Annotated in this window: 221 protein-coding genes and 10 pseudogenes (1 of these 231 running past the window's edge); 59 read left to right on the top strand and 172 right to left on the bottom strand. The window is 35.3% G+C overall.

What is annotated here, in order from left to right:
• Positions 1-528: 528 nt before the first annotated feature.
• The gene (gene aceA / locus JFU18_RS25895) at positions 529-1,809 is read right to left on the bottom strand and encodes an isocitrate lyase (RefSeq protein WP_201034168.1); all 1,281 of its coding nucleotides are present in this window, start codon (positions 1,807-1,809) and stop codon (positions 529-531) included.
• 581 nt (positions 1,810-2,390) lie between these two features.
• On the opposite strand from aceA, the gene JFU18_RS25890 reads away from it, so the two are divergent.
• The gene (locus JFU18_RS25890; protein WP_002190252.1) at positions 2,391-2,615 is read left to right on the top strand and encodes a hypothetical protein; all 225 of its coding nucleotides are present in this window, start codon (positions 2,391-2,393) and stop codon (positions 2,613-2,615) included.
• A 98-nt stretch (positions 2,616-2,713) separates the two neighbouring features.
• Here JFU18_RS25890 and JFU18_RS29960 read toward each other — a convergent pair whose 3' ends face one another.
• The 3 genes from JFU18_RS29960 to JFU18_RS25875 all read right to left on the bottom strand — a co-directional run bounded on the left by JFU18_RS29960 (position 2,714) and on the right by JFU18_RS25875 (position 4,113).
• Positions 2,714-2,971 (bottom strand): DUF3963 domain-containing protein, encoded by a 258-nt coding sequence (locus JFU18_RS29960; RefSeq protein WP_201031512.1) that lies wholly within the window; start codon positions 2,969-2,971, stop codon positions 2,714-2,716.
• A 166-nt stretch (positions 2,972-3,137) separates the two neighbouring features.
• Positions 3,138-3,647, bottom strand: a complete 510-nt coding sequence (locus JFU18_RS25880) for a phage tail protein (protein WP_088039875.1) — start codon at positions 3,645-3,647, stop codon at positions 3,138-3,140.
• Positions 3,634-4,113: a GyrI-like domain-containing protein gene (locus JFU18_RS25875; RefSeq protein WP_201034169.1), complete on the bottom strand. Its 480-nt coding sequence runs from the start codon at positions 4,111-4,113 to the stop codon at positions 3,634-3,636. The genes JFU18_RS25880 and JFU18_RS25875 overlap by 14 nt, the downstream gene beginning before the upstream one ends.
• 110 nt (positions 4,114-4,223) lie before the next feature.
• Here JFU18_RS25875 and JFU18_RS25870 point away from each other — a divergent pair, with 110 nt between their 5' ends.
• Positions 4,224-5,186 (top strand): helix-turn-helix transcriptional regulator, encoded by a 963-nt coding sequence (locus tag JFU18_RS25870; protein WP_201031513.1) that lies wholly within the window; start codon positions 4,224-4,226, stop codon positions 5,184-5,186.
• A gap of 294 nt (positions 5,187-5,480) precedes the next feature.
• On the opposite strand, the gene JFU18_RS25865 is transcribed toward JFU18_RS25870, so the two are convergent.
• The 8 genes from JFU18_RS25865 to JFU18_RS25830 all read right to left on the bottom strand — a co-directional run bounded on the left by JFU18_RS25865 (position 5,481) and on the right by JFU18_RS25830 (position 14,126).
• A complete protein-coding gene (locus JFU18_RS25865) occupies positions 5,481-6,800 on the bottom strand; it encodes an aromatic amino acid transport family protein (RefSeq protein ID WP_201031514.1) in 1,320 nt (439 codons plus the stop codon).
• 1,148 nt (positions 6,801-7,948) lie between these two features.
• Positions 7,949-8,698, bottom strand: coding sequence for an ABC transporter permease (locus JFU18_RS25860; protein ID WP_002190260.1), 750 nt, complete (start codon positions 8,696-8,698; stop codon positions 7,949-7,951).
• Complete coding sequence (locus JFU18_RS25855) at positions 8,699-9,460, bottom strand: ABC transporter ATP-binding protein (protein WP_201031515.1); 762 nt, start codon at positions 9,458-9,460, stop codon at positions 8,699-8,701.
• Positions 9,461-9,628: 168 nt separating this feature from the next.
• Positions 9,629-9,970 (bottom strand): DUF1048 domain-containing protein, encoded by a 342-nt coding sequence (locus JFU18_RS25850; RefSeq protein ID WP_201034170.1) that lies wholly within the window; start codon positions 9,968-9,970, stop codon positions 9,629-9,631.
• Positions 9,971-10,045: 75 nt separating this feature from the next.
• Entirely contained in the window at positions 10,046-10,366 is a 321-nt protein-coding gene (locus JFU18_RS25845) for a PadR family transcriptional regulator (RefSeq protein WP_002128372.1), read from the bottom strand.
• Positions 10,367-10,949: 583 nt separating this feature from the next.
• The gene (gene hcp, locus JFU18_RS25840; RefSeq protein ID WP_201034171.1) at positions 10,950-12,236 is read right to left on the bottom strand and encodes a hydroxylamine reductase; all 1,287 of its coding nucleotides are present in this window, start codon (positions 12,234-12,236) and stop codon (positions 10,950-10,952) included.
• Positions 12,237-12,927: 691 nt separating this feature from the next.
• The gene (gene bla2 / locus JFU18_RS25835; protein WP_201031516.1) at positions 12,928-13,701 is read right to left on the bottom strand and encodes a BcII family subclass B1 metallo-beta-lactamase; all 774 of its coding nucleotides are present in this window, start codon (positions 13,699-13,701) and stop codon (positions 12,928-12,930) included.
• Between the two features lie 143 nt (positions 13,702-13,844).
• Entirely contained in the window at positions 13,845-14,126 is a 282-nt protein-coding gene (locus JFU18_RS25830) for a MazG nucleotide pyrophosphohydrolase domain-containing protein (RefSeq protein WP_201031517.1), read from the bottom strand.
• 122 nt (positions 14,127-14,248) lie between these two features.
• Between JFU18_RS25830 and JFU18_RS25825 the strand changes: the two genes are divergently transcribed.
• Complete coding sequence (locus JFU18_RS25825; protein WP_016100932.1) at positions 14,249-14,539, top strand: DUF3784 domain-containing protein; 291 nt, start codon at positions 14,249-14,251, stop codon at positions 14,537-14,539.
• Between the two features lie 29 nt (positions 14,540-14,568).
• Here JFU18_RS25825 and JFU18_RS25820 read toward each other — a convergent pair whose 3' ends face one another.
• Positions 14,569-14,850, bottom strand: coding sequence for a hypothetical protein (locus JFU18_RS25820; protein ID WP_000397708.1), 282 nt, complete (start codon positions 14,848-14,850; stop codon positions 14,569-14,571).
• A 182-nt stretch (positions 14,851-15,032) separates the two neighbouring features.
• Here JFU18_RS25820 and JFU18_RS25815 point away from each other — a divergent pair, with 182 nt between their 5' ends.
• Entirely contained in the window at positions 15,033-15,227 is a 195-nt protein-coding gene (locus JFU18_RS25815; RefSeq protein ID WP_201034172.1) for a hypothetical protein, read from the top strand.
• Positions 15,228-15,337: 110 nt separating this feature from the next.
• Positions 15,338-16,375: a serine hydrolase domain-containing protein gene (locus JFU18_RS25810; protein WP_149190780.1), complete on the top strand. Its 1,038-nt coding sequence runs from the start codon at positions 15,338-15,340 to the stop codon at positions 16,373-16,375.
• 48 nt (positions 16,376-16,423) lie between these two features.
• Here JFU18_RS25810 and JFU18_RS25805 read toward each other — a convergent pair whose 3' ends face one another.
• The 6 genes and pseudogenes from JFU18_RS25805 to yeiL form a co-directional block, all read right to left on the bottom strand.
• On the bottom strand, positions 16,424-16,672 hold the full coding sequence (locus JFU18_RS25805; protein WP_002087603.1) for a hypothetical protein: 249 nt from the start codon (positions 16,670-16,672) through the stop codon (positions 16,424-16,426).
• Between the two features lie 296 nt (positions 16,673-16,968).
• On the bottom strand, positions 16,969-18,003 hold the full coding sequence (locus JFU18_RS25800; RefSeq protein ID WP_201031518.1) for a flavin-containing monooxygenase: 1,035 nt from the start codon (positions 18,001-18,003) through the stop codon (positions 16,969-16,971).
• Positions 18,004-18,252: 249 nt separating this feature from the next.
• Positions 18,253-19,551, bottom strand: coding sequence for a group II intron reverse transcriptase/maturase (gene ltrA, locus JFU18_RS25795; protein WP_201034360.1), 1,299 nt, complete (start codon positions 19,549-19,551; stop codon positions 18,253-18,255).
• Between the two features lie 541 nt (positions 19,552-20,092).
• Positions 20,093-20,270 (bottom strand): annotated as a pseudogene (locus tag JFU18_RS30405) (metallophosphoesterase family protein); the annotation flags it as partial.
• A 42-nt stretch (positions 20,271-20,312) separates the two neighbouring features.
• On the bottom strand, positions 20,313-20,666 hold the full coding sequence (locus JFU18_RS25790; protein ID WP_149190782.1) for a glyoxalase superfamily protein: 354 nt from the start codon (positions 20,664-20,666) through the stop codon (positions 20,313-20,315).
• Between the two features lie 13 nt (positions 20,667-20,679).
• Positions 20,680-21,372 carry a transcriptional regulator YeiL gene (gene yeiL, locus JFU18_RS25785; RefSeq protein WP_113709583.1) on the bottom strand — a complete coding sequence of 231 codons (693 nt, stop codon included), beginning with the start codon at positions 21,370-21,372 and terminating at the stop codon, positions 20,680-20,682.
• Between the two features lie 134 nt (positions 21,373-21,506).
• Between yeiL and JFU18_RS25780 the strand changes: the two genes are divergently transcribed.
• From JFU18_RS25780 to JFU18_RS25770, 3 genes are all read left to right on the top strand, one after another.
• Complete coding sequence (locus JFU18_RS25780; RefSeq protein WP_002128381.1) at positions 21,507-21,929, top strand: DMT family transporter; 423 nt, start codon at positions 21,507-21,509, stop codon at positions 21,927-21,929.
• 13 nt (positions 21,930-21,942) lie between these two features.
• Positions 21,943-22,407, top strand: a complete 465-nt coding sequence (locus tag JFU18_RS25775; RefSeq protein WP_201050368.1) for a DMT family transporter — start codon at positions 21,943-21,945, stop codon at positions 22,405-22,407.
• Between the two features lie 104 nt (positions 22,408-22,511).
• Complete coding sequence (locus tag JFU18_RS25770) at positions 22,512-22,991, top strand: YhfM domain-containing protein (RefSeq protein ID WP_201034174.1); 480 nt, start codon at positions 22,512-22,514, stop codon at positions 22,989-22,991.
• 41 nt (positions 22,992-23,032) lie between these two features.
• Here the strand turns inward: JFU18_RS25770 and aiiA are convergent, their stop codons facing one another.
• From aiiA to JFU18_RS25750, 4 genes are all read right to left on the bottom strand, one after another.
• Positions 23,033-23,785, bottom strand: a complete 753-nt coding sequence (gene aiiA / locus JFU18_RS25765) for a quorum-quenching N-acyl homoserine lactonase AiiA (RefSeq protein WP_098775711.1) — start codon at positions 23,783-23,785, stop codon at positions 23,033-23,035.
• Positions 23,786-24,178: 393 nt separating this feature from the next.
• Positions 24,179-25,042 (bottom strand): DUF4097 family beta strand repeat-containing protein, encoded by an 864-nt coding sequence (locus JFU18_RS25760; protein WP_085312034.1) that lies wholly within the window; start codon positions 25,040-25,042, stop codon positions 24,179-24,181.
• On the bottom strand, positions 25,032-25,595 hold the full coding sequence (locus tag JFU18_RS25755; RefSeq protein WP_085312035.1) for an HAAS signaling domain-containing protein: 564 nt from the start codon (positions 25,593-25,595) through the stop codon (positions 25,032-25,034). The genes JFU18_RS25760 and JFU18_RS25755 overlap by 11 nt, the downstream gene beginning before the upstream one ends.
• On the bottom strand, positions 25,582-25,911 hold the full coding sequence (locus JFU18_RS25750; protein ID WP_002199791.1) for a PadR family transcriptional regulator: 330 nt from the start codon (positions 25,909-25,911) through the stop codon (positions 25,582-25,584). The genes JFU18_RS25755 and JFU18_RS25750 overlap by 14 nt, the downstream gene beginning before the upstream one ends.
• Before the next feature lie 305 nt (positions 25,912-26,216).
• Between JFU18_RS25750 and JFU18_RS25745 the strand changes: the two genes are divergently transcribed.
• On the top strand, positions 26,217-27,236 hold the full coding sequence (locus JFU18_RS25745) for a zinc-binding alcohol dehydrogenase family protein (protein WP_201034175.1): 1,020 nt from the start codon (positions 26,217-26,219) through the stop codon (positions 27,234-27,236).
• 49 nt (positions 27,237-27,285) lie between these two features.
• On the opposite strand, the gene JFU18_RS25740 is transcribed toward JFU18_RS25745, so the two are convergent.
• The 3 genes from JFU18_RS25740 to JFU18_RS25730 form a co-directional block, all read right to left on the bottom strand.
• The gene (locus JFU18_RS25740) at positions 27,286-28,677 is read right to left on the bottom strand and encodes an amino acid permease (RefSeq protein WP_137077072.1); all 1,392 of its coding nucleotides are present in this window, start codon (positions 28,675-28,677) and stop codon (positions 27,286-27,288) included.
• 518 nt (positions 28,678-29,195) lie between these two features.
• Positions 29,196-30,128, bottom strand: a complete 933-nt coding sequence (locus JFU18_RS25735; protein ID WP_201031522.1) for a GNAT family N-acetyltransferase — start codon at positions 30,126-30,128, stop codon at positions 29,196-29,198.
• Positions 30,129-30,243: 115 nt separating this feature from the next.
• Positions 30,244-31,443, bottom strand: a complete 1,200-nt coding sequence (locus JFU18_RS25730; protein WP_201034176.1) for a multidrug effflux MFS transporter — start codon at positions 31,441-31,443, stop codon at positions 30,244-30,246.
• Positions 31,444-31,807: 364 nt separating this feature from the next.
• Here JFU18_RS25730 and JFU18_RS25725 point away from each other — a divergent pair, with 364 nt between their 5' ends.
• Positions 31,808-32,374: a DUF5823 family protein gene (locus tag JFU18_RS25725; RefSeq protein ID WP_201031524.1), complete on the top strand. Its 567-nt coding sequence runs from the start codon at positions 31,808-31,810 to the stop codon at positions 32,372-32,374.
• Between the two features lie 66 nt (positions 32,375-32,440).
• On the opposite strand, the gene JFU18_RS25720 is transcribed toward JFU18_RS25725, so the two are convergent.
• Positions 32,441-32,665 carry a hemolysin XhlA family protein gene (locus JFU18_RS25720; protein ID WP_002066432.1) on the bottom strand — a complete coding sequence of 75 codons (225 nt, stop codon included), beginning with the start codon at positions 32,663-32,665 and terminating at the stop codon, positions 32,441-32,443.
• A gap of 411 nt (positions 32,666-33,076) precedes the next feature.
• Positions 33,077-33,355, bottom strand: coding sequence for a hypothetical protein (locus JFU18_RS25715; RefSeq protein ID WP_063218586.1), 279 nt, complete (start codon positions 33,353-33,355; stop codon positions 33,077-33,079).
• A gap of 288 nt (positions 33,356-33,643) precedes the next feature.
• On the opposite strand from JFU18_RS25715, the gene JFU18_RS25710 reads away from it, so the two are divergent.
• On the top strand, positions 33,644-34,387 hold the full coding sequence (locus JFU18_RS25710) for an SDR family NAD(P)-dependent oxidoreductase (protein ID WP_002087632.1): 744 nt from the start codon (positions 33,644-33,646) through the stop codon (positions 34,385-34,387).
• A 113-nt stretch (positions 34,388-34,500) separates the two neighbouring features.
• On the opposite strand, the gene bshB2 is transcribed toward JFU18_RS25710, so the two are convergent.
• Together bshB2 and JFU18_RS25700 are read right to left on the bottom strand one after the other, a co-directional pair.
• The gene (gene bshB2, locus JFU18_RS25705) at positions 34,501-35,163 is read right to left on the bottom strand and encodes a bacillithiol biosynthesis deacetylase BshB2 (protein ID WP_000439465.1); all 663 of its coding nucleotides are present in this window, start codon (positions 35,161-35,163) and stop codon (positions 34,501-34,503) included.
• Between the two features lie 15 nt (positions 35,164-35,178).
• Entirely contained in the window at positions 35,179-35,529 is a 351-nt protein-coding gene (locus JFU18_RS25700; RefSeq protein ID WP_000407039.1) for a YojF family protein, read from the bottom strand.
• A gap of 416 nt (positions 35,530-35,945) precedes the next feature.
• Between JFU18_RS25700 and JFU18_RS25695 the strand changes: the two genes are divergently transcribed.
• Positions 35,946-37,271: an ArsB/NhaD family transporter gene (locus JFU18_RS25695; RefSeq protein ID WP_201034177.1), complete on the top strand. Its 1,326-nt coding sequence runs from the start codon at positions 35,946-35,948 to the stop codon at positions 37,269-37,271.
• A gap of 71 nt (positions 37,272-37,342) precedes the next feature.
• Here the strand turns inward: JFU18_RS25695 and JFU18_RS25690 are convergent, their stop codons facing one another.
• The 6 genes from JFU18_RS25690 to JFU18_RS25665 form a co-directional block, all read right to left on the bottom strand.
• Entirely contained in the window at positions 37,343-37,570 is a 228-nt protein-coding gene (locus tag JFU18_RS25690; protein WP_002033458.1) for a coiled-coil domain-containing protein, read from the bottom strand.
• A 234-nt stretch (positions 37,571-37,804) separates the two neighbouring features.
• Positions 37,805-38,164, bottom strand: a complete 360-nt coding sequence (locus tag JFU18_RS25685) for a nuclear transport factor 2 family protein (RefSeq protein WP_002128400.1) — start codon at positions 38,162-38,164, stop codon at positions 37,805-37,807.
• Positions 38,165-38,243: 79 nt separating this feature from the next.
• Entirely contained in the window at positions 38,244-38,795 is a 552-nt protein-coding gene (locus JFU18_RS25680; RefSeq protein ID WP_201034178.1) for a GNAT family N-acetyltransferase, read from the bottom strand.
• Between the two features lie 378 nt (positions 38,796-39,173).
• Entirely contained in the window at positions 39,174-40,082 is a 909-nt protein-coding gene (locus JFU18_RS25675) for an iron-hydroxamate ABC transporter substrate-binding protein (protein WP_002014213.1), read from the bottom strand.
• 21 nt (positions 40,083-40,103) lie between these two features.
• On the bottom strand, positions 40,104-41,120 hold the full coding sequence (locus JFU18_RS25670) for a FecCD family ABC transporter permease (protein ID WP_201034179.1): 1,017 nt from the start codon (positions 41,118-41,120) through the stop codon (positions 40,104-40,106).
• A complete protein-coding gene (locus JFU18_RS25665) occupies positions 41,121-42,155 on the bottom strand; it encodes a FecCD family ABC transporter permease (protein WP_063218589.1) in 1,035 nt (344 codons plus the stop codon).
• Positions 42,156-42,430: 275 nt separating this feature from the next.
• Here JFU18_RS25665 and JFU18_RS25660 point away from each other — a divergent pair, with 275 nt between their 5' ends.
• A complete protein-coding gene (locus JFU18_RS25660) occupies positions 42,431-43,195 on the top strand; it encodes a DUF817 domain-containing protein (RefSeq protein WP_063225733.1) in 765 nt (254 codons plus the stop codon).
• A 122-nt stretch (positions 43,196-43,317) separates the two neighbouring features.
• On the opposite strand, the pseudogene JFU18_RS25655 reads toward JFU18_RS25660, so the two are convergent.
• A pseudogene (locus JFU18_RS25655) lies at positions 43,318-44,354 on the bottom strand (DUF4003 domain-containing protein).
• 279 nt (positions 44,355-44,633) lie between these two features.
• Positions 44,634-45,089, bottom strand: a complete 456-nt coding sequence (locus tag JFU18_RS25650; protein ID WP_002033453.1) for a DinB family protein — start codon at positions 45,087-45,089, stop codon at positions 44,634-44,636.
• Positions 45,090-45,292: 203 nt separating this feature from the next.
• On the opposite strand from JFU18_RS25650, the gene JFU18_RS25645 reads away from it, so the two are divergent.
• Positions 45,293-45,781, top strand: coding sequence for a DinB family protein (locus tag JFU18_RS25645; RefSeq protein ID WP_201031529.1), 489 nt, complete (start codon positions 45,293-45,295; stop codon positions 45,779-45,781).
• Between the two features lie 129 nt (positions 45,782-45,910).
• Here JFU18_RS25645 and JFU18_RS25640 read toward each other — a convergent pair whose 3' ends face one another.
• Positions 45,911-46,798: a LysR family transcriptional regulator gene (locus tag JFU18_RS25640; RefSeq protein WP_201031530.1), complete on the bottom strand. Its 888-nt coding sequence runs from the start codon at positions 46,796-46,798 to the stop codon at positions 45,911-45,913.
• A gap of 122 nt (positions 46,799-46,920) precedes the next feature.
• Here JFU18_RS25640 and JFU18_RS25635 point away from each other — a divergent pair, with 122 nt between their 5' ends.
• A complete protein-coding gene (locus JFU18_RS25635; RefSeq protein ID WP_201034180.1) occupies positions 46,921-47,886 on the top strand; it encodes a quinone oxidoreductase family protein in 966 nt (321 codons plus the stop codon).
• Between the two features lie 76 nt (positions 47,887-47,962).
• Here JFU18_RS25635 and JFU18_RS25630 read toward each other — a convergent pair whose 3' ends face one another.
• The 5 genes from JFU18_RS25630 to JFU18_RS25610 all read right to left on the bottom strand — a co-directional run bounded on the left by JFU18_RS25630 (position 47,963) and on the right by JFU18_RS25610 (position 52,989).
• Complete coding sequence (locus JFU18_RS25630; protein ID WP_201031532.1) at positions 47,963-48,415, bottom strand: hypothetical protein; 453 nt, start codon at positions 48,413-48,415, stop codon at positions 47,963-47,965.
• A gap of 47 nt (positions 48,416-48,462) precedes the next feature.
• The gene (locus JFU18_RS25625; RefSeq protein ID WP_201031533.1) at positions 48,463-49,173 is read right to left on the bottom strand and encodes a histidine phosphatase family protein; all 711 of its coding nucleotides are present in this window, start codon (positions 49,171-49,173) and stop codon (positions 48,463-48,465) included.
• A 160-nt stretch (positions 49,174-49,333) separates the two neighbouring features.
• Complete coding sequence (locus tag JFU18_RS25620; RefSeq protein WP_201031534.1) at positions 49,334-49,858, bottom strand: GNAT family N-acetyltransferase; 525 nt, start codon at positions 49,856-49,858, stop codon at positions 49,334-49,336.
• A gap of 6 nt (positions 49,859-49,864) precedes the next feature.
• Complete coding sequence (locus tag JFU18_RS25615) at positions 49,865-51,766, bottom strand: endonuclease MutS2 (protein ID WP_201034181.1); 1,902 nt, start codon at positions 51,764-51,766, stop codon at positions 49,865-49,867.
• A gap of 506 nt (positions 51,767-52,272) precedes the next feature.
• Positions 52,273-52,989 (bottom strand): hypothetical protein, encoded by a 717-nt coding sequence (locus JFU18_RS25610; protein ID WP_201034182.1) that lies wholly within the window; start codon positions 52,987-52,989, stop codon positions 52,273-52,275.
• A 449-nt stretch (positions 52,990-53,438) separates the two neighbouring features.
• Here JFU18_RS25610 and JFU18_RS25605 point away from each other — a divergent pair, with 449 nt between their 5' ends.
• Positions 53,439-54,143 (top strand): exosporium leader peptide-containing protein, encoded by a 705-nt coding sequence (locus JFU18_RS25605; RefSeq protein ID WP_201034183.1) that lies wholly within the window; start codon positions 53,439-53,441, stop codon positions 54,141-54,143.
• 92 nt (positions 54,144-54,235) lie between these two features.
• Here the strand turns inward: JFU18_RS25605 and amyS are convergent, their stop codons facing one another.
• Complete coding sequence (amyS, locus tag JFU18_RS25600) at positions 54,236-55,777, bottom strand: alpha-amylase (RefSeq protein ID WP_201034184.1); 1,542 nt, start codon at positions 55,775-55,777, stop codon at positions 54,236-54,238.
• A 216-nt stretch (positions 55,778-55,993) separates the two neighbouring features.
• Between amyS and JFU18_RS25595 the strand changes: the two genes are divergently transcribed.
• Both JFU18_RS25595 and pepF read left to right on the top strand, forming a co-directional pair.
• Positions 55,994-56,785: an arylamine N-acetyltransferase family protein gene (locus JFU18_RS25595; protein ID WP_002033438.1), complete on the top strand. Its 792-nt coding sequence runs from the start codon at positions 55,994-55,996 to the stop codon at positions 56,783-56,785.
• Positions 56,786-56,903: 118 nt separating this feature from the next.
• Complete coding sequence (pepF, locus tag JFU18_RS25590) at positions 56,904-58,691, top strand: oligoendopeptidase F (protein WP_201034185.1); 1,788 nt, start codon at positions 56,904-56,906, stop codon at positions 58,689-58,691.
• Positions 58,692-58,742: 51 nt separating this feature from the next.
• Here the strand turns inward: pepF and JFU18_RS25585 are convergent, their stop codons facing one another.
• The 8 genes and pseudogenes from JFU18_RS25585 to JFU18_RS25550 all read right to left on the bottom strand — a co-directional run bounded on the left by JFU18_RS25585 (position 58,743) and on the right by JFU18_RS25550 (position 68,050).
• Positions 58,743-59,789, bottom strand: coding sequence for an agmatine deiminase family protein (locus JFU18_RS25585; RefSeq protein WP_201034186.1), 1,047 nt, complete (start codon positions 59,787-59,789; stop codon positions 58,743-58,745).
• Between the two features lie 96 nt (positions 59,790-59,885).
• Complete coding sequence (locus JFU18_RS25580; RefSeq protein WP_201034187.1) at positions 59,886-61,628, bottom strand: amidohydrolase; 1,743 nt, start codon at positions 61,626-61,628, stop codon at positions 59,886-59,888.
• Between the two features lie 81 nt (positions 61,629-61,709).
• Positions 61,710-62,531 (bottom strand): MerR family transcriptional regulator, encoded by an 822-nt coding sequence (locus JFU18_RS25575; RefSeq protein ID WP_201031542.1) that lies wholly within the window; start codon positions 62,529-62,531, stop codon positions 61,710-61,712.
• Positions 62,532-62,575: 44 nt separating this feature from the next.
• Positions 62,576-63,553 (bottom strand): agmatine deiminase family protein, encoded by a 978-nt coding sequence (locus JFU18_RS25570; RefSeq protein ID WP_201031543.1) that lies wholly within the window; start codon positions 63,551-63,553, stop codon positions 62,576-62,578.
• 229 nt (positions 63,554-63,782) lie between these two features.
• Positions 63,783-64,705, bottom strand: a pseudogene (locus tag JFU18_RS25565) (bestrophin family protein).
• A gap of 178 nt (positions 64,706-64,883) precedes the next feature.
• Positions 64,884-65,303 carry a phosphate-starvation-inducible protein PsiE gene (psiE, locus tag JFU18_RS25560; RefSeq protein WP_201034612.1) on the bottom strand — a complete coding sequence of 140 codons (420 nt, stop codon included), beginning with the start codon at positions 65,301-65,303 and terminating at the stop codon, positions 64,884-64,886.
• A 176-nt stretch (positions 65,304-65,479) separates the two neighbouring features.
• Entirely contained in the window at positions 65,480-66,637 is a 1,158-nt protein-coding gene (locus JFU18_RS25555) for an agmatine deiminase family protein (protein ID WP_201034188.1), read from the bottom strand.
• Positions 66,638-66,922: 285 nt separating this feature from the next.
• Positions 66,923-68,050, bottom strand: coding sequence for a serine hydrolase domain-containing protein (locus JFU18_RS25550; protein WP_201034189.1), 1,128 nt, complete (start codon positions 68,048-68,050; stop codon positions 66,923-66,925).
• A gap of 261 nt (positions 68,051-68,311) precedes the next feature.
• Here JFU18_RS25550 and JFU18_RS25545 point away from each other — a divergent pair, with 261 nt between their 5' ends.
• Positions 68,312-68,539: a hypothetical protein gene (locus tag JFU18_RS25545; protein ID WP_000750526.1), complete on the top strand. Its 228-nt coding sequence runs from the start codon at positions 68,312-68,314 to the stop codon at positions 68,537-68,539.
• A gap of 94 nt (positions 68,540-68,633) precedes the next feature.
• Here JFU18_RS25545 and JFU18_RS25540 read toward each other — a convergent pair whose 3' ends face one another.
• Positions 68,634-69,860: an MFS transporter gene (locus JFU18_RS25540; RefSeq protein ID WP_242486461.1), complete on the bottom strand. Its 1,227-nt coding sequence runs from the start codon at positions 69,858-69,860 to the stop codon at positions 68,634-68,636.
• A gap of 112 nt (positions 69,861-69,972) precedes the next feature.
• Between JFU18_RS25540 and JFU18_RS25535 the strand changes: the two genes are divergently transcribed.
• The 3 genes from JFU18_RS25535 to JFU18_RS25525 all read left to right on the top strand — a co-directional run bounded on the left by JFU18_RS25535 (position 69,973) and on the right by JFU18_RS25525 (position 72,100).
• Positions 69,973-70,824, top strand: a complete 852-nt coding sequence (locus tag JFU18_RS25535) for a LysR family transcriptional regulator (protein ID WP_201034191.1) — start codon at positions 69,973-69,975, stop codon at positions 70,822-70,824.
• A complete protein-coding gene (locus JFU18_RS25530; protein WP_085312067.1) occupies positions 70,817-71,329 on the top strand; it encodes a DUF3916 domain-containing protein in 513 nt (170 codons plus the stop codon). The genes JFU18_RS25535 and JFU18_RS25530 overlap by 8 nt, the downstream gene beginning before the upstream one ends.
• Before the next feature lie 93 nt (positions 71,330-71,422).
• Entirely contained in the window at positions 71,423-72,100 is a 678-nt protein-coding gene (locus tag JFU18_RS25525) for a YdcF family protein (RefSeq protein ID WP_002167869.1), read from the top strand.
• 144 nt (positions 72,101-72,244) lie between these two features.
• Here JFU18_RS25525 and JFU18_RS25520 read toward each other — a convergent pair whose 3' ends face one another.
• Together JFU18_RS25520 and JFU18_RS25515 are read right to left on the bottom strand one after the other, a co-directional pair.
• Positions 72,245-72,619, bottom strand: a complete 375-nt coding sequence (locus tag JFU18_RS25520; RefSeq protein WP_233147358.1) for a hypothetical protein — start codon at positions 72,617-72,619, stop codon at positions 72,245-72,247.
• A gap of 112 nt (positions 72,620-72,731) precedes the next feature.
• Positions 72,732-74,348, bottom strand: coding sequence for an FAD-dependent oxidoreductase (locus JFU18_RS25515; protein WP_201031550.1), 1,617 nt, complete (start codon positions 74,346-74,348; stop codon positions 72,732-72,734).
• 533 nt (positions 74,349-74,881) lie between these two features.
• Between JFU18_RS25515 and JFU18_RS25510 the strand changes: the two are divergent.
• From JFU18_RS25510 to JFU18_RS25485, 6 genes and pseudogenes are all read left to right on the top strand, one after another.
• Positions 74,882-75,227, top strand: a pseudogene (locus JFU18_RS25510) (ArsR/SmtB family transcription factor).
• An 18-nt stretch (positions 75,228-75,245) separates the two neighbouring features.
• Positions 75,246-76,244, top strand: a complete 999-nt coding sequence (locus JFU18_RS25505) for an NADP-dependent oxidoreductase (RefSeq protein WP_201034192.1) — start codon at positions 75,246-75,248, stop codon at positions 76,242-76,244.
• A 177-nt stretch (positions 76,245-76,421) separates the two neighbouring features.
• Positions 76,422-77,888, top strand: coding sequence for a protein adenylyltransferase SelO (locus tag JFU18_RS25500; protein WP_201034193.1), 1,467 nt, complete (start codon positions 76,422-76,424; stop codon positions 77,886-77,888).
• A 244-nt stretch (positions 77,889-78,132) separates the two neighbouring features.
• On the top strand, positions 78,133-78,609 hold the full coding sequence (locus tag JFU18_RS25495) for a hypothetical protein (protein WP_201034194.1): 477 nt from the start codon (positions 78,133-78,135) through the stop codon (positions 78,607-78,609).
• Positions 78,610-78,896: 287 nt separating this feature from the next.
• Complete coding sequence (locus JFU18_RS25490; protein ID WP_201031554.1) at positions 78,897-79,994, top strand: tetratricopeptide repeat protein; 1,098 nt, start codon at positions 78,897-78,899, stop codon at positions 79,992-79,994.
• A gap of 2 nt (positions 79,995-79,996) precedes the next feature.
• Positions 79,997-80,185 (top strand): hypothetical protein, encoded by a 189-nt coding sequence (locus tag JFU18_RS25485; protein WP_002033627.1) that lies wholly within the window; start codon positions 79,997-79,999, stop codon positions 80,183-80,185.
• A 46-nt stretch (positions 80,186-80,231) separates the two neighbouring features.
• On the opposite strand, the gene JFU18_RS30400 is transcribed toward JFU18_RS25485, so the two are convergent.
• The 5 genes from JFU18_RS30400 to JFU18_RS25465 all read right to left on the bottom strand — a co-directional run bounded on the left by JFU18_RS30400 (position 80,232) and on the right by JFU18_RS25465 (position 83,922).
• Positions 80,232-80,441, bottom strand: coding sequence for a hypothetical protein (locus tag JFU18_RS30400; RefSeq protein ID WP_307838361.1), 210 nt, complete (start codon positions 80,439-80,441; stop codon positions 80,232-80,234).
• A gap of 350 nt (positions 80,442-80,791) precedes the next feature.
• Positions 80,792-81,397 (bottom strand): FMN-binding negative transcriptional regulator, encoded by a 606-nt coding sequence (locus JFU18_RS25480; RefSeq protein WP_201034195.1) that lies wholly within the window; start codon positions 81,395-81,397, stop codon positions 80,792-80,794.
• Positions 81,398-81,642: 245 nt separating this feature from the next.
• Entirely contained in the window at positions 81,643-81,990 is a 348-nt protein-coding gene (locus JFU18_RS25475; RefSeq protein ID WP_201034196.1) for a DUF4260 domain-containing protein, read from the bottom strand.
• Positions 81,991-81,996: 6 nt separating this feature from the next.
• Positions 81,997-83,388: an FAD-binding oxidoreductase gene (locus tag JFU18_RS25470; protein ID WP_201034197.1), complete on the bottom strand. Its 1,392-nt coding sequence runs from the start codon at positions 83,386-83,388 to the stop codon at positions 81,997-81,999.
• Positions 83,389-83,523: 135 nt separating this feature from the next.
• Positions 83,524-83,922 carry a DUF2871 family protein gene (locus JFU18_RS25465; RefSeq protein ID WP_002033617.1) on the bottom strand — a complete coding sequence of 133 codons (399 nt, stop codon included), beginning with the start codon at positions 83,920-83,922 and terminating at the stop codon, positions 83,524-83,526.
• 254 nt (positions 83,923-84,176) lie between these two features.
• On the opposite strand from JFU18_RS25465, the gene JFU18_RS25460 reads away from it, so the two are divergent.
• Positions 84,177-84,680, top strand: coding sequence for a GNAT family N-acetyltransferase (locus JFU18_RS25460; protein ID WP_002137638.1), 504 nt, complete (start codon positions 84,177-84,179; stop codon positions 84,678-84,680).
• A gap of 35 nt (positions 84,681-84,715) precedes the next feature.
• Here the strand turns inward: JFU18_RS25460 and colA are convergent, their stop codons facing one another.
• Complete coding sequence (gene colA / locus JFU18_RS25455) at positions 84,716-87,631, bottom strand: collagenase ColA (RefSeq protein ID WP_201034198.1); 2,916 nt, start codon at positions 87,629-87,631, stop codon at positions 84,716-84,718.
• Positions 87,632-87,835: 204 nt separating this feature from the next.
• Positions 87,836-88,513: an MgtC/SapB family protein gene (locus JFU18_RS25450; RefSeq protein WP_002066498.1), complete on the bottom strand. Its 678-nt coding sequence runs from the start codon at positions 88,511-88,513 to the stop codon at positions 87,836-87,838.
• Between the two features lie 313 nt (positions 88,514-88,826).
• Here JFU18_RS25450 and JFU18_RS25445 point away from each other — a divergent pair, with 313 nt between their 5' ends.
• Positions 88,827-89,345 carry a GNAT family N-acetyltransferase gene (locus JFU18_RS25445; RefSeq protein WP_201034199.1) on the top strand — a complete coding sequence of 173 codons (519 nt, stop codon included), beginning with the start codon at positions 88,827-88,829 and terminating at the stop codon, positions 89,343-89,345.
• A gap of 200 nt (positions 89,346-89,545) precedes the next feature.
• Here the strand turns inward: JFU18_RS25445 and JFU18_RS25440 are convergent, their stop codons facing one another.
• Together JFU18_RS25440 and JFU18_RS25435 are read right to left on the bottom strand one after the other, a co-directional pair.
• Positions 89,546-90,454 carry a VOC family protein gene (locus JFU18_RS25440; RefSeq protein WP_201034200.1) on the bottom strand — a complete coding sequence of 303 codons (909 nt, stop codon included), beginning with the start codon at positions 90,452-90,454 and terminating at the stop codon, positions 89,546-89,548.
• Between the two features lie 222 nt (positions 90,455-90,676).
• Positions 90,677-91,588, bottom strand: coding sequence for a VanW family protein (locus JFU18_RS25435; protein WP_201034201.1), 912 nt, complete (start codon positions 91,586-91,588; stop codon positions 90,677-90,679).
• A gap of 464 nt (positions 91,589-92,052) precedes the next feature.
• Between JFU18_RS25435 and JFU18_RS25430 the strand changes: the two genes are divergently transcribed.
• Both JFU18_RS25430 and JFU18_RS25425 read left to right on the top strand, forming a co-directional pair.
• Entirely contained in the window at positions 92,053-92,379 is a 327-nt protein-coding gene (locus JFU18_RS25430) for a hypothetical protein (RefSeq protein ID WP_002087720.1), read from the top strand.
• Positions 92,380-92,494: 115 nt separating this feature from the next.
• Positions 92,495-93,586, top strand: a complete 1,092-nt coding sequence (locus tag JFU18_RS25425; RefSeq protein ID WP_002014380.1) for a DUF3900 domain-containing protein — start codon at positions 92,495-92,497, stop codon at positions 93,584-93,586.
• Positions 93,587-93,899: 313 nt separating this feature from the next.
• Here the strand turns inward: JFU18_RS25425 and JFU18_RS25420 are convergent, their stop codons facing one another.
• From JFU18_RS25420 to JFU18_RS25385, 8 genes are all read right to left on the bottom strand, one after another.
• Positions 93,900-94,247, bottom strand: a complete 348-nt coding sequence (locus tag JFU18_RS25420) for a hypothetical protein (protein WP_002087722.1) — start codon at positions 94,245-94,247, stop codon at positions 93,900-93,902.
• Positions 94,248-94,587: 340 nt separating this feature from the next.
• Positions 94,588-95,433 (bottom strand): exonuclease, encoded by an 846-nt coding sequence (locus JFU18_RS25415; protein WP_002128455.1) that lies wholly within the window; start codon positions 95,431-95,433, stop codon positions 94,588-94,590.
• Between the two features lie 189 nt (positions 95,434-95,622).
• Complete coding sequence (cspB, locus tag JFU18_RS25410; protein ID WP_001179147.1) at positions 95,623-95,823, bottom strand: cold shock-like protein CspB; 201 nt, start codon at positions 95,821-95,823, stop codon at positions 95,623-95,625.
• 218 nt (positions 95,824-96,041) lie between these two features.
• The gene (locus JFU18_RS25405) at positions 96,042-96,941 is read right to left on the bottom strand and encodes a WD40/YVTN/BNR-like repeat-containing protein (RefSeq protein WP_002087724.1); all 900 of its coding nucleotides are present in this window, start codon (positions 96,939-96,941) and stop codon (positions 96,042-96,044) included.
• Between the two features lie 16 nt (positions 96,942-96,957).
• Positions 96,958-97,401 carry a flavodoxin gene (locus JFU18_RS25400; protein WP_001062757.1) on the bottom strand — a complete coding sequence of 148 codons (444 nt, stop codon included), beginning with the start codon at positions 97,399-97,401 and terminating at the stop codon, positions 96,958-96,960.
• Between the two features lie 141 nt (positions 97,402-97,542).
• Entirely contained in the window at positions 97,543-98,163 is a 621-nt protein-coding gene (locus JFU18_RS25395) for an acetate uptake transporter (protein ID WP_000070943.1), read from the bottom strand.
• Positions 98,164-98,249: 86 nt separating this feature from the next.
• Entirely contained in the window at positions 98,250-98,645 is a 396-nt protein-coding gene (locus JFU18_RS25390) for an NUDIX hydrolase (RefSeq protein ID WP_201031565.1), read from the bottom strand.
• Positions 98,642-98,983: an ASCH domain-containing protein gene (locus tag JFU18_RS25385; RefSeq protein WP_201031566.1), complete on the bottom strand. Its 342-nt coding sequence runs from the start codon at positions 98,981-98,983 to the stop codon at positions 98,642-98,644. The genes JFU18_RS25390 and JFU18_RS25385 overlap by 4 nt, the downstream gene beginning before the upstream one ends.
• 139 nt (positions 98,984-99,122) lie before the next feature.
• Here JFU18_RS25385 and JFU18_RS25380 point away from each other — a divergent pair, with 139 nt between their 5' ends.
• Positions 99,123-99,680, top strand: coding sequence for a CatB-related O-acetyltransferase (locus JFU18_RS25380; RefSeq protein ID WP_002128459.1), 558 nt, complete (start codon positions 99,123-99,125; stop codon positions 99,678-99,680).
• 68 nt (positions 99,681-99,748) lie between these two features.
• On the opposite strand, the gene JFU18_RS25375 is transcribed toward JFU18_RS25380, so the two are convergent.
• Together JFU18_RS25375 and JFU18_RS25370 are read right to left on the bottom strand one after the other, a co-directional pair.
• Positions 99,749-101,103 (bottom strand): IS3 family transposase gene (locus tag JFU18_RS25375; protein WP_201034202.1). Its coding sequence is split into 2 segments (ribosomal slippage): positions 99,749-100,650 and positions 100,650-101,103, totalling 1,356 coding nucleotides; the frame shifts between segments, so codons are not numbered across the junction.
• A gap of 74 nt (positions 101,104-101,177) precedes the next feature.
• A complete protein-coding gene (locus JFU18_RS25370; RefSeq protein ID WP_201034203.1) occupies positions 101,178-108,650 on the bottom strand; it encodes a DUF7507 domain-containing protein in 7,473 nt (2,490 codons plus the stop codon).
• A 116-nt stretch (positions 108,651-108,766) separates the two neighbouring features.
• Between JFU18_RS25370 and JFU18_RS25365 the strand changes: the two genes are divergently transcribed.
• The gene (locus JFU18_RS25365; protein ID WP_201031568.1) at positions 108,767-109,516 is read left to right on the top strand and encodes a (S)-benzoin forming benzil reductase; all 750 of its coding nucleotides are present in this window, start codon (positions 108,767-108,769) and stop codon (positions 109,514-109,516) included.
• Between the two features lie 35 nt (positions 109,517-109,551).
• Here the strand turns inward: JFU18_RS25365 and JFU18_RS25360 are convergent, their stop codons facing one another.
• From JFU18_RS25360 to JFU18_RS25335, 6 genes are all read right to left on the bottom strand, one after another.
• Positions 109,552-110,385, bottom strand: coding sequence for a GNAT family N-acetyltransferase (locus tag JFU18_RS25360; RefSeq protein WP_002014365.1), 834 nt, complete (start codon positions 110,383-110,385; stop codon positions 109,552-109,554).
• Between the two features lie 66 nt (positions 110,386-110,451).
• Positions 110,452-111,960, bottom strand: a complete 1,509-nt coding sequence (argH, locus tag JFU18_RS25355; RefSeq protein ID WP_201034204.1) for an argininosuccinate lyase — start codon at positions 111,958-111,960, stop codon at positions 110,452-110,454.
• Between the two features lie 101 nt (positions 111,961-112,061).
• The gene (locus tag JFU18_RS25350; RefSeq protein ID WP_201034205.1) at positions 112,062-113,171 is read right to left on the bottom strand and encodes a serine hydrolase; all 1,110 of its coding nucleotides are present in this window, start codon (positions 113,169-113,171) and stop codon (positions 112,062-112,064) included.
• 117 nt (positions 113,172-113,288) lie between these two features.
• A complete protein-coding gene (locus JFU18_RS25345; RefSeq protein WP_201031571.1) occupies positions 113,289-114,221 on the bottom strand; it encodes a nucleoside hydrolase in 933 nt (310 codons plus the stop codon).
• A gap of 134 nt (positions 114,222-114,355) precedes the next feature.
• On the bottom strand, positions 114,356-115,789 hold the full coding sequence (gene panF / locus JFU18_RS25340; RefSeq protein WP_002087740.1) for a sodium/pantothenate symporter: 1,434 nt from the start codon (positions 115,787-115,789) through the stop codon (positions 114,356-114,358).
• Between the two features lie 3 nt (positions 115,790-115,792).
• Positions 115,793-116,071 carry a YhdT family protein gene (locus JFU18_RS25335; RefSeq protein WP_002014357.1) on the bottom strand — a complete coding sequence of 93 codons (279 nt, stop codon included), beginning with the start codon at positions 116,069-116,071 and terminating at the stop codon, positions 115,793-115,795.
• Between the two features lie 272 nt (positions 116,072-116,343).
• Here JFU18_RS25335 and dhaS point away from each other — a divergent pair, with 272 nt between their 5' ends.
• Entirely contained in the window at positions 116,344-117,828 is a 1,485-nt protein-coding gene (gene dhaS / locus JFU18_RS25330; RefSeq protein ID WP_002014355.1) for an aldehyde dehydrogenase DhaS, read from the top strand.
• 50 nt (positions 117,829-117,878) lie between these two features.
• On the opposite strand, the gene fabG is transcribed toward dhaS, so the two are convergent.
• Complete coding sequence (gene fabG / locus JFU18_RS25325; RefSeq protein WP_002137674.1) at positions 117,879-118,619, bottom strand: 3-oxoacyl-ACP reductase FabG; 741 nt, start codon at positions 118,617-118,619, stop codon at positions 117,879-117,881.
• 133 nt (positions 118,620-118,752) lie between these two features.
• Here fabG and JFU18_RS25320 point away from each other — a divergent pair, with 133 nt between their 5' ends.
• Complete coding sequence (locus JFU18_RS25320) at positions 118,753-118,902, top strand: YfhD family protein (protein ID WP_002066466.1); 150 nt, start codon at positions 118,753-118,755, stop codon at positions 118,900-118,902.
• Between the two features lie 74 nt (positions 118,903-118,976).
• Here the strand turns inward: JFU18_RS25320 and JFU18_RS25315 are convergent, their stop codons facing one another.
• The 8 genes from JFU18_RS25315 to JFU18_RS25280 all read right to left on the bottom strand — a co-directional run bounded on the left by JFU18_RS25315 (position 118,977) and on the right by JFU18_RS25280 (position 129,152).
• Complete coding sequence (locus tag JFU18_RS25315) at positions 118,977-120,830, bottom strand: terpene cyclase/mutase family protein (RefSeq protein ID WP_201031572.1); 1,854 nt, start codon at positions 120,828-120,830, stop codon at positions 118,977-118,979.
• Between the two features lie 102 nt (positions 120,831-120,932).
• Positions 120,933-121,358 carry a divergent PAP2 family protein gene (locus JFU18_RS25310; protein WP_000447809.1) on the bottom strand — a complete coding sequence of 142 codons (426 nt, stop codon included), beginning with the start codon at positions 121,356-121,358 and terminating at the stop codon, positions 120,933-120,935.
• Between the two features lie 80 nt (positions 121,359-121,438).
• Positions 121,439-122,380, bottom strand: coding sequence for an EamA family transporter RarD (gene rarD / locus JFU18_RS25305; protein ID WP_085312093.1), 942 nt, complete (start codon positions 122,378-122,380; stop codon positions 121,439-121,441).
• Between the two features lie 105 nt (positions 122,381-122,485).
• Positions 122,486-122,734, bottom strand: a complete 249-nt coding sequence (locus tag JFU18_RS25300; RefSeq protein WP_000871335.1) for a DUF1294 domain-containing protein — start codon at positions 122,732-122,734, stop codon at positions 122,486-122,488.
• A gap of 73 nt (positions 122,735-122,807) precedes the next feature.
• Entirely contained in the window at positions 122,808-122,942 is a 135-nt protein-coding gene (locus JFU18_RS25295) for a hypothetical protein (protein ID WP_002014348.1), read from the bottom strand.
• A gap of 57 nt (positions 122,943-122,999) precedes the next feature.
• Positions 123,000-126,362 (bottom strand): tubulin-like doman-containing protein, encoded by a 3,363-nt coding sequence (locus JFU18_RS25290; protein WP_002087746.1) that lies wholly within the window; start codon positions 126,360-126,362, stop codon positions 123,000-123,002.
• Between the two features lie 83 nt (positions 126,363-126,445).
• Positions 126,446-128,542, bottom strand: a complete 2,097-nt coding sequence (locus tag JFU18_RS25285; protein WP_201031573.1) for a vWA domain-containing protein — start codon at positions 128,540-128,542, stop codon at positions 126,446-126,448.
• A gap of 274 nt (positions 128,543-128,816) precedes the next feature.
• Positions 128,817-129,152, bottom strand: coding sequence for a hypothetical protein (locus JFU18_RS25280; RefSeq protein ID WP_201031574.1), 336 nt, complete (start codon positions 129,150-129,152; stop codon positions 128,817-128,819).
• A 137-nt stretch (positions 129,153-129,289) separates the two neighbouring features.
• Here JFU18_RS25280 and JFU18_RS25275 point away from each other — a divergent pair, with 137 nt between their 5' ends.
• Entirely contained in the window at positions 129,290-129,679 is a 390-nt protein-coding gene (locus tag JFU18_RS25275; RefSeq protein WP_201031575.1) for a hypothetical protein, read from the top strand.
• A gap of 38 nt (positions 129,680-129,717) precedes the next feature.
• Here JFU18_RS25275 and JFU18_RS25270 read toward each other — a convergent pair whose 3' ends face one another.
• The 9 genes from JFU18_RS25270 to JFU18_RS25230 all read right to left on the bottom strand — a co-directional run bounded on the left by JFU18_RS25270 (position 129,718) and on the right by JFU18_RS25230 (position 141,175).
• Positions 129,718-130,437 carry a class I SAM-dependent methyltransferase gene (locus JFU18_RS25270; RefSeq protein ID WP_201034207.1) on the bottom strand — a complete coding sequence of 240 codons (720 nt, stop codon included), beginning with the start codon at positions 130,435-130,437 and terminating at the stop codon, positions 129,718-129,720.
• 83 nt (positions 130,438-130,520) lie between these two features.
• The gene (locus JFU18_RS25265) at positions 130,521-132,215 is read right to left on the bottom strand and encodes a peptide ABC transporter substrate-binding protein (protein WP_002167846.1); all 1,695 of its coding nucleotides are present in this window, start codon (positions 132,213-132,215) and stop codon (positions 130,521-130,523) included.
• A gap of 417 nt (positions 132,216-132,632) precedes the next feature.
• Positions 132,633-134,348 carry a peptide ABC transporter substrate-binding protein gene (locus tag JFU18_RS25260; RefSeq protein WP_197236428.1) on the bottom strand — a complete coding sequence of 572 codons (1,716 nt, stop codon included), beginning with the start codon at positions 134,346-134,348 and terminating at the stop codon, positions 132,633-132,635.
• Positions 134,349-134,628: 280 nt separating this feature from the next.
• A complete protein-coding gene (locus tag JFU18_RS25255; RefSeq protein ID WP_078203405.1) occupies positions 134,629-136,326 on the bottom strand; it encodes a peptide ABC transporter substrate-binding protein in 1,698 nt (565 codons plus the stop codon).
• 347 nt (positions 136,327-136,673) lie between these two features.
• A complete protein-coding gene (locus tag JFU18_RS25250; protein WP_002142691.1) occupies positions 136,674-137,711 on the bottom strand; it encodes an LCP family protein in 1,038 nt (345 codons plus the stop codon).
• A gap of 17 nt (positions 137,712-137,728) precedes the next feature.
• Entirely contained in the window at positions 137,729-138,727 is a 999-nt protein-coding gene (locus tag JFU18_RS25245) for an anti-sigma factor (protein WP_088290908.1), read from the bottom strand.
• Between the two features lie 12 nt (positions 138,728-138,739).
• A complete protein-coding gene (locus JFU18_RS25240) occupies positions 138,740-139,273 on the bottom strand; it encodes an RNA polymerase sigma factor (protein ID WP_000864747.1) in 534 nt (177 codons plus the stop codon).
• Between the two features lie 209 nt (positions 139,274-139,482).
• Positions 139,483-140,289, bottom strand: coding sequence for an ABC transporter permease subunit (locus JFU18_RS25235; protein ID WP_137058808.1), 807 nt, complete (start codon positions 140,287-140,289; stop codon positions 139,483-139,485).
• On the bottom strand, positions 140,282-141,175 hold the full coding sequence (locus JFU18_RS25230; protein ID WP_201031579.1) for an ABC transporter ATP-binding protein: 894 nt from the start codon (positions 141,173-141,175) through the stop codon (positions 140,282-140,284). Before JFU18_RS25230 ends, JFU18_RS25235 begins: the two co-directional genes overlap by 8 nt.
• 137 nt (positions 141,176-141,312) lie before the next feature.
• Between JFU18_RS25230 and JFU18_RS25225 the strand changes: the two genes are divergently transcribed.
• Positions 141,313-141,933: a TetR/AcrR family transcriptional regulator gene (locus JFU18_RS25225; RefSeq protein ID WP_201031580.1), complete on the top strand. Its 621-nt coding sequence runs from the start codon at positions 141,313-141,315 to the stop codon at positions 141,931-141,933.
• Positions 141,934-142,021: 88 nt separating this feature from the next.
• Here the strand turns inward: JFU18_RS25225 and JFU18_RS25220 are convergent, their stop codons facing one another.
• Entirely contained in the window at positions 142,022-142,996 is a 975-nt protein-coding gene (locus JFU18_RS25220; protein WP_201031581.1) for a helix-turn-helix transcriptional regulator, read from the bottom strand.
• A gap of 59 nt (positions 142,997-143,055) precedes the next feature.
• Between JFU18_RS25220 and JFU18_RS25215 the strand changes: the two genes are divergently transcribed.
• On the top strand, positions 143,056-143,499 hold the full coding sequence (locus tag JFU18_RS25215) for a VOC family protein (RefSeq protein ID WP_002014318.1): 444 nt from the start codon (positions 143,056-143,058) through the stop codon (positions 143,497-143,499).
• A gap of 57 nt (positions 143,500-143,556) precedes the next feature.
• On the opposite strand, the gene JFU18_RS25210 is transcribed toward JFU18_RS25215, so the two are convergent.
• The 8 genes from JFU18_RS25210 to JFU18_RS25175 all read right to left on the bottom strand — a co-directional run bounded on the left by JFU18_RS25210 (position 143,557) and on the right by JFU18_RS25175 (position 154,717).
• Entirely contained in the window at positions 143,557-144,588 is a 1,032-nt protein-coding gene (locus JFU18_RS25210; RefSeq protein ID WP_002014316.1) for an oxidoreductase, read from the bottom strand.
• 422 nt (positions 144,589-145,010) lie between these two features.
• Entirely contained in the window at positions 145,011-147,434 is a 2,424-nt protein-coding gene (gene parC / locus JFU18_RS25205; RefSeq protein WP_002014315.1) for a DNA topoisomerase IV subunit A, read from the bottom strand.
• 1 nt (position 147,435) lies between these two features.
• Entirely contained in the window at positions 147,436-149,400 is a 1,965-nt protein-coding gene (parE, locus tag JFU18_RS25200; protein WP_002087772.1) for a DNA topoisomerase IV subunit B, read from the bottom strand.
• 377 nt (positions 149,401-149,777) lie between these two features.
• Positions 149,778-150,191 carry a CoA-binding protein gene (locus tag JFU18_RS25195; protein ID WP_002014313.1) on the bottom strand — a complete coding sequence of 138 codons (414 nt, stop codon included), beginning with the start codon at positions 150,189-150,191 and terminating at the stop codon, positions 149,778-149,780.
• A 79-nt stretch (positions 150,192-150,270) separates the two neighbouring features.
• Positions 150,271-151,512, bottom strand: coding sequence for a S1C family serine protease (locus tag JFU18_RS25190; protein WP_012261395.1), 1,242 nt, complete (start codon positions 151,510-151,512; stop codon positions 150,271-150,273).
• Positions 151,513-151,715: 203 nt separating this feature from the next.
• Positions 151,716-152,393: a response regulator transcription factor gene (locus JFU18_RS25185; RefSeq protein ID WP_002014310.1), complete on the bottom strand. Its 678-nt coding sequence runs from the start codon at positions 152,391-152,393 to the stop codon at positions 151,716-151,718.
• Positions 152,394-152,411: 18 nt separating this feature from the next.
• Positions 152,412-152,864, bottom strand: a complete 453-nt coding sequence (gene nrdG, locus JFU18_RS25180) for an anaerobic ribonucleoside-triphosphate reductase activating protein (protein WP_002137702.1) — start codon at positions 152,862-152,864, stop codon at positions 152,412-152,414.
• Entirely contained in the window at positions 152,861-154,717 is a 1,857-nt protein-coding gene (locus tag JFU18_RS25175; RefSeq protein ID WP_201031582.1) for an anaerobic ribonucleoside triphosphate reductase, read from the bottom strand. Before JFU18_RS25175 ends, nrdG begins: the two co-directional genes overlap by 4 nt.
• A 225-nt stretch (positions 154,718-154,942) precedes the next feature.
• Between JFU18_RS25175 and plsY the strand changes: the two genes are divergently transcribed.
• Both plsY and JFU18_RS25165 read left to right on the top strand, forming a co-directional pair.
• A complete protein-coding gene (plsY, locus tag JFU18_RS25170) occupies positions 154,943-155,539 on the top strand; it encodes a glycerol-3-phosphate 1-O-acyltransferase PlsY (protein ID WP_002014306.1) in 597 nt (198 codons plus the stop codon).
• Between the two features lie 109 nt (positions 155,540-155,648).
• Positions 155,649-155,939, top strand: coding sequence for a HesB/YadR/YfhF family protein (locus tag JFU18_RS25165; protein ID WP_002033558.1), 291 nt, complete (start codon positions 155,649-155,651; stop codon positions 155,937-155,939).
• 77 nt (positions 155,940-156,016) lie between these two features.
• Here JFU18_RS25165 and JFU18_RS25160 read toward each other — a convergent pair whose 3' ends face one another.
• Complete coding sequence (locus tag JFU18_RS25160) at positions 156,017-156,436, bottom strand: acyl-CoA thioesterase (RefSeq protein WP_002128497.1); 420 nt, start codon at positions 156,434-156,436, stop codon at positions 156,017-156,019.
• A 109-nt stretch (positions 156,437-156,545) separates the two neighbouring features.
• On the opposite strand from JFU18_RS25160, the gene JFU18_RS25155 reads away from it, so the two are divergent.
• Positions 156,546-157,838 carry a glycoside hydrolase family 18 protein gene (locus tag JFU18_RS25155; RefSeq protein ID WP_201031583.1) on the top strand — a complete coding sequence of 431 codons (1,293 nt, stop codon included), beginning with the start codon at positions 156,546-156,548 and terminating at the stop codon, positions 157,836-157,838.
• Between the two features lie 76 nt (positions 157,839-157,914).
• On the opposite strand, the gene sspN is transcribed toward JFU18_RS25155, so the two are convergent.
• The 9 genes and pseudogenes from sspN to acnA form a co-directional block, all read right to left on the bottom strand.
• Entirely contained in the window at positions 157,915-158,049 is a 135-nt protein-coding gene (gene sspN / locus JFU18_RS25150) for an acid-soluble spore protein SspN (protein WP_000527988.1), read from the bottom strand.
• A 43-nt stretch (positions 158,050-158,092) separates the two neighbouring features.
• A complete protein-coding gene (locus tag JFU18_RS25145) occupies positions 158,093-158,236 on the bottom strand; it encodes an FbpB family small basic protein (protein ID WP_002014298.1) in 144 nt (47 codons plus the stop codon).
• Positions 158,237-158,367: 131 nt separating this feature from the next.
• Entirely contained in the window at positions 158,368-159,315 is a 948-nt protein-coding gene (locus tag JFU18_RS25140) for a 3'-5' exonuclease (protein WP_201031584.1), read from the bottom strand.
• 115 nt (positions 159,316-159,430) lie between these two features.
• On the bottom strand, positions 159,431-160,006 hold the full coding sequence (locus tag JFU18_RS25135; protein ID WP_002190375.1) for a TlpA family protein disulfide reductase: 576 nt from the start codon (positions 160,004-160,006) through the stop codon (positions 159,431-159,433).
• A gap of 164 nt (positions 160,007-160,170) precedes the next feature.
• Positions 160,171-160,839 (bottom strand): transposase, encoded by a 669-nt coding sequence (locus tag JFU18_RS25130; protein ID WP_201031585.1) that lies wholly within the window; start codon positions 160,837-160,839, stop codon positions 160,171-160,173.
• 179 nt (positions 160,840-161,018) lie between these two features.
• A pseudogene (locus tag JFU18_RS25125) lies at positions 161,019-161,261 on the bottom strand (ABC transporter ATP-binding protein); the annotation flags it as partial.
• 123 nt (positions 161,262-161,384) lie between these two features.
• Positions 161,385-161,630 carry a CPBP family intramembrane glutamic endopeptidase gene (locus tag JFU18_RS29950; RefSeq protein ID WP_242486462.1) on the bottom strand — a complete coding sequence of 82 codons (246 nt, stop codon included), beginning with the start codon at positions 161,628-161,630 and terminating at the stop codon, positions 161,385-161,387.
• A 134-nt stretch (positions 161,631-161,764) separates the two neighbouring features.
• Positions 161,765-162,025, bottom strand: coding sequence for a hypothetical protein (locus tag JFU18_RS29945; RefSeq protein WP_242483495.1), 261 nt, complete (start codon positions 162,023-162,025; stop codon positions 161,765-161,767).
• A gap of 263 nt (positions 162,026-162,288) precedes the next feature.
• Positions 162,289-165,012 (bottom strand): aconitate hydratase AcnA, encoded by a 2,724-nt coding sequence (acnA, locus tag JFU18_RS25115; RefSeq protein WP_201034208.1) that lies wholly within the window; start codon positions 165,010-165,012, stop codon positions 162,289-162,291.
• A gap of 289 nt (positions 165,013-165,301) precedes the next feature.
• On the opposite strand from acnA, the gene sspO reads away from it, so the two are divergent.
• A complete protein-coding gene (gene sspO, locus JFU18_RS25110; RefSeq protein WP_002033549.1) occupies positions 165,302-165,451 on the top strand; it encodes a small acid-soluble spore protein O in 150 nt (49 codons plus the stop codon).
• 37 nt (positions 165,452-165,488) lie between these two features.
• On the opposite strand, the gene pdaB is transcribed toward sspO, so the two are convergent.
• Both pdaB and JFU18_RS25100 read right to left on the bottom strand, forming a co-directional pair.
• The gene (gene pdaB / locus JFU18_RS25105) at positions 165,489-166,214 is read right to left on the bottom strand and encodes a polysaccharide deacetylase family sporulation protein PdaB (protein ID WP_080683322.1); all 726 of its coding nucleotides are present in this window, start codon (positions 166,212-166,214) and stop codon (positions 165,489-165,491) included.
• A 46-nt stretch (positions 166,215-166,260) separates the two neighbouring features.
• Entirely contained in the window at positions 166,261-166,524 is a 264-nt protein-coding gene (locus tag JFU18_RS25100; RefSeq protein ID WP_002014282.1) for a hypothetical protein, read from the bottom strand.
• Between the two features lie 121 nt (positions 166,525-166,645).
• On the opposite strand from JFU18_RS25100, the gene JFU18_RS25095 reads away from it, so the two are divergent.
• Together JFU18_RS25095 and JFU18_RS25090 are read left to right on the top strand one after the other, a co-directional pair.
• On the top strand, positions 166,646-166,789 hold the full coding sequence (locus tag JFU18_RS25095) for a small acid-soluble spore protein P (protein WP_002014281.1): 144 nt from the start codon (positions 166,646-166,648) through the stop codon (positions 166,787-166,789).
• Positions 166,790-166,914: 125 nt separating this feature from the next.
• Complete coding sequence (locus tag JFU18_RS25090) at positions 166,915-167,301, top strand: Hsp20/alpha crystallin family protein (protein ID WP_002033545.1); 387 nt, start codon at positions 166,915-166,917, stop codon at positions 167,299-167,301.
• Positions 167,302-167,346: 45 nt separating this feature from the next.
• On the opposite strand, the gene JFU18_RS25085 is transcribed toward JFU18_RS25090, so the two are convergent.
• Both JFU18_RS25085 and JFU18_RS25080 read right to left on the bottom strand, forming a co-directional pair.
• Entirely contained in the window at positions 167,347-168,585 is a 1,239-nt protein-coding gene (locus JFU18_RS25085; protein ID WP_061676016.1) for an MDR family MFS transporter, read from the bottom strand.
• Positions 168,586-168,669: 84 nt separating this feature from the next.
• Positions 168,670-169,062: a hypothetical protein gene (locus JFU18_RS25080; protein ID WP_002137716.1), complete on the bottom strand. Its 393-nt coding sequence runs from the start codon at positions 169,060-169,062 to the stop codon at positions 168,670-168,672.
• A gap of 133 nt (positions 169,063-169,195) precedes the next feature.
• On the opposite strand from JFU18_RS25080, the gene JFU18_RS25075 reads away from it, so the two are divergent.
• Positions 169,196-170,398, top strand: coding sequence for an alanyl-tRNA editing protein (locus JFU18_RS25075; RefSeq protein ID WP_201031586.1), 1,203 nt, complete (start codon positions 169,196-169,198; stop codon positions 170,396-170,398).
• A 225-nt stretch (positions 170,399-170,623) separates the two neighbouring features.
• On the opposite strand, the pseudogene JFU18_RS25070 reads toward JFU18_RS25075, so the two are convergent.
• Positions 170,624-170,978: pseudogene (locus JFU18_RS25070) on the bottom strand (NUDIX hydrolase).
• Between the two features lie 104 nt (positions 170,979-171,082).
• Here JFU18_RS25070 and JFU18_RS25065 point away from each other — a divergent pair.
• Positions 171,083-171,664, top strand: a complete 582-nt coding sequence (locus JFU18_RS25065; protein WP_002033539.1) for a DUF6434 domain-containing protein — start codon at positions 171,083-171,085, stop codon at positions 171,662-171,664.
• A 7-nt stretch (positions 171,665-171,671) separates the two neighbouring features.
• Here JFU18_RS25065 and JFU18_RS25060 read toward each other — a convergent pair whose 3' ends face one another.
• From JFU18_RS25060 to JFU18_RS25035, 6 genes are all read right to left on the bottom strand, one after another.
• Entirely contained in the window at positions 171,672-172,769 is a 1,098-nt protein-coding gene (locus tag JFU18_RS25060; protein ID WP_201034209.1) for an acetyl-CoA C-acyltransferase, read from the bottom strand.
• Complete coding sequence (locus tag JFU18_RS25055) at positions 172,762-174,225, bottom strand: acyl-CoA synthetase (protein ID WP_201034210.1); 1,464 nt, start codon at positions 174,223-174,225, stop codon at positions 172,762-172,764. Before JFU18_RS25055 ends, JFU18_RS25060 begins: the two co-directional genes overlap by 8 nt.
• Before the next feature lie 65 nt (positions 174,226-174,290).
• Positions 174,291-174,866, bottom strand: coding sequence for a biotin transporter BioY (locus tag JFU18_RS25050; RefSeq protein ID WP_201031589.1), 576 nt, complete (start codon positions 174,864-174,866; stop codon positions 174,291-174,293).
• Positions 174,867-174,989: 123 nt separating this feature from the next.
• Positions 174,990-176,603, bottom strand: a complete 1,614-nt coding sequence (locus tag JFU18_RS25045; RefSeq protein WP_002167835.1) for a long-chain fatty acid--CoA ligase — start codon at positions 176,601-176,603, stop codon at positions 174,990-174,992.
• 168 nt (positions 176,604-176,771) lie between these two features.
• Positions 176,772-177,560, bottom strand: a complete 789-nt coding sequence (locus JFU18_RS25040) for a helix-turn-helix domain-containing protein (RefSeq protein ID WP_201050366.1) — start codon at positions 177,558-177,560, stop codon at positions 176,772-176,774.
• 459 nt (positions 177,561-178,019) lie between these two features.
• Positions 178,020-178,223, bottom strand: a complete 204-nt coding sequence (locus JFU18_RS25035) for a hypothetical protein (protein ID WP_012261408.1) — start codon at positions 178,221-178,223, stop codon at positions 178,020-178,022.
• A 152-nt stretch (positions 178,224-178,375) separates the two neighbouring features.
• On the opposite strand from JFU18_RS25035, the gene JFU18_RS25030 reads away from it, so the two are divergent.
• On the top strand, positions 178,376-179,188 hold the full coding sequence (locus JFU18_RS25030) for a GNAT family N-acetyltransferase (protein ID WP_201050364.1): 813 nt from the start codon (positions 178,376-178,378) through the stop codon (positions 179,186-179,188).
• Positions 179,189-179,359: 171 nt separating this feature from the next.
• A complete protein-coding gene (locus JFU18_RS25025; protein WP_002033531.1) occupies positions 179,360-179,563 on the top strand; it encodes a CsbD family protein in 204 nt (67 codons plus the stop codon).
• A gap of 287 nt (positions 179,564-179,850) precedes the next feature.
• Here the strand turns inward: JFU18_RS25025 and JFU18_RS25020 are convergent, their stop codons facing one another.
• From JFU18_RS25020 to JFU18_RS25005, 4 genes are all read right to left on the bottom strand, one after another.
• The gene (locus JFU18_RS25020) at positions 179,851-181,320 is read right to left on the bottom strand and encodes a DUF4822 domain-containing protein (protein ID WP_201032262.1); all 1,470 of its coding nucleotides are present in this window, start codon (positions 181,318-181,320) and stop codon (positions 179,851-179,853) included.
• A gap of 442 nt (positions 181,321-181,762) precedes the next feature.
• Positions 181,763-182,014 (bottom strand): DUF2164 domain-containing protein, encoded by a 252-nt coding sequence (locus JFU18_RS25015; RefSeq protein ID WP_002087817.1) that lies wholly within the window; start codon positions 182,012-182,014, stop codon positions 181,763-181,765.
• Between the two features lie 17 nt (positions 182,015-182,031).
• Positions 182,032-182,484, bottom strand: a complete 453-nt coding sequence (locus JFU18_RS25010) for a peptidoglycan recognition protein family protein (protein WP_012261413.1) — start codon at positions 182,482-182,484, stop codon at positions 182,032-182,034.
• 15 nt (positions 182,485-182,499) lie between these two features.
• Positions 182,500-183,303: a protein phosphatase 2C domain-containing protein gene (locus JFU18_RS25005; protein WP_201031594.1), complete on the bottom strand. Its 804-nt coding sequence runs from the start codon at positions 183,301-183,303 to the stop codon at positions 182,500-182,502.
• A gap of 141 nt (positions 183,304-183,444) precedes the next feature.
• Here JFU18_RS25005 and JFU18_RS25000 point away from each other — a divergent pair, with 141 nt between their 5' ends.
• The gene (locus tag JFU18_RS25000) at positions 183,445-184,254 is read left to right on the top strand and encodes a YitT family protein (protein ID WP_000251329.1); all 810 of its coding nucleotides are present in this window, start codon (positions 183,445-183,447) and stop codon (positions 184,252-184,254) included.
• Between the two features lie 20 nt (positions 184,255-184,274).
• Here JFU18_RS25000 and JFU18_RS24995 read toward each other — a convergent pair whose 3' ends face one another.
• Positions 184,275-184,646: a VOC family protein gene (locus JFU18_RS24995; RefSeq protein ID WP_002087825.1), complete on the bottom strand. Its 372-nt coding sequence runs from the start codon at positions 184,644-184,646 to the stop codon at positions 184,275-184,277.
• 236 nt (positions 184,647-184,882) lie between these two features.
• Here JFU18_RS24995 and JFU18_RS24990 point away from each other — a divergent pair, with 236 nt between their 5' ends.
• Complete coding sequence (locus JFU18_RS24990) at positions 184,883-186,415, top strand: BA3702 family sensor histidine kinase (protein ID WP_201050362.1); 1,533 nt, start codon at positions 184,883-184,885, stop codon at positions 186,413-186,415.
• A 136-nt stretch (positions 186,416-186,551) separates the two neighbouring features.
• On the opposite strand, the gene JFU18_RS24985 is transcribed toward JFU18_RS24990, so the two are convergent.
• The 11 genes from JFU18_RS24985 to hutP form a co-directional block, all read right to left on the bottom strand.
• Positions 186,552-187,346, bottom strand: a complete 795-nt coding sequence (locus JFU18_RS24985) for a phosphotransferase (protein ID WP_002142732.1) — start codon at positions 187,344-187,346, stop codon at positions 186,552-186,554.
• A 137-nt stretch (positions 187,347-187,483) separates the two neighbouring features.
• Positions 187,484-188,098, bottom strand: a complete 615-nt coding sequence (locus JFU18_RS24980) for an alpha/beta hydrolase (RefSeq protein ID WP_002087830.1) — start codon at positions 188,096-188,098, stop codon at positions 187,484-187,486.
• Between the two features lie 27 nt (positions 188,099-188,125).
• The gene (locus JFU18_RS24975; protein ID WP_201034211.1) at positions 188,126-189,064 is read right to left on the bottom strand and encodes a ring-cleaving dioxygenase; all 939 of its coding nucleotides are present in this window, start codon (positions 189,062-189,064) and stop codon (positions 188,126-188,128) included.
• A 485-nt stretch (positions 189,065-189,549) separates the two neighbouring features.
• Positions 189,550-191,124 carry an FMN-binding glutamate synthase family protein gene (locus JFU18_RS24970; protein ID WP_002167824.1) on the bottom strand — a complete coding sequence of 525 codons (1,575 nt, stop codon included), beginning with the start codon at positions 191,122-191,124 and terminating at the stop codon, positions 189,550-189,552.
• 71 nt (positions 191,125-191,195) lie between these two features.
• A complete protein-coding gene (locus JFU18_RS24965) occupies positions 191,196-192,323 on the bottom strand; it encodes an alkene reductase (protein ID WP_002066589.1) in 1,128 nt (375 codons plus the stop codon).
• A gap of 601 nt (positions 192,324-192,924) precedes the next feature.
• Entirely contained in the window at positions 192,925-193,386 is a 462-nt protein-coding gene (locus tag JFU18_RS24960) for a CarD family transcriptional regulator (RefSeq protein ID WP_170935206.1), read from the bottom strand.
• 291 nt (positions 193,387-193,677) lie between these two features.
• The gene (gene hutG / locus JFU18_RS24955) at positions 193,678-194,649 is read right to left on the bottom strand and encodes a formimidoylglutamase (RefSeq protein ID WP_201034212.1); all 972 of its coding nucleotides are present in this window, start codon (positions 194,647-194,649) and stop codon (positions 193,678-193,680) included.
• Positions 194,628-195,899, bottom strand: coding sequence for an imidazolonepropionase (gene hutI, locus JFU18_RS24950; protein ID WP_201034213.1), 1,272 nt, complete (start codon positions 195,897-195,899; stop codon positions 194,628-194,630). The genes hutG and hutI overlap by 22 nt, the downstream gene beginning before the upstream one ends.
• Positions 195,900-195,911: 12 nt before the next feature.
• Positions 195,912-197,570 carry a urocanate hydratase gene (gene hutU / locus JFU18_RS24945; RefSeq protein ID WP_002087851.1) on the bottom strand — a complete coding sequence of 553 codons (1,659 nt, stop codon included), beginning with the start codon at positions 197,568-197,570 and terminating at the stop codon, positions 195,912-195,914.
• A gap of 23 nt (positions 197,571-197,593) precedes the next feature.
• On the bottom strand, positions 197,594-199,111 hold the full coding sequence (gene hutH / locus JFU18_RS24940; protein ID WP_002033511.1) for a histidine ammonia-lyase: 1,518 nt from the start codon (positions 199,109-199,111) through the stop codon (positions 197,594-197,596).
• A 102-nt stretch (positions 199,112-199,213) separates the two neighbouring features.
• On the bottom strand, positions 199,214-199,654 hold the full coding sequence (hutP, locus tag JFU18_RS24935; protein ID WP_000926519.1) for a histidine utilization transcription antiterminator HutP: 441 nt from the start codon (positions 199,652-199,654) through the stop codon (positions 199,214-199,216).
• Between the two features lie 181 nt (positions 199,655-199,835).
• Here hutP and JFU18_RS24930 point away from each other — a divergent pair, with 181 nt between their 5' ends.
• The gene (locus JFU18_RS24930; protein ID WP_201031599.1) at positions 199,836-200,804 is read left to right on the top strand and encodes a class I SAM-dependent methyltransferase; all 969 of its coding nucleotides are present in this window, start codon (positions 199,836-199,838) and stop codon (positions 200,802-200,804) included.
• A gap of 13 nt (positions 200,805-200,817) precedes the next feature.
• Here JFU18_RS24930 and JFU18_RS24925 read toward each other — a convergent pair whose 3' ends face one another.
• Together JFU18_RS24925 and JFU18_RS24920 are read right to left on the bottom strand one after the other, a co-directional pair.
• The gene (locus tag JFU18_RS24925; RefSeq protein WP_016092105.1) at positions 200,818-201,390 is read right to left on the bottom strand and encodes a DJ-1/PfpI family protein; all 573 of its coding nucleotides are present in this window, start codon (positions 201,388-201,390) and stop codon (positions 200,818-200,820) included.
• Positions 201,387-201,965 carry an AAA family ATPase gene (locus JFU18_RS24920; RefSeq protein WP_085312135.1) on the bottom strand — a complete coding sequence of 193 codons (579 nt, stop codon included), beginning with the start codon at positions 201,963-201,965 and terminating at the stop codon, positions 201,387-201,389. The genes JFU18_RS24925 and JFU18_RS24920 overlap by 4 nt, the downstream gene beginning before the upstream one ends.
• A gap of 254 nt (positions 201,966-202,219) precedes the next feature.
• Between JFU18_RS24920 and JFU18_RS24915 the strand changes: the two genes are divergently transcribed.
• Together JFU18_RS24915 and JFU18_RS24910 are read left to right on the top strand one after the other, a co-directional pair.
• Positions 202,220-202,516, top strand: coding sequence for a hypothetical protein (locus JFU18_RS24915; protein WP_002033506.1), 297 nt, complete (start codon positions 202,220-202,222; stop codon positions 202,514-202,516).
• A 109-nt stretch (positions 202,517-202,625) separates the two neighbouring features.
• The gene (locus JFU18_RS24910) at positions 202,626-203,057 is read left to right on the top strand and encodes a DUF2621 domain-containing protein (protein ID WP_201034214.1); all 432 of its coding nucleotides are present in this window, start codon (positions 202,626-202,628) and stop codon (positions 203,055-203,057) included.
• Between the two features lie 144 nt (positions 203,058-203,201).
• Here JFU18_RS24910 and JFU18_RS24905 read toward each other — a convergent pair whose 3' ends face one another.
• From JFU18_RS24905 to JFU18_RS30560, 5 genes and pseudogenes are all read right to left on the bottom strand, one after another.
• Positions 203,202-203,708, bottom strand: a complete 507-nt coding sequence (locus JFU18_RS24905) for a CcdC family protein (protein ID WP_002160885.1) — start codon at positions 203,706-203,708, stop codon at positions 203,202-203,204.
• 90 nt (positions 203,709-203,798) lie between these two features.
• Positions 203,799-204,506, bottom strand: a complete 708-nt coding sequence (gene ccdA, locus JFU18_RS24900; protein ID WP_201031601.1) for a cytochrome c-type biogenesis protein CcdA — start codon at positions 204,504-204,506, stop codon at positions 203,799-203,801.
• Positions 204,507-204,662: 156 nt separating this feature from the next.
• Positions 204,663-205,820 (bottom strand): RNA-guided endonuclease InsQ/TnpB family protein, encoded by a 1,158-nt coding sequence (locus tag JFU18_RS24895; RefSeq protein WP_201034215.1) that lies wholly within the window; start codon positions 205,818-205,820, stop codon positions 204,663-204,665.
• 13 nt (positions 205,821-205,833) lie between these two features.
• A pseudogene (locus JFU18_RS30670) lies at positions 205,834-206,052 on the bottom strand (IS607 family transposase); the annotation flags it as partial.
• Between the two features lie 83 nt (positions 206,053-206,135).
• A pseudogene (locus tag JFU18_RS30560) lies at positions 206,136-206,279 on the bottom strand (peptidase T).
• A 325-nt stretch (positions 206,280-206,604) separates the two neighbouring features.
• On the opposite strand from JFU18_RS30560, the gene JFU18_RS24890 reads away from it, so the two are divergent.
• Positions 206,605-207,513 (top strand): EamA family transporter, encoded by a 909-nt coding sequence (locus JFU18_RS24890; protein WP_201031602.1) that lies wholly within the window; start codon positions 206,605-206,607, stop codon positions 207,511-207,513.
• A 245-nt stretch (positions 207,514-207,758) separates the two neighbouring features.
• Entirely contained in the window at positions 207,759-208,919 is a 1,161-nt protein-coding gene (locus JFU18_RS24885; RefSeq protein WP_201031603.1) for a M20 peptidase aminoacylase family protein, read from the top strand.
• Positions 208,920-208,940: 21 nt separating this feature from the next.
• On the opposite strand, the pseudogene JFU18_RS24880 reads toward JFU18_RS24885, so the two are convergent.
• The 4 genes and pseudogenes from JFU18_RS24880 to alsR all read right to left on the bottom strand — a co-directional run bounded on the left by JFU18_RS24880 (position 208,941) and on the right by alsR (position 212,626).
• Positions 208,941-209,890, bottom strand: a pseudogene (locus JFU18_RS24880) (ABC transporter permease).
• A complete protein-coding gene (locus JFU18_RS24875) occupies positions 209,883-210,794 on the bottom strand; it encodes an ABC transporter ATP-binding protein (RefSeq protein ID WP_201031604.1) in 912 nt (303 codons plus the stop codon). Before JFU18_RS24875 ends, JFU18_RS24880 begins: the two are co-directional and overlap by 8 nt.
• A 94-nt stretch (positions 210,795-210,888) precedes the next feature.
• Complete coding sequence (locus JFU18_RS24870; RefSeq protein ID WP_201031605.1) at positions 210,889-211,464, bottom strand: FtsX-like permease family protein; 576 nt, start codon at positions 211,462-211,464, stop codon at positions 210,889-210,891.
• A 253-nt stretch (positions 211,465-211,717) separates the two neighbouring features.
• Positions 211,718-212,626 carry an acetoin biosynthesis transcriptional regulator AlsR gene (alsR, locus tag JFU18_RS24865; protein WP_002128558.1) on the bottom strand — a complete coding sequence of 303 codons (909 nt, stop codon included), beginning with the start codon at positions 212,624-212,626 and terminating at the stop codon, positions 211,718-211,720.
• A gap of 151 nt (positions 212,627-212,777) precedes the next feature.
• On the opposite strand from alsR, the gene JFU18_RS24860 reads away from it, so the two are divergent.
• Entirely contained in the window at positions 212,778-213,143 is a 366-nt protein-coding gene (locus JFU18_RS24860) for a CidA/LrgA family holin-like protein (protein ID WP_000872360.1), read from the top strand.
• Positions 213,140-213,817, top strand: coding sequence for an LrgB family protein (locus JFU18_RS24855; RefSeq protein ID WP_201031606.1), 678 nt, complete (start codon positions 213,140-213,142; stop codon positions 213,815-213,817). Before JFU18_RS24860 ends, JFU18_RS24855 begins: the two co-directional genes overlap by 4 nt.
• Positions 213,818-213,829: 12 nt before the next feature.
• Here the strand turns inward: JFU18_RS24855 and JFU18_RS24850 are convergent, their stop codons facing one another.
• A complete protein-coding gene (locus JFU18_RS24850; protein WP_201034216.1) occupies positions 213,830-214,243 on the bottom strand; it encodes an NUDIX hydrolase in 414 nt (137 codons plus the stop codon).
• A gap of 142 nt (positions 214,244-214,385) precedes the next feature.
• Between JFU18_RS24850 and JFU18_RS24845 the strand changes: the two genes are divergently transcribed.
• A complete protein-coding gene (locus tag JFU18_RS24845) occupies positions 214,386-214,586 on the top strand; it encodes a DUF3903 domain-containing protein (RefSeq protein ID WP_002137765.1) in 201 nt (66 codons plus the stop codon).
• A gap of 320 nt (positions 214,587-214,906) precedes the next feature.
• Here the strand turns inward: JFU18_RS24845 and JFU18_RS24840 are convergent.
• From JFU18_RS24840 to JFU18_RS24770, 15 genes and pseudogenes are all read right to left on the bottom strand, one after another.
• A pseudogene (locus JFU18_RS24840) lies at positions 214,907-215,663 on the bottom strand (sulfite exporter TauE/SafE family protein).
• A gap of 108 nt (positions 215,664-215,771) precedes the next feature.
• Positions 215,772-215,918, bottom strand: a complete 147-nt coding sequence (locus JFU18_RS24835; protein ID WP_002014405.1) for a BC1881 family protein — start codon at positions 215,916-215,918, stop codon at positions 215,772-215,774.
• A 166-nt stretch (positions 215,919-216,084) separates the two neighbouring features.
• Positions 216,085-217,812: an S-layer homology domain-containing protein gene (locus tag JFU18_RS24830; protein WP_201031607.1), complete on the bottom strand. Its 1,728-nt coding sequence runs from the start codon at positions 217,810-217,812 to the stop codon at positions 216,085-216,087.
• Between the two features lie 220 nt (positions 217,813-218,032).
• Entirely contained in the window at positions 218,033-218,602 is a 570-nt protein-coding gene (locus tag JFU18_RS24825) for a hypothetical protein (RefSeq protein WP_201034217.1), read from the bottom strand.
• 124 nt (positions 218,603-218,726) lie between these two features.
• Entirely contained in the window at positions 218,727-219,761 is a 1,035-nt protein-coding gene (locus JFU18_RS24820) for a nuclease-related domain-containing protein (RefSeq protein ID WP_201031608.1), read from the bottom strand.
• Between the two features lie 139 nt (positions 219,762-219,900).
• The gene (locus JFU18_RS24815) at positions 219,901-220,947 is read right to left on the bottom strand and encodes a GH25 family lysozyme (RefSeq protein WP_201031609.1); all 1,047 of its coding nucleotides are present in this window, start codon (positions 220,945-220,947) and stop codon (positions 219,901-219,903) included.
• A 139-nt stretch (positions 220,948-221,086) separates the two neighbouring features.
• Positions 221,087-222,850, bottom strand: coding sequence for an ABC transporter ATP-binding protein (locus JFU18_RS24810; protein ID WP_044443688.1), 1,764 nt, complete (start codon positions 222,848-222,850; stop codon positions 221,087-221,089).
• The gene (locus JFU18_RS24805; protein ID WP_201031610.1) at positions 222,850-224,601 is read right to left on the bottom strand and encodes an ABC transporter transmembrane domain-containing protein; all 1,752 of its coding nucleotides are present in this window, start codon (positions 224,599-224,601) and stop codon (positions 222,850-222,852) included. Before JFU18_RS24805 ends, JFU18_RS24810 begins: the two co-directional genes overlap by 1 nt.
• 124 nt (positions 224,602-224,725) lie before the next feature.
• Positions 224,726-224,947: a YneF family protein gene (locus JFU18_RS24800; RefSeq protein ID WP_001132292.1), complete on the bottom strand. Its 222-nt coding sequence runs from the start codon at positions 224,945-224,947 to the stop codon at positions 224,726-224,728.
• A gap of 78 nt (positions 224,948-225,025) precedes the next feature.
• Positions 225,026-225,466, bottom strand: coding sequence for a sporulation inhibitor of replication protein SirA (gene sirA / locus JFU18_RS24795; RefSeq protein ID WP_002014415.1), 441 nt, complete (start codon positions 225,464-225,466; stop codon positions 225,026-225,028).
• A 156-nt stretch (positions 225,467-225,622) separates the two neighbouring features.
• Positions 225,623-227,623: a transketolase gene (gene tkt, locus JFU18_RS24790; protein ID WP_033707075.1), complete on the bottom strand. Its 2,001-nt coding sequence runs from the start codon at positions 227,621-227,623 to the stop codon at positions 225,623-225,625.
• 301 nt (positions 227,624-227,924) lie between these two features.
• Entirely contained in the window at positions 227,925-228,728 is an 804-nt protein-coding gene (gene phnE, locus JFU18_RS24785) for a phosphonate ABC transporter, permease protein PhnE (protein ID WP_201031611.1), read from the bottom strand.
• Positions 228,728-229,522, bottom strand: a complete 795-nt coding sequence (phnE, locus tag JFU18_RS24780; RefSeq protein ID WP_002087885.1) for a phosphonate ABC transporter, permease protein PhnE — start codon at positions 229,520-229,522, stop codon at positions 228,728-228,730. Before phnE (JFU18_RS24780) ends, phnE (JFU18_RS24785) begins: the two co-directional genes overlap by 1 nt.
• Positions 229,519-230,292 (bottom strand): phosphonate ABC transporter ATP-binding protein, encoded by a 774-nt coding sequence (gene phnC / locus JFU18_RS24775; RefSeq protein ID WP_002033479.1) that lies wholly within the window; start codon positions 230,290-230,292, stop codon positions 229,519-229,521. Before phnC ends, phnE (JFU18_RS24780) begins: the two co-directional genes overlap by 4 nt.
• A 95-nt stretch (positions 230,293-230,387) precedes the next feature.
• Positions 230,388-230,686, bottom strand: partial view of a phosphate/phosphite/phosphonate ABC transporter substrate-binding protein gene (locus JFU18_RS24770; protein ID WP_201034219.1) — the 3' end only. The gene runs 640 nt beyond the window's last position; only the last 299 of its 939 coding nucleotides appear in the window; its start codon lies beyond the right edge, outside the window; the stop codon is at positions 230,388-230,390.

Genomic DNA, 230,686 nt, shown 5'->3' with positions numbered 1-230,686 from the left:
ATCAGTTGTATATCCTAATGGGTGCTTAGGCAAGATTGAAACTTAATATGAGTTTGATAATTGAGTTACCCTTCGTTTTTGGGTGTAAGGTTTTTGGCTGGGGTGAAGTGAGGAGCTAACCTTTTCTAATTTGAAACATTTACAACTAAATTTGCAATAAATTTCTCAATATAGATATACTTGTTATTTATAGTTTAAATATTCAAAATTCAAACTATAAAGCGTGATAAAAATATGATGATTATCCCTTATGTTTACTCCTTGTACTAAAGATAAGATTGAATTCTCCGACCTTATCTTTTTTGTTTGTAGAAATTTAATGTAAAAAAACAGAATCCTTATAATAAGGATTCTGTAACAAGAAATGACAGATATATAGCAATAAAAAGAGTTACTTATATTATAATTTAAAAATGCAACAAAAACATTGAGAAAATTCAAAATAAATAGAATATTATATATGTGTTTCTCATGCAATTTTTGTTCAAAATGCCAATGTTATTTAAGACTTTCTCCACAATAACTGAATTAATTATCTTTAAACTGCAATTCTTCCGTAGAACCTTTCAGCGCTGTCGTAGATGAAGTTCCACCCGTAATCACTTGTGCTACTTCGTCAAAGTAACCTGTTCCGACTTCTCGTTGATGACGCATAGCAGAATAACCATGCTCTTCTGCTGCAAATTCGGCCTGTTGTAATTCAGAATACGCTGCCATACCACGTTCTTTATAGCCGCGTGCTAATTCGAACATACTGTGGTTTAACGAATGGAATCCTGCAAGTGTTACAAATTGGAGTTTGTAACCATATGATGCCATTTCTTTTTGAAAGTTTTCAATTGTTTTTTGATTTAATTTTTGTTTCCAATTAAACGACGGTGAACAGTTATATGCGAGTAACTTTCCTGGGTATCTCTCATGAATTGCTTCTGCAAAACGCTTCGCATCTTCTAAATTTGGTTCAGACGTTTCACACCAAATAAGATCTGCGTACGGTGCATATGCTAGGCCACGTGCAATTGCTTGATTGAGCCCCGCTTTTGTACGATAAAAACCTTCCGTTGTTCTTTCTCCTGTAATAAATTCTTGATCAATTGGATCAATGTCGCTCGTAATTAAATCTGCTGCATCTGCATCTGTTCTTGCCACGATTACTGTCGGCACGCCCATAACATCCGCAGCTAAACGAGCAGAAATTAAATTACGTACCGCCGTTTGTGTCGGTAATAATACTTTTCCACCTAAATGTCCGCATTTCTTTTCTGAAGACAACTGATCTTCAAAATGTACACCTGCTGCACCTGCTTCAATCATTCCTTTCATTAATTCAAATACGTTTAATTGCCCACCAAAACCAGCTTCTGCATCTGCAACAATTGGTACGAAATAATCTATATCACTGCCACCTTCCATATGCTGAATTTGATCAGCACGTTGCAACGTTTGATTGATTCTTTTTACAACAGAGGGCACACTATTCACTGGATATAAACTTTGGTCTGGATACATATGTCCAGATAAATTGGCATCAGCAGCTACTTGCCAACCACTTACACAAATTGCTTTTAAGCCTGCTTTCACTTGCTGCATTGCTTGATTTCCTGTTAATGCACCAAGCGCATTGATGTAGTCTTCTATATGAAGCGATTGCCAAAGTTTCTCTGCACCGTGGCGTGCTAGTGTATGTTCAATATCGATAGATCCTCGAAGACGAATAACATCTTCGGCACAATACGGGCGTTTTACCCCTTTCCAACGTTTATCTAACTCCCAATTTTCTTGTAATTGTTGAATTCTTTCGTTTTTCATTTCTTCCATCTCCTCGTATGTTATTTTTCAGTTATTCTTTCGAGTAACTATTGCACTAAATATTTTCTTGGCCGCCTGAGTATATTCCTGGATAATGAAGATAAGAATCAACGCTTTCTTTTATTTGTTCTTGGAAGAAAGATGCTAATATTTATTTTCCTGTTGAACAAATCCTATTTCTCTAGCTAATTTATCCAAGATATGTGATGACATATGTCGGGGGAATTCCTCAGTAAACAATTGTAGTTCATTTTTTCATTTTGGGGGAACAATGAGTTTCTTAACTTGATGGCAATGTGGCGGGACCACATGGCTATCAACCTAAAATTTTATAGTATCCCTAAAACGAGAAAATTGGCATCTCCAGATAAAAATATACATTTTTTGTTTTTGGGGTACTAGTTTCATTAGCTTGATGGGCATATTGGTGAAACCTCGAAATGGACATTTTGGTAGGCAATTCTTCTTCTCTTAAAATAACCTTAAATATATTATAGATTTAAGAATATTAGAAAAATAAATGGGATAATTTCCTAAAACATCCTGAATAAAGTTGATTTTAGAAAAGGAGTAGAGAGGAAATGTTTCAGAAGCTCAAATTTTATTTACTCAGTCTTGTAATTAGTTCAATGTTAGGTGGGATTATCATAGGTGCTAATTTCTTGGTCCATAACATCTACTATTTAGTTGTAGGTAAAGAATTTCATTTTAATATGTGGTCTTCTATTATTATATTTAGTATCGTATTTATTTCGGGTTTCTCGTATATGTTGAAAAAAGGTCCAGATATACTTGTTAATGATTAAACCAATAGTAATTATAGTAGGCGCTACCATGATCCGGTTGGCGTCCTGTTTGTTGTTAAGGAAAGATAACAAAACAAAATTTCCTTAATCACAAAGCTTTAAAAGTAACCTATCCATAGTGATATTAAAGTTACTACTAACAGGGCAAGAAGAAATATGATATTTCGAATCCACTTTTGTATATCATCAAAATACCGCTTTATAAATGCAACGTTGATATAAAACATGAGAAATACAACAAAGAAGGTAAAGTTACCAAATTTATCATTCAATTTTTCATTAGTAAATGTGCTTACATGAAGGAATAGTGAAGCAAAAGTTACTAAGAATAACTCAATTAGCCTATTTTTGCTCACGCCACCACCACTCTACAGTAATTTCCTTTCGTTTTATTTTATCTGAACGTAGTGTGTAGCAGACTATGAATATTATACTTATGTAAAAAAAGGCTAACAATTCAAGATTGTTAGCCTTAATCGCGCCTTTTAAAAGAATAACTCAATACAACAAATGACTGATTCTTCAACTTGCAATATATTCTCCTTTAATTACAAAAAACGAACCTCGAATTGTTCCAGCAAGTTTAGACTTCTGTCTAGCAAACTTAAACTTCTCTACTAACTCCGTTGGTATCTCCATTCCCTCAGAAAGCTTAAATCCAACGGCCCGCTTCTTTGGGTTATCCAACGTATACATGACGTTGACTGCAAGACCATCCTCATAGAAGACATAGGCAAATTTAATATTTTCCACTTGAAAACACGATGTTTCTAAAGGTTTTGCCGCGAACTCAATATCACGTTCTTCTTTCAAGATGCTGTTCACATAATCAAGAGTCTCCCCGCTTTCACTAGCTGGTACAACCGTAAATTCATGCTTGTATTTATTCATAAAGTAACGTGCTTCATGGGCACGTAAACCAGCAAGTGCTTCCGCTACAGGTGAAGACTCCATGCCAGCTGTAGTTACGTTTTTAAAATCAACTATATTGGACAATTCCATCTCTCCTTTTAACACTTTACTTCCTAACAACTGGAATCCATATTTCACCAAATACTAAGCCGTTTCGCTGCCCCATCTCAACTGTTGTATTTGGCCCACCAACATAGGCAAAATCTTTTACTTCTGCTAATGCTTGACCAAATGCAATACCAGTAAGCTTATTACTTAGCTCCTCAGCTGTATTGCCTTCCCCTTTAACTACTAGGTATTCTCCCCTCGGAAACTGGATAACCCTAGATTCTTCTTGTATCGTTGCCTCTGTCATGACACCAGCGTAATACATCATCTTGTTATTCACCGCTTCACTCACAGAAAAAATGTAATCATTTGTAGCTAAAGCTTTTAAAGTGTCCAACCTTCCATCTTGTTCGACGGCCAGCCAAAAGTCTACCTTTTCCTTGTTTATGCCCGCAAAGTCTGTATAGTGGCTCTTAAGTTCAGTTCCAATACCTAACACGATAAAGCTATCTTTTTCTTCTATTGTATAATTTTTCATATTTAAAACCTTCCTCACTTTTAAATTAATCAAACGATTTATCTTTTCACTTGATGAGTTTATAATATCTTTAAATCATGTCAAAAAATGATACTGTTTAGGAGACCACCATGAAAAAAGTTGAACGGATTAATACGATCATGCGCTATATTAACAACCGCTCCCACTTTACAATTTCTGAAATCATACGAGAATTTAACATCTCACGATCGACAGCTATTAGAGACATTAGAGAAATTGAAGCCATGGGGATGCCGCTCGTCGCTGAAGTTGGCAGGGATGGAGGATATTTTGTCATGCATAACTCTATCTTGCCCGTTGTTCGCTTTACTGATAATGAGGTCAAAGCTCTTTTTATTGCCTTTATGGCCACAAGAAATCAACAACTTCCCTATCTAAAGAGTCGTCAGTCTTTAGCCGAAAAACTACTAGGACTCATCTCAGAAATCCAGCAGGATGACCTTGTTCTTTTAAATCAAATCTTGCTTTTTGAAGGGACTAACCCTCATAATCCTGACCTACTTGAGCTTTCTGACCTCCCCCATCCTATGTTAGAAAAACTCATCCAAACCCTTCTTTTAGATAGCCATTTATTGATTACAATAAATGAAGAGGAGGAAACCAAGTTTTATCCAATTTATCTACTGCACCTTTATCAAGAAAAAAGCCATTGGATAATTGAAGGCTTTGACATAAAAGAAGAAAAAAAGAAGATGTTTCTCGTTGATCATCTCATTAATGTCGAAACCTATACGCCGAAAAACAGATTAAGTAAGAAAAAAATTTCAGAAAAACTAAGTAAGAGGGACGAAGCAATCAACCTTGTACTTGAACTTGGTCCAAAAGCGATTACCCAGTTCAAAAAATATCATCCTATAAAAATTTCTATTTCCTATACAAATCCTTACCAATCCACAGCCATTCTAAAAACTTTTATCAATGTTAACAATCTCGATGAATTGATAGAAATAACAAATTGGCTACTTTTCCTAGGTAAAGATATCAAAATCAGGGAAGTTCCTGAAGAAGTGTTAGAAGGTTTAAAAGAGAGATTATGTTTATACTGCCCATAAGCAGTGGCCAGTTAAACCCAAAATAATATTGAGTTTGACTAGATGCCAGTTACCTCTATTTAAATACCTAGTAAAAACATTTTATTCGCTACCGCTACTTGAAACGCTCTTCTAAGAATAACGCCAACACAAAAAAAAGACATGAACTAATCTTTGTTCATGTCTTTTTATATTAGAGTTTAACCCTCATAAAACAGCTTGTTTAAAATTCGAATATGGACGTATCTTATCCATAATCTCTTTCATTCTTTTTTCATATCCCACTATTTTAGCACTTGAACTAACAATAGCGAATTAGAATAATGACTTAATACTTGCTAGGACAGTAAGTATACCTACAACAATGACAAACACATTGCTCATTTTCCCTCTGTATTTAGCCAGTACTGGTACTTTACGAATCGCATACATTGGTAATAGACATAAGATCGCAGCAACTAATGGACCGCTAAGAGCATCAATGATTCCAAGAATACTTGGATTTGCATAAGCAACATACCAGCATGTTAATACGACAAAAGTAAGAATCATTGTCTGAACTGTTTTTTCTCCTATATCTTTCCCGCGTTTTTTACCGGACTTCATAATCATGTCACGCATTACCTCATACGCTCCTACATAATGGCCAAGGAAAGACTTTGTAATAGCCACAAAAGCAATGATAGGAGCTGCAATAGTGATTACAGGTGAATTAAGCTCATTAGCAAGATATGATAGGATTGACAAGTTCTGTTCTTTTGCCATCTTAAGATCATCTGGAGTCAAACTTAAAGTACTGCTCCAAACAAAGAACATAACAACAGCGAATGTCATGATATAGCAAACTTTTTGTATTTGAGCACACTTGGCATCAGTAGCTTCTATTCCATACGTAGCTCTCTGTTTCATAACGAATGACGAAATCATAGGAGAATGATTGAACGAGAATACGATGATTGGTAGTATCATCAATATCACTCCAAAATACCCTGTTCCTGTTGAAGCAGTAGACGCACTTGAGAAACTAAGCATTGACGTATTCCACTGTGGAATTAAAGATATTGAGATAAACAGTAAAGAAGCTATGAAAGGATATACTAGCATGCTCATTATCTTTACAGTGATATCTTGACCGAAATTTAGTATAGCGATAAGACCGAGTACTAATACAAGTGATAAAATGGCCCTTGGAGGCTCCGGCATGTGCAATTGATGCACGATAAAACTACTTGCAGTATTTGTAAGTGCAACCGAATACATCAGTACGATCGTATAAATTGAGACGAAATATACTATGTTAAAAATTATACTTGCCTTATTGCCAAAATACTCTCTTATTGTGCCTGTAATCCCCTCATCAGCAGAATTGGAAGCGTATATCATTTTAGCAAGTGCCCTATGTGAGTAATACATAACAGGAAATGCAAGTATCGTAATTAACAGTAATGATAATAAACCACCTGAACCGGCATTAATAGGTAAAAAGAGTACTCCTGCTCCAATTGCTGTTCCAAAAAGGCTCAATGCCCAGGTAGTATCTTGTTTATGCCACTTTTTAGGATCTAGATATTTCTCATTTTTCACTGCAGTGTTTTCAGCTTGAAATTCTATTTTTTTTGCAGTATTCCCATTCATATAATAAATCCCCCTTGTATCCTATTCTTACGTCTCTTTTTAGGCTTAAGAATATAGACCATTCTTAAAAAATGAACCGCTTACTAGATGCGCCATATTGTAAACGATTCCACCTAAAGCTGTCTCTCTTAATGTGCGAGGCATTTATCCTCCAACCCTATACTTACCATTGATGATATTGTTTACACCAGCTAATACGATGTCCGCTGCTGCTAAACTATTTTGAAGAAATTCCCCTTCTGGTCACACACCTTTCTGTAAGTAATCGTTTCAGTCTGTCCAATTTTAAAATGTTTGATATTTTCTTCGTAGGTAATCGGTTACCTCTCGACGCCCTCATTATAACGTTTATATTTGCGAGTCTAATATTTTTTTATTTTTAGAAAGACAGAATAAACAGAATTATGAATAGATAATAAATTACAATTGGTATGTAGCAATTGTGTCTATTTTTTGAAGCTGTATTAGTTAATAGAAAAGTAAACATAATACAGAGTTCCTTTCATTAACACATTGATTATATTAGGAACTCGTTATAAAGATACTTATATTTACCTTTGCTTTCACATCTTATCTTTGACATGAAGCTGTTGTAATAAATAATACACATTGATGTAAAGGAATAAATTTAGAAAACATAAAATTATTCTCATGAATTTTTATTACATATAACGAATTAACATTCATTTTTCAGAAAAGAAGAACTTTTCCAAAGGAGCCTACGCACCTTATATAATGGTTATCATGTTAAGCCTGTTAAAAGAATTACACCATAAGTTTCCATTTACTATATGTAATATTTATTAAGTGTAGTTTTTTCTAAATATGCATAATTACATATTTAGAAAAAGAGAGTATACTTTCGAATTGTGTAATAAAGATATAGCCCACCTACGGAAACAGGTGGGCTTTTCATGTATAAAAATTGCATTTATTATATGGCAATTAGAATTGAGATCAAAATATTACCTCTTCCCTTTTAACTCTCTCAGTCTGCTTTTTCTCAACGTCTGAGCCTACTTACGTACCAACTACATAACCAGTAAGAATACTAACAATTATAGCAATAACTAAGATTAATGTGATTTAAATCCATTTTCCCATATATATATTATTCCAGAAGATTTAGTTGCCATTAACTGGTGGTGTTACCCTAACTGACGTTTAAATGCTTTGCCGGCGAAGAAGTAAGCGATAACCATAATGCCCACACACCAAGCAAGTGCAATCCAAATATCGTTGCCAACAGCCCCTTCATATAAGAGGGCACGAATCGCATTCACGATTGAAGTCACAGGCTGGTTTTCAGCGAACGCACGAACAATTTTTGGCATAGTTTCGGTAGGAACAAAGGCCGAACTAATAAAGGGCAGAAAAATTAGTGGGTACGAGTAGGCTGTCGCCCCTTCCATAGACTTCGCTGTCAACCCAGGAATGATAGCCAACCATGTCAGCGCCAGCGTAAACATCCCGAGTATTCCAGCTACCGCGAGCCAATCCAGAATATTAGCACTGGAACGGAAGCCCATTAAGAGCGCAACAAGAATAACTACCACGATAGTAAGCACATTAGCAACAAGTGATGTTAATACGTGAGCCCATAATACCGACGAACGCTTGATAGGCATAGTAATGAAACGTGCCATCAGCCCGCTCTTTACATCCGTAAACAACCGTACGGAAGTGTAAGCGACACCGGATGCGATAGCCATCAGCAAGATTCCCGGCAATAAATAATTGACGTAGTTATCCGTTCCTGTCTTTATGGCGCCGCCAAATACGTAGACAAACAACAGCATCATCATAATCGGCGTAATCGCTACCGTAATAATTGTATCTGGACTGCGCATGATGTTGCGCATTAAGCGCCCTAATAATACCCCTGTTTTGCTCTTCATTTACATCTCCTCCTTTTTGCCAATGATCGCAAGGAAAATTTCTTCCAATGTCGGCTGCTTTTCGATATACTCCACTTTTGTTGGCGGGAACATCTCTTTAAGTTCTGTAAGAGTACCAGTCTTAATAATTTTTCCGCCATGCAAGATAGCGATACGGTCCGCCAGTTGTTCGGCTTCCTCGAGGTACTGGGTCGTGAGCAAGATGGTTGTGCCGCCGCCGGCAAGTTCCTTGACGGTATCCCACACTTCAATCCGCGCTTCGGGGTCAAGCCCTGTCGTCGGTTCATCGAGAAAAATGACTGCCGGCGTCCCAATCAAGCTCATGGCGATATCAAGCCGGCGCTTCATCCCACCTGAGTACTGGTCTGTCCTCTGGTTGGCTGCATCAGTCAGGCTGAATCTTGCAAGCAAATTATCAGCGACTTGAGCAGGACTAGAAACTCCACGCAAATTGGCAATCATTATCAAGTTTTCTCTCCCCGTGAGCATACCGTCTAAAGCTGCAAACTGCCCTGTCAGACTGATACTTTGACGAACATGATCCGGTTGACGCTGAACGTCAAAACCACAAATACCTACTTCGCCGCCATCTTGCTTCATCAGCGTCGAGAGGATATTGACTATCGTCGTCTTGCCCGCTCCATTTGAGCCCAGCAGTGCGAAAATTTCGCCACGCTGCACTTCAAAATCTACCCCTTTTAACACTTCCTTATCTTTAAAGGATTTTTTTAATCCTTTTACAGAAATCGCTGTATTGGTCATACTTTTTTCCTCCTTAAAAAATGTTTTGTAAAGATAGACTGCCTACACCCTCTATTTAGTATTACTGATAATCTGTATTACTTAGTACTGATTTAAAAATATAACTGAATAGCAATGGCGTCAATTCACATTTGTAACCAGCTAATCAGTCGGTATTACCTGTTGCATTTATTTTTTTCTCAATTGTTTCATGATACTTTCATTCAAATCTTCACGATACTTGGAAACATAAGTTTTAGCATTTGCCACTAGTTCGTCAGCAAAGGATGCCACGTCCTCCCCAGTGATTTCAAGCACTTGTCTGCCTTCCGTCGCACCGGCTTCAAACAAATCGATTAATTCATACTGTATGTGTAGCATATCCATCCCGTTACCAGCTGAGAAATTCCACATGTAGTTTTGAATTTTCTTAAACACAAACTGATAGTCCTCTGGCAGAGCTCCAACCCGTGCCATCATCATTTTGTACTCTTTTTTATCACCAATTAATTTTTTGAACATTTCCAACATATTATTTTTCCTCCTTTTTTATAAAGCAGAACAAGAAACTCCCAAAATATCGGCCGAATATTTAATCTTATGAGGCTAGTTTGACTTCAAGACGTTAATTTTTGATGATACAAAATCCCATTTTCTCCAAAACAATTCAAGCTCCTGACGGCCATCCTCATTTAGTGAATAAAACTTGCGAGGCGGCCCCATGTCTGACGGTTTCTTTTCAATATTCACAAGTTTTTTCTTCTCTAATCGCACAAGGATGGTATAGACCGTTCCTTCCACGACTTCAGTAAACCCAAGCTCATTAAGGTGGCGGGTAATCTCATAGCCATAAGTTTCACGGCGGCTAATGATTTCCAGAACACATCCTTCCAGCGAACCTTTCAGCATTTCAGTTAAATTTTCCATATTCTGATCCTCCTTTACCCCCTATTCTGTCTGACTTATATTCAGTATCACAGAGTACTAAGGCTAATTTTTACTGAATAGCTTTTGAGAAACCTCACTATTCAGTATTACTTATTACAACTACATTGTATGACTAAGTAGATGGAATGTCAACTCGATTTTTAAATTTTTTCTTAAATCCGCTTTTGCCTATTGGATACTGAATATATTTTTAAAACCTACGCTATTTAGTATTACTCATTACCACTACATTGTATGACTATGTAGATGGAATGTCAACTCGATTTTTAAATTTTTTCTTAAATCCGCTATTATCTATTGGATACTGCCTATTTTTTTCTTAAGAAACCTCACCACATACCTATCCAGCTAAGAAAAGGAAATACCCAAAACAAAAATTCCGCATTTTTATTTTGGGCGTTATAATATTCCGAAGTTAATGAATGTAGATAGCTCTCCTTATTAAAAAGACGGATCATTTTTTTTGTTCTTCTACTAATGCACCTGTGCATCTAATACATGAGCTTGCGAATACATACAAACTCTTTATAAAGTCAACTCTACATATAGGACATCCTTTTTGTTACGATAACATCATATTCATATCTTCTGCTGCGGTTGTAATTAGTTTTAAACCGAATGTCTCTTGTAATACATCAAGCACACCAGGTGAAATAAATTCAGGCGCCTTTGGACCAATGCGAATATCTTGAATTCCAAGACTAAATAGCCCAAGTAAAATAGCAACCGCTTTTTGTTCAAACCATGATAAGACAATACTTACTGGCAATTCATTCACTTCACATTGGAAAGCATCTGCTAAAGCGGCCGCTATTTTCACTGTAGAAATTGAATTATTGCATTGTCCTAAATCAATGTAACGCGGAATCTCCGTACCAGGTACAACACCATAACTCACATCATTAAAACGGAATTTCCCGCAAGAAGTTGTTAAAATAACCGTTTCTGGCGGAAGCGACGTTGCTAATTCACGATAATATTCTCCGCCTTTTCCCGGAGCATCACAACCTGCGATGACAAAGAAACGCTTAATCTTTCCTTCTTTTACTGCATTAATAATTTCCGGAGCTAATGATAATACTGTATTATGATGAAACCCTGTTACTAACTGCTCATCCGACTCCATATGTACTTCTGGAAGTTCAAGCGCTTTTTGAATCAATGGTGCAAAATCATCATTTTCAATTTTTTGTACACCCTCTAAACCTGCAATATCATATGAAAAGAATCGATCAGAGTATGATCCTTTAATTGGCATAACACAGTTCGTTGTAGCTAATATGGCACCTGTAAATTTTTCGAAAAGGCGTCGTTGATCATACCATGCCTTACCGATGTTTCCTTTTAAATGTTTATATTTTTTCAGTTGTGGATATCCGTGTGCTGGTAGCATTTCAGAATGCGTATAAATATTAATTTCTTTTCCTTCTGTTTGCTTTAATAACTCTTCTAATGCAAATAAATTATGACCAGTAACTACAATTGCCTTACCTTCTACATGGTTCTGCGTAATTTGAACAGGCTCCGGAACACCAAAGTGATTCGTATGTGCCTCATCTAATAACTCCATTACTCGTAAAGCCGATTTCCCTACTTTCATAGCCATATCAATATGTTCTTGTTCATTAAAGTTAGAATTTGTTAACGTCATATATAGCGCTTCTTGAGTTGTAGCATCTACAAATGCATCTGTATACCCTAGCTGCGCAGCATGCGTACGATAAGCCGCTATTCCTTTTAATCCAAACACAATCGTATCTTGTAAACTTGCAATTGTTTCATTCTTACCACAAACACCCCTCACTTTACATCCGCCTGTTGGCGTTTGTTCACATTGATAACAAAACATATCATCCCACCCTCTCCCAATCATTCATTACAAATTAAGCATAATACCCATTAGGAAAAAAGGATGTGATATCAATCACAATAATATATATAAATTTGTGACAGTTCATATTGTTGACATAATATTTTTACTGACACTAAAAAACATACAGAAAAATGGACACCTTTGTTGATGCCTTCAAATAGCTAGATAATTGATTTAGAGAACTATTAGCAACTAATAAGCATACAACAACACTATTCTTTCTATCATTCAACAGAAAGAATAGCGTTTTTTCATTTTGAAGAACTATCAATTTTTTGATTAAAGATTTTATAGGAAACCTCTTTATTTACAATACATTTACACCATCTTAACATTTTTTACATTATTTATATGATATATTTATATAGAAACTACTTAAGAAATTTCATGTACATTGTTATCTTTATGATCTCTTATTTAATTGATAAGAGGTCATGTTATATTTTTATAACAGGGGTGAATTAGGATGACTGAAACATTAAAGACACTTATAATGCTTGATGTTACTTACGTTGTTATAGCAATTATGACGGTACTGGTATTTGTATACTTGGAATTAAAATCTCAGTAACGTATGCAGGCATAATTGATAGCTTCGCATTTAAATATAGTTAGAAGAAAGCGAGGAGAAAATTGTTTCTCCTCGCTTTTATATTCCCACAGTTTCTTATTTCAACAAATCCAATGTATGTAAAAGTAATCCTCTGTCCCCTACTTCTCCATGACCAGGCACTACTAAGTTCATATTTCCATATCGGTTCAACACATTCTCAATCGATATCGACCATTCATTTACATATGCATCAGCAACATTCCCTAAATCTTTAGCTTCCGCAGATTTCACTAAACAGCCTCCAGCTAAAATGTTGTATTGCGGTAACCATACGACAATATTATCTTCTGTATGCCCTTTCCCTGGATAGAGCGTTTCTACTTTTATATTTCCAAACTTCATATTCGTAATTGTTTGTAAGTCTCCAAGTGGCTCTTCATATCCATTTTTCTTTGCTAGTTCCGCAGTTAATGCTGTACTATGCGCTTTAATGCCTCTTTCTTTCAACGTTTTTATCCCGCCAATTCGATCAGCATGCGCATGTGTAATAATAACATCCGTTACGCGCTTCTTAAATTTCTTTTCTACCATCTCTATTAATTCCTTCGTTAACTTATCATCCCAAGAAGAATCGACAAGCACTAACCCTTTAGAAGTGTTAAGAACTAGACCGTTCGAAGGAACTGCTACTCCATTAAAATAACCTAACTCAGTATGAACCCATACATTTTTGTTTAACTGAGAAATTGAAATAGTTCCTGTCTCATTCTTTATTACTTTTTGCTCTAGCTTTTGTTCCGCTTTCACAGAAGAAATTGTGCTAACAAATTGAATCGTTCCTAGTAAACTAACACATACCCCTACTTTTAATAATGTATTCTTTTTCATTTTCTCCACCCTTTCTTTCAAACTAAATAGTTATTACCTATATTAGACAATTCGTCTCAAATGTTTGTTCCCTCTTTTTTTACATATTTTTCATACCATTAATAAAAAGCGCACAAAATTTTGTGCGCTTTTTAACCTTCCTTTTACCATTCACGTTTTTTATTAATTATCATTTTTTCTTCAAACGCCTTCTCTAAATCAATTTCTAACTTGTTTGCTAAATCACATACATTCCAAATTGCATCAAACATTTCTAAACCAATCTCTCTTTTCGAATCTTGTATTTTATCACGCTTTAATATAACTTCCGCTAATTCACCTAATTCCGCCATCGCATACATCGTACGTTCTTCAATTGTTGTATCTTGAAATCCTTTTTCTTTACTGAAACTCGATACATATTGCTGGAATTCCGAAATATTCATATGTAATCTCCCTTCATCGTAAATATCTCATTTTTAATAAACTTAAAATCAAAAATGTATTTTGTTAAATTATAACATTCATACTATAATTTATTTATAGCCCTTTAACGGAGGTGTTCTCAATGACTCTCTTCGCTTCGCCATCATTATTCATACTAGCCATCATTTCATTTGCACTAGCTTATTTCATCGGAGTAAAACAATACACTTGGCTCTTATCAGGTTTCAATGAACGCCGTGTGTCAGATAAATTTAAGTTATCGAAGATAGTTGGTCTTTATAATTTAACCGCTGGTGTTATCGCCACAATTGGTAGTGTCTTCACTACCCCTAATGCAAAAATCGTATTTCCTATCATTATAATTGGCCACGTTATAATAGCTGCTTATGTAAATACACGTATGGTGCAGTGAAAAAAGATCACCCAAATGGATGATCTTTTTTATAATTTATCAACATATTGCTTCGCTTCTAGTAAGGAAAACCCAAAAGCCTCTCTTACTCTCTTAACTGCCGTAACTGTTTTTCCTTCTTCCATAAGCTGCCGCAACTCTTTATTAATTTCGGGTTCTCTATCTATAATTCCCATTTCTTTCGTAATTAGCTGTAATCTATCTTCCATCCGCTTTAAACGCGCATCCGTTTTCTTTTCGATTTTATTTAATTTTTCAACGATATAAATAAACCCAAAGACCGCTATCGGTATGATCATCCAAAATTCCATGACTATTCCTCCTCACTAGCTTTCATATGTTTTATTTAAGTAACTTATGTAAATTTTACCACAGGAAACATTTAATGTATAATAGTAATATACAACACTGTTGAAAAAGTGAAACTTTAATCAGTGGGAGTTTTACTGCCCGTTAATACGGGATAAAACCTTTTATTTTAGGGGGATACTTTATGAAAAGATTTTTAAATACGTTACTACAATTTGTAGTTCTTTCAATTGCACTACATTTATTATTTGATATCGTTGGTCGGCTTGTTTTCAATGCACCAATTAAAAACAAACAAATCATTATTCCCTTACTAACAACCTCATGGCTTATGTACATGTACAGAGATAAATTTTTTAAAGCATTTACTTCGAATTAACTTAAACTATGAAAACACTTCATCGATAAAAGATGAAGTGTTTTCCTTTTCTCTCTATTTACTACTGTATAATAAATTTAATATTCTATTTTCAAAAGAAAGGAGTCACTATGAACTTAAAAAGTAACAATATATATGAGAAAATGAACCAATATTCTGTTTCAGGGTTAAGCTTTGCCATTATACGTGACGGTAAACTTGATGAAGCTACTGCTTTCGGAACACTTGAATCTGGAACAACTAGAACTGTCACTACGGATTCCATATTCAATTCTTGTTCTATTAGCAAATTCATCACTTCAATGCTTGTACTAACGTTATCAGATCAAGGAATCGTACATTTAGATGAAGACGCAAATGATAGACTCACATCTTGGAACATCCCTACCAATCTATTTACTTCACAGAAAAAAGTCACGCTGCGAAACTTATTAAGTCACCAATCTGGAATTATTGATCCTCCCAATAGTTTTGAACATTATAAGCTAGTGCAAGGAATACCTAAAATCCCTAAGCTCCTTGCTGGTAAAACATTATATTGCCCAGTACCTATAGAAGTAACTTATGCACCAGAAAGCCAATTCCACTACTCTGACGCAAATTTTTGTATTATCGAACAACTACTTGAAGATATTACTGGAAAATCGTTCAACCTTTTACTTGAAGAATTTATTTTTCAGCCACTTCAACTGAAGAATAGTACGGTATTCCCTACTGAAGATATAAATAAATTAGATACATTTGCTTGTGGACATAATAAAGATGGCACCGTTACAAATGAGAAGTATCCATTTTATCCATTCGCAGCAGCTTCAGGCATTTGGACAACACCAACTGACTTATCAACTTTAATTATTGAAATCATTCAGTCCTTACAGGGAAATAGCAAACTGGAACTTTCTCAAAAAACAGTACAAGATATGATTTCTCCTCAAGGATGCACCAAATGGACTGGGTTAGGTGTTTTTCTAGAGTATTCTAATGAAGACTTACAAATTCATTCACTTGGCTGGGGTGTTGGATTTCAATGTATGATGGTATGTAATCCATACCGAGGTAATGGCGCTGTTATTATGACGAACTCGGATTTAGGTGTTCATCAAAAGGATGGGATTATTGGTGAGATTTTAAAAATGTTATCCTTATAATTAACGAAGTAAAACAAAGAAAGAAGCTGATTCTCCCAGCTTCTTTCTTTATATAACATTTTTCACCACAATTTTAATATGTTCTGGTGCGATAATTTCAGTTATACTTTCTTGGAAATCTTCATGCAGCAGTTCTTCAATATGCTCTAACTGCACTTCGACATGTGTGCATTCTAAATTATGTATGTTTAATAGTGCATAATGATCTTTCTTCTTAATTACTAAATATTGATTTTCTTCTGTTATGAGTACAGAACCTAATCGTATTCCTAGTAGACGTTGATCATCAAACTTCACAATTTTTTCCCCTTTCCAACTGCGAATGTAATTACTATACAAAAAACCTAATTTAAGGAAAAGAATCTTATATAGACTATATCATAATTTACTAAAATATAAATATCATATTTTCTTTCAATAGAAATCCCCGTTTTTTTATATATTTCGATACAAAAAACTTTCTCAACAAAAAATTATAATTTTCAGTTTTTTATTTCATGAAAATCTATTATACTAAAGCTAATAAACGTTTGAAATGTTTGACCTCTCCTAATTCATGTACATATGGATGATCAGTAGCTGTTGCTACTGATCTATTTTTTGATTTCAGAAAGCAAATACACCGCATCCTTTCCTACACCACAAATAAGCGCAGAACCCCTTTGAGATTGCCACGGCAGTCCAATATAATACAATCCTCTTACTGGACTCATTCCCTTTGTATGATTAGGAAATCCATTCATACTCACTGCCTTTTCTATTTCAATCCATTTATAATCTTGAACAAAACCAGTTGACCATATAATACTTTGTGCACTATACGTGCCACCATTCTGAAACATAATATTATTTCCTGATGCACTTACCACTTTTCCCTGTAGTTTTATTGCTCCACTACGAATAAGTTCCTTACCTTCAAAACCAAAAATGGGATCCTTTCGCTTCTGAAACCACCTTCCTCTCTTTGTATGTATTTCGGCATACAATAAACCCATTTTTTCTAACCAATTAAAAATGCTTTTTCTAAAAAGATATAACGGTAAAAAGGTTAACGGATGACTTATAGCCATTGTAACTTCATGAGTTTTTGCAAGTTCTACTGCTATTTGCATGCTTGAATTCCCACCACCTACTACAAGTACTTTTCCCTTTGGAATTTGTAATGGTGATTTATATTGTGATGAATGTATTTGAAAAATATGTGATGAAAGATGTTGTGAAAATGAGGGGATGAATGGTTGCTGAAAACCACCTGATGCGATAATAACTTTTTTCGATTGTAAAATTTCTGTAGGAGTGTGTAATTCAAATATTTCTTTCTCTTTTCTTATTTTTAAAACTTGAGTCTGTAATTGTACCGGCAATTGAAAATACCTTGCATATTCTTCTAAATAAATTGCAATTTCATCTTTACATGGAAATCCACTCCCTTCTCCTTTTAATATCATACCTGGTAAACTACTATATTCCCTTGGTGTGAAGAGCTGCAAAGAATCATAGCGGTCTCTCCAAGAATCGCCAATTCGGTTTCCCGCCTCAAGTAATAAGAAACTATATCCTTCCTGCTTCAAGTAGTATCCCATTGTTAATCCAGCTTGACCAGCTCCAACGATAATTATATCTTTCATTCCAATTCCTCCTTCTCATAAACACATGAATACATGTTCATATGTTCATACGTTTCCATAATCATAACATTTTATTTTTTTATAATTCAATATCTATCCGTAGAGTAGAAAACTGAAACAGATTAAATTTTCTTTAGGGATGGCTTTGCCATCCCTTTTCTGTTTCAGCTTCCCCTCATCAAACCGTACGTGAGGTTTTCCCTCATACGGCTTTCCGATGTTCTTCCTTCTTTGGCGTTCAGTTTTGTTCTATCCTCCTACTTTCACGAGTGTATATGTTGTTTTCTTCATCAAGTCCTTGATACGACCATGTTTCTTTCGAACATTTCTTTTCTTATTCCAAAAAAGGTTAAGTCGTTCTAGGACGTACCAGTCTATTTTACAGAGCCACCTCTGTCCAATTGAAGATAAGCTATAATAATTCTTGAATCCTTGCAGAATTCTATTTAAACCTTTCACCATCTCTTCCAATTGTAGATACAGTTTGTTCCTCGGCTCTGTGTATCTTTTAATGCGTTCCCGCATTTTCTTCATGGCTTTCTGGCTCGGAATATGTGCCATCACATGCACTTTCTTCCCGCCTTTCACATGTTTAGGGTATTTTCGGTGGTGAAATCCTAGAAAATCAAATCCCTCGTTTCCATCCCACGTATTCACTAGCTTCGACTTTTCTGTATGGATTGTAAGTTCTAACTTATTCATAATGGATTGTAGTATCCGAATACTCTCTAATGCTTGTTGTTTTGTTTGACATACGATGACAAAGTCATCCGCATATCGAATTAGTTCCCCCAAATGTTTACACTTCTTTTCCCAAATGGTATCCATATAGTTTAAATATATATTAGAAAGTAATGGAGATATCACGCCACCTTGTGGTGTACCTAATGTCGTTTCATGAAATTGCGCATGTTCCATGATTCCCGCTTTCAACCATTTTCTAATGAGTTTTAACACTCTTCGGTCACTGATTCTTCTTTCTACAAGCCTCATTAATTTGTCATGATTAATATTGTCAAAGTATCCTTGTATGTCTACATCTACAATCCAATGAGATGTTTTACTCGCTTTCCGTATCTTCGATATCGCTTGATGTGCGTTTCGTTTCGGGCGAAATCCATACGAACAGTCTTGAAAATCGGCTTCGAAGATAGGTTCTATCACCAATTTCGTTGCCATTTGTACAACCCTATCCTTGATCGTGGGAATTCCAAGCGGTCTTTGTTTTCCATCACCTTTTGGAATATACATTCTTCTTACAGCTTGTGGATGGTAGGATTTACTTTTCAATTCTATATATAATTCATTGAGAAAGTTTCGTTCTCCATATTGATACACGATTTCTTCAATCGTCTGTCCATCAATTCCACCGCTCCCTTGATTCCATTTTACCCTTCTCCATGCTTCAGCCAATATGTCAGGACGATATATTTTGTCATACAACGCGTGAAACCTACGACTTGAACTTTCTTTGGCACAAAGATATAAAGTCTTCCAAAGTTCTTGAGCTTTTACATCAGTGTAGTTAGCTAGTTTTCCAGCATTCACTCACTCTTACCTCCTTCCAACTTATGAACAAAGTAGAGGTCCTTCCCTACATAACGTTGTGTTGTCGTTATGATATTCAGTACTATGACCTCCTCCGACTCCCTCTTTACAGTCCACCATTTCGTATATGCTTATAGGTTTCCTCTCTCCTTTCTGAAAGAAAGGGCAAAGGAGGGTCTCCCCAGTTCCAGACACTACTTTCTCAACATACCGCCCTCCGTACCCCGAGGGATTCTTCGATGTCGTATTTCCAAGTTCTTCACATCTTCCATGGTCTTCGCCCATATTCACCAGGCTCGACTTCCCTTTGTCCTATTGCTAGGTTGCTTTTAACGAGGCGGCAAGGTTCACTTTATGTTACGGTCTGTTGATTCGCTCGCACTTCTAGTAGAAGTTACTTTGTCACAGGGCTTCAACCTTAGGATTTCTCCACCAGCTGCCTGTCAGCTACTAGGCGACTTGGCGCTGGACTTTCACCAGCAAGCAGTGCCCAGCTTAGCTGGGCACGCAAAATAAAAAAGAGCAGTTCACTATAAAGTAAACTCCCCTTAATATGTATCATCTCGTTACTCATTAATATTTCAATTGTCCCCAAAGGATCTAACGGCCCATACACACTATCACCTAAATTTATTATCATTTCGAATATCTTTTAATACCGCCTTTAAAGCGTGACTATTCCCATTAATATCTGAAATCATCGCTATTTTTCTCTTCATTGTAACCCCTACTTTGATAAATTATTTATAACACCTCAATTTTTAAACCCTTTCCTCATAAAATGTAATTCTATTTGAGAACGGATCAATCACAGTTAATTCAATTGTATCCCAAGGTGTTCTCTCTATATCAGGTTTCGAATACGCATAATCTTTACTTGATAAAACAGCATAATAACTTTTTAAATCCTCTATTTTCACACGAATTGCACCGCCTGGTGAAGCATCCCCATGATGTTCAGATAGATGTATTACAGTATCATTTAACGAAATTTGCATATATAATGGCATATTTTCCTCATACCGATGTTCCCAATCCAGTTTAAACCCTAAAAAATTCAAGTAAAATAACTGAGCCTTTTCAATATCAAAAATTCTAAATATAGGTGTAATCATTTATAATACCCTCCTATTTATAAACATCCGCCGCCAATTCCCGCAAAACATCTACATTCATCACTTCAAAGCAACCATTATTTTTCTTTATAATTTCTTTATCACAAAAAACATTTAATGTACGTAATAAATGCCGATAACTCGTCCCTAACAATTCAGCTATTTCCGTTAAATTCCCACTAAACACAATTCTATTTCCGTGCTGAACCGCCCGTTCCCCTGCTGCTAACATGTAACTCGCAAGTCGATTTTCAAGTGGATACAGTAAATTAATTGTACTATTTTTTGAAAGTCGATTTAATTTATGGGCTAAAGAACCGCAAATACATCTTAAAAATTTCGCATCATGAAATAATTGGTTTCTCACTTTCCCTAAAGGCAGGCCAACACAATATGAGTCTGCCATAACTTGTACGTTTGAGGTGATTCTTTGAGAGTGAATTAACTCTACATCTCCTAGCAACTGCAAACTGTCATAAAAACATAATAATACAGATTTCCCGTTACTTAATGTGTTAAACGCTTTCGCTTTTCCTTCAACAAAGAAATATAAATAATCTATCTCTTCGTTTTCTCTGCAAATGAACTCATTCTTTTTAAAAAATATAAGTTCCATATATGGTTTCATATCACTACTAAAAAATGAATCAATATTATTTTGTTTCATATACTCTGCTAATTTATTAGAATTACATACTTTCTTCATAGTCCCCCACCTTTACAACTCATCCCAATTGTAAACAAAATTTTCTTCTTTCACTATGACATATGTCATAGTAATACACAATTTCAGCATGATACAGTCATTACAAATATGAAATATAAAAAGGGGATATTACATTGTATAACTTTCTTTCTGTCTTTATTGGTGTCCTTATTGCCATTATGCTCCCATTGAATGGGATTTTATCTGAAATAATCGGTAATTATACAGCGAGTGTTGTCATTCATCTTGTCGGTTTAATAGCAGTTATTTTCGTTTTAATCCTTAACAAAAATAAAATCCATTTTGATAAAGGTATTCCACTTTTTTTATATAGCGCTGGGGCAATTGGAGTATTCACTGTTCTTTTTAATAATATAAGTTTCTCTGCTCTTGGTGCCTCTATTACGATTGCATTAAGCTTACTTGGTCAATCCATCGCTTCCATAGTTATTGATCACTTTGGTTTATTAGGAATGAAAGTTTCGAAGTTTGATAAGAAAAAATTAATTGGATTATTATTCATCTCTTCTGGAATTATAGTCATGACAATTTATTAATGGAGGCAAGAAAATGTTATATATTTGTATCGCTATTTTAGTCGGTGTTTCTATCGTTGTTGCTAGAATTATTAACGCGAATTTAGCAAAGGAAATTGGAAATTGGGAAGGCACATTTTTCAATTATATTACTGGATTATTTTTCTCCATGTTATTTTTAATTTTCAGTTCAGATTCGTTGTATATTTCTAGTCATACGTTACAATCCATACCTATCGCTGTATACTTAGGCGGATTAGTAGGCGTTATCGTCATCTCATTATCAAACTATATTACTCCTAAAATATCAGCATTTTATTTAACATTACTCATCTTTATCGGACAATTGTTTACGGGGACTATCATCGATTTCTTCCTGTCACACGAACTATCAACCGGAAAAATTATCGGTGGAATTCTCGTATTAATAGGGCTCACTTACAATTTACTCGTTGATCGCCCTATAAAAACCGTGAAGCATAACCACGTTCAACTATAATACTTTACGCTTACCTATCATATATTAATAGAAAAGCTCTTCACATGAAGCCATAGAGAGGAGAATACCCTATTAAGAAAATCATTTTATTGATAGGTAGCGCATTGATTGTTTTTGGAACCGTATGGTTTTTAAACTCTGGAAAATCTATTCAAGATCTCTATACAGCAAGTAAACCAAAGAAGAAAGCTACTATTATTTCAACTCAAAGAGACCCAAATGCACCTCCTGTTTTTTTAGGAAAGCAGGAAATAAAAGATATACATGTAGAGTCGCTTAAGACAAAAAAATCTATCTTCCTTACAAAAACAGATGAATTAAAAACATTCATTAACAGTATGGATACAGCAAAAAAAGGCGATTTAACGCTGGATGAAGAAGGTTCAGATTTAGTAGATTGTAACATGTGGATTACTTTCCAAGATGGGACTTATAAACAATATTTACTTTGGATAGTAGATAACAACAGTAGTGAAATTATGATTGCCCATCAAAACGGTCCTGATGACATAGATCTTACTTATTATCAATTAAATGAAGGTAATTCGAAAAAGGTATATAACTTATTTAAAAAGGTTATTTAATGGAAAAAGTCATGAGCTAATAGGCCCATGACTTTTTCCATTTATATATATTCAGGGAACACTTTACAGCTCTTTTCCTGTTCTATATCATGTCCAAAGAAAACAATCGGGTTCTCTTTCATCACAATTTCTTTTAAACGTTTAATTGAAGATAAAGCTAATTCCGAATCAAATCCAGCGAACGGCACTTCATCTTCAAAATTTTCTTTCGTATAAGATGCATCGATCGTTAATAACACAGGACCGGATTTTTCTGTCTCAATTAATAGTGACTGATGCCCCGGAGTATGTCCTGGTGTATACAATAATTGAACTCCTGGTACAACTTCATAATCCCCTTCAATGATCTTGTATTTCAAATTCGGCAATATACATTCTTTCATATATTCTTCACTATGTTGTGCCGCCTCATATTCAGCACGCTGCACAATAATCGGTGTATTTGTAAAAGCACCATTTCCTCCTGCATGATCAAAATGTAAGTGAGAACTAATAATATACAGAAGGTCTTCTGGCTCATACCCTGCACGCTTTAAAATATTTACGATTCTATCTTCTTCAGTCATTTTCGGTAAAATCTGCCCCTCAACAAATGTACCGTCAAATAAATTTTCATTATTAACCGCACTTTCTGGCATACCTGTATCTACTATAATTGGCCCTTCTGCTGTCTCCAATAAATAACACCATACTGGTAAGTTTAATAAATTCCCCGGTGTGAGCGTACTATTAACAGAAGAATGATCTAACATACAACGACCAGCTGGTACGAAATAAAGCTTCTTTACCGTCATTATGTATCCACCTTTACATTTAGTTTTGAATAAAACAATACAGTAAAGAATTCCTCTTGTTAGAAATAAACTCCTTCTCACTTTTCATTGTTTCAGCTATTATTTTTGAGTCATTCACAAATTCTCCTTACATCGTTAATTACTATTCGTTATCCCCCTAAGAATCGAGAGTAATAAAACAACTGTTTGTATTCTGAAATAAAGTTCAAAGTAAGAAAGCACTTTAAGCAATACGGAAACAAACGCTAGTATACAAATGGTAAGGATACACACTTAAACAAATGTTAAATATGAAATAACCGACTACCTACATGTTGAGAAAAGGAGTCGGTTATTTTTTTATTTATTATTGCTCTTTATGTGCGGCGAGCTGAGATTATAAAAGGTAATATGCTATTGTTTTTTCACTGTAATATTTCCGTTATGTGTGTTTAATTTAATTACATTTTCTCCTTTTCCAATAACCGTATTCCCATTATATTTATCAAGAATATTCGCTCTTCCATTGTCAACAGAAACATTAAATTGAACATTAGTTGGTTCTTTTTCAGTTTCAATATTAATTTTTCCATTGTGAGTCGTAAAATTGAGATTTCGATCCAGTTCATTCGTTTTCAGAGTAAGACTTCCATTTTTAGTTTGCCCCTCTATTTCACCTTCAACATGGTCTAGCATTATTCGTCCGTTGTTCGATTTCACATGAATATTTTGTGCCGATATATCTTTGAAATCCATAATTCCATTGTTTGTTTCTGCGATAATTTTTGGCGAATTGATTTCTCTTAATTCCACACGTCCATTGCTTGTATTGATATTAAAATGTGTTGCGTTTAGTTTTTTAGCAGCAACGTAGCCATTATTATTGGAAACTTTTAATGAATCATATTGTTTTTCGGGTAGATACACATTTAATGTTAATGGCGCCAATACTTCAGAAATATTAAAGTTGAACCAGCTCTGTTGTTTTTCTTTGTAAGAAATGAGAAGCGTTGAATCTTTCTCATCCACAGCTAATGTTCTTTTTACGTTAGGATTAACTTCGCCATCTAATTTTACTTTCATGTTACTATCTGTTGTAGGATTGATGTTAACACGAACGTTATTCGTATCGATAATGACGCTTGACACATTATTATTAATGACCTTTTCTTCTGAAATTGGTACTGCAGCAATTGAACGATAAGTGAATAAACTTCCGATAATACCAATCATAAAAATAATACCTGCAATGATTGAAAGACTCTTTTTATTTATCATGCTTCAAACCACCTTTTACTAGTGCTATATTGAACTTTAAATAACGAACAAATCCATTATTTGCTAGCTTCGTTAAAAATAACATAGCAATTACAATGAAATATCCAAGTCCACAAAGTGCTAAAGAAACGAAAAGATTAAATAGCAAGAATGTATTTGGATGTATAATAGTATCAACTAGAACAAGTAATGGTGAACCTAAAAATGAGATTCCTAGAACCCAGCCTGAAAAAATCAATGCCGCTAATGTAATTGCAGGTCCAAGCACGATTAACAAATTGAAAAAACCTAATCCAATTACTGCCCAAATTGCCCGAAAAACATTTCCTGTTGTTGCACTTGCTGTTACTTTCTCAATATGATAATCTGCTAATAACTCTTTGGCGATTTGAGCTGGAGAACCTAATGAAGCTACAATTTCTTCTTCACTTTTCCCTTCCTCTAATCCGAAAGTAAAATGTTCTTCATAATCTTTTAAAATATCTGTACGCTCTTTTTCAGATAATCTTTTTAGAGATGCATTTAATTGTTGTAAAAATTTATTTTTCGTCATTACGTACACCTTCTTTTATTAATTGATTGACACCTTGTGAAAACTCATTCCATTCCTCTAAAAGTTGATACAAATACGTTCTACCTTTATCCGTCAGTGTATAATACTTCCTTGAAGGCCCTTCTGAAGACTCCTGTAAATACGTTGTAAAATATTCTTCTTTAGTTAATCTACGAAGTAAAGGATAAACAGACCCTTCTGATATTTCAATTTGATTGGAAATACTTCGAACTAATTCATACCCATAACGGTCTTGCTTATCAAGTAAGACAAGAACACAAAGTTCTAAAACTCCTTTTTTAAATTGTACATTCAATATTCATTCACCCTATTCTAATTGACATCTACTACTATTTATTATTCAGTACTGTTTTATAATAAGTAACTACAAGTATAATATAACACTTGGTATTGTTCATTGCAAGGTACACTGGAAAAATAAGTATACCTTTCATCCGACGCTTATAAAATCAAAACGATGCCTCCTCTCCAGTTACAAAGTTCTAAATGAGACTGAAACAGGCCTTTAACAAAATGGAAAGGACTCAACTTTTTTACATAATGACACTTTACCTACTATAATAAAAGAGAAAAACTCTTACTTTAATGGAGGGAATAAAAATGAAAGCAATTGGTTTACATGAATACTTACCTATTGAAGAAGAAAACAGTTTAATTGATATTGAAGTTGAAAGACCTGTTGCCACAGGAAGAGATATACTTGTTAAAATTAACGCTATTTCCGTTAATCCAGTTGATACAAAAGTTCGATCTCCGAAAGATAAAAAAGAAGATATAGCAAAAATACTTGGCTGGGATGCTAGTGGTATTGTCGTACAAACTGGCGATGGTTGTACGTTATTTAAAGAAGGCGATGAAGTGTTTTACGCTGGAAGCATTACAAGGCAAGGTACATACAGTGAATACCATTTAGTTGATGAAAGAATTGTTGGTAAAAAACCAAAGACGTTAAGTGATGCTGAATCTGCAGCACTTCCTTTAACAGCCATTACCGCATGGGAAGGTTTGTTTGAACGTTTAGGGATTGATTATAATAAGAAAGATGAAAATTCATTTAAAAACATTTTAATTATCGGCGGAGCTGGTGGTGTTGGCTCGATTGCTATTCAGTTAGCTAAATGGGCTGGACTAAACGTAATCGCAACCGCATCCCGCAACGAAACTATACACTGGGTGGAAAAATTCGGTGCCGATTATATAGTTAATCATCACCAACCTTTAAAAGATCAAATATTAGAATTTGGGCTAAAAGATGTAGATTATATCTTCTGCTTAAACAATACTGATCAGCATTGGCATTCGATGGGTGACATAATTAAACCACAAGGAAAAATTTGCTCTATCGTAGAAAATGAGCACCCTCTTGAGATGGGAATTTTAAAAAATAAAAGTGCCACATTCGTTTGGGAGTTTATGTTTACAAAAGCGATGTATGAAACTGGTGATATGAGTACTCAGCACGAACTATTAAATAAAGTAAGCGAGCTATTAGATGAAGGTATCCTTCAAACTACTTTAAATGATACGTTAACACCAATTAATGCAGAAAATCTTAAAAAGGCACATGCATTGCTTGAGAGTGGACGTACAATTGGGAAGATTGTATTAGAGAAATTTTAATAACAAAAAGTCCGATTTCTAAATAAGAAATCGGACTTTTTTATTACCTTTATTTACTTGAAATCTCTTGATCATTTTGAACGTCTAACGGAGCTCGCTTCCCTATTCCGAAAGCATAGAAACTAATTGTTACGATAGCTAAGAAAACAATACCTACAATTAGTGAAATACGTGTATCATCGTTAAACCACATTCCGATTAATACCATAATTAAAAAGGCAATTGTTAAATAGTTTGTAACAGGAGCAAATGGCATTTTGAACGGATGATCTTTCATCTCTGCTCCCTTTTCTTTTCTAAAACGAATTTGACTAATTAAAATAACAAACCATGGTACCATACCAGGAAGTACACTCGCACTATATACATATACGAATAAGTTTTTCGGTGCAATATAACTTAAAACAACACCAACCGCTAAACCGATAATTACACCAACTGTACCGAATAAAGGTACACCGTTATTAGAGATCTTCGTAAAGTATTTCGGTGCTTGTCCATTTACACCTAGTGTATAAAGCATACGTCCAGCACTATAAATACCACTATTACAACCAGACATTGCGGCTGTAATAACAACGAAGTTAATAAGTCCCGCAGCTGCCGTAATACCAACTTTCGCAAAAGTTGCTACGAACGGACTACCAATTGAACTTAATTGATCCCAAGGATAAACAGTTACAATAACGAAAATAGCACCAATATAGAAAATTAAAATACGCCAAATTGTACTTTGAATTGCTCTAGTAAGTGTCTTCTTCGGATTTTTCGCTTCACCAGCAGTAATCCCAATTAATTCCACACCTTGATACGCTCCAACTACAAGTGATAATGCAAAGAAGAATCCTGAAAAACCACCTGTAAAGAAACCGCCATTTACCCAGAGGTTAGATATGCCAATCGCTTCTCCGCCGTTACCAATTCCAAAGAAAATAAGTCCAAATCCTGCAATAATCATTAATAGAATCGTAACGATTTTAATCATCGCAAACCAAAATTCAAATTCACCAAATGACTTAACCGAAATTAAGTTAGCCGCACCAAGAATAACCATCGCGATAATACCAGGTATCCAAGCCGGTAAATCCGGGAACCAATATTTCATATACGCTCCAACTGCGATAATCTCTGACATCCCAACAATAACCCACTGGAACCAGTTACTCCACGCTGTCATATAACCAGCTAACGGATGAATATATTTGTGACCAAATGTCGCAAATGAACCTGTGCTTGGCTCCATATACAACATTTCTCCCATGGCACGCATAATGAAGAAGATGAAAACACCTGCGATTGCATATGCAAGCATTACTGACGGACCTGTCCATTTAATCGTGCTGGCTGACCCCATAAACAAACCAACACCAATTGTTCCGCCTAAAGCAATCATTTGAATATGACGTGCTTCTAAACCTCGTTTCAATTCTTTGTTTGCCACTTCATTTCCCCCTCTTAGATGATTCATAGCCGCATTTAAAGTAAGATGGTGTACCCTAATTCCTGTTTGGCCCTGAAAATGATGAAACAAACGTCATTTTAGACTAACTTTAAAGCTATCCTAAAATCTCATTTTGCCTCTTATAAAATTTCCAAAACCCCTCATCTTCCTATTTTCTATAAAATTTAAAATTGCTCACTTCATATTAATTCATTTATCTGAAAAGTTCAATTATTTTTTCGGTAAATCATTATATATTAGTTTGATTAATTTTTAACTAAATTAACAGTAAAATACATCTATTCAATATGATTCCGGTATAAATATTATTACAATATAAATAACCGAGGAGATCCTATCTACCTCGGTTTCATATATCATATACCTCAATATTTATAGTTGATAACGTACTTTAAAAGAATTTCATTTCCATTTCTACTACCATTTTAAAAATATATTTTCATGCTTTCTAAACGCTCTATTAACATCTCACCTGGAAATATAATATATCAGTAAAATTACATATCATATACATCCTTCGCACGGATTTCCTTATCAAAGCGAACGAATTTACTCTTTACTTCCATTCCAGCTGCTTCATATACGCGAGGTGCACCTGTAATATTCTCGGAGTCTACATTTAATTGCACTTTTGAAATCCCTTCTTCGTAAAGTAGGCCAAATGCATGATGTAATAGCGCTAATGCCAAGCCTTGTTTCCGATTAGAACACCTTACACCTAGGTGAGTAATTTCAGCTTTATTATCAGTACCTTTTTTACTAAAGATAAAACCCACTACTTCATCTTCAACCATTGCTAGTGACCATAATGTAGGATGAAATCCCTCTCTTTCAGTACGCTGCAAAAACTCTTCTAAAGTTGAAGGTTGCGAATTCCAGTGGTCTGCAAAGGCTTCATTAAAAGCTTTATGTAACCTCTCATCATCCAAATCCTGTATGTAATGGCGCACCGTAACACCATTTGGCCATATTGGTGATGAAACATTTCCATGCAATTCAATCCCCATCCCCCACCAAATACGAGTTGGAATAAAACCAGCTTCTCCTAACACTTTTTCCTCATAGAAATTATTTGCTTGTGTTACAATCGTGCAATTCAAACAAGACGAATTACTAACAAGCTCCGTAGCACGCTCTTCAAGTTTTGACCAGATTACATGTTCAATTTCTTGATTCAAATAATCAGGGTTTACAAATACAGCAGATGGAAACTGCCCTTCATTCCCTGTCAAAATTCCATAAGCGATTATTTCATCTTCATTCATAACAACATAAGAACTTTTACTAATATCAATACCTTTCCATGAGTTAGTAATGTCCTCTACCGTTGTATCAATTTCACCGTACATAGCTTGATCATAAATTGTACATAGTTTTAAAATTTGTTGTAAATATTCTTGTGTAGTTACTTTAACATTTAGACCGTTCATATTGTACTTACCTCCTTTTTTGAGTTAGTTAAATTTTATCATTATCCGAACAATCAGTTAACAAATAATACAAAAGAGTCTCATTTTCCAATGAGACTCTTTTCCTATTACATAATTAAACTGCTTTTTCAACTTTCTTACTAAAAATAAACACCCTAGTAAACACTGACATGATAACTACTATAGCCAGAAAATAAAGCGGCATCACCATTAACGAGCCCGTATGAAGCTGACTCATTCCCCAAATTGTCATCGTTACAATTACATAGTAGCCTAAGCTAAACAATGCACCTGCTGTACCAATGACATCTTGAAAATTTACTAATGCTAAGCTAAGACAATTCGGTAACGCTACCCCCATTCCTAATAGCAATATAAACATCGCTACTAAAAATCCAATCATATATATTACGTTTGGATTTGATCCAACAAACGTAATAACAGATAAAATGACTGCTCCCACTGTCATTACAATACAACCTATATATATGATTTTCTCCGGTTTATAAATAGGCAGTAACCGCTTTGAAACTTTCGCTCCAATAATAGAAGCGGAAGCAACAACAATTCCTAGAAATCCGTACATACTAGGCGATAACTGAAAGTATTCAATAAAGATAAACGGCGCTTCTGCATAGTAGCTAAATAAAACACCATTTGCTCCTCCAATTAATAATCCATACGTTACTACTTTCGGATTTGTAATCAACCGTTTTAATACAGAAAATACATTTATTTTACCCGTTATTGCGTCCGTTTTTGTTTCCGGAAGCGAAACAAACGTATATAACAAAATCCCAACACTCATAACAACTAAACTTAAAAATACTATTTTAAATCCAAACATTTGATCAAGAAAGCCCCCAATTAGTGGACCTATCGCTGGTGTAAAAGCAATGACTGCCGAAATTTGAGCAAACATAACATGACGTTTATGCCCCTCTACACTTTCACGAAGAATCGTTTGTGTCACAACTGAACCAGCACTTGCTCCAAATGCTTGAATAAAACGACTAAACAATAAAAATTCAATAGAATTTGCAATATAGCATAAGAAACTTCCAGCGCCATATACTACAATTCCAAATAACATTGCTGGGCGACGACCAATTATATCTGATAACCATCCAATAAAAAATACACCTAAAGCAAATCCAGCAAAATAAACACTAAGCGTTAACTGTACCTCATTATTACTTACGTGCAACGCCTTTGAAATATCCGGTAAAGACGGTGTGTAAATCGTTTCACTAATTTGCGGAAATGCCACAAGAATAATCATTAACCAAAGTGATGGTACTGAGACTTTTTTCATTTTTAATACCCTCCTATAACTTTGAAAATCTCAGAAATGAATAGACTTTCCTTAGCTACGGAACAGGAGGGGCCATTATAGAAATTCGATCATAAAACAACAAAGAAAACACCTCAATTACGCATGTTAATACATATAGGAGGGTAATATTAACATTGATTTTAATATATGCTTTTTCAATTATATTACATATTACATTTCTTTTTCTAGTGTTGAGCCTTGGAGGATTTGTTAGAAGGATAACTTGATACCATCACCTTTTTATGGAATAATTAGGAATGGTTTGAATTAATGGATTTAATTATCAAACGATAGACTAGCATTTTTTAATGTCGCAAAGCTTACAAACAGGAGGACTTTTGTAATGATTGAAATTTTAAGGACCATAGTAAACTTCCTAATTTCTCTATTCTCAGGAGAATTAACAATTGTATATTATGTGTGGATTATTACCCTATTCCTAATTCAAATAATCCAATCTACTCTAAACTATAAACTATTTAACAAGAAAGATAATTTCAGCACTTATATATCAGAAGGATTACTTGCTTTTATTATTTTATTGTTTGGAGGTATGTTAGTATCTAAGTTACTTGCTTACATAATAGACGACTCTACTATTAGTATGACAAATTTAACACATTATTTTATTTCTCTTATTATATTAACTATATTTGTCGTCATAAGCTGTCTTAAAGATTTTATAGAAACATATATCAAAAATAAAAATGTGTCTCTTTTTAGCTTTTTAGTAGTTTCCTTAATAACAAGTATACTTTCATTCAAGTTTTTATCACCTTTAATCGAAGGTTCTTTTTCTCTTTCTAAATCTTTTATAACCACTTTAATCATTCTTGTAACTATATCAATTCCTCTATTAATTTCCTTAGAGGAAAAATATGCAGATAAAAAAGAAACGGAAAATTTATAGCTTCTCATTTACATAAAAGAAAGGGGACGCTCCCCTCTTTCTTTTATATCGTCCTATTTCACAAGATTAAATCATCCCTTTTAATATCAACCCCAAAACTGACATTACTATTGCACTTATAATAATTCGCAAAATCCAAGTTATGTTTGTACTTATTTTTTCCAATTGCTTATTGATTGTTGCTATGTCTTTCTCATTAATAGTGGTACGCGTTTCTAAATTACGAATGTCTCTCATAATTTCTTTTTGCTCCGCCTTGAGACTGTCAATTTTAGCGTAAACATCTTCCATATATTCACACCATCTGTTCATCTCAATAGAAAAAACTATATATATATTATGAGACAACCCTCTTACCTGTGAATACATTCCGTATATCCGCACACCAAATTATTTGTACAATCTAATTGAATTACTTACACGTTTCCATTCTCCTATATATAAGTCTTCGTTTAGATAATATGTGCTATAAAAAGAAATCTCATTATTCCACTTTAATAATGTATTCTAAGTACTCTTTATATGCCGTTTCATAAAGACCTGTAGCATATTTAAAGCCTTTTTTATTTTTTAACAACAAACAAGATGCAATCCAACATGCGGTAGCACCTACGATAATTACTATTATTTAAATCACCATTCTCACATTTAAAACTCAATATAGTCAGTATTCTCTTCTTAAAAATCAGCTTTTTTAGCTACTTAATGTATACTAATATTAATATGAACTAGCTGTATTGATAAACTCTCTAGTACAAGAAATATACTAGCTGAAGCAGATCTATATCCGATATTTTTCCCATGAACATTAATGCTGATTGCCACTAAATGTGTTTGAATAGCATTGTTTTCAAAAATTTCATCCTCAACTTTTACAATATCAGCTTTACTATCCACTTCCTTAAAGGTTTTCAATAATTTTGTTTCTAATAGACTAAAATCAAAATTTTCATCTTTTATTACAGCAAATTTAATCTTCATATCGATTTCCCCATTTTTAACAAACTAAAATCATTTAATCAATATAAATATATATCAATCTATTAAGTAATTCAAAATATACGCTTCTTATACACTATTACTAAATATCATTTCTAAAAGGATTAAGTGCAAAAAAGAAAGAAAGAAAGTAAATAAAGAAAAAATTAGTACTCTCACAATTAAGTAAACTCTAATTTTTTCTTCTATCTACTTATTATTTAAGGTTAATAGTGATATAACCAGACTAAAAAATTTGACTTAAATTCATTGATGAATGGAGAGGTTTATATGAAATTAAAAGACAAAGTAGCAATCATAACTGGTGGTGCAAGTGGAATTGGTGAATCCACTGTTCGCCTTTTTATTGAAGAAGGTGCAAAAGTAGTTATTGCTGACTTTTCTGAACGTGGAAAAGGCCTATCAGATGAATTGAATGCACATGGATATAATACATTATTTATTAAAACTGATGTAACAAAAGAAGCAGATATTAAACAGCTAATCCATGAGACAGTAAGTAAATACGGTAAATTAGATATTATGTATGCCAATGCCGGCGTTGCTGATGATGCACCGGCAAACGAACTGTCCTATGAAAAATGGAAAAGAACCATTGATATTAACTTGTCTGGGGTATTCCTTTCTGATAAATATTCGATTGAACAATTTCTTAAACAAGGTACAGGCGGTGTCATCGTTAACGCTGGTTCGATTCATAGTTTTGTTTCATTACCTACCCCAACAGCATACTCCTCTGCAAAAGGTGGTGTGAAACTATTAACTCAAAATTTATGTACTGCCTACGCTAAATATGGAATACGTATTAATGCGGTGTGCCCTGGCTATATTGACACCCCTTTACTTGGTAGTGTTAATCCTCAACAGAAAGAATATTTAGCTTCACTTCATCCACAAGGCAGACTTGGAACACCAAAAGAAATAGCCAAAGCTGTCTTATTTTTAGCAAGTGATGATGCTAGCTTTGTTAATGGTACAACACTTCTTGTTGATGGAGGCTATACTGCACGCTAATTTTAAAATTTGAAGTACGGCTCTAAGAAATATATAGTCTTTAATACAAAAAGCGCCATCACAAGTGACGGCGCTTTTTGTATGTAAGAGCTACTAGAAGGTACCCTTCTAGCCTACTCCCATTTATAAGTCCAAAACTGTTCAAGTTGCAGCCATTTTAATGTTGCTGCGTCTTTGTTTTTTATTTTTGCATGCGTTTCTTCTAGCATCGCTTCCGTTTGTGAACGATGCGCGCCTAGTGCAGCTAATTTATGTTCAAATACTTCACTAATATTATTTACAACATCCGGTTCACCGAGTACTGCTTCGCGATTTCTCGTAATCGCAACCGCATGAATGGCTGGACGTTCTTCTTTAGGCATACGTGATACAGCGCGAACTACAGCGCGACCAAATGCATCATGATCCGGATGTACGCCGTGTTCTGGATAAAATGTAATAATTCGAGATGGATTTACTTCTTGAATAATCGCTTCGATTTTATCGGCAACAAAATCAACATCTTCAAATTCTAACGTTTTATCATGGAAACCGAGCATTCTTAAATCTTGAATCCCCATCGCTTCACATGCATCTTTTAATTCTTTTTCACGTATATTTGGAATCGTTTCACGGTTAGCGAATACGTTTTTCCCCATGTTACGTCCCATTTGTCCAAGAGTACCACATGCGTACGTTACAGGTACTCCTTGATCTGTTAATAAGCGAATTGTTCCTCCCGCAGCAAATGCTTCATCATCTGGATGCGGAAATACAACAAGTACATGTCTCTCCATAAGTTTCCCTCCTTCTTACTTAAATGGCGTTAAGCTTAGCTCAAGCGCTACCGCTAAGCGGCCTTGGTTATCATGCCCTGCTAGTAATAAACGCTCTTTATCGTCTACTTCCCAGTGCGTAATGCCTTCTGCATATACCCAGCCATGATCCATTTTCAAACCAACTCGGTATGGGTTTGTTCCAGTTATTTTCCCACGCTCAAAGCGAATAATTGCATTTCGAATGAATGCTCCTACTGTCATCATCTTTTCATTAAAGTGTGACGCATACGCTCCATTCGTCGTTTCTAAATGAATATATACATCTTTATTTACAAAACGTTCAATTTCATTTTGAATAAGAGAACTATCTTTTACTATTTCCATCGGAATTCACCTCTTTAAACCATTTTACGCAAAAATAATGTAAATTGCTATCTCTATATTAGAGGACAACGCCCACTTTTCCTAATAATTTGCACTGTGTTTTTTATATTTTTTATCCCGCATTAACGGATAGTAAGATTCCCACCCCAAAATCCAGCGAACACACGTCAGCTAGGTGGGAAATCAACTATCCGTAAATGCCCGATTGGTGAGGGCTAATAATCAGTGGGGGATGAACAAAAACCCCCACTGATTAAAGTTTCACTTTATATGATATGTAAAAATCACATTTTTTCCTTCACTTTGTTAAATAGTTTTCTTTCTTTTTTAAATTTGCTACAATATATTTTATCCCGTATTAATACAGCGAGATACATTTCGACAATTGAATACATACTTTAAAGAAGGTGACATGATTGGAACAATCAGCACATGAAGTAGCAAATTGGCAATATTATTTTACAATTGCCGTATTTTTAGTCACGTACGGTTTTATTATTTCTGAGAAATTGAATCGTGCTGTAATCGCACTATTCGGTGCTGCTATTATGATTATTTTTGGAATTGTAGATTTACATACTGCTTTCACATCGCATATTCAATGGGAAACGATTACCCTTTTAATTGGGATGATGATTCTCGTACATATTACGAGTCAATCAGGCGTATTTGAATTTGTAGCCATAAAAGCAGCAAAAGCAGCTGGCGGAAAACCAATCCGCATTTTATTATTACTATCCCTATTAACTGCTGTCGGTTCTGCATTTTTGGACAACGTAACAACCGTATTATTAATCGTACCTGTTACACTATCCATTACACGTATTTTAAAAGTAAATCCTGTTCCTTATTTAATTTCAGAAGTACTATTTTCAAATATAGGCGGAACAGCAACATTAATTGGTGACCCGCCGAACATTATGATTGGATCAGCTAATAAGCATTTAGACTTTAATGCCTTTTTACTAAACTTAGCTCCAATCGTAATCATTATTTCTATCGTTACACTTGGCATTATTTACTTCATGTATCGCAACAAACTAAAAACAACGCCTGAGCAAATCGAAAAGCTAATGGCATTAAATGAAAAAGATTATATTAAAGATCAGAGCCTCCTTTTAAAATCCATTACGATTTTAGGACTAACTATTTTAGGCTTTGTACTTCATTCTATTATTCATGTAGACGCTGCCCTTATTGCGATGACAGGTGCTACACTTCTTATGTTAATCGGTGTGAAAGAACATGATATTGAAGATGTATTTGCCCACGTTGAATGGGTAACAATTTTCTTCTTCGCTGGACTATTCGTTCTCGTTGGCGGATTAATTGATATCGGACTTATTTCTTCACTCGCAAAAGAAGTACTCGACGTAACAAATGGCGATATCGGTTTCGCTGCTATACTTATCTTATGGGTATCTGGCATCGCATCTGCGACAATTGATAACATCCCATTTGTCGCAACGATGATTCCACTTATTCAAGATTTAGCTACAGGACTCGGACTAGCTGTCGATTCTCCGCAAATTGAAGTACTATGGTGGGCGTTATCACTTGGAGCTTGCCTAGGAGGCAACGGAACATTAATTGGAGCATCAGCAAACGTAGTCGTTGCTGGTATTGCAAAACGTGAAGGACATGGGTTCTCTTATATGGACTTCTTAAAAATCGGTTTCCCCTTAACGATCATTGCGCTATTGTTATCACATGCTTACATTTATTTACGTTATTTAATGTAGAAGTTGTATTGCATGAAATTATGTCGTCAAATAAAAAAGGTTTGCAGCACTATGCTACAAACCTTTTTTCATCACCAAAATATACCTATAATTGCTAATCCACCTAAAATCATACCACCAATTTGTCCGATGATTGTTGGTGATAGTTGAACACCTTTTCTCACTTCAACAACTGGTCTTTCGTGCCTTAGTTGCTGCACTTCACTTTGAAGTTGATGTACACTTCCGTGTAGTTCTTTAATTAGTTCTTTTAATTCAGCGACCTCTTCATTTACTGGCTTACTTTTTTCTAAGTTCATCTCGCATAACTCCTTATAAATTCAATCCGTTCACTGTAAAATTTCGCCAATTATCGTTATATCTCCTGCATACTACATATATAATATGGAATGTACCTTTATTAACAAGACCCTTTTAAGAATAAATTTAGATATTTTAGAAAGACAACTTTCATTAGTTCTTTATATATATAAAGGACTAATATATTCAACAATTCTATTCTTTATAGTTTCTTTTTCATACAAAAAGCTTCACTAAAATTTAGCAGGTGTACCTTGATGAAAATACATTTGCCATCTTCCTTCTCTAAATTTCCATATCGAACTACGTAAAGAGTGTTGATTATTCATTTCATTGAATATTTGATAAGTAGTTAATGCTACATCTTTGGATAATGGATGTACTTCAAAATCACTCAAAGTCATTTTTACCACACCAATTCCATTTTTATCGATATCCTCATTTTTATATAAAACTTTACCAGAACTCCCAAACTCAAAAAAATCAGCGGCAAGTATCTTTTTAAGCTCCTTTTGAGATGTGCGAACCCCTGGTTTAAGTAATCGTTCCTCTAGCTGATATAAACACTCTCTTAATGAAGATAAACCTTCCATTAGTACACTCCTCCGCTCATCATTACCCAAATATTACAACTTTTCACTCTACACTACACAATTATTCTGTATGTTTTTGCTAGTTCTGCAGCTCTATCCATTCATCACGCAATATCCCCATAATCATACGATCAAAACACTTTCCATCTCTTTGAACTGCTTCCCTCATACATCCTTCCATCTGAAATCCCATCTTTTTATACAGTACAATGGCTGCTTTATTATAAGAAATAACATCGAGACCGACGCGGTGTAGATTCATTTCATAGAACGCATACTTTAAAATAAGATGCACTACTTCTCTCCCAAACCCTTTTCCTCTATCATTTGCCTCTCCTATACCAATTGCTAATAGACCTGTTCTGTTATTCCACTCTATGCCGTGAATTGCAACAAAACCAATTAAGCGATCATCTTGAACTGTTCTTAACATGAAAGAAACACTATTCGATCTCCGTCCCTTTAATAGCCCATCACTCGCTATTTCATGTAACGATTGCGGGAATGCCAAGTCTGTATCTACATTTCTTAAGTACTCACTATCCTCTTGCCACATAGCCATTACTTCAGCATCCGCTTCTCTAATAGCTGATAATTTAATAGTTTTATTTTGAAAAAGATTCATCGTCATCTAAAACTCCCCCTTTTTTAAATAGCGGGGACAATAATTCTAGCCTATTTATCCCGCATTAACGGGCAGTAAGACTCCCACCTCAAAATTCAGCTGGAGCGAAGAAGTTAGGTGGGAGTCGGGCTGCCCGTAAACGCCCGATTGGTGAAGGCTAATAATCAGTGGGGGATGAACAAAACCCCCACTGATTAAAGTTTCACTTTATCCCCTTGTTCCATAAACTGTTTTTTTAACGGGATACTTACAATAAGTGCTGACATTGGCACATCTCCCTTGCATTGAATTAACTTCATTGTATAATTTTTCATTTATTCTAACAATAACAACAATAAAAAGACCCTCCAAATTTAGAGGGCCTTTCCTAATAGCAAAACTGTATTATTTCGTAAACATTTTCTCTGCTTCATCCATTGCCATTTTGTTACCTAAAGCAGAATAGTCAAGCCATGGTTGATCATTAATAATGTATACGTGCTTACCCTTAACAGCTTTTAAGTCTTTCCAAATTGGTGTTTCTTGCAGTTGTTTAAATGCTGCTTTTGCTTTATCGTCTCTGTTTACGACAACGAAAATAGCATCCGCATCAAAGTCAGGTAATACTTCTTGTGAAATTACTTCGAAAGGACGGTTTCCATCAATTTTCTCTACACCATTTGCAGGTTGTAATCCTAAGTCTTGGAATAGAATTGGTCCCATCGGTCTTTTCGTACTAAATACACGTAATTCTTTTGCGGTAACGCGAATTGCCATTACTTTTTCGTTATTACCTAACTCTTTATCTATTAAACTTTTTACTCGTTTTGATTGTTCTTCATAGTCTTGAATATATTTATCTGCTTCTTTCTCACGGTTTACAAGTTTACCTACTTCTTTTAAATGATCTCTCCACGTACCTTCATCTAAATTAAAAGTATGTGTTTTTGCAATTTTTTCGTATTTCGCTAAATCTTTGCCAGCATATTTTTCATCCACATAAATTTCAGATGGCTTTAATTGTAGTAATGCTTCCATATTCGGATCTGTTACAACGCCCAGTTTCTTCGTATCTTTCAACTGTTCTTTCACGTGAGGTAAGAAATCTTTTAAATCTCCACCAATTACAGAACCTACCGGTGTAATTCCTAATGCAAGTAAGTTATTCGTTAAATGAATAGACATAGAAGCAATTTTTGGATCATTACTTTTTTCAGTTTTTTTAGTTGCCTCTTCACTAGATTTCGTTTGACCACATGCTGATAATACTAAAATAAACATAATGCTAAATAAAATAGTAAGTTTCTTTTTCATATGTTCTCCTCTTTGAAGTATTTATTTTGTTTTTGTAAGTAAATAAAGAAAATATGGCGCACCTAAAGCCGCTACTACTACGCCAGCTGGAATAGAGTTTGGCTCAAATAAAGATCGCCCTATCGTATCCGCGAGTACTAAAATAATCATTCCAATTATGCCAGCTAACGGAAGGAAATGTTGATATGTGCTACCTACTAACTTTCTTGCGATATGCGGAGAAACTAAGCCGATAAAGCCAATTCCCCCTGCCATTGATACACTTGCACAAGACAATCCTACCGCTGTAGCTAAAAGCAGTAACCGTTCTTTTTGAACAGATACACCAAGTCCTGCTGCTACACTATCACCTAGTGACAGTGCATTTAACGTTTTGGATTTCAGCCATGCGTACGGAGTTAGTATCAAAATCCAAGGTAATAATGCTAGGACATGAATCCAATCTCTTCCCCACACGTTACCAACTAACCACCTAGAAGCGAATGTATACGTCTCATCATTTAACTTGAGCGAGAAAAATAACGAAAGTGCACTAAAACCAGCTGAAACTGCAATACCAACAAGAATAAGTCTAATGGGAAGTAAACCTTTTGACCGATCACTCGCAAGCAAAACAATAAGAAATGCAGCTAACACTCCTCCGCCAAATGTAAATAACGGTATTAAAATCGATGCACTCTCGTTAATAGAATGAAAGAGAGTAACGAATATAATAATCCCGAAAGATGCACCTGAATGCAATCCAAGAATCCCGGGATCTGCGAGTGCATTACGAGATAATCCTTGCAAAATCGCACCGGAAACCCCAAGGCCAATACCTGCTAACATTGTGATTATAATTCTTGGCATACGATAATCGTATAGCACGGTTGCACTCTCAAAATCACCATAGCCAAAAAGCGTTTGAATTACTTTGAGCGGTGCGATGCTCAGCGTTCCCGTATTTAAGCTAATCAAAATTACAGCGATACTTATACATCCGAAAATTGTAGTTACAGTAATAGCTCTCTTTTTATCCGTGCTAAAAAGATCCTTCACTTATAACTCCCTCCCAACTTTACGTGCTATATAAAGGAAGAACGGAACTCCAACAAGAGCTACCATAATTCCTATCGCAAGTTCTTTAGGAGGATTTACTGTTCTTGCTCCTAAATCAGCTAAAACTAATAAAATAGCTCCTAATAATGCTGACATAGGAATAATAAGTTGATAATTAACACCTACTAATTTTCTAGCAATGTGCGGGATGACCAATCCTACAAATCCAATGGAACCAACAGCTGAAACAGAAACACCTGCTAGAATCACTACCGTAATCATCCCGAGTATTCTCGTTCGGTTCGTTTTTACACCTAAATTTGTAGCGACATCATCCCCCATGGATATGAGTGAAATAGATCGCCCTAGCGCTGTCGCAAAAACAATTGTTATGAGAATAATAGGCACTAAAAATTTCAAGTGTTCCCACTTAACCCCCGCAACACCACCAGCATACCAAAACGCTAAATCTTGGCTTAAGTCATAATAAATCGCGACACCTGAACTTAACGAATGTAAAAGCGCGGCCATAACTGCCCCTGCAATCGTTAACCTCATCGGCGTTAGCCCGCCTGATGTTGCTGATCCAATAATAAAAATGAGTACTGTACTTAAAACTGCTCCAATAAAGGAGACAATCATTAAATAGGAATACGGCATATGCGGGAAAAAAGCAAAGCTAAGTGCTACTACAAACATCGCACCTGCATTTATTCCAAGTACACCTGCATCAGCTAAAGGATTTCGTGTTACCCCTTGCATAACAGCTCCAGCGACTGCAAAAGCAGCTCCTACAACTGCTGCGCCAATTACCCTTGGGAGCCTTAATTCATAAATAATTTGATGCTGTGTTAATTTCGGATTATAATCAAAAACCGCTGCCCACACAGTTTGCAAATGGATATCCTTTGCACCAAATGCAACGGCTAAAAATATAGCTCCAATTAAACATATAATTGTTAAGCTCATGAAACATATGAACTTAATATGTATCCAGCGATTATTGCCAGCATGTACAGTAGACTTATGTAACATGTTTCATTTCATCCTTTATATTCAGTTCTTTTTTATAATTATTTTGTATTTATAATCATTATTGATAATAATTATCATTTTCATTTAGATATTATATCCCCACTTTTTTTAAATAGCAAACTTTTTTTTACTTTGTTAAACTATCAAAATACTTATTACAACTCCCTTCTAAAACTTCCAAATACATGCAAAATGACGTACTGTTTTATTTTCAAATTTGTAGTATACTAAGTTATTATTTTGATTTTTCAAATAATAATCCTGAAGGTGAAAACATGTTTTATGTAAAACAACTACTCTATTTTACTTATGAACAAGCATTATCCTGTTTGTTCCCTGTCATTATTTTTTTAACACTTGCTCTTTCAAAAATCATTTCGATTCCAGGGCTGTACCGATATGATTTCATACTCATCGTATGTCTTCTTATGCAGTGGATTATGTACAAAACAGGTCTTGAAACAAAAGATGAACTAAAAGTAATTACTGTCTTCCACCTCATCGGCCTTTTACTAGAAATATATAAAGTACATTTCGGTTCATGGAGTTATCCTGAAGAGGCGTATTCAAAAGTTTTCGGAGTTCCGCTTTACAGCGGTTTTATGTATGCGAGTGTCGCAAGTTACATATGCCAAGCGTGGAGAAGATTGCATTTACAAATGCATCATTGGCCGAAAGCTATTTTTGCAATACCTCTAGGAGCAATGATTTACTTTAATTTTTTTACACATCATTTTCTATATGACTTTAGATGGGTATTAACTTTAATTTTATTCATTGTTTTCTTTCGCACATTTGTGGAATTTTCATTACGAGGCGTTACATATAAAATGCCGCTCGTACTCTCATTTTTCCTTATCGGATTCTTTATTTGGATTGCAGAAAACATCGCTACCTTCTTCGGAGCATGGCAATATCCAAATCAACGGGAAACATGGAGCCTCGTTCACTTAAGCAAAATTAGCTCATGGTTTTTACTCGTTGTTATTAGCATTATGATTGTTACACAACTCAAACATTTGAAGCAGTCGAAAAGATAATGCTGATTATGTAAAAACAGTTAGCCCATCACTCATTAGAGAGTGATGGGCCTTTTTTAAACCATCCTCATCAAAGGCATTATAGGTTCATCATAATTTACGAGAGCATAAGCAGTTGCACATTATGAACTAGTACTAGCAGAAGAGGTTGCTGCAGATGAAGCGGCAATCGTTGCCATCATAGCTGCCTGTTGTGCTTGTATGAGGACTTCTATCATAGTTTGTAAACCTGTGTTGGTAGCTTTACTCTCCTCACCTTTCTGACTTACAAACAGTTGAATAGCAATAAGAATATTCGTATCTGTATGCCAACGGAAAAATTTCTCCCCCTGCAATTTTTCAATCAACGCTTTAATAGAATGAATCTCTTTTTCTCCATCCTCAAGTAACGCTAGTAGCCCGATAGCTGGATAATGCATCTGTTTCACTTTTACCTTTTCTTGTTTTAACAACTTCCATATGTTTGTGCATTTTGCAACTAACATTTCTTCACGGACATCCTTCTTTAGTGAGAGGATATGACTTAAAAACTGAAGATCATTCCCTTTACGCAAACCAGCTTTCGCTAGTTTCTGATAAAGACGTTCTACTCGGTCCATAAGTGTTTCTACATTCTCTGATTGTCCTGCTAGTAAAACCGCGAGTGGATAATCATTTGTACCTGTAAGAAAGAGATGATCCTTTTTCATGCGTTTATATACTTGTATCGAACGCTGAATGTGCGTGCCATGCTGTTCATTTTCTTCTGTTAAAAGCACAGCTGCTGCGAGATAAGTAAATATACTCCGGCTAAAGCCACCAGCGACCAATTGCTCATATAAATCTAAAAACCTCTGAAAAGCTTCCTTGTAATCTGTAAAGTGAATATCTAATGTTGCGGACACCACAAAGCGATGATAAGACTTTAAGTATGAAAACATCCCTACCTGATTCTTAATATAACTACTAATTTCTAAAAAACGTCCGAGATCAAACAGTTTATCACTACCTGCATACATAGCAGCAATCATCATACCTGTTCGAGAATCACTCGTTTTCCATTTTAGTTCTCCCTTTAACTGTGCATATGTATGTGTGTATTGCTCCAACTTTTGTTCCAATGTAATCATAGTATTCCCCCATTTTCTAGTTCCTCTCTTTTATTATACGTATATTCCATATTTAGGAATACCCTATTTCATACAGATTTTGCAACCTTATACTTTCTTCTGTATTATTTTCAATATTTTTCTATTAAGTAATACAAAAAAATAATAACTACCATAAAATTTAGGGTGTTTCTTTATCCTAATTGGTTGGTTTTCTTTCCTTCTTCATCAGCATCACGATGATTAGCGTTCATAATCCTTAATCCTTCAAGAAGTTCAACAACAAAAAAGGATAGATAATAAATTATCTACCCTTTTTTTGTCTATATATTATTTAACTTTACCCAAAACTAAAGAGCCTTAATAATACGTTCCATCGCCTTCATTTGCCCAATATGGTCTGCTTCATGATAAAGCATCATACCGTAAAGCTCTCCAACTGTTTCCAACCCTAAAAATGGCTCTGGAAGTTTATTTTCAAATGCTTCTGCTGGAATTTCTTGAATGCGCTTCGCTTGTTCTTTTAATTGAACCGTTAACACTTCTAATGATGGCCCTTCTGTTTTCCATTTAGATGGTCTTGAACCATATCCAAACATACCTGGATATTCAGTTGGTAATTGTTTAAATTCTTTTCCAAACATGAAAACTTCTGCTGCCGTTAACACGTGACCAATATGCCAGCGAATTGTATTGTTAAAGCCCTCCGGCTGCGTATCCGCAGTTTTATCATCTAACGTTTCCATAAATTGAAGTAATGCCCCACGCGTTATTTCAAATTGTTTTAAACCAATTATTCTATTCATTTTATCGTCTCCTTTTTTATGTACAATTTATTATGAACTAAGGATGTTAAACTTATTAAAGTTTCACCTTGTTTAATCTATCAGAAACAATTAAGAAAAACATCTAATATGCTTAGTAAAAATAATAAAAAGGTTCACCCCTCGTAAATATAGAATTACTTACTACACAAATAGTTTAGTAAATAAAAGAGGAGTGTAGTTGCATGTTACATGTTTTAAAACAGCAATATAATCTTATTAGCTCTACAAGAGAAACTCTATTTTCGTTTTTAGAAGAAATCCCACTAGAAAAATTGCACAGCACAGTTCCTAATTTCGGAAGTGGCAGCATTTTAAAAACCCATATTCATGTAGCTGATTGCTACCGATACTGGCTTGGATCATTCGCATTCAAGCAAAAACGAGCAGATTTTTCATTCGCTAGTGATTATGAAATTGAGCATGCAGATGTCGAGAAAGTTCGTGCTAGATTTAAGTTAGTCGATGAGGTTGTAATGCGTTTTTTAGATGAATACAATGACCGTTGGCTCGAAAATATAGCAAATGAAGTGAAATGGCAAAAAGAACCTTGGAGCACAACTCCGCTATGGCTTTTAACTCATGCGGAAACACATGAATTTCATCATAAAGGTCAACTTGTATCAATGGCTCGTCACCTCGGATACACGCCTCCTGATACAGATCTTAGTTAATTACTACAACTGAACTTAATGCACACAAAAATAAAGAGCACGTTTTGATTAATCTTTTTCAAAATATGCTCTTTATCTATTTAAATAACTTAATCGTTTACTATATTACTGGTTCACCTATAACAACTGTTAATTAAATGACTCCCTCGTCACATCAATAAATTGCTGCAGTGGTACAGTCATCCATTTATCTTTATGCCAAGCAATTTGTGTATAAATCGGTGAAATTGCATTTTCTAAATGTAACTCTTTTATCGTTCCCTCTCGTATATCTTTTTCTACTACTATCGCGGGTAAAACGGCTATACCTAAATCTGCAATAACACATTGTTTAATTGCCTCGACACTAACGAACTCAATCTTATTTGCTGGATACACATCTTCTGTACGAAATAGCTCTTCAAATAAAGTTCGATACGAGCAACCGAGTTCTGTTAGTAAAAGTGTTTCGCTTTCTAAATCTTTTGTAGAAACGGAAGGTTGTTCAAGTAAACGATGCGTAGGAGCAGCTACTACTTTTAATTCTTCTTTCATAAGTGGCTCCACATGTAAAACATCCTCTGTTTTACATTCGTCCAAAATAAATACAAGATCTACTTTCCCCTCCATCAATTGTTCCTTCGCATCTTTATTGGAATGTGCAGGTTTAAATATAAGCTTTATTTGGGGAAATTGTGCTTTAAATTTCTTTAATATAGATGGAAGCCTATATGTACATTGACTTTCTTGTGCACCGATTATTAACGTACCCGCTATTTCCTCATCATCTTTCACAGCCATTTTCGCTTCGTTACTGAGTGCAATCATCTTATCAGCATATAGTTGAAACTTCCTGCCTGCTTCAGTTAAGAAAAGACGTTTTCCTAACCTTTCAAATAATGGCGTGCCTAGCTCAGCCTCTAACGTTTTAATTTGCGCCGTTACACTCGATTGAGCAAAGTTCAATTTCTTCGCAGTTTGCGTAAAGTTCAAAGTGTCCGCTGCTACTTTAAATGTAATTAATTGTTTTATCTCCATTTATCATCCCCCTTTCCAATCGGTATTTCCGATTGATTTCATCGAAATAATCCTCTTTGTCTATTGATATTTGTATTGTATGATAAATAGCATCGACAAACAATAAAATGGAGGTATTCCATATGAAAGCACTTTGTTTCGAACAGTTTGGAAGTCCAGATGTACTACAATATAAAGAAATACATGATCCAATCATAAATCCAAATGAAGTTCTTGTTCGCATGCAAGCAATCGGTTTAAATTTCGCTGATATTTATAGACGCCGCGGTGATTATCATCTCGCTGGCAATCCGCCTTATATATTAGGTTATGAAGGCGCTGGTATTGTTGAAAAAGTAGGAGCTAACGTTACTACTATCAATCCCGGAGACCACATTGCATTTGCTGACGTTCCATTCTCAAATGCAGAATTAGTTGCCGTTCCATCTGAAAAAGCAATTACGCTTCCAGATTCTATTTCTTTTGAAACAGCCGCTTCTGTCTTATTACAAGGATTAACAGCACATTATTTAACGAAAGATAGCTATCAAATAAAACAGGGTGATATGGCTTTAGTACATGCCGCAGCTGGTGGCGTTGGTCAACTTCTCGTTCAAATGATTAAACTACTGGGCGGAACAGTAATCGGTCTTACATCATCAAAAGAAAAAGCACAAGTAGCTACGTTAGCTGGTGCTGATCACGTATTTTTATATACTGAAGCATGGCATACGAAAGTACTTGAGGTGACTAATGGTGCCGGAGTAAATGTTGTGTATGAATCAGTAGGTTCTACACTCGTGGAAAGTTTTAACGCTACTAAAATTGGCGGTACTGTCGTATTTTACGGAATGGCCGGCGGTAGTCCTATACCTGTAGATCCACGTATGCTTATGGATACTTCAAAGACTTTAACAGGTGGAGACCTTTGGAACGTTCTTACTACGTATGAAGAACGCAAGCAACGCTCTACTCAATTATTTGATTGGATCACTGCAGGAGAATTAAATATCGCGAGTCCAACTACATTCGCTTTACAAGATGGTGCTCTTGCACATGAATTATTAGAGAGCCGTAAAAGTACTGGGAAGATTTTATTAATTCCGTAATCGTTCCACTTTAAAAAGGAAAGATAAGCATACTAAAAGAGCATCGATTCCGATGCTCTTTTAGTATGGAATTTTATTAGTTTCTTTTTATTCCAGTAATTTTCGGCTCATCATATGAAATAATGTCGATGATATGGTTCAAACAAGGAATTTGATAGTGAACGAACTGCTCTTCAGGAAATATAAATTCAGCAATTGTTCCTGTTTTAACGAAATCCAAATATCTTGATTTTGAGTAAACTCTAAAAATTCTACCTTCTGAAATTTCGTAGTCATCCATTACAGTAAACGATTCATTAGTAACGGAGTAAGCAACATACGATTCAAAATCCAATTGTACAATTGGCAGATTGTCATCAACATCAATGGATGATGCTTCTATTTCAACCTCATCTGTAATTTTCGCGGGTCCCTTAGTTTTGTTAACTTTACACCTATCAATAAGTACCCTCAGTGAATTTTCTTCAGGTTCAAACAATTTGTTTAAATATATATATCCTTTAAATTCCATCAAATCTTGAAAATCCATTATTCCCCCCCATTTTGAAAATCTAAAAGGAATCGTAATACACCCTGTTAAATTTCCACACTTTCTTTCCCTTTTGCAACATAACTCATATCCCCAACTGATTCGACTGTGTACTTCCCATCTTGATATGCAATTTTCGTCACACTAGCATTTTCCACTCCCAGTTTTGTTTTACTACTGTCTAACATTTCTATTAAGGCAGTAATCAAAAGCCCATGAACTACAACTAAAACGTTACCTCCACCATTTTTAGCAGCTTCTTCACTAATTTTATCAATCTCTGCTTTTATACGAGTAGAAAATAATTCCCAATCTTCCGCCTGTTTCGTAGGATCTGCTGCTCTAATAAGATTAATCACCTCTTGAATAGAAAACTTCATGAGTTCTTCTGGTGATGCAACGCCCGCAGCTTTTCCAACCACATCCCACATATTTTCAAGTTTTTCACCTTCAAAAATACCAAAATTTAATTCTCGTAAATCTTTTCTTTTCTCAAGTTTCAATTTTGATTGCTCACTATATTTTAATACTAAATTAGCAGTTTCAATTGCTCGACCGCTATCACTACTATACGCATTCGCAAAATGAACATCTTTTAATCCTGTTCCTAAATTAGAGGCAACTTCCACACCTTTTTCTACTAACGGAGAATCTGCCCAACCTTGCGCGCGCTGATTCGTATTTAATATTGTTTTTCCATGTCTTGTAACATATAACGTAACTACATTCTCATTGCTATCTGTTTCTCGCTTCTTCATTCTATTCTCTCCCTTTACATTTCTATATCAATTTTACCATCTCAATTATTCATTGAGCAAAATATACGTAAGTAGATCTGCTTAATAAAAAAAGCTATCTTTCTGTATATCCCTACAAAAAGATAGCATCTTTTATGATTACATTTCTTAACCGATACTCCTACTCAGTAAAAGCACTCGAATATTGTACAATTCCTTCTACACCTTCAAGAGCATTTTCTGTTAATTCCATTACCATAAACACTTCTTCAGGTACTTCAAATGGTGCTTTTATATTCCACTCACTTGCTTTCTTAAATCCAAACTTTGGATAATACTCTTGATGCCCTAACACAACAACTGATCCGTATCCAAGTTCTTCCGCCTTTTCTAAAGCAGAAGCGATTAGTTTTCCGCCGATTCCTTTTTTCTGATAGCTTGGAGAAACTGATACTGGAGCAAGCGCTAATGAATCTACAGAAGCCCCATCTTTTTCTATTGTAATTTTCGATAACATAATGTGACCAACGATTTCCTCATCTACCGCAACAATTGATAACTCTGGAATAAATGCGTCACATTCTCTAATACGTTTTACAAGTTCATGTTCCTTTTTATCGCTAAATTCTTCATTTAAAAATGCTTGTTGTACAACTTCTTCTGTCTTACTATAATCATTTTTTTGTTCTTGTCTAATCGTTACCATTCTATATTATCCTCTATTCTTTCTTATTTCTTTTTCAATTTTACGAAGCGCTTTTTTCGATCCGCGCTCAATATCATGCTGCATTTTTCTTTCTTTATAATCGACAAATAGTGTATTTAAATCATATCCTTCTGGGTATAATTCTTTCGCCGCTACCTCTAAAGTAATACGTTTTACATTCACTTCAACGAATTCACCGTTATAATATACAACAACATTATAGAAATTATCTTTTTCCTTATATACAATCCCGAAATCGTTATGATCTAACAAATTCACACGGTCGCCGATTTTATATTCATAGTCATTTTCTCTTTTTTCTTGCACCATTTTCGGTTTTCTAATCTTACTTTCATTCACTTTTTCTATAGCGTATTCTTTATTTCCCATATACTCTTTCGCTCTTTGCAGTACATGTTCTCTCACATTCATTTTATTCGCAATCCAAAGTGCATTACTTTCACCTGATTTACCGATCACTAATTTATAAAGTGGCTCTAGTGTTTCACTATTAAATTGCATTGCTGCGTTCATAAAATCATCGTGCATTTCTGAAAAGCGTTTAATTTCACCGTAATGCGTACTCGCAATTGTAATACATCCCGCAAGGTAAAATTCTTCTAAAATAGATATCGCAAGCGCCGCACCTTCATTCGGTTCTGTACCGCTTCCTATTTCGTCAAATAACAGTAACGTATTATTATTTGACATCCTCATAATTTCAGAAAGATTTTTCATATGAGATGAAAATGTACTTAGTGCATTTTCGATACTTTGGTTATCACCAATGTCTACAAATATATTTTCGAAAATAGCAATTTCCGTTTCTTTATCTCCAGCGATGTGAAGGCCTGACATTGTCGCTAATGTTAACAATCCAATTGTTTTTAGCACAATTGTTTTCCCGCCTGCATTCGGCCCAGTAATAATTAAACTACGGTATTCTTGACCGATTTCAAAGTTTAATGGTACTACTTTTCCACTTAAAAGCGGATGCTTACAATTTACTAAATGAATGTAGCCATGATCGTTTAATTTCGGCTCTATTCCATCGATTGATTTACTAAACTTCGCTTTCGCAAATACCATATCATATTGGCTAATTAGTTCCATATTAATTTTTATATGATAAATATTTTCTAATACCATTCCTGATAAAGTCGCTAAAATTTGATACTCTTCCATCGCTTCTTCTGCTTTCCAACTTGCGAGTTCCGCATTTAACTTTGTAACCGTATGCGGTTCTATAAATACAGTTGAACCTTTAGCGGAAGCTTCAACTATACTTCCCGCAACTTGATTTTTATAAGAAGATTTAATTGGAATCGTATACCTATCGTCCTTCTTACTAATAAAGAATTCCTGAATATATTTCTTATTTGCACTACTATTTAAAAACTTCGTTAAACGTTCTTTTATTTTTCCGTCTACAGAATCAATGTTATTTCGAATTCGTTTTAACTCTTTACTAGCCGCTGCATCAATGCTATTTCCTTTAATTGAAAAGTTAATTTCCTCTTCAATACTTTTAAATTCAGTCATCGAATTCGCATAAGAAGCTAATACTGGTGCAAAAAATTTTTTATCTAACATAAATTTTTTAATCTTTCTACATCCACGTAAAAAGTCTGAAACACTCACTAACTCTGCTGGATCTAAAATCATCCCTTTTTCTAATTTTTGAATTGTACTAGCGATATTAGAAATTCCGAAGAAAGGCACATGCCCTTCTGCATCTACTATAGCTCGTGCTTCTGTCGTTTCATTTAAGCGATTTCTCACTACTTTTATACTCGTACTCGGCTCTAATTTATTTAATAATTCCTTACCTAATCCACTTACACAATAAGATTTCACTATATCCTTTAATTCGTTATATTGTAACTTTTCAAAAGTCATCATATTCATTTTGTTTCTCCTCACTATGATTGGTTTTTATCATCAATGAAGATACCTACTCATTAGATTCCAATGAGTTCTACATTATTCAATTATCATTTTTATACATTAAAAACATATACAAAAAAGCTGCGGGGATACCGCAGCTTTTACATTTACAAGGCATGTGTAATAACATATGAGAAAATAAGCCATAAAAACAGATGGCAATCCCCTTATTACACGCTTTATAAAGTATTGTAGGTATCTTCATAGGTTTCGAAATAAATGCATGACAAAATTAGGGGTATGATATACATAAAAAATCCCCTGGTCTTATCCGATTTATTTCATTAAATTTTTCCTATTTAGTACCTACCGCACTCACAAAAAGCACCTCTCATTAATTTATATTTTATGTTCATTGAAATCTAATTTATTGAAATCATCATACTATATGTTTTGTAATAAGTAAAGGTGTCAGACTATTGCCTTTCACACCTGAGGAAGGTCAATTTTTTCGGATAATGCTTTTTTCATTTTGTAGACTGTAAAACTTTCATATAATTAGCCTTTTTCTCAAGGGTCTTTTTCGCATCTTCAGCCGTTACTATATAATCTACAGCAATATTTTGTAATACATCTTTATTAGTATTTGGCAGCTGAATCGTTATATCTTCCACGTTACCCTTACTATTTTCAATAATTTTATTAAATTCCTGAATACTTCTAGCAGCCTCCGCTAATGTTTCCATATGTACAGGATTGTTTACATCTAAAACAGTATTACTTCTAAAAACTGCCGTATAATACTGCTTCAAATTTCTCTTCGCTATTTCTTTCTCAGCATTCTTATCGGAAACATTATCCCCAGTCTGCATTTGATCAAAAGTAAGTATAGTGTTATTCTCTTTTTCTCCATAGTATGTATTAAATTTCTTTTGTAAATCATATGTTTTCTTTTTCATTTTATAATTGTCATTATTTACTTCTGGAGAGATTTGTCCATCAAAATAAAGTTGAAATTGCAAATGCGGTTCATCGACTTGCTGCACAGAAGCTATCCGCCCCTTTGGACCAAGGAAATCCTTTCCGTTATCCAGTGTTTCAACTCCGTTTAATTTAACAGACATACCATATTCCGCTTTTGTATAATTTTGTGCTTTTTGTTCAATTTCTTCATCCGATATATCACATGATGTTAATAGTAATAAACTAAAAAATATGCTATATTTCATTTTTGTTTTTTTCATATCGCCTCTCCTTTTGCTACTACTTCCTATACAGAAATACCCTTAAAAATTTTAAATTACGATTTATATAAAGAACTTCCTCTAATAACCGCTACATCAAATTGTCTTCGCTGACTTGAATAATAAAAACTCATCATCTTGCTTTAGAAAGAACTAATAACCAAAAGTGTAAAAACACCCATTTGTTATTACTTTACACTTATAGTGTATTTTTACACTATAATCATTTTATCGTAAAGCAAATATAACATCTATTAAAATCAAGTTAAAAACATACTAATATTTAGTTCTATAGCAATCACAGTACGGTTTTTATCGTATCCAATTTTAAAGTAGCAACTTTAATTTCGTTGTAGAATAATTAAATAAGCGCCTCCGCTATTGCGAATGTCATTTACTTACCCTAATACATTTAATAATTATGACAAGCAATCATAGGAGGTTACTATATGAGCGAAGAATATATTATTTTACATGGACCTGCTCTTGAACCAAATTTAATTGGCCCCACACTACCACCAATTCCACCATTTACATTCCCAACTGGACCTACTGGAATCACAGGACCTACCGGTGCGACAGGTTTTACTGGAATTGGAATAACTGGTCCCACTGGGATTACAGGACCTACTGGAATTGGAATAACTGGTCCTACTGGTGTTACAGGAATTACTGGAATCGGAATAACTGGACCTACCGGCGCTACTGGAATCGGAATAACCGGTCCCACTGGAGCGACCGGTTTAGGAATTCTCCCGGTATTTGGAACAATAACTTCTGAAGTAGGTATCGGTTTTTCAGCAGTAGTTAATACAAATGTTAATTTGACAATTCCAGGACCTGTTAGTGGAACTACTCTAACCCCAGTAGACAACTCCATTACAATTGATACCACTGGTGTGTACTCTGTATCCTTTTCAATTGTATTTGTGATACAAGCTATTTCGTCTAGTATATTAAACCTTACGATAAATGATTCCATTCAATTCGCCATTGAAACACGAGTTGGTGGTGGTTCTGGGGTAAGAACTACATCCGCTAGAACTGATCTATTACCTTTAAACCAAGGAGATGTCCTTCGAGTACGAATAAGAGAAGCCACGGGTGACATTATTTATTCCAATGCATCTCTTGTTGTTTCAAAAGTCGACTAGTTCATTTATTAAAATAAAGATTTAGGAATGATAACAATGTAAAAAGAAGAGGAAACTTATATTTCAGTCTACCTCTTCTTTTCATCACAAATTTACTGCTGAATATATATGGAAACTGAGCCTCCATTTACATGGAACTGCCCCCATCCGTCCTTATTAATTGTTACAGTATTTGTTTGATTACCCGTAATATCGTACCATACTTCCCCAGCGTTATTCTTTCCAACATCCATCCACTTTGATCCTCCTGGTCCGTCCGAGAGTAATGTCGCTAAACCAGAATTAGCATGTACACCATCGCCTTCTCTTGTCCAGCCAATCACATCTGGATGGTCTAAATAATCACGCTGCGTACCATATGCAAAGTTTTTTCGTGCCGTCAAAATTGGATCAATTTTATCTTTTAACGCTGGAATTTCATAACTACTATTTCCGCTTGTCCCATAGTAATCACCATAGAAAACTGAAGGATAGCCCTCTGCACGAGTTAAAATAAATGCATATGCCAGCGGCTTAAACCACGGACTTACTACAGATTCCAATGACTGCCCAGGCTGAGAATCATGATTCTCAACGAGAGTAACTGCGAGTGCAGGGTGATTTTTCATTACTGTTCCATTTAAAATATTTCTCATATCATAATTCCCATTTCCTGTTGAAGCATAATGAAAATTGTAATGAAGCGGTGCATCAAACACAGATTGATTATAATTGACTTTCGCTAAATAATTGTTTAAAGCCTGAACATCATTTTGCCAATATTCAGCTACTGTAAACATTTCTTTCCCCGTTTGCTGTCTGGCATGATTTACCCAATCGCGTAAATATTCATGATCAATATGTTTAACAGCGTCCAAACGAAAGCCATCTAAATTTAATTCATTCGCATACCATGTTCCCCAATTTTTCATCTCATTCGCAACATCAGGATGATCAAAATCAAGATCTGCATACATCAAATAATCATAATTTCCATTTTCGCTAGACACTTCCCAATCCCACGCTTTATCTACACCCCTAAATTTATAAATTCGACTTAATTTCCTTCCTTCATCCCAATCCGTTCCGTCAAAATGATACCATTTCCATTTGAAATTAGAATAAGCATCTCCGCGCCCTGGAAAATTAAACCCCGTCCATGCACTAATTTGATAATCACCTGATACTTCAATATTTCGATTGTTACGGTCTACCTCAACAGCTGTTACGGTTTCAGTATAATCAGCCCCACCTTTATGATTCATAACTACATCACCGTATACGTCGATGTTTTGCTTATGTAAAGCGTCAATTGCAGATTTCAACTGTGCTTTTGTCCCATATTTCGTCCGCACCGTTCCTTTTTGATTGAACTCCCCTAAATCATATAAATCATAGGCCCCATATCCTACATCATTTTGCGAAGTCCCTTTATATGCAGGTGGTATCCATACAGATGTGATTCCTTTATGAGCTAAACTTTCAGCATCGGAACGCAAACGATTCCAATGATTCCCATCATTTGGAGCGTACCACTCAAAATACTGCATTAATGTTCCATTGTTCACTGTTGCTGCTTCTGCCTTATTTCCCTCATATATATTAGGAAAAAGCAAAATAAACAATAAACAGACTACCGTAATCCTTTTCAACATATTTACACCATCCCCTTCAAGAAAACGTTTGCATAATTTGTTAAATTTATTATAATATTCGTTCTACAGTTAGTAAAGTAACAATCTTTTAATCTCTCACATTATTTTTCAAAATATGAATTCAACTATTACACAAGTACCCCATATAGTTTAAAATTCACATCGGATTCAAAATTGTTTACAATTTATCTATAAAAGCATAACGGAGGGATTTCTATGACCGACTTTCAAAAACAATTTTTTGCAAGATTAAATATAGAAGAAAAACACAAAGTTTCATTTGAAGATTTACCTAACATTATGTACGCAATGGCACAAACTGTCCCTTTTGAAAACTTAAATATTCTCGAAAACAACTTTAAAGAAATATCAAAAGAAAATCTAAAAGAAAAAATTTTAATAAACAACCGTGGCGGCCTTTGTTATGAATTGAATCCGGCTATGTATTACTTCCTTAAAGACTCTAAATTCGATGTCCATCTCGTTTCAGGAACAGTTTATAACGCTGCAAATTCTATATGGGCTGTAGATTCAGGGCATATCGCAACTGTTTTACAACATCATAATGAACTTTACTTAATTGAAGTAGGTTTCGGATCATATTTACCCCTTTCCCCTGTTCCTTTCTCAGGTGAGATCGTTCATTCTGTAACAGGCGACTATCGTATTCGTAAAGAAACGACTGAAAAAGGTAATTATATTTTAGAAATGCGTAAAAGCAATGAGTTTCTAGATCAATCTTCTACTGATGATTGGACAGTAGGTTATGCATTTTACTTGGAAGAAGTGGATGAAACGAAAGCAAATGCAGCACAAAAAATTATTGTTGAACATGAAGGTTCACCATTTAACAAAGTACCTCTTGTTGTAAAACTTACTCATGACGGGCACGCATCATTAACAAAAGATAGCCTTACAGTAACGAAAAATAGAAATAAAACAAAAGAAACCATTACAAAAGAGCAATATACAAACCTCCTTCATTCAACGTTCGGCATTACATTATAACTTTTAAAGCCTCGCCATTCTCGGCAAGGCTTTTTATTTTCCAGCAGGGATTTTTTGCAATTTGTTGTATTTCATAGTTATATAGGAATATAACTACATATTTAGAAAGGAAATGATTATGACTGAACTTAAAGATCGACTACAAGTAGCTGATAAAGAAAAATGGGATTTAACGGATATTTATCATACAATTGAAGATTGGGAAAGCGATTTTCATAAAATTGAAGTATTAACGAATGAATTACACAAGTTTAATGGAAATATTCACGATGGCAATAGTTTATTAGCTTATTTAACAAAGAGTGAAGAAATATCTAGCATAATATCTTTAATGTTCGCTTATGCACGATTACAATCTGATCTTGATACACGCGATACTGACGCTCAATCCCTTGTCGATAAAGTATCACAATTACACGTGAAAGTAAGTGCGGCTAAATCTTTCTTTTCTCCATTCTTACTTAGCGTAGATGAAAACACATTACATTCTTACATAGAAGAAACCGAAGGCTTACACTATTATAAAGAAGACTTATTTGAGTTATACCGTTATAAAAAACACGTTTTGAATAAAGACCAAGAAGAGATTTTATCACAAATGGGTGAAGCACTCTCCTCCCCACAGCATACATTTGGCATGTTAAATAATGCAGATATAATTTTTGGTGAAGTGACTACTGATGATGGAGAAAAAGTAAACTTAACACGTGGAATGTATTCAAAGCTAATAGAAGATGAGAATCGTGAGAATCGTGAAGAAGCCTATAAAGCTTATTACAAGCCATATGTTCAGTTAAAAAACTCTATCGCTTCTACTTTGTCCGCAGCTATTAAAAACAATGTTACTGTCTCAAAGCTACGAAAATATCCATCAGCTTTAGAAAAATCATTATTTGGCGACATGGTTCCGAAAGAAGTATATGAAAATTTAATTGAGACAACGAAAAAAAACATTCAATCATTACATACGTATAATGAACTTAGAAAAGAAAAATTAAATGTAGATGAACTACGCCAATACGACTTGAGTGTTGATTTAGTAAAAGGTGTAAAACAAGACATTCCATACGACGAAGCGTTTGATATAATGATCGCTTCACTAGCTCCTTTAGGTAAAGAATATATCGAAACATTAAAAAACTTTAAAGATAAACGCTATATAGACGTGAGAGAAACACCAGGAAAACGTTCTGGCGCTTATAACTTTGGTGTATACGGTGTTCATCCTTTCATTCTTTTAAATCATCATGATGATTTAAATAGCCTTTTCACCCTTACTCATGAATGCGGGCACGGTATGCATACGTATTACTCACACGGATACCAACCAAGAATTTCTGCACACTATACTATCTTTGTTGCAGAAGTCGCTTCTACAGTAAATGAAGTGTTATTAATTCATTATTTATTAAAAGAAGCAAAAGAAACGAACGTACGTAATCATTTAATTAACTACTTTATCGATAGCTTTAAAGGTACTTTCTTTACACAAATCATGTTTGCAGAATTTGAAAAAATTACACATGAAATGGCCGAACAAGGTAAACCATTAAATGCCCAAGTCTTTAGCGAAGTTTATGAAAACTTGTTTAGAGAGTATAATGGCGACTCTCTCGTATTTGACGAAGAAGTAAAATACGGCTGGGCTAGAATACCGCATTTCTATCGTCCATTTTACGTGTACAAATATGCAACTGGATTCGCTTCTGCAATCCAAATTGCTGATAAGTTATTGAGCGGCGATCCAAATGCTCAGAAAAACTATATTGAATTCCTTAAAGGCGGAAGTTCTGACTATCCATTAAACCTACTGAAAAAAGCTGGCGTTGATTTAACTACACCAGAACCGATTGAAAGTGCACTAAATCGTTTTAGCTCACTTGTTGAAGAGTTTTCAGCATTATAGAAAAAAGCATGCAGATTATAGAATCTGCATGCTTTTTTCATTTCGGTTACTTTATGCTAAATGTTGCTGTGTCACACAGTGAATCATACCACCATACGCAAACAGTTCATTTACATAAACACCGACAATTCTTCTTCCTGGAAACTGTCCTTCAATGATTTGAAGTCCTAACTTATCATGTTCATCACCGTATATAGGAACCAATACAACTTCATTTCCAATATAAAAGTTCAAATACGAGCCCTTACAGTCTGCCTCTTTTACCACTTTTCTTGTTACAGGTACTGGTATGAGCTGAAATGGATTTCCATCTATATTTCTTGCTTGTCTCAATTCTTGATAATGCTTTTCGTACGCCTCCAAAAGGTACGACTCTCCTTCCCCGAAAGGATCATATTCATAAAGAATTGTATTTTCAGTTACAAAACGCGCTGCCCCATCAATATGGTAATCTGTATCTTCATCATAATTATCCTCTCCGCGAATACCAGTTATCCATATAAAATTCGTTACTCCCAAATACTTCGTTAACTCTATTTCAATCTCTTCCTGATTTAGTGTAGGATTTCGATTTTCATTTATAATAGAAGTTTTTGCCGCCATTAAGGTGCCATTTCCATTTATCTCTATTCCTCCACCTTCTATACAGACACTAGATTTAACTTTTGGAATGCTATACATTTCACTTATTTTTTCCGGAATAACAGCATCATTTTCATACGGATATTTATCCCCCCAACCATTAAATACCCAGTGTGTTAAACAGAGATTGCCTTCCTTATCTTTTACAAAGATCGGTCCATTATCTCTTATCCAAACATCATCCGTTTCTTCAATTAAAAAATCAATTTTATCCATATCTACCTTCGCTTCAATTAACTTCGATTGTACATGTACTTTTTCTTCCTCATCAAATACAACAATATGCACATTCTCACCGTAATGAAGCTCCTTTGCCATCGTTACCCAAATATCATCTAGCTTAGATCTGTAACCTTCACCTCTATGAGCTTTATCATGAGGCCATTGGAGCCATGTCCCCTCATGATTTTCCCACTCAGCAGGCATATAAAACAAACTATTTTCTATATTTCTCATCCGTGTTCACCCCTTCTTCGAATGTAAGTTCAGTCTAAACTTTGACATCGTGTTAAGGTCAACAGAAATATATTAACTACTTCATAAACTGATTCTTTATTTTCCCTTGTGATACACTACTTCTCCTTGTAAAACCGTCACTAAAACTTTCGCATTCGGAATCTTATCGACACTCATTTTAGTAATATCTTCATTTAGCAATACCATATCGGCTGATTTACCTACTTCAATTGAACCAGTAATATTATCAAGGCCTAATGCTTTGGCGGGCTTAATTGTATAAGCATCAATAGCTGCATATATATCAGATAAGCCTTTCTCTTCAATACTTAACGCATTCGAAATTGTCACAAGTGGATTCAGTTCGTTTACGTCCCAATCACTACTAAGCGATACATTTGCTCCTGTTTTCCAAATGCGTCCTAACGGCATAATTCGTTTCATCTGTTGATTTGTAAAATACGCACTTGCCCAGCTTTGTTTAGGATCTTCTGCAAAATCATGACCTACTTGGAAATCAGCGCTAATACCTAACTTAGCAAAACGATTTATATCACTATCTTCTACCATTTCCACATGTGTAAGCGTATAAGGTTGATTCGCCCCTTCTTTTTTCGCTGCTTCAATTGCATTTAAACTTTCTCTTACTCCGCCATCTCCAATTGTGTGGATGAGTGCACCGTAACCAATTTTATTGAGTTCACTCAACCACCACTTCATTTTTTCTTCTGGAATATAGTTCAAACCGTACGGGGTTCCTTTAAACCACTCAAATTTATATTTTTCTAGTATTTTAGCTGTACTATTAATACTAATTCCATCACTATACATTTTCACTTGATTAATAAGCATTCGAGATGATACATCATCACGCTTAATTTTTTTGAAATACTCCATTTGTTCTGCTTCATTTAAGTTCGGATATACCCACGGACGAAGTACTACTCGCGATGTTAACTTTTTCTCATCATTTACTTTATTCCAAACATCTAACCAGCCTCGTTTCCAATAGAGACGTCCATCGCCGACTGTAGTAATACCATTCTTCGCAACCTCATCTAAACCGTCTAACAAACCTTCATAGTTTTTTTCAAAGAGGTTTGACTGGGAATTCCATGCTTTTTCCATCACGATATCCCCTGCTGTATCATACAGAAGCCCGAAAGGTTCTCCTGTCTCTGGATCCCGGATGATTCTTCCGCCTTGCGGATCTTTCGTCTCTTTATTTATTCCCGCTACTTCCAATGCTTTTGAGTTAACCCATACAGAATGAGAAGTTCTTTCCATAATTAATACCGGGTTATTAGGAAATAGCTCATCAAGAACTTGTAATGGGGTTTGATGTTCTGATTTTTCATCCATGTCTTTTAACAGCTCTTCCAAACTGAACCCTGTTCCACTTATCCATTCCCCTGTCTTTATATCTTTTTTACAAGCTTTTAAATACGATCGTTGTTCTTGCAGCGCAGCATCCGGTGAAACACTACAATTCCCTGCTGCTGGTGATTTCGCCTCAAATATATGATTGTGATTGTCCACAAAACCAGGAAGAATAAAACGCCCTTGTAAATCCACCACTTTCGTATCTTCATTTATAAATCCTTCTACATCTTTGTTTGAACCAACAAATGTAATTTTCCCTTCTTTAACGGCTACAGCCTCTACAATGTCTTGCTTGTCATTTGAAGTATAGATTGTACCATTTTTAAACACTACATTTTTTGGCAACTGATTTGGTAGAACGAAGCTACCATTCTCACCTTCTCCTACTCCAGGAGTACACGCTGAAAACCATGTCATACTTAGAATCAGAAAAATAATCATGATTGTTCTTTTCATATTCTTTCTCCTTTTTATTATGATGAATTACTTACATAAATAGAATAAGGATTGACATAATGTTAATGTCAATCCTTATTCTCAGTCTATTTTCATAACTAAAAAACAAATTTGTGTCACATACTCCTCTACTAAACAATCACATTCAGGTCCCTTTATGTAGACCTCATATGGTGAACCATCTATTACATAACCATTTCTTTCAATCCATTTTTCTAACGCAATATAAGCGTAGCCTATATAGTCATAACTTCCATAATGCATAGTAGTAACGATTTGATGTGGATTTAATTTTTTTATTTCATATTCTTGTACTACATCTTTATTGTTCCCATGCATGACCGGAATCCTTAATTCAACATCACTTTCATTTGGAATATACTCTTCATCATAAAAGACCGTAGAGGGCGAACCGACCATTTGTAAGTTATGCTTTTGTACTTTTTCATATAAGTCATAAAAATAATCATCCATATCATCTATATTTATTTGCAGTCTTTGAGCAATTACTGTTATTTCATTTCTCATTCCAATAAATATATCGTAATTTCTATGACAAGCAGTATTTAAAGCATGATTCATATTTACCATTTCATTCATTTCTGAAATAACCTGTAAATTTTGTTTCACCTCATGAGACAACTCTATAATTTGTGCTTGCATATGTTTAATAAATGAATCTTGATCTGATGATTGAAGAATTATTTTAATTTTCGGTAAAGGAAACTTATACTCCCTTAGCTTTTTAATTTTCAGCGCTATTTCAAGCTGCCCTTGCTCATAATATCTATATCCATTTACCGGATTCACATATGCTGGTTTTAATATATCCTCTTTGTCATAATGCCTTAGCATCCGTGTACTCATTTTACAAATCCGCGAAAACTCAGTAATTGTATACATATAAATACCCCTTGAATACATTTTCTTATATATAAGCTTATTTATTAAAACCAATCAAATATTTTTCTGATTGAAGAACCTTCATTCTGATCGTTCACCCTTTTCATTTTTGAAGGTAACAAATGACTAGGACAATACCACGTTAAACAATTCATCGCGCCTCCCATTGTCGATATTTCTCCTACATGACTTTGAATAACTTGTTTCTCAGTATGCTGTTGAATATATCGTAAAACTTCCTCATCTTTAGCTAATCCAAACTTAGGAACGTAAAGCGTATCACATGTTTCTAACATATTTATATATAAACCTTTTGCTGACGCTATCTCTTCATCGTATTGACCCTTCTCTGTATATGACGAGGGAACAACTATAAATTCAGCCTCTGGCATTTGCTCTTGAATAATCTCTTGAACCTTATATCTAAATTCATGATCCCCTAAAAAATCACTAATAAACATTGTATGTTCATCAATAAATTTAACCATCCCGTCTGCGTGTGCAAGTACATCTCCCTCTTCAGCAGGAATAATAATAACCCGACTCACATCTAAATCCCATTCCAGTTGCTCTATAATTTCTTCTTCCGTCCAATCATAATTATCATCAAATATGCGTTCCGTTAATATAACGGTATCTTTTTTATTCCAAATAAGATTTCCACCGTCTAATATCAATGGAGATGTCACATATTCAAAGTCGTTTTTTTTCAACCATTTATTAAATTGTTGATCTAAATATCGTCCTTGATCTTTCGGTAAATAATTCGGTTGATATTTGAATTTAACTAGATGATTTGTTACAACTGGTGCAACATCTCTTAGCCAAATATCATCATACTCAAAAAAGTTTGTATGAAAGTCTTGCTCTTCAACAGATAAAGATATAAGTTGATCGGTAAATGCTTTATTTTCATTTAAGTATTCATTAAAATAAATAATGTCTTCATAAAATGGTCGATAATATTCATTCGATTCATCTGGTATTGCAGTAAAAATAATGCCACTATGTTTTTGTTCCATATTACTTACCTCGCTTTTTAATAATGATTGAATAACTGTTTTCAATAAGCCAACTATTCCCCAATTCATTTCTCTTTTCATTACAATTTTTGAAACGTGCACATTTCATGAATGGATTATAGCACGGAGAAATATTATATATTTATATAAAAAATATAAAGACGTCGTTAAGCCGTAAACTGACTCTTGACAAGATTTTTAAATTTTAATCGTCGTACACAATGAAGGATTAGATGATTTTTTTATCAAGATTCAAATCCACTACTTCTAATAGGGCGTTTTGATTATATAAATTCACTAAATGCGTTTCTACCCCTATGCAAATCCCTTCTAGCGGAAGATCGTTTGGATCCTGACCAAATGGATCCTCAATTTCAACCCCTATTGCTTCAATCCCTATAAATGCAAAACTTATAAACGTAGTTGCAAGTACTGTAAACCATCCAAGACTATCAACAAGACCAATCGATAAAGTCCCGCAAAATATGAGCAGTAAAATTTTAATATGAGCAAAATAAGCAAAAGGAATAGGCGTTGTTTTGATTCGATCACAGCCGTAAGCAGAGTATTCAAATCAGCTTCCATATTAATTATTGCATTTGGGTGAATTTGACCCGTTTTCAAACCTTTTGATAGTATAGTTTTTAACATAAAAACTATACTAATCGGTAAATGAATAGACTCAGCCAACATTTCTTTTTCCTTCTCAGAACAAATATCAAACAATGCTTTTATTTCGGATAAATCTTTTTCGTCTCTCAAATGTCCTTTCGCTATCTTTGGAAAAGCAATTAACAAATGTAAAAATTTTAATTTTTCCTGATCCTTCTTTTTCCCCTTAGACTCCCAATAACATAAAAAACTAACTGCCAAATTTCTAGTACAAGCACCAACCGTGCCAAATAACTTTCTACCTTCCCAATACCTATCATAGGCAGTGTTAGTACGAAAAACTAACAGTAGACCTAAAGCTCCTCCAACAATTACCCAAGGAGTTTGATTAATTATTATTTCTACATAATAATAATTAATCACAGTTACTATCGTTGAAATACATATATATAATAAAATTTGCGGGAAAATATCTCTTATAACTGTTCCCTTTAATGTAAATATTTGATGTAAACTATTTTGATTATTGTAATGAACCATATTTACAAAAACCTCTTTCCTTATTAACCTTTTATTCTTTTAAATTATGAAAGTATACAATTAAATAGTAGAATCATAAACCCTATTATTATAAAACTGGTTAAGATTATTTCTTTCAATACTATTACTCCTTTTTACCAAAAGATAAAACATCTTTTTTGATTTAAACAACAAACGTTCACTCTTCTAAATCACGACGCATTATTTTAGAATTTGCAATGAATAAAGCACTAATTAATACAAGAATCGCGCAAGCATATATCAATGAATCCATTGGACTATCATGGTCTATAATAATTAGACGAACAATAGCCGTAATACCTATATATATAAAATAACGCAATGGAAAATGAAAGTTCATTTGAAAATACTTTATAATCATTACGATGAATTCAAAATATAAAAAGAATACGACAATGCTATCAATTAAATGATAACTAGATTCCTCACTATTTAATTTAAGTTCTTGTATAAATTGAATAACTTCTTTCATAAGAAACACACTTAAAACAATTCCCAAACAGATCAAAGCTACATTTATAATGTACTGTAGAACGATAGAGAAAAACGAAAATACTCTTTTTAAATTCTTTAACACAAACATTTTTCTCCTTTTCCATATAAAACAATAATGACAATATAATTTAATTTTATTATAGTTATATTAAAATTATACATTCCACTCTTGTTACAGATGTTAAAACAAGACAAAATAAGTAAAGATAGCATTTCACCTATTTTGTCTATAAAGCAGCATAACAAAACTATAATCAATTACTTCAATTGAATCGGTTGTTGCTGTGTCACACAATGGATCATTCCGCCATTTTTATAAAGCTCTCTCACATCAATTCCCACTACTTTACGATCCGGGTATAATTTCTGAATCGTATCGTTTGCGATTTTGTCATTTGGATCATTATAGTTAGGCACCAATATAACTGTATTCCCAACATAATAATTGATATACGACCCCTTATAATCTAGAGTTTTTCCACCTTCTAAAGTAACTTTATCTTTACTAAGCGGTAAGTATTCGTACTTATATTTCTGTCCTGAAGCATTTTTTGCATCTAACAATTTATCCATATCTTTGTTTGACAAGCCCCATTCAGCCAAGTCATCTTCTGCCATCGTTACGATTGTAGATTTATCATGGAATTTAGCAAATCCATCAATATGAAAATCAGTAATATCTAAATTAGGCACTCCATCTAACCAAATAAAGTTTGTCACCCCAAGGTCACTTATATATTTTTCAATTTCCGCTTCTGATAAATCAGGATTTCTATTTTTATTCGTTACTGCGCTTCGAGTTAATAAAGCAGTCCCATTGCTGTCTAATTCAATTGCGCCACCTTCAAGGACAAATTTCCCCCAATCAATTCTTTCAATCCCTAATTGTTTACTAACATTCTCACGTATACGGGCATCATTTTTATATGGAGTTTTCTTTCCCCAACCATTAAATGCTGGATCTAATATTTTTAGATTTTTATTATTGTCATAAACAAAAATCGGTCCACTATCTCTTGCCCACACATCATCAGTAGGAGCGATAAAGAAATCAACTTTATCCATATTCAGCCCTTTATCTATTAAAAGCTTATTGATTCGCTCTTTCTCTTCCTCATCATATGCAACAATGTGGACTTTTTCACCCTCAGTTAAAGCACTTGCCATCTTAATCCAAATAGGTTCAACTTCTTGTTTATACTCTTGACCATATGTGTATTCATGAGGCCATTGTAGCCATGTACCTTCATGTTTATCTTTTTCATCCGGCATCGTATATTTTCCAGCGTTTTTCTGTACCTCTACTTTTTTATCCTCTTTCCCTTTGGCATTTTCATTATTCCCTTCAAAAGAACATCCACTAATAATCGTTGTAGATAATGTAGCTATTAAACAAAACTTGACTATTTTTTTCATTTTTCAACCTCCTGTTCATGTCTACAATACTGTAAGGCTTAACATAGTGTGAAGCTCAAGCTTTTTCATCAATGTAAAAATTACCAATTATTCTTCCGCATGATAATCACATAATTTCAATACAAATAGATGACATTCACAAAATACACTTCCTATATTTAACATCCATATCATTTAACTTCCTTCATAAATTTATTCTAATACTAATCCCCTCTCATACATGCTTGTTCACTAAATAAAAAAATCGGTATTGATAATTTTATATCAATACCGATTTTTAAATAATTATTTTCCTTCTATTAAATCATTCGCTAATTTCCTAAACTCTTGATTAAATGTATCATTCATACCATTTTGTACGTTAGAGAATAATATTACAAACGTTCTTTTATCCCAGTTAAAATTATTAAAAGTGTTCCAGCCAGCTAATACACCGTGGTTATGATAATAATCTGGGTAAATATAGAAGCTAAATCCATATTTTCTCGCAGGTGATACTGTAAACATATCTGATAAGCTTTGTTTAGAAATCAGCTTTCCATCCATAATAGCCTCATCTAATCTTTTCATATCTTCAACGGTCGTATACATTTCACCACAACCATACAGCCAGTTCATTTTTAAGCGGGGTGTAGCTATTAACTCATTATCTTTTTTCGTGTAACCTTCTGCTAAGAAAATATCTTCAGGGAGAGTTGCACCCATACCAGATTCATTCATTTCAACAGGAGTAAAAATGTTTTCTTTCACATATTCAGCAAGCGGTTTATTCGATATCTTTTCTACAATATACGCAAGTACCATATAATTATAATCTGTATATTTCCATCCTGTCCCTGCAGGAAATTGCAACTTTTGCGCTCCAATCCACGTTACTAACTTTAAACGTGATGCCGCATCAACACTACCTTGTCCCTGATCTGGTAACCCAGACGTATGTGTTAACAAATTTCGTAACGTAATTTTTTTATCTGCTGGAAACGATGGAATATACTTATTTACATTGTCTTCAATATTCAATTTCCCTTTTTCTCTTAGCTGTAATATAGATATTGCAACTACTGTTTTCGTTATGGAACCGATGCGATATTTTGTTCTTGGCGTTGTTAAAACTTTATCTTTTATATTCGCATACCCGTAGCCTTTTCGTAAAACCACATTATTTTTATCCGTTACGAGAACCGTTCCGTTAAATCCTTTATCTTTTAAATATTGATCGAGTTTCGTTGCTGCAATATCATAACGTTTTTGCTGATTCGCATCAACTTTCGATTGAACATTTCCAACTTTATCCTCAAATTTTGAAAATGCCTTCAAACTGTATTTCTTTTCTTTATTTGCATGTATGAGTGCAGCGACACTCCCACAAAAAATAGCAAAAACAAAGAAAGCAATTAACCATTTCTTAAACATATGGGAACCCTCTTTTATCTAGTTTCACTTTATACTTTTCCATTCTATTCTATATCTTTTAGTTTTTAAATATCTTATAATCTATCTACTCTATTATTTCTCATAGCAAACTAGATTCCTTTTTCTAACGTTCAAATTTTAACTACTCTCTATTGTAGTTCTTTTTTACAAAATTTCCACCTTACAATCGGATACATCCAACTTTAATTTAAATTTTTTATGTAACATTCGTTACACATTAACAAGAATGGAGGCGTTAATTTGAAAAAGACCGATAAGCGCAATCGTTTAGATGATATGATGTTTCATTATCGAGTAACAAAAAACAATATAGTTTCAATTGAATATTACGGAAAACAGATTATAATTTTAAAAGGAAATGATGCTGAAAAATTTTTAAACAAAATAAATCGGGCAAGTAACGAAAAAGAAAAACAGCTTATTATGGCTAAAATTACAGGTAATTTCAAAAGAGGAAATGAGCGTTAATGAAAACGAATCTCATTTCTAAATTGATTATACAGCATATAAAAAAAGAAATGTCACTCTCACGACATTTCTTTAGATTTTCTTCATAAAAGATTTACATTTTTAATATTCTTTTACTGTTACATAAATTCACCGCTGAAACGCTTAGTAATGCAGCTATACCTATCCATGCATATGTGTAGCCTTTTCCATCTACTATATAACCAAACAAAGCAGGTGCAAAGATAATAGCAATTTGATTAAGTGTAAGCGCAAAACTCACTGTTAGGCCTACCAATTCCTCACTTGCAGACTCAGCAACTTCAACCATAAAAAGACTAAACCAACCGATCGCAAAGAACCCTAGCAGTCCGCTCATCACAAACAATGCCTCAAGTGTCATTGTGTTTATACTCATTACAACAACTAAAATTAAGCAAAAAGATATACATACAGTTATTAATAAAGGTTTATGACGATCACCTTTGTAATATGTATCACTTATTGTAGTTAATATAATTCGCCCAATCATTCCTGCAACTAGCATAACTGAAAATACTTTCCCTGCTACAATAGGTGTTATCGATTTTTCAACAGCTAAAAATTTCATAAAATGTCCGACTAATATCATTTGTAAAGAAATCATACAAATACCTGTAATAAAAATTGGATACAGCTCTTTTTTACATATCACCTCTTTTAATTGCATCCAAAAAGAAAGCCTTACATCTTCTCGGCTAGTGTGTTCTCGGGCGTTCGATTCCTTATAAAATATGAAAAACAATAACCCACCTACTATACATATAGTTGCAATAACATTTATCGTATAAGATAAACTAAATTTAAGTGTAAGCAAAGGGATCGTTACTCCTGCTAACGCCCCGCCAATAGGTATACCAGCTTGCCGTATTCCCATAGCTAATCCGCGCATTTCTTTCGGAAACCATTTCAAGATTACTTTACTTCCCCCTGGCTGGGATACGCTATAAAAAGTTCCTATTAAAAGAAGGACAAATAATAGCCCAATAAATCCCCTTGCCATATGAGCAAGTAAAAGTGCCCCGCCAAGTAATACAGTGCTCGATCCAATTAATATTCTTTCGTTATATCGATCAAGTAACCTTCCGGCAAAAAGCATACAAAACAGCGGACCAATATTTACAGCACTTATTAACAACCCAACCTGCATATTCGAAAGTACATATTTCTGTTTCCAAAATAAAGCGAGTACCCCTACTCCATATGTTATAAGTGTTGCACTTGCCTGTGCTACCGTTGCCAAAGTTAACATGATCCATTTATTAGAACTACTGTACTTTTCAATTTTTTCTTCACTTATCAACGTTATCTCCCCCATATCCCTTTCATTGTATGAAGGTTCTGATATCATGTAAAATAAGTGTTAATAATAGAATCCATCAAAAAAATTGATACCTTTTTCGGGGTGATAATAAATGGATATAAAAGATTTAACGGTTTTTTACGAAGTTGCGACAGTAGGAAATATATCTCATGCTGCTAAAAACTTAAACTATGTACAATCAGGTGTAACGATGCGTATAAAACAACTAGAAATTGAGTTAGGTGTGCCTTTATTTTATCGAAATGGAAAAGGCGTTACTTTAACTTCTAACGGAGAAATTTTATTAACATATGCAAAACAAATCATCCACTTAATCGATCAATCCATTCAAGCTGTCCAAAGTAACGGAACCGAGCCAAAAGGCACGTTAAAAATCGGATGTACAGAATCGACAACAGCCGTTCGTCTCCCGCCCATATTAACGACCTATTATGAAAAGTATCCAGAAGTTGAATTGATTCTAGAAACAAACACGACAGACCAATTAACTCAGCTCGTTTTAGAGCGAAAACTAGACGGGGCTCTTATCGCTGGAAATATTCAGCATACTGAACTTCATACACTTTCATTTCGAGAAGAAGAACTCGTTCTCATTAGCAAGACTCCTCTAGCTTCCTTTAAAACAATAGAAGAACTGAGTTTACTCGCTTTTAGTCAAGGTTGTTATTACAGAAAACTATTAGAAAACTGGCTTCAAGAAGAAGGGATTTCACCTAAAAGAATACTAGAGTTCGGAACAATTGAAGCAATACTTGCATGTGTAAAATCAGGTATGGGCGCGGCTATTATGATGAAATCCATTATTCCAGATTATGAACATGGTGTATCTTTAAATACATTACCAAATCACTTTAAAAAGGTTCCTACTACCTTTATTACTCGAAAAGACATTTTTCACTCAGCTGCCTTGCAAAAATTTATGGAGATGATCAACAATGCGTGAACAGAAAATACGCGGAATGAAACGAAAAACAAAAACTCTTATAAAAAGAATTGAAGACGCCACTAAAGCATTTCCATCTACTTTCTATAACGATGAATACTGGCATATGCCTTTACCAGGCTCTCAAGCTTTTATCGATTCTAGTACAACACCTAGGAAAGTAAAGCGATTGTGCATTCAAACCCTGTTAAATCAAGCGAATCAATTAATGACAATGAAACCGAACGATACAAATACATATCGAGTCGTTGTTATGATTAAAATAGCAAGCTTATGGAACTCACAAATCATCATATTTAAAAACGATGACTACTTTCAAAATTTTTTCAATAGAGATAACGAATTTCAAAAATGGATTCCCCTCTCCAATGCTTCCGACTTCGGGCATGAATGGAAAATATCAATTTCTAACAGTGTCCAAACATTGCATTTCCAAGAGATAATCAAGGATGAAGATGGATTTAATGATGAAGGAGAACTTTTGTTTATAGGAGAGTTATCATAAAAGGGGAACTGTCAAATGAAAAACTTCCCTTTTTCCACTAAACAACATCGCTATATAATGAATTTAACATTTCACTATATAGGAGGTTTTCATATGGTAATCCCTAAATACCCTGAAGTCCCACATCTTACGAAAAAACAAATTGAAGAAATAACCGAAATCGCTTTCCTAAAAGAATCAACACCACAACAGTGTGATGCAATTTTCGTTTTCGGTGGTTCCCATCCTGGTAATTGGCAAGCTCCTTTACATGCTTATCAACAAGGTTTAGGTGCACAAATTATCGTCACAGGTGGTACTAGTTTACATGGAATGAAACATCCAAACTGGAATTATGGAGATTTATCAGAATCAGAAGTAATTGTTAACAAGTTAATTGAACACGGTGTACCGGAAGATGCTATCATTTTCGAGAAAAACTCTCTCCATTCTATCGCAAATGTAATTGAAGCTAAGAAGATCTTTGATTTTACAACAATTAACAGTTTACTATTTGTATGTAAAAGCTTAGGAGCAGGCCGGCAATATAGAGTATTAAAAAAACATTTACCAAAACATATAACTTGTATTCCATATACATTTGATACAAGTTTTGATGGTGATTTTATAATTAATAGATATAATTGGATGGAAAATGAGAAAAGTCGCTCTATGATTTTCGGCGAATACTTGAGAAATGTTTGCTACGGCCGAAAAGGTGGAATTGAACCTCCTGAGAAAGAGATTGAAGGATTAGAAAAATACGTAGTATATTACCAACATCTTGCATAATATTTTTTCAACATAAAAAATATCGGGAAGCCAATATAAAGGCTTCCCGAATATTCTAATGATGCATAAATAACACTAAAATTACTTTTCCTTTTTCATTCCCCCACATAGACGCCTACCATTGTACACATATTGTTTAACATATTAAGCCAACGCAGCTGGCGGCAATAATTGTGGTCCTTCCCCGGTGCGTGCCAATACCCAATCATCGTAATACCACATTTCTGTTTGGCGACGACTCATCATATAATCCCAGCGTACTTCTCGCTCAAATTCAATGATTTGTCCGTCACCACCAATTGTCACCCAGTTAAAACTTCCGTTATTATGCATCATCTTTATCCATAGAACAGGAAACTCCACAGTTTGTCCCCCGTCAACATAATGTCTAGTTTGTTTTTCTATACGAAGTAAAGTTAGGCCCTTTGCATATTGTCGATCAACCTTTTCCATTACATCCATCGCTATTTTCTCTGCCTCATCCTTATGAGGTAGTTTATTAGCGTATACTGGCATCATATTCGTGTAACTTAAAAGATGCTTACTCTTTTGAGAAGTAATAGTTGTTATATGAAAGCCACCATAATTCAGTGGTTCTTCTGCTTTTGAAATACAAGCGTTGTTTTTATATTTAATTACATAATAAACGATTCATTATCTCTTCAAGTAATATACCCGGCTTTACTACCTCATTTTCCGTACGCCATCCAATAAATCCATCTGGTCTTATTACTACCGCTCCTCCATTTTCTATCCCGTATAGTTTTCTAAAAAAGTTACCTTGATGGATAAAATCACCAGTTAAACCTACCTGATACACTTTTATCTTTACTCCTAATCCAGATGAAACAACATTTGCAGCTTCAGTCCAAGTACTAGGCTCTGCTCCAGTAAGTAACACAAAGTTGCTACCAAATAGATCAAGTATAGAAACTTCTTTTCCTTCATAAGTTCCCAAAAAATGTGGCGCACGCGTTCCCGGGCGTCCGTTCAAATCAACTATATTCATTCTATGCGGTGTGTTACATTCGTCTATAATTGCTTCTGAGCAATACTGATAACCAGCAGTGACAGCTAAACTATCCATATTACTCAAATTACCTTCCTCTCGATTCGCAGCACGAAATAATATACTACTCGCATAGTCCGTCGTTAATTTTGCAACAGGATATCTCTCGTCATGATAGGTTTCTAACAATTTTGGATTTGCTTTCCCTTTTATAACAGCCGCTAATTTCCAAGCTAAATTATGTGCATCTTGTATTCCTGTATTTGAACCGAATCCTCCTGTTGGCGGCATAATATGCGCCGAGTCACCAACTAAAAAGATGCGATTGTCCTGAAATTTTACCGCTGTACTTTCACTCGCTTCCCACGGCAAAACACTTACTATTTCTGGCTTAATATCCGTACTTCCAATTGCAGTTTGAATAATTTGTTTACAGCGTTCTATAGAGAAATCCTCTGGTCGCTCCCCTTTTACTGGATCATAAGCTACATGATAAATCCATTTACTTTCGTTATCGACTGGAATAAGCGCACCAATTACTTCTGGATGAAGTATCATAGTAAAACCGAATGCGTCTCCTTTAATAAATTCACTCAAATCCGCTTCAAAATATATGTTCATATAATAACCACCGATTGTACCACGGCCCTCGGTTAAAATACCTAACTGTTCACGTATTTTACTTTTCGCTCCATCTGCTGCAATTACATAATCACAATGAATCATGCTCTCTTCTTTCGTTTTACGATTTCGAATCGTTGCTATTACTCCGTTTCCATTTTGCTCATAAGAAACTAGTTCATGATAAAAAGATAGCTTCCCGCCTAATCTCTGTGCTTCTTGTAACATCATCTCCTCTAAAGTAATTTGATAACAAGCAGTTTGTTTTGATGGGCTAATCTCTTCCACTTTACGAAATAAATTTTCGTTATTTTCATACTGCGCCGCCCTTATTTGTTCCAACTCTTCATGCTTTACCTCAGCTATTGTTTGAACTGCAATTCTCCCGTGACAATTCTCTAATGCTTTACCAGCTAATCTAATTCCTTTTTCTAGACCCAGTTCTCGGAATAATTCCATTGTGCGAAATGTAATTCCACCCGCTTTCGGATGAATCGCAGTAGACGGATGCCTTTCAATAAGTACATAATCAATGTTATGTTTCGCAAGAAATAATGCAGACGATAATCCTGATAATCCCCCTCCAACAATTAAAACTGGTACATGTTTCGATTCCATACATTTTCCCTCCACATATATTCTTCTGAGCTCAGTGACATAAATATAATCAAAAAACCAACAAAAATATAGACTTATATTTCATTTTGAATTATCATATAGATAGATTACGACCCAAATTACTTTTATCCTTTCATACATCTACAAGTCACTTAATTTGTGTGTGTATGAAAGAATAAAAAAGAAGGCCCTACTTTACTTTGAACTATTCTCTGATATAGACATCAAAAATAATAAAAACATTATAAGCGGTCGTAACCTTGTAAATTATACAAGGTTACGACCGCTTATTTTATTGTTAAATGGCTACCCTTTATCCTCGGCAGACAACGCATTGTTAAATCATTTCCTACCGTTCAACTCCATTATTTTCTATTCCCTATAATAACTACTCCATTATTTTCTATACGTACAAATTGATTCGTCTCGATTTTCTTTCTCAATATTGCAGCTCATACAACATTCATGTAGCATTACCGTATCAATGTAATGGTTCATCATCTTAAACCTTTCGACTAATTATTGGAGGTATAGTGATTGAAATGAATAAACAAGAACAATTAAATGTTATTAAAGAAGATTTTATTAATTGTCAAAAAGTATTAGTGGCAATTGGTGACGAAACACGTCAAGCTATTTTGTTAGTTCTAATGAAAACAGAATGTCAAACTGGATTACGTGTTGGCGAAATCACTAAACAAACACACCTTTCTCGACCGACAGTATCACATCACCTTAAGATTTTACGAGAAGTCTGGTATTATTTTAATGCGTAAAGAAGGTACAAAGAACTTTTATTATATTGACATACGTACAAAATTAGGATTATTAAAAAATCTTGTATTAGATATTGAGAAGCTACTGCAAAACTTTTATTGAACTTTGGAGGTATAAGAAATGAGAGCAATGGTGATTGATAAATACGGGAAAGTTCCAATGCGTATGACTGAGATGCCCACCCCTGAAATAAATGAGTATGAGGTGCTCGCAGAAATTCATGCAGCTAGCATTAACCCAATTGATTTTAAAATACGCGATGGAAAAGTGAAGTTGTTACTTAAATATAAAATGCCCCTTATTCTTGGTAATGACTTTTCTGGTGTCATTGTAAAAGTCGGAACAAAGGTGACTCGATTTAAAGTTGGTGATGAAATATATGCACGTCCAAGAAAAGATAAGATCGGTACTTTTGCGGAATATATAGCCATTCATGAAGATGATATAGCCTTAAAACCGAAAAATTTAACTTTTGAGGAAGCGGCGTCGATTACACTCGTTGGCTTAACATCATATCAAGCATTACATGACATCATGCAATTACAAAAAGGACAAAAGATTTTGATTCACGCTGGATCCGGCGGTGTTGGTACTTTCGCAATTCAGTTAGCAAAAATAATGGGTGCCACTGTTGCAACAACTGCTAGTGAAGCTGGTGAAAATTTAGTAAAGTCTCTTGGCGCAGATGAAATTATTAATTACAAAAAAGAAAAGTTTGAAGATATACTGAAAAATTATGATGCGGTATTTGATACACTTGGCGGTACAGCACTTGAAAAATCATTCGATATTATAAAAAGCGAAGGGAACATTGTTTCCGTTTCAGGAATGCCGAATGCTCGCTTCGGTAAAGAATTTGGTTCAGGATTTTTCAAAACACTCTTATTTTCATTAGCAAGCAAAAAACTTACTGCACTTGAAAAAAAGCATAATGCTCAATATTCGTTTTTGTTTATGAAACCAAGCGGAGATCAATTACGTATAATTACAAAGTATATTGAATCTGGACAAATCAAACCTATAATCGATCGCATTTTCCCTTTTGAAGATACTCAAAAAGCAATGGAATATTCAGAGTCTGGAAGAGCAAAAGGAAAGATAATTGTAAAAATCAAATAATAATAAAACTCCATTTTTTTAAAATGGAGTTTTATTATTTGCTGTTAAATAGACATAGTGCAATGAAGTCCTTACAATAGATTTCAAGGGGAAATATCATATTATACTTTTAGCTAATTTTACAAAGAATACATACGTACAAATACATAATAAAAAAATAAACAAGGAGGAGATAAAATGACTAAAAATAATGAAGCAGGTTGGAATTTAGATAATAGTTATACGACTTTACCACAATCATTTTATACAGAAATCCCCCCAACTCCTGTACATTCACAGGAGTTAATTAAACTAAATAATTCTTTAGCAATATCTCTTGGCTTTAATCCTGAGGAACTAAAAAAGGACGCTGAAATCGCCATTTTAGCTGGTAATACTATTCCAGAAGGAGCTCATCCACTAGCTCAAGCGTATGCTGGGCACCAATTTGGTCATTTCAACATGTTAGGAGATGGTCGTGCCCTTTTAATTGGAGAACAAATTACTCCTTCAGGCGAACGGTTTGATATTCAATTGAAAGGTTCCGGTCCAACTCCATATTCGCGCCGTGGTGATGGTCGCGCTGCACTCGGTCCAATGCTACGTGAGTATATTATTAGTGAAGCGATGTACGCGCTTGATATTCCAACTACTCGCAGTTTAGCAGTAGTCTCAACTGGCGAACCAATCTATCGCGAAACGAAGTTACCTGGAGCTATTTTAACTAGAGTTGCAAGCAGTCATATACGCGTTGGAACATTCCAATACGCCGCAGCTCGAGGCTCAATCGAAGATCTCAAAGCTTTAGCTGATTATACGATAAAAAGACATTATCCAGAGGTTGAATCTACTGAAAATCCATATGTCGCACTACTACAAGAAGTCATTAAGAGACAAGCAAGCCTTATCGCAAAATGGCAACTCGTTGGCTTCATTCACGGCGTAATGAACACTGACAATATAACGATTAGCGGTGAAACGATTGATTACGGTCCATGTGCCTTTATGGATAGTTATAATCAAGGAACAGTATTTAGCTCTATTGACACACAAGGCCGTTATGCATACGGAAATCAACCATATATGGCTGCATGGGATCTCGCACGTTTAGCTGAATCTTTAATACCGATACTACATGAAGATGAAGAAGAAGCACTAAAAATTGCACAAGATGAAATTTCAAAGTTCAGTGTGCAGTACGAAAACAATTGGTTCCTCGGAACGAAGAAGAAATTAGGACTATTTAGCAATGAAGAGCAAGATCAATCACTTATTGAGAAACTTTTAAAAGCAATGGAAAAATATAAAGCAGATTATACAAATACATTCCGTGCATTAACTGACAATATATTAGAAAATGCACCTTTATTTGAAAGTCCTGAATTTAAAGAATGGTACGAGCTATGGCAATCTCGGTTAGAAAGACAAAAAGAATCGAAAGATGATGCATACAAATTAATGAAAAATAACAACCCAGTAATCATCCCTCGAAACCACAGAGTAGAAGAAGCACTAGAAGCAGCTGTTAAAAATGGAGACTATAGCGTAATGGAGAAACTTCTTCAAGCTTTAGCAAATCCTTATGAATATTCTCAAGAACAAGCGGATTACTGCACGCCTCCAGCGCCGTCGAATCGTCCTTATAGGACTTTTTGCGGGACGTGATTGTTTATCTTTAACCTTTAAATTTATTATTCATACACTTATTTCCTTACACCACTTGAGAGAGTGGTGTTTTTGTCGAATTTATTTTTCTTGATTTTCAAAATACAAGAAGGTTTTACAAAATATTACACAGAATTATGTAGTATCGTAAATTAGGGGGGAATTCCCCTATTACGATTTGTGTTATTCTGTCTAATTTCACAAACGAATAACACAAATAAATAACTATAAGGAGAGATAAGATTTGAAAAGAAAAATTGGTACAGTTGTTGTAGGATTATCAGTACTTGGTTTTGGTATTTTTGGTGTAAGCATCGGGGATGGCGGAGTTGTAAAAGCTGAACATGGAGATGTTCCAGCGCCTAAATTAGAAAATCATGGTGACTACGGAGGGGCTCCTGCTTTCAATAAAGGTGATACTTTGGCTCCCACTTATGATCATGGAAGACCTCCAGTTTCTAAACAGGATAGCCATGCTGATTTCCCTGCTCCTAAGCAAGACAGTCATGCTGATCTCCCTGCTCCTAAGCAAGACAGTCATGCTGATCTCCCTGCTCCTAAGCAAGAAGGTCATGCTGATCTCCCTGCTCCTAAGCAAGAAGGTCATGCTGATTTCCCTGCTCCTAAGCAAGAAGGTCATGCTGATTTCCCTGCCCCTAAGCAAGAAGGTCATGCTGATCTCCCTGCTCCTAAATTAGAAAATCATGGTGAGCACATTTAAAAATCCCCCCTTCAATTATGAAGGGGATTTTTAAAATTTATTATTTTTATTTACTTTCTCAACTTTTTCTTGGTTTGAAATAAAATATTCATATTTTGAACCCCCCATAGCATTTACCATCTAAAAAATAACAAATATTGAATAAAATATACAAATATACAACTAAAAACGATCTAATTTTCTTATTTACAAGAATTTTATTTATCAAGTTATTTTTACATAATCTTCCGATAATTCGTGTTACCATTATAGATACAACTCAATAGAATATTATGAGGGGGGACCTTATGAACACTTTATTAACCGGTAGTACATACGCAACCAAACATCTAGAAGCGTGGTATCACGCAATTTTAACTCAAAATGTCGTAGTATCCCACGACTGCTATCATGCAGCAGCAAAAGAAAAAAAAGAAATGCTTTTACAAGGAAATACAGAAAATGCATCCTACCAATTATTTTTTGATTTATTAAAATTCCGCTATGCAGTATTCACTGAAGGGCTATCAATTACAAAAGATAGTTTTGAATCAATTAACGCTTATGCTATACCATCTGATTTACAACTATCCTACTTATATCACTATTACAATGCAATTTACTACACTGCATTAAACAAATTCGATAAAGCTGATGATTATTTTGAGAAAGCAAAATCATCATTAACTAGTCTTACTAATGTGGAGCAAGCTGATTTTTATTATCGATATGCAGTTTATCATTTTCAAATGCAACAACCAAGCCAAGCTATAGTAAATGCAACTAAAGCATTAGACATTTTCCAAACAATAAACGATTGCGAACGAAACGTAACATCATGTTTAAGTGTGCTTGGTGGAGCCTATGTAGCAGTTGGACACTATGAAAAAGCTGAAGAATTATACTATAAAGCAATTGATATCTTACAAAAATTAAACGAAGAACCTTTACTTCTTCATGTACGAAATAATCTAGGTACACTGTACGCAAATCAAGATTTATCAGAACAAGCCATTCGCCAATTATCAGAAGTGATAGAAAAAATGCCAAAGCACTACAAAGCATTATTTTTACTTGCACAAGAAAATGGAAAATTAGGCAATATAGAATTAGCAAATAAGTATATCCAGACCGGAAAAGAGATTGTTTTACAACTGGACAACGAGGAGTATAAACATCATTTTTCTATTTTAGAAGCTAATATTAATGAATTTGAATTAGAACAGTTAGATAAAATTGTACAAGCAGGAATTCACTATTTTAATGCAGAATCTTTATTCAGTTACACTTCAGAGTATTGTGAGAAAATAGCAACTACATATCACAAGAAGCTACAGTTTGAAAAGGCTAGTGAGTATTTCCTCAAGAGTATTGAAGCAAACAAAAAGAATGAAAGAAGGTTATGAAAATGAGGAAAACAATTGGTAAAATCGCTTTAGGTATTGCTTTTGCTGGAATCGCTGCTTTTGGGTTAAATGCAAATCTGACAAATCAAGCTGGACATGAGCATTTCCCTGCTCCACAAAAACCTGACTTTGTTCAATCCGTTGACGTAAGCAAAGACTACAACACAACAACAGCTGAAAAAGCACTTTAAAAAATGAAAGGCCTTCAATTAAGAAGGTCTTTTTAAATACGTTTATTTAGTTAATGTAATCGAATATTTTTTCATAGCCAAATGGTAGTACAAATGACAATAAACGGCCTATCACAATTGAAACACTTGATAAAAGAATAAATTTCCGAAATGATATATCATTCCTCTTATACCCCGTAAAACAAGCCTTTGTTATAACAAAAACAGTCATCATTATGATAGTCGCTGAAAAGATGGCTACTAAAAACACTTCCATTTTGTTTCCCACTATAAAATATCCTAACTTTAATTTTACCATTAAATGAGTATAACAAAGACAAACTATTTCTTAATATACGGTTTTCTATATGCCTCCGACGGGATTCGAACCTGTACTCCTTTCGTAAGCATAGGCTAAGGGGAACACGCTTCCCTACGGAATTTCACCGACAGGAGTTTCACCTGTCTCAGCTTATTTGCTTTTCGGTGCTTCTGAAACCTTCGCCTTGCGACCCGGTTCTACACTGTTTTCCGGCGCTCTTCCCTTCTAGAGCTACGGAGGCAGTTTTTCTTTCAAGTAAAAGATATTTCTACAAAAATAGAAATATCCCTTTACTTCATATGAAATCACTCTATTTCTTTCATCAAATCAGCAATCCCCCTACTCCCCTCACTACCAACTTTCTCAAGTTCCTCCACAACTAATTTCCGTCTTTGCCCAGAATGATTTTGACTTAACTTCGCTTTTCCTTCTATATTATTTATCTTTATTTTGAACCCAACTATTCCCCTACTTAATCCTTCCATATAATTCGGATCTACATCCTTCAGTGAGTAGGTGCTCTTTGAGTTTTCATATTTATGTACTAAATCTTGAAGAGAATCTATTAATTCCTGTTCATCTTCAACAATTTCTAACTCTCCATATACATGGACCGCAACATAGTTCCATGTTGGTACTGCTTTATTTGTTTCATACCATGACGGAGAGATGTAACTATGTGGTCCTTGAAAAACAGCTAACACTTGTTGATTTTCACTATCTTTCCATTGCTCATTTGGACGTGCAAAATGCCCGGATAAAGTAAGTGTTTCCCTATTTAACAATAACGGCAAATGCGTTGCGTACGGTGCTCCGTTATGTTGAGAAAATAAAGTTGCAAAGCTATTTTGTTCAATCATTTCGTACTTCGTCTCTTCATCTTGTATAGTGAAATGTTTTGGTATGTACATAAGCTCCCTCTTTTCTTATCTTCTTATTTCTCATTATATTTACGAGATTTATTATTTGGCAGGGGCAGATTGTAATTGTTTTATAAGGTCAGTTCATATAGTAAAACCTCTTCTTCAAAAACAATAGGTGGCATTATATGATTTCTGCCACCTTAGTCTATTTTCGTATTGATACAAACTCTTCTATTCAACTATCCTTCATAGCTTTTTCTAATACATATTCAATAAATTCCGTTTTACCTAAGCTATAACCTCTGAATATGCGTATCCTTAAAATCAGTTTCATACTTCAATCCATACCCAAGCATTCGATCCATTCCAATATGTGCTGTCCATATTAAACCAATCATTAAAATCGTATCCATCTTTAAATAGACCCCTATTAAAACAAGTAATATTGATATGATATATGTGTGAAATAGATTATAAATTTGTGCACCAACACGTTTGTTAATAGCGTACGCCACCATTGCTAAATCAGGTACAAAAAGTAATACGATAAATAATAACCAACTAAATCCACATAATGCATATATATAAATCGCAGCTAATAAGACGACCAATCCTTCAAAGTGTATAATTCGTTTCTCCAAAATTCATCATTCCTTATCTGTTAGCTTGAAAATTTTATTCGGATTTAAAATATTTTGCGGATCAAGAGCTTTCTTTATTTTCTCCATTACCAATAATGCCGCACCATGTTCTTCTTCTTGATACTTCTGCTTTCCTATTCCAACGCCATGCTCTCCTGTACAAGTTCCGCCACGCTTAAGAGCATACAGTACAATACTTTCATTTATTTCATCCGCTTTTTTCACTTCATCTTTATCATTTGGATCAATCATTAAGAGCACGTGAAAATTCCCGTCTCCTACATGGCCAAGAATACCACCAACAAGGCCCACCTTATCTAACGTCTCTTTCGCATTTTGAATCGCGCCAGCTAACTCTGAAATTGGCACACATACATCTGTACTCATTAGCTTTTTGCCAGGGTAACTATGAACGTAAGAATAAGCTAAGTTATGTCTTGCATCCCATAATTTATTTCTTGCCGCAGTTTCAGTTTCAAAAGCAACATCTTTACATTTATGATCAAAAACAATTTCCTTCGTAAACTCGATATCTTGCGTTAGCCCTGCTTCATTTCCGTGAAACTCTAAAAACAGTGTTGGTTCTTCTCTGTAATTTGTTTCATTGTAATGATTTACTTGTTTCATAGATAATTCATCAACAAGTTCTATTCTCGCAATTGGAATACCAGCTTGTAGTATGTTAATAACAGCTTCTACTGCATCATTTATAGTTGGAAACGATGCTCTCGCAGCCATAACATGTTCTGGTATGCCGTATACTTTTAATGTTAGCTCTGTAAAGCATCCAAGCGTACCCTCTGATCCTACGAAAATACCATTTAAATGATAACCTGATGATGACTTCGCCGCTAAATTGCCAGTATGTATCACTTGCCCATCAGCAAGCACCACTTCTAAATCACGAACTTGATCACGCATTACGCCATACTTAACCGCTGTCGTTCCGCTCGCATTCGTAGCAGCCATGCCTCCTAACGTTGCATCTGCACCTGGATCTACACTAAAAAACAAACCGTACTTTTTCAATTCTTTATTGAGCTGAGAACGAGTCACTCCTGGTTGTACTTTCACAAGAAAATCTTTCTCTCTTATTTCAAGTATTTTGTTCATTAATGAAAAATCAACTGTAATCCCCTTTTCATAAGGAATTATATGACCTTCTAAACTAGAACCTACTCCAAATGGAATGACAGGTTTTTTATGCTCACTCGCTACTTTCATTATTGCTCTAACCTCTTCCATCGTTTTTGGAAAAACAACTACATCAGGTAAACTACTATTATGGTAAGATTCATCTTTACTATGTAACTCTCTTACTGTCTTATTAATCACTACTTGATCTTCAGGAAGTACATCCTTTAATTCATTTACTAATCGCTCAATTGTTATTTCCATTACGCACTCTCCTTTTATATTATTTACTCTGCATTAATTATACCATTTTTATACATAATAATCAGAATAGTTAGATTCCTGAGGTTTTATATAAAAAAAGAACTTGCAGTATTCCCTACAAGTTCTTTTTTAAAACTATATTTTAGACGATTTTTTCAATAAAATCATAAACCAAACTAAAGTAAATGCCATCATAGAATGAGAGAACCCTACAATATAAGTTAACCCTTTAAAGTCCGCTCCATTTAGTTGAAGAAGTCCTCTCGCTGCCAGCGATCCTAACATTAAAGTTAATGCGATATTATGTAAAATAAACCAGTTATTAAATCCTTTCACTTCATGAAACGCGAATACTTTTGCTAACCCTAAAGCAATTAAAAAGAAGAAAAAGCCAAGTACTAACGTATGCGTATGCAAAAGATTTAATAAAGTAGAGCCTAAAATCCCTTTATATTTCCCATACTCCCTAGCAAATATTCCTGACAATAAACCGATAATCAAATAAGTAAACGATGCATTATATAATTTCTTCATTATGTACCTCCTTGAGTAGAATGTGTAGTGTGTCATATTTAGTAATAATGATAGTTATATAGTAAAAACTCCTAGTTTCCTAGGAGTCATTGTATAAGTATCTCACTCTTTACAATCAATCCTAATTATAAAATATCCTTTTATACAAAACAATCGAACTTTATGTGAACAGTAACTCTCAATTAAAATAACTTGCACTTTTATTTCGCACAATCCATACTAATTGTTATAACTTTTAAAGGTGGTGCAATAGATTGATAGTTCTTGAAACTGAAAGACTCACTCTTCGCTGGCTCGATGTAAAAGATGCTCCGTTTATTCTTGAATTAGTAAATGATCCTGCATGGATTCAATTTATTGGTGATAAAGGCATTAAAAACTTAGAAGATGCAAAAAAATACATCTTAAATGGACCCGTCGATATGTACAATAAAATGGGCTTTGGTCTTTACTTAGTTGAACGAAAAGAAGATCTCACTCCACTTGGTATGTGCGGCCTTATTAAAAGAGATTCATTAGAAGATGTTGATATCGGCTTTGCTTTTTTAGAAAAATTCCGTTCAAAAGGGTACGGCTATGAATCAGCTGCTGCAGTAATCGAATACGGTGTACAAAAGCTCGGACTCAAACGAATTGTAGCAATTACTTCTATAGATAATGTTGCTTCAGGCACGCTGTTAGAAAAAGTAGGATTGCGATTCGAAAAAATAATTTCAGACTCAGGAGAAGATCTAAAATTATTCGGGTATAACGCATAACAAAAAAGGGTCGCCATTCATGGCGACCCTTTTTTTCACTTCACTTCTACCGTATAATTCCCTGTTCCACCACCATACTGGTATACATGTAAATAGTACTTCCCTGGATACGTATAGTAACTACCTACTAATTTATTTCCTTGTTGCTGTGCATACGTAACATAATTATTTAAATCTGCTTCTGAATAAAGAACCCAGTTTACTCCAATATTATTTTCCTTCGTTACATTAATTTGAAGGTTTTTCGCAGTTTCTATATTTATTTCAAAGTAATCACTCGTATCACCGTTTCCTAAACTAGCACGTAAAACTTGATTTAACTGCAGTTTATTTGCCGTTTGGAATGAATTATTTGGCTCTTTTTCTACACTGTTATCTTCTTTCTTTTGAACCGTTACACTCGTTGTAGCAGTATTAGTTAACCCTTTATCGTCTGTTACTGTTAATTTCGCTGTATACGTCCCTTCTTTTGTATAAACGTGAGTTGGATTTTGTTCATTACTTACAGTACCATCACCAAGCTCCCATTTATAAGAAATAATTTTCCCATCTTCATCTTTTGATCGATCGCTTTTAAACGAGATCGCTTCATTCGTATGTCCGCTATACGGACCATTTATAACTGCGACCGGCGCTTTATTCACTGCACCTTCTTCTGTATTAATACCGTGGAACACAACATCATATTCAAATTGCCCTGATGCATTCACACGATAATTCACAAAGTATGCTGTTACAGTTTTATAGCCTGTCCATTCTTTTGCACTTAAACGTTTTAACGTATCATTAACGTTTTGCGTAATTGTTTTCCAGTCTTCATTTTCTCCTTTTGCAGCAGTACCTGTATACGTTCCTTGCAGTGTAAATGTATTAAAGAATTGTGATTTATTTTTCTTTACTGATACATTACTTAATTTTGCTTCCGCTGTAATTTCTGCGGCAATATCTGAAACTGGTTTCGGTGCATGAGTTGCTAAATAATCATCTGATACTAATGGGACATTATATTTCTCACGGTTATCAACAAGCATTTGCATATAGTCTTGATACTCTTTATTTAAATTCGCATCTTTACTTAAAGCAGAGCGATATGCATCATATGCTGTTACATCATTTTTCCTAATAAGATCATGAACTTTATCAAACATATCGTATCTCTTATTGTACATATACGATTGTAAAGCAAAGGAATAATTGTAGAAATCCCACGTTCCATACTTTGCATTTAACGTTCGCTCTGCGGTATAACGTTCTGCTGGATTTGAAGATAGTCCTCCTATAATACTCTTTCTTGGAACGACGTTGTCCGTTCTCGTTGCACCTGCAAAAAACTCAGCATTCCCTTCTTCAAACCAAGATAATCTCTCATTCTCATACATCTTACCTTGTCCCCAAAGTCCTGGCACTTCATATCTACCTTGTAAATAATGCGTGAATTCATGTCGGAACAATTCTTCTAAACTATAAATACTTTCTTCTGGCGTACGTTCATAAGTAAAGAACGTACCTGTTCCTTCTATATAAAGACCGCCGTTATTCGTTTCATACCCGTACAATTGACGATTAAATTGATATTCAGCCGGGCTATTATAAATAACCATCGTTAATACATCATCTGGATTTCCTTTTTCTAACGGTTGGTCACTTTCAACCGTACGATGGAATTGTGCCTTCACTTCTTTTGCTGCCCAATATAAACGTTTAACTTTCTCCTCAGTCACTTTATCTCCCGCTTTTAAAACAATCGCACCATCATCAAACGTATACGTTTTCGGCAAATACTTTTTCTTCCCATCTTCTCGTATTTGATCTAAATTAACAACGTTACCGTTTGCATCTTTCCCGCCATAATTCGTCGTAATTTGCTCAACTGCTACGAAATATTGCTCACCTAAATAAGGATAGATTTTCATCGCATCTGTTACAACTTGTAATCCTTTTGTCCCTGTACTATGGAATGTGCCGAGTCTACCTGTATAATAAATTCCATTATTAATAAGCCATCCGTTTTTCTCTGTAATCGTTCCCATTAACGCGAATCTACTTAATTCATTAATATAGCTATCTATTTTTTGGTACCATACTGTATCTTTCGGTGCTTTTCTCGTATCGTACAAATACGATTGAATATCGTAATCAACACCTTGCATAATATCGTAAATCGCATTTCCCGCTGAAAGATTATCTACCAATGTAGAAAAATTATCATTATATTGCTTAAAAATCTTTGCAGCCGATGTTATCGTTTCCACATCACTCGAAGCATTTCCTATTAATTTCCCATATGATGATACAACTTTATTTTGTTCTAACGTACCGAGTTTGAAATTTGGATTGTTCGCAATCGTTTTTAATGCAGGTAAGCACTTGTCATGATAGCTACGTTCATTTAGTTTACTTAATTCTGTATTATAAAATCCTAAATAAAACCCTGATCGCAAAACTTCCACTAATGTCTCAATCCCTTTTGAATCGTCTTGCGTATAAGCCTGTCCTTGCTGCTTCAATTTATCAATAATTGCCTGCATCCTACTATCATTTTGATAGAATGCAAGACTGTCTTTATTAAACTGAAATAGCCCCGTAATTTGCTCCCAATCGATTGTTACAAGTAAATCTACTAATTGTTGATTGCTTAATTGATTTAATTCAGCAATTGTATAAGTTTTTGCTACAGCTAATTGCTTACTTTCCTTTTTTACTTCAGGCGGTCTTTGCGATAAATCAGCAAATTGTAGCCTTTTCTCAAAAGACTTGCTTTCTAATACTTTCGATGAATGAGCTAATTCTTCCACGGGCAGTTGTACACCAACCGGCTCCATTTTTAGCACATTTCGATATGAAACTTGCTCTCCCTTAGTATCTTCCGCCAATATGCTTCCTTGAAAACTCCCTAACATTAAACTAGCAAAACTTACCCCTACTAAAACTTTTTTTGAATAGCCTTTCATGCTCTCCCCTACCTTACAGTTTTTAGTGTCTCGCTCCATTATTTTACTATTCTGACTATTTATTCTGTATTGAGAAAAAAGAAGGGAACGTTCACACATGTATCCATTCAAAGCGAAAATAACACTTGACTTCACATGTGATTTATGTCAAAAAAAGGATAGATAATAGCGAAATTCCTGCTACATCTATCCTCTATTTCAACACTATGATTTTAACTTTATAAACGTAATTTCCGGCAATGTTTGCATATGCTGAATAAATGCATTCTTTTCTTCTGACGATATATTTTTCAATTGCATTCCTACCTTATAAACTATTTCTGTATCTTGCTGTAAAGCTTCAACTTCATATGAAAGTATTGGAATACCTTTCACTCGTAGCGTCTCTACTATTTGTTGTACCGCTTCGTGTTTATTTATACACATTTGCACCGTTATATTTTGCGGAAATAAAAATTGCACCTTAAAAATACGACTTACAATCTCTAAACCAATCAAAACGAGAATCATCGCTCCAATCCCTACAACATACATACCTGCTCCAATTGCTAGCCCTATTCCTGCTGTAGCCCATAAACCAGCCGCTGTCGTTAATCCTTTCACTGCCTGCTTTTGAATAATGATTGTACCTGCACCTAAAAATCCAACTCCACTAACAACTTGCGCTGCAATCCGGCTCGGATCAAGAGCCATATGTTCTTCAAACACAATATCCGAAAAAGCATATTTCGAAACGACCATTATTAAAGCACTCCCTACGGCTACTAGGAAATGTGTTTTTAATCCAGCTTCTTTTGAGCGAATTTCCCTTTCAATTCCAATTATTGCTCCTAATAAACCGGCAACACCGATTCGTATAATAAAATCAATATGTAAGCTCACGGGCACTTCCCCCTTTCATTCATTATAGATAGATAAAATAAAAATTATCACAAACATCCGTTTATCGATATAAAAGCATTTCATTAAAATATACTTAATATCTCAACTTATTTATGTTAATATTTTAAATATTAACATAAATAAAACAACCTACTTCTCATACAAAAAAACTTTAAAGTTCAACGTCTAACTTATTTTCAGTTAAAAATGGCATATGAGTTGCGTGAAATGAGGTTGAGAAAGTCAGGAAACGCTTTCATTTTATATCATAATTTTTGTGAAATAAAACATAAATATAAGGAGCTTACTAACAATGAACGTCTCTTTACTTACACCTACTACTGATTTACAAGAAGAATACTTAGATTTTTATAACGAATGGAAAGATAGCGGCGAAACGATGATTCCATGGGTTATTTCAAAAAATCCTTCTAATTTCACGGCAATGATTCAAGAATTACACGACGCACATAACGGAATAAATATTCCTGAAACTTGGGTACCAGATTCTACTTATTGGCTCGTGACAGATGAAAATAGAGTTGTAGGAGTTGTTAATATACGTCATAGTTTAACTGATCATCTATTTAATGCTGGTGATCATATCGGTTATGGTATTCGCCCTTCTGAAAGAAGAAAAGGTTATGCTACAAAGTTACTAGAGTTATCATTAGAAAAAACGAAAGAATTAAACATCACGAAAGCACTTGTCGTTTGTGACGAAGTGAATACGCCTTCAGAGAAAACGATTTTACATAACGGCGGTCTCCGTGATGATGATTTCACTGAAGAAGATGGGAATGTTGTGAGAAGGTATTGGATTGAGCTCTAAATAATCAAAAACAAGCCAGAAAGTGATTAAACACTTTCTGGCTCCTTTTATCCCGCGTTAACGGGCAGTACAACTCCCACCTCAAAATTCAGCTGGAACAAAGAAGTTAGGTGGGAGATTAACTGCCCATAAACGCCCGATTGGTGAAGGCTAATAATCAGTGGGGGATGAACAAAACCCCCACTGATTAAAGTTTCACTTTATACTGCTTCTATTTCAAACTGCACTGTAATACCACTTGGATCTACTACAGTAAATCCATTTGAAGTTTCATTTATTTCATGTTGTTTTTCTATTAATCTTTCTTTCACTTCATCTAACGCTTCTTTATGCGGTAGTACTATCGTATACACTTTTAGTCCAGTTGCATGTGCTGGTGGATACGGATTATTTACTCCGTTCCACGTATTTGCACCAATATGGTGATGATAGCCTCCTGCCGAAATAAATAAGCAATCATCTTCACGCTGTTGTACTTCAAAACCTACTGTATCTACATAAAACTCATGTGACTTTTCTACATCAGCTATTCGTAAATGGACGTGCCCAACGACAGTGTCAGCAGGTAATCCATCAAACTCATAATTAACGAGCGTTGCCAGTTCTTTTAAATCTAGTGGCGTACTTCCCCCTGGCCCTTCTCCCCATTGACCTCGAGGGCGATCTGCATAAATCTCGATACCATTCCCCTCTAAATCTTGTAAATAAAACGCCTCACTATACGTATGATCACTTGCACTATTAAATCTTGAAATTGGCAAAATTTCATTTGAATATGTATAACGTCCTTCTTGCTCAGCCGGACTATCAATTACCTTTTTATTGCGAATAACACCAAATAGTGCCGAAGCAAAAGCTTCACGAGTCGGAACTAAAAAGGCTACGTGATATATACCCGTCGTACGCGGTTCTTGTAGCGCTGCATCTTCCAACTGCTCAAGAACAAGTAACGTATTCTTACCACCTTTTCCTGTTAAATATGCTTTATTCCCCTCTTGCTTACTTACCTCTAACCCTACTACATTCTCATAAAAAGCAATTTGACGCTCTAAATCTTTTACTTTAAATTCGACATGACCAATACGTGTTTTCGGATGAATTTGTACCATGAATAACTTCCTCTCCTAATCCTTTATTTCAAAACAAACTAACATCGCCGTTACTATGAAGGATACAACTAAAAACACACTATGTAAATAAGAAAAATCAGAATTCATAGTTTTTTAAGAAGGCCATTAATGACAAAAATCCATCTCCTCTGAAATTCAGAAGAGATGGCTTCAATTATAGAAACTATAAATATTTTACTTTCTTATCCTTTAACTACATATTTATTTCATCTTATGTACTTCAGCAACTAACTTTCCGCCTTGAATGCCCATATAAAGCTTAACAGGAGCATCATTCGTATTTTCAAATACTAAGTCTAAATATGGATAAGCAATTGTAGCATCTCTTCCCTGAGGGACATAACCTACTGTTTTAGAATGTGTAGTTCTCTCTACCATTTTCAAACCAGCTTGATCTGCTGCATTGTATAGCGTTGATGATGTTTGACAAACGCCACCACCATAACCATCTACTAATTTACCATCTACAATTTCTTTACCTAATTGATATCCTTTATCTGGCGTTGTATCACCGATTAATGCATTGAAAGAGAAACTGTCTCCTTTTGCTAATACAACTCCATTTATGCTCGCTGCCGACAAACGAATATTCTCAATACGGCCACCTGCTGATCCACCTAAATTCGTTTCATATCTACCAATTACCGTGCCACTTCCTTGCGCATCACTTAATGTTGCGGTAGGCTTTTTCTCAACGATAGGTAACTGATATGAAGAATCCCACATACCAACGTTTAATAATTTATCTACTAATTCTTTTTCCATTAATTCAAAAGAAGGCTTTCCTTCTTGCCATGATCCATCAGATGCTATACGTGAAGGGACCATCTTTTTGTCAACACTTTTCCCGACTTCACCTGCAACCTTCGTTACCGATTTTTTGAATTTCGCCTCATCTTCAAAATAACCTAAGCTCGATAAGTCTATTTTTTTCACCTCAGTACCAGTACGCGCATCCACTAAGCTAATTGAATCCTGTACATCAGCCTTAGCCTCTACAACGTTCCCACCAAAATCACTTACTAATGCCACATCACTTACTTTTGTGCCACAACCACTTACTACAGCTACACATAGCACCCCTACTAATATACCCTTTATTTTTCGGAACAATATACTCTCTCCTTTTCCCCAACATTATTTCTTATGTATTATTTCATTTTTATGTATCTTTTGTTACAATCATTTTACAATATATTTAGAAAATGTTACAAGTTGTTTTTTACTCTATTAAAATTACTCTTTTCTTTTGTAAATGTCTATACATATTTATATAAATTTTCGAGTTTGATAAGATTGTAACTTTTATGTAACCCATCTTCATCCAGTATATACCATTTAACAGATAAAATACAAATGTAAAACCCTTTCATTTCACCTCTCTATTCACCTGCATGCTTCAGAAACCGCAATACCGCTTTCTCATATGTGATCATTATTAACAACTTAAACCGAGATTTTATCGGTAAAAACAATCATTCACTTCAGGTATATAGGTATTTGCCGTGCCACTACTCCGCTTTTGCACATACATTATGATGAATTTAACCTATTATAAAGAAATGGAGGATGTTTTTATGTATCCCTACAATCCTTATGATCCATATAACCAATATGGCTACCAACCTCAGTATGATTTACAGGCACAATACCAACAATATATAGATCAAACAGAACAAGTTAATCCATATGATCAAAATCGACAATTTCAACTTCCAATCTCTTTCCCTGGTACTGGAAACCGTCAATTAGAAAGACGAGTAAATGAGCTTGAGCAAAGAGTACGTCAACTAGAAAACACAGTTGAGCGTCATACGCGTAGATTAAACCGCTTAAATCAGCGTTTACGTACAGTAGAAAATAGGCTAAATATTCCATTTTCAGCATTAGAAGACGGATTTTAATTTCGAAAATAACAAATATATAAGGAAGGGGCTCCCCCTTCCTTATATAAATTGACGAAAGTTTTTTCCATCTCTATACTGATAAGAGTTAATGAAATGAAACAAGGTGATAAATATGGATTTTGAAATAAATTTTCTTTCTTTTTATGTAGTACAAGTAGAAGGAAAAGGTGAAGCAGTTGATAAGCGCTATAAACATTTTCAAACATTAGACGCTGAAGAGTATGAAGATAGCTCTTTAAAAGAATTTTTGAATGGTGAATTATTAAAAATTTCAAAGCGAAAAGTAGAACGTCACGCAAAAACAGAACAAGCCCCAACGAAGATCGGTCGCTTTATTGTAGAAGAAGGGCATGAACTCGATTCAAACCCTCATTACAACTTATTTAATCGTATTCGCTTTGCAGAAACAAAAGAAAACTTCAAAGATATGAGCGAACCTCTCGTTTATACATACCTTGACACAAGCGCTGTACGTGGTGGTGTGTTTTTAATCGCTCAAGCAAAACTACGCAAATACTTTGATGATCCATTCGTATTCGTAATGAAATGTGACTTCGAACCAAAGGTTGCTTCCATTTCTGATGAATCAACACTTATTCGTAACGTTGAAATGGCCATCACAACAAAAAACATGAAATCTATCCAATATCCATACATGCCTGAAGAAGGTATGGTGGAGCCTGGCGAACTAAAAATACACCAAGCATCACACGCCCGCTACTTTGAAGACTTCTTAAAATTCGTCGAATACGAACGCTCTATGCCTGAAATTATGAAAACACAAGTAATGGACATGGTATACGACCAAATTGAAGATGTATTTGAAGAAGGTACTGAAGAACGTGAACAGTTCGACCAAGCGATGGAAGTATGGGCTGCCAGTCCGAAACGCGAAATTATGGAACAATTTTCAACAGAAGAAGTAATGGAAGCTACCGCTCAAATCGTCGAGCACGCCCCTGAAGTGGAATTAAAGCTAAAAGCAGATCATATCTCTGTGAAGGCTTTGCTTGCTGATTTCGGAGACCTAATACATATTGCAAAGGTAAACGACCGATATGTATTAATGATTGAGGCTGATACACTTACGTTTGAGAAAGGCTTCTCTCCAATTGAGTTTTTGAAGCCGGATGAATTACAAGATGTGATTGAGCGGATTGAGAATAAACAGCAGTATTCTTATGATCCGAATGGGATCGAATAAATGCTTCCATATACCTATTTTTACTGAGCTCTATTAACAAGCGCTCTTTTATTTGGGACATAGTTGACATTTATACTAAAAACCGATTCTACTAAGAATCGGTTTTTCTTCTTTATAACAAATATGCTTATTTTTAAAAAATTTTTTTGCTCCAAGATGACATTTCTTGTAGAATCAAGCAGATTCCTTCCTTGTTGTACAAGCGTATTTCCATGAGAGACATCTACTTCAATATTCCTAGTTGACCAAGTCCTTCTATAAGTTTTTGGTGTTTTTCCTTTTAGTCATTATGTATGTTGTTAAAATGAAAATTTCACTTTACTACCTCAAATTTATTGTATTCGTAAAAAGATAATTGAAAACGATATTCCGGATGCTCTCTCACCCAATCGTAGGCTTCTTCTAAAATATCCATTTTATTTTGCACGTCATTAAGTTCACTACATTCGTTCCTTTTCTGTTTACATAGAGGACAGAACCCACCCACTATCTCGGCATTCATCGCACGAATCGTTTTACTTTCTAAGTCAACTACTAGACGAAGAATAAGAGAATGCTCCGCTTTTGTAGTCACCATCATTTCAGCAATTCCATCCTCATTCCAAAAGACACCATTTAATTCCATCTGTACGGTGACATCTTTGATTTCCAAGTCTATCACTATCACACCTCCCTTGTATAAGACTCTTACCTTACTCTTCGATTTTAATCTTTAATAAGCCACGAGCTAAAGATATATTAAGCTTTTTCCCATTCTTCTTCTTTGCTATGAAAGGAAGTGTAATTAGTGCAAATAGTGTGGTAAATATTATCAAAAAACTAAAACGGTTAAAATGTTAAAGATTACTCCCATTAAACTACACTCTTTTCTATGTATATCCGTACTAAAAACAACAAAATATTCCATTAACAATACAGGACAAGCCGTGAATTCTCCAACTAAACTTCAGCAACTTAATCCTGAAGTCTAGTTGTACATATGAATAAAATAAATTTTATTACTAACTTTCTTCTACTACTTTCTCCATCTCAGCCAAATACCTAAGCTGCCGCTCCGCTTTTCTCACCGCAGTAGGAAAGTGTTTTTTCAGAAGTTCTACTGCTGATTCACTTATATAATATCTTTCCGTTATACTTTCCCATGTGTCACTACTTTCAAATGCACTCCATACAAAAGGACGCTCTGTATTTTTTCTCAGTTCTTTAAACACCCATTTCCGCATCCTTTTTTTCGCTTTTTCTGTTAGTTTTCCGTTCTTTACAAGTTCAAGCTCACCATGTCTCTTGTATCGCTTGTTAATATCTCTCTCGCCATATACTTTCAGAAAGATATTTGCTGTATTCTCAGCATCTGCTAAAGCCCGGTGCTGCTTCCCTTCCCACGTTAAGCCGAGCTGATCCACTGCTAATTGTAAACTTGGTGTATGCTCAAATAATTCTTCATACGCCTGAAAAACAAATTTTTGCACATCAAATCTACTCTCTTTTTCCATACATGGGCATTCTACACCGTATAATGTACAATCTTGAGATAGAAAACGGTAATCTTCTTTTCCCCATGAAACAAATATTGAATCTTCTCCGATGAACTGAATAAATTTCTCTATAATTTGAGGGAAATTCCCTACACCTATTAAATCTTTCTTTGTAATTCCAGTTAATTTTGTTGTATGACGAGTTAATGGGGCACTTGGTTTTACTAACTCTGAAAATTCTCCAATAACCTTCATTGTACTCACATCTATTTTTACAGCTCCAATATCAACTATTTCTGACGGATCTTCTGATTTATACGGCCTAAAATTCCTTTCAATATCAAACACAATGAAGTGTGTAGCGTTTTTCAATTTATTTACCTCTTTCTAAATTCCTTTTCACACACATACTTTATTTTCAGTATTTATTTATTAATGCACTTTATGCATGAAAAACTTCGCATAAAAATCAAAAATTCAGTCTTATTATTACATGTACATAGGAGGATATTCAATAAAAACGCAAAAAAAAAGAAGGGCAAGCCCTTCTTTTTTTCATAATTACTTCTTGTTTACGTTTGTAGCTTGAGGTCCACGGTTACCTTGTTCTACTTCGAAAGTAACTTCTTGACCTTCTTCTAAAGATTTGAAGCCGTCGCCTTGGATAGCTGAGAAATGAACGAATACGTCTTCTCCGCCTTCAACCTCGATGAAACCGAAACCTTTTTCTGCGTTAAACCATTTTACTTTACCGTTTTGCATTTAAAAAATCCTCCTACAATGTACCTATATGTACATATTCATTTTCAACCACTTTACAATAATACATCATATATTAAAAAACTGCAACCCCAGAGGAGATTTAACATTGCTATCCTCCTCGGAAGTTACAGCTCATTTAAATCTCTATATTATTAAAAGTAAAATGGTTTAAAGTAACTATATCATACCAATATAATAAAAGTAAAGTTTTTTTAAAGTTATACAGCTTTTTTTTTCCACTGCATCGTTTTTAATTCACCTGATCCAGCTACAACATAGCCTTCTTTTTCATTAACAATGCGCCAACCATGCCCTTTAACCGAATCACATACTGTAACAATTCCTTCTTCAAGAAGCACACGGCAAACAGTGCTAATTCCCGCCTTATTTTGCGTTGACGTTGTATATAACACATGTTGATCCACACTTAAATCTAAATAACTACTCGCTTTTTGTTCACTTTGACATGTATGCCAACCTATTTTATCACTTTCGATACTCTCATTTATTCTGCAAAAAGAAATATTTCCGCTAATCCCCTTGCACGATCCACTTGCCGCTACTAAATAGGAATTATGTATAGTCAACGCAGAAATCATCTGATTCATCGCTATTTTAATCCTTTTTAATTTACGTGTCTCTAAATCAAAAAGCCAAACACCACCATATTTAGTATGTATTTTCGTACCGATAAATAAGTAATGTTTATATAAAAATAATGATCGAATAGATGGTGCCTCACTACCGTAATTAAGAAATGGCTGAATAGTCTCCCATGTGGAACCAAAATTATTAGAATGATACAGTGTTTTATCTCCATGAGCAATTACTGTTCCATTCTCATTACTACATACATTCCAGCTCGTTGCTTTCGTTGGAAAGCGCTGGATCGTCCACGTTTCTCCACCATTCATACTACGAATAAAAACTCCTTCGTCTCCTACTCCGTAAACTACGTTACCTTCACTATGTAAATCTCGAATTCGTTTTTGGAAACCAGTTAAAGCCTGTTTCCATTCTCCATCTTTTTCAATGAATAAACCATTATATGTAGTAGCTAACAAAAGCTTTCCATCTCTTAACTTTGTAATAGCAGTTGCACTTAACATTGTTTCCACGTTGACACTCCCGTTCCTAGAACTTCTCGGCAAAAGCAATTGCAAAATCACTGCATTTTTCAACGTCTTCTTTATCTTCTGGAGCTAATTCAATTTTCAATCCTTCTTGTACAAGTTCTGCCCCACATTTTACAAGACGTTCTTCAAATATCGTTACCGCTTCACAAAACAGTTCATACGCCGTATCACCTGATCCAAAAACAGCCACTTTTTTACCCGTCAAATCTATATTTTCTAACTCATCATGGAAATCTTCCGCTTCAAATGGTAATTCACCATCACCCCACGTATAAGATCCTAAAATGATTCCATCATAAGCTAATAATTCTTCAGCATCCATACCTTCCATCTCTTGTAATACTACTTCATGATCAAAGGCATCTAAACTTACTTTAATTAAATCAGCAATACTCTCTGTATTCCCTGACATACTTGCATACGCTATTAAAATTTTCGCCACTTCGGCATCCCCCTCTTACAATAATTGATTCTCATTCTCATTATATTAATAATGAGAATCAATTTCAATTATATTTTTTGCTATTTTATTTTATTCCATAAAAAAAGAACAGATGACTATACAATCATCTGTTCTTTTTTATTACTTTTTAAAAATACCAAAGGGTTTTCCAACTGGTAATACAACTTTTCCGAAGTGTGTATTTAACACAGCTGCTGCTGAACCATAGAAAGATAATAATGAAATACATAGTTCAGAATACGCTGCTAAATTATGCATTGCGTGCGGCATAACACCTAAAGTACTTAATGAAAGACCGATAAATAAGAAATCAATAAGGACGAAAATCATAAATAATACTTTATGTGTTTCCATTGCACCAATTGTCATAAAGATCGTGAAAATCAAGTATCCGATAAAGGCTACACCGAGCTGTTTTGAATCTGCAGTTTGGGCTAATTTTTCACCAAATACTCCAAGTTGAATTAACCAAGTCATTCCAACACCTAACCAAAATAGGCCGTACGCACCAAATGCTGTTGTACCGAACGTATTGTTGTGCTTTGCATCGTGAATGCATGCAAAGATTTGTGCAAATCCTCCTAAAAAGATTGCCCATGGTAATACAAGTGAAACGCCATCTGTTAAGCCTAACTTTTGAGATGATGCTACAAGTGTTACCATCGCTAATCCAAATAGACCGATTCCAGATGGATCTGCTGTTGTCATTTTCACATGATGTGTAGTAGTTTGATTGCTCATATAAACCTCCTGATTATAAACATACTCGAATACAATACTTAAATCAGAAGGCTATGTCAATGGTTTTTTTTGTATGTTGTCAGACCTTATATTCCATAATAATCAAATACACATTTGGCCACATCATAAGGTTTTACATTTAAATTTGGCAACTCATTTACCGGCATCCATAAAGGAATATAACTCCCTCTATCTTTCAGCTCGAACTCCTCGCCTTTACCACTTCCGAAAACTCCACCTATAATATGGGCATTATAATAATACTCCGTACCTTTATACTCCACCTTTGCAATCCGATGCTCCACTTGTATATGTACCCCTAATTCTTCATAAACCTCTCGCTTCGTTGCTTCTTCAGGCGTTTCTCCTTCTTCAATTCCCCCGCCTGGAAAAACAAAATACAGCTCACCTTCTCGAATACGTTTTATAAGAGCGATTTTACCACCTTGTATAATTATAGCTGCACCGCGATTTCTTCTCACTTTATTACCTCAACACCAATCGCAACTGTTCCCCATTCTTTTTCTTGTTCTTTCGTATATATTCCGTATGTACTTTCTAACATTTCTTTTATACTAAGTTCTTCACAATCAAATAATTTTTTATCAATTTGTTCGTACATTGCTTTAAAGCTTTCGTATCGTTTTATCTCCGTTACTTTTACAACCATCGTTTCTGCTGTCGTAAGGTTCGTAAATACAATTTCATCGTCTTGTTTTATAAGTTGACGTTTTCTATCGTATAAGCGTACTTCATATACTTTTTTTCCTAATTGAATCGACTGAAAAGGTTTATTATATAATCCCATTTCGTATCTCATACATTTCACTCCCTTTTATTCATCTTACCTACTAACATTTTTGCACATTACCATTTCATACAACATAGTTCGCCTTACTTCACCTTGCATATAATGTTCCATATCCATTACTTTCTTTAGAGAGGATGCTAAAATTCGTATGTTATATTTAAATCAAAAACCTGAATATAATAAATATGATATCGGTGATTATACTTACAGTAAAGTAGGCCCTATTATTTTTTCTTGGAATGATGAAACAAAATTAAAAATAGGTAAGTTTTGTTCATTAGGAGAAGAAGTCGTTTTCGTACTTGGCGGTGAACATCGTGCTGATTGGATAACAACTTATCCATTTAATGTCCTCTTCGAAGAAGGAGCACACATTACTGGTCATCCTTCTTCAAAAGGTGATATCGTAGTCGGCAATGATGTATGGATTGGTTATCAATCCTGCATTTTATCTGGTGTTACAATTGGTAACGGGGCCATTATCGGGGCCAAGAGTGTTGTTACAAAAGACGTACCTCCATATGCAATCGTCGCTGGTAATCCTGCCAAACTAGTTCGATATCGTTTCCCGCAAGAAATCATTGAAAAACTAGAAAACCTTGCATGGTGGGACTGGGACATTTCCGTTATAAAAGGAGCTATTCCATTTCTACTCTCCAACAAAGTCAACGAATTTTTCACTTCTCCCGAAGAAGAAGCTACTTGATCTAAACAAAAAGAGCATCCTACTCTTTCAGGTGAAGTGACCCCTAAAAGTTAGACACGGTTATTTCATTAGGCTACTTGATCCAAATGAGTCCGGTATTGTACCGGGCTCATTTTTAATTTTGCCTTAATCCGTTTCTTATTATAATAATCTATATATTTTTCTAATTCTATTTTAAAATGCTCTATGCATTCAAATTCTTTTATATAGAGGAACTCCGACTTCATAATCCCAAAGAAATTCTCTATTACTGCGTTGTCGTAACAGTTTCCTTTTCGAGACATACTCTGTACGATAGCTCTTGATTCAAGTGTACGGACGTACTGTCCCATTTGATAATGCCATCCTTGATCCGAATGCATCAGTAGCTGGTGGTTTTCAGGTAAACGTTCTAATGCTTTCTCTAACATCTCTGAAACAAGTGAATACGCCGGTCTAGAACCAATTGTATAGGTAATAATCTCACCATTATACAAGTCTAATACAGGTGATACATACAGTTTTTCTCCAAATAATTTAAACTCTGTGATGTCTGTTACCCATTTTTGATTCGGTGCATCTGCATAAAAATTACGCTCTAAAATATTGGGTGCAATTTTACCGACTTTCCCTTTATAGAATTTATATTTCTTCATACGCACAACACACTTTAATCCAAGCTCTTTCATAATACGTTGCACCTTTTTGTGATTCACTTTCTGACCACGATTCGCTAACTCATCACGAATGCGACGGTAGCCATAACGACCTTCATTCTCCTCATAAATCACTTTAATCTCAGCTTTCAAATCGGCATCTACATCTGGGCGATTCATTTTCTTTACTAAATCATAATACGTGCTTCGTGGAATAGTAGCTAACTCCACGAGTGCCTTCACCGAATATTTATGCCTTAATTCATAGACTACTTGCGCTTTGTCTTGTTTAGTGACTTTTCCTTGTTTTGAACTAAGGCATTCAACTTTTTTAAGTACTCATTTTCCATTTCAAGCTGTTTAATACGTGCTTCAAGTGCTTCAACTGACCCTTCAGCTAAAGCTTGTTTTACTTGTTTATTTGACTCTTTTTTCATGGATGGACGCCCCTTTTTTTTAGATTGAAGGGCATCAATTCCTTGTGTTTCGAGTTGTTTTTTCCAAACAGAAATCGTTGAAGGGGCAGGAATGTTAAAGATAGCTGCCGTCTCAAATAAGGACATACCGTTTTCAATCATAAAGTTTAGTACGTCTAGTTTAAATTGTTGTGTGTAATTTGTACATCGTTTTAGAAAAGCTTCCACACCATTCTGCTTATATTGGTTTACCCAATTCAAAATGATTGTGCCACTTATACCGATCGCTCTACCCATTTCTCGATAACTTTCATTTCCGTTCAAATAACGTAGAACGATTTGTATTTTTTCATCAGCTGTAAATTTAGCCATAGAAAAACTGCACCTCCAATTGTTAGACTGTGTCTAACAATTGGGGTGCAGTTCACAGGATGCTCTTTTTGTGTTTATTTTTTATTTATTCGCAACTGATTACACGGAGAACAGTGAAATGGAATTTTGTCTAAACAATTAAAGTTTGTTTCACAAATTTGTTCTATCGTTGGAACAAATGGAATGACAACTATGTTACTATCTATTATTTGTGTAACAGGTGGCAATACTGTGCCTACTTGATGTTCGAAGCGAATACTCGCTTGATTAATATAATTTCCTGAACCACTTGGTGCACTCTGAACTGTTACTTGGAACGAAACTGTCCGTGCTTCACCTGGATTTAAACTTCCTATAAGAAACCCTGATACTGGGCTTACATTTGGCACTGGCGTATTATCAACAGTTACACTTCCAGGAACAAATCGAAAACTACTATCTAACATATCTTGAAAACGAATATTTTGTATCGCTGTATCCCCCGTATTCGTAATAACTGTCGTAAACGTAATAACATCGCCTATCGTTGCTGATTGAAGATCTGCCGTTTTTACGACTGTTGTTGAAACATTTTGAGGAATAAACGGGATAACAACTGTATTACTATCGCCTTCAACTACTACTGGCGGCTCATTAGGATTTACAGTTGCAAGCCCATTCGCTATAGCTGTATTTGTTACTAAGTTATTTATTTGCCCTCCTGTTATTACAACTTGGAAATTAATAATTGCTGCATCATTCGGCTGAAAATCACCTAAAAGGATACCGGTATTCGGATTGGCAAATGGAAAAGGTACATCATTTACCGTTACCGTGCCATTTATAAATAACGTATTTGGGTCAATGATGTCTGTTAAAATAATATTCGTCACAGGAACTGTACTATCATTTATAACAGCAATTCCGTAAGTGACAACATCTCCTACCATTGCTACTTCAAAGTTTGCTCCTTTTGCAACAAATAAGATTGCAGTATTTACCGTTACAATAACTGTATTACTCGTGTCCATCACTGTAACTGGCGGTTCCCCTGGTACTAAAATATATTCTGCCGATGCCCCAGCAACGTTCACCACTGTACCACCATCTGGAAAACTTGTAATTGTAGCTTCATATGTTACAATCGCCGTCTCACCGACTGGAATGTCTAAAATCGTAAATCCAACCTGCGGATTTACTCCTGGACGTGCTACTCCATTTACCGTTACACTATTTGGTACAAAAGCCGCTTCCGGAGATAACACATCAATAAATTGAACATTCATTGCATCAGCCGTACCAGTATTTAATATGCGAACACGGTACGTTACCGTTTCTCCTACTCCAACAATTGAATGATCTACTTCTTTCAGCATATCTAAACTGCCTCTATTTACTGGTGTGACTGTCGTATTACTGGAATTCGTAATTGTAAACGGTGGTTCTCCTGGAATCAATTCGAAATCACCAGTTACTCTCGCTGTATTCATAATGCTACTAGAAGGCGGAATTACGATTACATTTACTTCAAATGTGATTAGTATGCTATCTCCTACTGCAAGATCCGGTAATGAAAAGCCTACAAAAGGATCTAAACCTACTTGTGGAATCCCATTTATCTGTACACTCCCTGGAACGAATTCTAAACTAGGTGATGGAACGTCAATAAATTGCACATTTGTCGCTGTTACCGTTCCTGTATTTGTAACTTGCACACTATACGTTAACGTATCTCCTAATCGTGTCGCCTGTTTGTTGACAGTTTTTATAACATTGAATCGCCCTCTATTTACCCTTGTTATTGTCGTATTACTCGGCTCTGTTACTACAACTGGTGGTTCTCCTGGTACTAAAGTAAAACTTCCTGTTATATTTGCAACATTCGTTATCGTTCCTGAAGATGGAATATTTGTCACTATCGCTTGGAACGTCACTATAGTCGTATTGCCAACAAGTATATCGCCAATTCCAAACCCAGTAATCGGATTCAAACCAGGTTGCGGAGTTCCATTTACCGTTACACTATTTGGTACAAATGACGCTCCTGCTGAAATCGTATCAATAAACTGAACATCGTTAGCTGTTACTGTTCCTGTATTCGTTATTTGCACTGTATACGTTAATACATCTCCAACTAAGGTAGCAGCTCTATTGACTTGTTTAATAACATTAAAGCGTCCTCTATTTACAGTTGTGAGCGTTGTGTTACTTGGCTGATTTACTATAACTGGTGGTTCTCCTGGTACTAATATAAAGCTTCCAGTAACATTTGCCGTATTGGCAATTGTTCCGTTTGATGGAACACTAACAACGGTTACTTGGAACGTGACTTCTACACTTCCCCCTGAATTTATATCTGGAAGTGGGAATCCATTATTAGGATTGAACCCAGGTTGTATCACACCACCTATCGTTACACTATTCGGCACGAATGCTATAGAGGAAGGTAATACATCACTATATTGAATATTCGTCGCTGTCACTGTCCCTGTATTTTGAACTACTGTCGTATATGTGATTGTATCGCCTACTGCAACAATTGGCTCACTTACTGATTTTAAAACATTCAAACCAGGTTCATTTATTTCGGTTAATGTCGTGTTACTTGTCGTTGTTTCAGTAATAGGCGGCTCTGTTTCACTTACAGCAAATGTAGCCGTAACATCTACAAAGTTAACAACTGTTCCACCTTCTGGTATGCTCGTTACCATCTCTTGATATGTGACAAGTACAAAATCATCTACAGGTATATCTGGAACTGTAAAACCGATAAAAGGATCTAATCCTGGTGCTGGTACCCCGTTTATGCTCACACTTCCTGGTACAAATGCTACACCCGCGGAAGTAGTATCTATAAATTGAACATTCGTCGCTGCCACTGTTCCAAAATTAAAAATCAATACATCATACGTTAAAATTTCTCCTACAGTCGCTACTTCTTTATCTACTAGTTTTAACGGAAAAATAAACGCTATATTAATTGTCGTAACGACTAAATTTGTTAATATCGTTTCCGTAATCGGTGGTTCCTGCGGATTTGGTTGTGAAGTAAATGTAACGTCTGCATCATTTAATATGACTTCATTATCTGGAATTTCTGTAATCGTCACTCGGAACGTTACCTCAATACTTCCACCATTAATTAATAATGGAGTAACTGTAAATCCTATTTCTGGATTTAAACCAAGTTGCTGCACCCCACCTATCGTTACACTATCTTCTACAAATGTCGTTCCTTCTGGTATGACATCTTGGAAGAACACATCTGTAACAGGTATAATTCCTACGTTTGAAATTAGCACGGTATACGTTAATACATCCCCAACCGCTCCAGTTGCAACGTCAACTGTTTTGGTTGCTGTTACTTCACCAGGAGGAGGTAACGGTATCGTAACTACTGTCGTATTACTTGAATTTGTCGTTGTTACAGGGGGCTGTAAAGGATTTAATAAAAAAGTGGCCGTAGCAGCTGCCGTGTTTAGTACGGCTCCACGCGTGGATGGCGCAACTACTGTTACTTGGAACGCTACAGTCAATGATGTGCCAGCAGCTATATTAGGAAGCGTAAAACCTATATTTGGATCAAATCCAGGTTGAGGAGTTCCATTTATCGTTACACTATTTGCTACAAATGTTGTTTCTGGAGCAATTGGATCAATGAAAGAGACATTCGTTGCTGTTACCGTTCCATTATTTCTAATGACAACAGAATACGTGTAAATTTCTCCAAGTGCCGCTTGTTGTACAGATGAAGATTTTTGTATATTTAACTGTGCTGTGTTTACTTGCGTCACGACGAAATTGCTATTCGTAACAGTCGTTATTGGAGGATTAGCTGGATTTATAAGAAAACTTGCAGTAACGTTTGATTGGTTTCTAATATTTCCACCACTCGGGACACTCGTCACTATAACTTGAAACGTAACTGTAACGGTTTGCCCAACTGGAATATTCGGAACTGGAAAACCTACCACAGGGTCTGCACCTTGCTGAACAACTCCATTTATCGTGACACTATTCGCTACAAACGCAGTTCCAACAGGAATCGGATCTTGAAAAATAATATTTGTTGCAGGAACAGTTCCTGTATTTTGAATAAGAATCGTATACGTTAACGTATCTCCTACACCTGCTTGCGGTGTGTTTACACTCTTTATTACATTAATTGATCCTACATTCACTCGCGTCACAACAATATTACTAATCGTTACAATTGTAATTGGTGGCTGGAGAGGACTTACTTGGAAATCCGCAGTTACATTCGCATTATTCGGAAGAACTCTATTTGGTGGTACACTCGTGATCGTCACTTGAAAAGTAACTGTTACCATCCCTCCTACTGGAATATTAGCAAGTGGAAATCCAGTTGTTGGGTTTAAACCGGGTTGAGATATCCCGTTTATTGTTACACTATTTGCTACAAACGTTGTTCCAGATGGAATTGGATCAAGGAATGATACATTTGTCGCTGCTACTGTTCCACTATTTTGTATACGAACTGTATACGTTAACGTATCTCCTACTCCTGCTTCAGTAGCGCTTACGCTCTTCATTACATTTAACCCTGAAGAATTCACGACTGTCATAACAGTATTACTTGGTACTGTTACAGTAATCGGTGGCTCTGTTGGATTTACAAGGAAATCTCCAGTTACATTCGCATTATTTACGACATTATTTCCTTGGGGAATTTCATCAATTAATACTTCAAACGTAACAATTACACTCGCGCCAGTAGGCAAATTATTTAATGGGAATCCAAGTTCTGGATCTGCCCCTTCTTGTAAAACACCATTAACAAATACACTGTTTTCAATAAATAATGTCCCTTGTGGAATTGAATCTTGGAAAAATACATTTGTAGCTGGTACACTACCTGCATTTATGACTTCGATTGTATATACTAAAACATCCCCTACCGTTGCAACATCCGTATTCACTGCTTTCACAACTTCAAAATTCCCTGATTGTACAGTTGTATTCACAATGTTACTAGGAACATTAATTGTTACTGGCGGTTCGCTCGGATTCACTTGAAAACTTGCTGTTACATTTGCTTGATTTAAAATATCTTCATTTTCTGGATCCTGTACAATTAATACGTCAAATGTGACTACAACGGTTTGAGCCGCAGGAATATTTGGAAGAGAAAATCCTGTATTCGGATTCAATCCACTTTGCGGTACTCCATTAATCGTTACAGTATTCGCAACAAATGAAACAGCGGAAGAAATAGTGTCTTGGAAAAACACATTTGTTAACGGAACGTTTCCTGTATTTTGGACGGCAATCGTGTATGTTAAAGTGTCCCCTACTGCCGCTTGCGTTGTATTCACTTCCTTTATTACATTTAAACCACCTGTATTAACTTGTGTTACAACTGTATTCGTTTGTCTATTAATCGTTACTGGCGGCTGATTCGGAATAACGACGAAATTAGCCGATACATTTCCACGATTCGCAATCGTCCCTCCTGATGGCGTAGATGTGACTTGTACTTGAAAAGTCACTGTCCTACTTCCACCTGGAGATATATTCGCTACCGTAAACCCAGTCGCAGGATTTGCTCCAGGCTGTGAAACCCCATCTACAGTCACACTATTTGGAATAAAAGTCGTTCCAGTTGGAATCGGATCTTGAAAAATAACATTTGTCGCAAGTACATTTCCTGTATTTTCAATTGTAACGGTGTACGTAAGAACGTCATTAACTGTCGCAAAAGCTCTATCCACTGTTTTTCTCGTTCTTATATCAGCTATATTAATAGTAGTAAATACAGTATTACTTGTCGCTTGACCTGAAATTGGTTGTTGGCCAGGCACTGGAGTAAAGTTAAATGTTACACTTGCACGGTTCGGAATTGGATTTACAAGAGGATTAGATGTTACTCGAACTTGAAAGCGCACTACAGTCGTTTGTGAAGCATTAATACTTCCAAGATTAATACTACTTGATGGATTCGCTCCTGGACGTGCTACTCCATTTACCGTAACACTATTTGCGACAAATGTTGTTCCTGCAGGGATACTATCAACAAAAATAACATTGTTTGCAGCAACATTCCCATTATTCGTGACATTAACTGTGTACGTTAATACGTCATTAAGCGTTGCCGTCTGTAGGTCTACAGATTTTTGCATACTTATAGTTGCTTGATTCACTGTCGTTTGTACTGTATTTGAAGAAGACGTACTTGTAATAGGGGGACTACCGACAAAAGGACGGAATTGATATGACACCATTGCACGATTTGGAATAGGGTTTGGGTTCGGGAACGATGTTATTCGAACTTGAAATGTAACAATTCTTTGCGTGTTATTTGGGATTGTACCTAAATTAATTCCATTCGCTGGATTCGCACTCGGTTGTGTTACTCCACCTACCGTTACACTACCTACTACAAATGTCGTTCCGTTCGGAATACTATCTTGTAATACAACGTTTTCTGCACTTCCTGTTCCTGTGTTCGGGACCGTAATCGTATAGGTGAGAGTATCCCCTACCCCTGCAACTGTTCTATTAACCGATTTAACAGGATTAATGATTGGACCTGTCGCATCAATTTGAACACCAAAACCAGCTGCAGCGTATCCATCTCCATTTGTGACAAAGCGAACAGTTGCTGACGTCTGATTGTTTACTAAAGAAGATGAGGCGTCTACATTCGTAATATCCCACCCTTGTCTTCGGACTGCTAAAGCAATTCCTAACGGCTGATTCAAATCTCCAAATGTGCCGCTCGTATCTAGATTGCCACTATCATTACAAATTTGTGATTGAAAGAAATTATTCGCGGGGTTTCTCGGTCCGAATAATGCGACTGTAGCATTTGCATTCGGTCCAAAGCGAAGCTGATCTCCAACAATGTTAGAATCACCTTCTTGAGCAGTTACGAGCACTCTTCCTGTAACAGCTCCTGTTGCTGGAGTAGCAAATCCTGAAATAGTAGCATCAACTGGCGGGGATGAAGCATCGATAATTTCTTGACCTGCATATACTGACAAATTCCGAAGTGGTAAACTTGCATTTTGATAAACTACCTCAAGCGTCCAGCCAGCTGAACGACTGATTGTTGGATCAGCTGAAGTTCTTGCAGCTGGCACGGCACCTGTTGTATATGTGCCTGCCCCACCTGCACTTACAAGATTCGTTACATTAGCAGAGCGAGCATAATAAAACTGGTTTCCTACCGAACCTTGCTGCGCGGTAGCAGGGTCTGGCGTAACTGAAAATGTTCCTGCTGGTGTTGTAAATGTAATATTATCATTTAAAAATGGTAATACATCTTCCGTATCAGTCCGGAAAGTACCAGCCCAAACCAACTCTGCATACAAAATACTACTCCCTGCCGGAAGGTTTAAAATTGCACTTGAAGAATTCAATTGCCAGTCATCCGTTGTTCCTGCTGGGAATCCTGGTACTTGTAACGACGTATTTACTGTCGTAAATACAGCAAGTGTACCAAAAATATTACCTGGCGCAGGCGATGTAGGACTAAGTCCCAACGTATTCCCAGTGAACGTGACGGCACCAGTTACTGTTGTTGTAAAGCGATTCAAAAAAGGCACGTAATCATCTCATTTCATTTATAGTAAAAAGTGCTCTATACTATAAAATGTAGACAAACTATAGAGTGTACGTTGTCCAAAAAAATTCCGCACATACGAGAGGAGTTTATAAAACTATGCGCTACGTTATCGTAACAGGAACTTCACAAGGTTTAGGTGAGGCAATCGCCGCACAATTGTTAGAAGAAAACACAACCATCATCTCTATTTCTAGAAGAGAAAATAAAGAGCTTACTAAACTCGCAGAGCAAAAAAACAGTACTTGTATTTTCCATTCCGTAGATCTTCAAGATGTACATAATTTAGAAACTCGTTTTAGCGAAGTCGTTTCATCTATAGAAGAAGACAAAGTTTCATCTATTCATTTAATTAATAATGCAGGCACAGTCGCACCAATGATGCCAATTGAAAAAGCAGAAAGCGAACAATTCATTACGAACGTTCACATTAATTTACTTGCACCTATAATTCTTACATCTACTTTCATGAAACATACGAAAAACTGGAAAATAGATAAACGAGTTATAAATATTTCGTCTGGAGCAGGGAAAAACCCTTATTTTGGATGGGGCGCTTATTGTACAACGAAAGCCGGTGTAAATATGTTTACGCAGTGCGTAGCTACTGAAGAAGTAGAAAAAGAATACCCTGTAAAAATCGTTTCTTTTGCACCAGGTGTTGTTGATACAAATATGCAAACACAAATTCGTGAAACAAATAAAGAAGACTTCACAAATTTAGACCGCTTCATCTCATTAAAAGAAGAAGGAAAGCTATTATCACCTGAATATGTTGCGAAAGCTATTCGTAACTTACTAGAAACGGAGGACTTCCCGCAGGGTGAAGTAATTCGAATTGATGAATAACAAAGAGGCACGCTATAATAGCGTGCCTTTTCATTCTATTTCTCTAAAAATATGAGTACAGACTCCATCATCTTCTCATAACCAATCTCTTGATAAATTTTATTTGATGTTGGATTTGCCAGGTCCGTATATAATGTCGTTGTTTTGTAGCCTTCATCTAACATACGTTGACTAAGTGCAGCGACACAACTAGATGCGTACCCTTTTTTCCGAGCTTCTTTCGGTGTATATACGAAATTAACTGTTATATTGTTTGTAGTCGGTCTCGTTTTTGCAGCTACAGAAACAATCTTCCCGTCTACTTCTAAACCAAATAGACGATGATTAGTAATTAATGTATGAGCAGTTTGTTTCGCTTCTTCTTTCGTAGTAGGAAGCTTCACATCTTCGCAAAATTGATATATCCACTGCTCTATTAATGTTAGCTCATCACTACTTACTTCTCGAAAGATTCCATCTCCGTTCCATTTTTTCTTTACTTGTTTTAATTCATATATACCTTGCTCCATTGCAACATTAGTTTTCTTATTCTCTAACACTGCAATCTCTTCCGCTAATTTCTGTACGATTTTTTTATTACCAATCAATCCAGGAATATTTGGATATACTTTCGTTAACTCTTTTGCAAGTTCCTTAATAGCTACTGCCGAAATCTCAGACGTAGCAACAATTATTTGTTTCTTTTCTTCTGTTTGAAGAAATACAGCTGCAATTTCTTCCTCTTGTTTTGCTACTCCTATAAATATCGGTTCTTGGACCATTTGTAATACACCTAATATGAGATTATTTTCCTGCTCATTCTTCTCTAAAAATGGTGTAACCTCTTCTGTAAAATTAAGAATCTCTTCATATACATGTAATTGAATCATCGACAATCTCTTCCCTCGATTTATATTTAAATTAAGTATTGGCGATTAATTCATTAAATCCTTCTTTTACGATTCAATAATGTTCGAAGCTAACGTATTCAAATCATTTTCAGCTTGTAAAATTCTTTGTTTTTCCTTTTCAAATACCTCTTCTTCTTTTTGAAATGACTCTTTTCGATTTTTAATCATACGCTCCATCTCTTTTTTACTCGGTCCACCATATACATTTCTTTTTTGAATAAAAGCTTCTGGTGATATAATTTCTTTCCACTCTTCTTCTAATAAATTTACTTTCAAATTTTCTTGTAAGTATACATTTATGTCTTTGAAATTTAATTCATGTAACTCCTTTTTCTGCTCCAATGACATATTTGCAATCGCACTTGCTGCATGATGTGCATGCCGAAATGGTATTTCATAGTTTTTTGTTAAAACATCTGCGAAATCTGTAATCGTAATCGCGTGTTTATATGAACGACTTTTTAACGTTTCCTCTTCTACTTTCATCGTTCGAATAACTGCGTTCATCATACAAAAAACACGAATCGCCTTTTCGATTCCTTTATATAAATACGGCTGCAAGTCATCCTCCGTATCGACAATATCGCCAAATGGTGTATTATGAATCATTTGAAATACAGTAAATGCTTCCCCTAAAGCACTACTCGTAATAGCACGGGCATGTTCTATTGAAACAGGATTTCGTTTTTGCGGCATAATACTACTTATTTGCACATATGGCTTCGCTACAGTAATCCCATCATATTCTTTCGTCGCTAATAGTAAAAAATCATGAATCCATCTACTCGTATTCGTCATAATAACCATTAGTAACGAGCTAACTTCTAATAAATAATCTGCTCCAGCAACAGCATCATATGAGTTCTCAATTACATTTGTAAACCCAAGTAACTGTGCCACTCGTTTTCTCTTAATTGGGAAGCTTGTTGTAGAAAGGGCAGCTGCCCCCATTGGGGAATGATTTAAAAGATGATACGCTTTTTTCATTCTTTCTAAATCTCGTTGCATCGTATCATAAATTGCCAAAATATAATGACCAAATGTTGTCGGCTGCGCCGGTTGTGTATGTGTATACGCGGGCATAATTGTTTCCATATGTTCACCGGCGAGCTCCAGCATACTTTCTTGCAGCAATAAATGATGTTCCATTAACCGCAATACAAATTGCCGTAAACTCATGCGATACATCGTTACACCCATATCATTTCTACTTCTACCGATATGCATATTACTTACAAATTCACACTTTGCTTCTTGAGAAAGCAAATGTTCAACTAAGAAAAAAAGATCTTCATGTTGCTCTGTATATAGCAACTTCTCCTTTGGAATCCCCTCTACTTTTTTAAGTGCGATTAATATAACTTTCGCTTCTTCTCTTTTCATTAACTTCTCTTCAGTTAACATAGCAATATGTGCCCTATGCACTTGAAACATATCTTTTAATAAATAATTACGCTGAAAATTAAATACGTGCTGTAATACACAATCTACATATGCTTTCCCAGGGAAATCAGCGCCTTCATTCTTAATAAACTCTTCTTTACTCTGTTTCATCACCTTTTCCCCTTTCGCCTAAGTGTTACTACCCATCATACCCAAGGATGGTGAAAAAGTGCTTGTACATAAAAATAAACTCGGCGCTCATAGCACCGAGTTTATTTAATAAAAGTCGCATCATACTTATCACTTTGCAACACTTGAAAGTGTAGATTTGCTAAATGTTTACGTATTTCAGCACTGTCATCTTCATTTAAATTATTTGCCAAGAAAACAATTTCTGTACAGTTTCCGCGTTTATCCATTGCATAAACTGCTTTTGTTACCGTCCATGGTGTATAACCATTCTTTTGTCCAGCATGCCTGAATGTTTTACGATATTTCTTTGCGCTCATATCTGTTTCAACGATATTCGCCCACACTTTTTCTTCCGCTTCTGTAAGACCACCTTGATGATTTGCCTTTTGAAGCAGTACCATATAATCGTTAGCGGAAGCAGCCGGCAATCTATCCGACCAAATTTTGTCGTAACGTTCCTCTAAATACAGAGGAATTTCCTTCTGTAATAATGGTCCCTTCTTTTTTAAGCGTTCATGAATAATCATAGCATATTCACGATATTGCTCTTGAGACATTTCTTTTAACTTTTTCTCTATTTTATATTTTGGAACATGTAATTCTTTATGCAAATATCCCGGAATGTATAAAGATGAAACAATCGGAAATAGCGGTTGATGTGCAGGAAGTGCTAAACTTTGTAAATTCCGATTAATATTGTCTAATCCTAATACCTCCATTAAATATTCAGTATTTGCATTAGAACTAAACTTAACCATTCCTTTTGCAACTTCTTCTAAAGAAACCGCTCCTTCAGTTATCTTTTCTTTTTTTTGCAAATAATTTTGCCATCTATCTTGTGCACCACCATCTGTACCCGGCACATAATAACGATTCACATCATTAATTGAAACGAAACTAGACCGATCGATTTTCCCCTCTGTAACTTGTTTCGTATATTCAAGCGCCACAATTAACTTCATCGTACTAGCAACTGGCAATACAACATCCGGATTTACAGAATACACGACTTTATCATTTCTTTTTATTAAAAGTGCACTATTCTTTTCATCTTTATGTTCTTCAATAAAGGATGCTATGTACTGCGCATCATCATTATTTGAACTCCACACTTTTTTCACTAAAAAGTTACCTGATATCAGCAAAACAAAAATACCCACAATCACTGCGCATACTATAGTTTTTTTCAAGTAAAATTCCTCTCCTATTGTGTAACTCTTCTCTATTTATCTCTTAAAAACAAAATAATGGAGATGATTGTTTAAATAATCATCTCCATTATTTTAACTTGTATGCTACTATTATGTCTACGTCATAATTTTCACAAAATCCTCTAGAAACTTTTTATAATGTAAAGACCAGCCAATTTTAACCCAATTTTTCAACGCTTTTGCTTCAGGTTGCGGGCGAAAATCAGCGATACTTTCCCCTTTCGCAACTCCAACCGTATCTACATCAACACGACGATACACGTAATCTAAAAGAGATGGATTTGCCGCTACCATCATTGTAACAACGTCATGTACTGGACTACCTGTTATTTTGGGATTTAACTTTTTATAAGCTTTATAATAATACGTAAATATCGGTTCGATTAACTTATTAAAACTTGTTTTAGAGTTTTTCGTAATGTATTTCACCATCTCCGTTGTAATAATCGCTTCTGATGTAACGTTAAGCGGTATTAATGTCACATTTTTTGCATTTTGCATAACTAATTGTGATGCAATTGGGTCACCATGAAAATTGGCTTCCGCGACTGGTGTAACATTTCCGGGCATTAAAAAAGCTCCGCCCATTATATAATATTCTTTCACATACTTCATCATTGGTTTTTCTAAAATAAATGCCGTCGCTAATGTTGTTGATCTGCCGGCATCAACAATGATTAGTTCTCCTTTATATTTTTCAATGATATCGAAAAATGCACAAAAAGGTTTAATATTGGGAGAAAAAGTTTTAGGAGGCTTAATAGGTCCCAAACCGTCTACCCCATGAATTTCCGGATAATATGTTACAAACTCCCCAGATAAAGGAATTTTCGCTCCATTAATAACAGGTATATCTTCCCGGCCCGCCATTTGCAATAAATACGCCGCATTACTCGTCGCCTTTTCCTGCGTTACATTCCCATATCCTGTTACTACTCCAACAATATCAATATCAGGATGCAATAATCCATACATAATTGCTAAAGAGTCATCAATTCCTGGGTCTCCTAAAAATAATATTTTTTTCATAGACCTCAACTCCATCCCATCAATTGTTATTACTTTATGAATACATGACGGAATACAGAATGAAAAAGATAAATTTTGTATAAACAAAAAACGTAGGAACTTCATATTAGAAGTTCCTACGTTTTTCTATATTTTTATGCTACCTTTTTCATCGTAACCATACTACCAATTATATAAGAGATAAATGCAAAGCAAATCGGGAAAACAACTGTATGTATACCGAATGGATTAGGGTAGCAAAGGTGAATAAACATATAGGAACCTACTCCAACTAAAATAGATGCGAGAGCTCCAGTTGCATTTCCTTTTTTCCAATATAAACCTAACACAATCGGCCAAATGAACGCTGCTTCTAAACCACCGAAAGAAAATAAATTTAACCAAATTAAAAAGTCTGGTGGCTTAATAGCGGCAGCATATACGAGTAATCCTACGATACCAGTAATCAATAGGCTACCTTTCTTTATCGTACTATCCGCGGCATCTTTATTTATGTAGTTCACATATATATCTTTAATAATTGACGAACTTACAAGTAATAATAATGAGTTCACAGTAGACATTATCGCTGCCATTGGTGCAGCTAAGAAAACTCCAGCTAACCAAGGTGGCAACACTTCCATCGCGAGTAGCGGCATTACTTTATCTGGTACCGTTATGCCTGGAAGGACTACTCTTGCAAACACACCTGTTAAATGCATACCAATCATAATTGTACCGACGACAACCGTTCCAATGATTAATGCTTGGTGCATAGCTTTTGAATTTTTATAAGACATAGCACGCACACTAATTTGCGGTAATCCAACGACACCAATCCCAATTAAAATCCAAAATGATGTGACATATGATTTCGTTAAACTTCCATCCGCTCCGAACGGTGTTATTAGATTCGGATTAATTTGAATAAGTTCCTGCATAATCTTTTCAACTCCGCCACCAGCAATGACAGTAGCAATTAAAATGATTGTTGTTCCGACTAACATAATGATTCCTAATAACGTATCTGATAAAGCGACTGCACGAAATCCACCAATTAACACATACACAAGTACAGAAAATGTAAATAAAAATAGTGCCGTTGTGTAGGAAAGTCCTGTTAGCGACTCAATTAATCGTCCACCGCCAACCCACTGGGCTACTGTTGCTGAGAACAAAAAGATTATAATACATAACGCAGAAAGAACAACTACCGCTTTATTATTGTATCTGCCCTTTAAATAATCAATAAGCGTAATTGCTTCCATCTTTCTAGCGATAATAGCAAACTTTTTACCAATAACCGTTAAAACGATATATCCTGTTACAACTTGAATCGCTGATAACAGCACCCATCCAAGACCCATATTGTAAGCAATACCAGGCCCGCCGATAAAGCTACTTGCACTACCGTACGTAGCAATCATCGTCATAGCTAATAATAAGCCACCAAGTTCACGCCCACCAAGAAAATATTCTTGTAAAAATTTATTATTAGCGGTTGCTTGTACACGTCTTGATGCATATACACCAATTAAAAACACAACGATAAAAGAAATTATCATTGGGATTATTACATACCAATTCATCTATCATTCCTCACTTTTTTCTTCCTCATCGAGTGAAATATCTTGAAATAAAAAACGAACAACTAAAATAAGCAAAATAACCATTACGATAAATCCAACAATACAGCTATAAAAAAACCATGCTGGAAAACCTAATACATATGTATATTCACTCGGATCCTTACTTCCAAGCCCATAGGCAAATCCATACCATATTATAAAATTAATAATAGCTAATCCAAGACCAATTAACGCTTCTCTATGGGCAACTCGAAAGCGCGGATCATCATGATAATTCTTCATTTTCCCCCTCCTCTCACGATGTATAATTGTACCACTGTTTTTCTAGTTTTTCCTACTAGAAAACAAAAACGCGCAGGATTTTTTGTAATTATATAGAATACAATGTTTCATTACATATTTTTTACAATTGTAACAAAAATGAAATTTGAATTTTCAGCGTTTTTTATTTATGATTTTAAGTAGAGGCTTTTCATCTAGTTCCCACATCCTTGATTTCAGAATAAACGCCGTCTCGTACTGCGTTTAAATTATATTTTCAAGGGGGTTATACAATGAGTCAACTAGCTGTAAATCTTCATGAAAAGGTAGAGAAATTTCTTCAAGGAACAAAGAAACTATATGTGAACGGAGCGTTCATTGAAAGCGCTTCCGGAAAAACATTTAAAACGCCTAACCCAGCAACTGGTGAAACACTCGCTATCGTTGCTGAAGCTGGTCGCGAAGACATTCATAAAGCTGTGGTAGCTGCTCGAATGGCTTTCGATGAAGGTCCTTGGTCACGCATGAGCACCGCTGAACGCAGCCGTCTTATGTACAAGCTCGCTGATTTAATGGAAGAGCATAAAGAAGAGCTCGCACAGCTCGAAACGTTAGATAATGGAAAGCCAATCCGTGAAACAATGGCGGCAGACATACCACTTGCAATTGAGCATATGCGCTATTATGCTGGCTGGGCGACGAAAATTGTTGGTCAAACAATTCCTGTTTCCGGTGATTACTTTAACTATACACGCCATGAGGCTGTTGGTGTCGTCGGTCAAATTATCCCTTGGAACTTCCCACTTCTTATGGCAATGTGGAAAATGGGAGCTGCGCTTGCTACAGGATGTACAATCGTTTTAAAACCTGCAGAACAAACTCCACTATCCGCTCTATATTTAGCTGAATTAATTGAAGAAGCTGGATTCCCGAAAGGTGTTATTAATATCGTTCCTGGATTCGGTGAATCAGCTGGACAAGCACTTGTTAATCATCCACTCGTTGATAAAATTGCATTTACTGGTTCTACTCCAGTCGGTAAACAAATTATGCGACAAGCATCTGAATCATTGAAACGTGTTACTTTAGAGCTTGGCGGTAAATCACCGAACATTATTTTACCAGACGCCGACTTATCTCGCGCGATTCCTGGTGCACTTTCTGGTGTTATGTTTAACCAAGGACAAGTATGCTCTGCTGGATCACGCCTATTTATCCCAAAGAAAATGTATGATAATGTCATGGCTGATCTCGTCCTCTATTCTAAAAAACTAAATCAAGGTGCCGGTCTTAACCCTGAAACAACAATCGGTCCTCTCGTTTCCGAAGAACAACAAAAACGTGTAATGAGCTACATTGAAAAAGGGATTGAAGAAGGCGCTGAAGTACTTTGCGGAGGAAGTAATCCATTCGATCAAGGCTACTTCGTTTCTCCTACAGTATTCGCTGACGTAAATGACGAAATGACGATCGCAAAAGAAGAAATTTTCGGTCCAGTTATTTCTGCAATACCTTTTAACGATATTGATGAAGTGATTGAACGTGCAAATAAATCACAATTCGGCTTAGCGGCTGGTGTGTGGACAGAAAATGTTAAAACAGCACACTATGTTGCAAGTAAAGTACGTGCTGGTACTGTATGGGTAAACTGTTATAACGTCTTTGATGCAGCATCTCCATTTGGAGGATTTAAACAATCCGGTCTTGGCCGCGAAATGGGATCTTACGCGCTGAACAACTATACAGAAGTGAAGAGCGTTTGGATTAACTTAAATTAACGAGAAAGAACCTGACCTACTCGGTCAGGTTCTTTTCATTATGTATTCATTTACACTTGCAACCCACCGCTCACATTTAATACCTCTCCTGTAATGTAAGACGCATACTCTGATGCTAAAAAGGCAGCTGCGTTTGCAATATCTTCCGGCGTTCCGATTCTTCCAACTGGAATCGCTCCAACCATTTTCTCTTTTACTTTATCCGGTATTGTTTTTGTCATATCAGTATCCATAAATCCTGGACAAATCGCATTACACGTAATACCAAAACTTCCAACCTCTTTCGCTGCTGTTTTTGTTAAGCCTACAACCCCTGCTTTTGTAGCCGCATAATTTGCTTGTCCAATATTTCCTTCCCTACTAATAGAAGAAATATTAATAATCCGCCCATACCCTTGTTGCCTCATATAAAGAAGCGCTGGCTGCATACAGTAAAAAACGCCAGTTAAGTTCACTTGTAATACTTGTTCCCAAGCTGATTTCTCCATCTTATGTAACATTGCATCTTTTGTAATCCCAGCGTTATTCACTAAAATATGTAATGTACCAAATTTTTGCACCGCATATTCAATTAACGACTTCGCTTCATTTTGATTACTCACATCACATCGATATAAACTCACATCATACCCTTCATCTGATAATTCACGTGTCGTTTCTTGTAGCTTCTCTTCATTTACATCACTAATTAATACTTTAGCCCCTAGTTTTGCAAAAACTCGTGCGATTTCTTTTCCAATCCCCTGCGCAGCACCCGTTACAACAGCTGTTTTCCCATTCAACAACTCCATCTCTATCCCCCATTTCTATTAGTTATATTGTATATTTCGGCTCTATGCTTTCCAAATCCTCTTTGTATAAAAAAGTCTATTTGTGTCAAACTAACTTTGCAACGCCGCATAAAACACAAGGAGATTGTGTCGAATGAAAAAAAAGAATGTAAATCGAAACAAAGCTGCCGATGGCATTGATGTTGAGTTCGCTCGCGAACTCGCTGACCACAATGACTTAGAAGCAAACGCACGTGCAAATGCCGCTGATGCACGTCAAAAACGCCAATCAACAGAAAAATAAGGAACTACAACGTTCCTTATTCTTTTCAACAGGGACCTACTACCCATCAAAATAAACCGAGAGTATCTCTCGGTTTATTTTCTATATTTCTTTACGTAGTGCGCTAAAGCAAGTAACGGATATATATGCCCATAACTATGATAGCGAATATAAAAGCCCCCCGGTAACCCTGTACCAGTAGGATATTTTTCATTCATAGTAGACTGCGCGAGCAAATATGAAATTCCTTTTCGAATAATCGGTGTTTCTTGATCGTAGTAAGAAATGAGTGCATCAAGTGCCCACGCTGTTTGTGACGGCGTACTAAAAGGTAAAGAAATAAATTTTTTCTCTACACTACTTTGACAGGATTCTCCCCACCCTCCGTCTTCATGCTGCAAATGTTCGAGCCATGAAGCTGCTTTTTTCAACGATGGATGAGTAGAAGGCACTCCTAATGCACGTAAGCCTGTCATCGTTGCCCATGTCCCATATATATAACATATCCCCCATTTTCCATACCATGATCCATTCTGTTCCTGTACATCCATTAACCATTTGATAGCTTTCTTTTTTTGCTCTTCAAGCAATTCATTCGGTGCATACGTTCCAAATAATTCTAACACCCTACCTGTAATATCTGGTGTGGACGGATCGGTTATCATATCACTCGCATTTTCAATCGGCAAATTCGATAGTAACTTGCTCGTTACCCCTCGTTCAAAAGCTCCCCAGCCTCCATCATTGTTTTGCAATCCTTTCACCCATTCCACGCCTCTTCCCCACGCATCATCTACTCTATCATTCCCTCTACTTCGCGCTAACGCTCTAAGGGCAGCTGTAGTATCGTCTATATCAGGGATCGTCGTATTAACATCTGAAAATCCCCAACCGCCAGCTACAAGTGATGATGCATGTACGCTCCAATCTACCTTTTTAGTTTGTTGTTTTTGCAATAAATACTCCGTCGCCCTTTGAATCATCTTATTTTCATTTGTAACTTTAGCTTCTTGCAATGAATAGCTAAGTAAAGCGGTATCCCATACGGTAGAAGGAGAATTTTGCAAATGACTTCCTCTGTCCATCTTCCATATATAAGATTTTAATCCTGTCACAGCTTTCTCAATAATTGGAGACTGAATAGAGTGCCCTAATGCAAGCAAAGCATAAATCATATAAAACGTAGCACTCGCGTAACTATATAATGTTCCATTTTCATCTATACGCTCCTTCATAAAGCGCTCTACTTCTTCGTATCCTTTATGATGTAACGATAATGGATAAGATATTACCTTTTTCACATCACCTAAAAACGATTGAAACAGCGGAGACCGCTCCTCTCGAAACCATTGCCCACCCCTGCCTGCAATATGATTTAAATTTGGCAATAACTTTTTCTCTACACGGAATCTCTTATTCATACAAATCATCATCGGAATTAAATGTATACGCGCTGAGCTGCTTAGCCCAAATATACTGAGGGGGGAGTCATCTTGTAAAAATAATATTGGTGTTGGAAAGTGAAAAAGCGCAGGAAATTCATATTCTCCATGAATTGCTAGTAAAAATTTCGTCATAAAATGGGCACGAGAAACTCCCCCGTGTTCCTTAATAAACATTTCAGCTCGCCTCATATTCATAGCTTCTTTCGAATATCTTTCCGAAGCAAGTAAAGCAGCATATGCTTGAATCGTCGCGGATAAATTCCCTCCCTTTTCATCTTCGTATAATTTCCAAGTCCCTTCATTTGTTTGAAGAGATACTAACCTTTTCACAAACGGTTCTATTTCGTCATTTCGCCCTAATAATTTGAGTAAAAAAATCATGTGACAATCCGTTAGCAAAGCTCCTTCAAAACAAAATTGCCACGTTCCGTCTTGCCTTTGCATCGTTTGAAGTGCAGTCGTTCTCCGCTCTATCTCCTCATGCACTTTGTCATATAGTAGCACACCGCTCACCCACCCTTTCTAAGTCCGTATACGATATTCGAAAACTCATCTAAATATGTATGAAAACAAAGAAAAGCAGAACGTGTATTACACACATTCTGCTTACAAACAATACCCAACCCCGACAACAATTCCTAATAGTGCACCAACAACAACTTGATACGGTGTATGTCCAACGAGCTCATTTAACTTTTTATATTCTGTTTGTCTACCATGAAAAAAATCATTCAATATTTTCGCTTGCTTACTTACCGCAAGCCTTACTCCTGAAGCATCGTACATAACAATAATGGCAAAAATAGCGGCAACCGCAAATATTGGACTCTCGACACCTTCCACCACTCCGACACCTGTAGCAAGTGCAGTAACAGTCGAAGCATGCGAACTTGGCATTCCACCTGAAGCAAAGAACTTAGCAAAATCAAACTCGCCTGTTTTTATTAATTTAAAAACGACTTTCGTTAACTGTGCTAAAAACCAAGAAATTATAGCTGCTATAAGTGGATCATTATGTAAAATTGTTTCCATGTTTTTCAGCTCCTCACTGACTATAATGGAATTTCTATATAATATAAGTATAAAGAAAAATGCGTAGAAAATACTACGCATTATGATACTTTTGCTGATTTATTTTTAATAAATTTTGGTTGCTTCTGTAGTAGAAACTTTGTTTTCGCCATTGAAAAGACAAATAAAGCAATCCATATACAGAAAAACGCAATCATATGAGTAGATGTGAAATGTTCACCAAAAACGAACACACCTAAAATTAAACTAATAGTCGGCGCGATGTATTGTAAAAATCCTATCATATAAAGCGGAATAAGTTGTGCCCCTTTAGCAAAATAAAAGAGTGGTAACGCTGTAACAATACCTGCCCCTATTAAAAGAAACGTTGATATTGCCGAAATAGAACCGAACGAACCAAAGCCATGAACTCCTGTCATAAACAAATATATAAGTGCAAATGGCGTCACTAACATCGTTTCCATCGTAAGCCCAATTGTTGCATCATAATTTAATAATTTTTTCGTTAATCCATATAATCCAAATGAAAAAGCAAGTGAAAGAGAAACCCATGGAATTGATCCGAAACGTATCGTTAAAATAACAACGCCCAATCCAGCTAAACCAACCGCAATATATTGCCAAAAATTAAGCTTCTCTTTTAAAACAACTGTACCAAGTAAAATACTTATAAGTGGATTAATATAATACCCAAGACTTGCTTCGATTACATGGTTATGATTTACGGCCCATATGTATACAAACCAGTTTCCACTAATAAGTACCGAAGCGATTGTTAATGACATTAATAATTTAGGTCGTTTAAAAAGGGCCACTAACTCCCCACCAAACTGACGAAACCTCTTCGTTACTCCTAAAACTAACAACATAAAAACAAATGCCCAAACGATGCGATGCGCTAATATTTCATCTGCCGGTACTTCCTCCACCCATTTCCAATAAATCGGAAGGACTCCCCACATCGTATACGCACCTGCTGCATATATAATCCCCTGCTTTTGCTCTGCTGTTTGACTCCCCATCTTCCTTTTTCTCCTCTTCTCTTTTTTTCTTCATTATAAAGTCTCACATACTTACTTTACCAATATTCAATCTGCATTTCTTTCGACATTCCTCTTGCAAATCCTTTATATGTATAAAAACACTCCTACTGTTATAATAACGAGCACTGGAATACCGAAGACAAATTTACTTTTATGTGTCTTATGATGAAACATATACATACCAATCCAAGCGCCAACCGCTCCTCCAGCTGCAGCTGATAAAAACAACGTACTTTCTGGCGTTCTCCACTGCTTTTTCTTTGCTTTTCGCTTATCAAGCCCCATCATACTAAATGCTATAACGTTAATAATAATAAAGTATATCCATTTCATCTTATTTTCTCCCTTAAAAAATTCGCTTTATTGTAACACGAAAAAACCACGCAGGCGAGTAGCCTGCATGGTTTTATAATTCAGTCTCTTGATTTTCTTGTTCTTTCTGTTCTTCCATTTGTTGTTCAGCGATTTCCGCTGAAATCATTCCATAATAAATTTCTGGATATAATCCAAATATTTGATATACACTTCCTAAAAATGGCATCGGAATCCCTCATTTCTAAAGTTGTATTGTCATTCTTAAGGATTCCCTTTTCACTCATTATACATTCGTTTTTGGCACTTCTTCTTCATCGGGAACATGTAATATATTTTGCCATTTTTTATAAGGCGCACTATTTGGATCCACATACCCTTTCGCATATGAACGATCCCACAATTGTTTCATAAACATCTCTTTCTCTTTCTTCGCAACCATATCTGCACCTGTTCCGTAATAGTTTTGGAAATACAGCTCAATTTCATCAAGGAATAGCCTTAACAAATCGTCAGATGTTTCTTCTAACGTCGGGTCATATTTTGCCTCACGGTCATACATTAAAATCATATCTAAAATATTATGAACATGCTCTTTACGGAGCCATCTTATATCTTGAGCGCCTAATACAAATGCATGTGTATATAAATGTCCACCTTGTATCATTGCCTTTTCTTGTTCTTCTTCAAATCGTGACAAGATGTTTTCATAAATAAACGGATTATGAAGCAATGCTCTGTGCAACTTATAACTTTCACTTGAAATATTTTTCCCCATCGACTGAATTAAAAAGCTACGGCCAACACCATTATATTGATACACGAATTGTCCATCAACAGCAACTAAGCTAATCCAGCGATACATATACGCGTATAGAAGAGCACGATTACATTTGTCGTAATCTAACTTCGTTTGCGTTGCATTCAAGTCTGGCATAAAGGCTGGTAAGTGCCAATATTTATCTAAATGCGGCGTCAAACTAGATTTTTTACTATTTAATTTGTTCACGCGGCGATAATACGATTGAAAATAATCACCTTTATCGTTCATAAAACCATTCGCAATATGTCCAGATGAAAGCTTAGGAAAATCTTGTAGCGATAATCCGTAATGAGCACGATAACAAATCACTTCAAATGGTGAAAACGCCTCGTTTACCGTATCTTTTTCTTTAAACATTTCTTGCAATAACTCTTCTTGCAATTCTTGTTTTAAAGAAGGATGTACGCCCCAATATTGTAATTCTCTATGATGAGAAACTTTCGGAACGAACGGACTTGCTAAATGGAAAAGATCTTCAATTTTTTCACGAACGTATTCATCACGATCACGCTTCTTGAAATCTGCTTCTTTTCGCAATGCTTCAACGATATTAAGCTCTAATTTGTCACGATAGCGCACTTGAAGTTCGTCATAACAATAACTCAATATATGTTCACGATAGAAGTCTTCCACCTTTTTCGACTGAATTTCTTCGGCTTTCGCATCACGACAATATTCCCCGTACAAGCTCATATAAATTTCGGACGATATATCTTTCGGTAATACACCTAAATTTAAATGTTGCTGCATATCTTGCCAAATCTTTTCTTGCAATTTCTCTTCAGCTAATACGTATACATTCGTCGGGTTCGTTTTCCCCTCAAATTCCTTGCTTCGCTTTTGGATTTCAAACAATAAATTTTCACGTGTTTCGTATAAATTATCAAAGAATCTTTCCCAATATTGAATCATTTTATCAACTGCTTGGTATAGCGATTGATACACGAGTTCTAACAACATTTCTTTACGATACTCACTTAATTTGTGTACGTACTGCGTTACAATATCTTCAAATTCTTTTTTAAACAAACGCTGCTGATTATTAATCATTTTTCCAAACCAGCCTTGTTGCTGCGCAATTTCAACGCGGCGAACAGCCGTTACAGTTCCATCAATATTACTCACATTAAATTTCTTATCATAGTTTTGAATTAAATTACGCTTTTGTTCATTATTTTCATGTAGTCGATTCATCTTCTCTACTAACTGCTTACGAATTTCATACAGCATAAAACGTGCTGCAACTGGATGAACTGGATCCGTTTTCTTTAAAAACCATGTATTTAATTGGTAAGACTGTCCTTCTGAGCCACTCGGTGTAAAGCGGTCTGATTCGATCATGTCATATAAAAGGGTAGTAACATGCTCATGTACACGGCTCGGAATGGCATAAGCATATAAACGAACCGCATGATCAACTCTCGCTACTTCCCCCTTCATTTGTTCCATCATTTTAAGCTTCGCAGCCGATATTTTGCACTCATGCTGCAGGCGGTTTAATTCCTCATCTTTTTGCACTGTACGGTGTACGTAACTCTCTACAGCATCTAAAAACAATTTTGATTTTGCAACACCGAGCTTACCACCCTCTGCCCCTTCACGTGTTTCATGGTACATTTGTCTATAAAAAATATGAGCTTGTTCTGGCCGAGTAGCAAGATGCTCTAAGTCTTCTAAATAACTTTTCCCGCGCTCTGGCTTTTCACGCTGCATACCACGTTTGACATCTTGGTCGTATCTTTGCTTTTTTTCTTGAAACAGTTGATCTAAATGAAGCCAAGATTCATCTAAACCTTGCACCGCCCATTTTAAAGCACAGTATTTCAAAACGTGCTCATACGGATAAATAAGTTTTGCCGTCCCTGCTCCGCAATATCTCCCTTTCCCACTCGATTCTGCCAATTGCTGAATTTGATTATCTTCTTGGGCAAAATGATTTGCAGACATTGGACTAAATAACTGTAAATAAATCGTATTTGCCATTTGCTCCATATAATCCGATAAATTGTGCAAATGGTGCCCATGTAAATTTTCATAATCATATAAGAAACAATAATTGTACGGTAAATGATGCTGCTTTATCGTATGATTTGTTCTTCCATCTTCATCCACTTGATCAGGACGATATTCTAATTCAATCGTTACGCCGCCTCGTTTTGATAATTCCCCAGTCGACCCAAGCGTAATAGCGTGCAACTCTTTTAACGATGCATAACCATTCGCTTGCACAGTTTCAAACTCTTTCGCACTAACCGTTCTCGTCTTAACTAAAACATCTGGCATTAAAAACGCACCGCGAATTAAAATGTTATGATGCTGCAATTTTTTCCGGAGCATTTCACGCAAATATAATGCGATTTGTAAAAACATCCCTGAGCCTGTTCCGCCAGCTAGTGATGTTACAATAATGACACGTACACCATATTCGGTCTGATCACTTGTAACTGGAAAAATCTTCTCGATTTCTTGCCAAAACGATGTGAGTTTATCTTCTTTCATCGCAGCACGTAACGCTAACCGTGAAATGACGCGTAACTGTCCGGCCCCTTCTGTTAACGGTTTATCAAGTATAGTCGGGTCCATCGGAAACCACTCTGGAATCGTTGGATCTCCCGCAATATACTCTCTCGGTGTTTTACTCGAGCTCGTTTGCGTCTTAAACTTCCGAATATGATCAAATTTACTCAATGTATTCACATCTGTATCAAATACATGCATCGCTACCTTTTTACGACGCTCCTCAGGTAATCTTTCATATATTTGATGTGTGACAGTACTACCGATTCCACCTAAGCCAATTAAAATTGTTGGAACTTGTAATGTCATGTGAACCACCTTCCTATTCTTGCTTGTTTGAAAAGAAGAATAAAGAGAGCCGGGCCTCCTCCGCCCCTCTTACACCCTATCTACTATTCACATTCGTACCGGTAAATCTCCTTACCATATCCTCTATCAATTACTAAAAGTTCATTTGGATACAACGTCTTATGCTCCATTCCTACCTCTTCCTCTGTTATAAACATCCCATCAATAATCATCCCAACCACTTGCGATTCTTTTGCTACAAATATAGATTTCGATCCCTTTTTCGCTATTAATGTTACAGATTGCACAGTCTTTCTTTCTGCTCGGAATGGAATGCCAAAATAGTGCTTCCACCATTTATTTTTAAGTAACTCTGGTTCAGATTGATAAAGCCAATCTTTCGCTACTTCTTGATCCCATTCGTAATATAGTAATGCTTTCCTATGAAATCTCGGACGAACAATCCATCCTAAAATAATAATTCCTACTATTAAAAGTAATAAAGTGATAGGAATTACAAATTTAAAAACGAGCGCATACTTCTCAAAAAAAGGCGCATTTTCAATGTGCAGTACGATCTTTTCCTTTACTTCTTGTAATGTTGAATCATTGATCGTGATGGTAGCCTCTACGGTGCCGGTATCTGTAAAATTGAATGTGTCGGAGTAATAAGGTCGAGGATAAACATAAACTTGACTACCATGCTGTTTTAATTCATAGTTGATCGATTGATTCGATGTGACACCAGTAGATTTTAATAGTTTCTTTACAGCCTCTTCTGTCATCGGTTTACCATTTAACTGTGGCTGTAAAATAAATGGTTTACTATTTTCTAAATTTGTTACCTTTTCTTCATAATCTTTCGTAACAGCTTGAAGTGTTAATTTTGGTTTTTCAGCTGCTTCAATCTTGAATTCTTTCGTCTGTCTATAAAATCCCTTTATATTCATATGGACTTTCCCGCGTACTAACTCTTTACCAACTTTTGTCTCGTAATAAAACACATGTCTTTTATCATCCCACTTCATCGGATACTGCTTTCCGTCTATTTCTACTTCTGCTTCAAAATAAGAAGTTTGAATTGGTAATTCAGTAGGTTTCGCTTCAATAACAGCTGTCACACCTTCATACATTTTCTCAACATTTTTTCTATCTTTATCATCTTTGTCATACGTAGAAACAGTATAGTTAAGCGCTGGTTCAACAAGTACTTGTAATCCCTCTTTCTCAATGTCCTGATCCACTTCTATCGTATATGTCCCTGGCTTAATCACTTCCTGATTCGCTGTACTTACATGCACTATATTTCCGAATAATTTAGCTTCTCCTGGTGCATGTATGGAAAAAGAAGACTGCAATTGTAACGGTTTGGAAAGTTGCATAACTTTATAATTAGACAAAGAAGGTGATTGTCGTACAAGCGTCATACGCTTTAATGGAAACGGTGTTGTAATCTCTACTTTTTTCCCTACTATTTTCGTTTTGACAATCGATTCAACAGAAGAAAATGGATCACGATTTGCAACTAATGCTGCCACTTGATTCACACTTTGTACAATACCATCCTCACCGCTAGACGGCATGACAACTCCATTCATTTCTGTTTTCCAAATCTCTTTAAACGTATTTAACTGCTCTTTTTCTTGCTGCCCTAAATCCTCTTCCATCGTGATTAAGACTGGGTGCAAAGAGATCTTTTTAGAATCCATCTCTTTCTTAAACTGTGCTAACTTCTGTGTAATTTGTTCTTTTCCGCCAACCTTATCTTTCTCCAAATCATTAAATGCCCCGTCAGTTAATACAATAAGCCAAAATTCACGTTTCCCATCTATATCTGCTTCCTTCTTTATAGATTGCATCGCCGTTTCTACTGCGCTAAATGGAGTATTTAAATATGTTTTCCACGCGCCGATTCCATTAATTTCTGTTTGCCTTTGATCCTTTGTTAACGAAATGTTTAATGGAGCATTCGGCTTACTCATTGGAACGTAAGAAAATTTATCTTTCTCATCTAATAGCGCAACTAAACTTTGCAAGGCGTAATTGGCATACTTCCAGCGATCGTTATTTCTCATGCTGCCCGAATCATCATATACAAGTGAAACGACCCTTTCCTTTGCCTCCTCTCCTTTTGCAAAAACTGAAAAAGGTAAACATATAAATAGAAACAACATGAACGTGGCACAAATTCGAATTTTCATGATGAGGCTTCGCCACCTTTGTAGACAAATTCCTATGTTTAAATTTATGAGGGGAAACAAGATATATGACTTGTATTTTAGGACAACAGTTCACAACAATTACATTATGTAAACAAAAATGAACTACTCTCATATTTTATTTCGAGTTTTTTCCTTATTATATATCTGAAATAACGCATAGCTTTCATACTTTTCCCGCTATAAATTCCACCATTAAAGTTTGATTTTCTTTTCAATACAAAAAATAAAGAGCACGCTATAATTAGCGCACTCTTTACTTCTTCACATACACTTCGACAATCGGATTTTCCTTTTGATCTGCATGTAAACGTATATTCTCTTCACCCGTATTATAAATGCTAGCTACCAGCATAACTGTTAACAAATTAGGGATTTTTCCGTCACTCCCATATTTTCGTTCAAGAGCTTCTGTATACTCGAAATCCAAATCACCCTGCACATATGTATACACTTCAAAACCATCTTTCAAATTACATACGACCGTATCAATAATATCCGCCCCTACTTGTTTCTTCATTTCCCCTCGCAATGCTTCAATAAATTCTTCCCAAGGGACTTCATACGTCTGAAATTGGTCTGTAAATTTCATTTCTCTTCCTCCTCGTTATGTATCCTGTTCGTATATTTCCCCTTTCGTATAACAATTATGAGAGATAGGTCATTCGTACAAGCCGCACTTGTCCTGCTTACATATCGTATTACGGTAATACGGAAGGAGGAAAGAACATGCATAGAAAAAGATGTTATGATACATGCCAACGTTATTTCGGTAAAGTTGTTCGAATTGAAGATCGGGATGGTCGCATTCACTTAGGCAAAATAATCGATGTAACAAACGATTCTGTTTGGATTGAACCAATGCAACAGCGCTCATCTTTTGATACAGGATTTGGATACCATGGCGCATATTCAAACGGCGGATGTGATATTTGCGGCGGTCTTAGCAGATGTGATAACTGTGGATTTGGATGTGGTGGTGGATTCGGTGGTGGATTCGGTGGCTGCGGATGTGGCCGTCGTGGTTGCGGCGGTTGTGGCTTTGGCGGTGGCTGGGGCCTTGAACTCGGATTTGGCTTTATTTTTGGAATTACTTTGGCTGCATTATTTTTCATCTAACATAGTAAAGAGTTGACTATCTTTAGCCAACTCTTTTTCTATTTTTCACATATAAAAATCCGATGCCCTAAAATATGTTGATACATAAGCAGTACTTGTTCGTGTTTCACCCACGCCTCATACAATTCTTCTGGAATAAACGGTGATACATTCCACTCTGGCTCTTCCACATGTCCTGCAACTGTTTCTGCAATAGTTCCGCCACCCGCAATTGTAATTCTTTTAAAATTTGCTGCTTGAAATAAATGAATCCACTCATTCTCAGTTAATAATTCTTTCATGCCATATAATTGGGCAATTTTTTCTTCCTCACTCTTCTCAATATGTGTATTAATAATCATTTCAATGACAACAAGCTTACCATCCTTCTGTAATACACGATAGCACTCTGAGATAACCCTTTCTTTATCTGTAAAAGCGAGTATCGATTCCCCAAGCACAAACTCAAATGAATCATTTAAACAAGGTAATCGCTCTGCATCACCTTGGATCAATTGTATATTCAATCTTTCAAACAACCATCTATCTTTCGCTTTTTGAATCATAATTTCATTCTTTTCAATCGCTGTTACTTTATAACCGAATTCTTTTGTCATGTAAGCCGCTGTTTTCCCCGTACCACAACCTATCTCAAGGACATCCGCTCCTTGTTTTAGAGGCAGTTGTGCTAGCAATTGTTTTGTTAACGTAAAACCACCAGGATGAGCACTTCCTATTCCGTAATAAGCTAAGAAATCGATGTAAGTATTTCGTTCCATGGGATTCTCCCTTTTTTATTTTATATATTCAAGGAAGAAAGAAAAGTGCATAGAAAAAAGGGCGCATCACGCGCCCTCTCAGCTTATTTTTCCTCACCGATATATGCCCATTTGTAGCTATAATCTCCACCAACTGGGTGGTGAACAATACCTTTTACTTTTGCTCTTTGAACGATAGCATCACCACGTTGATATAATGGTGCAATTGCTGCATCTTCAAGTAACATTTTCTCAGCTTTCAGTAAGCTATCCCAACGCTCTTTCGTTTTCGTTAATAGCTCGCCTTTACCTTTTTCTACAATTTCATCATATTTCGGATTTGAATATCCAGTTTGGTTATGAGGTCCGTTTGTAACGAACATATCAATGAATGTCATTGGGTCTAAGTAGTCAGGCCCCCAACCAGCGTAAGATAAATCATAATCTAGATCTGATTCTAATTTTAATTTTTGTTTAAACGGCTGATTTTTCAAATTCACTGTTAATCCTGGTAAATTCTTCTCAAGTTCTCCTTTTAAGAATTCTCCTACTTTTTTCGCACCATCACCATCATAATTTAATAATTCTACTGTTACTTGATCTTTTCCAAGCTCTTTTTTCGCTTTTTCCCAATGCTCTTTGGCCTTTTTCAAATCTGTTTTTAAAATATCTCCATTTTCTTTACGGAAGTCTTTTCCATCTGGACTCTTCGCAAATTCTTTTGGTACTAAGTAATCTGCCGGTGTAGACCCGTCATTTAAAATAACATTCGTTAAACCTTTTTTATCATACGCCTTTGCAATCGCTAAACGTAAATCTTTACTCTTTAACACTGTATCTTGCCCACCACGTTTTTGGTTTAAACGTAAGAAGTAAGTTGACGGTGTTTTTTGTGTAAAGAAATCAGGATTTGATTTATATTTGTCAACAAATTCAGATGTAAGTCCTGAACGATCAATTTGTCCACTTTCATATAAGTTTACACGTGTACCGCTATCTTTTACTACGTTAAAGTTGATTTCTTCTAACTTAACTGTTTTATTATCCCAGTACTGTGCATTTTTCTTTAATTTCCAACCTTCTTCATGTTTCCAGTCTGTTAATGTAAATGGTCCGTTGTATAACGTTGTATCTGATTCCAAACCATACTTTTCCCCTTTTTCTTTTACGAATTTTTCATTTAACGGATAGAATGTCCCGAATGAAGTTAATTCAACAAAGTAAGGAACTGGATTTTCTAATTCTACTTCTAATGTGTAGTCATCTACAGCTTTTACGCCTAGCGTATCAAGCTCTGCTTTTCCTTCATTAATTGCTTTTGCATTTTTCACATCAAACATAATGTATGCATATTCCGCTGCTGTATTTTTATCTACCGCACGTTTCCAAGAGAATACGAAATCTTTCGCTGTTACAGGCTCTCCATTTGACCATTTTGCATTTTTATTTAATGTAAATGTATATTTTTTACCATCATCACTCTTTTTATATGATTCAGCAACCCCTGGTGTTGCTTTATTATCTTTATCCAGTCGATATAAACCTTCCATTACGTTGTTTAAAGCAAGAAACGATACTTGGTCTGTCGCTTTAGCAGAATCCATAGATGGAATCTCTTGGCTCTCTGTTAAATTCAACACTTGCTTCGCTGCTAATTTTCCGCCTTCTTTTTCACCGCTTTTTGGTGTTGTGCTTGCCTTATCTTTTTCCCCTGATCCAGAGCAAGCTGTTAATGCCATACTCATTACTAGAACTGGTGCTACAACCGCTGTTAATTTTGTCATCTTTTTTCTCTTCATTTTTTTGTACCCTCCCCAATTATATGTACGATATTAACATTTAGAGATTCTCTATTAACTTTCGTTATCAGAAAATTCTTATTAATTAATATTCTACTGTTTTTTCGAGTTTTGTAAAGTAGTTTTGTAAACTTTCTAAATATTTATTTTTTTATGATAGTAACTTGTTGTTTTAACTACTATATGAATTATCCCCCGTCTACTATATGTAAACATATCTCCTCTTATTCTTCGCTATTGCTAAGTTCTATATTTTTCTTATAAAAATGATATCACTAGCTATTTTATTGAATCCCTTCTACTATTCCTACAGTAGAATTTTAAAAGTGACCTCAAAATTCCCATGTGTCTTATTCTCATATTCATACAAAAAAAGCATTTCAAAAGCATATTAACCACTTTTGAAATGCTTTCATATTATTTCTTTCCGCCATCCTCAGTTACATACGCCCACTTAAAGCTATATTCTGGACTAATGTTGTGTTTCACAATTCCTTTTACATTTGGCTTCATTACATATGATCTTCCTGTTTGATATAAAGGAACTAATCCTGCATCTTCTTCAAGGAATAATTTTTCTGCTTTTCCTAACGTTTCCCAACGCTTCTTCGGATCAGACAGTAATTCATTACCTGCTTTTTGTACCATTTCATCGTATTTCGGGTTTGAATAACCCATTTGGTTATACGGGCTCTTCGATTCAAACATATCAATAAATGTCATTGGATCCGAATAATCTGGGCTCCAACCTGCAAACGAAACTTCATAATCTTGCGCTGACTCTAATTTTAATTTTTGTTTGAATGGCTGAATTTTCGTGGTAACTGTTACACCTTTTAAATTTTTCTCAATTTGATCTTTAAAGTAATCAGCAATCTTTTTCGCAGTTCCATCATCATAGCTTAGTAATTCGATTGTAACTTGATCTTTTCCAAGTTCTTTTTTCGCTTCTTCCCAAGCTGCTGCGCCTTTTTTCACATCATATTTCAGACCATTTTTAAATGTATCTTGATAATCTTTACCATCCGGCCCTATCGCAAGCCCTTTTGGAACCAATTGATCCGTTGCTTTTGATCCATTATTTAATATAACGTTTGCTAAACCTTTTTTATCAATTGATAATGCGATTGCTTCACGAAGTTTTTTGCTCTTTAACGGTGTATCTTGTCCGTTACGCTTTTGATTTAAACGTAAGAAGAACGTACTTGCTTCTGAATACTCACCATATTCATCTTTGTTCGATTTATATTTATCTACAAATTCTCCTGATAATAATGTAAAGTCAATCGATCCTGTATCATATAAATTTACTTTTGTAGCCACTTCTTTTACAACGCTGTAATTAATTTCTTCTAATTTCACAGTCTTATTATCCCAATACTTATCATTTTTCTTCAGCTGCCAACCTTGTTCATGTTTCCACGATTCCATTACAAATGGCCCGTTATACAATGTTGTATCTGCTTCTAAACCGAATTTCTCTCCTTTTTCTTTTACGAACTTTTCATTTAAAGGATAATATGACGGGAATGCTAATAAATTTAAGAAGTACGGTACCGGTTTTTCTAATTCTACTTCTAGTGTATAATCATCTACCGCCTTCGCTCCTAATTCAGTTCCAGGTTTTTCTCCTTTATTAATCGCTTCTGCATTTTTAATATAGTAAGCAATAAATGCATATTCTGCCGCTGTGTTTTTATCAAGTAAGCGCTGCCATCCGTATACGAAATCTTTCGCTGTTACAGGATCTCCATTTGACCATTTCGCATCTTTACGCAGTTTAAACGTATATTTTTTACCATCTTCGCTTTTCGTACTTGATTCTGCAGCAGCCGGAATAGGCTTATTATCTTTATCAAGACGATATAATCCTTCCATTGTGTTCCCTAAAATTTGTGCCCCTAACGTATCAGTAGATTTAGAAGTGTCCATCGTCGGAATTTCTTGATTTTCCGTACGATTTAATACTTGCTTCGCTGCATATTTAATATCAGCTTTTTTTTCTTCCCCACTATTAGATGTAGTAGTCGTTTTCTTCTCCCCACCTGATCCAGAGCACGCTGTCAATGCAACACTCATTGCTAAAACTGGTACTACAACCGCTGTTAACTTTTTCATCTTTTTTCTCTTCATTTTTGTACCCTCCCTAATTATATGTACATTACCAACCCTTGAGAGACCCCTTGCTAACAATTAATTTTCTGAAAATTATAACTAATATTATTCTACTCTATTTTTCGTATTTGTAAATAGTTTTATTTTAAATATTCTGATTTTTATCTTCATAAATTAGTATGATTTATCCCCCATCTACTATATGTACATACTATACGCCTTATTCTTCTCTATTTAACTGAGCTAAAAAAAGCATTTCAAAGTAGATAAGCTACTTTGAAATGCTTTTTTAACTCTATTATTTTTCAGTCACGTATGCCCACTTAAAGCTAAATTCTGGACTGATATTATGTTTTACTACACCTTTTACATTTGGTTGTAAAACATAAGAATCCCCACGTTGATATAAAGGTACAATCGCTACATCTTCTTCAAGTAATGTTTTTTCAGCTTTTCCTAACTCTTCCCAACGTTTCTTCGCATCGCTCATTAATTCAGTACCAGCTTTCTTCACCATTTCATCATATTTAGGATCTGAGAAGCTCATTTGGTTATGAGAATGCTTAGACTCAAACATATCTAAGAATGTCATTGGATCTGCATAATCTGGATTCCAACCACCGTATGAAATATCATATTGTTGCTCAGATTCTAATTTTAGTTTTTGCTTAAATGGTTGAAGTTTAATGTTAACTGTTACACCTTTTAAGTTTTTCTCAATTTGGTCCTTAATATATTCTCCAACTTTTTTCGCATTACCAGTATCGTAGTTTAAGAATTCAATTGTAACTTGATCTTTACCAAGCTCTTTTTTCGCTTCTTCCCATGATGCAGCAGCTTTTTTAGCATCTGGTTTCAAACCATTTTTAAACGTTTCTTGGAAGTCTTTACCGTCCGGTCCAGTCGCTAATCCTTTTGGAACTAAGAAGTCAGCTTCTTTTGATCCATCATTTAAAATTACGTTTGCTAAATTCTTTTTATCAACTGATAGTGCAATTGCTTCACGCAATTTTTTGCTCTTTAATGGTGTATCTTGTCCATCACGTTTTTGGTTCATACGAATGAAGTACGTGCTCACTTGTGAGAATGTTCCGAATTCATCTTTCTTATTTCTGTATTTATCTACGAACTCTCCATTTAATAAAGCAAAGTCAACTTGACCGCTATCATATAAGTTAATTAGCGTTGCTGCCTCTTTTACAACACTGAAGTTAACTTCTTCAAGTTTTACAGTCTTTTTATCCCAATATTGATCATTTTTCTTTAATTGCCATCCTTGTTCATGCTTCCAATCTTTAAGAACGAACGGTCCGTTATAAACTGTTGTATCAGACTCTAAGCCGAACTTCTCCCCTTTTTCTTTTACGTATTTTTCATTTAATGGGTAGTACGATGGGAATGCTACTAAGTTTAAGAAGTACGGTACTGCTTGCTCTAATTCAACTTCAAGCGTAAGATCATCTACCGCTTTCACTCCTAATTCAGCGACAGGTTTTTCTCCTTTATTAACCACTTCTGCATTTTTAATTGGGAATGCGATAAATGCATACTCAGCAGCTGTTTTTGGATCTAATAGGCGTTGCCAAGCATATACGAAATCTTTCGCAGTTACTGGATCACCATTTGACCATTTTGCATCTTTACGTAGTTTAAATGTATATTTTTTACCATCTTCACTTTTCGTACTAGATTCTGCCGCAGCTGGAATCGGCTTATTATCTTTATCAAGACGATATAACCCTTCCATCGTATTCCCTAGCATTTGTGAAGATACTGTGTCTGTTGATTTAGAAGAATCCATCGTTGGAATCTCTTGTGTTACTGTTCGATTTAAAACTTGTTTTGCCGCTAATTTTTCCCCTGACTTACTATCTCCACTTGAGTTTGTGCTTGTCTTTTTATCTCCGCCTGATGTAGAACATGCTGTTAATGCCATGCTCATTGCTAAAACCGGTACTACAACTGCTGTTAGTTTTTTCATTTTTTTCTTTTTCATTTTTGTACCCTCCCTAATTCTAAACGATAGCTATTTAAGAATTTTCTGATAATTCTGTTTTTCTTTATATATTTATCAGACGATTCTTACTACTTCTTATTCTACTAATTTTTTAAAATTTGTAAAGTGTTATTATTGAAAATTGTTAAAAAATTATTTTCTTACAGTAATATTCATAAAAATTCCATATAGTTTTTTAACATCATTTATTATCGTTACATATACACTAATTTAATAGTGTTAATGATACTTTCCAATAAATAGACTGTAGATTGTCGTTAATAAATAATGTATATTCTAGAGATCTCTTTCCTACAAAAACAAAAAAAGCAGATATAACATCCGCTTTAATTTCCCTCAATTTGCTTCTCACTTAATCCAAGATGTGTTCTGAGTGTATTACTCAAATTTTGCAAGTCTTTTTTATTAGGATTATAATAATATACACGCTTCCCATTTGGGCCATTTGGTAAATATAAATCATCACCGTTCAGTTGAATCTTCTCAACTGAACAATCTAAACCATATTTATAAAAAGATAAAATATCATCCAATGCTAAATTTGTTTTAAAATCGCCATCGACGGCCTCAACCATTTTCTCCAGTTTTGTAATAGACCCTACACTTTTTAATTTACTTAAAATCGCCTCAATAACAAGTTGTTGGCGCTGTCCCCTCATTGCATCACTATCAATATGACGAGTTCTCGCCAAAGCAAGTGCTTCTTCTCCCGTTAATTTTTGAACCCCTTTTTTCAAGTGAATCGTATCAGGTTCATCTTTACTATTTTGTTCAGTAAATTCAACCGGGACATCTACCTCAACACCATCGAGCCCATCGACAATTTTAATAAATGACCCAAAATTAAATTTCACAAAATAATCTACCGGTACTTGCAACAACTTTTCTACTGCCTCAACAGAAGCTTGTGGCCCTCCATCCTTTCCGTTTTTAACGAAACCACTTCCATATGCGTGTGTTATTTTATCTTTTTTCTTTTCGATTGGAACATATGTATAAGTATCTCTTGGTATACTGGTTAATTTCACTGTCTTATCTTCTTTATTAAACGTAGCTAACAATAATGCATCCGTATGAAATGCACCATTATAGCCCTTTTGCCGTTCTTGATTTTCATCAATCCCCATAATTAACATTGAAACGTTGTGTGTAATTGGCTTTACAGCTTTCTCACGTAAATTTGATTTTTCACCACGCGATAAGTTCAAATTAGATTTTTGTACGAGATTAGAAGTTTTCATATATACATAAGCACCATACCCCACTCCGCCAAATAGTAATACTCCTAACAATACACTTATGATCGTTGTCTTTTTATATTTTCGTTTATTTTTCTTTTCTCTTGAAGGAGAGGTATTCTCCATATAGTTCCCTCCGTTTTCTATTCATCTAATATGTTTTTCAATTTTTCATAATTAGTGCTATCCTTTTGAAATACATTCTCTTTCAATCCTTTGTTTATTTGTATCCATTCAGTCGTAATCGAATATTGAATCATACCTTCATGGAAACTAAGGAACTTCAACATAATCCCCGTATTTTTCTCTACAACCATTTCAAATTTCCCACTCAAATCTTCAGATGTACTTACAGGCATTTCTATGTTTATTACCCCTTCTATTTTGTAGCAATCGAGTCCAAGATACTTCGTTTCTTTATAACTCCAATCTTTATATCGAATTAATAGATCAGCAAATTCTGATTGAATACTGTACTTAGCGAATCCCACATATTCGTCATCATACCGTTTCTTCTCACCTGATTTTCTCAACAACCTTTCCATAGGGCTTAATTTTAATAGTTCATTATTTCTTTTTTTAGGGATCCATCTCGTCTCTTTATACGTATTATTCTTATCATTAAGCTCTTTTTTTCCGTCCTCGTTATAAATAATCGTGCTTTTTTTCGATAGTTTGTCTTCTTTAGATGAAATACCACTTTGTTTCTCCGTATCAATCACATATTTATATGTTGTAGCAATTCTTGTAGAGCTAGAATATTCTTCGAATTGCCCTGAAACATTTTGGAAATGATCAATTGAATCAAGCATCTTTTGATGAATCTTCTCCTTATCTGGATGATTGACGTTCGACTTTATTTCTTCTTCATTCTCATAATCAGAAAATGCATTCTTCTTTACGTAATTAAACATCCCTCCATTTTGTGCAAAGCTCTGTATAGAAAACTCAGACATAGATACAATTGATAGCGTTAGAACAGCGGCACTAATAAACATCATATGTACTCTATAACTCTTTCTTTTTACAGGAAGATTATGAAGTGTATCATTAATTTTTTCATTTAGTGCCTGTGGCAATACGGTATTATCCTTTTCTATTCTCTTTTTTAATTTTTCATCAAATGATTTTTCTTTATCCATTTTAACCACCTCCTACTCCATCTTTAATCGCTCTTCTAATTGTTCCCTTGCACGTGACAATCTTGATTTAACCGTGCCTTTTGGAATTTCTAAAAGCGTTGCAATACTTTCTTGATTCATATCTTCATAATAATAAAGTACAGTTACAGCTCTTAGTTCTTCCGTTAAAGACTGAATAGCATTACAAAGATCAATATCTTCATATCGATCGAACGCCACCATATTACTATCATGATCCTCAATTACAATTACTTTTTTATAAGAGCGAATTATATTGTTACACTCATTTATTAAAATTCTAATTAGCCACGTTTGAAAAAACTCTTCCTTTTTCAGTTTTTTTATATTTTCATAAGCTTTTAAAATTGTTGCCTGCATTGCATCCTCTATATTCGTCTCATCACGTAACATCGCCTTCGCAATGCGATACATCTTTACTTTTTCTGTATGTATAAGTGTCATAAAAGCCTCATGATTACCCTTTTTTGCTAAAGAAACATCCGTTTCTTCTTTTACAATCATCTTATATAAAGGAATTACTTTCACAATTGGTCCTCCTGTTTCAGCCTCTCTATTAATTAAACTTTACACATATTAGACGGAGTATCCTAGAAAAAGGTTCACTTCTTTTTGAATATTTCTACAAGAAAAAATGTAAACATTCCATTTTGACTATCTACTTAAATGTTTCTCTAAAAGATATCCCTTCGAATTTACAAACGAAAAAAGCCCACTAATTAAGTGGACTTTCTAATTTACAACGGTAAATCCCTCTTCCTAAACACTACAATTGCTACTATGAAGATACAAAGCGCTCCAGCAGTTAAGCCTATACTTACTGGCCATATATTATATGTTCCTTCAGCAATTTCTTTCGGACGAAACAATGTAAATAAAGATATATTTCTCATCCACTCTAACTTATCACTTAATTTCCCTACCATATCTAATACGAAAAATAAGATTGTTAAACTGGCTGAGTAGCTAAGTGCTTTTCTTTCATCATTACATATACAAGAAAAGAAAAATGAATAGGCACTAACTACTAAAAATATAAGCCCTCCAACTACATTTATTTTCAAAAATAATTCTTTATTTAAGTTATTATCTTTTAAAAACCATTCTGCACCTAATATACCAGCTACATAAGTAACAATTACAATTATTAGTAGCCCCAATATGAGAACAGCAGCTTGTGTAATTGCAATTTGCACCCTGGATACAGGTGTTGCTAATAAATATGCCATCGCCCCTTTATCTACATGACGAGCAATTAAATGCGTTGCAACCGTGACGCAAAAAATTGTTAAAATGATAATAAACAACAGACTATAATATTCACCAGCTAAAAAATCCATTACATTTTGAATTGGGCTTTCCATTCCAACGATTTTTTTTACACTATCAGGCATGGCACTTATTAATTCATTTAACCCTTTCGCTGAAACCATCGATGGGAATATCCAAATTAATAACCATAAATAAAGAGCTGCACCAGTAGCATAGCTCAATATACTTTTTTTCGTTTCTTTCAAACTAGCTAAAAATAGTTGTTTATTCATGCTTTACCCCTTCTTTCTTCTCGTAATAATGCATAAATAAATGTTCTAAATCCGTCGCTCTCGTTTGAAGTGCAGTTACATTATAGTTTGAAAGTATTTGTAAAACAGTTTGATAGTTTCCTTGCACAATAATTGACGCCTCTCTACCTTTCATTCCTTCAAATTGCAAATCACATTGTTTAAGAGATTCGATTTCTTCTTGAGATGATACTGTTACATCTATCACCTGTCTTCTCATGCCTTGTAAATCATGAATGTTTTCAACGGTTACAAGACAACCATCTTTAATAATAGCTACTCTGTCACAAGTTCTCTCAATTTCAGTGAAAATATGTGATGACATAAGGATTGTTTTTCCTCTTTGCTTTTCCTCTAATATTAAATCTATAAATACTTGTTGCATAAGTGGATCGAGTCCTGATGTCGGTTCATCTAAAATTAACACTTCTGGATCATGCATAAATGCCGCAACTATACCTACTTTTTGTTTCATTCCTTTAGACATTTTTCGAATTGGTGTTTTCACATCGAACTGCAAACGTTCTATCAATTCATCTCGTCTTTTTATATTTTTTAACCCACGCATTCCTTGCATCAAATTTAAAAATTCTAATCCATTCATTCCTTCAATAAAAGAAATTTCTCCTGGTAAATAGCCAACTTCTCTTTGAATTTTCGCAGCATCTTCCCAACAATTTAATCCGAAAATTGTCGCTTTACCAGCCGTCGGTTTTATAAATCCCATTAAATTACGAATCGTTGTTGATTTCCCAGCACCATTTGGTCCTAAGTAGCCAAAAACTTCTCCTTCTTTCACTTCAAATGTAATATCAAACAAGCCTTTTCCATTTGAAAACTGTTTTGTAACATTTTGAACTGAAATCATAAACCCACCTCATTTTTTGAAATATTTAACATGTGATATTTCAAAATTATTGTACTCCTCATCTTTCATATTCGCAACAACTTTTTGAAATATTTATATGTCCATATTTCAAAAATATTGTTTTCAATTATTTTTTCTTGTATATTTTAAATGAGGTGATTGTATTGAACGGCTTTGAAAAAGTGAAAGAAAAGAAAAAACGTGCCATTAAAGATGCGGCCTTTACATTATTTTCAGAACGTGGATTTAATGAAGTGAAAATAGAACATATTGCAAAAAAAGCAAACGTTTCTCAAGTGACAATTTATAATCATTTCGGAAGTAAAGAAGCATTATTTAGAGAGCTTATACAAGAATTTATAACATCTGAATTTCAATATTATAAAAAACTTGCAGAGGAAAAATTACCTTTTCATGAGATAATGCAAAAAATGATTGTAAGAAAAATGAATACTGGTGGGTTATTTCAGCCGGATATGTTACTACAAATGATGCAAAGAGATGAAGAGCTCCGAAAGTTTATTTATAGTTATCAAAACGAAAAAATCTTGCCTTGGTATTTAGAAATACTAGAACAAGCACAGCAAAAAAATGAAATTAACCCTCACCTTACTAAAGAAATGATGTTACTATACATTCAAATGTTCACTAAACTAGGTGATGATTTCGGGGCTCAGCTTCTTGAAGGAGATCGCGAAAAACATATACAAGATATCGTTACGATGTTCTTTTATGGACTGTCCGTCCCAGAAAAATAATGTTTCTAAAGAACAAATACCATCACAAAAAAAGCCCTTTGGATATTTAAATCTCAAGGGCTTTTTGGTGCTAAAAAAATTATTAATACTAGTTTTCTCTTAACGAAGTTAAATGCTGCTTTATAGATAATACCTTATTATAGATTAACTCTTTTAGCATAACAGGCTGAATTGAGATAATCGTTTCTCCGAAATTCAGAAAATAGTTCGAGATAAAATCAACTTCTTGTTTATTAAAATAGCCTGTTATAATGTAATTTTCGTTTTCTTTTTGTATCTTCATGGAAGGATAATTCTCTTTATCAAAAATGTCTTTTCCTTTTTGATTAACAACGACAATAAAATCAGTTGCATCAGGCCTTCTATGAAAATTAGTAAGATAACTTAACAATTCTTCAAGATTTTTTGAATTAGTATTGCTTGTTTCCACAATAGAAAGAATTTTATCACATCTAATTATTTGAACATGATTTGTCTCAAAATTAAAGATTTTAGCATACCACTGGCCAAATTTAGATTCTATTCGAATAAATTGGGCGACCAATACTTTCTCCTCATCTTTTTTAAAATATGTTAAATGATAAACTCGCTCAGCAAAAATCCCCTGTAAAAGTTCTTTTAAGAACGGACTAAAGTTACTATGATTTGTTACTTCAAAGGAAAGCGTTCGTTCCATGATTGAAATATTTTTACTCACATTATCAGGTAATACATGTTTAAATTTATTTTCAAGCGCAATACTTTCTATATTAAATGGCTTTGTTTTGTATCCATTTAATGTAAGCATCGAAAAGTATAACGCATACATTTCATCCACACTAAAATATATTGGTGATAACACACTATTTTCTATAATTTTATAACTCCCATTTCTACCTAGTTCAGAATATATTGGTACACCTATTTCTTCTAATGATTGAATATCTCGCAACGCGGTACTTTTAGAAATATCATATCTAACCATTAAATCTTTTAAATTAAAATATCTTTTATTATTTAAGAAAATAAGCATATCATTTATTCGTTCAGTTTTTTTCATATTTCCCTCCATAAAAGGTGTCATGTATTGAAACCTTTTTAGTCTATATTATAATTATTAACTAATAAAGGAGTTATATATTTATGACATTAGAAATAGCTATTTTTCTTTCAATGAATGGGCAAGCAAAGGAGGCAATTAATTTTTATACACGTAATTTAGAGGCCAAGAAGTTAATGATTGTTACGTATGAAGAACTGGCCAAAAGAGATAGTTCTTTTGAAATTACAAGTGAAAATAAAGATCATATTGCCCACTCTGTTTTACAAATTGGGAATACAAAGCTAATGATAGCCGAAGATACAATGAACCCTACTGAACGTTATAGCGTTGGAAATAACATGTCACTTTGCATTCAAAGTGCTAATTTAGAAGAAATACAAAGATTTTATAATAATTTAATTTCCGATAAGCATGTGAAAATAATCTCTCCACTAGAAAAAAATATATTTAGTGAAGCATATGGTATTATTGAAGATCCTTACGGCATACAAATCCAATTAATGTATGACAAACGACTAAAATAAATAATGAGTCATATTCGCATATTCCTAATAAAAAAAGACACAAAATTCGTGTCTTTTTTATTTTACCGCAATGACTCTACCCGTTTCACTACTCTCAGTCGCCAATTGAATCAATTTAATAACGTCTAAACCTTCTTGAGCAGTTACAGGTAGTTTTTCACCATTTAATATGCTATCTCGCACGCCTTTATAATACATGTCATAGCAGCCGACTTCTGTTGGAATACGCTCTAAGCTTTCTTCTGTTTCTAAAGTAGCAAAATTCTCTTCAGAGTCTGATCCATAACCATTATCCCCTGGCTTCATTCCAGTCTTTAATTGTTCTTCCTGTGAATCCATACCATACTTCACGATAGAACCTTTATCTCCATGCAGTGTAAAATGTGGTCCAGCTTGCTTTACGTAACTGCTACTATGTAAAATAACGCGCTTCACTCCATAGTGAAGTACAACATGGAAGTAATCATCCACTTCTGCACCTGGTCGTTGTTTTATTACATCTGCGCTTATCGCATCTGGTTTCCCAAATAATGATAATGCTTGGTCAATTAAATGCGATCCTAAATCATATAATATACCTGATCCTGGTAAGTTCTTTTCTCTCCAGCGATCGCGTACATGTGGGCGGAAACGATCGAAATGCGCTTCATATGCGTATACATTCCCTATTCTTTTTTCTTGTAATAATTTCTTTATCGTTAAGAAATCATTATCCAAACGGCGATTATGATACACACTTAAAACGACATTATGTCGGTTCGCTAATGAAATAAGTTCTTCTCCTTCTTCAATTGAAACAACGAATGGTTTTTCCACAACAACATGCTTACCGTGTACAATTGCTTCTTTTACATATGGAAAATGGGTTGTATTCGGCGAAGTAATGACCACTAAGTCAATATCAGCTCGATTTACTAATTCATCAATTGTACCAACAACTTCAGCATTTGGTAATGCTTGTTTCACTACTTCTTCTTTTGATGATAAAATAGCACGAATATCGTATTCTTCTATCGTTTGTAATAACGGGATGTGAAATGTTGTACTAGAAAATCCAAATCCTACAATCCCTACACCTATTTTTTTCATGTTGCCCCTCCATTTGTCCCGCTTTAACGGGCAGTAAGATTCCTAACTCAAAATTCAGCGAAAGCAAAGAAATTAGGTGAGGAATCAACTGCTCGTAAAAGCCCGATTGATTCAACTAATAATCAGTGGGGATAAAGAAAATTCCCACTGATTAAAGTTTCACTTTGTGAGAACGATTTCATTTCATTATTATAACAAGATTATTTTTATATACATAATGATTTGCTTAGAAAAAAGCATCTTGCTATCATTCATAGCAAGATGCTCCCTTTATCCCGCATTAACGCGCAGTAAGACTCCCACCTCAAAATACGGCGAATGCGAGGGAAGTTAGGCGGGAGACCAACTGCCCGTAAAAGCCCGATTGGTGAAGGCTAATAATCAGTGGGAGATGGAAAAAAACCACTGATTAAAGTTTCACTTTATTCCGTTCTTTTCTTTGTCCACGTTTCAATTACTTCACCAGTATCATTAACATCTAGTACTAAACTACCATTACTATACCGGTCTTTATTTCGAAACGCTTTCGGATCAATTTCTTCTACAATGTGTTTCTCTGTCTTCATGTAAACTAATTCATCATCTCGAACAATTTCAATACCGACAATGCGGTACGGATTACGTTTTAACTCTTTAAAAATTACAAGGCCTCGCTTCGCCCTCGTTGATTTCTCAATTTCCGATGCCTTTATACGTTTCACAGCACCTCGCTGCGTAACGAGAATAAGTTGATCTTTTTCACCATTTAACGGTTTACCAGAAGCAACATAGTCATCTTCTTTTAAATTAATTGCTTTCACACCAGCTGCTCTGACACCAACTGGACTTACTTCTTCTTCATTGAATACAAGTGCATATGCACCATGTGTTGCAAGAACAATATCACTTGTCCCATCTGTCGCAAATATATCAACAACTTCATCATCTTTTTTCAAGTTTACAGCAACGAATGCCCGTGAATAACGCTGCACTTTATATTGGTTTAATTCTGTTTTCTTAATCATACCGTTTCGTGTAACAAATACGATAAATCGTTTTTCTTCTTCAAAATTCGGTACGACTGTTGCCCAAATTAACGATTCATCTCGCTCGAGTGAAACAAGATTCGCAACGTGTTGACCTAAATCTTTCCAACGAATTTCTGGCATTTCATACACAGGAAGATAAATATAATTTCCTTTGTTCGTAAATAAAAGAACGGTTTCTGTCGTGTTTGTATCGAAACGCTCAAGTAAGATGTCACCCTCTTTCATACCGAAGTATTTCCCGTTCGATGCATTATGCGAACGCCAACCTGTTCGTTTCACATAGCCTTCTTTCGTTACAGTAACGATGACATCTTCTTGCGGAATCATAACTTCCACATCGATTTTAATTTCTTCAATTTCCTCTTCAATTATCGCACGGCGATTATCACTATATGTTTTCTTTACTCTCTTCAAATCTGTTTTAATAACTTGAAAAAGTCTTTTTTCACTTTGTAAAATTGACTGTAACTCTATAATTTTCTTACTAAGTTCCGCTGCTTCTTGCTCTAGCGCTGTAATATCTGTATTTGTTAAACGATATAATTGCAGTGAAACAATTGCTTCTGACTGCGCCTCTGTAAATCCAAATTTCGCACTTAAATTATCTTTCGCATTACGCTTATCTTTAGACCCACGGATCGTTTCAATCACTTCATCTAAAATTGATAATGCTTTCTTTAAACCTTCTACAATATGCTGACGATTTTCTGCTTTTCTTAATTCATATTGTGAGCGTCTTGTAACAACTTCTTTCTGATGTCCAATATATGCATCCAAAATCTTAGGTAATGTCATAAGTGTCGGACGACGATTATTTATCGCTACCATATTAAAGTTGTATGGAATTTGTAAATCTGTATTTTTATATAAATAATTTAAAATACCTTCAGCATTCGCTTCTTTTTTTAATTCTACAACGATACGAAGACCTGTACGATCTGTCTCATCACGTACTTCAGCAATTCCATCTAGCTTTTTATCTATACGTAATTCATCCATTTTCTTAACAAGATTCGCTTTATTTACTTCGTACGGAATTTCTGTAATAACGATTTGTTGCTTCCCGCCACGAATCGTTTCAACCTCTGCTTTTCCGCGAATAATAATTTTACCTTTACCTGTTTCATACGCTTTTTTAATGCCATCTATCCCTTGTATAATACCACCTGTAGGGAAATCTGGTCCTTTAATAACTGTTAACAAGTCCTCCACAGAACTATTCGGTTGATCGATACGCATAATTGTAGCATCAATTACTTCTCCAAGATGATGCGGTGGAATTTCTGTTGCATAACCAGCGGAAATCCCTGTAGATCCGTTCACTAATAAGTTCGGGAACATTGCCGGTAATACAATAGGTTCTTCACTCGTATCATCAAAGTTTGACACGAATTCTACTGTTTCTTTATCAAGATCACGTAATAACTCAGATGCGATTGGTGATAAACGTGCTTCCGTATAACGCATTGCCGCTGCTGGATCCCCATCAACACTACCGTTATTTCCGTGCATTTCAACTAAAACATTACGTACTTTCCAAGTTTGACTTAAACGGACCATCGCCTCATATACAGAGGAATCACCATGTGGATGATAATTACCGATAACATTACCTACTGTTTTAGCTGATTTACGAAACGCTTTATCATGCACGTTTCCTTCTACATACATAGAATATAAAATACGTCTTTGTACCGGTTTTAAACCGTCACGCGCATCTGGAAGCGCGCGGTCTTGAATAATATATTTACTATAACGTGCAAAGCGGTCACCTAACACGTCTTCAAGCGGGAGGTCATGAAACTTCTCTGCCTGCATGTTATTCCACCTCCGTCTCCATAATCATTTCATTTTCTAAAATATTTCCTTCTTCTTGCATACCAAATTGTACATTACGCTCAATCCATTTACGGCGAGGTTCTACTTTATCCCCCATCAATGTCGTAACTCGGCGCTCAGCTCTTGATGCATCGTCAATTTTCACACGGATTAACGTACGTGTTTCAGGGTTCATCGTTGTTTCCCATAATTGATCGGCATTCATTTCGCCAAGTCCTTTATAGCGCTGCAGCATGTAGCCTTTACCGACCTTTTTCGTTACACCACCTAATTCTTCATCAGACCATGCATATTCAATTACTTCACTTTTCCCTTTTCCTTTACTTACTTTATATAAAGGTGGAAGTGCGATAAATACTTTACCAGCTTCAATAAGTGGTTTCATATAACGGTAGAAGAACGTCAGTAGTAACACTTGAATATGTGCTCCATCCGTATCTGCATCGGTCATAATAACAACTTTATCGTAGTTAATATCTTCAACAGCGAACTCATTCCCTACGCCGCCGCCAATTGCGTAAATAATCGTATTGATCTCTTCGTTCTTAAAAATATCAGCAAGCTTTGCTTTTTCTGTGTTAATTACTTTACCACGTAATGGTAGCACCGCTTGGAAACGACGATCTCGCCCTTGCTTTGCTGAACCACCAGCCGAGTCACCCTCTACTAAATACAATTCGTTTTTCTGAGGATTACGTGATTGTGCAGGTGTTAACTTCCCGCTTAAAGTACCTTCTGATTTTTTCTTCTTCTTACCAGTACGTGCTTCTTCTCTCGCTTTACGAGCAGCCTCACGTGCTTGTGCTGCTTTAATTGCCTTTCTCACAAGAAGTGTAGCTACATCCGGGTTTTCTTCTAAAAAGTAAGCTAAATGCTCAGATACAATTGCATCAATTGAAGAACGAGCTTCACTTGTACCTAGTTTCCCTTTCGTTTGCCCTTCAAACTGGAGTACATCTTCTGGTACACGTACAGAAACAATCGAAGCTAATCCTTCTCGAATATCTGTACCCTCTAAATTTTTGTCTTTTTCTTTTAATAAAGAAACTTTACGAGCATACTCATTGAACACACGTGTCATTGCTGTTTTAAATCCAGCTTCGTGTGTACCACCGTCTTTTGTACGTACATTATTTACAAACGAAAGAATGTTTTCTGAGTAACCATCATTAAACTGAAAGGCTAACTCTGCTTCAATTCCATTTTGCTCACCCGAGAAATATACAACTGGATGAATCGAATCTTTCTCTTCGTTTAAGTATGAAACGAAAGCCTCAATTCCTGTTTCATAATGAAACACATCTTCTAAATCATTACGTTCATCTTTTATCGAGATTTTCATTCCTTTTAATAAGAATGCAGATTCACGTAATCTCTCACATAATGTTTCATAATTATAATTTGTTGTGCTGAAAATAGTTGTATCTGGTTTGAAGTGCATCGTTGTACCAGACTCTTTCGTTTTCCCGATTTTCTCTAACGTCGTTGCAGGAGTACCACCATTTTCAAAGCGTTGTTCATAAATGCTACCATCTCGCTTAATCGTTACTACTAGCCATTCTGATAAGGCGTTTACAACTGATGCCCCAACACCGTGTAAACCACCACTCGTTTTATAGCCTCCTTGGCCAAACTTACCACCAGCATGAAGTACTGTTAAAATAACTTCAGGTGTCGGCTTTCCAAGCTTATGCATTCCCGTAGGCATTCCTCGCCCTTTATCAATTACGCTAATACTATTATCTTTATGTATTACGACAGAAATTTCGTCGCCAAATCCCGCTAATGCTTCATCAACGGAGTTATCTACTATTTCATATACTAAATGATGCAATCCACGGCTATCCGTACTCCCGATATACATACCCGGGCGTTTTCGAACGGCTTCAAGTCCTTCTAACACTTGAATTGCATCTTCATTATATTGGAACTGATGCTTCGCCAAACTCCTTGCCCCTTTCCTAATCAAATCAGAACATATGTTTCTATTATAGAATAACGCCTCGACTATAGTTTTGGCAAGTTATCTTATCTCTTTTATATACTATTTTCAATAGAAAAATCCTTGTTTTTTTCACAAGGATTCCTCTAGGCTACTATTTCAGAAAAATAATCGTTTGTCAACGAGAAATGGATATGTATTCCAACATTATACATTCCAAACCTTTATCATGATCCAAATGATCAATATCCAAAATGGGATAACAAGTAACAATCCCCAAAAACAGCCTTTAAAAAATCTCATGATGAACACCTCGTTCATCCGCCCTACTTATGTAAAAAGCGAGGGCTGAATCAATCTTTCTATCTTTAAAATCTATACTATTTTGTCATTACATGCTCTACTTTAATGCAACGATCCATTATTACTGTGTACCCTTTTTCTTGTAAAAGTTTATATGTATCTTCATCTTGTACTCCTAATTGTGCCCAGAAAACATCTGCATCAATCTCTACAAACTCTTTCGCAACATCCTTTAAAAATTCTGAGCGACGAAACACATTTACAATATCAACATGTTCTTTAATATCCGTCAGTGAAGAAACCGCCTTTTCTCCGAGTACTTCATCTACTGTTGGATTTACTGGAATAATGCGGTACCCAGCATCTTGCATTGCTTTTGAAACCATATACGATGTGCGTTCTGGCTTATCTGATAATCCAACAACTGCAATCGTTTTACTTTTCTTTAATACTTCACCAATTTCCGTACGAGTTGGGTTTTCAATTATCATAATTTATCCCTCCTATTCCTTTAGTATATCCGATAAAGAAAGTCTCTTTCAACATGAAAGAGACTTTCTTTTATTCCGATTATTGATTCTTTGTAGCTGAATTATCTGCTAATGTAGCTGTTTTCGTCATTTTTTGGCCATTGCGATAGAATGTAACTTCTACTTTCTCGCCTACTTTTTTCTTTTCATATAAATATTTACGGAATTGAAGTGAATTCTCTACTTTTTGATCATCTAACGCTACTACTATATCATATTGCTCTAAACCAGCTTTTTCTGCAGGTGATATTGGATAAATTTTACCTAATACAACGCCGTTTGTTACTTCTTTCGGTACTTTCAATTGATTTACTGCATAAGCTTGCACATCTTCTAATGAAACGACACCTACTCCTAGTGCTGGACGTTTCACCACTCCTTCTTTTTCAAGGGATTCAATAACTGGCTTTGCAATATTAATTGGAATAGCAAATCCAATTCCTTCAACTTCTTGTTGTGCAATTTTACTTGAATTAATCCCAATTATTTCACCGTTTTGATTAAATAACGCACCACCACTATTACCTGGGTTAATCGCTGCATCTGTTTGAATAACTTGAGCATTCCAATCTGCACGCTTATCGCCATCAATATCTACTGGAATTTCACGTTCTTTGCTACTAATAATACCTTCTGTTACACTTCCATCAAACCCTAGTGGGTTACCGATTGCAATCGCTTTTTCACCCGCACGAAGTTTACTTGAATCACCTAAAGTGGCAACTTTATTTACATTAGATCCATCAATTTCTACAACCGCTAAATCTAACCAAGGGTCTTTCCCTACAAGCTTTGCATCTACCTTTTTACCATCACTTAGTTTTACAGCAAGTTTATTTGCTCCATCTACTACATGGTTGTTCGTTACAATATACGCTTTATTTCCTGCTTTTTTATAAATAACACCTGATCCTGAGCCAGCTTGTTGCTCTTGGCCTGTCGGTTGCATCGCAAATGGATCAACACTTTGTTGCATATTAATAACACCTACAACAACATCCTTCGCGCCTTCGATCATTCCCGGTAAATCAGTTTCATTTTTCGCTTTATTTACAACTGGAACTACAGTTCCTTCTACTTGTTTATTAGAATTGAATGACGAAACAGCTGCATCATTATTTTGCACCCATGGCATGTACGGTGCTGCAAAACTAATCGAAACCGCCCCGACTACAGCTCCAACTAAACCTGTGAAAAAATATCCTTTTTTACTACCTGATTTTTTCACTTCTCTCGTTTCACTATGCTCTTCATTCAAATTCGGTCCGTCGTAATATCCCATGTTTTATTTCCCCTCCCTGGTGAATTCGTACTTTCAGTATAGTCACATTTTGTGTCCTTCTTGTGAACTCATCGTGAAATCCAATTAAAAAAATACTCCTATCTACCATTGTAGACAAGAAAAGTATTTTTTGTACATTCCACCTACAAAGGAGAGTGTAAATTTGCTATATCCCAAAGCCGAGATGCATAGTAACTTAAAGGTTATTCTTCGAATTTGTAACCTACTCGAATAACAGTGCCGATATGCTTCGCCTTATCTCCTAGCTTATTTCGCAGTTTTTTAATATGTGTATCAACCGTTCGGTCATCACCGTAGTAATCATATCCCCATAACTGATCTAATAAATGTTGACGTGACAACACAATTCCTTTGTTCTCCATTAAATAAACAAGAAGTTCAAACTCCTTATGTGTCAATATAATTTCTTCACCATCTACTAAAACTGTTCTAGATAGTCGATTCACTTCTATTCCAGCTAAAGACATAGTATTTTCTTCTGATACTCCTACCGCTCCATCCGCACGTTTCAATAACGTCTTCGCGCGAGCTACTAACACTTTCGGGCTAAATGGTTTCGTTACATACTCATCTGCACCTAATTCAAAACCTAGTAATGTATCATCCTCATCCGAACGTGCTGTCAGCATAATAATTGGTACTGCTGATTCTTTTCTAATTCGTCTACAAACAGACCATCCATCTATTTCTGGTAACATAATATCTAACATAATTAAATCAATTTCATGCTCTGCAAATAATTCTAACGCTTTTTTCCCGTCTTCTGCTTCGATTACTTCAAAGCCTTCATTACGAAAATAATCACTAACAATTTCACGTAATCTTCTTTCATCTTCAACAAGTAATACTGTTTTATTCATATAATCTATCCCGCCTTTTTACTCTTTCAATCGAATAATACGTTGATTGGAGCTTCCGCGAAATGGAAGTGTTAAATCTTTTTTCTCGATTTCAAATCTTCCATCGACTAAAACATCCCCATACTGTAACAACTCTATCATATCATTATTTCGAGAACTCTGTATCTCTTCTAACGTATAACCTGTATACATCCATAGATTTTTTTTCAAATCTTTCACAGCTTTTGCTACTTTTTTCACTTCAGCAGCTTGGAAGAATGGATCTCCACCTGAAAATGTTACATCTGTTAATGAATTACTTTCAATCTCTTTCACAATTTCTTCTACCGTCATTTCAGTTCCATTGCAAACATTCCAAGATTTCGGGTTATGGCACCCGAAACAACGATGCGGACAGCCCGCAAAAAACACGACTGTCCGCAACCCTTCTCCATCCACTACACTATCATGAATGATATTCATAACTTTCATTTATGCTTCACCCGATCCATCTCTTCACTACGTTTCGCACTATTCCACTTCGACATATCTCCTACAAGATAGCCCGTTATACGGCGAATTCTTTCTATATTAGTCTCATCTTCATTTCCACAGCTTGGACATTCATTCCCAATAACTCCGTGATAACTACAGCACTTACAACGATCAACAGGATGATTTATTGAACCGTACCCAACGCCATTCTCTGCCATCGCTTGCACAATTTGCTTTAATGCCTTTTTGTTATGCATAGCTGCTCCGTCTAGTTCAATATACGTAATATGTCCCCCGTTACATAGGGCATGGAAAGGTCCTTCTAAACGAATTTTATTTATCGCTTGAATGTTATAATAAACTGGAATATGGAATGAATTCGTATAGTAATTATGGTTCGTTATACCGCTAATCTCACCAAATTTTTCTCTATCTTTTTTCACAAACTTACCTGATAAACCTTCTGCAGGCGTTGCAATTACAGAGAAATTGAGTTGATGTTCTTCCATCGCCTTATCCATGCTCTCTCTCATAAAGGAAATAATTTCATATCCAAGCTTCCACGATTCTTCATTTTCTCCATGATGCTTTCCAGTTAACGCTACTAAACATTCTGCAAGACCGATAAAACCAAGACTTAACGTCCCTTGTTTTAAAATCGGTTCCACAGCATCTTCAGGTTGTAACGTCTCTCCACCACGCCATACACCTTGTGAATATAAGAACTGAAAATCTCTTGCTCTCTTTGTACATTGATAAGCAAATCTCTCTAATAATTGCTTAACGCCTAAATCTAAATAATAACTTAGCGCTTCAAAAAACGCTTCTTTTGAACCACTAATTAGCGCTAATTTCACTAAATTAATAGAAGTAAACGATAAATTCCCTCTTCCAATTGCTGTTTCTTCCCCATGTATATTAGACATAACACGAGTACGGCACCCCATATAACATACTTCACTTTCCGGTCGACCATCATAATGCACAGCATTAAACGGAGCATCTAAAAACGAAAAGTTAGGGAATAATCGCTCAGCGGTCGTTTCTAACGCTAATTCAAATAAATCATAGTTCGGATCACACTCTTCAAAGTTCACGCCTTTTTTCATTTTGAAAATTTGAATAGGAAAAATCGGTGTTTCCCCTTTACCAAGTCCAGCTTGCGTCGCTTTTAAAAGTTGCTTAATTAAAAGTCTTCCCTCTTTCGATGTGTCTGTTCCGTAGTTAATAGAAATAAATGGTACTTGTCCCCCGCCCCTACTATGCATACTATTTGAATTATGAACGAAAGCCTCACACGCCTGATACGTATCATTTTCTGTCTCTTTCCATGCAAATTCCTCTATTTGTTCTTTCGTAAGCGGATATGACTGTAGTCGTTTTTTATGTCTCTTTACTGTTTTTCTCACATATGGAGCTAAATCAATATCAAAGAGTGCAAACGATTGACCACCGTGCTGCATATTTTGATTCGCCTGAAAAATAATTGAAGAAAGCGCCAACGCACTTTTAATGTCTTGCGGTTGTCTCATATGTCCATGTCCAGTATGAAAACCGTTAGCTAGCATTTGCGCTAACGGAATTTGCGAACAAGTCGTCGTTCCTGTTGCATAAAAATCTAAATCATGTGGATATAATATATTTTGATCTATCGCTTTTTTCACTTGATCTGATAATAATTTTTCTACTGCATAATACTTTGCGCTCTCAGATGCGAACGTTCCCATTACTCCCATTGGAGATCGACCATCTACATTTGCATTTTCCTGCATTAAATCTTGTTCATTACCGTGGATAATTGTCTCAAATACTTTCATTAATTCTTCTCCACGTACATTTTGTTTCAACATTCACAACCCTCCACCAACATGTTGTTGTCTTTTGATTAAAATCATACAACATATAGTTCTTCTGTTCCTGTGAAAAATGTAACATTCCTGTGAAAGTTTTTTTAAAAATTAATGACTTTTTCATTTATAAAAAAGAAATGTGCTCTTTACAAATGTATGGTACAATAAATGGGAAAAACTCTTTTTACCCTTTATCAACACATTTGTATAAAGGAGACTGAACTCATGGTTATTACATATCTTTTATTTATCGTTGCCTATCTACTCGGTTCGATTCCATTTGCATTAGTCGTTGGAAAAATTGGTTATGGAATCGACATTCGTGAGCATGGAAGCGGTAATCTAGGCGGAACAAATACATTCCGTACATTAGGGAAAAAAGCAGGTTTTATCGTAACAATTGCTGACATTTTAAAAGGTACATTAGCAACAGGTCTACCGATTATTTTCGGGTCAGATATTCACCCACTATGGTTTGGATTAGCCGCTGTTCTTGGACATGTCTATCCGATCTTCGCAAAATTCCGCGGGGGGAAAGCAGTTGCAACTTCTGCTGGGGTGCTATTATGCTATTCACCAGTTGTTTTTGCAATATTAGCTGTTGTCTTTTTCAGCCTTTTATTTACAACAAGATACGTATCACTTTCTTCTATGATAACAGCTGTCGTTGCTGTTATTGCATCCATTGTTAGCGGGGATAAAATCTTCATTATTGCGATGTGTTTATTAGCAGGTATGGTTATTTATAAACACCGTGCAAATATCGGACGAATTATAAATAAAACTGAACCAAAAGCAAACTTTTCAAAAAAGCAAAAATAAGATCGTAACCCACATAACGCAAAAAGAAAACGTGAAGCATATTAATAGCGTCTTTTTGCGTTATTTTTTATACTAAAAGAAAAAGCAACATAACTTGGAGGAACTATACATGAATCTTTCCGTAACAAAAGAAGCAGCACAATGGTATAAAAACGAATTAAACTTACAATCGGGTGAAACAATACGTCTTTTCGTACAATACGGCGGTTGCAGTACTGTGCAAAAAGGACTTTCTTTAGGTATTCGTAAAGATGACCCTGCGCACCCTGCTGTTCAAACTCAAGAAGAAGGTATTAACTTCTTTATTGAAGGCGATGATGAGTGGTTCTTCGATGGACATAATTTATTAGTTACACTTAACGACGGTGATGATTTCCCTCAATTTAATTATGAAAAATAAAAAAGCGTGGCTTCTGCCACGCTTTTTTTATCCCGCTATTTGCGGGTAGTAAGACCCCCACTGATTAAAGTTTCACTTTATTTCTTTTTAATTTCCTCATATTTCGCATACCACTCAGGATATAATTTTTTAAATGATACAGGGCGGAACCCTTCTTTTTTCGCACAAATATTCGTCGTGCTTGCAGTAATACAAAGTTCGCCATCACCATTATAAATTTCATATCCATATACAACGCGGAGCGGGCTCACAGTATCAACCCACGTTTTCACAATAGCTTTTTCTCCGTAACGCATCGCTTTACGATATGAAATTTGCAAGTCTAATACAGGAGAAATAATTCCCTCTTTCTCCATTTCAACATATGAAAATCCTAATTCTTGTATAAGTTTAGTGCGCCCAAGTTCCAGCCACACTAAATAGTTTGAATGGTAAACAACACCCATCTGGTCTGTTTCCGCATAGCGGATTTCAACTTCATGTTCTGCTACAAACATTTCTATTCGCCTTCTTTCACTTCTGCTACCTTGCATACATTTAATCATAATACAGTGGAATCAAAAATAAAATAAAAACAGTGAATCTTTTACCGAAAGGGGCAAGCACATGATCCAAATTGTAACTGTTCGTAGCGGTGATAGTGTTTATGGTTTAGCATCAAAGTACGGATCTACACCTGAAGAAATTGTAAAAGACAATGGACTAAATCCAGCTGAAACACTCGTTGTTGGTCAGGCACTTATCGTTAATACAAAAGGCAATAATTATTATGTACAGCCAGGTGACAGCCTTTATCGAATTTCTCAAACGTATAACGTCCCTCTCGCCAGTTTAGCTAAAGTTAATAACCTTTCATTAAAATCTATTCTCCATGTCGGACAGCAATTATATATACCGAAAGGAACAAAACGAGCAGTAGAATCCATTGCTTATTTACAGCCTTCAACAATACCGATAAAAGAAAGTTTAGTAAATGCTACACGTGCTATTAATCCATTTTTAACATATTTAGCCTACTTCAGCTTTGAAGCAAAAAGAGACGGCACTTTAAAAGAACCGACGGAAACAGCGAAAATCGCTAATATTGCAACGCAAGGTAACACCATCCCTATGCTCGTTATTACAAATATTGAAAATGGAAATTTCAGTGCCGATCTGACCTCGGCTATTTTACGCGATGCAACAATTCAAAACAAGTTTATTACTAACATTTTGCAAACAGCTGAAAAATATGGCATGCGAGACATTCATTTCGATTTCGAGAGTGTGGCACCTGAAGATCGCGAAGCGTATAATCGGTTTTTACGAAATGTGAAAACACGCTTACCTAGCGGGTACACATTAAGTACAACACTTGTACCGAAAACGAGCTCAAATCAAAAAGGGAAATTTTTTGAGGCTCACGATTATAAAGCACAAGGACAAATTGTTGATTTCGTCGTCATTATGACATACGACTGGGGTTGGCAAGGTGGACCACCGATGGCGATTTCCCCTATTGGTCCTGTAAAAGAAGTACTTCAATATGCAAAATCTCAAATGCCCCCACAAAAAATTATGATGGGGCAAAATTTATATGGATTTGATTGGAAACTTCCTTTCAAACAAGGGAATCCACCCGCAAAAGCAGTTAGCTCTGTCGCAGCTGTTGCACTTGCTCGTAAATACAATGTTCCTATCCGCTATGATTTCACAGCCCAAGCTCCACATTTTAATTACTTTGATGAAAACGGCGTACAACACGAGGTTTGGTTTGAAGATTCGAGGTCTATTCAAAGTAAATTCAATTTAATGAAAGAACAAGGCATTGGTGGTATTAGTTACTGGAAGATTGGTCTACCATTCCCACAAAATTGGCGTTTACTCGTTGAAAACTTTACAATTACGAAAAAAGGCTGACGAAAGTCAGCTTTTTAAATATTTTTATAATATTATCCAAACACACAAAAAGGAGAATGATGACATTCTCCTTTTTTTAACCGTTATCAACAATTGGTTGTTTGCCAGTTTGGTCTTGCATTTGCTTCCCTTTATTGCCACCAGCTTTTTTCGATTGTGTTCCAATTTGATTTGGTGCAAAGTCTTTTGAATTCTTTTTCGGATTACCCATTACTATCGCCTCCTTAACACTAGTATCGTACTAGTGTTAAGAATTATTCAGCCTGCTTAAAAAGTTTCATTTCATAACGTTTTTCAATTCGTTTTTCAATTCGATCCATTGCATCACGATCGCTTAATAATTGTTGTTTATTTTCATTTACAAGTTCTTCAAACGATCTACGGCGACTTCTTCTCATGTTGCTCACCCTTTCTTCTACGCTTTCTTATTACATAGTATGAGCAAATGAAAAACTCTTTAATCAGATTTGCAAGAAAATTTTATGTTTTGACAAAAAATCCCATGCACATATATTGCACATGGGATTTTTTACACCATCGTATTTAAATATTTTTTAATTTCTTCATCCGCATTTACTTTATTTGCTCTATATTCATCCAACGTTCGTAATACAGAATCGTATTCTGCTACAATGTAGCTCTCTAGCTTCAAAATGTCTTCTACACTGTCAATCATAATTCTCGTGTTGCCAATCTCACTTTTCAATGCTGCCTCGTATGTTAAGCTCGTACAAATTTCTCTTACATCGTCTTCCATTTTTTCTGTTAACACATATTTCTTTCGCCCTTTGACCTTTAACCTTATAATTGGGTAAAAAGCTTTTATATCTAAATAACTCCCAACATTCATACAACGAATCCACTCAATATCACGTTTATTTCGTACAAGCATTTCTTTTACCGCTTCAAATACCGCTGTTTCATCAAGTACTTCCTTATTCGCTTTTCTTTTTCCTTCTTCTTCAACGGCTGCACATTTTTGATAAACAGCCGCACACGTAATACAGTCGTCAAATGCATTATGAGAACTTAAGCGAATTCCAAGCATTCGTTTTAACGTTTCAAGTTTGTGATTAGGCGCATGCTTCATATATTTTTTCGCTAAAAACACAGTATCAATAACGTTATTTTTAGGCTCAGGTAGTCCAAGCATATTTACATTACTCTTTAAAAAACGCATATCAAAAGAAGCATTATGTGCCACGATAATATTTGTATCTAGAAATGCCAAAAACAAAGGCAATACTTCTGCAATTGTTGGTGCGTCTGAAACACGATAATTCGTAATACCTGTTAAACTCGTAATTCGGTCCGGAATTGAACGCTCCGGATTCACATAGGAAACAAATTGATCTACTAGTTCATGATTATGATATTTCACTGCTGCAACTTGAATAATTTTATCATTATAAGGGTTAAATCCTGTTGTTTCAAAATCAATTACAACATAATCTAACGGTAAGGATACATTCCCCACTCCAGACACTCCTTTATCTCTAAACATTTATATTTCTTTTATCATATCACGAAGCTTTCACTACTTGAAAAAGAAAAGGCAGAAATGATTATATTCCATCTCCACCTTTTCACCGTTATTTTAATTTAGCAATCCGTTTCTCCATCTCTTTTTGCGTCATCGGTCCAATAAACTTATCTTGAATAACGCCTTCTGTATCAATAAAATAAGAAGTTGGAATGGTAATTACTTTATACGCTGTTGTCACATCAATGTTCTTGTCCAATAAAATAGGAAAAGTAATTCCTTTTTCTTTAGCGAAGTTCCTTACCTTTTCTTCTCCCCCTCCTTTTTCTGAAGGAGTATAGTTTATAGCTAAAATTTCTACGTTTTCTTTATGTTCTTTATAAAAGGCCTCCATATCAGGCATTTCTTGCTGACAAGGCCCACACCACGTTGCCCAAAAGTTTAAAATAACTTTCTTTCCTTTTAAATCGGATAACTTTACATTCGTTCCATCTATCTTTGCTAATTCAAAATCTGGTGCGCTCTTTCCAATTTCAATACCGTTCCTTGCGAAAATCTCTTTCATAGCAGCTTCACTTTTGGCAGGCTTTTCTTGCATTACTTGATCCTCTTTACCAAACTGTTCATAAGCTGCATATCCCGCTAAACAAAGTAACACTACAATAATGGTAAGCTTCCGCCACATATTATATCACCCTTACGTGTTTATCTTTTTATTACATAATCACCAAAATGCTATATACCTTATTTTAGCTTATACGGACAAGCTTGGAAATATTCACAGTCGAAATAGTTAGAATATTTATAGTGCAGATGAAATATTTCCCTTTTTATCACATAATTAGTTCATCACCGAAAGTTGTGGGTGACAAAATCAACGCCCGTTTCCAAGCGAAGACGTAGGAAGAAATGACTATCATTTCTATAACCAAAACCACGTCTTTTGATTAGTTTAATTTCATTATTTGTGCCTTCCATAATGCCATTTGAAAGTGGTGAAAGAATCGTATCAAGTAATGCTTTTTCACGTGCAATCAAGGTTTTAACGATTTTTGAAACAACACCACATTGCACGATAAATCCTCTTTCTTCCTCGGTTAAATTACGCGGACGACGTGCAAGGCAACGATCGATAAAACGTACTTTGTGATGCTTTTTCGCTTCATTTAAATAACGTCTGCGTCTACGTAATGCTTCAGTGAAAAACTGGATTAAATGCAAGCGATCCAGTACGTGAACCGCTTTTTGAAAAACGGATTGAATTGCATTCGCCACGGCTGGTGCAAAATCACTAACCACCGCTTTGATGTTTCCTGTTACCTTCGATAAGACCGAGGCAATCGCCAAAATACGTCCAGTTTCTGCATTTAACACGCTTGTCGCATAAGAATGCCCTTTACGTATCGCAAACTCATCTACACAAATGTGTTGCGCCTCTTCTTCAACAAGTTGTTCGGGCGCATAGAAATAAAACCAGCGTTCTAATGTCGTATAAGGAACACCATATTCTCGTGCCACATCTGACAAGGTGCGCCAATGACAACGACACACAATTTCACGGCGAAATGAAGCCGTGGAAGAACGAATTAACCCAAGTCCATAATCATATGTAAATGTAAAGCCGCAGCACGTACAACGGTGGCGAGGAACGGTAAGTTCAATCCAGAGTTGTACCAATATGCCAAGCAAAGCCATGGCGCAAACAAAGCAATATATACATACGTACCTTTTAACTCCCGCTGAATAAGGTTATCTACAATTAGCCCCATAAATAGCGGACGGGATAAATTTAAAATGGCAGCTACTATTCCGCTACAAATCGCACTAATTAGCAATAGCTTTTCTTGCAACAGCGGCAACATTATTCTTCTATACTCATTCATTGTCATTCCCCCAATTTTGCATAATAAAAGGAAAGGGATGAAACCAAATGGTTTCATCCCTTTCCTCTTTGTTTACTCATGTTCTTTTAAAAACCTAAGTTCCAAAACATAAAATAAAAATCACTACTTTATCTAGGGATATTCTTCTGCCAACGACCTATTAAATGCCGATATGTATTACTATATAAGTTTCATTAAAATAGCAAGTGTATTTATTGTCATATGAACAACGATAGGAACAATTAATCTATTCGTTTTTACATATAAAAAAGCATACACCAATCCCGCTAAAGTATAAGGAATAACACTTGCTAACTCCATATGAAGTAATGCAAATACAAGAGACGTAATTAAGCAAGCAATGTAGACATTTGTTCGTTTACGTAACGTATCAAGAATGATTTTTTTTGTTAGAATCTCTTCCATTATAGGTCCCAAAATTGCAATATTCACTATTCTAAATGGGAAAGATATAACATTATTTTTTATCATTTCTGAGTGTTCTGAGTTAGGATCCATATTAAATACAACAATAGCTATTAATCCATAAATAGCTTGAACTAAAAAATAAATAAGAACACCATAGATACACCATAATACAGTTTTTTTGGCGGATAAGCATCAGAAGAACCTCTTTCAATATCTGGTTTCATTAATATTAAAATTACTATGAAAGCTAAAAAATAACCTAAGATTCTACCATAGGCATTGGCCGCTTCCGTTGTTAAATTAAATAAAGTTATAAAAATCGGTTCGAATAAATAAATGGACAAGTAAAACAGTATGTAAGTAATTATGACTCCCCAATATCTTTTTGGCATATTCCACCTCTTTTACAGTAACTAGCATTTTAATTTTTTTATCATCTGAATATTTCTTTCATTTAATTTTACCATTAACATAGGATATGCAACTTTAATTCTCCCTTAATTTTACAAAACACTTTAATCCATCCCACATTAACTGACAATAAGTTTTCCACTTAGAGGTCTTTAAATATGCCGATGTTTTTTCATACTAAAGAGGGATGAGAAAATCTCATCCCTCTTTAAAATATACATTCAACAAATATTGTTGAATCCTTTTAGTTTGACACTTTAGACTCTTCGATTTTCGAACGAAGAACCATTTGCAAGATACCACCGTGACGGTAGTAGTCAATTTCAACTTCACTATCGAAACGAGCTACTACTTCAAATTGCTTCTCTTTTCCTTCTGCATCGATTGCAACTACTTTTACAAGATCGCGTGGTCTAACCGTTTTGTCAATTTGAATTTCAAATGACTCGTCACCAACAAGACCTAATGTTTCAGCACTGTCGCCATCTTTAAATTGTAATGGTAATACGCCCATTAATACTAAGTTACTGCGGTGAATACGCTCGAAGCTTTCTGCGATTACTGCTTTAATACCTAATAAGTTTGTACCTTTCGCAGCCCAGTCACGAGAACTTCCCATACCGTAGTCTTTACCAGCAATAACTAGAAGGCCTGTGCCATCTTCTTTATACTTCATAGCAGCATCATAGATAGATGTTACTTCACCAGTTGGCCAATATGTTGTATATCCGCCTTCTGTTCCTGGTGCGATTTGGTTTTTAATACGGATGTTTGCAAATGTACCACGCATCATAATTTCATGGTTACCACGACGAGAACCGTAAGAGTTAAAGTCGACTGGTTGTACGCCGTTTTCTAGTAAATAACGTCCAGCTGGCGTGTGCTTACCAATTGAACCTGCTGGTGAAATGTGGTCTGTCGTTACAGAATCACCAAATTTACCAACTATGCGTAAACCTGATAACGTTTCAACTTCACCCGGCTCTTTAGATAATCCTTCGAAGAACGGTGGGTTTTGAATGTATGTTGAATCATTATCCCAAGTATATAAAGCTTCATTTGAAGTTTGGATTTCATTCCAGCGCTCATTGCTGTTAAATACTTGCGCATATTCTTTTTTGAACAATTCAGATGTAACAACACTTTGAACTACATCTTCAATTTCTTTAGCTGCTGGCCAAATATCATTAAAGTAAACAGCATTACCATTTACATCTTTACCGATTTCATCATTTTTCAGGTCAATATCAACAGTACCTGCAAGTGCATATGCCACAACAAGTGGTGGTGATGCTAAGTAGTTTGCTTTTACAAGTGGATGAATACGACCTTCAAAGTTACGGTTACCAGATAAAACAGATGTTACTAATAAATCATTTGCTGCGATTGCTTCTTCTAATTCCTCTGCTAATGGACCAGAGTTACCGATACAAGTCGTACAGCCGTAACCAACTGTTTGGAAACCTAATTGATCTAAATACGTTGTTAAACCAGACTTATCTAAGTACTCTGTAACAACTTTAGATCCTGGTGCTAACGATGTTTTTACGTAACCAGGTACTTTAAGTCCTTTTTCAATTGCTTTCTTCGCAACTAACCCTGCTCCAATTAACACGTACGGATTTGACGTATTTGTACAGCTTGTAATTGCAGCGATTGCAATTCCACCTGTTTTCATCGTTACTTCTTGATCTTTCAATGTAACTTTCACTTCTTTATCAAACTCTTGCTCATTGAATCCAAGTCCTTGTGTTCCAACTGGTGCTACAACAGCTTTATGGAACTCCTCTTTCATATTTGAAAGCGGGATTAAATCTTGCGGACGTTTCGGTCCAGAAAGGTTAGATTCGATTGTATTTAAATCAATTTCAACAAGATCAGTATAGATTGGATCTTTACTATCTGCTGTATAGAATAAACCGTTTGCTTTACAATATTCTTCAACAATGCGAATTTGCTCTTCATCTCTACCTGTTAAACGTAAGTATTCTAATGAAATATCGTCGATTGGGAAGAATCCACAAGTTGCACCGTATTCTGGTGCCATATTTGAAATTGTTGCACGGTCAGCTAAAGGCATGCTCTTTAGTCCACTACCGAAGAACTCAACAAATTTACCAACTACACCTTTTTGACGTAACACTTGTGTTACTTTTAATGCAACATCGGTTGCTGTTGTACCACTTGGAAGTGTACCAGTTAATTTCACACCGATTACTTCAGGTACTGGGAAATATGAAGGCTGTCCAAGCATTCCTGCTTCTGCTTCAATACCACCAACGCCCCATCCAAGAACACCAATACCATTAATCATTGTTGTATGTGAATCAGTTCCAACTAATGAATCTGGGTATGCAACTAAGTCACCTTCAGCATTTTTCACCGCATGAACAACCGGTGCTAAATATTCAAGATTTACTTGGTGTACAATACCTGTTGCTGGTGGAACTGCACGGTAGTTATCAAATGATTTCTGTGCCCAGCTTAAAAATTTATAACGTTCTTCATTACGTTTAAACTCTAAGTCCATGTTGAATGCAAGCGAGTCCGCTGTACCCGCTCTATCAACCTGTACAGAGTGGTCAATTACAAGGTCTACAGTAATTTCTGGATTAATTTTATCAGGATCTCCGCCCATATCTGCCATTGCTTTACGAAGCGAAGCCAAATCTACAACAGCTGGAACACCTGTGAAGTCTTGTAAGATTACGCGAGATGGTTTAAACGGAACATCGATATCTTGAACATCTTTCGTTCCCCATTTCGCTAAATTTGTAACATGTTCTTCTGTAATTACGCGTCCGTCTACTTGACGAAGTACAGATTCAAGTAAAACTTTCACGGAATATGGTAATTGAGATACGTTGCCAACCCCTGCGTTTTCAAGCGCTTTCAATTGATAATAATGATACGTCTTTCCATCTAGTTCAAAAGTTGCACGTGATTGAAATGGATTATGTTTGACCATTATGTTTCCCCCCTGTTAAACGTGACTAATTTGTCTGAATATAAAATGTAGACAAACTTTTCAATACCTTACGATAATATCTTATTACAACTTTCTAAATAAGTAAATAATAAGAAACTTATGGATTATCATAAGTTTTCTTTATCTTTCTAAATTTGAATAGTGTCCATGCTCTTTATTAATACTATTACTATAAAGTAAAGCACTCTTTCAGCGTTTTACTTTACGTTCATATATGCTATGAACGACTCATGGTTCGTCTATAAAAAACATTATAGAGGTGAGAAAAATGGGTAAAAGAAAAGCCAATCATATTATTTCAGGAATGAATGCTGCATCCGCCCAAGGGCAAGGAACTGGCTATAATGAAGAGTTCGCAAATGAACCTTTAACTCCGGCAGAGCGACAAAATAATAAAAAACGAAAAAAGAATCAGTAACGAAAAATCCCAAAAGGTATACCTTTTGGGATTTTCTCTAATGTTTATAACGTAACAAATCCGAAACTGTTACAAATCGATAACCCTGCTTTTTCAGCTCAGGTAAAATTTTTGCTAATGCCGCCACTGTTTGACTACGATCACTTCCTCCATCGTGCAACAGTACAATATCTCCACTTTTAGCATTTTTCACAACATGATTGACTATGGATTCTGTACCTGGATTCGCCCAATCACGAGGGTCTTGATGCCATGACCATAGAACAATTTGATACCCAGCTCTTTTTGCCGTAGTAAATACAGCATCATTAATATATCCACCTGGTGGACGGAACAATAAAGGTTCTTTCACCCATTTTTCAAAATATTGCTTTCCATTTAAAATATCATGTTCTAACTTTTCATCTGATGAATTACTCGCATACAAATGATTCATCGTATGATTTCCGATTTCATGCCCTTCTTTCAACACTTGCTTTACTAAGTACGGATTACGCTGAACTCGAAAGCCAATCATAAAAAAAGTCGCTTCCGCTTTATATTGACGTAATAACTCTAATACTTGCGGTGTATAAGTTGGGTCCGGTCCATCATCAAATGTAATTGCGATAATTTTTTCATTATTTGGCACTTCCCATGTTACATAGCCAGTTGGCTCTAGCTCTTTTCTTAACAACATTTTAGCTTCCACTTTGTCCACTTGAAATATATGTACTGCACAAATTAAAGAAAAAATTGATAGAATAATTTTTCGTTTCAGCATAGTAGCACTAAAAGTAATGAGGTTGTTGAATTCACAACAACCTTTTTCACTTTTCTATTTGATCTACATTTCGCATAATATTTTGGAGATTACTTTCATATTGCTCAAGTTGTGGACGCTGCGTTTCTGATGCTACTTCAAGTGCATTTTGAATCTGTTCGTACGCCTCTTGCACTTCTTGGCGTAACTCTTTTAAATCATGGCCGTAATTCGGGTCATTTTTCACAATATTATTGAATATATTTTCCGCTTGAACAACCCCTTGCTGCGCAGCCTGAAAAGCCTGTTGCTTATCTTTATGATATGGCATAACACTTTCCCCTTCCTATATGAGTTAGTCCTACTTATCTTTACCCGTTTCTCAAAAAACATTCTCGTATAAATTCGCAAACTTCTCTCATTCTAAATAGGGAGAGGAGGTGTAAAATACAATGGGTAAAAACAATAATCAATCTAATCGTCAAAACGAGAAAAAAGGGCAATCTTCTGGACAGCCCGAACCTTTAAGTGGATCTCACAAAGTTAAAAATCGTAATCATTCACGTCAAAAAAATCATGCACATCATGATATGTAAAGCAAAAGTATTCACACACACTGTATCTTTCACATAAAATGTTTATATTTTTCTATTTGTTCTTCACCTCCATTTCATTCATGCATAACATAGTATGAATTGAGATTTTACGGAGGGTGTCTTTCATGGGCAAGAAAAAGAAGGATTGTCTTTTTCATGTTGATGGTTTCGAAGAATGGATGGATCAATTTTGTTCTGATTCTTGTAGTAACTTTAGTTTTCCAAATCAAATTCATATTGACCTTTGTGAAACAGAGCAAGAATACATTTTGGAAACAGATGTACCAAATGCAACTGCACAAAATGTACTCATTAAAAAGATGGAGACAGGCCTAAACATTTGTATACTTTATAAAAACACTTCTTTACAGCGGATTGTTCCTTTACCTACTAATATCATTTATAACAAGATGCTAGCCTGTTTAGAGAATGGATATTTAGCCATTCATATTTCCAAAAACGAAGTTGCCAATAAGCATGAAGAGAAAGTCTTTTTTCGAATTAACGATTGATATAAATATAAGCCCGAGCAACATTTTAGTTTGCTCGGGCTCATGTTATTTCGCATGTATTTCTATTTTAGAATTTCTAATATATCTTTTTTTCATTAAACCTTTTGTCACTAAAAGAACTGGGAACGCTATGCTTGAAAATATAGCTAATGTTAAAAATACTATAAAGCCATTTTGATATCCATAATGATCGAGAAGTATCCCGCCAAACCAAGGACCAATTACTACTCCAATTCCTGAAAAGCCCATAGCTCCAAAATATGTCCCTTTCAAATGTGAAACAGCTATCTCATCAATAAATACATCTGTCATTGAAAACATTAATACTTCTCCGAATGTAAAAATAATTGTACATATAGCAGCCCCTAACATAGATTCTACTAGTCCAAATCCAAACAATCCCCCGCTCACAAATAACGTTCCAACCATAATAGATGCTAACGGCGTATACTTTTTACACATTTGAATAACAGGGTATTGAATAACTACTACTGTAACCGCATTTAAAGTTAGCATATATGAGAACAACTTTACTCCATCTTGAAATATATGTGCGTTTGCAAAATATTGAGATAGTGTCGTCGTTAAATGTGAAAAACCACTATTACTCAAAATGATTCCGACTAAAGCAACTAAAAATACTATGTCTTTTCGCAAAATCCGAACCGCACTTAACATTGTGACCGGATTTTCTGTAGTTACTTTCTTTTTATCGAGTGGATATTTCTTAAATTGAAACGCTAATATAACTGTATATAAAATGTACACTCCAGCGGCTACTAAAAAAGGAATCGTTGATTTTGCACTTCCAATCTGTAATCCAACAAGTGGACCCATCGCTACTCCAACATTTATTGCACCGTAACGCAAATTATATACGAGTAAACGATACTCTGGTTTCGTTAAATCTGATAATAAAGCTCTTGATGTCGGTTCAAAAAAAGAACGACATAATCCATTCAAAGCGTTTAATAGAAAGAAACTCAAAACATGATCTGCAACTGAAAATCCTATAAATACAAACACCCAAACAATCATGGACCATATTATAATCATCTTTCGACCAAATCGATCCGATAAATTGCCTCCAATAAAACTAGCAAACACTCCAACAAGCGCACTCGTTCCAATGATAGCACCGGTCATTCCAGCCGATACGTCTTTAACAGTCGTTAAATAAATCGCTAAAAAAGGAATGCTCATTGAAGTTGCAAACCTAGCAAATAATGTCCCTATAATGATACTCATTCCAAGTGGATGAATATTTTGTAACTTCCCCTTCATCTTTAAACCTACTCTCCCTTTTCTTACATAAAAAAAGAAAGCAAAGGATCTGCTTTCTTTTTCCTTTTTCTACACTTGAGATGTTTATACCCGAGCTGTTCTCGTTATTTCCATATCAATTCCGTATGTAAACTGTAGTTCTTTACAAACATCTTTAATTAAAATAGCTACATTATACTTTTCATTAAATTCTAAAACAATGCTTTCTACTTCTTCATATGTATACTTATATTCGCCAGTAATTACACTTTTTAAATCAAAGCATTCATTAATACAAAGCTGGACGAGTAATTGTTCATACTTCTCTATGACATCTTCTTTTTTCCAAAGTAACTCCTTTACATATAACCGATCAAATTTCACACTTTCTCGATTACAATCCGTTAAAATCCGGGTCATCTCATTTAATTCTCGATATAATTCGGAAATATTTCTGCTTAAACTAAGCAACTTATCTACGCCGTTTTCATATGGCATTTTCATTCCCCCCCGCATTTTCTTCTTATTATAGCAAGAAAATTCTAAAAAAAGTTTCTTTCTTCTGAAATATTAGGAAACTAATTTCAATTGCTTTACAATGAAACTAGCTAACACGAAAGGGGAAAGAAAATTGGAGAAAAAATTATATTACATCGACGCTTATAAGAAAGACTTTACTACTAAAGTTATAAAACAAGAGCATGATACAGAAGGAAACTTATATGTTGTCTTAAATGAAACTGCATTTTATCCAACAGGCGGCGGACAACCACATGACACTGGAACTTTAAATGGTATTCCGGTAATTAACGTTGAAGAAGTAAATGGAGAAATTCGTCATTTCATAATAGAACAATTACATACAGAAGAAGTAGAAGGTAAAATAGATTGGGAGCGCCGTTTTGACCATATGCAACAACATACAGCTCAGCACATTTTATCCGCTGCTTTTTGGGATCACTTTAACATACCGACAATCGGGTTCCATCTTGGAAAAGAAACTATAACCATTGATTTAGAAACTGCCAATCTTTCTACAGAAACTGTTGAGAAGGCCGCACAAATTGCTAATCAAATTGTTTTTGAAAACCACCCTATTCGTATTAAATGGATGAACTTAGAAGAGGCCAAAGCATTACCCCTTCGCAAAGAACCAACTATGACAGAAAATATACGGGTTGTTATCATCGAAAACTATGACTACAACGGTTGTGGTGGAACACACCCGAAACATACAGGTGAAGTAGGCCCTATTCAAGTACTAGGATGGGAGCGCAATAAAGGTGGTATACGCTTAACATTTATCGCTGGTTGGCGCTCTCTTAAATTAATGGGACAACATCAACAAATTATGAAAGATGTTTCTAAACAATTGAACAGTAGCGACACTGATATTCCAGCAAAAGTAGCACAACTTCTTACCTCTCAAAAAGAAAACGAAAAGGCAGTACAAGCAATGAATGAAAAACTATTATTTGTAGAAGCAAATGAACTATTACAACAACCTGCAGAAATATATGCTGGAACACTTATCTCTCGAGCATTTACAAATCGCTCTATGCAAGAAGTCGCAAAACTAGCTGCTATTATTACGGAACAACAAGAACACGCAATTACATATTTCGTTATTGAAAATGAGGAGAAATTACAATGTATTCTCGCTTGTGGTAAAGCAGTGACACTCGATATGAATACACTTTTAAAAGATTCCCTTCCTACAATTGAAGGCAAAGGCGGAGGCAATAAAAAGAGTGCTCGTGGTGGTGGGAAAGCAATTATGAGTGGGAACGAATTTTTAAATCAACTTGTTTCTTCTTTACAGTCAGAAGTGTAGATTATTTTATAAAGTGGATGTCATTGAACTGTGTGACATCCACTTCTCTTTTCTGCTTCGTGCACAGTAGTACAGTAGTACAGTAGTACAGTAGTACAGTAGTACAGTAAATGAAATTATATGAACGATTCTATAAAAAATATCGATTTCCCAACAAAATACGACAATAAACACAACTTATAGAGTAAGAGGAGGCTGTTCTAAAATAACAGCCTCCTCTTATGTTTACAAACCAATATTTTGTTTTAACCCTTGATAACTTCCTGCGTTCAAGAACTTTTCAGATGCAAGTTTAATGAACTTCTCAGAAAAACCATATCTACTCAATTCTTTACGTAATATGTAATAAAGATGGACTAGCATCTGGTTTATCACAAACATAGAGTAGTCTCTTAATTTTAACTTCTAATCCGGTTTCTTCTCTCATTTCTCGAATCATCGCTGCTTCTAACGTTTCACCATTCTCTACCCTTCCCCCAGGTAAAGACCAATTGCGATTAGCAACTTTTTGCTTTACTAGCAATACTTTTTCATCTTCAATTAAAATTCCCGTAACACGAACTTGCATTACACTTTCCATATGTAATCTCCTCTTCCCGTTATATTTACAAATTAATCCTTCCACAAAAAGAACATATGTTTTATAATTAAAGAAAATTATGGAAGAAAGAAGTTGTTACATCTATGCGTCCACCTTTAACAAAGTCTATATCACTTGAAGATTTCCAAAACTTTTATTGGTTAAAAGCAGAACTCCAAACATTTTGTCGTGAGCATGGTTTGTCAGCTAGTGGCTCTAAGATTGAAATAACCGAGCGTATCTCACATTATTTACATACTGGTAAAATATTAAAAAACAGCTCTAGTCAAAAGGTGAGTAAAGCTTCCCTCTCTTATAAAGAACTTTCTCTTCAAACGATTATTACTAACAATCACCGCTGTAGCGAAGATGTTCGTTCTTTTTTCAAAGAAAAAATCGGAGCAAACTTCCGCTTTACAGTAGCTCTTCAAAAATTTTTTAAAGAGAATGTTGGAAAAACATATGAAGACGCGATAACGTTTTGGTATGAAGAAAACGAACGAAAAAAAGATCCTACATACAAAACAACTATCAGCGCGCAGTTTGAATACAATCGTTTCACTCGCGACTTTTTCGAAGATCCAAATAACAAAGGGAAATCAAAAGCTGATGCTATCGCTGCTTGGAATGAAATAAAAGCAAAACCTGGTAGTAATGCTTATATTCCTCAAAAAGTAGAAAACTAGTCCCTTTCTAGTTTTCTACTTTCTCAAATAATAGCGCAAGCCCTATTCCACCACCAATTCCTAACGTCGTAATTCCATATTTCATATGCTCTCTTTGTGCTTGATAAAACAAACGTGTCACAAGCATAGCTCCAGATGCACCGTACGGATGACCGAGCGCAATTGCTCCACCATTTACATTTAATTTTCCAAAAGGAATTTGTAACTCCTTTGCACAAGCAACAATTTTTGAAGCAAATGCTTCATTTATTTCAAAATAATCGATGTCCTCTACTTTCATATTCATTTCGTTTAATAATTTGTTCACCGCAAATATCGGACCAGTCCCTGGAAGATTGGGATCCACGCCAACTACAGCACTACGAACGAAACGAAGTACAGGCTTGTATCCTAATTTTCGGGCTTGCCCCTCTTCCATTACAAGAACAGCACATGCTCCATCATTTACACCGCACGAATTACCTGCCGTTACTGTACCATTTTTCAAAAATGCGGGCTTTGTTCTTTTAATCATTCTTTCATAATTCATTTCTCGTTTTATAGATTCATCTAATAATCCATTAAAATAATGAGGTAATATCTCTTCTTGTATATATCCTTTTTCTAATGCTTGCAGCGTTCTTTTATAGCTAAGACAAGCATATTCATCTTGCATCTCTTTTGTTATGTTATATTGCTCTGCAACATACTCAGCCGCCAATCCCATATCTGGATCCCCAATTGTTTCAGGTGAAAACCGCGCTCTATTTTGAAAAGGTGACGTACTTGTACTCTCTACGCCCCCAGCAATATAACAATTACCTGCATCCCCTTGAATAAAATGACACGCAGTACGAATTGCTTCCAATCCAGCTCCGCATTGCCGGTCAATCGTTACACCAGGTATATGATAACCAAGCCCAGCTTCTAAAGCAGATAATCTTGCAACATTACCTCCCGGTCCAACAACATTCCCTAATATAACATCGTCTATTTCTCTCTCAATTCCTTTACTTAAAAACGTAAGAAGCGGCGTTACTAATTGCTGAACTTCATAATCTTTCAACATCCCATTCTTCTTACCAATAGGTGTCCTTTTCGCTTCTACAATAACCGCTCTATTCATATATTCCCTCCAGGTTTTCAATCATATTTTTTGCTGCAATACGAGCGATTTTCCCGCTATTTGTATACGGTATTTCATCTACAAAATGCCATTCTTTCGGTATTTTAAACGAGGATAATCGTTGTAAGCAAAAACTTTTTAATTGTTGCTTCGTAGCACTTCCTTTTACGATGGCGACAGGTTTTTCACCCCAATAACTATCTTTCACACCAACTACAACTATTTCATCAACAGCTGTATGTTCATGTAATACACTTTCTATTTCTTCTGGGAAAATATTAATTCCTCCAAATAAAATCATATTCTTCTCTCTACCCACTATATATATAAAGCCTTCTTCATCTTGGTAGCCCACATCCTGCACTGTCATCCAGCCACCTTCGGACAATTGCGGGATTATAGCTCCATCCGATACATAGCCCATAAAAAATTGATCACTTTTCACATACACAGTTCCTATCTCACCTGTCTGTACTTCTTCTCCTGCTTCATTACATATTCGAACTTGTACATTATGACAAGGTTTCCCTACTGAATTCGGTTTTCTTTCACTCTCTTCATCAACCAATGCCGTTACAAAGCTTAGCTCAGACGCACCATAAAACTCATATCTTTTTGCATAAGGAAACACATTCTTCATCTTCTCTTTTGCTTCAGCTTCCCATTTGGCTCCTGACGAAATAATTTTCATTTCACTTTCAATTACTTTATTTTCTTTATACAAAGACTCAAGCATTGTAGGAACTGTATACATTACAGAAATATTCTCTATCCTTATACTAGATAGCACTTGAACTGGTACAAACTTTCTCATTATGTGTACCGTTTGCCCTAAAAACAATGCACTTACTGCCCCGTATAAGAAAAGAGAATGAACGAGCGTCCCAGCTATTAAAATAGAATTTTCCTTTTTCATATGAAAGTCATGTACATTACAATCAAAACTATGTACCCACGACTGTTGAGCACGTAAAAACGCTTTTGCTTTTCCAGTCGATCCTGATGTGAATCCCATATAAAAAGGAGCGTTTTGTACACTTTCTACAGGATTATATGTAGGAAGATAGTTCTCTATCATTCTTTTCCACTCATCAATTTCAATTACTCTTCCTTCTTCATCCGGTAGATCATTTACCTTATATCGCTCTGTCACAATCACATCCGGATTACTAATTGCAATTCTTTCTTTGAGCTCATCCTCTTTCCACTTTATATCTAACGGCACACAAACCCATCCAGCCATCGCGGAACCCGCAAATAGTTGTAAAAACTCCATACTATTTTCTAATACAATTGCTATCGTTTTATTCTGCGATTCTTTTTCATTCAACCAGTTTTCTACTTTACATACTGACTCAAACCAACCTTTATATGTTAATACTCTATCATTTTCTTTAATCGCTATTTTATTTGGTTGTAAAGAGGCATACTTTTTATATTCTTTTGTAATCCCCATATGAGACGTCCTTTCTTTACAAAATAATAAAAAGAAACACGCAAGTAACGTGTTTCTCCTTTTTCTTACCCTGCATTTGTAATTTTTTTATTCTTCAAAGCAGGCGTAATAATATGTTTCAATGAACGATGTAATTTCGTTACAAGAAATGCTGCTATAATCGCCTTTATGCAATCACCTGGTAAAAATACAACACTTACTTTCATCGTCTGCCATATAGAAACATCCATAAAGAAAGCTTGTACAATAATACCAAATACATAAACTACGAAAATACCACCAATTATATTAATACATAATACCTTTATAATAGAAACTTCACGTAAACGCTCAATTAAATAACCAATGACAAACGCTCCAACGATATAACCAAGTAAATATCCTGCACTCGGTCCAACAAATACGCCTGGACCACCGCGTCCACCAGCAAGTAATGGTGCTCCAACTCCAACTATTAGTAAGAAAATAAGCTGACTTAATGCGCCAAGGCGTGAGCCTAACAACCCGCCAGCAAGCATAACACCAAGTGATTGTAATGTAATCGGAACTGGTGTAATAGCAAGAGCAATTGGAGGTATTAACCCTAACACTCCCATAATAGAACTAAATAAAGCGACGAAAACTAAGTTTTTTGTATTCATATTTGCTTCTCCTATTTGTAAACTTAAAATGATTTTTAGGTAACATATTATAGGAGTTATATTATCTTTTCACTAGCTTTTTGTCAACTTATTTTTAACATTGGTTTACAAATATAAATTCAATTATTTCTCTTTATGCAAATGCTCAAGTTCTTTTCGAAGTGCCTGTTTTAAAAACTTCCCAACAGATGTTTTCGGTATTTCTTCCATAAATACAATATCATCTGGTAACCACCACTTCGCAAACTGCGGTTTTAAAAACTCATATATTTCTTCTTTTGTAACCGTACTATTTTTCTTTTGAACAACGCAGGCAACTGGGCGTTCTTGCCACTGCGGATGAGGAATTGCAACGACAGCCGCTTCAAATATAGCATCATGTGCCATTAAAGCATTTTCAAGATCCACTGAAGAAATCCATTCTCCCCCGCTTTTAATAACATCTTTCGTACGATCAACAATTTTCACGCAGCCTTCCTCATCAACTGTAACAACATCACCAGTATATAACCAACCGTCTCGGAATCCTTCGACAGTACGATCATCGTTATAATAGCTTTCAGCGATCCAAGGTGCTCGTAAACATAACTCTCCCATCTCAGTACCATCCCACTTCACTTCACCATTTGTACCGACTACTTTCATCTCTACACCAGGGACAAGATATCCTTGTTTTGAGCGGATTTCTAATTGCTCTTCATATGATAATTCTGTTTCATAACTTTTTAAACGTGCAAGTGTTACGAGTGGGCTTGTTTCAGTCATACCATATGCATGTACGAAAGGAACATTATATTTTTGCTCAAATGCTTTAATAACGCTTTTCGGTGCAGCTGCACCACCGCATAATATTCTCGTTATACTAGATAAATCGTAACTATTATTTTCTAACTCTTGTAATACACCGAGCCAAATTGTCGGCACACCTGCTGCTATCGTTACTTTTTCAGCTTGAATCATCTCTAATAAAATTTTTGGAGTAAACATTGGTCCTGGCAGAACTTGTTTAGTTCCAAACCAAGTAGCTGCAAAAGGAAGCCCCCAAGCGTTCACATGGAACATCGGTACAATTGCCATCGCCGCATCACTTTCCGATAAAGCAGCTGTATCCGCTAAACCGAGTGCCATACAATGCAATACAGTACTACGATGCGTATATACAACACCTTTTGGGTTTCCTGTAGTCGCTGACGTATAACACATACCAGCAGGTGTATTTTCATCAATATCTTTTACAAATTGGAAAGTTGGATCGCCTTCTTCTAATAGCTTTTCATAATGATATACAGGTTCTAGCGTAGTATTGGGAAGTTCATCTTTATCAGTCATAATAATGTAGGCTTGTACAGTTGATAATTGTGATTGAATATTTTCAACAAGTGGTACGAGATCTTCATCTATAAGTAGAATTCGATCTTCTGCGTGCTGAATAATGTATGAAATATGTTGAGGAGATAAACGAATATTAATTGTGTGTAAAACGGAAGCAATACCAGGAATAGCAAAATACGCCTCCACATGTCGATGATGATTCCACGCTAACGTTCCTATACGCTCGCCTTCTTTAATTCCTAATTTTTTTAGCGCACTTGAAAGTCTTCTCGTCCTTTCACCTAACTGCTTATACGTTAACGTCGTAACTGTATCATGTGTCCGTGAAACAATTTCTTTCTTCGAAAACAGTTTCTCTGCTCTTTCCATCATAGAACTAATTGTTAGCGGTACATTCATCATCATATTGTTTATAGCCTCCCTTTAAAGCGTTTTCATTTCTGTATATTATAACAGACTCCTACAAATAATTACGATATTTTTCTGTATTTTCTGAATTATTTCTTTGGAAATAATTCAGAACGATAAAAAACATGTTTTGAATACATTGATTCGAAACATGTTTTTTATTTTTTATAAACTATCTACCTTTTTTCTTACTTTCTTTTTCATTTTAAAAATAAAACGATTACTGTATTCCTTATTTTCTACTAAAATTCGATACATCTCCCACACTCCTACAACACGAACAAAAAGATAGACTCCAATAGCAATAAGTACAACACAGTACGGATAATACTGCACTAATTCTCCTGAAGTGATATGCTTTTTCTCAAATAAAAATGGTATGGCTCCTGCTGCTATAAAACAAAATCCAACGATCATTACTGCAGCATACTTCTTCTTAATTACTTCATATCTTTTTGTCAATTCTTTTAGAAAGTTTTGATCAAATAGTAATTCTTCTTTTTTTAATACATTGTATCGACTCTCTTCTATCGTTACAGGTACCATCATCGCTCCAATTCCAAGGACAGCAATGATAATGACAAGGAATGTAGACATTGTTGCATTTTCTTTAAATAATAAATACGGTATTGTAGATAAAATAAGCAAGCTAAATCCTAATGCGATATATTTAGAAATTTTTTGCCCATACACTATATACCCTTCCGCCATTTCCTTACTTACATAATAACCATTTTCCTTTTCATTACTTTGCTCAGCAGTTTCTTTTAATAAGTAATCAAGAGATACTTCAAATACATTTCCAATCATTATTAGTTTTTCGGTTTCAGGAAAACCTTGACCATTTTCCCATTTACTAACCGCTTGTCTTGTTGTGTTTAATTTCTCAGCTAACGCTTCTTGAGAAAGGCCTTTTTCTTTTCTTAATTTAAAAAGTTTCTCACCAAATCCCATATGTGTGTCCCCCTTTGTTTTCTTAACTAAATTATACGTAAAACATTGCTCCTATCTCTATCTTCCTACGGTTGCACTTTGTCAACTTACGGTTGCGATTGTGTTATATAGCGGTTTTGTATACGATTTAGCTGTTTTTCTTCTATAATTATGGCGTTAATAAAATAATTACTCTCAATGACCAATTATAACAATTAAAGGGAATTATTGTTATAAAAAAACCAAAAAAACTCCTTTATTCATTTAAAGGAGTTTTCGTTATGAACCATTCTAAGATGACTACTTTTTCTTCTATATATTTTTCTGTTTCATGTAATGAATGATGAGCGTCTCATACAGTATATGTTTTTATCTCTTTTTTTAAGGCGTACTCATATATATGTAAAATGTCACTTATATTAAATTAACTTAATGTAAGATCTTTCGTATACGACGTTTTATATTACCACTTCTTAACAATCATAAAGGCTTCTGCTTAAACTTTTCATAATTCCGTACCTTTAATGAAAGGATATTCCCGCAATCTGTACAAATATAAGCATCCACTGGTGAAGATGTGAACATCGTTTCCTTTTTCCGTATTTGTGCATAACCGATAAACTCACCTTCTCCTATGTTTTGAGAACCGCAATGAGAGCATGTCTGCACGTCTTTCTGTTTCATGAGAGCACCACCTTTAATCTGTTTCCACTCCCTTCGACAGTTCGCTTCCATTTCCCTTCCAAAAAACCTCTTATTCTCTTACATTTCAACAGGAATCTCAGAAGAAAAATCGTATATGTACTATGAACTATATTAATTGACGGAGGAATCGTATGAGTACAATTATGACAGTCAATACAGCACAAGAAATTGAAAACGCAGAAATACAGATGCTTTCTTCTAGATTAGAGGCACTACAAACAATAAGCGGCAACCCAATGCAAGTACAAACGAAAAAGTTCGGGAGTGCCACTGCCTTTTCATCAAAAATAATTGCTGGTCCTGCTTTTAACACAGTAAAAGGCGTTACCTTTACAAATACAGATGAGATAGATGAAATCATCGCTTATTATCAATCACTACAAATCCCTTGCCGTTTTGAAATTACACCAGCGCAAGGTGCAACTGAATTATTTCAATACTTATCTCAAAAAGATTTTTATCAATCTAACTTCCATACCGCTTTATATAGTTTACCAAGAGAAGACTCATCGCTGCTGCCTTCTAACATTTCAGTACGCCAACTAAAAGAAAATGAATTTGATATTTTTGCAGACATATATGTACGTGGATTTAACATGCCATCCTTTACAAAATATGGTGTGCACCAAAATAACGAAATTCTCTACAATAAATCCGGCTGGCATTTTTTCATAGCCGAAGTTCAAAACACACCTGCTAGTATAGGGGTACTTTATATAAATAAAGGTGTTGCTTCATTAGCTGCTTCTGCTACTTTGCCAGAATTTCAACGTAAAGGTTGTCATACCGCATTAATTCAAAAACGAATCGAGACCGCTGTTGCATCCAATTGGAATTTAATAGTTGGACAAGCAAGATTCGGTAGCGGCAGTCAAAATAATATGGAACGTGCCCATATGAAAATTGCTTATACAAAATCAATATGGACTGCGAAAGACATATAATTAACTTTCTTTTTCTTTCCATTACGAATGTATACATTTTATGACAATTACCTTTCTATCCTGTTACTCATTTGAATATTCAAACTAAATTTGTTACGCTATTACTAGATACATCATTCAACTTGCAATATGAAAAGAGAATTCTACTCAAACTACAAGGAGGAGAAATGTATGACTAAACATGATCATGGTTTAAAAGAAAAAGTAGAAGGTGCCATTGATAAGGTAAAGGGTGAAGTAAAGGAAGTTGTCGGGAAAGTAACTGACAATAAAAAATTACAAGCCGAGGGAAAATGGGATAAGGTGAAAGGCACTGCTAAAGATACTGTCGGTAATGTAAAAGAGAAAATACATGAATATAAAGAGAACAAATAAAAAAGAGCCACGATGTATGGTCGTGCAAGTAGTAAGTTACTAGATCTGAGAAGATTGTCAGCTACTCAAAAATGAAAATACAACCGAGAAAGTAAGAGAGTTTGTATTTTACATTTACCCATAAGATCATTTTAAAATGACAAATAGATGCCTCAAGGCATCTATTTGTCTATAAAGAACTATTTTACTTCTATTGTATAATTACCTAATCCTAATCACTCAGGTTTTTCCTTACTAACATTTTCTAACATAATGCCTTTGCTAGAGTATAAGATTACTTTTACATCTTACTTTGTGAAATTTGGTTTTAGGTCACCTGTATACGGTTCATGCTCAACAAAGATTTTTATATCTTTTCCATTCGCATCTTTCCCTATTCTTGTATACGTAAATTTATCTTTATTTAACTCTGTAAGTTCAAGGACCGCACCATATTTATTATTTCCTAACGAAACGTGAGCTCTTATTTTATTGTCATGTACAACATCGAAGAAACCATAATCCCCACGACTTATCCCTGTATTCATATTGAAAAACTCATATTTATTTGTATTTTTATCATATTTTGCTAGACTGATTAAGTTAGAGTTGTAGTTTGTTACATTATTACCCTGTTCATCTAATACCACTGTTCCGTTCCATAGAGTACTAGATAAGATTTCATCTCCATCAACGTCTGTAACTATTTTCCCCGTCGAGCTTTCTAAATTTTTATCAGGTCGGGTAAAAGAAAGCTCTTTTTCTTGATAAGGAACATGCTCAACAAATACTTCTACATCGTTCCCTTTTGCATCTTTCCCCATTCTTTTATATGTAAATTTCTCCTTGTCTAATTGCGTTAATTCAACAACTGCTTGATAATTTTGCGTTTCAGAAATTAACACTCTTTTCTTTCCATCGTTGGTTATAAAAAAGGTACCGCTATCATTACGACTCTCTCCTGTATTTGCATTAAAAAATTCATACCTTGCAGTTTTAGCATCATATTTTGCAAGCCCGATGAAATTTTGATTTTCTTTCGTTAAATCATTATGATCTTTGTCATAGACTTTTGTCCCTTTCCAGTTTGTTTCACCAAGTATACTAGCTAGTAGCTGCCCTTTCGTTTGTTGAGTTTCTTGTATTGCATTGTATAAAAATTGTGCATACTGTTCACGCGTCACATCCATACTTGGAGCGAATTCCCCTCCTCCTACTCCTTTTGCAATATTATTTGTTTGAACAGCACTAATTGCATTTCTTGCCCATGAGTTCGTTGAAACGTCATTAAAAGTATGATCACTCTTTGCCTTTAAATGAAAAGCATTTGTAAGAACCTGTGCCATTTCTGCACGTGTTAAGGATGCCTTCGGTCTAAAGTTCCCATACTCATCACCCTTAAAAACACCCATTTCTGTTAAAGACAAGATTTCCTTTATATAGCTTGTCGAATCTTCGCTTACGTCCCCATATAGGTTCTGATAATTTTTGTTTTCTGCCATATTAAAATAACGATACATTAAAGCTGCAACTTGTTCGCGTGTTACGTTATCTCCAAAACCAAATCTTCCATCATCATAGCCGAAAATAATTTTCTCACCTGTTAATTGATGAATCGCCTCATATGACCAGTGCCCCTTTGGAACATCTTTGAATACAACAGTATGATTCGTTTGTGGTGTAACCTCCTCTGCTTTCACCTCTCCATTTTTTTCACTTAATAGGCTTCCACCTAAAACTGCTGATATGATACATGTTTTTAAAATTGTTTTATTCATAGCTTCCCAATCCCTTCCTTCATTTAACAAAGAATTACACCCCCTTATCTTCCAAAAGAAGATTCTATGTGAGCAATTCATGTTTTAAATTTTGATTACAGCTAATTGGTTACACCTCCAAAGTTCTTTTTCGTAGTATCCATAGCTGTTATATATAGAAATTATAAATAGCAACTATAAATTGCCCATAAATAAATTATTAAAAAAAGATAAAATTAAGATAATATATTTTTAATCTCAATCAAAAAAACGTTATTCTTTCTCATCTAGCTTGTTAAGAAAGAATAACGTTTTTTTAATTCTAGGGTCCCTTTTGGAAAAAAAGAGGTTTATTTTATATGTCCAAAAACAATTTCACGGCCTTTTCCAAACAAAACATCGGAAAAAAGCCGTGGCATATACTTATTTTATAATTGACGGAAGACGACCAAAATAGCTCTTTTTATTTACCCTCATTCTTCTCTAACACATACAAATCTTCTTCAATATTCGTTAATTTCTCACTTACAAGTTTTCTTGCATCTCCAATTGCTTGATTGTATGCAAATGGTCCTACTAACTTTATCATTTCTTCTATTAAACGTTCTGCTTGGAAACGTCCAATCTCATCTAAATCTTCTTCAACGAAAAATTGCTGAATTTGTGCTACAAGCTCTTCTTTTTTATCAGTCGGTATTTTTATGTTCATCATCATTCGTTACTCCTCTATATTTAAGATAATACTTTTCTTAACTCTACCATAGAAAAGCGATTTCCTGGACAAGTTTTTGTAACCCCTTCTAACTCCCTATGGCCGAGTATATTTCCTTTCTCTATGGCAAACTGCTTCATAAACATTTTACATAAAGAATATAATGAATTCATTTGTGCAGTAGTTGGATCATATTTATCAAAATTCCCCGTCATACATATTCCAATTGTATCACTATTATTATCTTTCGCATGTGCTCCAATATGTAAACCTCGCCCTTCGACTACAGTTCCATCTTCTTCAATAAAATAATTGTAACCAATCCCGCTCCATCCTCTTACCTTTTGATGAAATTCGTGAGTTTTATACACATCCCAGCCATCTTCTGACGTATGGTGGATGATCAGTTTATTTACTTTTTCTAAAGGAACTAACTCATTTTGAAATGTTAAATTTGCACATTTAATTTCCATATGAACATCCTCCTCTTACAAATCGATCATAATAACTGTTTTATCATCTGGTCTTATTCTATTTTCTCCTTCTAACCTTTCAATGATTGCTACATATTCTTTTATACTATTTTTTCTTATATATGCTACAGTTTGTTCTAACGACCACTCAGGGTGAAACAATCCGTCTGAACAAATAAAAAGCCCACTTACTTCAGCTACCTGTAATTCACCATATTGTAAATAATCCATAGCTTCTTTCATCCCATTTGCAACTGAGTAGCCGTTTGGCATATTTGCAAGATAGCGATTGTATTTTAACTGCTCCCGAACATCTTGAAAAACGTGTTCCTCAGGTATAGGTAATCCCTTTTCTCTATCTTCCTCTCTCTTCTTTTTTGCACGTTTACTAATTCCTTGAACCGTATCTTTCGTTAATACTCTCATCGCTCCATTTTGAAGTATTGCAACGATCATACAATCACCTAACTGTGCATATTCAAGTTTTTCGCCTTCTATTTGAACTGCTGCAATACATGTACACCAAAGATGGTCTTTTTTTCTCGTATCAACCTTGTACTCTAGCATCTTGTTTTGCAATAATTCATTCGCCTTTGCAACTTCACCTTGTAAACTATTAATCTCCCGTAACGAAGTAAAATGACTTGCAAATAAATGCGAAGCGATGTATGCTCCATTATGTCCTTCTTCATCACAAAACGGGACGAGCGGAGTTGCTCCATCACATACACCGTAAATCATTTTATCTTCATTACAAAAAAATGAATCCTCACACTCTTGTTTTAAAGGACTTTTCTGTTGATATGTTGTTATCTTCATATCTGTATCCCCCAAATTTATTAAACACTCGAACTATTTAGATTAATCTAATTTTCCAAAATAAACTGTTTTCCCCAAAAACTTTCAATTTCATATATAATCTTGAAATAATATGATTATTTAGTGAAGGACGGGAAAGAGATGGTCAGATTTCTTGGTGTTATTTTTGGTTCTATTATTATCGCAATTGCCTTTAATCTTTTCCTTATCCCCCATAAAATTTTAAGTAGTGGAATTGGCGGAATTGCTATTATTTTAGGGATTGTAACCCCTGTAAACACAGGTATTATTAACTTTGTATTGAACTTACCTATCCTTATTTTAGGATACATAGGTCTTGGAAAAAAAGTAATTTTTAACACGGTTGTTTCTGTAATTGTATTATCTGTTGCATTATACTATGTTCCAGTAAAAGTCGTAGCAACAGATCCACTTTTATCATCTGTATTTGGCGGTGTCATCGCCGGAGCTGGTATTGGTCTTGTCTTTAACTGCCATGGTTCAACTGGTGGATTTGATATTATCGGTATGTTGTTATCTCGTAAGCGAGATATTAAACTTGGTGGATTCCTTATTGCATTAAATACTGTTGTTGTTGTCATTGCAGGATTTTTCTTCACTTGGGATGTTGCCCTTACAAGCTTACTTTCAATTTATGTAACTGGTAAAGTAATTGATGCCGTTCATACGAAACATCGTAAAGTTACACTTATGATTGTAACAAATCAAGCAGAAGAAATGAAAAAAAAGCTTCTTTCAACTGTAGTACGTGGAATTACGTTACTTGATGGTGAAGGTGCTTATTCAAACGAGAAAAAACGTGTACTTATGACAGTCGTTTCACGTGAAGAATTAGCAAGTATGAAACTAACGATTTCGGAAATTGATCCTCATGCATTCGTTAATATTACGGAGACTGTTGAAGTATTAGGATTGTTTAGAAAAGTGTAAAAAACTAGGTGGACCTTCCCCTAGTTTTTATTTTCCATAAATTCAATTCGATTTCCAAACGGATCTGACACGTAAAATCTGATTACATCTGGTCGCGCATGATCATCTATTACTTCAATACCTTGCTTTATTAACCCTTGTTTAAATTCATTAATTTTCAAAACATAAAAAGCTGGATGCGCTTTTTTAGCTGGATTAAAATTTTGCTCAACTCCGATATGAATCTCTTGATTTCCACACTTAAACCAACACCCACCACGCTTCTTTAATTCCTCTGGCTTTGGGATTTCCTCCATACCAATTTTATTACCATAAAATTCTCGTGCTTCTTCTTCACATCCTACTGGCGCCGCTACTTGTACATGATCAATTCCTTGAATATAATTTTTCATATTCCTTCCCCCTCTTCTATTCTAATGTTATAACGAAAATACATTCATGTAACTTAGAAAATATTAATAAAGCAATATAAGATTCTCTTATTACTACCCTTTTTTACCTTCCACTAAAAATAAAAAAGAAAATTTATTATATAATTTCCATTTTTTATAGAAATACACATTGCACCTATATTATAGTTAGTACTAGATTCATCTTTTTTAGATGCTAGTTGTACGGAGGAAATATTATGAGTCGTAAAAAATATTCATCTACTCAAAAAAAGCGTCACCCAAACGTATCGGAGCGCTTGCGAAACCATATACAAAATCGTTCTTTAGCAGAAATGTATGCATCTCTTTTTGAACATAACCCTGATAGTATTATTTCATTGAATTTAGAAGGAGTTATTTTACATATTAACCCCTCTGCGGAAAGAATATTAGGTTATACTTCTAACGAATTAGAGCGAAAAACAATCACTTCTATTTTAGAAGCACATATTTCTGATCAAGTGCTACAATACATAAAAAATGCTGCAGCTGACAATCAAAAAGAGTATATCGTCTCTATTTATCATAAAGACGGATATTTACTAGATGTCGTAACAAAATTAGTTCCTATTTTTGTTAAAAACCGTTTAACAGGTGTATACGCCATTATGAAACCCCTTGAAAAATCAGAAAGAATTGAGAAAGTATTACAAGAGAGTGAGAAACGATTACGCACATTAATGAATTCAATGCCTGCATTTGTTATTTTTAAGGATCATGAAGGACGCTGGCTTGAAGCGAATGACTATGCGCTTTCTTGTTTCAATTTCCATAACGTTCCTTATCATGGAAAAAGAGATAATGAACTCATTCAATATAACGAAGCATACCGCGAATCTTTTTTGCATTGTGAAGAAGTCGATGAACTAACATGGCAAAAAGGACAAATTCTTCACGGAGAGGAATTTATTATACATAGAAATGATTTCGACCTAGTTTTAAGCATTTCAAAAGTCCCACTCTTCCATCCTGATGGCTCACGCAAAGGTCTTATAGTGATGGGAAGAGACGTTACCGAACTAAAAGAAACTGAAAAGTTATTACGGAAATCCGAAAAACTTGCAGTAGTAGGACAACTGACAGCTGGAATTGCCCATGAAATTAGAAACCCGCTCACTTCATTAAAAGGATTTTTAACGTTATTACATCCAGAAATAAATGAGGAAAATAAATGGTATGTGGACGTTATGTTGAGTGAAATTTCACAAATGGAATCTATAACAAGCCAATTTATGGCGATGTCTAAACCACAAGTGTTATCTATTCATACATGCAACGTACAAACATTAATTGAAGAAGTTGTAACTTTTATTTTACCAACAGCAATTATGCATAGCGTTCATATCATCATGGATCATTTCGATTATATTTCTGACATCCAATGTGACAGTAATCAATTAAAACAAGTTTTGATTAACATATTAAAAAATGCAATCGAGGCGATGCCTGATGGTGGTAACATATTCATTCAAACAACTTCGTTAGAAAATGATTTTGTTTCAATACGCATTATGGATGAAGGTTGTGGGATTCCTGAAGAGCGCATGGCTCGTCTTGGCGAACCTTTTTATAGCTTGAAAGAAAAAGGAACTGGCCTCGGCTTAATGATGTGCTATAAAATCATTCAAGAGCACCACGGAAAATTATTCATTTCCAGTGAATTAAACATAGGAACAACTGTCGATATCCAATTACCGATTGCTACAGCTCAGCCTGTAACAAACTCTTAACTATGCTACATTAATATAGTAAAAGACATCTGTTATAAGTAGTCGAGTTATTGTGGAAAACATCTACACTAATACGTTAAAAAGCTCAAAGTCCCTATATGACTCTGAGCTTTATTTTTGTATACGATTTATTTTATTAAATCCACTCTTTTCCATGTTTACGAATAAACTGAATATCATTTTCATAATGTTCAAGATGCCCTTCATCTATCATCTTTTGGAAGTTCATATCGCCTTCTAGTGCTTTTCTTTTCATGTATTTACATAATCCTTCTAATCGTAGAAGTACCATCTCCAAATAATCCTCGGCGATGCCATCACTTTTATAGGACTCAAAAAACAATTTAACTCTTTGTTTTATGCGGTCTGCATGCTGTAATGAATTATAATAAACCGCCGCACCTGTTTCCTTATAATAAACTCTACTTAATGGGACACAAGTGTAAAGAGTATAGGCTATGTCCCAAAGTCTGGGTCCAGGACCAGCAACATCAAAATCAATAATACCTACTGGTTTTTCGTTATTAAAAATAATGTTGTATATTGCAAAATCATTGTGGCATACAACCTCTATTGTATTTGGAGTATTATCCATCGGTTTCCAATCATCTGATAACGGGAAATCACTCACAGCATCATGATAAAGACGGAGCATCTTCGCTATTTCTTTTAAAACCTCATTAGACCACATGTACTCTTTTAAAGGGTAATTACCAGCTTCTCCTTCAATAAATGATAATATCTCTCTATCTTTATCATCAATACCTAAAAACTTTGGTGCATAACTAAAACCTTTGTTTTCCAAATGATTTAATAGCTTATGAATTTTGGTACTGCCTTGCTTTAATTCTCGTCGAACAGTATCTTCCGAACGATATACGTTTGAGACATTCCCTCCCGTTAGCATTTCTTCATTTTCGTAGTTTGACATCTAATAGTTCCCCTCCATTATTCTACATTTTCTTTATATTTTAACATAACTTTCCTATTCTCTTTTAACCCCTTAAATTGCAACAAAAAAATCGAGTATAAAATCTTTATGATTTTACACTCGATTTAGTCTACTATTTATGCATGTGAAAATATTTTTTCATACCATTCTGTTGCCTTCTCTACTTCATTCATCGTTAATTGATGTCCTCTATTTTCCCAATGCATTGTTACATTAGCATCTACATTTTCTAATAGCATCTTCAATTCCTCTGACTCAGAAGGTGAACAAATTGGATCATTTGTTCCAGCAGCGATAAATACGAATTTCTCTGCTAAATTAGGTAACTCTATTCCTCTTCTAGGCACCATTGGGTGATGAAGGACTGCACCTTTTAATGCATTTTCGTAATGGAATAATAAGCTCGCCGCAATATTTGCTCCATTTGAATACCCAACAGCTACGATATTATCTCTATCAAATTCATATGTTTTTGCTGCTTCATTTAAAAATTCATTTAATTCCTTCGTACGGAAAACAAGATCCTCTTCATCAAAAATACCTTCTGCTAATCGGCGGAAGAAACGAGGCATCCCATTTTCTAATACATTTCCACGAACACTTAATACAGAAGCTTCCCGATCAATTCTTTCTGCAAGCGGTAATAAATCTAATTCATTTCCTCCTGTACCATGAAGCAATAACAATACTGGTTTTGATGTATCTTTTCCTTTTTGAAAAACATGTTTCATCATATTCCTTTTCCCCTTTCAATCACTTTAATCTAGACTTCTCACTTCAAATGGTAAGAGTGTCTGTTCAATTTGTTTTCTATGTTGTTCGTATCGGTCCGGTAATTTTAACTCCTCACCCATCGTCTCTAAAGATTCGTCATGGGCAAAACCAGGAGGGTCTGTTGCAATTTCAAATAAGATTTCGCCGTGTTCTCTAAAATAAATTGCGTTAAAATAGTTTCGGTCTTGTACAGGGGTTACACCATATCCAAAGCGAGACACATGCTCTTTCCAGTCTAATTGATCAGCATCATCACTCGCTCTCCAAGCAATATGATGAACTGTACCAACACCCATTTGCCCACGTCCAATTGTTGATAATCTCAAATCGATAATATTTCCAATATCAGCAGAAGAACGGAACCGCATAAACTCTCCCTCTTCTCCTACTTTCTCAAGACCCATAACATGCTCTAACAATTCAGCAGTTTTTTGAGGTTGTGCAGATAAAAGAACAGCACCGCCAAATCCTTTAATTGCTACTTCTGGCGTAACTTCCCCAAAAGTCCAATTATTTAATTCGCCCTCTTCTCTTTCAACTAATTCTATATGCAAACCATGTGGATCATCAAATTCTATATACTGTTCTCCAAACCGAGTCATTTTTGTATACGGTACGTCGAATTTTTCTAATCTATTTTCCCAAAACTCCATTGTACCTTTTGGTACGACATAAGACGTAATGCCTACTTGACCGTCCCCAATAATACCTTGACGAGCACCTGCCCATGGGAAAAACGTAATAATTGTTCCAGGCTTTCCTCCTGTATTACCAAAATAAAGATGATACGTACCTGGATCATCAAAATTCACTGTTTGTTTTACTAAACGCAATCCTAATACACCTGCATAAAAATCTACATTTTCTTGTGGGTGACCTACGATTGCTGTAATGTGATGAATTCCTATCGTTTTCTTTTCCACTTTCTCCACCCCTTTTTTTATTTCATTACAAAAAACGTTTATTCGCTAAAATTCATTATTCATTTTGTCCATATGATAAAGTTCAATCCGCAATACTATCTTTTTCAAAATTGAGGTATCTCTCTAAAAAACTAACACATTTCATTTAGTTTAAAAATTATCTCGAATTCGAGATAATTCGCAAAAAAACTACAGTTCTTATGATTATATTTTAAATATTGATTTTATGATTTTGACTATCCTTCAAAAAATATCTTGAATTCGAGATTTATTATAGTCTAATTAGTTTTTATTGTCAATCCGGATATCGTTTCATTTTTTCATCAAAAACAATATTCTGATAACTCATCTCCATCAAATAATCTGTTGGAAAAAGACCAACCGAAAAGCGGGAACATTCATGTAATAAATTTCTACTTTTCCCATAACCAAAAAAGCCATACAAATGTATGACTTTTTTGATTATTTTTTGTTCAGCTACATATTTACTTCCCAATTACGGAAGGAAACAATTCCGAAAGTGGAACTACTCTCCCCATCTCATCTTTAAACACAATATGCTCTCTCGTTAAATGACGCGGGCTCTTTACCCCCGCTGCTGCCGCTAATGAAAACAAACTATATCTCATACTAATAACATAGTTCATTACTCGCCATTTTTTCTCATACGGATCTAATGCTTTTTGGTAGTGTGGATTCGTGGTTGCAACCCCAGATGGGCATTGCCCTGAATTACATTGAAGTGCCATAATACAACCGCTTGCCATCATAAATCCGCGTGCTGAATTTACGGCATCTGCACCGATAGCTAAAGCAATCGCCACTTTATCTGGCGTGATTAATTTCCCGGAGGCAAACACCTTTAATTTATCCCTGACACCGTAATGATTTGCTGTATCAATAAATGTAAGTAATGCCGGTATAAGCGGAAGCCCCATACTATCTGCCATCGATTTATATGTTGCCCCTGATCCACCTTCTGAACCGTCGATTGTAATAAAATCTGGATAGATGTTTAATTCTTTCATTGCTTTTAATAAATCTTCCAAAGGCTTCTGTTGACCAATTACAATTTTCATGCCCACTGGTTTACCACCGTTTTCTTGTAAATCTTGAATAAAATATAAAGCCTCTGCGGCACTACTAATAAATGAAAAACGATTTGGCGAATTAATCGTTTCTCCTTCTCGTACTTTCCGAACGGAAGCGATTTTCTCATTTACCTTCTGTCCTTCTAAATGACCACCACGTATTTTTGCTCCTTGCCCAAATTTCAATTCAAACGCTTTAATATTACTTTCTTTCGCCTTCTCCATAAATTCCTTCATCGAAAAATTCCCGTCCTCGTCACGGTATCCAAATAATCCCGGACCAATTTGGGCAACGATATTTGCACCCGTATGTAAATGTTCTGGAATGACGCCCCCTTCCCCAGTATTAATCCACGAACCACCTGCCATTTTTGCACCAAACCCAGCTGATAAAATATAATTTTCTCCAATCGCACCGTAAGATGTCGCTGACGCTCCAAACATCCCATACAGTTTCCATGGATATTTACGATTTTCGCCGACTATAATTGCATCTTCTTCTTCATACAACCAAAGGTTTGTTGTATCCGCTGTCAATTTTTCTCTTCTTGAAAATAACCCTTCTTTATGAATCATATATTTTTTCCCCTCACGTTCTTGCGTGAGATTCACACTTAATTCATCTGTTAATGTGGGGAATAATGTATTAGCAATATAATAGCCAGATTCCTCAAAATCTCGTTTTGATCCAAAACCAAGTATTTCAGAACGGTATTTTGCTAGAAACATAACACTTTGAAAATCGTAGCGCGAAAAAGGCTTTCCGTCAGTATCATGATCAAACCAATATTGCCGAAATTCCGGGCCTATTTTTTCGAGTAAATAGCGCATTCTACCTAAGTATGGATGCAGTTTTAATATAGAATGATGCGTCCGTTTTTTAATAAAAAATGTAATGATAAAAAAGACAATTAAAAGTAGCATCAAAAAGAGCAATATACTAATAATAATGAGTAGCGCTTCACTCATTCCGCTTCCCCCTATATATGAAATTCCATAATAAAAAGAGAACACTCCATGTGTTCTCTTTTTATCCTTATTCACACTAACGTAGCAAGATGCTCTTTCGCGTCATATTCAACCAAACTTTCAGCATTTTTAATTCGCTGAACAAAATCTGGATTAGCGATTAATGGTCTTCCGAACGCCGCTACATCAATTGTTCCTTCTTGCAGTGCTTCTTCTGCCTCTTTCGGATTCAAATTACCTACTCCTACGATAGTACTATCCCAATACTTTCTTACTAATTGATGAAAATTCTTGCCGTCAGCAATAACTTGCGTATAATTCATCGTTGAAGGGTGAATCATCGTTAATCCAACTTCTTTAAACATATTTACAAACGTTTCAATTGCAAGTTCAGGATGTTCCCACATATAAGTAGGATTATCACCTTTAAAGGCAGAGAAGCGAAGAAGCGTTTTATCAGCTCCAACTGCTTCAATTACAGCCTGAACAACTTCTTTCATAAACGTTAACCTTTGTTTTAAGTCACCGCCGTATTTATCAGTACGCTTATTCGCAAATTCATAAGTAAATTGGTCAATTAAATATCCGTGTGCACCGTGAATTTCTACACCATCAAATCCAGCTTCTATCGCATTCTTTGCTGCTTGTGCATATTGACCGATAACTTCTTTTATTTCTTCTATTGTCATTGCTTCTGGTGTATCAAATGGTTTACGAAAACGCGGAACATTCCCCTCCGCAGCAATAGCAGAAGGTGCTTGCGGCATTTGACCACCAATTATTTCGTGATGACTCATACGTCCAACATGCCATATTTGAGCAATAATCGTTCCGCCTTCTTTATGTACTGCCTCTGTAACAGGTTTCCAAGAATCAATTTGCGCTTGTGTATAAATACCTGGTACTCCCGGATTCCCTTTTGCTCTCGGGCTAATGACAATTCCTTCTGTAATAATTAATCCAATCCCATCAGCAGCACGTTTTTGATAATACTCTACTACATCAGTACCAACTACCCCAGTCTCATTATTTGCAAAACATCTCGTCATCGGTGCCATCGCTATGCGATTACGAAGAGACCAAGATCCAATTTGAATCGGATGAAATAACTTCGTTTCTTCAATATTTTCAAAAGACCCCCAAGCGTTTATATTTGTTCCTTCATAAATACTTGCCGCTTTATTATTTGAACTTGTCATTTTTCTTCCCCCTAAAAAAATCTAACTATAATCGCATCATACTTACTTTTAGATAGTAACGTCAATTTATACGTCTTTACCATTAAAGATTCGAATATTAAACAAATAGAATGATAAAAACAAAAATTAAAAAGGTTTCCTAAGTAGGAAACCTTTTTTAGTTGACCATATAAGGCTAACAATTCGTTTATCTCTTTTAAATAAAGAAAATAAACAATTATTATCTCCTCACATATGGAAAATCTCTTAACAATAGAAGTGGGAGTGGTTCAGTATTCTTCTAAAAATAATAACTTATATACCTAAAACAATGAAAGCCCTACCTCTCTTTCATCCTTACGGCTCCTCGTCCGTGCCAGTGTGAATCAGGATTGCAAAAATCAAGTAACTATTTTATCGAGTTATTTAATTAAACTTCGAACATTCGTAAAAGAAATTAAAAAATAAAAATGGATTAAATTGTAGTAATAACAAAAGAGGTTAATGCTCTAAAAGTGGTTTGAAAGAGTTGAATGTCTTTGAAATGATTGATTTTCTATAATTATATTCCCAAAAAATTCAAGATCTTTTTTGGGATGTAATACATTATCTACAATGAATCTTAACAAAAGCTTTTTATTTGATTTTCTGTGATACCTTCAATTAATCCCAGCTCACTAATCAAAAATTCATGTGCGTTATCTAACATTTTCTTTTCGCTTGCATTAAGTGCTTTTTCTTTCTGCATACGTAATAAATCACGTACAACTTCAGCACCTTCTTGTATTTTACCCGTTTTTATTTTATCAGTGTTCAATTTATACCTTTGTTTCCACGTAAGTAATCTATCTGATTCCCCATGCTGAAAAATATCTATTATGTTTGTTAGTGCCTTTATATCTGTAACTGGTCGTATATTTGAACTCAATATTTTCCCCATAGGAATCATTACTTCCATATTACTAGCCGACATTTTTATAACATAATACTGTCTTTTTTCTCCTGAGATTTCCTTTTCTTCTATGGCTTTAATTATACCTGCTCCGTGCATTGGATAAACGATGTTATCGCCAATTTGAAACAAATAATCCACCTCCATATATGGTAACCTTCTCAATCTTAACATACATTTATTTTTTTAGCAAAATTTTTATAATATCACAAAATTATTTTCTATGTCAATTTATTTACACATAAAAATTCAAGCTGTACAGAAACACTAAAAAACCCGCGATTTTGTTACATTTCTGCACCCATTTCCTCTAATTTTATATACCTTGTAAAACAAAAAAATACATCACTACATATAAGTAGCGATGTATTTTTATATAATGACAAAAACGGTTGCTTCAAAACTTCACACACGATCCTTCGCTTATATACTAATCTGTTTACTAATCGTTTCTCGCGCTAAAAGAAAACTCATAATCACTTGCGCAGCTACTCTACTCGTCATATCCCTAAAATCAAGAGTTGGATCAATTTCTACTATATCCATCCCTTGAACGAGTGGCTCTTTACCAAGGAATTCAATTGCATCAAGTAAAGTTGTACTATCCATCCCACCAGGGCCAATTGCTGGACAGCCCGGCGCAAACGCTTGGTCTAGTACGTCCATATCAAGAGAAATATAAATAGAAGTCACATCTTGTTTTCTTAATACTTCAATACTTTCTGAAATAAGATCTTTTATTTTTCGCTCTCTTACATCTTTCATTGTATACACTGTCACGCCATGCTCTTTTGCATATTCATGGTACGCTCGTGCATTTGAAAAATTACGAATCCCAATTTGAACGAGTTGTTTTCCTGTAATCACATCATTTTCTAGCAAACTACGGAACGGTGTACCATTTGATGGACCACCATCATCTAAATTACGTAAATCATGATGGGCATCAAATTGAATAATACCGACCTTCCCTTTACTATTTGCAAAACCAGTTATACTCGGAAAACTAATCGAGTGGTCACCACCAAGAACGATTGGTATCATTTTCGGATTTACTTTCGTCAAGTGACCAACTGTTTTCGCAATTCGGTTATGACTCTCTTTTATATCTGTCACATGCATCGTAATATCACCACAATCATGAAGAACACTTTCTTTCATATCGTGTTCTTCTGTAATTGCGTACGTGCTATATGCATCCAACATTGAACGAATTGTTTTTGGTGCAAAACATGCTCCTGAATGACTAATAGATGGTTTAGAAAGGGGTGCTCCAATTAAGGCAGCACCGAATATTTCTACGCCTTCCTCCCAATCTTTAATCATTTCGCTCCATTTCGTCACTTCCCGATCGATAAACTTTGCATTTTTCTTTAAATAGTGGCCGTGCTCCACGATTGTTCACCTCTTGTATATGCGATATTCCCATTCTTCCATACTGTATTTACATGACTTACGCCGTAATGGTACGGTACGTAAGCGTAATTATAAGCATCCCATAAAACTAAATCCGCCTTACGACCAACTCTAATTTTCCCAGCTACATCGCCTCGATTAATGGCATAAGATGAGTTCACTGTTACCGCATTCCAAACTTCTTCTGGTGTCATTTTCAGTTTCAGCATCGCAATGCTCATAATAAGCTGAATGTTTTCAGTTGGACAGCTACCTGGGTTAAAGTCTGTAGCTAAAGCAACTGCAACACCTTCATCAATCATTTTGCGGCCGCGTGCGAAACTTTCTTTATTTAAATAGAAAGTTGTTCCTGGTAATAAAGTCGCTACTGTATTAGAGTTTGCAAGCATTTCAATTCCTTTATCAGAAGCGCCAACTAAATGGTCCGCTGATGCTGCACCAATTTCAGCCGCTGCTTCCGCACCACCAAGAGGGTCGATTTCATCTGCATGAATTTTCACATCAAAGCCAAGCTCTTTCGCTTTTAATAAAAATTCTTTTGATTCTTCTACAGAGAACACACCTGTTTCACAGAAAATATCAACGAACTCAGCTAATTGCTTCTCTTTCATTTCTGGTAATAGATCTAGCATCCATTGTAAAAATTCTTTCGATCTTCCTTTATATTCTTTCGGAACTGCATGAGCACCTAAAAATGTTGAAACTAAATCAATTGGATGCTCTTTTTGTAATTGTGCAGTTGCCTCTAATTGTTTCCATTCTGTCTCATCATCCAATCCGTAACCACTCTTCGCTTCTACAGTTGTAACTCCGAAAGATAGCATACGGTCTAAATGGAATTTAGCTTTTTGAACAAGTTCTTCTTTCGACGCTTGTTTCGTTGCATTTACAGTTGAAAGAATACCTCCGCCTTGTTCTAAAATTTCCAAGTACGGAACTCCTTGTAGTTTTAGCGCGACTTCATTTTCACGAGATCCACCAAATACAAGATGAGTATGCGGATCAACAAGACCAGGAGACACCATTTTCCCGCCGCAATCAATAACCTCTTTCGCTTGTAATCCTTTAGCTTCTTCCGCTGTTCCAACGAAAGTAATTACACCATTTTCAAATCCAACCGCACCGTTTTCAATAACAGGAAGCGTATTCATCGCTTCCTGTCTTAACAAGCCATCTTCTTGATCCATTGTTAGTAATTGACCGATATTTATTAGTAAAGTGTCCAGCATGTTTCTTCCTCCTTATTTCATCATTGGGATGTTAACGCCTTTTTCTTTCGCAGTTTGAACCGCTAAGTCATAGCCAGCATCAACGTGACGAACAACACCCATACCAGGGTCAGAAGTTAATACGCGTTCAATACGTTTTGCCGCTGCTTCTGTTCCATCTGCAACGATAACCATTCCAGCGTGAAGTGAATAACCCATACCAACGCCACCACCGTGATGAACAGACACCCAGCTTGCACCATTTACACTGTTAATTAATGCATTTAAAATTGGCCAGTCTGCTACTGCATCACTACCGTCTTTCATAGATTCTGTTTCACGGTTTGGAGATGCTACTGATCCACAATCTAAATGGTCACGGCCGATAACGATCGGTGCTGATAATTCACCATTAGCCACCATTTCATTAATAATGCGGCCAAATTTCGCACGCTCGCCATAACCAAGCCAACAAATACGTGATGGAAGACCTTGGAACTCAACTTGCTGACGTGCCATACGAATCCAATTACATAAATGCTCATTATCCGCGAACTCGCGTAAAATAACTTCGTCTGTTTTATAAATATCTTCTGGATCACCGGAAAGTGCTACCCAGCGGAATGGTCCTTTTCCTTCACAGAATAATGGACGGATAAATGCTGGAACGAATCCCGGGAAATCGAAAGCATTTTTTAATCCTTCATCGAAAGCAACTTGGCGAATGTTATTTCCGTAATCAAATGTAATCGCGCCTTTTTCTTGCATTGCAAGCATTGCTTCTACATGTTTTTTCATACTTTCTTTTGATAATTGTACGTAACGTTCTGGATCTTCTTCACGAAGCTTCGCTGCTTCTTCTACTGTGTAACCTACTGGAATATAACCGTTTAATGGATCATGAGCAGATGTTTGATCCGTAACTAAATCTGGCGTAATATTACGCTTCACTAGCTCTGGTAAAATCTCTGCCGCATTTCCTAGCAATCCAATTGAAATCGGTTCTTTCTTCTCTTTATACTCGTTCGCAATAGTTAACGCTTCTTCTAAAGACTCTGTATACAGATCACAATATCTCTTTTCAATACGACGATCGATACTACGCTTATCTACATCAATAGCAATTACAACACCGCCGTTCATCGTTACAGCAAGCGGTTGTGCACCACCCATACCACCTAAACCAGCAGTAAGTGTTACTGTACCTTTTAATGAACCATCGAAATGTTGACGTGCCGCTTCACCAAATGTTTCATATGTTCCTTGTAAAATCCCTTGTGTCCCAATGTAAATCCAGCTACCTGCTGTCATTTGTCCGTACATCATAAGACCTTTTTTCTCTAATTCACGGAAGTGATCCCAGTTCGCCCACTTCGGTACTAAGTTTGAGTTCGCTAAAAGAACGCGAGGCGCATCTTCATGTGATTTAAAAATTGCAACTGGTTTTCCTGATTGAACAAGTAACGTTTCATCGTTTTCTAACGTTTTTAATGAATCAACAATTGCATGGTAGCTTTCCCAGTTACGAGCTGCACGGCCAATTCCGCCATATACAACTAATTCTTCTGGTTTTTCAGCTACTTCAGGATCTAAATTGTTCATTAACATTCGAAGTGCAGCTTCTTGAACCCATCCTTTCGTTTGTAACTCAGTACCTCTTGCCGCACGAATTGTTTGTTGTACTTTTTCCATTTCAATCTCTCCCTTTTCTCGTTTTATAGTGCTGCATTTACATCCAATCTTTCCTTTATTGAATAATTCGTTTTTAACCAATGCGCGATATTTTCAATATCCGTTGAGAATATACGGTCATTTGTAATAGATGGCACTTGCTGACGACCTTGATGATAGAACGTTTTTGTAACTGTACTCATGTTTTCAATTCCGCGATATTCTGCTGCTTGCATCGCACAGATCATCTCAATTGCAAGAACGCGTCTTGCATTTTGAATAATTTGATGCGCATGACGTGAAGCTATTGTTCCCATACTTACGTGATCTTCTTGGTTAGCTGAAGACGGAATTGAATCTACACTCGCTGGATGAGCTAACGTTTTATTTTCTGAAACGAGTGAAGCCGCTGCATATTGCATAATCATGGCACCTGATTGAAGTCCTGGTTCTGGACTTAAAAATGGTGGTAAGTCATTTAATTGCGGATTTACTAGGCGTTCAATACGGCGCTCTGAAATATTTGCAAGCTCCGCCATCCCTACTTTTAAGAAGTCCATTGCAAATGCAATTGGTTGTCCGTGGAAATTACCACCAGAGATTACTTTTTCACCGCCATCAAAAATAAGTGGATTATCTGTTGCTGCATTCATTTCAATTTCTAATTTTTCTTTCACATAATTTAAAACTTGCCAAGAAGCACCGTGAACTTGCGGGATACAACGAAGTGAATATGCATCTTGTACACGAAGTTCTCCTTGTTTTGTCACAAGTTTACTATCATGAAGAATATCACGAATTCTGCTTGCCACTTCGACTTGCTCTTTATAACCACGCGCTTTATGAACATTTTCATCGAATGCATCAATAATGCCGCGTAATCCTTCCATTGTCATCGATGCAATTAATTCTGATTGATAAGCACTTGCTTCAGCTTCTATATAAGAAAGAACCCCTTGCGCTGTCATTGCCTGCGTACCATTGATTAACGCAAGACCTTCTTTTGCTTCAAGTTCAATAGGTTCAAGTCCTTCTTCTGTAAGAGCAACCATCGCATGAACTCGTTTTCCTTTGTAGAACACTTCACCTTCACCTAATAAAACGAGAGCAAGATGAGATAAAGGTGCTAAATCACCGCTCGCTCCTAGTGATCCTTGTTGCGGAACGACTGGATGAATTTTACGATTTACAAACTCAAGAAGCATGTTTACAACAAGTGGTCTAACACCCGATACTCCTTTTAACATCGTATTAGCTCGTAAAATCAACATACCGCGTGATACTTCTTCAGGGAATGGATCGCCTATTCCGCACGCATGTGACTGAATTAAGTTGTGTTGAAGTGCTTTTACATCATCTTTTTGAATAAGTACATCACTAAACTTTCCAAATCCAGTTGTAATACCGTAAACGACTTTTCCGTCCTCTACAATTTTCTCGACAACTTCGCGGCACTCTGCCACTTTTTGCATACTAGTTGGGCAAGCTGTTACACCTTCACCTTCAAGTAACAACCTCTTCATTTCTTCAACTGTCAATGTGTGTCCTGTTAACGTAATCATTCTTTTTCCTCCTTATAAAGGCAAAAGGGGACCTTATCTTTTTAAGACAGACTTCTGTCCTAAAAAATAAGGCCCCCTTCTAACTAATAGACTATGGGCAAATCATATGTGATTAATTCCTAAACCAATCGCCTCATGCTCAGATCCTTTTACAGGTGCACCAATCGTTCCATAAAGTGCAACAGCAACCCATTCGCCTTCTTTTTTTCCGTCGTATGGTGTACCGCGCACAATCGCAAAGCGAAGTCCTACTGTACGAAGAACGTCTGCTAACTGAATTTGACCTCTCGTCACTCCGTACAAAGCTTCCATAATTGCATGATAAAGTGCATGTGTTTCTCTGTAAACATCTGTTTCAATAACTCGGTTACTCTTAGCCGCTGTTTCCATTGCTGCTACTACTTTTTGCGAATTCATAGAACCAACTTTCCCAGTACAATATTTCCAACCTTTCGGAATAGATAATACGGGACTTTCATTCTCATCCGCAAGTGCCAACAGCATGGCCATACGACCAATTCGATGTGTTCCTTGAAGAAGCATGTGACTCTCTCATTTCTTTTGAATTATTTGAATATTACTTAATTTAAGAATATATGAAAACGGTTAAATCGTCAATAGTTTAAAATATTATTCAAGCAATTTTTTATCCCTCTCATACTTGTACTTGTGTACACAATTTATTTACAGATTTTTTTCAGACGTGCTATAGTCTCACTAACAGATGCAAAGGGGCGAAATTTCAGTGGCGAAGCGAAAAGATATTCATTTTCGAATTGAAGAAAAATTACTTACAAGGTTTGAAGACGCACTCCATTACGAAGGTTTAAATAAAACAGATGTATTAACACATGCGATTCAGCAATTTTGCATAAAGGTGGAATGTGAAAAAATGAATGATGTAAAACGCCAATACAACGTAAGTAACCATTTACAAACACGTATCGATACGCATAAACATTACGAAGAAAAACAAGTGAATGTAGATGAAGTCGTCATTGAACATTTACAACTCCAAGGTGAAGAAAAAATATTAGAGGTCGGGTGTGCTAACGGAAAATTTCTTTCCCTTTTGCAAACTAATGGTCATAAAGGACATCTAACTGGTTTTGATCAATCCGAAACTATGCTTTCTGAAGCTGCTATAACGAATAATATGATTGAATGGAAACTCGGTGACGCTAGTAAACTTCCTTTCGAAGCTAATTGCTATGACCTGATAATCGCAAGGCATATGTTATACCACATGAAAGATGTCGAAAAAACTATTCAAGGATTCCATAAAGTAATTCGTCCCGGTGGCTCACTTTTAGCTACAACAAATTCTAAAGTTTCAATGCCTCGTATAGTTGAAATGTGTAACAGTATGCTAGACGCATTTGACTTACCAAAAACATCACCAGCAGTAGCTCCATTTTGTTTAGAAAATGGTAAAGAGATACTACAATCTATTTTTTCAACTGTTGAAGAAACAATTATTCATAATGCACTCGTTTTTCATCATGCCACTCCAATCGTTAACTATATTTCTAGCATGTTCCCGTCGCTGAATATACCTGATAATATGTCCCTTCACACCGAAATGAAGGAATGGCTAAAAGAAGAAATAGAAAATGATTTATCACTTCACAACGGTATATGGCGCGACCCGAAAACGTTAGTGATTTATCGATGTAAAAAAGAAAAGAGCTAGCATTCGCTAGCTTTTACACGTTTTCCGGTAAAAGATTCTCCATCATTATATTGCCCTTTCCACTATAAAAATTTGTATTATGTTCATTCACTACTCCAAAATAGGAGGCAATCGCTAGTCCAAATGGCACAAATGCATGTCCTTGTGCTGTAATAATATTTGCGTGCTGTACAACTTCTGTATAAACAAAATTTTCTACTGGAAAACAATCTAATTTTTGATAATCTATGGTCACTGTATAAGAGATTTCTTTAAATAAACCTGCTTTTGCTAACGCATACGGTCCAGCACAAATCGCTGCCACTAATTTTCCTTGCTCAGAAAATTGACGAATAACTGAAAAAAGCAGTTTCGCCTCTTTCATATGTATTTCATCTCCGCCCGGAATGATAATCCCCTCATATTCTTCTACACGCACTTCACTTAATTCTATATGCGGCTGTACTTGTAAGCCTGTTTCACTTATAATCATTTCTTTTGTTAAACCCGCTGTAATGATTTCATATTTCTTTTTCAGCAATGCTGTTGCTACCGTTATTTCAAACTCTGCAAATGTCGGGTATACGAATAATAATATTTTTTTCATAGCCTTTTCTCCCTTAGCCACCCTATAAAATATGCCTCTAATTCGTCCACTGATAATATATTAGTGTCCACATAAGTTACGGGAAATTGTTTATACCATTCTTTTTCAACTTCTACTAATTTAAATTGTTCCTCAAATGTACTTCGATTTCTTGTCCTATCATTATTTCTCCTATCATACAAACTCTCTTTCGAAACATCTAAATAAAAAATTGCATCCGAACGGCATTCTCTTAATTTATACAATTCATCTTTTAATTCTGTTTCTATACCCCACTCTTTCCCTATCACTTTCGAATAAAAGAGTGTATAAAATTCAATATCTTCTGGCCCACGATCAAAAATCACGACTGAACTTTTCACATTTTGAAACTCTTTTATTTTTGCTTCAATAAACATTTTTTGATTTGTAATAAACCCCTCTTTTGTACACATATCCAAATTTAATTTTTTTCGCTTTTCTACAATTGGATAAGGATTTTCATATATAACTGAAAGCCCACATCGCTCTAAGCTTTTGGCCAATGTTGTTTTTCCACTTGCCATCGGTCCTTGAAGTGAAATTACGTATACCATCCCTCTCACTCCCTTTTCTTATAATACATTGATAATATACAGAATTTTGAAAACTAACAACATAATATATAGCATCTTGTTTCTTATTCTTATGTAACTTATAATAAAAAATAGAGATTATGACGGACGCATCAATAATGTAAGCTTGGAAATCCAAGCTTACATTATTTTTTGCTTTCCCTTTTCTTATAAAAAGAGTATACTAATTTAGAACGTACGTTCTTAATGATTACATACAGTAAGGAGATAGAACAATGGTATACGACACAAAAGCAATTTCTTGGAATGCATCTTTAAAACAACTTCAACGCCGCTATACAAACAAACAAGTTGACCGAAAAGAATTTGAAGATATTGAACTAATGGAATTCTTCCGCGATAACGACTACATTCCTTTACCTACACATATAAGCGGCCTATCAACAACACGTTTTACTTCTTACTCTATTTTCACAACTGAAGATAAAGATCGTAAAGTTGGCACACTCATCATTGAATATGTAGAAAATGACAATGATATTTTATGTGTTGAACAACTATACTTCGTTTAAATCACAGCGCTTGGTCAAAATGATCAAGCGTTCTTGCTTTCTATGAATCTCATTGCTTATAATATAAATAAAATACAAAATATTGCTTTCGTTAAAGGAGGGCATACAATTGCTTGAAGGATGGTTTAGTTGGTTTATAGTCGTTTGGACTGTTGTATTATTAGGACTTATGTCTATCGGTGGATATTTTATGTTCAGAAAATTCCTAAAACGATTACCAAAAGAAGACGGCATGTCTATTTTAGATTGGGAAGAACACTATATAAATAAAACGAGACACTTATGGGATGACGAGCAAAAACAATTGTTAGAAGAGCTCGTAAGTCCCGTTCCGGAATTATTTCGCGATGTTGCTAAATCAAAAATTGCTGGGAAAATTGGGGAACTTGCACTACAAGACAATGCCTCTCAAATAACACAAGATTTAATTATTAAAGGATATATTATTGCCACACCAAAGCGTGATCATAAATTTTTAGTTAAAAAATTGCAAGAAAAAAAGATTGATTATTCGAATTATAAAACTTTGCTTGCAAAATAATCTTCATTTTTTTCCTATTTTCAACAAGTTAACATCAATGGTAAACGTTTTATACGTCGTGGTTGGGACAGAAGGTGCTAACAATACCAATAAAAAATACAGCGTCTTTGACGCTGTATTTTTTATTTTATCCATATACAATTTTCACGTTAATTTCATATCTTTCTCATTATAAAAACCATCTTCTTTTTCCATTTCCTTCTGTAATTTCGTAAAGGAACGGTACATCGCAATTCTCCATGAAACAATCATTGCAAACGCAAGTAAGAAGAACATACCACTAAGTTGTCCTAAATCAAGAGATTGACTTAAGTATGTTTTAAACACGATACGCACTACAAGTAATCCAATTAAAATAAATACAAATGCTTTTGAACGCTTCAAATAAATCTCTTGTCCGCGTATTTCAAATTTAGATGTTTTAATAAGAAAAATGGAGAAAAATAGACCAACGACAATCGCTTCTAACATTTCTGCTGGAGTTAATCGAAACTCTGGAAAAACATACATCAATGCTCCCGTGCTCATAAAAAACGGTGGGAGTATAATTTTTTTCAATGTTGCAGGTTTCTTAGCTGCTTTTAAACGAATAAACATCGCACCGACAGCCATACAAACAGCAACGATACTTGATAACAGAACTATGTTCATATTTTCTCATCCTTTTTTGTGGCTATATGAAAAATATAATTTCATTATATGCTTTTCCGTTAGTATTTCCAACATTTTCACAGAATAATACTAAAAACCGGTAAATCCACCAAATAAACTTGAGAAATATACGATGATTTTCGTCATCCAATTAAAGTATAGGAAGATTCCCATGACAATCATAATGTATCCTCCGACTTTCATGAACGCCATACTATTTCTTTTAATCCAAGACATTTTCGTAATAAAGAATGAAAGTACGAAAAAGGGAATCGCAAATCCAAGTATGTAAGCAATCATATAAATCATTGCCGATTCTGGATTTGTTGCCGCTAATCCAATTACAGACACTAATATAGGCCCAGTACAAGGTGTCCATCCAGCAGCAAATGCCAATCCAATTAAAACTGAACCAAAATAACCACTCGGACGGTTTTTAAAAGCAAATTTACGATCTTGCATTAAAAACTTCGGCTTAAATACACCGACAATAATAAGACCGAATACGATGATAAATATACCACCTAACTGTCTAATTAAATCTTTATAATCCGTAAAAACTCCTCCGATAAAACTTGTACCAAATCCAATTGCGATAAATATAATAGAAAACCCAAGTAAGAAAAACGCTGTATGTATCATACTTCTTTTGCGAAGCATTGCATTTTCTTCTTTCAATTCAGAAACCGACATACCTGTTATGTATGATAAAAATGCCGGATAAAGCGGTAAGCAACATGGGGATATAAATGATAAGAACCCAGCTCCAAATGCTAAAAAAATACTAATATCTTGCATTATTCCACTGCTACTAAAAATATAGACAAATGTACATTCTTAGAGTATTCCTGCTTCTGCGTGTCCTGTCTCGCCACTAATTCGCTACTACAGTTTGCTGTAACACTCCACAGGCGTAAATTCCGATGTAGCCCACCGTACATATATACAATCTATTTACGTTAGTATTGTATATTTTTTTGCTTGTAAAAGGTTGATTGACGCGTTCAAATCTCTATCTATTACATTTCCACAGTCACATTCGTATACTCGGTCGGACAGCTTTAAGTCTACTTTCTTTTGACCGCAACATGAGCATAACTTTGACGAGGGATAGAATGTATCTACTTGACGTAGTTCGATTCCATATTCCTCACATTTCGTCAATAACCATGTTTTAAATGTATAAAAGCACTGCTTGGCAACTGCTTTAGATAGATGTTTGTTCTTCATCATACCTTTCACATTCAAATCCTCCACTGTAATAAACGTTGGCTTGGTTTTCACCACATCATTTACAATAGACTTTACATACGCTAATCGAATATTTGCGAGCCGGGCATGTAGTTTTTGCACCCTAAGAATGTTTTTCTCTATATTCGCTCTTTTGTTAGTAACAGATTGTTCACCTCTCTTTTTTATATTTTCAAATTTACGTGATAAAGAACGTTGCTCACGTCTTAACCGTTTTTCTATCTTTTTTACTTGTATTGTTTTGTTGATGTTTTCATGAACGATACCATCGCTACGTATAGCGAAATCCTTCACCCCTAAATCAATACCTAAACCTGTTTGATTGAGTATTGGCTTCGTTTCTGCTTCTTTCCATTCGCAAAGCACAGATACAAAATATCTTCCTGCTCTTTTACCTATCGTTCCACTTTTTACAATCGCATTTTTGGGGATATACCCATATTCTTTTAACCTCATCCAACCAATCGTTGGAACTTTTACTCTATGTCTTTCTACTGTCCAATCTGTTTTGTTATTTTTCGGAAAATAGCACTTCACATCTTGCTTCTTCTTTTTCTTATATCGTGGAAACTTAGATAAACCCTTAAAAAACCGCTTAAAAGCTTTATCTCCATTCATAATGGCTTGTTTTACAGCTTTACTCGACACTTCTTTTATCCACTGGTCACATTCTTTTGTATAGACATTGTTCAACCATTTTGAAAAGTCATACCCACCTAGAAACTTTCCTTCGGCTTCATACAACTCTTTGTTTTTAGAGATATACATGTTGTAAACATATCTACACACACCAATAGTCTGATTTATTCGGGTTATTTGTTCTTTTGTTGGATGAATTTCTATTAGATATGCTTTTTTCATAGCTCTTCATCCTCCGACATTTTCTTTTGTATTTCCTCAATCCATATACCCTACAACTACATACATGAATGATAGATATCAAATACTGAGCAAGTTCTTCTTGTGGAGACAACTTTTCATTAGTAACAATGATAACTTTGACTCCCATCTTATGAAGAAATCCCTCAAACCAGTCATAACCAAAACGAACAAACCTATCTTTGTGTGTGATGACGATGGTTGAAACATTTCTCTCCATGCAGTCATCAAGCTTATGTTTTACTACGTATGTCCACGTTTACCTATGTTTTCACTTACCGTTGTTTCCTCCTCTCCCTAAATATTGTAGCAAAAACATATAAAAATACTATGAACAATTCGTGAAATCACTTTAGCAACGTGACAATAAGAAAAACTACCCTTTCAAACAGTTTCTAAAATAACGTTTTCATTTCCTTCTATTATATAGAAAAATCTCAATTAGACTACAAAACCTCTCTAATGTTATTAACATAACAAAGATAACATAGTTTCTCAAATGATTAGCATATTACTAGTACGTCTATTTACATATTGCTTAAAAAATATTTTTTTCAAATGCTGTCTTTATACAATACAAAGCTGATTTTACAATACTTCTATTATTACTAATTTCAAGATTATGCATAAATATCATACTTTTATTATTATTCTATAAAATTTTGCACTTTTCTTTCATTTGACCCTTCATTTTTAATTTTGTATACTCCCTCTAGTTATATATGTCCGTTACGGAACAATTTCATATAGATGGGAGGAATTTTTCATGCTTCGTTATTCTCTTTTAGTTTTATTAGGAGCGTGTAGTTATGGGGTTTTAGCTATTTTTGTTAAACTTGCATATGCAGAAGGATTTTCACTTGGAGAGGTAATTGGTAGCCAGTATTTGTTCGGTTGGATTATTTTACTTGCTATTACACTTCTATTTTCTAGACATCGTGTTCCACTAAAACAAATGTTAATTTTATTCGTCGCAGGAACGTCTGCAAGTTTTACCGGAATTTTTTACTACGCTTCTTTAAAAACTGTACCAGCTTCTATTGCAATTATACTTTTATTCCAGTTCGTTTGGGTTGGGATTATCATTGAAGCAATTACAACGAAAACATTACCTTCAAGAGAAAAAGTTATTTCAGTAATTTTCTTACTTGCAGGTACATTTTTATCAAGTGGGTTATTAGAAACATCAGCTGGTGATTTCGATACGACTGGAATCATTTTAGGCTTATTATCTGCTGTTACATTTGCAACATACATTTTCGTAAGTGGTAAAGTTGCCGTTGAAGTACCTTCTTTACAACGCGGTGTCCTTTTAATGGCTGGCGCTTTAACTTTAGTCATGATCGTATTCCCGCCAACATTTATTTTTAACGGAGTGATTTCTCAAGGCCTTTGGAAATACGGCTTAGGATTAGGAATATTTAGTATCGTTATTCCGTCCATTGCCTTTACAATCGGTATTCCAAAAATCGGGTCTGGCTTAGCAACCATTCTTGGCGCAGCAGAACTGCCAGTTACAACAATTATGTCTGTATTCGTTTTAAAAGAAGCTGTACTATCTTCACAATGGGTCGGTGTATCACTTATTTTAATCGGTATTGCAATCCCGCAAATTGAATATGCAATGCGTGGACGTTATAAAAAACAGCATACTCATAAAAAAGTTGCAGCATAAAGTGAAACTTTAATCAGTGGGGGTTTTGTTCATCCCCACTGATTATTAGCCTTCACCAATCGGGCATTTATGGGCAGTTGATCTCCCACTTAACTTCTTTGCTTCAGCCGAATTTTGAGGTGGGAGTTTTACTGCCCGTTAATGCGGGATAAACGAGAGAGGATTTTCATTTGAAAATCCTCTCTTTTATTATTGTGTTATATAATGAATACAAATACTTCACTTAAGAAAGAGGGGGATAATAAGTGGCATCCATTCCAAATCAATTAACAGAAAAACTTATTTCCATTCGTCGGCATTTACACGAATATCCAGAACTATCGTACGAAGAATTTGAAACGACAAAAGCAATAAAAAATTGGTTAGAAGAAGCTAATATTACTATTATTGATTCCAATTTAGAAACAGGAGTTATCGCTGAAATTTCTGGTAATAAAAACGGACCGGTTGTAGCGCTTCGTGCTGATATCGATGCCCTTCCTATCCAGGAAGAAACAGACCTTCCATACACTTCAAAAATACAAGGTAAAATGCATGCTTGTGGGCATGATTTTCATACAGCTGCTATATTGGGTGCGGCTTACTTATTAAAAGAAAAAGAAGCTTCTCTTAACGGAACTGTTCGCTTTATATTCCAAGCTGCTGAAGAAAGTGGAAACGGAGCATATAAAGTTGTTGAAGCTGGACATTTAAAGAATGTGCAAGCCGTGTTTGGTATGCATAATAAGCCCGATTTACCAGTAGGTACAATCGGTATTAAAGACGGTCCACTAATGGCTGGAGTAGATCGATTTGAAATTGAAATTCATGGTGTTGGGACACATGCAGCTGTGCCTGATGCCGGCGTCGATCCTATCGTTGCATCATCTCAAATCGTTATGGCACTTCAAACAATTGTAAGCCGAAATATTAGTTCTTCTCATAACGCTGTCGTAAGTGTAACAAACATTCATTCAGGGAATACATGGAACGTTATTCCTGAAAAAGCTACATTAGAAGGAACTGTTCGTACATTCCAAGCTGAAACACGTGAAAAGATTCCGGCATTAATGGAACGTATCATTAAAGGCGTTTCTGATGCATTAGGTGTAAAAACAGAATTCCGATTTTATCCAGGTCCTCCTGCTGTTCAAAACGATAAAGTACTCACTGATTTTTCTATTCATATTGCAGAGAAAATGAATCTAAACGTTATCTCTCCTACACCATCAATGGCAGGAGAAGACTTTTCTTTTTACCAACAAGAAATACCAGGTTCATTCGTCTTTATGGGAACAAGTGGTACACATGAATGGCATCATCCAGCTTTTACAGTAGATGAAAAAGCATTGCCTATTAGCGCAGAGTATTTCGCCCTATTAGCCGAAGAAGCTATTCATCAATTATTACAAACAAAAAGCCGTTAAGTTACCCTTAACGGCTTTTGCTTATGCTGTTAAATCTCGTTTTATAAATACAGTATAGGAAACCCCTAAAAATACAGCTAAGTATAGAAGAAGCATACAAGAAGCAAATGGGAATGTTACTCCATCAATAAAGCTTCCACCCTTTAAAAGCCCATATAAATCTGTATTCGCTGGTAATAAATATTTCGCCCATTCATATCTTGCTGCCGGAATTAGCGCTATTCCCCCTGATAATGCAAGAAATAAAGAAATCCCGATTGCACCTCCGCTCGATCTCGTTAAAACGGAAATCATAAAGGCAAATGCAGCATACACAAGAGTTGGTAACCAAGATAAAATATAATATTTACTTGCTTCTACGAAAATATTTTGTTTTATTATATTTCCATTTTGAACGACAAATTCAGCCCAAGTTTGGTTGTTGGAATTTATAAATAATCAACCCGCATAATACGGAAAAAATCATATTAAATATAAATAATAATGCCGCAAATATAACGATTGCCAAAAACTTGGATGTTAAAATTTTAAATCGGCTCATCTGGACGAATTGTTAAAAATTTATATGTTCCCCAGCTATATTCATTCGCAAAAATCGTACTCGCATATACGAGAATAAATGGAAGTAAAATTGGAAATACGATAAAGCCTGTATCTCTCATAAATGAAAGCGGAGAACTACTTGCTGGCGCTGTATTCGTATCTAAATGCTTCATTTTAAGCTGGTATTCCTTTACAAGCTCGTCTCCTGACTTTTCTGTTAAAATATCCTCTTTTTTCATGCCGAGCTTTTTCTCAATTTCTACAGTGCGTTCTGTATAATCCGCTTTCCACCCTTTTGTTTCTGGCTCTAAATATTTTACCGTAACCCATCCTAATCCAATAATTAATACCGCAATAACTGCAAAAGGAATAATCGTTCGCTTTCGCTTAAATATTTTATACAGCTCGTTATAAACTAAATTAAACAATATCTTTTCCTCCTGTTAATTCTAAAAACTGCTCTTCTAGCGTTTTTCTTTCTTCATATACACGATAAACTTGAATGTTTTTCTCCATCAATGTACGAAGAATATTTGGAACTTCTTCATCTTTCACGTTTATAATTAATTCGTTTTCTTTTACTAAAACATCGTATTCTAAAACCTCTGCCGCTTTATTCGCATCATCTACACGTATATGTATTTCTTCTGTTTCTTCCTTTTTATCACTGTGAATATTTTGTGTTGCGACATATTCTCCATGCTGAATAATAATAACCCTGTCACACATTAATTCAACTTCTGAGAGTAAGTGACTAGAAACAAGAACAGCTTTTCCTTGTTCATGCGCAATTTTCTTTATGTACATCCGCATTTCATGTATACCACTAGGATCTAATCCGTTCGTCGGTTCGTCTAGTATTAATACATCTGGATTATGTATAAGCGCCTGAGCAATTCCTAAACGCTGTCTCATACCGAGTGAATATGCTTTTACTTTACGGTCAATTACTTGTCCCATTCCTAACAATTGCACTACTTCATCGATACGCCCTTCAGTCACATTTCCATTCATTCGTCCGAAATATGTTAAATTTTCATAGCCGCTTAAGAAAGGATAAAATTCTGGTGTCTCAATTACAGCACCAATTTTCGCAGCAGTTTTTTCAAATTGCTGTTTTACAGATTGACCATCAATCCATACTTCTCCTTCTGTCATACGAATCATTCCGACCATCATTCGCATTAATGTCGTTTTTCCAGCACCATTTGGTCCTAATAAGCCAACTACTTCACCTTTTTTCACTTCAAAACTAATATTTTCTACTAACGTCTTTGAACCAATTCGCTTTTTTAATCGATCAACTTTTACGATCGCTTGCTCATTTATCATTCCATACAACCTTTCTTCTTAACTCTTTTTTTCAGTTCTTCCCACTGTATCATGATTAATAACATGTGTAAAATGAAGAAAAAGCCATGATTTCTCATGCCTTTCTCCTCGTTTCATATGACTTTTCACCCTTTAACCTTTGTGTAAACCTACAACATTGCCACATTGATATTATAATGACAGTTATCATAACAACTGCTGTTATCACTACCGCATACATCGTAATCGGTGCATTGGTTATCCCTTGGATTCCTACTGCTTTCATAAAAATAATAATAAATAATTTCAAAAATAACATACCATGAATTAATCCGAAAACAAAAGCTCCTCCGTAAGTTAATAATTGCTCCTGACATAATAAACATAACATTTCTTTTCTTGTCATCTTCACTACTTCATACGATTTAAACTCCTCTCTTCTTACCCGTAAAAGAGAGGTTGTCATTTTATATGTAACGAAAATACACACAAAAACTATAAATAGAAACATAGCATAAAACCACTTTACAAATATAGGTGTATATTCCGCTTTACTTATTACAGCTTCATTGAATCGGAATGATATCATAAAAAAACAAATCATTGTATTCATAGCAATCCACATAAATTGTTTTAACCTTCTGGTAGCAAATATTTGTATGTTTTTTCTCGCTAACCGAAATAAAGACATAATTTCCCCCTACCTTACTTCATAACATACGCATTCTATACTACTAGTGTATAAGAATATGACATTTTAAACATCGCACTTCAATCGGAATCTTTACTAAGCCTTTAGTCCTAGAAACCAAGCATATTTACCTCTTTAGCATTGAATAAAAAACAAAAAACGGAAATGCACTTTAGTTACATTTCCGTTTTTTGTTTAACGAGGTGAATCTTTATATAACTTAATTATCATGACTATCCTGTAACTTCATCAACTATTCAGCCTTCGCATCTTCCACTTCAATCCTTTTTTTCTCTCTTGCAATTTTCAAAAACTCTAACAACTCTGGATTGTTATTCATTTTTTTATAAGCCACTGACATTTCTGCGACAAAATTAGAATCACATAACTCTTTATATACAACTTCTGTTCTATACAATTTATTTGCGGATACAGGTATTACCGTAATTCCAATACCTGCCGCTACAAGCCCCATAACAGTTTGATACTCCGTTGCTTCTTGTACAATGTGCGGACTAAAACCTACATCACGGCAAAGCGATAAAATTGTATCATATAACGCTGGCCATACTGGTCTCGTAATAAATACGAACGGTTCATCCCTTAAATCTTCGATATGTATTTCGTCCTTTTCAGCAAGAGGATGTGCCTTCGGTAAACATAACGTACATGAAAGTTTTTGAATTGGTTCTAACTCAAGTAATTGCGTTGGAATTGGCGGACGTAAAAATCCAATATCAATTCGATTATCATGAAGTGCATGCACCTGATCCGGTGTGGACAATTCATGTAATGCTACAGACACTCTCGGAAATTTCTTTCTGTACTCTCTGACGATTGACGGTAAAATATCATATATCGCCGCACCTACAAAACCAATTGAAAGTGATCCAACTTCTCCCCTTTGAGCACTTTGTGCAACTTCTACTGCTTTTTCAATTTGTTCAAACGCTTTTTTTACTTCTTTTAAAAACATTTCTCCTGCTTCTGTTAATTCAACCTTTCTCTTCGTTCTTGAAAATAACATAACTCCCATTTCTTTTTCTAATTGCTGAATTTGTTGACTAAGCGGTGGTTGTGTCATTTGTAAACGAGCAGCTGCTCGTCCAAAGTGTAATTCCTCTGCCACTACAACAAAATATTGCAAATGCCGTAATTCCATTTTGGACACCCTTTTCACTTTCGATTAATACATCTAATATATTAATAACATACAATTTATATATTAGACAAATATTTCGAATGAACGTATAGTAGAAATTGTTAATTCTTTTTTACAATTTTTATGTAAAAAACAAAGAGGTGGTTACTGTATGAAATGGTGGAAGTTAAGCGGACAAATTTTATTATTATTTTGTTTCGCTTGGACAGGTGAATGGATTGCAAAACAGGCACACCTCCCAGTTCCAGGAAGTATAATCGGTATTTTTTTATTATTAATCTCATTAAAATTTAATATAGTGAAAAAAGAATGGATACAAGACGGTGCAGACTTTTTATTAAAAGAACTTATTTTATTTTTCATCCCTTCTGCAGTCGCTGTCATTCGTTACAAAGATACATTATCACAGTATGGAATCGATCTCATTTTAATTATCGTGATTAGTACACTTTGTGTCACTCTCGTAACAGGACTTTTAACAGAATTGCTATTAAAGCGGAAAGGATCAACACAATGATCGGCTTTCTTTGTTTACTATTAACACTATTCGCATATTGGGTATCTAAAAAAATGTATCAACGCTGGAATTGGAGTTTGCTTTCTCCCCTTCTTGTATGCCCAATCATTTTAATCGCTTTATTACTTGGATTAGATACACCATACGAAACCTACGAATCTGGTAGTCATTGGCTAACAGAATTATTAAAACCTGCAACAGTTGCTTTCGCATGGCCAATCTATAAATATTTTGATCTATTAAAAAAACATGGCACTGCTATTTTAATTAATGTCATTGTCGGTTCTTTTCTATCTGTTACTACTTCCGCACTACTAGCTAATTTTTTTCAAATTGACTCTACAATAGAACAAAGTTTAGCACCGCACATTGTAACAACACCTATTGCAATGGCTATTTCAGAAATGATTGGCGGCATGTCACAATTAACAGCAGTTTTCGTTGTATTAACTGCCTTAACTGGAGCGTTATTCGGTCCTACACTCATACGCATATGCCGTATTAAAACAGCGCTCGCAAAAGGTATAATGCTAGGTACTAGCGCGAATGGGACTGGAACATCAAAAGCATTTGAAATCGGTCCTGTAGAAGGTACAATTGCAAGTTTATCAATGCTTTTAACAGCTGGAGCTAGTTTAGTTATCGTTCCACTTTTCTTATCTTGGATACACTAAAAAAGCAAGTATTTACACACTTGCTTTTTTATTTACATATCGGTATATTAGCTCGTAATCCTCTGGAAAAGCTAATGATAATTTTCCAACTTCATGTATCCCTTTCCAATCAATCTCATGTATTAACTCATCCGGATCTTGGATTTTCATATTACCGCCTATTTTTTTAACAAAGTAATAATGAACATACACCGGAATCCCGTATGTAATACCTTCTTTTTCGTATATTTTATTTACAACCTCCACATTGTAGCCTGTTTCCTCCCAAACTTCCCTGATATAACATTCTTCTAGTGTTTCTCCCTTTTCAAGTCCTCCACTTGGGACAGACCACCTTTTTTCTTCCCCTTCTTTTCCTTGCAATACCATTAAAATTTCATTTCTTTCATTCATACAAATAGCTGCCGTACCTATCCATCTCTCCATATACATCCCTCCCCTACTAAAATTCACCTTCTTTTTTATTTCCCCTTTGAAAAAAAGAGGAAATAAGTAAAAAGATGCCGAAAGTTTACATCAACTTCATGAGCAGTCCCTTCTTAGAAATTCAAACCGGAAGGATGAAATTATGATTTCTAAATATGTTGTGGAATGTGTTTTTTGTGAAGAAAACCGAAAACCTCGGCAAGCCATTGTCACAGTGCCTGCTACTTCTCAGCTACTAGCCATTCAAAAAGTACGAGCTGAATGTAAACGTCGCTTCGGAAAAACTTTATTATTGCAAACAGAAATTAAAGAAGACTTACTCATTGAACAAAAAGAAAGCTGACCATAAATTGGCCAGCTTTCTTATCCGATCATATTTTCACATGAAGATTAGGGGCATCCTCTTTAAGGATCGGGATTTACCCATTATGTGCGTTCCATAATGGTCATCGAACAATATATTTCTATACAATAAACTATTGAATAGAATAGGGCAAAACTTGTTCGCATTTTTAGAAAAGGGATAGGGATATAATTCAAGTAATACTTCGAATACTCGAACTTTATACTCATTATATTAAAGCAAATCCTTTTATATGAGAAATATGAATTACTTACATAATTCATTCGTAAAATATATTAATAGATTTCTATATATTCTCTTTAATCTACTAACAACATACATCCAGACTAATATTGGTGTCATAATCATCGAAAATCTTAGAAGCATGCGAGGTGCATAATTTGTAAACTTAGCTCCTATATATGCTCCTAACATTGTCCCGATTAAAACTTGTACTAATAATACATAATCTAAATACCCTTCCGAACTATATCCAAACCCACCTCCAATTGCGATTGGTAATATAACGAGCATTGTCGTCCCTACAGATTGACGGATTGTTAAACCTAATAGAACCATTAATCCGAGTTGGATAAAAGGTGCTGAGCCAATACCAAATGCACCTGCTAAAATTCCAGTCACCAATCCGAGGAATATACATTTAATCACGTTATCTTTCGAAAGTTCTTTATGCCCTTTTAAAGACGACTGTGATCTTTTTTGAAACATAATCAACCGAATAAACATAAAAATTGCCGATAAAAATAACATACCAGCTGTAAACCAATGCAACAGATGTGCTGGTATTAACGAACCAAACTTTGAACCAATAAAGGAACCAATCGCGCCAAATCCCCCAACAACTCCGCCTATTACAAGTACAACATTCCCTTCTCGGTAATGACTTACTACTCCAGATAATGTCGTAAATGCCATCGCAGTTAAAGATGTTGCAAGAGCAACATGAATAGGGATATGGAATACTAGAGTGAGTATCGCGATGATAAATCCTGCTCCCCCTGCTCCGACAAATCCTAATAAAACTCCCATTAATAACATTGTTATAATAATTGCCACATAATTCCCCTCCAATATCCCAATTATCTATCATATACACACTTCTATACAAACAAAAAGCACCCTAAGCGGATGCTCTGACTACTTTTCTTTATTGATAATATGTACTTAATCTTGATTAATTAAAATAACAGCTGGACCAGAAACAACTACTCCGGCCACTTCTATCTTTTCAAATTCCATCACTGTAATAGATATAACCCCTTCTCTTTCCATCAATTCCTTACTCAGGACTTCAGTCGGTATTGATTTCACCGTCCTACCTCCTTTTCATTTTATACAAAATTACAAAAAACTACCCAATGCATCTAAATATATGCATCACCTCCGCTTTCATTCCTTATTCCAGTCAAAATTCACATCCCCTTTCTATAACATATTGAAAAATAAAAAAGCACTCGCCAAAGCGAATGCCTTTCCATTATTTACTCTCTATTACTTTTAACATTCTATTAATAAATGCTGCCGATTCCCCACGTGTTGCAGAACCTTTTGGCATAAACTCATTATTCTCATTCCCTTTTACAATACCTAACCCATAAACACGTTGAACCGCCTGTTTATCATACGCTAAATTTTGATCCGTAAATGGTAATGAAACTAAATTACCTTTTATATTTTTGTATTGCAATGCACGATCAATCATAATAACAGCTTCATCACGTTTAATCGTATCATTCGGAGCAAATATATCATTTCCTCGTCCACTTATAATCCCAGCACTAGCTGCACGATTAATACCATCTACTAACGATGGATGGGCTGTGCTTAAATCTTTGAAATTCGATTTCCCCTCCGGTAATTGCAATGATCTTGAAACTAAATTCGCAAATTCACCACGTGTTACAAGACGTTCTGGCCAGTAAGAACCCTTCCCGTCTCCAACCATAATACCTCTTTTATCTAATTCACGAATATCTGCTTCATACCAACCGCCAGTTATATCATCTTTATGATTCGCATCATAATAAGCTTTCGTTCCCTGTAAAAATGGCTCCCACGCATTATTCCTTATCATAATGGCCGGACAATTCTTTCCGCTCCAAAATTGATGTTTTTTCACATTTTCTAAAGGAATATTTAATTCCCCCATTAAATAGGCTGCTAGTTTGCGAGCATTTTCCACAGCTTTATTATAATCACCATCTTGGTTGACAGCAATTTCAATTGCAATTGATTCTCTGTTACCAGTTCCTTCTGCTCCATCTCCAGCATGCCAAGCATTTTCATTTAATGGTAGATGTTGATAAATTTCTTTATCATCTACTGTAAAATGCCAAGATGCTGAACGATCAGTCGTTCCTGTTGCTTGGCTGTATAAATATTGTGCATGGTTTCTAGCATTTGCTCCAACACTATAATTATCCGTCTCATGAATTGTAATGTATTTTGGTTTCATCGCATAACCTGGACGAATATTTTCATTTCCTGTTGGTACAATCATTTCCTTTAATGGTACACCGTAAATATCCGTTGTTTTCTCTGCTGATGGCGCTGCATACATAACCGCTTCACGTTTCGTACGCGTTGGAGTTGTACTTTGAATAAGAGATGCTTTTGTACCCTCAAATTTTGCTGAAGGTGCATAAATCCATTTCACCTCATTATCTATTTGGACTTGGAACCACTCTCCAACTTGTCCAATTGCAATAATTGTTTGCGGTTGTAACACTTTCTCATCTTTATATGAATTAAATGGTGCGGAATATGTAGCTGTCTCTTCATTAATTACTAATTTTTCGTTTGCCAAGTGATAAACTTCCTTAACCTCTACATTTCCTTCACTACTTTGTATCCACCCAGCTCCAGATTCTGTTTGTACATAGTAAGCGTTCCCTTTTTGTTTTTCGGCTTTCACTACTTGATTAGAAAGCTGAACACCTGTCGCTTTTTGTAACTCAGCAGAATCAAATAAAGATGCTGAACCTATTATATGTACAAAAAAATCTCCTTGTACTTCATTTGTTATTCCTTTGCTCTCTCCACGTCCATCTTCATCTTTCATATGGCTTTCAATACTTTTTAATGCTTGCTCGTCTGTTGAAATTGTTACAGTCTTTTCTACTGTGTCTGCATAGGAAAAACTTGGAATCGTTACCATACTAAATACAATTGATGCAGCTAAAACATTATAAAATTCTTTTTTCATACTAATTATTTAACACGTTTATATCTTAATTCGTGTTAACTTCCCTCCCTAATCTAAAATATTTAAGGCTATCTAGCAGACTTCTAAACTAAATAACCCTTTACAATATAACAAACTCTATCTCATTCGTATAGATAGGAATGACTACTATTTGCCTACTTTTTCTATATTGGAATATAGAAAAGAAGCTATAAAAGATATAGCTTCTCCTCTCACTATTTCAATCTCGTTGTACCTTATACTCTATAACTCTACCATCTTTATCAAATTGCAAAACAAGACATTCACTATCTATAGGAATGAAACCACGTTCATTCCCAAGATAGTACAAAGTAATAATTCCCTCTGCCCAACTTCTCGTTTTCATAGGGGTCCCTAACAATTTTGTAATTTCCTCGTTTGATTTCCCTATCAATTTATGCTCCTGTAATAGGTCATCTACCATATGTACTCGTTTTTCTTCATAATTTAACCACCGATCCTGATTAAAATTTGAAGTGTATTTATTTATACTTAATTGTACGGTGCATACTAGCAATGGAATGAGACCTACCATCATTATAGTGAACAGTTGTTTCTTACCTTTATCACGTCTTGCCGAAACATGTAAGATAGACTTTTGAATAATAACTAATAAAATAAAAGGCATTACTACCACCAAAATACTCATTACACTCAATGACACATGAACCATATCAATAACGAAAATAAACGCAATGTACATTAATATATACAAACAAAAATAAATGTACAACATTCCCCACAATATAGCGCTTTTACCTTTTTCCACCCAAATAACACCTACTTTATCCCGCTATTTGCGGGCAGTTAGACTCCCACCTCAAAATTCGGCTGTAAAGGGTAGAAGTCGTGTTGCCCATAAACCCCCACTAATTAAAGTTTTACTTTATTTTTCACTTCGCAACATAATTCATCTGGCCAATCATATCTCTAATCTTTTGTAGTTCTCGTGCTGTATATATTACTTTACTTGTTAAAACTTCATTTCTGAAAAATATTACAATTTGCTCTCTATCTTTAAATCTCGGCAATTCTTCATTAGAAAGATCAATAACTTCTTTTCCACTCTCATTTTCAAAATATACAATTGGTTTTACTTTTTCCTTTACAATATCTACTTGCATTTCTTCCAAACAATTATATAAAGTTTGAGATAGCATTTTCGCTTTATACGCTGGATTCCCTTCATTTCTTACTTGCAAAGTTAATGAAGTTCCATCCGTAATAAATTCAAATGTCTCTTCTTTTTCAATTTCATGTTGATACTTACCAATTTCCTCAATCATAAATGAATATATACCCGCATTTTCTTTCGTTAAGCCATGGATTAATTTCCCTGTCCATTCTTTCGTCTCAAGTAGATAAATACCAGTTTTACATAAGATAAGGTGATGAATTCGATTATTATTTATGTCACGTTTATCTCTATATTTATTGCGTATCATAAAAATGTTCGGTATAATATGAAACTCTTCTTCTAGTATTATTCCTTGCTCAACGAAACCTCGCTTCATATAATGTAATATTTCATGCGCATTCACTTCAGCACCATTTTTGGTATATTCTCGTAAATCCGCAATTAAATTTTGAAACATATGTATTTCACTACTATGCTTATCTTGCATTTCACTACGTTCTTTACTATGTTGAACAGCCAATTGATTTTTCATCATACGCATATTTTCAAGTTCTCTAGCTGTATTCACTTGTAAATCATTATATTTTTTCTGTTCCATATTCTTTAAAGTATCCTGTTGTTCTTTATGCCCTGTAATCGTAGCTGCAATCTCATTTTCATACGTTTCAATCGCTTGTTTCTTTTCAAACTCTACTTGCTGACTCTCTGATTCTAACTGTTTATTTTTATAAAACAGTACAAACACTACAGCTAATAATATTAAAATCCCACCTATTAGCACATACTCCATATTATTACTCCTTTATTTCATTTCCGATTATTTTTAAACATATATCAATTACATTATACTATGCTATCAATATATACTTTGTAAAAATTATATATTTTTAATAAAAGGCACCTCAGTCGAGATACCTTTTAAGTTCACTTTATTGTACACCATACTGAATATAACTTGAATCATAGTATACCCATTGATTTGTCCCTAAGCAAAGCCATCCATCTAGCTTACTCCATACTCGATATGATTCACCATGATGTAACTGTCTTATAACATTCCCGTTTAATGATGGAGCATCTCGCAGATTCACATTATCGCCAGTAATAGTTGCTACATAATGTTTATACTGAATATAACTTGGATCATTATATACCCACTGATTTGTCCCTAAGCAGAGCCATCCATTTTGTTCTCCCCAAACTTCATATGATTCGCCACGATTCAATTGGCGAATTACACTAGACTGTAAAGATGGTCCACTTCGTAAATTCACATTATCTCCATTAATTACAGCAACTCCGTATACTGGAGTCGCATTATTAGGCGTGGAGACATTCCCTCCACCACTTGCTCCATTTCCTTGTAAAGCTTCTAATGAAACAGCTGCTGATACGTCACAATTTCCTACACCTGAAATTTGCCCAGAATCTGTGTACTGCCATGCTGTCCACTCTGTCCATCCACCAGCATCAGCAGGCGGTATACTAGAATATCTGGAAATCCAAAGTGGAATGTCACTTAACCCGCTAATTCCAAATTCATTAATATACCAAATTCCTGTATATAACATTACATCTTTCCCAGTAGCTTGTTTCACATAATTTACGAAACTTCTTGCCCAATTCGATATAGTCGCACCCGTTAAACTACTATTGCTAGTATCCGTTGGCGATTCTAAATCTAAAACAGGAATTAAGTCCGTCTGATTACTCTGTAATATACTCACAAAATATTTCGCTTCTGAAATTGCATCATTTTGTTCTGGATGAGCAAAATGATATGCACCAATTAATACATTCGCATTTCTCGCAGCTTGTACATTTTGAACGAAAGTGGGGTCAATATAGTTCACACCTTCCGTCGCTTTTGCATACGCCGCTGGAATGCCAGATGACTTCACAGCATTCCAATTAATGTTTCCTTCCCAATGAGACACATCAATAAACGTAATATTTGAACTGGATCTATTTTGCATATAAAAGCTCCTATCAAATTTTGTTATTCTATATACAATATGTACAACTCTAGTTAAAGGACACGACAAACCTCTCACATATTTCGAAAATTTTATTACATTTTAATATCTGAGAGAATAGAAAAAAGACCTTGTAATTCTACAAGGCCTGTTGCAAACTCCCTTTATTTTGTAGCAAGTACATATTGTAGTAAAGTCCTTGTTTACTAAGTAACTCTTGATGTGTTCCGCTTTCTACAATTTCCCCTTCATGCATAACAAATATTTGATCCGCATCTTGGATTGTAGACAATCTGTGCGCAATCGCTATCGTTGTTCTACCTTTTCGCATTTGCTGCAATGCCGTTTGGATAGCCTCCTCTGTTTCTGTATCAATATTTGCCGTCGCTTCATCTAACACTAATACTTTCGGATTGGTTGCTATCGTTCTAGCAAAAGCAATTAATTGCCTTTGACCACTAGAAAATGCAGCTCCTCTTTCGACAACTTCTGTATCATACTGCTCTGGTAATTTTTCAATAAACGTATTCGCTTGCACAAACTTTGCCGCTTCCTCTATCTCTTCATCCGTAATCTCTTCATTATACATACGAATATTTTGCTTTACATTTCCAGCAAATAAAAATGCATCTTGCAGCACAAGACCAATTTTCTTTCGAATTTCTTGTTCTTCAAACTGCTCTAAATCTACTCCGTCTATTACAATATTTCCTGATTTAATATTGTAAAATCTCATTAATAAATTCATAATCGTACTCTTTCCGCTACCAGTATGCCCTACGAAAGCAACCGTTTGCCCTGGCTTTACATGAAAAGATACATTTTTTAAAACATCACGCTTTCCATCATATGAAAAAGTAACATCTTTAAACTGAATTTCCCCGTTAGCTACTCGTGGCTGTTCACTCCCCATTTGAACAGGAGCTAAATCTTTATCATCCATTAAATGAAATACACGCGATGATGAAACAAGCGCTTGCTGGAAGAAAGATAGTTTCATCATCATCTCATTTACCGGTTGGAAGAAACGATGAATATAGTTAACGAAAGCATATAAAACCCCTACTTCAACAGGACTCTTTAAAGCATCGATTCCGAATAAACCAAGTACTAACGCAATTGCTACAATATGAACAAGATCTGTTGCTGGACGTAAAAGTAATGCATCTAATTTCAATGTACGACGTCCAGCACTAAAATGTTTATTGTTCACTTCTTCAAATTCTTTTCTCATCCGCTTTTCTTGCCGGAACACCTGAACAATATTCATACCTTGAATGGACTCATTTAACTTTGCATTTAATATACTCAGCTGATTACGTACCTCTAAATAAAAAGCTGCACTTTTCCGTTGATACAACACCATAATTGCAAACATTACCGGAATTAATATGAGCGAAAATAGCGCTAATTTTACATCTAATAAAAACATCGCTACTAAAATCCCTACTAAAAAGACTACATTTTTCACGAATGTTGATAGTACACTAACATAAAAATCCTTAATCGCTTCTGTATCATTCGTTATGCGAGATACGAGCGTACCAATCGGCGTACGATCAAAGAAGCTTAATGACAATTTTTGAACATGTTCATACACTTCAACTCGCATATCTTGGACAATCTTAAAAGCGATATTTTGAAAATACAATAAGTCTAAATAAGTAAATAATACTTTTAATAAATGAGCAATAATATACACTACAAATAGGGTTACAAGTGCTGATTGTTCAAAGTTACCTGGCACTAAGTGTTCATCAAGAAATTGTTTAATTAAAAAAGGACCCATCATTTCAGTTACAGTTGCACCAACTAGAAATAAAAATGCTAACGCCAATAACCCTTTATAGGGCCTCATATAAGAAAGCAACCTTCTTAAATCACTCCGTTTTTTCTCAGCCATCATACGCCTCCTTTCTCTACTAACGCCTCTAACTGCTGGCTTTCGTACATTTCTTTATACCAACCATTTTCTTTCATTAATTGCTCATGTGTCCCTCGCTGCATAACCCTACCTTCATCAATAACAAGAATAAGATTTGCATGCTGAATAGCACTTAAACGATGGGCAGTAATAATCGTCGTTTTCTCTGCCCTTTCTCGTTTCAATGCAGTTAAAATAGTTTCTTCTGTTTTTGCATCTACGGCTGATAAACAATCATCTAATATTAAAATTTCAGCATTTGTTAATAATGCACGCGCAATAGAGATTCTCTGTTTTTGACCTCCTGATAGTGAAACGCCCCTTTCACCTACTACAGTGTCATACCCTTCTGGAAATTGAAATATATCATTATGAATACAAGCAATATCAGCAGCTCGGCTAATTTCTTTATATGTAGCATCGACCTTTCCAAAAGCAATGTTCTCCCCAATACTCGCTGAAAATAAAAAGTGATCTTGCGGTACATATGAAATTGCAGAACGCACACCGTGAAGTGTTAAATCTCGAATATCCCGCTCCCCAACTTTTAATTCACCATTAAAATGATCATACTCTCGAATTAAACATTTTAATAACGTCGTCTTCCCTGCACCGGTACGCCCTACAACTCCTAACGTTTCACCTTTTCTTAAGTTAAAGTAAATATCTTTTAAGTTTAATAGTTCATTCTTTTTATAAGAAAACGAATCAACAGCAAACGAAACATCACCACTTGCTATAGCATGTATAGCATTTTCTTTATTCACTACATCTGAAGTTTGTGAAAATATTTTCTCCACACGATCATACGAAGCACGTCCACGCTCCATAATATTAAATAGCCATCCAAAAGCTAACATTGGCCATACAAGTGTCCCTAAGTACGTTGTAAATGTTACTAATTCCCCTACAGTTAATTCACCTCGTACGACTAATAATGATCCGTAACAAATTGCGATCAAAAATGAAAATCCGACAATTAGGGAAATCGTTGGATCGAATAACGAGTCAATACGTGCAACTAGCATATTTTTATGTACGACATCTTCAGATTTTTTCCGAAACGCTTGTAAATCCTCTTTCTCTTGTCCAAGTGAGCGAATTACCTTCATCCCACTCATACTTTCTTGTACTTTATCATTGATTTCAGAAAACGATTGCTGTGCCTTATGAAATCTTCTATGCAATAAAGTTCCATAATAATTTGTAGAAATAGCTACAATTGGCATCGGAATTAAACTTAATAACGTTAACTTCCAACTAATTGTAAATCCCATCGCTACGAGTACACATCCTCCAACAGCTAATGAATCAACGAGTGTTAAAACACCTGCCCCCGCAGTTTGCTGAATCGCCTGAATATCATTTGTCGCATGTGCCATCAAATCGCCTGTGCGACGTGATTGATAAAAGGATGGGCTCATCTTAGTAAAATGTTCATATAGATTCTTTCGCAGTTGACGAGCTAGTTTTAAAGAAGATCCAAAAATCATAATACGCCATAAGTAACGTAATATATACATCATAATTCCTACAACTACTAATAGAATAACCCAGTTCAACAATTTTTCAGACGTTAATGTTCCACTATTAATTTCATCTACTACAATCCCTAGTACTCTTGGCGCTACAAGTTCAAGAAGCGCGACACCAAATAACATAATAATTCCGATTATGTACGCTCGTTTTTCTTGCTTAAAAAACCAAGCCAAATTAAAAAACACTTTCATATTTATCCTCCTCCCTTAAAATGAGCGATGTTTTCAGTGTAACAAAAATGCAGAATATTTAAAAGTTTTAAATATATTTTATAACCAAAAGAAAAGGGCACTCGGTAAGAGTGCCCTTTTGCGCTTATTTTGTTTGTTGCTTGTTCATCGCGCTCATCATTTGATTGATTTTCTTTTGGGAAGGTTTTTGTCCCATTTGCATCATCATCATTTTTAACATTTGTTCGTTAATTGGTGGATTTTTTTGTAAGTAATTCATCATGTATTTGCGGGCAATGAAAAATCCTAACGCCACGCCTGCTACTAGTGCTACTACGCCCACTAGAATACCTAACCACATTGGCATATCTTTTCCTCCTTCATGTTGTCTACCTTACAGTGTACTAAAACCTTTTCAATAAGACAAGATACTATTCGACATTTTTTACACATATGTTCGTACTTGTTTGAGAGGATTTAACCAACCGTACTTTTTATTTTCATAATCCATCGCTAAAAATGTTAACTCACACTTTCTAAGCACCTCAAAGAAAGTTGTTTCCATGGATACATTTCCAGAAGTATTTATTCGAATATATTGTGGTTTCACCATTATTTCTCCGTATTCGGCTCCTGTATAAAGCGTATGAGTATGATTTGTTCTTTCATATTTACCAAGAACACGCAAAGCTTGTTCTAATTTATGATGAATTTTCATTACTTGTAACGGCATCGTAATATACGTCATTTGTTTATATAATACTTTCTTCTCCGAAAGGAACCCAGATTCTGAAAATCGAGCAAATAAATCAAAAAACAAATATTCACGACCAAAGTAAGCTTTCGCAATATCCTCTTGAATTAAATACAATTCATACGTTTTCATTTTTCCCCTCCCGATCTGGACAACCTTTTCCCTACATTATATAAGAGAAGATTTGCAATGATTGTCTGACTACGGAGAGAGAAAAAACTTTTCCTGTCGAAAAAACTCAATTACATAGAAAAATCTCCCCATGCTGGAGAGATTTTTCTAAAATCATTAAAGCATTTCTTTTACTTTACGAACAACGTTCTCTACAGTAAATCCATACTCTTCCATAATCTTCTCACCAGGAGCAGAAGCACCGAATGTGTCAATACCTAGTACATCTCCATCAAGCCCTACATAACGGTGCCATCCCATTGTAGCACCCATTTCAATTGCGAAACGTTTCGTTACTGCTTTTGGTAGTACAGATTCTTTGTACTCAGCAGTTTGAGCTTCAAAGCGATCCATAGATGGCATGCTAACAACAGCTGCATCAACGCCGTCTGCTGCTAGAGCTTTTTGCGCTTCGATCGCTAAGCTTACTTCAGATCCAGTTGCAATTAAGATTACATCAGCAGTTTCTTTCTTGCTTGCAGAAACTACATATGCACCTTTTGCTACTTTTTCATAAGTATCGTCTTTTGCACCTTCTAATGTTGGAAGATCTTGACGAGTTAACACTAATGCAGTTGGTGTTTTTGTAGATTCTAGAGCTAGTCTCCAAGCTGCAACTGATTCGTTACCGTCTGCTGGACGAATAACAGATACATTTGGCATTGCACGAAGCGCTGCTAATTGTTCAACTGGTTCATGTGTTGGACCATCTTCACCAACAGCAATACTGTCATGTGTAAATACATACGTTACAGGCAATTGCATTAATGCTGCAAGACGAATTGCTGGACGTAAGTAGTCAGAGAATACGAAGAACGTACCACCGTAAGTTTTTAAACCGCCATGAAGTGCGATACCGTTCATTGCTGCACCCATTGCGAACTCACGTACACCGTACCAAATGTTTTTTCCGCTGTAATCAGCTCTTGTAAAGTCTTTTTCGTTATTCATGTATGTTTTGTTAGAACCAGCAAGGTCAGCAGATCCACCGAAGAATGATGGTACAGACTCTGCAATTGCATTAATTACAGCACCTGAAGAATTACGTGTTGCTGCTTTTGATCCTAATTCATAAGTTGGTAAGCTTTGTTCCCAACCTTCTGGAAGAAGACCGTTCATTGCTGCTTGCAGTTCGTTTGCTAATTCTGGATATGCTTGTGCATATTCACCGAGCATCGTGTTCCACGCAGCTTGCGTCGTTTCACCAACATCTTGTACTGTTTTACGGAAGTTGTCATATACTTCTTCTGCTACATGGAAGTCTTGTTCAGCAGTCCAAGCGTATGCTTCTTTCGTTAATTTTGTTTCGTCTACACCAAGTGGAGAACCATGTGAAGCTGATTTTCCTGATTTGTTTGGAGAACCGAAACCAATTGTCGTTCTTACTTCAATTAGCGTTGGACGTTTTTCGTCAGCTTTCGCTTCTTCAATTGCTTTTGCGATTGCTTCAATATCATTTCCATCCTCAACACGGATTACTTGCCATCCGTATGCTTTGTAACGATCTTCTACACTTTCAGAGAATGAACGATTTAAATCGCCATCTAATGAAATATCGTTTGAATCGTAAAGTACAACAAGACGACCTAATTGTAAATGAGCCGCTAATGAAGATGCTTCAGCAGAAACGCCTTCCATTAAATCTCCATCACCACAAATAGCGTATGTATGATGATCTACTACATTATACGCATCACGGTTGTATTTAGCCGCTAAATGTCTTTCAGCCATTGCCATACCTACAGCAGTTGCAATACCTTGTCCAAGTGGACCAGTTGTTGAGTCTACACCTGCTGTGTGACCATACTCAGGATGTCCTGGAGTTTTGCTTCCCCATTGACGGAAGTTCTTTAAATCATCCATTGTTAAGTCATAACCAGATAGATGAAGTAGACTGTATAGTAACATTGAGCCATGACCTGCAGATAATACGAAACGATCGCGGTTAAACCACGTTGGGTTATTTGGATTGTGTTTCATAAATTGAGTCCATAATGTATAAGCCATTGGTGCTGCACCCATTGGCATTCCTGGGTGACCAGAGTTTGCTTTTTCAATCGCATCAATGGATAATGTGCGAATCGTGTTGATAGAAAGTTGTTCGATTGAATGTGACATGCTATTCTTCCCTTCGCGTATGTTAGTAAACGTTTTATACATTTATATGATAGCTTCCCACGCAAGATTATACAACATGTATCGACAAATATGTTGATGTTTTTTTGATTTTTCATAAAAAATACAGTGATTCAGGGAATGTATGGGCATTCAATATGACATACTTTTTAATTGTTTTTATTTTAAAAATAAATATAATTATCTGTATTTTTATACAAATATACTAATTTCTGATATATCTCCTTTTTGATAACCTTTAAAAATACAAAAAAGCATCTGAATTAGATGCTTTTAAAACAAATTAAATAATCCGCTTACGAATAGAACTTGAAATAAAATCAATTATAATTACCATTAAAATGATACCTAATAAAATAATTCCCACACGAGACCAATTACGTGAACTAAGTGCAAAAATTAATGGCGTACCAATACCACCTGCTCCAATAACACCTAAAATCGTAGCGGATCGTACATTAATTTCAAACCTGTATAACGTATACGATAGAAAATCCGGTAAAACTTGTGGTAATACGGCATACCAAAGTATTTGAAATCGATTTGCACCCGTTGCTATTAACGCTTCCGTCGGTCCCTTATCTATATTTTCAATTCCTTCCGAATATAGTTTCCCTAACATTCCGATAGAGTGTAACCCTAAAGCTAGAACTCCGGCAAAAGAGCCTGGACCAACAGCTTTTATAAATAAAAGAGCCATAACTAATTCAGGAAATGTACGAACAAAACTAAGTACAAATTTCCCAGTTCCTGAAGTTAATTTTCCACTACTCATATTCGTTGCCGCCCAAAAAGCAAATGGAACAGATAAAAAAGCAGAAATAAATGTACCTAATATCGCAATTGCCAACGTATCAATTAAACCGTGTAATAAATCTTCACCATCTGGCAAAGATACATACGACCAATCTGGGTTCAATACGCCTGTCATAATTGCTTTTGTAATTTCTCCCGCCGTATTCTTTATTCCCTCTAACGGGACTCCTGAAAAGGCCCATACATATACAACTGTAAGTGCTATAAAAATAATCCAGCGATATATACTCGGTTTCTTCGGTTTTGGTACGATTATTGTCGTTTTACTCATTATAATTTCCCCCGCAACACTGTACTTATATAATCAATTAGCAATACAACAACAAGGGTATAAATAATAATAGAAGCAGTTTGTTGATATTGTAAAAATCCAAGTGTACGATCATAATATAATCCAATCCCACCTGCTCCTACTAAACCTAGAACAGCTGCTGCACGTACATTCACCTCAAATGTATAAAGTACATAGGAGACGAAGTGCGCTTTCACTTGCGGAATGACCCCATAAACTATCCATTGCACCTTATTCGCTCCTACAGCTGTCATCGCTTCTAATGGACCTGGATCAATTGATTCAATTGACTCATACAATAATTTCGCTACGAGTCCAACGGAGAAACAAGTAAGAGCCAAAATACCTGGAAGTGGTCCTATTCCAAAAATCGCTACAAAAATAGCCGCTAATAATAAATCTGGTATTGTTCGTATAAAATTTAAAATCAATCGAGCTGGACTGTACAAAAATACACTAGTAAATACATTACTTGCCGCAAATAGTGCAAGTGGAATGGCTAAAATCGCCCCTAAAGTCGTTCCAATAATCGCCATACGTATTGTATCTAACATTGCTGTTGTAATAATTTGAAAATAACTCCAGTCTGGTGGCACCATTTCCTTCAATAAATCCATCATATTTGGAAAACCAACTACTAGTTTTGAAAATGATGCGTCGACCTGTACACTACTACCCCACAACAGTAAAATAACTAAAATAACCGTTAACATATGTTTCAATTTACTCGGCGGCTTCGGTATCGATTTCGAATATATCGTCACTTCATTCATTTAGCTGCCACCTCTAATAATGCGCTTTTCTGAGCTACGTCCCCATAAATTTCAGCGAATTTTTCATCCGTTGCCTCTTCTACTAATCCATCAAAAACAATTTCACCAGCATGTAATCCAATAATACGAGTAGCATATTGCCTCGCTAAATCAATAGAATGTAAGTTTACAATTGTCGTAATTCCAAAATCTTCATTAATTTTCTTCAAATCATCCATTACTTGCTTTGTTGTCAGAGGATCTAACGAAGCAACAGGCTCATCTGCCAATATGATTTTCGCTTCTTGTGCCAATGCTCTAGCAATTGATACACGTTGCTGTTGTCCCCCTGATAATTCATCAGCTCGTGCATATGCCTTTTCTGAGATATTCACTCTATTCAGCGCCTGGAATGCAAGCTCCACATCCTCTTTCGGAAACAGACCTAACGTTGTACGCAATGTAGAATGATATCCAACCCGCCCAGCTAATACATTCTTCAGTACCGTTGATCGCTTCACAAGGTTAAAACTTTGAAAAATCATACCAATATCTCGGCGCATGCGTCGTAATCCTTTTCCTTTTGCAGCAGTAATAGACTCCCCTTCAATAATGATTTCTCCTTCTGTGATCTCATGAAGGCGATTTACCGATCTGAGAAGTGTAGATTTTCCAGCCCCGGATAGCCCGACCATTACAACAAACTCACCTTTTTGAATTTTCAAGTTTATATTATTCAATCCTTTTGTACCATTCGGATACACTTTGGAAACATTTCGAAACTCTATCACACATCTTACCTACCTTCTATGTATTATCAATAACTGAAAAACGGCAAACTAACTGAAATCACACACTTTCCAGTTAGTCGCCATTTCCATATGTATTATTGCGTTTTCACTTTCTTTCCATATTCACGAACGATATCAAATTTACTATCATCAGATTTAACGTATCCTTCATGTGAGTATACTTCTTTAATGATTTTGTGCCCTTCCTCATTCTTTCCTATTTCAATGAAAGCATCCTGTAATTTCTTGCTCCACTCTGCATCTAAATCAGAACGTACAGAAATCGTATCGTTTGGAATTTTCTCCGTAAATTTCACTATTTTCGTTTGATCGAATATATTCGGATAATCTTTTTTTACAATATTGCGAGCATCTTGGAATACAACAGCTGCAT

The sequence above is a fragment of the Bacillus sp. TH22 genome, assembly GCF_016651015.1.
GTDB lineage: Bacteria > Bacillota > Bacilli > Bacillales > Bacillaceae_G > Bacillus_A > Bacillus_A mycoides.
This window is presented reverse-complemented; position numbering and strand designations above follow the sequence as displayed.

What these genes read in the sequence shown, in the direction of transcription:
- aceA (WP_201034168.1), bottom strand. Translation starts at nt 1,809, where the DNA reads ATGAAAAACGAAAGAATTCAACAATTACAAGAAAATTGGGAGTTAGAT.
- JFU18_RS25890 (WP_002190252.1), top strand. Translation starts at nt 2,391, where the DNA reads ATGTTTCAGAAGCTCAAATTTTATTTACTCAGTCTTGTAATTAGTTCA.
- JFU18_RS25875 (WP_201034169.1), bottom strand. Translation starts at nt 4,113, where the DNA reads ATGAAAAATTATACAATAGAAGAAAAAGATAGCTTTATCGTGTTAGGT.
- JFU18_RS25870 (WP_201031513.1), top strand. Translation starts at nt 4,224, where the DNA reads ATGAAAAAAGTTGAACGGATTAATACGATCATGCGCTATATTAACAAC.
- JFU18_RS25865 (WP_201031514.1), bottom strand. Translation starts at nt 6,800, where the DNA reads ATGAATGGGAATACTGCAAAAAAAATAGAATTTCAAGCTGAAAACACT.
- JFU18_RS25860 (WP_002190260.1), bottom strand. Translation starts at nt 8,698, where the DNA reads ATGAAGAGCAAAACAGGGGTATTATTAGGGCGCTTAATGCGCAACATC.
- JFU18_RS25855 (WP_201031515.1), bottom strand. Translation starts at nt 9,460, where the DNA reads ATGACCAATACAGCGATTTCTGTAAAAGGATTAAAAAAATCCTTTAAA.
- JFU18_RS25850 (WP_201034170.1), bottom strand. Translation starts at nt 9,970, where the DNA reads ATGTTGGAAATGTTCAAAAAATTAATTGGTGATAAAAAAGAGTACAAA.
- JFU18_RS25845 (WP_002128372.1), bottom strand. Translation starts at nt 10,366, where the DNA reads ATGGAAAATTTAACTGAAATGCTGAAAGGTTCGCTGGAAGGATGTGTT.
- hcp (WP_201034171.1), bottom strand. Translation starts at nt 12,236, where the DNA reads ATGTTTTGTTATCAATGTGAACAAACGCCAACAGGCGGATGTAAAGTG.
- bla2 (WP_201031516.1), bottom strand. Translation starts at nt 13,701, where the DNA reads ATGAAAAAGAATACATTATTAAAAGTAGGGGTATGTGTTAGTTTACTA.
- JFU18_RS25830 (WP_201031517.1), bottom strand. Translation starts at nt 14,126, where the DNA reads ATGAATATTTCGGAATTCCAGCAATATGTATCGAGTTTCAGTAAAGAA.
- JFU18_RS25825 (WP_016100932.1), top strand. Translation starts at nt 14,249, where the DNA reads ATGACTCTCTTCGCTTCGCCATCATTATTCATACTAGCCATCATTTCA.
- JFU18_RS25820 (WP_000397708.1), bottom strand. Translation starts at nt 14,850, where the DNA reads ATGGAATTTTGGATGATCATACCGATAGCGGTCTTTGGGTTTATTTAT.
- JFU18_RS25815 (WP_201034172.1), top strand. Translation starts at nt 15,033, where the DNA reads ATGAAAAGATTTTTAAATACGTTACTACAATTTGTAGTTCTTTCAATT.
- JFU18_RS25810 (WP_149190780.1), top strand. Translation starts at nt 15,338, where the DNA reads ATGAACTTAAAAAGTAACAATATATATGAGAAAATGAACCAATATTCT.
- JFU18_RS25800 (WP_201031518.1), bottom strand. Translation starts at nt 18,003, where the DNA reads ATGAAAGATATAATTATCGTTGGAGCTGGTCAAGCTGGATTAACAATG.
- JFU18_RS25790 (WP_149190782.1), bottom strand. Translation starts at nt 20,666, where the DNA reads ATGATTACACCTATATTTAGAATTTTTGATATTGAAAAGGCTCAGTTA.
- yeiL (WP_113709583.1), bottom strand. Translation starts at nt 21,372, where the DNA reads ATGAAGAAAGTATGTAATTCTAATAAATTAGCAGAGTATATGAAACAA.
- JFU18_RS25775 (WP_201050368.1), top strand. Translation starts at nt 21,943, where the DNA reads ATGTTATATATTTGTATCGCTATTTTAGTCGGTGTTTCTATCGTTGTT.
- aiiA (WP_098775711.1), bottom strand. Translation starts at nt 23,785, where the DNA reads ATGACGGTAAAGAAGCTTTATTTCGTACCAGCTGGTCGTTGTATGTTA.
- JFU18_RS25760 (WP_085312034.1), bottom strand. Translation starts at nt 25,042, where the DNA reads ATGATAAATAAAAAGAGTCTTTCAATCATTGCAGGTATTATTTTTATG.
- JFU18_RS25755 (WP_085312035.1), bottom strand. Translation starts at nt 25,595, where the DNA reads ATGACGAAAAATAAATTTTTACAACAATTAAATGCATCTCTAAAAAGA.
- JFU18_RS25745 (WP_201034175.1), top strand. Translation starts at nt 26,217, where the DNA reads ATGAAAGCAATTGGTTTACATGAATACTTACCTATTGAAGAAGAAAAC.
- JFU18_RS25735 (WP_201031522.1), bottom strand. Translation starts at nt 30,128, where the DNA reads ATGAACGGTCTAAATGTTAAAGTAACTACACAAGAATATTTACAACAA.
- JFU18_RS25730 (WP_201034176.1), bottom strand. Translation starts at nt 31,443, where the DNA reads ATGAAAAAAGTCTCAGTACCATCACTTTGGTTAATGATTATTCTTGTG.
- JFU18_RS25725 (WP_201031524.1), top strand. Translation starts at nt 31,808, where the DNA reads ATGATTGAAATTTTAAGGACCATAGTAAACTTCCTAATTTCTCTATTC.
- JFU18_RS25720 (WP_002066432.1), bottom strand. Translation starts at nt 32,665, where the DNA reads ATGGAAGATGTTTACGCTAAAATTGACAGTCTCAAGGCGGAGCAAAAA.
- JFU18_RS25715 (WP_063218586.1), bottom strand. Translation starts at nt 33,355, where the DNA reads ATGAAGATTAAATTTGCTGTAATAAAAGATGAAAATTTTGATTTTAGT.
- JFU18_RS25710 (WP_002087632.1), top strand. Translation starts at nt 33,644, where the DNA reads ATGAAATTAAAAGACAAAGTAGCAATCATAACTGGTGGTGCAAGTGGA.
- bshB2 (WP_000439465.1), bottom strand. Translation starts at nt 35,163, where the DNA reads ATGGAGAGACATGTACTTGTTGTATTTCCGCATCCAGATGATGAAGCA.
- JFU18_RS25700 (WP_000407039.1), bottom strand. Translation starts at nt 35,529, where the DNA reads ATGGAAATAGTAAAAGATAGTTCTCTTATTCAAAATGAAATTGAACGT.
- JFU18_RS25690 (WP_002033458.1), bottom strand. Translation starts at nt 37,570, where the DNA reads ATGAACTTAGAAAAAAGTAAGCCAGTAAATGAAGAGGTCGCTGAATTA.
- JFU18_RS25685 (WP_002128400.1), bottom strand. Translation starts at nt 38,164, where the DNA reads ATGGAAGGTTTATCTTCATTAAGAGAGTGTTTATATCAGCTAGAGGAA.
- JFU18_RS25680 (WP_201034178.1), bottom strand. Translation starts at nt 38,795, where the DNA reads ATGACGATGAATCTTTTTCAAAATAAAACTATTAAATTATCAGCTATT.
- JFU18_RS25675 (WP_002014213.1), bottom strand. Translation starts at nt 40,082, where the DNA reads ATGAAAAAGAAACTTACTATTTTATTTAGCATTATGTTTATTTTAGTA.
- JFU18_RS25665 (WP_063218589.1), bottom strand. Translation starts at nt 42,155, where the DNA reads ATGTTACATAAGTCTACTGTACATGCTGGCAATAATCGCTGGATACAT.
- JFU18_RS25660 (WP_063225733.1), top strand. Translation starts at nt 42,431, where the DNA reads ATGTTTTATGTAAAACAACTACTCTATTTTACTTATGAACAAGCATTA.
- JFU18_RS25650 (WP_002033453.1), bottom strand. Translation starts at nt 45,089, where the DNA reads ATGAATAGAATAATTGGTTTAAAACAATTTGAAATAACGCGTGGGGCA.
- JFU18_RS25645 (WP_201031529.1), top strand. Translation starts at nt 45,293, where the DNA reads ATGTTACATGTTTTAAAACAGCAATATAATCTTATTAGCTCTACAAGA.
- JFU18_RS25640 (WP_201031530.1), bottom strand. Translation starts at nt 46,798, where the DNA reads ATGGAGATAAAACAATTAATTACATTTAAAGTAGCAGCGGACACTTTG.
- JFU18_RS25635 (WP_201034180.1), top strand. Translation starts at nt 46,921, where the DNA reads ATGAAAGCACTTTGTTTCGAACAGTTTGGAAGTCCAGATGTACTACAA.
- JFU18_RS25630 (WP_201031532.1), bottom strand. Translation starts at nt 48,415, where the DNA reads ATGGATTTTCAAGATTTGATGGAATTTAAAGGATATATATATTTAAAC.
- JFU18_RS25625 (WP_201031533.1), bottom strand. Translation starts at nt 49,173, where the DNA reads ATGAAGAAGCGAGAAACAGATAGCAATGAGAATGTAGTTACGTTATAT.
- JFU18_RS25620 (WP_201031534.1), bottom strand. Translation starts at nt 49,858, where the DNA reads ATGGTAACGATTAGACAAGAACAAAAAAATGATTATAGTAAGACAGAA.
- JFU18_RS25615 (WP_201034181.1), bottom strand. Translation starts at nt 51,766, where the DNA reads ATGAATATGATGACTTTTGAAAAGTTACAATATAACGAATTAAAGGAT.
- JFU18_RS25610 (WP_201034182.1), bottom strand. Translation starts at nt 52,989, where the DNA reads ATGAAAAAAACAAAAATGAAATATAGCATATTTTTTAGTTTATTACTA.
- JFU18_RS25605 (WP_201034183.1), top strand. Translation starts at nt 53,439, where the DNA reads ATGAGCGAAGAATATATTATTTTACATGGACCTGCTCTTGAACCAAAT.
- amyS (WP_201034184.1), bottom strand. Translation starts at nt 55,777, where the DNA reads ATGTTGAAAAGGATTACGGTAGTCTGTTTATTGTTTATTTTGCTTTTT.
- JFU18_RS25595 (WP_002033438.1), top strand. Translation starts at nt 55,994, where the DNA reads ATGACCGACTTTCAAAAACAATTTTTTGCAAGATTAAATATAGAAGAA.
- pepF (WP_201034185.1), top strand. Translation starts at nt 56,904, where the DNA reads ATGACTGAACTTAAAGATCGACTACAAGTAGCTGATAAAGAAAAATGG.
- JFU18_RS25585 (WP_201034186.1), bottom strand. Translation starts at nt 59,789, where the DNA reads ATGAGAAATATAGAAAATAGTTTGTTTTATATGCCTGCTGAGTGGGAA.
- JFU18_RS25580 (WP_201034187.1), bottom strand. Translation starts at nt 61,628, where the DNA reads ATGAAAAGAACAATCATGATTATTTTTCTGATTCTAAGTATGACATGG.
- JFU18_RS25575 (WP_201031542.1), bottom strand. Translation starts at nt 62,531, where the DNA reads ATGTATACAATTACTGAGTTTTCGCGGATTTGTAAAATGAGTACACGG.
- JFU18_RS25570 (WP_201031543.1), bottom strand. Translation starts at nt 63,553, where the DNA reads ATGGAACAAAAACATAGTGGCATTATTTTTACTGCAATACCAGATGAA.
- JFU18_RS25555 (WP_201034188.1), bottom strand. Translation starts at nt 66,637, where the DNA reads ATGAAAAAAATAGTCAAGTTTTGTTTAATAGCTACATTATCTACAACG.
- JFU18_RS25550 (WP_201034189.1), bottom strand. Translation starts at nt 68,050, where the DNA reads ATGTTTAAGAAATGGTTAATTGCTTTCTTTGTTTTTGCTATTTTTTGT.
- JFU18_RS25535 (WP_201034191.1), top strand. Translation starts at nt 69,973, where the DNA reads ATGGATATAAAAGATTTAACGGTTTTTTACGAAGTTGCGACAGTAGGA.
- JFU18_RS25530 (WP_085312067.1), top strand. Translation starts at nt 70,817, where the DNA reads ATGCGTGAACAGAAAATACGCGGAATGAAACGAAAAACAAAAACTCTT.
- JFU18_RS25525 (WP_002167869.1), top strand. Translation starts at nt 71,423, where the DNA reads ATGGTAATCCCTAAATACCCTGAAGTCCCACATCTTACGAAAAAACAA.
- JFU18_RS25520 (WP_233147358.1), bottom strand. Translation starts at nt 72,619, where the DNA reads ATGATGCCAGTATACGCTAATAAACTACCTCATAAGGATGAGGCAGAG.
- JFU18_RS25515 (WP_201031550.1), bottom strand. Translation starts at nt 74,348, where the DNA reads ATGGAATCGAAACATGTACCAGTTTTAATTGTTGGAGGGGGATTATCA.
- JFU18_RS25505 (WP_201034192.1), top strand. Translation starts at nt 75,246, where the DNA reads ATGAGAGCAATGGTGATTGATAAATACGGGAAAGTTCCAATGCGTATG.
- JFU18_RS25500 (WP_201034193.1), top strand. Translation starts at nt 76,422, where the DNA reads ATGACTAAAAATAATGAAGCAGGTTGGAATTTAGATAATAGTTATACG.
- JFU18_RS25490 (WP_201031554.1), top strand. Translation starts at nt 78,897, where the DNA reads ATGAACACTTTATTAACCGGTAGTACATACGCAACCAAACATCTAGAA.
- JFU18_RS25485 (WP_002033627.1), top strand. Translation starts at nt 79,997, where the DNA reads ATGAGGAAAACAATTGGTAAAATCGCTTTAGGTATTGCTTTTGCTGGA.
- JFU18_RS30400 (WP_307838361.1), bottom strand. Translation starts at nt 80,441, where the DNA reads ATGGAAGTGTTTTTAGTAGCCATCTTTTCAGCGACTATCATAATGATG.
- JFU18_RS25480 (WP_201034195.1), bottom strand. Translation starts at nt 81,397, where the DNA reads ATGTACATACCAAAACATTTCACTATACAAGATGAAGAGACGAAGTAC.
- JFU18_RS25470 (WP_201034197.1), bottom strand. Translation starts at nt 83,388, where the DNA reads ATGGAAATAACAATTGAGCGATTAGTAAATGAATTAAAGGATGTACTT.
- JFU18_RS25465 (WP_002033617.1), bottom strand. Translation starts at nt 83,922, where the DNA reads ATGAAGAAATTATATAATGCATCGTTTACTTATTTGATTATCGGTTTA.
- colA (WP_201034198.1), bottom strand. Translation starts at nt 87,631, where the DNA reads ATGAAAGGCTATTCAAAAAAAGTTTTAGTAGGGGTAAGTTTTGCTAGT.
- JFU18_RS25445 (WP_201034199.1), top strand. Translation starts at nt 88,827, where the DNA reads ATGAACGTCTCTTTACTTACACCTACTACTGATTTACAAGAAGAATAC.
- JFU18_RS25440 (WP_201034200.1), bottom strand. Translation starts at nt 90,454, where the DNA reads ATGGTACAAATTCATCCGAAAACACGTATTGGTCATGTCGAATTTAAA.
- JFU18_RS25430 (WP_002087720.1), top strand. Translation starts at nt 92,053, where the DNA reads ATGTATCCCTACAATCCTTATGATCCATATAACCAATATGGCTACCAA.
- JFU18_RS25425 (WP_002014380.1), top strand. Translation starts at nt 92,495, where the DNA reads ATGGATTTTGAAATAAATTTTCTTTCTTTTTATGTAGTACAAGTAGAA.
- cspB (WP_001179147.1), bottom strand. Translation starts at nt 95,823, where the DNA reads ATGCAAAACGGTAAAGTAAAATGGTTTAACGCAGAAAAAGGTTTCGGT.
- JFU18_RS25395 (WP_000070943.1), bottom strand. Translation starts at nt 98,163, where the DNA reads ATGAGCAATCAAACTACTACACATCATGTGAAAATGACAACAGCAGAT.
- JFU18_RS25385 (WP_201031566.1), bottom strand. Translation starts at nt 98,983, where the DNA reads ATGAGATACGAAATGGGATTATATAATAAACCTTTTCAGTCGATTCAA.
- JFU18_RS25380 (WP_002128459.1), top strand. Translation starts at nt 99,123, where the DNA reads ATGTTATATTTAAATCAAAAACCTGAATATAATAAATATGATATCGGT.
- JFU18_RS25365 (WP_201031568.1), top strand. Translation starts at nt 108,767, where the DNA reads ATGCGCTACGTTATCGTAACAGGAACTTCACAAGGTTTAGGTGAGGCA.
- JFU18_RS25360 (WP_002014365.1), bottom strand. Translation starts at nt 110,385, where the DNA reads ATGATTCAATTACATGTATATGAAGAGATTCTTAATTTTACAGAAGAG.
- argH (WP_201034204.1), bottom strand. Translation starts at nt 111,960, where the DNA reads ATGAAACAGAGTAAAGAAGAGTTTATTAAGAATGAAGGCGCTGATTTC.
- JFU18_RS25345 (WP_201031571.1), bottom strand. Translation starts at nt 114,221, where the DNA reads ATGAAAAAAATATTATTTTTAGGAGACCCAGGAATTGATGACTCTTTA.
- panF (WP_002087740.1), bottom strand. Translation starts at nt 115,789, where the DNA reads ATGAATTGGTATGTAATAATCCCAATGATAATTTCTTTTATCGTTGTG.
- JFU18_RS25335 (WP_002014357.1), bottom strand. Translation starts at nt 116,071, where the DNA reads ATGAAGAATTATCATGATGATCCGCGCTTTCGAGTTGCCCATAGAGAA.
- dhaS (WP_002014355.1), top strand. Translation starts at nt 116,344, where the DNA reads ATGAGTCAACTAGCTGTAAATCTTCATGAAAAGGTAGAGAAATTTCTT.
- fabG (WP_002137674.1), bottom strand. Translation starts at nt 118,619, where the DNA reads ATGGAGTTGTTGAATGGGAAAACAGCTGTTGTAACGGGTGCTGCGCAG.
- JFU18_RS25320 (WP_002066466.1), top strand. Translation starts at nt 118,753, where the DNA reads ATGAAAAAAAAGAATGTAAATCGAAACAAAGCTGCCGATGGCATTGAT.
- JFU18_RS25310 (WP_000447809.1), bottom strand. Translation starts at nt 121,358, where the DNA reads ATGGAAACAATTTTACATAATGATCCACTTATAGCAGCTATAATTTCT.
- rarD (WP_085312093.1), bottom strand. Translation starts at nt 122,380, where the DNA reads ATGGGGAGTCAAACAGCAGAGCAAAAGCAGGGGATTATATATGCAGCA.
- JFU18_RS25300 (WP_000871335.1), bottom strand. Translation starts at nt 122,734, where the DNA reads ATGAAATGGATATACTTTATTATTATTAACGTTATAGCATTTAGTATG.
- JFU18_RS25295 (WP_002014348.1), bottom strand. Translation starts at nt 122,942, where the DNA reads ATGCCATTTTTAGGAAGTGTATATCAAATATTTGGATTATATCCAGAA.
- JFU18_RS25290 (WP_002087746.1), bottom strand. Translation starts at nt 126,362, where the DNA reads ATGACATTACAAGTTCCAACAATTTTAATTGGCTTAGGTGGAATCGGT.
- JFU18_RS25285 (WP_201031573.1), bottom strand. Translation starts at nt 128,542, where the DNA reads ATGAAAATTCGAATTTGTGCCACGTTCATGTTGTTTCTATTTATATGT.
- JFU18_RS25280 (WP_201031574.1), bottom strand. Translation starts at nt 129,152, where the DNA reads ATGAAATTTACAGACCAATTTCAGACGTATGAAGTCCCTTGGGAAGAA.
- JFU18_RS25275 (WP_201031575.1), top strand. Translation starts at nt 129,290, where the DNA reads ATGCATAGAAAAAGATGTTATGATACATGCCAACGTTATTTCGGTAAA.
- JFU18_RS25270 (WP_201034207.1), bottom strand. Translation starts at nt 130,437, where the DNA reads ATGGAACGAAATACTTACATCGATTTCTTAGCTTATTACGGAATAGGA.
- JFU18_RS25265 (WP_002167846.1), bottom strand. Translation starts at nt 132,215, where the DNA reads ATGAAGAGAAAAAAGATGACAAAATTAACAGCGGTTGTAGCACCAGTT.
- JFU18_RS25260 (WP_197236428.1), bottom strand. Translation starts at nt 134,348, where the DNA reads ATGAAGAGAAAAAAGATGAAAAAGTTAACAGCGGTTGTAGTACCAGTT.
- JFU18_RS25255 (WP_078203405.1), bottom strand. Translation starts at nt 136,326, where the DNA reads ATGAAAAAGAAAAAAATGAAAAAACTAACAGCAGTTGTAGTACCGGTT.
- JFU18_RS25250 (WP_002142691.1), bottom strand. Translation starts at nt 137,711, where the DNA reads ATGGAGAATACCTCTCCTTCAAGAGAAAAGAAAAATAAACGAAAATAT.
- JFU18_RS25245 (WP_088290908.1), bottom strand. Translation starts at nt 138,727, where the DNA reads ATGGATAAAGAAAAATCATTTGATGAAAAATTAAAAAAGAGAATAGAA.
- JFU18_RS25235 (WP_137058808.1), bottom strand. Translation starts at nt 140,289, where the DNA reads ATGAATAAACAACTATTTTTAGCTAGTTTGAAAGAAACGAAAAAAAGT.
- JFU18_RS25230 (WP_201031579.1), bottom strand. Translation starts at nt 141,175, where the DNA reads ATGATTTCAGTTCAAAATGTTACAAAACAGTTTTCAAATGGAAAAGGC.
- JFU18_RS25220 (WP_201031581.1), bottom strand. Translation starts at nt 142,996, where the DNA reads ATGACACCTTTTATGGAGGGAAATATGAAAAAAACTGAACGAATAAAT.
- JFU18_RS25215 (WP_002014318.1), top strand. Translation starts at nt 143,056, where the DNA reads ATGACATTAGAAATAGCTATTTTTCTTTCAATGAATGGGCAAGCAAAG.
- JFU18_RS25210 (WP_002014316.1), bottom strand. Translation starts at nt 144,588, where the DNA reads ATGAAAAAAATAGGTGTAGGGATTGTAGGATTTGGATTTTCTAGTACA.
- parC (WP_002014315.1), bottom strand. Translation starts at nt 147,434, where the DNA reads ATGCAGGCAGAGAAGTTTCATGACCTCCCGCTTGAAGACGTGTTAGGT.
- JFU18_RS25195 (WP_002014313.1), bottom strand. Translation starts at nt 150,191, where the DNA reads ATGATAATTGAAAACCCAACTCGTACGGAAATTGGTGAAGTATTAAAG.
- JFU18_RS25190 (WP_012261395.1), bottom strand. Translation starts at nt 151,512, where the DNA reads ATGGGATATTACGACGGACCGAATTTGAATGAAGAGCATAGTGAAACG.
- JFU18_RS25185 (WP_002014310.1), bottom strand. Translation starts at nt 152,393, where the DNA reads ATGAATAAAACAGTATTACTTGTTGAAGATGAAAGAAGATTACGTGAA.
- nrdG (WP_002137702.1), bottom strand. Translation starts at nt 152,864, where the DNA reads ATGAAAGTTATGAATATCATTCATGATAGTGTAGTGGATGGAGAAGGG.
- JFU18_RS25175 (WP_201031582.1), bottom strand. Translation starts at nt 154,717, where the DNA reads ATGTTGAAACAAAATGTACGTGGAGAAGAATTAATGAAAGTATTTGAG.
- plsY (WP_002014306.1), top strand. Translation starts at nt 154,943, where the DNA reads ATGGTTATTACATATCTTTTATTTATCGTTGCCTATCTACTCGGTTCG.
- JFU18_RS25165 (WP_002033558.1), top strand. Translation starts at nt 155,649, where the DNA reads ATGAATCTTTCCGTAACAAAAGAAGCAGCACAATGGTATAAAAACGAA.
- JFU18_RS25160 (WP_002128497.1), bottom strand. Translation starts at nt 156,436, where the DNA reads ATGTTTGTAGCAGAACATGAAGTTGAAATCCGCTATGCGGAAACAGAC.
- JFU18_RS25155 (WP_201031583.1), top strand. Translation starts at nt 156,546, where the DNA reads ATGATCCAAATTGTAACTGTTCGTAGCGGTGATAGTGTTTATGGTTTA.
- sspN (WP_000527988.1), bottom strand. Translation starts at nt 158,049, where the DNA reads ATGGGTAATCCGAAAAAGAATTCAAAAGACTTTGCACCAAATCAAATT.
- JFU18_RS25145 (WP_002014298.1), bottom strand. Translation starts at nt 158,236, where the DNA reads ATGAGAAGAAGTCGCCGTAGATCGTTTGAAGAACTTGTAAATGAAAAT.
- JFU18_RS25135 (WP_002190375.1), bottom strand. Translation starts at nt 160,006, where the DNA reads ATGTGGCGGAAGCTTACCATTATTGTAGTGTTACTTTGTTTAGCGGGA.
- JFU18_RS29950 (WP_242486462.1), bottom strand. Translation starts at nt 161,630, where the DNA reads ATGGAAGAGATTCTAACAAAAAAAATCATTCTTGATACGTTACGTAAA.
- JFU18_RS29945 (WP_242483495.1), bottom strand. Translation starts at nt 162,025, where the DNA reads ATGCCAAAAAGATATTGGGGAGTCATAATTACTTACATACTGTTTTAC.
- acnA (WP_201034208.1), bottom strand. Translation starts at nt 165,012, where the DNA reads ATGGTCAAACATAATCCATTTCAATCACGTGCAACTTTTGAACTAGAT.
- sspO (WP_002033549.1), top strand. Translation starts at nt 165,302, where the DNA reads ATGGGTAAAAGAAAAGCCAATCATATTATTTCAGGAATGAATGCTGCA.
- pdaB (WP_080683322.1), bottom strand. Translation starts at nt 166,214, where the DNA reads ATGCTGAAACGAAAAATTATTCTATCAATTTTTTCTTTAATTTGTGCA.
- JFU18_RS25100 (WP_002014282.1), bottom strand. Translation starts at nt 166,524, where the DNA reads ATGCCATATCATAAAGATAAGCAACAGGCTTTTCAGGCTGCGCAGCAA.
- JFU18_RS25095 (WP_002014281.1), top strand. Translation starts at nt 166,646, where the DNA reads ATGGGTAAAAACAATAATCAATCTAATCGTCAAAACGAGAAAAAAGGG.
- JFU18_RS25090 (WP_002033545.1), top strand. Translation starts at nt 166,915, where the DNA reads ATGGGCAAGAAAAAGAAGGATTGTCTTTTTCATGTTGATGGTTTCGAA.
- JFU18_RS25085 (WP_061676016.1), bottom strand. Translation starts at nt 168,585, where the DNA reads ATGAAGGGGAAGTTACAAAATATTCATCCACTTGGAATGAGTATCATT.
- JFU18_RS25080 (WP_002137716.1), bottom strand. Translation starts at nt 169,062, where the DNA reads ATGCCATATGAAAACGGCGTAGATAAGTTGCTTAGTTTAAGCAGAAAT.
- JFU18_RS25065 (WP_002033539.1), top strand. Translation starts at nt 171,083, where the DNA reads ATGCGTCCACCTTTAACAAAGTCTATATCACTTGAAGATTTCCAAAAC.
- JFU18_RS25060 (WP_201034209.1), bottom strand. Translation starts at nt 172,769, where the DNA reads ATGAATAGAGCGGTTATTGTAGAAGCGAAAAGGACACCTATTGGTAAG.
- JFU18_RS25055 (WP_201034210.1), bottom strand. Translation starts at nt 174,225, where the DNA reads ATGGGGATTACAAAAGAATATAAAAAGTATGCCTCTTTACAACCAAAT.
- JFU18_RS25050 (WP_201031589.1), bottom strand. Translation starts at nt 174,866, where the DNA reads ATGAATACAAAAAACTTAGTTTTCGTCGCTTTATTTAGTTCTATTATG.
- JFU18_RS25045 (WP_002167835.1), bottom strand. Translation starts at nt 176,603, where the DNA reads ATGATGATGAATGTACCGCTAACAATTAGTTCTATGATGGAAAGAGCA.
- JFU18_RS25040 (WP_201050366.1), bottom strand. Translation starts at nt 177,560, where the DNA reads ATGGGATTTGGTGAGAAACTTTTTAAATTAAGAAAAGAAAAAGGCCTT.
- JFU18_RS25035 (WP_012261408.1), bottom strand. Translation starts at nt 178,223, where the DNA reads ATGAAACAGAAAGACGTGCAGACATGCTCTCATTGCGGTTCTCAAAAC.
- JFU18_RS25030 (WP_201050364.1), top strand. Translation starts at nt 178,376, where the DNA reads ATGAGTACAATTATGACAGTCAATACAGCACAAGAAATTGAAAACGCA.
- JFU18_RS25025 (WP_002033531.1), top strand. Translation starts at nt 179,360, where the DNA reads ATGACTAAACATGATCATGGTTTAAAAGAAAAAGTAGAAGGTGCCATT.
- JFU18_RS25020 (WP_201032262.1), bottom strand. Translation starts at nt 181,320, where the DNA reads ATGAATAAAACAATTTTAAAAACATGTATCATATCAGCAGTTTTAGGT.
- JFU18_RS25015 (WP_002087817.1), bottom strand. Translation starts at nt 182,014, where the DNA reads ATGATGATGAACATAAAAATACCGACTGATAAAAAAGAAGAGCTTGTA.
- JFU18_RS25010 (WP_012261413.1), bottom strand. Translation starts at nt 182,484, where the DNA reads ATGGAAATTAAATGTGCAAATTTAACATTTCAAAATGAGTTAGTTCCT.
- JFU18_RS25005 (WP_201031594.1), bottom strand. Translation starts at nt 183,303, where the DNA reads ATGAAGATAACAACATATCAACAGAAAAGTCCTTTAAAACAAGAGTGT.
- JFU18_RS25000 (WP_000251329.1), top strand. Translation starts at nt 183,445, where the DNA reads ATGGTCAGATTTCTTGGTGTTATTTTTGGTTCTATTATTATCGCAATT.
- JFU18_RS24995 (WP_002087825.1), bottom strand. Translation starts at nt 184,646, where the DNA reads ATGAAAAATTATATTCAAGGAATTGATCATGTACAAGTAGCGGCGCCA.
- JFU18_RS24990 (WP_201050362.1), top strand. Translation starts at nt 184,883, where the DNA reads ATGAGTCGTAAAAAATATTCATCTACTCAAAAAAAGCGTCACCCAAAC.
- JFU18_RS24985 (WP_002142732.1), bottom strand. Translation starts at nt 187,346, where the DNA reads ATGTCAAACTACGAAAATGAAGAAATGCTAACGGGAGGGAATGTCTCA.
- JFU18_RS24980 (WP_002087830.1), bottom strand. Translation starts at nt 188,098, where the DNA reads ATGAAACATGTTTTTCAAAAAGGAAAAGATACATCAAAACCAGTATTG.
- JFU18_RS24970 (WP_002167824.1), bottom strand. Translation starts at nt 191,124, where the DNA reads ATGAGTGAAGCGCTACTCATTATTATTAGTATATTGCTCTTTTTGATG.
- JFU18_RS24965 (WP_002066589.1), bottom strand. Translation starts at nt 192,323, where the DNA reads ATGACAAGTTCAAATAATAAAGCGGCAAGTATTTATGAAGGAACAAAT.
- hutI (WP_201034213.1), bottom strand. Translation starts at nt 195,899, where the DNA reads ATGCTGGACACTTTACTAATAAATATCGGTCAATTACTAACAATGGAT.
- hutU (WP_002087851.1), bottom strand. Translation starts at nt 197,570, where the DNA reads ATGGAAAAAGTACAACAAACAATTCGTGCGGCAAGAGGTACTGAGTTA.
- hutH (WP_002033511.1), bottom strand. Translation starts at nt 199,111, where the DNA reads ATGATTACGTTAACAGGACACACATTGACAGTTGAAGAAATGAAGAGG.
- hutP (WP_000926519.1), bottom strand. Translation starts at nt 199,654, where the DNA reads ATGCTTCTTCAAGGAACACATCGAATTGGTCGTATGGCCATGCTGTTG.
- JFU18_RS24930 (WP_201031599.1), top strand. Translation starts at nt 199,836, where the DNA reads ATGCAAAGGGGCGAAATTTCAGTGGCGAAGCGAAAAGATATTCATTTT.
- JFU18_RS24925 (WP_016092105.1), bottom strand. Translation starts at nt 201,390, where the DNA reads ATGAAAAAAATATTATTATTCGTATACCCGACATTTGCAGAGTTTGAA.
- JFU18_RS24920 (WP_085312135.1), bottom strand. Translation starts at nt 201,965, where the DNA reads ATGGTATACGTAATTTCACTTCAAGGACCGATGGCAAGTGGAAAAACA.
- JFU18_RS24915 (WP_002033506.1), top strand. Translation starts at nt 202,220, where the DNA reads ATGGTATACGACACAAAAGCAATTTCTTGGAATGCATCTTTAAAACAA.
- JFU18_RS24905 (WP_002160885.1), bottom strand. Translation starts at nt 203,708, where the DNA reads ATGAACATAGTTCTGTTATCAAGTATCGTTGCTGTTTGTATGGCTGTC.
- ccdA (WP_201031601.1), bottom strand. Translation starts at nt 204,506, where the DNA reads ATGCAAGATATTAGTATTTTTTTAGCATTTGGAGCTGGGTTCTTATCA.
- JFU18_RS24895 (WP_201034215.1), bottom strand. Translation starts at nt 205,820, where the DNA reads ATGAAAAAAGCATATCTAATAGAAATTCATCCAACAAAAGAACAAATA.
- JFU18_RS24890 (WP_201031602.1), top strand. Translation starts at nt 206,605, where the DNA reads ATGCTTCGTTATTCTCTTTTAGTTTTATTAGGAGCGTGTAGTTATGGG.
- JFU18_RS24875 (WP_201031604.1), bottom strand. Translation starts at nt 210,794, where the DNA reads ATGATAAATGAGCAAGCGATCGTAAAAGTTGATCGATTAAAAAAGCGA.
- JFU18_RS24870 (WP_201031605.1), bottom strand. Translation starts at nt 211,464, where the DNA reads ATGTCTTTATTTCGGTTAGCGAGAAAAAACATACAAATATTTGCTACC.
- alsR (WP_002128558.1), bottom strand. Translation starts at nt 212,626, where the DNA reads ATGGAATTACGGCATTTGCAATATTTTGTTGTAGTGGCAGAGGAATTA.
- JFU18_RS24860 (WP_000872360.1), top strand. Translation starts at nt 212,778, where the DNA reads ATGAAATGGTGGAAGTTAAGCGGACAAATTTTATTATTATTTTGTTTC.
- JFU18_RS24855 (WP_201031606.1), top strand. Translation starts at nt 213,140, where the DNA reads ATGATCGGCTTTCTTTGTTTACTATTAACACTATTCGCATATTGGGTA.
- JFU18_RS24850 (WP_201034216.1), bottom strand. Translation starts at nt 214,243, where the DNA reads ATGGAGAGATGGATAGGTACGGCAGCTATTTGTATGAATGAAAGAAAT.
- JFU18_RS24845 (WP_002137765.1), top strand. Translation starts at nt 214,386, where the DNA reads ATGATTTCTAAATATGTTGTGGAATGTGTTTTTTGTGAAGAAAACCGA.
- JFU18_RS24830 (WP_201031607.1), bottom strand. Translation starts at nt 217,812, where the DNA reads ATGAAAAAAGAATTTTATAATGTTTTAGCTGCATCAATTGTATTTAGT.
- JFU18_RS24820 (WP_201031608.1), bottom strand. Translation starts at nt 219,761, where the DNA reads ATGGAGTATGTGCTAATAGGTGGGATTTTAATATTATTAGCTGTAGTG.
- JFU18_RS24815 (WP_201031609.1), bottom strand. Translation starts at nt 220,947, where the DNA reads ATGCAAAATAGATCCAGTTCAAATATTACGTTTATTGATGTGTCTCAT.
- JFU18_RS24810 (WP_044443688.1), bottom strand. Translation starts at nt 222,850, where the DNA reads ATGGCTGAGAAAAAACGGAGTGATTTAAGAAGGTTGCTTTCTTATATG.
- JFU18_RS24805 (WP_201031610.1), bottom strand. Translation starts at nt 224,601, where the DNA reads ATGAAAGTGTTTTTTAATTTGGCTTGGTTTTTTAAGCAAGAAAAACGA.
- JFU18_RS24800 (WP_001132292.1), bottom strand. Translation starts at nt 224,947, where the DNA reads ATGCCAATGTGGTTAGGTATTCTAGTGGGCGTAGTAGCACTAGTAGCA.
- sirA (WP_002014415.1), bottom strand. Translation starts at nt 225,466, where the DNA reads ATGAAAACGTATGAATTGTATTTAATTCAAGAGGATATTGCGAAAGCT.
- tkt (WP_033707075.1), bottom strand. Translation starts at nt 227,623, where the DNA reads ATGTCACATTCAATCGAACAACTTTCTATCAACACGATTCGCACATTA.
- phnE (WP_201031611.1), bottom strand. Translation starts at nt 228,728, where the DNA reads ATGAGTAAAACGACAATAATCGTACCAAAACCGAAGAAACCGAGTATA.
- phnE (WP_002087885.1), bottom strand. Translation starts at nt 229,522, where the DNA reads ATGAATGAAGTGACGATATATTCGAAATCGATACCGAAGCCGCCGAGT.